Consider the following 168,169-nt stretch of genomic DNA (forward strand, 5'->3'; position numbering starts at 1 on the left):
AGCGCAGCGCGCGGCCGGCGGTGACGCTGGCGGCCATCGCCGGTCTTCGGAGAAGGTTCGGGTTGCGAAACCTGGAACCGAACCGGAGACGACGATGACCGACGATAGAATGACCCTGATGGAGCTGGTGGAGAAGTCCGCCGACGAGGATCTCGTCCGCGACATGCTCGCCTATGCCGCCGAGCGGCTGATGGAGATGGAGGTCGAGGCTGCGACGGGCGCGCCAAAAGGAACGCGCACACCGGCGCGCACCACGCAGCGCAATGGATACCGCGAGAGAGGCTGGGAGACCCGCGCCGGCCGGATCGACCTGGCGATCCCGAAGCTGCGCAAGGGCAGCTACTTCCCGAGCTTTCTCGAACCGCGCAGGACGGCGGAGAAGGCCCTCGTGGCCGTCATCCAGGAAGCCTATGTGCACGGCGTCTCGACGCGCGCCGTGGACGATCTGGTGCGTGCCATGGGCGGGAGTGGCGTGTCTAAGAGCCAGGTGAGTCGGCTCTGCGCCGAGATCGACGAGCGCGTGCTGGCATTCCTCACCCGGCCTCTCGAGGGCGCCTGGCCCTATCTCTGGCTCGATGCAACCTACATCCGGGTGCGCGAGAACGGCCGGATCATCAGCCGTGCCGTAATAATCGCGGTGGCGGTCAACGGGGACGGCCGACGCGAGGTGCTCGGCGTCGCCACCGGCCCCTCCGAGGCGGAGACGTTCTGGACTGGCTTCCTGCGCTCTCTCGCCGATCGCGGCCTGCGCGGCGTGAAGCTCGTCGTGGCCGACGATCACAAGGGGCTCAGGGCCGCAGCCCGCCGAGTGTTCGATGCGACCCACCAACGGTGTCGCGTGCACTGGCTCAGAAACGCGCTCGCCCATGCCCCGGCCAAGAGCCGCACCGCCGTGGCCGCAATGCTCAAGACGATCTTCGCCCAGGAGACCAAGGCCGAGGCGGAGACCCAGTGGGACGCCATCGCCGACGCCCTCCGTGAGAAGAATGACCGGCTCGGCGCCATGATGGACGCCTCCCGCGACGACGTGCTCGCCTACATGGACTTCCCCAGGGAGCACTGGGCGCAGATCAGCTCGACCAACCCGCTTGAGCGCGTCAACAAGGAGATCAAGCGCCGTTCCAATGTCGTCGGGATCTTTCCGAACGACGCGGCCATCATCCGTCTGGTCGGCGCGCTGATGATCGAAACCAACGACGAGTGGGCCGTCGCGCGCCGTTACATGGGGCTGGAGTCGCTGGCCCGCATCACCGATACTCACAACGTCAGACTGCCCGCCGTGGCGACCTGACCAACTCGAGCCTCTCCGAAGGCCGGCCCTCTTACACCACGCCGCGGGGCACTACCGATTGCACCACCGATCAGCTCAGGTCTTGGTCCACCGTAAAGAGGAACAGTCGCGTGATATGCCGTGGGCCCGATCGCGTCCGACAAAGCGTTCGCATGTGCGTGCGGGACGGGCAAAGTATCCGTTTTACAGTGATTTGGTTCGTTCTGCCCCTGTTCGACTTCTGTCCGGCTGTCGCTGTAAAACGCATGCTCTTGAATCATAGGATAAATGCACGACTTCGGCAGAAGCCTGCACTTCCTTCCCCTGCACTGTCATTCTGTCCGGCGTCGCGCGTGAAACTCCTGTGACACCTGTGCACCGCTGCTTGCCGGTTCCGGGCGCGCGTGTTCTATCCCGTGGCATGACCACGGCCCCGCCGTCCCTTGCCGACCTCGTGCGCGTCTTCGGGCGCATCGGGCTGCTGTCTTTCGGCGGACCGGCGGCGCAGATCGCGCTGATGCACCGCGAACTGGTCGAGGGTCGGACCTGGCTCACCGAGGAACAATTCCTGCGCGCCTTGTCCTTCTGCATGCTGCTGCCCGGGCCCGAGGCGATGCAACTGGCGACCTACGCGGGATGGCGGCTGCGCGGCGTCGCGGGCGGGTTGATCGGCGGGCTTCTTTTCGTGGTGCCAGGTGCGCTGGTCATTGCCGCGCTGGCCCTGCTTTATGGCGCGTATGGCGAACTGCCGCTGGTCGAGGCGGCTTTTGTCGGCGTGAAGGCGACCGTTGTCGTTATCGTGCTGCAGGCACTGTGGCGGCTGGGGCGCAAGGCGTTGAAGACGCCGTCGCGGTGGATGCTCGCTGGGCTGTCTTTCGCCGGGATCTTCGCGCTGGACCTTCCGTTTCCATTGATCATTCTTGCAGCCGGGATCTATGGCGCCTGGTCGGCCCAACCCTCCGACGTCCCGCCCCCGCCCCTGCCCGCTGCGCGCCTCGCGCGCACGCTGGCCGTCTGGGGCGGGCTGTGGCTGGCGCCGATTGCCGCACTCTGGGCGGCCGGGCCGCAGTTCCTGACCGACCTCGCGCTGTTTTTCGCCAAGCTGGCGGTGGTGACCTTCGGCGGGGCCTACGCCGTGCTGGCCTACATGACGCAGACCGTGGTCAGCGAAAAGGGATGGATCGACACCGAACAGATGATCGACGCGCTTGGGCTGGCCGAAACCACGCCTGGCCCGCTGATCCTCGTTACGCAGTTCGTCGGAATGCTCGCGGGCGCGGCGCAGGGCGGCGCGGGCCTTGCTCTGGCCGCCGGAGCGCTGGTGCTGTGGGTGACCTTCGTTCCGTGCTTCCTGTGGATCTTCTTGGGCGCGCCTTATGTCGACTGGATCGCCGGGAGGCCGCGACTTTCCGGCGCGCTTTCCGCAATAACCGCCGCCGTCGTCGGCGTGATCCTCAACCTTTCGGTGTGGTTCGCGGCGCATGTGTTCTTCAACACGGTCGGCACCGCTACGATCGGTCCGGTGACGATGATCCGCCCCGCGTTGGAGGGGTTCGACGCACGCGCGGCGCTTCTGTGCGTCGCTGCCGCGCTCGCGCTGATGTGGCGCCGCTGGCCGCTGCCGGCAGTGCTGGCGCTGGCAGCGGTCTCCGGCGCGCTGACCGGGCTGGCGACTGTTTGACAGGCGCGTTCCGCCAAAGCCCCTTTTCATTCCCGCGCCGCATCCGCTAGGACTGGAACAAAGAGAGGGGCCGCGCATGTCACGCAGTATCGACTACGGAAACCTGATGCACCGCGCGATGCGGACCCTGATCCAGAACGTACTGGAGGAGGTGGCGGCCAACGGTCTGCCCGGAGATCACCACTTCTTCATCACCTTCGACACGTTGCATCCGGATGTGCAACTGGCCGACTGGCTTTCCGACCGCTATCCCGAGGAAATGACCATCGTCATCCAGCACTGGTTCGAGAACCTGACCGTCACCGACGAGGGCTTCGCGATCACGCTGAACTTCGGCGACCGTGCCGAACCGATGTACATCCCCTATGACGCGATCCGCACCTTCGTTGATCCGTCCGTCGAGTTCGGCCTTCGCTTCGAGACGCAGCACAGCGACGAGGACGACGAGGACGACGACGGCTTCGCCGACGACGACACTTCTGGCGCGCCGATGGCCGAGGACGTGCCACACGACACGGACGCACCCAAGAAGGACGCCGAGATCGTCAGCCTCGACAAGTTCCGCAAATAACTGCGGCCTTCGCGCAATTGCCCCCGCTGCCCACACGCCCTAAACAACGGGCAAAGAATGGCTGAGAGGACAGTTCACATGACCGCCACCCGCACAGAAACGGACAGCTTCGGCCCGCTCGAAGTTCCGGCAGACAAGTACTGGGGCGCACAGACCCAGCGCAGCCTGATGAACTTTCCGATCGGCTGGGAACGCCAGCCCGTCGCGATCGTGCGCGCGCTCGGGGTGATCAAGCAGGCCTGCGCGCAGGCCAACATGACGCTCGGAAATCTCGACGAGAATCGCGGCAAGGCCATCGTTCAGGCCGCTTCCGAAGTGGTGGCCGGCAAGTTCGACGACAATTTCCCGCTTGTGGTCTGGCAGACCGGATCGGGCACGCAGTCCAACATGAACGCCAACGAGGTGATCGCGAACCGCGCGATCGAGATCCTCGGCGGAACCATCGGCAGCAAGGACCCGGTACACCCGAACGACCACTGCAACATGGGCCAGTCGTCAAACGACACATTCCCCACCGCCATGCACATCGCCACCGCCATGACAGCGCGCGACGTGCTGCTGCCGGGGCTGGAAAAGCTGCACGGCGCGCTGCAGGCGAAGGTTGCGGAGTTCGACGGCATCATCAAGATCGGCCGCACGCACACGCAGGATGCAACCCCCCTAACGCTGGCGCAGGAGTTTTCGGGCTATGCGCATCAGGTGGCGATGGGCATCCAGCGGGTGAAATCCTCGCTCTGCCACATCCACGAACTGGCGCAGGGCGGCACAGCCGTCGGCACCGGGCTGAACACGAAACAGGGCTGGGCCGAAATGGTCGCGGCGAACATGTCCGACATCTCGGGCCTGCCCTTCGTGACCGCGCCCAACAAGTTCGAGGCGCTCGCGGCGCATGACGCGATGGTGGAAATCTCGGGGTCGCTCAAGACGGTTGCGGCGTCGCTGTTCAAGATCGCCAACGACATCCGGCTTCTGGGCTCCGGCCCGCGCTGCGGGCTCGGCGAGCTGATCCTGCCGGAGAACGAGCCGGGCAGCTCGATCATGCCCGGCAAGGTCAACCCCACCCAATGCGAGGCGCTGACCCAGGTCTGCGCGCATGTCATGGGGAACGACGCCGCCGTGGGCTTCGCGGGCAGTCAGGGCCATTTCGAACTGAACGTCTACAAACCGATGATGGCCTACAACGTGCTGCAGTCGATGCAACTTCTGGGCGACGCAGCCTCGGCCTTCACCGACAACCTGATGGTCGGTCTGAAAGCCGATACCGTGCGGATCGAGAAATTGATGCGCGAGTCGCTGATGCTGGTGACGGCGCTGGCGCCGACAATCGGCTACGACAACGCCACCAAGGTCGCCAAGACCGCGCACAAGAACGGCACCACCCTGAAGCAGGAGGCGATCGCGCTTGGCTTCGTGGACGAGGCGACGTTCGACGCTGTCGTCCGCCCCGAGCAGATGATCGGCCCCAAGGCCTGATCCGGGAGCCCGCGCTTGGCCGATCAGCCGATAAATCTGAACCGTGCGCGCAAGGCGCGCGCACGGCGCGACAAGGCCCGGCAGGCGGATGAGAACGCCGTGAAATTCGGCCGCACACGGGCCGAGAAAGACCGCGATGACGCGCAGGCCAGGGCCGCGCGCCGACATCTCGACGCGCACCGCCGGGAGCCGGACGACGATGCACCCGGCGGCGGCGCGCCATGACCGATGCAAGACCGCGCAAACGGTCGCTTACGCTCAAGGGCCACCAGACCAGCGTGTCGCTGGAAGACCCGTTCTGGATCGCCTTTCGCGACATCGCGCAGGAACGCGGGCTGGCCGTCAACGCGCTGGCCGCTCAGATCGACGCGGAGCGCGGACTGGATTGCGGGCTGGCTTCGGCGATACGGGTGTTCGTGCTGAACCACTACCGCATGGCCGCCGACGTCTCGGGTCACGACTAGATGGCCTGCAACGTCACGTTGGATGCGCTGGCGGGGCTGCGGTTGCCCGCATCAGCCCCGGTGCTGCGTGAGCATGTCGTGCCCGAAGCCGACCGCACCGCAGACTATCTTGCCAAATACGACCGCCACACACTGATCTACGATGCCCTGCACGATCCTGCATGCGGTACCGTTACCCTTGTGGCACCGCGGCTTCTGAACCTGTGGCCGCTACTACGCCGGGGCTTGCGCCTGGACGGCAAGCCCGTGCGGCGCCTGCGCCGCCGGGTCTTTCCAAAATGTGAGATCGTGACATTCCGGGCCGGGTCGGGCCCCTTGCCGCTGAGCGTGGCAGGCATCCCCGGATCGCTGGTCCCGCGCTGCGCGCCAACGGCGGCCTTCGCCGGCACGAATGCGGTCGTCACCATGAGCCGCAACAACCCGCTGGACTGGATCACGGACTGGCTGCGCTTTCACGTCCGCGCGCAGCATGTCGAAACCCTTGTCTTCTACGATAACGGATCGGACGCCTACGGCATGCCCGCACTTGCCGATGCGGTATCAGCCGTGGCCGGACTGCGCGCCGCTTACCTCGTGTCGGTCCCGTTTCCCTATGGTCCGGTGCTGGGCGGCGGCGCGGCGCGGGTGAAGCCGAACTTCATGCAGACGGCGATGCTCAATCACGCGCGGCTTGGGCCGCTTGGTCGCGCGCGGGCCGTTCTGAACGCCGATATCGACGAATTGATCCAACCCATGGGCCACACCGTCGTGTTCGACGCCGCCTGCGCTGCATGGCACGGCACGGTCAATATCGGCGGGGAATTCGTTTTTCCGCACCCGCCCGGCACTATGCCCGTCCCGCAGAAGGCGCATGTGGCCCGCGCCGTGCCGCCCGCCGTTTCGACCCGCAAATGGTGCGCCACGCCGCGCGGCGTTCTCAGCCGAATGGGATGGTTCGTGCACCAGGTCGGCGGCGAGCCGTTCAAGCTGGTGCCGGAAAGCCGCGCCTTCCGGCTGGTGCATTGCCGCGCGGCCAATCCGAACTGGGCCACCGGCCACGCCGCCGCCAGCCCGGCGACAGTGCGGGTCGATCCCGCGCTGCGCGAGATGATGGACACCTATCTTCATGACGAGTGACACCGACGCCCGGACCCTGCCGCTTTGCGGCCACGTCCTGCCCGCCGATGGCACGCTGCTGCGCGACCATGTCCGCCCGGCGGACCGGCGCAGCGTGCATTACCTCGAAAGCTATGACCGTACGACGTTGTACTACGATTGCGTCTATCTTCCAGAACGGGGCAGCTACCTGTTCACGGCGCCGCGTTTCCTGAACCTCTGGAAGCCGTTCCGGGACGGTCTGCGGATCGGTGGCGCGCCGGTACGCAGGCTGCGCCGCCGCCGCTGGCTGCGCTGCGAACAGGTGGAGGTGCCCGCCCCGCGCGGCACGCTGACGCTGACGTGGCAGGACGAAACGTGGTCGGTGGCCGCCCGTGACGCCGAAACCGAAGGCTTTGCCGGGCTGAACGCGCTGGTCGCCGTGAACAAGAACAACCGGCTGGACTGGATTGCCGACTGGGCGGGCTACTACGCTGCGGCACATGGCGCGCAAGGCGTTGTGCTGTTCGACAACGGATCGACCGACTACACGCCGCAGGACATCGCGGACCGTCTGGCGCGGGTGTCGGGGCTGGCGCGGGTGCGGGTGCTGTCCGCGCCCTATCCCTATGGACCAAGCGATCACAGCAAGAAACTGGAGGTCAGCCCCCGCTTCTTCCAGACCGCGATGCTGAACATCGCGCGGCGCGACGCTCTGGCCAGCGCCCGCTCGGTGCTGAACGTGGACATCGACGAGATCGCAATCTCGAGCAGTGGGGCCAGCGTGTTCGACGCGGCCAGCGCGCATCCGCTTGGAATGATCACGATCCAGGGCAGCTGGGTCTATCCCGCACCGGGCACCCAAGGCCCTGTCGGGCAGGGCGCGCACCGTTTTCGCAACACGCCGGATGACAGATGCAACCAAAAGTGGTGCCAGGCCCCGCGCGGCGCTTTCGGGCGCAGCTTCGGCTGGGCCGTGCACCGGGTGGACGAAGTATTCCAGAACCTTCTGACACAGCAACGCGACATCCGCCTCGTGCATTGCAAGGGCACCTCGACCGGCTGGAAGGCGAAGCGGTTCGACCTGCCCGCCGGGCTTGCACACGATCCGGCACTCGCCGCCGTGATGAACCGGTATTTCCCGGCCCGCGACTGAACCGCCGCGCTGCCGCCGACCCGAAGCCCGATGATGGCGCAGTCGGCCCCGCGCCTAGCCCAGCAAAGCCAGCGCCGGGAATTGTTCCAGAAGCCACCACGACAGGCGCGTGAACGCCCCGGTCAGCAGCATGACACCGACCAGCAGCAGCAGTCCGCCCATCACCCGTTCGATGGTGACCATGTGCCGCTTGAGCCGGTTCATGACGGCCAGCGAGCGGGTCATGAATACCGCCACCAGCAGGAAGGGCACGCCCAGCCCCAGCGCATAGATGCCCAGAAGTACGGTTCCGCGCGCGATCGACGCCTCGGACGCGGCGATGGAGAGAATCGCGCCCAATTGCGGACCGATGCACGGCGTCCAACCGAAGGCGAAAGCCAGCCCCAGCACGTAAGCCCCCAGCGCAGACCCGCCCCGATCCCCGGCATCGAGGCGCGCCTCTCGGTCCAGCAAGCCGATGCGGTACACCCCGAGGAAATGCAACCCGAACACGATCACCACCACGCCCGAGATACGCGAGAACAGCACCTGGTTCTGCAGGAAGAATGCACCGAAGGCCGAGGCCGTGAACCCAAGGAACAGGAAAACCGTGGACAGGCCTAGCACGAAGAACAGCGCGGGCAGCAACGCGCGCCGCCCTGCAGTTCCGCTTTGCATGTCGTTGACGGTGATGCCGCTCATGTATGCCATGTAAGGCGGCACGATGGGCAGGACGCACGGCGAAAGGAACGACAGCATTCCGGCGGCCAGCGCAACGATCATGGCCGGAAGAAGGGCCGCGTCTATGATCTCGATTCCAAACATGGAATACGCCTACACCAGCGCGCGGGCCCGGTCACGAAACGCTTCGTCACATTCGCGTGGCAATCGTGACAGGCGCGTTTTATATCCACGCCATGAAGATAGACCTTGAAGTTGATGCCGTTGGGCTGCTGTGCCCGCTGCCTGTGCTGCGGGCCAGAAAGCGGCTGCAGGGCCTGCACAGCGGGCAGGTGCTGTGCCTTGTCGCGGACGATCCCGCCGCGATCGTGGACGTGCCCCATTTCTGCCAGGAAGCGGGGCACGAGCTGGTCGCGCAGACCGAAGGCGGTGGCGGGACCCGGCGCTATGTAATCCGCAAAGGATAGCGCCGGGTCTGGCCCGTCAGCAGGTCAGCCGCCCACCGACCACCAGCCGCGTTTCTTCGGCTTGGCGGGGGCGTCCGGCACCTGGGCCATGTCTTCAACGCCGCCGTCCTGCGCCGCCAATGCGTCATCCGGCTGCTCGGTCACAACCGTTTCCGCCTCAGGGGTCGGAATTTCGTCGGCGTCTGCGATCACGGTGCCCTCGTCGTCGGCGGCAGGGATCGGGGCAGCGTCCGCCGCCCCGCTTTCCGGCAGGTCGCTTTCGATCGGCGCGTCGGGGTCGCCAAACTCGGCCTCGGGTTCGGCGGCAGTGCTTTCGTCATGAATTACCGCGTCCACCGCGGCAGGCGCGTCGGCGTCCATCTGGGGGGCGGGATCGGCTGCCGCTTCAACGGTGGCAGAAGGTTCCTGATCCATAACCGGTAGATCGTCCGCCGGGGCCGCGGCGACAGCATCTCCCGCCACGTCGGCTGGTGCAGTGCCTTCATCCGCACCGCTTCCTACATCGGCAGAAGAGTCGTCCTGCCCGTTCGCCTGCCCGTCTGTCGGTTCGACGGAACGGTCGTTGGCCTGCCCGTCTGCCGTTGCGTCGTTGCCGGTATCGTCGGTGCTATCGCTGCCGCCTTCATCGCCCTTGCCGCCGCGCCGACGCCGACGCCGACGCCGCTTTTTCTTCGGCTTGCCATCGTCGTCCTCGCCGCGCGGCTCCTTCGGCGTTTCGGTCCGCGCATCGCTGCGCGCCTCGGCCTCCGGCGCCTCCGGTGCTTCCTCGGCATCCGCCTCGATGTCCTCGAGATCCTCCTCGGGCATCTGCGACATGTCGATGGAGATCACAGGCGCGACCTGTTCGACCTTGCGGGTCGCGGTCTTGAACTTCTCTACAGAGAAGTCGGGACTGATCAGATGCATGTCTGCCTCGACCCGCACGGCCATGCCATAGCGCATCTCGATCCGCGCGATGTGTTCGCGCTTCTCGTTGATTAGGTAGTTGGCGATCGCGATGGGCGCCTTGACCAGCACTTCGCCCGACCGGTTACGCACACCCTCTTCCTCAAGCTCGCGCAGGATCGACAACGCGAGGTTGTCGTCGGACCGCACCAGACCGGTGCCGTGGCAATGCGGGCACGGTTTCGTCGTCGCCTCGATCATGCCGGGGCGCAGGCGCTGGCGGGACATTTCAAGAAGGCCGAAGCCCGAAATGCGGCCCATCTGGATGCGTGCGCGGTCGGTCTTCAGCTTGTCTTTCAGGCGCTTCTCGACGGCGGCGTTATTCTTGCGCTCGTCCATGTCGATGAAGTCGATCACGATCAGCCCGGCAAGGTCGCGCAAACGCATCTGGCGGGCCACTTCCTCGGCGGCCTCCAGGTTGGTCTTCAGGGCCGTCTCCTCGATGGAGCCTTCCTTGGTCGACTTGCCCGAGTTCACGTCCACCGCGACAAGCGCCTCGGTCACGCCGATCACGATGTACCCACCTGATTTCAGGCGAACCGTCGGATTGAACATCTCCGACAGGTAGCTTTCCACCTGGTAGCGCGCGAACAGCGGCTGGGTTTCGGCATAGGGTTTCACGTTCTTGGCGTGGGACGGCATGATCATCTTCATGAAGTCCTTGGCGGTGCGATACCCCGCCTCGCCTTCCACGAAGACCTCGTCGATGTCGCGGTTATAGAGATCGCGGATCGACCGCTTGATCAGGTCGCCCTCGGCATAGATCGCGGCGGGCGCGACCGATTTCAGCGTCAGCTCGCGGATCTGTTCCCAAAGCCGCTGCAGATACTCGTAGTCGCGTTTGATCTCGGCCTTGGTGCGCTTGGCGCCGGCCGTGCGCACGATCAGCCCCGCACCACGCGGTACGTCGATCTCTGCCGCGATCTGCTTGAGCTTCTTGCGGTCCTGCACATTGGTGATCTTGCGGCTGATCCCGCCGCCGCGCGCCGTGTTGGGCATCAGCACGCAATAGCGGCCTGCCAGCGAAAGATAGGTCGTCAGCGCGGCGCCCTTGTTGCCGCGTTCTTCCTTGACCACCTGCACCAGCATGATCTGGCGGACCTTGATGACCTCCTGGATCTTGTAGCGGCGCGGGCGCGGCTTGCGCGGCGGGCGGATATCCTCGGGCGTGTCGTCGTCGGCGACCGACTCGATCATCCTGTCCTCGGCGGCGTCATCCGCGTCGTCAGCATCCTCGTCGTCGTCCTCGTCGGACGCGGCGAGGGGGCGTTCGTCCTCATCGTCGGCCGCATCCACATCGCCGTGGACCACTGCATCGGGACCGTCATGGCGCGCGGCCATCGTCGTCGGGGGCGTGTCGTCGTCGTCAGGGGTTTCCTGCGGCGCGTCGTCGGCTGCGGTTTCGGCGTCAGATGCAGGTGCGTCCTCGGCATTGGCGGATTGCGTGTCAGGAGCGTCCTGGGGCGCTTCGGACGCGGTTTGCGCAGCCCCTGCGTCGTCGGCCGGGGCCTCCGCAGCATCCTCCTGCGCGGCGACCTCGGCGAGGTCGGCATTCGGGCGGCGCTGGACGCCGGGATCGTTCATGTCCTCGACCTCGGCGGTTGCAGCTTCCGCCTCGCCATCGCCCAGATCGACCATTTCCATGCCGGGGATGCTTTGCGCGGGCACGCCGGGCGCGTCGCCCTCTTGCCCGTCCGTCGAATCCTCCGCCTGATCGTCCGTCTGGGCTTCGCCATCACGGCCACGATCGGACCGACTGCGGCGCGAGCGGGACCGGCGCGGCTTGCCGCCCGCCTTGTCCCCCGATTTCTCGGCGGATTTCTCGGCCGGATCGGCGTCGTCATCGTCCCGCTGCGACTGGTCATAGGCCAGTTCCTCGGCCATGAGCGCCTCGCGGTCGGCGACCGGGATCTGGTAGTAGTCGGGATGGATCTCGCTGAACGCGAGGAATCCGTGCCGGTTGCCGCCGTAATCGACGAAAGCCGCCTGAAGCGACGGTTCGACCCGTGTTACCTTTGCAAGGTAGATGTTGCCGGCAAGTTGGCGTTTGTTCTCGGACTCGAAGTCGAATTCCTCGACCTTGTTTCCGTCGACCACGACCACGCGGGTTTCTTCCGCATGGGTCGCATCGATAAGCATTTTCTTGGCCATGAAGTCTCTTTGCACCTGCGCAACCGGGGCGGCGGCCTCTCGGGTCCGGAGCCGGGTTGGGGGTGTCTTGCTGCGGCGAGGAAACCGGAGGCGTCTGCCCGCGCCATGCAGAGCGGCCTTGGGGCCGGTGCTGCTGCGGTGACTGTCCGTTCGGGTTCCATCGCGGTCTGATCCTAAGGCACGGAAGCCGTGCCTGTGATTGATCCGGTGCCTTTCGGCTATCCGGGGTGTCGTGCCCCGCATCGGGGCGTCTTTCGTCTGCCGGACAGGTGGCGGCCGTGTGTCGCCGGACCCGCCCACGGCAGGGAAATCTTCAGGGCAGACGTGCTGCCATGTTCCGTCATTAAACCCGCCAAGGGTGAAATGACAATGGCAATTGCGAATTAACGGCGCGCAGGGCCGCCCCGCGCGACTACACGCTCAGGTATAGTCGCTGCGTACAAGCCCGTATTTCGCCATCTTCTCGTTCAGGGTGCGGCGCGGCAGACAAAGCTCTTCCATGACCTTGGCGACAGACCCCTGATGGCGGCGCATCGTGTTGTCGATCAGCATCCTCTCGAACGCCTCGACATACTCCTTCAGCGGTTTGCCCTCCTGTGTGACCTGCGTGACCGGCAGCGCCACCGCGTCGTTGTCGGAAATCAGCAGCGACGTGATCGACCCGCCACCGCGGCGGCTTTGCAGCACCGCGCGTTCGGCCACGTTCATCAACTGGCGCACGTTGCCCGGCCAGGGCGCCTGTAAAAGCTGCGCGGCCTCCTGCGGGCTGACATGCGGCGCGGGGGCGCCGTACTCCTCGGAAAAATTCTGCGTGAACTCGCCGAACAGCAACAGGATGTCGTCGCCGCGCTCGCGCAGCGGGGGCAACGACAGGTGCAGCGCCGACAACCGGTGATAGAGGTCCGCGCGCAGATCCTCCGCCGCCTGCCCGGCAGGGGCCTGCGAGCCGCAGATCGAGATGATCCGCGGGCTGCCCGACACCGGCCCCTCGTCCAGCCAGGACACCAGCCGCGCCTGCGCGGCCGGGGCCAGCGCCTGGACGTCCTCCAGCATCAGAACGCCGTTGCGCGCCTCGACCAGTGCGGGGGTCGCGGTCTCGCCGCCCTCGCCGCCGCCGAAGATGCGGGCGATCTGCCCGGCCTCGTCATGCTCGCCGCAGAACACCTGCACCAGCGGCCGCGTCGCGCGGGCCCCCACTGCGTGCAGCGCCCGTGCCACCAGCGTCTTGCCGGTGCCGGTCTCGCCGTCGATCAGCACGGGCGCGTCGGCCTGTGCCAGATCGAGTATGTCCTCGCGCAGGCGCACCATTGCCGGGCTGTCGCCGATCAGCCGGGTCGCGGCAGCATCGCCGCTGGCCAGTTCGTTGCGCAGCGCGCGGTTTTCCAACGCCAGCTTTCGGGCGCTGCAGGCCCGCTGCACGATGTCGGTCATCTGTTCGGGATCGAACGGCTTTTCCAGAAAGTCGAAGGCGCCGACGCGCATCGCCTCCACCGCCATCGGCACATCACCATGTCCGGTGATCAGGACCACCGGCAGCGCGCTGTCGTGGTGCATCAACCGCTTGAGGAAGGTCATCCCGTCGATCTCGGGCATCCGGATGTCGGACAGAACCACGCCGGGATAGCCCGGCCCGACCACCTTGAGCGCGTCGCGCGCGCTGGCGAAGGTTTCGGTCTCGTATCCGGACAGGACCAGCCATTGGCTGATCGACTGCCGCATGTCCAACTCGTCGTCCACGATCGCAACCTTCATCGGCTTTCGTCCTTCGTTGTCATGTCATTGTGCCGCGATGCTGTCGTCGCCGAAGCGCGGCAGGCGCATTTCGAACACCGCGCCGCCTTCCGGCCGGTTTCGCGCGGTCAGGCGGCCGCCCAGTTCGGCCACGATGCTGCTGGAGATCGCCAGCCCCAGCCCCAATCCGTCGCCCGCGGCCTTGGTCGTGTAGAACGGTTCGAACAGCGCCTCGAGATCGGCGATGCCGCTGCCATTGTCGAGCACCGACAAGGTAACCTGATCGCCCGCAACGAGAATGATGTCGATCTGCGGATCGGGCTGCCCGCGCGTGGCGTCCACCGCGTTGCGCAGCAGGTTCACGATCACCTGTTCCAGCCGGAACTGTTCACCCAGAACGTCCACCGCCGTGTCGGGGCGGCTCACGGTCAGGCCAATGGCACGCTGGCGGAACTGCGGCTCCATCATCGCGAGCGAACTGTCCACCGCCGCGCGCAGGTCCACCCGTCGGGTCGCCTCGTCGCCCTTGCTGGCATAGGACTTCAACTGCCGCGTGATTGCCGCCATCCGGTCGATCAGGTCGTTGATCCGCTGGAAGCTGACAATCGCCTCTTCGCTCCGCTGGCGGCGCACCAGCAGCCGCGCGCCGGCAAGGTAGGTCTTCATCGCGGCCAGTGGCTGGTTCAGTTCGTGGCTGACCGCCGCCGACATCTCGCCGAGTGCGGCCAGCTTGGACGACTGCGCGATGGTTTGCTCAGCCACTTCGAGGTTCTTCTCGGCCTTCTGGCGTTCCGCGATCTCGCGCTGGAGCAGCAGGTTCAGCTTGCGCAGTTCGGCCGACTCGCGCTGCAGGCGCAGCGACCGGCGTTCGGCCGCGCGCGAGGTCAGGTAGAACAGGCCCGCCGCGAGGATCGCGAAGGCCATCACCTGCACCGCGACCACCGACGCCACCCGCTCGCGCACCGGCGTGTAGGTGGAAAAACTGATGATCCGCCAGCCCTGGAACGGGATGCGCGCCTCGCTGCGCATCACCGATTGCCCGTCGAGCACGCTGTTCTCCGGATCGAACACGTCCGTGCGCGCGCGCAGGGCACGGATCAGCGCGTTCTTGGGCGGCTCCTGTGCCAGCGCCTCGGCCTCGGTCTTTCCGCGCCAGCGCGGTTCGGTGGTCAGCAGCACCACATCGTTGCTGTCCTTCACGATCACCGCTTCACTGATCCCGTCCCAGCTGCGTTCGTACTTGAACAGGTCCACTTCCACGGTGATGAGGCCGAGCAATTCACCCGCGCGGGTCAGCTTGCGCGAATAGACGAAAAGCGGGCGCCCGGATTCGCCGAAGATGGAGGTGAAGACCGTCGTGTCGGCGCGCAGTGCGTCAACGACATACGGCATGTTGCGATGGTCCTTGCCAAGATCCACCCGGTCGGACGAAGCGACGGTCCGCCCGTCGCGGTCCAGAAGCATCAGCCGCGCCACGCCGATCTCGTCGCGGTATTCGATCAGGCGCTGCGAGCTTTGCGAGTAGTCCCGCGATTCCAGCGCAGAGGACAGCAGCGGGTCGCGTGCCAGAAGCTGCGGCACGATGGAACTGCGGCGCAATTCGCTCATGACGTTGCCGGCGAACAGAGTCAGACGCAATTCGGCCTGGTTGCGGATCGCCTCGGTGCGGCGTTCGCCCAGCACGATGATCGTCACGGCGATGACCACCAGCGCCACAAGCACCAGCGCGACGAAGGTCAGCCGCTGGCGCAGCCGCCGCGGCAGGGGGTAGCCGTCCTCGTCCTGTGGCGAAGCATCGATCATTCTGCAGCGTGCCCCTGACCCGCACCGATTGCCAGACCAATGTGGCGGGCGAACCCCGGTCCGGCAAGGCTCCGCCGATGCCGCAGCGTCGCTCTGGCGGTGCGGCGCCGATCCGCGCCCGTCAGGCCGGACCGGTCACGCGACCTGCAGCGCGCCCGCCACCGCCGCGAACAGCACCGCACCATCCGTGCCGCCCTGCAGCGGGTCGATGGCCCGTTCGGGGTGCGGCATCAGCCCGAGCACGCGGCGGTTTTCCGACACGATACCCGCGATATCGCCAGCCGATCCGTTGGGATTTTCGGCATAGCGGAAAGCGATCCGGTCCTCGCCCTCGAGACGGGCCAGCGTGTCGGGATCGGCGAAATAGTTGCCGTCGTGATGCGCGATGGGGAAGGTCACCTCCGCGCCCCTCTCGAACCCGCCGGTAAACGGGCTGTCGGTGGTGCCGACGCGCAGCACGGTCGGCTTGCACAGGAATTTCAGCCCGGCATTGCGCATCAGCGCACCGGGCAGCAACTCCGCCTCCAGAAGCACCTGGAAGCCGTTGCAGATGCCCAGCACCATCCCGCCGCGTTCCGCATGGGCGACCACCGCCCGGCAGATCGGCGAGCGCGCGGCGATGGCCCCGCAGCGCAGGTAGTCACCGAAAGAAAACCCGCCCGGCAGTCCGACGATGTCGATGCCGTCCGGAAGGGCCGTGTCCTTGTGCCAGACCATCACGGGTTCCACCCCGGCGGCGCGAAATGCGACAGCCAGGTCGCGGTCGCAGTTCGACCCGGGGAAGACGATCACAGCGGCGCGCATCAGGCGATCTCGATCCGGTAGCTTTCGATCACCGTGTTGGCGAGCAGCTTCTCGCACATCCGGCGCACCTGGGCCTCGGCCTCGGCCGTGTCGCCATCGGCCAGATCCAGTTCAATCACCTTGCCCTGCCGAACGCCTTCGACCCCGCCGAAGCCCAGAGCGCCAAGCGCGTGGCGCACCGCCTCTCCCTGCGGGTCGAGGACGCCGGGTTTGAGCATCACATGCACGACAGCTTTCATCGGCGGCGGTCCTTTCAGTTGATCAGCGTCGGCCGGGTGATCGGCTGCGCGTTCTTGGGCAGCACGCCGAGGCGCCGCGCGAGTTCGGTATAGGCATCGGCTAGGTTGCCCAGATCCTGACGGAAAACGTCCTTGTCCAGCTTCTGGCCGGTCTTGATATCCCACAGGCGGCAACTGTCGGGGCTGATCTCGTCCGCGACGATCAGACGGTGGAAGTCGTTGTCCCAGATCCGGCCGATCTCTATCTTGAAATCCACCAGCCGGATGCCGACCCCCATGAACACACCCGACAGGAAGTCGTTCACCCGCAGCGCCAGCGCCACCATGTCGTCCATATCCTGCTGGCTGGCCCAGCCAAAGGCGGCGATGTGCTCCTCCGTGACCAGCGGGTCGCCCAGCTTGTCATCCTTGTAGTAGAACTCCACCACCGGGCGCGGCAACACATGCCCCTCGGCGATCCCGAGCCGCTTGCTCATGGATCCTGCGGCACGGTTTCGCACCACGACTTCCAGCGGGATGATCTCCACTTGCCGGATCAGCTGCTCGCGCATGTTGATGCGACGAATGAAATGGGTCGGAACGCCGATGTCGTTCAACCCCGTCATGAAGAATTCGGACAGCCGGTTGTTCAGCACCCCCTTGCCTTCGATCACGTCATGCTTCTGCGCGTTGAAGGCGGTGGCGTCGTCCTTGAAATATTGAACCAGAGTACCCGGTTCCGGGCCTTCATAGAGGATCTTGGCCTTGCCTTCGTACACTTTTTTGCGGCGTGCCATGTTGTCTCCGTTCTGGCAAAAGGTGCGCGGAGGCGCACCGGGAATTTGGCGCATATACGGCAACGGAACAAGTGTCGCAAGAACAGCCCCGCCAAGCCTCTTGCCCGTCCGGGCCCGAGCGACCATAACCGACACGCGCCCAAACCGGCCCGAGATTGACAGGAGTACGGCTATGAACACCTTCAAGGATCGCGAGAACGCGTTCGAGAACAAATTCGCCCATGACGAGGAGATGCAGTTCAAGGCAGTCGCGCGCCGCAACAAGCTGACCGGACTTTGGGCGGCGGAACTTCTGGGCAAGTCCGGCGACGATGCCGCCGCCTATGCCGCAGAGGTGATCAAGGCAGATTTCGAGGAAGCGGGCCATGACGATGTCGTGCGCAAGCTGATGGGCGATCTCGGCACGCTCGCCGACGAGGCGACGATCCGCGCCAAGATGGAAGAGATGCTGACCGTCGCAAAGGCCCAACTGGCGGACGAATAGCGCCGCCGCGCACCCGGCACGCACCGCCGGGCCACGCCCTGCGCCGCCCGGATTCGCCGGGCGCCGCCCCAATTCCGCCGCGCGCTGGACGTCCGGCGCTCCCGCTGGCAAGGTTCTCCCATGTCCGACCTGCTTTCCCGCCGCCTGTCCGAAGGTCGCCCGCTGCTGGCCGATGGGGCCACGGGCACCAACCTGTTCAACATGGGCCTTGAATCCGGCGACGCGCCGGAGCTTTGGAACGAAGAGCATCCCGGCAAGATCCGCGCGCTCTACCGCGGCGCGGTCGAGGCGGGAAGCGATCTGTTCCTGACCAACAGTTTCGGCTCCAACGCCGCGCGACTGAAACTGCACGATGCCGCACACCGCGCCTTCGATCTGTCCCGCATGGCGGCCGAACTGGGCCGCGAGGTCGCCGATACCGCAGAGCGCCCGGTGATCGTGGCGGGCTCCATGGGCCCGACCGGAGAGATCATGGCCCCGATGGGCGCGCTTACCGTCGCGCAGGCGACCGAGATTTTCCTCGAACAGGCCGAGGGATTGAAGGCCGGAGGGGTCGACGTGCTTTGGGTCGAAACGATTTCGGCCGCCGACGAATACCGCGCCGCCGCCGAGGCCGCACGCCTTGCGGACATGCCGTGGTGCGGCACCATGAGTTTCGACACGGCGGGCCGCACGATGATGGGACTGACCGCCGCCGACATGGTCGCGCTGGTCGAAGGGCTGCCTCACCCGCCGCTGGCTTTCGGGGCGAATTGCGGTGTCGGCGCATCGGACCTTCTGCGCACTGTTCTGGGCTTCGCCGCGCAGGGCGCTGAACGTCCCATCATCGCCAAGGGCAATGCCGGTATCCCGAAATACGTGGACGGTCATATACACTACGACGGCACGCCCGATCTAATGGCGCTTTATGCCCGGCTGGCGGTGGACAGCGGTGCGACGATAGTCGGCGGCTGCTGCGGCACGACGCCGGATCACCTTCGCGCCATGCGTGTGGCGCTGGACAAGCACGTGCCCGGTCCGCGCCCCAGTCTCGACGATGTGACCGCGGCGCTTGGCGGCTTTTCATCGGCCACCGACGGGCTGGACGGACCCGCAGCGCCACCGCGCCCCCGGCGCCGTGGCCGCAGTTCCGGCTGACAAGTCGCTCCCGCCCCGACAAGGGTCGCAATCTGCACAGTCCGCACGGCCCGATTGGTCCGATAAACGGGAAACCGGGGTCGGTATCAGTGCCAGTATCGCGGCCAGACTGCGGCCATAGTGCGACCAGGGAAGCGGGATGTGACCATGAACGACGAAGACGACGACCTGATCCTCGCAGATCTGCCGGACGACGAACTCGTCCAGCAGATGTTCGACGACCTCTATGACGGCCTGCGCGACGAGATCGAGGAAGCGGTACACATCCTGCTAGATCGCGGCTGGGAACCTTACAATATCCTGACCGAGGCGCTGGTCGGCGGCATGACCATTGTCGGAAAGGATTTCCGCGACGGGATCCTGTTTGTCCCCGAGGTGCTGCTGGCCGCGAACGCGATGAAGGGCGGTATGGCCATTCTCAAGCCGCTGCTGGCCGAAACGGGCGCGCCGCGCGTCGGCAAGATGGTGATCGGCACCGTGAAGGGCGACATCCACGACATCGGCAAGAACCTCGTATCGATGATGATGGAGGGCGCGGGCTTCGAGGTGGTGGACATCGGCATCAACAACGCAGTCGAGAAGTATCTTGACGCGCTGGAATCCGAAAAGCCCGACATCCTCGGCATGTCCGCCCTGCTGACGACGACGATGCCCTACATGAAGGTCGTGATCGACACGATGGCTGAAAAAGGCATCCGTGACGACTATATCGTTCTCGTTGGCGGTGCGCCCCTGAACGAGGAATTCGGGCGCGCCATCGGCGCCGACGCCTATTGCCGCGATGCCGCCGTCGCGGTTGAAACCGCCAAGACCTTCATGGCCCGGCGGCACAACAGCATGGCAACCGCAGTCTGACCCGCGCTGGACCGCGGTGCCTGCCCGCCGCGCCGGGCCCGGACCAAGCAGGAAAGACATGATGCCCATCCACGTTCTGATGATGATGATCGGGGCCGTCGTTCTAGCCGCCGCGGCGACCGTGACGCTGGTCAGCCTTGTCGGCGTGCCGGGGGCAGCGCTGCTGCCAGCGACCTTGCTGGCATCGCTATTGCTCTACCGGCGACTGTGACGCGCACCCTGCGATCAGGGCTCCGGCCAGATGCCGGACTTCACGACCTTGCTGTCTCCGACGGTTGCACGGACACCGTCTTGGTCATCGCCTGCGGCGCGCTCGCGCGGGAAATCCTCGATATCCGTGACCGCAACGGTTGGCACCATCTCGCGCTGACCTGCCTGCCCGCCCAACTGCACAATCGACCCGAACGCATCCCGGCAGCGGTGGAGGCGGCGGTGATGGCGGCGCGCCCGCACCACGGTCGGATCGTGATCGCCTACGGCGATTGCGGCACCGGTGGGCAGCTTGAGGCGCTGTGCGACCGGCTCGGCGTGACGATGATCGATGCGCCACACTGCTACGCGTTCTTCGAGGGCAGCGCCCGCTTCGCCGCCCATGATGACGAGATCACGGCCTTCTACCTGACCGATTTCCTGGTGCGCCAGTTCGATGCCTTCGTGTGGGAACCGCTAGGTCTCGACCGGCACGCAGAACTTCGGGACATGTATTTCGGCCACTATACAAAACTCGTGCACCTCGCCCAGACCGACGATCCGGCGCTCGACGCGCAGGCGCGTGAGTGCGCCGCGCGGCTGGGGCTGGCCCATGAGCGGCGCGGGACCGGTTACGGCGACCTGCCCCGCTGGCTGGAGCGCGCCTAGGCCGCCGCCGTCTCCCCCGCCAGCTTGCGGATACGTTCGACCATCGCGCGCACCCCGTTCGATCGCTGCGCAGACAGGTGATCGTTGAGGCCCAGCCGCGCCAGTTCGGCCGCCGCGTCCACGCGCAGCACCTCGTCCGCGCGCAGCCCGCCATACAGGGCATGCAGCACCGCGATCAGCCCGCGCACGATCATCGCATCGCTCTCGCCCCGGAAATCGAACCGCGCCTGCGGCCCGCTGCCGTCGATCTGCGGCAGGATCCATACCTGGCTTGCGCAGCCGTCGACCTTGGTGGCTGGCACGCGGAACGCGTCCTCCAGCGGCGGCAACGCCTTGCCAAGTTCGATCACGTGCCGGTAGCGATCCTCCCAATCGTCCAGGAATTCGAATGTCTCGGCGATCTCTTCGAAGCTTTCGGTTGCCATGCACTGCGTCTCCTTAACATGGGTGGGAGGTAAGGCACGCGGACCGGCACGTCCAGTATCACCAAGCCTTCCCAAGCCAGCGCGTTTGGGCTAACCGGTCGCCATGACCATGCTTGCGCCCCGCTCTCTCCTGCTTCTCGCCGCCCTGCTGTCATTGCTCGCAGGCTGCTCCGGATGGCCGTTCGGCCGGTCCGATCCAACCACGCTGGAACCCGAGGGTGGCTATGCCGCTGTGGCCCTGGACACCCGACCGCTGGTCGGCACCGTCACCGCCGTGACGCTGGAGCCGACGCCAGGCGGCGCGATCCTGACCGCGACCGGGCTGACGTCGGGCCAGGGCTATTGGGATGTGGGCCTCGTGCGCGACCGCAGCGCCGACCTTCCCGACACTGCGCGGCGCTACACCTTCCATGCCCGCCCGCCGGTGGATGCGGACGGCGCGCCCGTCGCCACCTCGGGCGGGCCCGCCGCCACACGGCAGGTCACGGCGGCGGTGTTCATCGGCGGCACCAGCCTTGCCGGGCTGCGCCAGATCACCGTGGTCGGTGCCGACGGCAGCCGCACCGCGCGCCGCTGAAGCCGCGCGCGTTCAGCCGATCATCGACATGTGGCGCCCGCCGGTCTGCTCGTAATGTCGCTTGAGCCGCTGCAACGCGATCCGCAGCACCACCTTGCCCGACCGAGCCGACCAGCCCATCGTTTTCTCCGTGCTCTCGATCCCCTCGAGGAAGCAGCAGCAGCGCAGCGCCACATCGCCCAGGCCCGGCCCCAGGTCCGCGAGCGCCGCCTGCACCCGGTCCCGCGCGGCTTGGGCAGAGTTCGACCCGGCCTCGCGGCGCCCGCCACCGCCCTTTTGCGGACCGGTCAGGAAGCTGTCCCAGTTCTGCGCCACGCGCGGGCCCATCTGGGACAACTCGAAATCCTCGCGCAAACGCTCGCCCGCAGCCACGAGGTCATCCGACAGGAACAGCTTGCCGTCCTTGTCGCGCCGCCGCGCGAGAGCACTCAAAGGCGACTCCGCGATATTGTAACGTGCCTTGCGCGCGCCCCCGGCATCCCGGCCCCGGCGATCGTCCCATTCGCGGTGCTGCGCGGCATAAGGCTGGCCCGCCTCGGCCAACCCGTCGGCCTCGGCTCCGGCCGCGCCGCCGGTCTGCCGCTCCAGCATGCGCTTCAGCGCCGCGCGCCCCAGCCCGGTGATGACATAGCGCGCCACCCGGCCCGACGCTTCGCCGCCGCTCTCCCCGCGGCCGCGCGCGGCGATCCATTCGTTCAGCGCCATCACCTCGGCGACCTCGCGGTGCACGACGGTGGTCTGCGCGCTTTTGCCGCCGGGCAGATCGCGCACGACCACTGCTTTCTCCATCTCCTTGGCAACGGCCAGAACCGCCCCGGTCTCGGCCAGCCTGCGCAGGACCCGCAAAGCGGCTTCGGAAAGGTCGTTGGTCTGGTCGGCGCTGAACCGGGCCTGAATGGTGGCGGTCATCTTACGGCTCTCCTTGATGTCGTCATGGTTCGGGGCGCGGGTCGCGCCAAGCACACTGAGGCGATCGAAGGCGCCGTCGACCAGCGGATCGTCGCGCCTGTTCTCGCAGCGCCGGACCCGGCGCAGGACGGTGGATGCATGATAGCCGGTCTCGCGCGCGATCTCGCGGATCGACCTGCCCAACTCGGTATGGTGCAGGTAATGCACCGCGGCTTCCGGCACCCAGTCCGGGCGTCGGGCCGACGGGCGGACCGGCTGGCAGACACGCTCCGGGGCCGTTCCAGATGACACCATAGCCAGTTTCGTCACTCGTCTGTCTCCCCAACTCTCTCACCTCCGGTCCGCGGCGATCCCACCGGAGTGCATTACAAAAACCTGAATCATCTGTTATTTCAGGTTTATTAAAATTGGTCGCTTTCTTAAGCATTGTTTATAATGCCTAAATCTTGGTGAGAGCTCCGACCGCTTGATCGTCGAACATGCAACACCCATAGGTTGAGCATCAGTCTCGGGCCATATCGTGCCCAGGAGACTGCCATGAACGATCCGATCACCCTGCTGAAATCCCTCCAGCGCCCGGCGCTTCTGGTCAGCGCCGCGCGCCATGCGGCCGAAGGCTACCAGCCCGGCGGGCCGGTGCTGCGGCGCCTGCTGAAAGGCAGCGCTCCGGCCGGACCGGCCGAAGCGGTGCTGAAACTGCTGATGCTGGAAGGCGAGATGGAAGACGCCCGCCGCCTGCGTGGCGCGGGCTACAGTGCAGCGCGGCACGTCACGGTGCTGGCGGCGCTGATCGGTGAAGGGCGCGGCGCGGCGGACCGCACCGGGCCGGGTCAGGCGAAGGCGTCGGCCACCTCGTCCTTGCGCCTAGCGATATAGGCTTCCAGCGCCTCGCGGATCGCGGGGTCCAGCGCGGGGGGCTGGTAATCGGCCAGCATCTTGCGCGCCTTGGCGTTGGCCAGGCGGCGCGTGTCCGGCGCCCCGTCATCCTCCCAGGTTTCGAACGGGCGGTAGTCCAGCACGCCGCTGCGCCAGAACGCGGTCTTGAAGTTGGCCTGCGTGTGCGCGCAGCCCAGGAAATGCCCGCCCGGCCCGACCTCGCGCAGCGCGTCCATCGCCAGCGTCATGTCGTCCACAGCGGGCCGCGCGGCCAGCCGGTGCAGTGCCCCTAGCTGGTCGGCATCCATCACGAATTTCTCGGGCGAGGCGACCAGACCGCCCTCCAGCCAGCCGCAGGCATGCAGCATGAAGTTCACCCCGGCCAGCAACGCGGTGTTCAGTGAATTGGCGCTTTCATAACCCGCCTGCGCATCGGGCAGTTTCGATCCCGTGAAGCCGCCCCCGGACCGAAACGGAACGCCCATGCGCCGCGCCAGTTGCCCCGCGCCGAAGATCACCTGCGACGCTTCCGGCGTGCCGAAAGTGGGCGCGCCCGAATTCATGTCGATCGAGGTCACGAAGGCGCCGAAGATGACCGGCGCGCCGGGGCGGATCAACTGGCTGTAGGCAATGGCGACCTGCACCTCAGCCAGCACCTGCACCAGCGTGCCTGCCACCGTGACCGGCGACATCGCTCCTCCGACAATGAAGGGGGACAGGATGCAGGCCTGCCCGGCGGCGGCATAGGTCTCCAGCGCACCCATCATGGTGCTGTCGAAGGTCAGGGGCGAGTTGATGTTGATCAGCGACGTCAGGACGGTGTTCTGCGCCACGAAATCCGCGCCGAACAGGATCTCGCACATCTCCACGCTGTGGCGCGCGCGCTCGGGTTCGGTGACAGACCCCATGAACGGCTTGTCCGACAGCGTCATGTGCGCCAGCAACATGTCGAGATGCCGCTTGTTCGCTGCGATGTCTGTCGGCTCGCACACCGTGCCGCCGGAATGGTGCAGCCAGGGCGTCATCTGGCCCAGTTTCACGAAATCATGGAAATCTGCGATCGTGGCGTAGCGGCGGTGCCCGTCGAGATCGAGGACGAAGGGCGGACCATAGACCGGCGCCAGCACAAGCCGGTCACCGCCGATGTCCACCGACTTGGCCGGGTTGCGGGCGTGCTGCGTGAACCGGCCCGGCGCCGTGGCGCACAACCCGCGCACGAGCCCGCGCGGGAAGGTCACGCGCTCGCCTTGAACGTCCGCGCCCGCGTCGCGCCAGCGCGCCAGCGCGGCCGGATTGTCGACGAAATTCACGCCGATCTCGGCCAGCACTTGCTCGGCCGCGTCCTCGATCCGCTCCAGCGCCTCGGTGTCCAGCACCTCCACGGTCGGCACAAGGCGTTCGATCACGCGCGCGGTCTCGCTGACGACCGCCGTCCGCTCCGCACGCCGGGCCGCGCCGCCGCCCCCCGCACGCCCGCGCCGCCGCCCGCCTACCGCCTCGTCCGTCGCCGCCATTTGCCAGCTCCCTGTCGCCGTGCCTCATAACTTGCGTTCGGGGATAGCGGCTCGGGACCGGGCCGCGATGCGCGTTCCCGCCACTTTTGGGGTAAAAGCGACATTGCCGGGCCCATAGGCGGCACAGCGGTGGTCAGGCCATCATGCCGTTGCGCCGGGCCCCGATCGCGAAGGCGCCTCTCGCGGTCGACAGCAGTGACGGACCGACCCGTTGCAGCACCGCCGAGGCCGACGATTTTGCGACGAAGGCAGACCCGTCCGGGCTGGGGCAGCCATTGCCGCAGCGAAAGGCGCTAAATACCTTGAAACAGCCTGAAATGGTGAAGTCGGCCGGACACTTCCGGCATGTTTCGGTCGCGGTGAACGCCAGAGGCGGGCCACTGGGCAGCGTGGCGAAATCCAGCGTCAGGATAGCCCGGATACCGGGCGTGTATCGGCTCCACTGGCCGAAATCGTTCCGGGTGGCACCGGTTCGGGTTAAGACATCACCCACGACCGACACGCTCAGATCCCTATAGCGTGCAAAGTCCGGCGCACCGCCCATCGTAGCGGCGGAACTGTCGTAAACCGCAACGACGTCGATGATCGCCCCTTCATGCCCGATCCAAGCTCCGACCGCAGGTCGATTGCGACAAGGCGGCCGGACCCGGTCAGCGTCAGGTCATGGATCAGAGAACGCCTTCCGGTACGCCTCGCGGCTGCCACGGATTGCACCCGAGCCGCCGCGCGCGTAAAGGCTGCCCATGACCCAGTCCGAGACCCCCTCCCCCAGCCCGACACGGCACGACCGGCTTCTGATCATCGACTTCGGCAGCCAGGTCACCCAGCTCATCGCGCGCCGCCTGCGCGAGCTGAACGTCTATTGCGAGATCCACCCGTTCAACGCGGTGGACGACGCCCTGCTGCGCGCCATGGCCCCCCGGGCCATCGTGCTCTCCGGCGGCCCGGCCAGCGTGCTCGACGACGGCTCCCCCCGCGCGCCGCAGGCGGTGTTCGAACTCGGCGTGCCCGTGCTCGGTATCTGCTACGGCCAGCAGGTGATGATGACCCAGCTCGGCGGCGAGGTGGCCCGCGCCCCCGGCACCGCGGAATTCGGCCGCGCCTTCGTCACACCCGCCGACACGCCGCTCGACCTGCTGGACGGCTGGTTCGACGGCGGGCGCGAACAGGTCTGGATGAGCCACGGCGACAACGTCAAGACCCTCGCCCCCGGCTTCCGGATCTACGGCACCTCGCCGGGCGCGCCCTTCGCCATCACCGCCGACCCGGACCGGCACTTTTACGCCGTGCAATTCCACCCCGAGGTGCACCACACCCCCGGCGGCAAGCGCTTCTTCGCGGCCTTCGTCAAGCTCGCGGGCTTCACCGGCGACTGGACCATGGGCGCCTACCGCGCCGAGGCGGTCGCGAAGATCCGCGAACAGGTGGGCGACGCCAAGGTGATCTGCGGGCTGTCCGGCGGGGTGGACAGTTCCGTCGCCGCCGTCCTGATCCACGAGGCGATCGGCGACCAGCTCACCTGCGTCTTCGTCGATCATGGCCTGCTGCGCCAGGGCGAGGCGGACGAGGTGCTCACCATGTTCCGCGACCACTACAACATCCCGCTGATCCATGCCGACGAATCGGAGTTGTTCCTGTCCGCGCTCGATGGCGAATCGGACCCGGAGCGCAAGCGCAAGACCATTGGTCGCCTTTTCATCGACGTCTTCCAGAAGCATGCCGGAGAGGTCGGCGGCGCCGAATTCCTCGCGCAAGGCACGCTCTATCCCGACGTGATCGAATCGGTAAGCTTCTCGGGTGGCCCGTCGGTCACCATAAAGTCGCACCACAATGTCGGCGGCCTGCCGGAAAAGATGGGCCTCAAGCTCGTCGAACCGCTGCGCGAGCTGTTCAAGGACGAGGTGCGGGAATTGGGCCGCGAGCTTGGCCTGCCTGACAGGTTCATCGGACGCCACCCCTTCCCCGGCCCCGGCCTTGCCATCCGCTGCCCCGGCGAGATCACCCGCGAAAAGCTGGAGATCCTGCGCCGCGCCGATGCCGTGTATCTCGACCAGATCCGCAAGCACGGGCTCTATGACGAGATCTGGCAGGCTTTCGTCGCGATCCTGCCGGTGCGCACGGTGGGCGTCATGGGCGACGGGCGCACCTACGATTTCGCCTGCGCGCTGCGCGCCGTGACCTCGGTGGACGGGATGACCGCCGACTACTACCCGTTCAGCCACGACTTCCTGGGCGAAACGGCGACTCGAATCATCAACGAAGTGCCGGGAATCAATCGGGTGACCTACGACATCACCAGCAAGCCTCCCGGCACGATCGAATGGGAATGATGCAGCCGCCCTCACGCGGCGATCAATAAACCGGCAACCCGTCAAAGCCGGCCCGGGGCGCGGCGCAGCCCGGCCCCGCGCTTGCGCAGGAACCAGTGGTTAACGCATGGTCAACCATGCAGAGGACTCACCGGACCCATGCCATGCGAGTGTTCACGTGCCCGACCTGCGGTCACCGGATGCGCCTGTCCGGGGAACGCTGCGGAAAATGCTTCGACGCCAAGCCGCTGCTGATGACGGCTGGCTTCTACAGGTTCCTCGGCTTTGCCCTGCTGCTGCTTGTCGCCTTCGGAGTGATGGCCCGCGCGCTGATGGTCAATCTCTGACACCGCGGCTTGCAGATTGACATTGGCGGCGGCGCGGGCCACCGGGACGCCATGCCCGCACCAATCCTACGCCCTCGCCCGCACGCACCCCTGCTCGCCGCCCTCTGGGCGCTCGGGGCGGTCTGTTCCTTCACAGCGATGGCCGTGGCCGGGCGCGAGGCGGGACGCAGCCTCGACACGTTCGAGATCATGACCTATCGCTCGTTGATTGGCCTCATGATCGTGGCCGGGCTGGTGCTGGCGCTGCGCCGCAGGTCCGACATCCGCACCGACCGACTGGGCCTGCACACACTGCGCAACCTGTTCCACTTCACCGGCCAGAACCTTTGGTTCTACGCGCTGACGGTGATCCCACTGGCGCAGGTGGCCGTGCTCGAAGCCTCCTACCCGATCTGGGTCGCGCTGGCCGCTCCGCTGGTGCTGGGCGAACGGTTGACCCTGCGCCGCGTGCTGGCGGTGTTGCTGGGCTTTGCGGGCATCGTGATTGTGGTCCGCCCCGGCATGGTGCCGGTGAATATCGGCACGCTGGCGGCGCTGACCTGCGCCATCGGCTTCGCCGGCTCGTCGCTGGTCACCCGCAAGCTGACCTCGGACCAGCCGATTCTGTGCATCCTGTTCTGGCTTACGGTGATGCAGGGCGCGATGGGCCTTGCGCTGGCAGGCCACGACGGCGCCATCGCCTGGCCCGCGCCGCAGGTCTGGCCGCTGGTCGTGATAATCGGTCTTGCCGGGCTCGCCGCGCATTTCTGCCTCACGACCGCGCTCTCGCTGGCCCCCGCAACGCTGGTGGTGCCGGTGGAATTCCTGCGCCTGCCCGCCATCGCTCTTGTCGGCGCGCTGGTCTATCTTGAAGGGATCGACCCGTTCGTGATCGTCGGCAGCGGTGTTATACTTGCGGCCAACCTGCTTAACCTGTGGCAGCGAAACCCCGCACCGGCCCCGCATCCGGCCGATACGCTGCGTCACGGGAATCGGTGACGTGACGTTCCAAGTTGACGGAGAATCGCCCGCCGCCCTAAGCACGAGACCGAGGAACAACAGCACGTTCCGGGGGGAGAACACCATGAAGACATCGGCAACCATCGCAGCCCTGGCAGCGGCCGCCGCAACCACCGCGTCGGCAGGCGGCATCGACCGCGCCGCCAATAACAACGATATCATCTTCCGCAGCGGCAATTATGCCGAGATCGGCATCTCGCGCACGATCCCCGACGTGACCGGCACCGACCGGCCGAGCGCGTTGCCGCGGCGTTATGAATACGACGGTGTCGCCGACAGCTTCACGCTGGTAAATTTCGGCATCAAGTACGACTTGAACGACCGTCTCAGTCTCGCCTTCACCGGCCAGCAGGACTACGGGTCCGACATCAACTATGACGGCAATCCGGGCACCAGCTTCCTCGGCGGCACCTCGGCGGTGGCCGACACTTACGCGTTGTCGCTGCTGGCCCGCTACAAGCTGACCGAGAACTTCTCGGTCCATGGCGGGCTGCGCGCTGACCGGGCAGACGGCAAGATCCGCCTCGACGGTCTGGCCTATGGCGGCCCGACCGTGTTCGGTCCGACCGGCGCACCGCTCAGCGCGGCGCAGGTCAGCGCCCTGAGCGGCGGGGCTCGCAACAGCAACGCGGTGTCCGGCTACCAGGTCGAACTCGACGAGGACTGGGGCTACGGCTACCAGCTTGGTGCGGCCTACGAGGTGCCCGAAATCGCCCTGCGCCTCGCGGTGACCTACACCTCGAAGATAACCCACGACTTCGGCACCACCGAATCCTTCAGCGCCAGCGGCGGACGAAGCGCCACCTTCACAGGCGGCACCACGAGCGTAGACACCCCGCAATCGGTCAATGTGAACCTGCAGTCGGGTGTGGCCAAGAACACGCTGGTCTTCGCCAACTACCGCTGGGCCGACTGGTCGGAATTCAAGATCAACCCTGACCAGTTCCGGCGCGCGACCGGCGCGCAGCTTGTGTCCATCGACGATGCGCATACCTACGAAATCGGGGTGGCGCACCGCTTCACCCCCGCTTTCGCGGCGCGTGCATCGGTGGTCCGCGACATCGTCGACGGCGACAACCTCGTCTCGCCGCTCTCGCCGACCAAAGGCTACACGGCCTTCGCCGTCGGCGGCAGCTACACCGTGGGCAGCGTCGAATACTCTGCCGGCGTGCGCTACTTCCTGCTCGGCGACGCACAGCCCGAAACCGGCACGCCTGACGTGGCCCGCGCCGATTTCACCGACAACGACGCGATCGCCTTCGGCTTCAAGATCGGCTACTCGTTCTGATCCCGCGCGACACCCTCGCCCTTGCCCGCCGGTCTCAAGGCGGCAAAGGCGGGGCAGTTTCGTGGCGGCGACGCGCGGCATGCGCGGGCAGGACTCATACGGGTTTCATACGAGAATCATATGCGATTCATATAGGCTGGCCACGGCTGTTCTGCGCCGTTCTGCGTGGCACATCCGAGGCGGCCGCGCACCAGCGCGCGCCCGCTTTTTCGCACCCGCCGCGCGCTTTGTCTTGAGCCGTCCCGCAGCGTCCTGCTAGGGCGGTGTCAACAGATCGCAGGGGCATGACATGACACGACCCACCGCCGACGAATGGCGCGGCATGACCGACCGCAAGCTGCTGCTCTTTGGCATGTCCGGCCTTGGGAAAACACATGTTTCCAACATGTTGCGTGCGTCCGGCGGGTGGTTTCACTACTCGATCGACTATCGTATCGGCACTCGATACATGGGCGATCACATCGTCGACAACTTCAAGCGCGAGGCGATGCGCAACCCTTTCCTGCGCGACCTGCTTCTCAGCGATTCGATATACATCGCGTCGAACATCACCTTCGACAACCTCGCGCCGCTCTCCACCTATCTCGGCAAACCCGGCAACCCGGATCTCGGGGGCCTGCCGTTTTCCGAATATCTCCGCCGCCAGGAACAGCACCGCGCCGCCGAGATCGCGTCGCTGCTGGACACACCGCATTTCATCGAACGTGCCGCTGACATCTACAATTACCACAGCTTCGTGTGTGACAGCGGCGGGTCGATCTGCGAGGTGGTGGACCCGAACGATCCCGAGGACCCGGTTCTGACGACGCTGTCCGACACCACGCTCATGGTCTGGATCCGCGGCACGCCCGACCACACCGCCGAACTCGTGCGCCGCTTCGACCGCGCTCCTAAGCCGATGTACTACGAACCGGGCTTCCTGAAAGCCAAGTGGGCTCAATACCTTGCGGAAAACGACGTAGCCGAGGCAGAGGTCGATCCCGACGCCTTCGTGCGCTGGACGTATGCCCAAGCGCTGGACCATCGGCAACCGCGCTATGCCGCGATGGCGCAACACTGGGGCGTCACGGTGGACGCGTCCGATGTCGCGTTGGTGGCCGATGCCGAAGGGTTCATCGAACTCGTGGCCCAAAGCCTTGAGAAGGGGTGATCGCCGGGTTATCTGAAGCTCTCCGTATCGAGGCCGCCTTTCCAATGCCCATCACGATCCCTGCCGACCTGCCCGCCCATGACGTTCTCGCCCGCGAGGGGGTCATGGTCATGTCGGACACAAAGGCGATCGCGCAGGACATCCGGCCGCTGCAGATCGGCCTGCTCAACCTGATGCCCAAGAAGATCCAGACGGAGACGCAGTTTGCCCGTCTGATCGGCGCGACCCCGTTGCAGATCGACCTGACCCTGATCCGCATGACCGAACATCAGTCCAAGCACACCTCGGCTGCACATATGGAGGCATTCTATCGTCCGTTCCAGGAAATCAAGGCGCGCAAGTTCGACGGGCTGATCATCACCGGCGCCCCGATCGAGCATCTGCCCTTCGAAGCGGTGACCTACTGGGACGAGCTAGAAGAGGTGATGGACTGGACACAGACCAACGTGCAGTCCACCTTCGGCGTGTGCTGGGGCGGCATGGCGATGATCCACCACTTCCACGGCGTGCGGAAGCACCTGCTGAACCACAAGCTGTTCGGCTGTTTCCATCACGAGATCATGGACCCCACATCGCCCTATCTGCGCGGCTTCTCGGACGAATTCGTCATTCCGGTTTCCCGCTGGACCGAAATGCGCCAGTCCGAGATCGACATGGCGCCCGGCCTTAGAACGCTGCTGGCCAGCGACGAGACCGGCCCCTGCCTGGTGGAGGATCCGGCGCATCGCGCGCTCTATATCTTCAACCACTTCGAATACGACAGCGGCACCCTGAAAGAGGAATACGACCGCGACGTGGCCGCAGGAAAGCCGATCAACGTGCCCGGCAACTACTATCCGGATGACGACCCGGCCCGCACACCGCGCAACCGCTGGCGCAGCCACGCTCACCTGCTCTACGGCAATTGGCTGAACGAGATCTATCAGCACACCCCGTTCGAGATCGATGCGATTGGCCGGTAACCTCCTGCTCGCAGTTCTGGTGCTGGCCGCGCTGGCGATTGCCGCCACCTACTGGCGCGCGGGCCAGCGCGAGGCGGCGGCGCGCGCGGCCTACCCGCCCTTGGGGCAGATTCTGGACGTGGGCGGGGTGCAGGTCCATGCCCATGTGACCGGAGCCGGACCGGACATCGTGCTGATCCACGGTGCGGGCGGCAGCCTGCGCGATTTCACCTTCGATCTGGCCGCGCGCCTGTCAGACCGCTATCGCGTGATCGCCTTCGACCGTCCCGGCCACGGCCATACCGACGCGGCCGACACCGCGGGTCGGCGGTTCGACGCGCCGCGCCAGCAGGCCGCGCTGCTGCAGGCGGCGGCGCGGCAACTGGACATCGCGCGCCCGCTGGTGGTGGGCCACAGCTTCGGCGGATCGGTGGCGCTGGCCTGGGCTCTCGAGCAGCCCGGAGATACCGCGGGCGTGGTGCTGCTGGCGGGCGCGACGATGCCCTGGCCGGGCACGCTGAACGCCAGCTACCGGATCAACTCCAGCCTGCTGGGCGGCGCGCTGGTGGTGCCCGCGATCACGGCGTGGGTTCCGCTACCCTATGCCCGGCAGGTGCTTGCCGGGATCTTCGCGCCGCAGCCCATGCCCGAAAGCTATCCGGCCGAGTTCGGACTGCCGATGGCCTTGCGGCGCGGGCTGCTGCGTGCGAACGCCCGACAGGTCAACGGGCTGCGTCCGCATGTGGTGGAGATGTCCGGCGACTATCCCGGCCTTGAGATACCGGTCGAGCTTCTGCACGGCGATGCCGACGAGATCGTGCCGCTGCACGTCCATTCCGGTCCGCTGTCCGCACTTCTGCCGGACGCGGTGCTCACGGTGCTGCCCGGGGTCGGGCACATGCCGCACCACGCAATGCCGGACCATGTGACCGCCGCCGTGGACCGCGTGGCCGAGCGTGCCGGATTGCGTTGACACCGCGCTGCGGCTAGCTGTTGAACATGAACGATGCGTCCGTCCCCCCCGCCGAATTGCCATTCGAAGGCGCGATCACGCGCTTTTTCGAAACCGAAGCCCCCGAAGACGTGCGCAGCGCCATCGGCAAGCACCGCAAGACCATACTGCGCGCGCCCTATCCCTATGACGAGAGGATGGACGAAGGCGCCTACGAGGCCGAACTCTTCGCACTCCAGATCGAGTTGGCGCGCTTCCAGCACTGGGTGCAGCGCACAGGGGCGCGGGTCGTCGTGCTGTTCGAAGGGCGCGACGCGGCCGGCAAGGGCGGCACGATCAAACGGTTCCGAGAGAACATGAACCCGCGCGTCGCCCGCGTGGTCGCCCTGCCCAAGCCCAGCCCGACCGAGGCCGGGCAATGGTATTTTCAGCGCTACATCGCGCAACTGCCGACCGCCGGGCAGATCGCTCTGTTCGACCGTTCGTGGTACAATCGGTCCGTGGTGGAACGGGTGTTCGACTTTTGCACTACGGCCGAACGCGACCTGTTCTTCCAGCAGGTGCCGGGGTTCGAACGCGCGCTGGTGCAGGACGGCATCCACCTTGTGAAGCTTTGGCTGAACGTCGGTCAGGCCGAACAGTTGCGGCGCTTCCTCGACCGGGAATCCGACCCCTTGAAGCAGTGGAAACTCAGCCAGATCGACGTGGACGGGCTGCGCCGCTGGACAGCCTATTCCGTGGCGATCCGCGAAACCTTCGAGGCGACGCATCTGGACCATGCGCCTTGGACCATCATCAAGTCCGACGACAAGCGCCGCGCGCGCCTGGCGGCGATCCGCACCGTGCTATCCTGCGTGCCGTACGACGGGCGAGACGACGATGTCGTCAAGACGCCCGATCCCAAGATCTGCGGCGGCCCCGACCTGTGGGATGACTAAGCGCGGCTATCACCACGGCAACCTGCGGCAGGCGCTGGTCGAGGCGGCGCTGGAACTGATCGCCGAACGCGGGCCGACCGGGTTCACGCTGTCCGAGGCGGCCAAGCTGGCCGGGGTGACGCCCGCTGCGGTCTATCGTCATTTCGACGGGCGCGAGGCGCTGATCGCCGAGGCCGCGCGCCAGGGCTACGAGATTTTCGCCGACCTGATGGAATACGCCTATGATGGCGGAAAGCCGACCGCGCTGGCCGCATTCGAGGCGACTGGCCGCGCCTATCTTGCCTTCGCGCGCAAGTATCCGGGGCACTACGTGGCGATGTTCGAAAGTGGCGTGTCCGTGAATGCGAGCGCCGACCTTGCCCGCGTGGCGGAACGTTCCCGCAATGTGCTGGAACGCGCGGCTATGGACCTTGCGCAGCATATTCCCCCGGCGAAGCGCCCGCCCGCGGCGATGGTCAGCGCACATATCTGGGCGCTTTCGCACGGGGTGGTGGAACTGTTCGCGCGCGGCAGTCCCGGCACGCAGGCCCCCTATCCGCCCGAGGACCTACTGGAAACCGGTGTCGGCATCTACCTGCGCGGGCTGGGGCTGATCCCGCCCGACACTTGATCAGGCACGGTTCAGCCGAACCACGTTCTCGGGCAGCCCAAGCGCCCGGCGCGCGGCTGCGGCAATGTCCTGCGCGGTCATGCCGGCATCGGCATACATCTCGGCCGGGCTGGCCTGGTCTATGAAGCGGTCCGGAAGATGAACGCAGCGCACGGCAAGCTGCCCGTCCAGCGCGCCGGTCGCAGCCAACTCGTGCAGCACCATCGACCCAAAGCCCCCCTGCGCACCTTCCTCCACCACGACAAGCGCGCGGTGCGTGGCCGCAAGATCCGCCAGCAGCGCCTTGTCCAGCGGCTTGGCGAAGCGCGCATCGGCGACCGTCGCAGCCAGCCCGTCACCAGCCAGCAGATCGGCGGCGTCCAGCGTTTCGGCCAGGTGCGCGCCGAGTGACAGGAATGCCACATCGGTGCCGCGCCGCAGCACACGGCCCTTGCCAATCTCCAGCGGCGTGCCGCGATCGGGCATCTCTACCCCGGTGCCGTTGCCGCGCGGGTAGCGGAAGGCGATCGGCCCCGTGTCGTGGGCAACGGCGGTGGCGACCATGTGCATCAACTCGGCCTCGTCGGCGGCAGCCATGACGGTAAAGCCCGGCAGCGCGCACAAGTAGGACAGGTCGAACGCGCCCGCATGGGTCGCCCCGTCGGCGCCCACCAGCCCGGCGCGGTCGATGGCGAAGCGCACCGGCAACCCTTGAAGCGCCACGTCATGCACCACCTGGTCATAGGCGCGCTGCAGGAAAGTCGAATAGATCGCGCAGAACGGCTTGAGCCCCGATGCGGCCATCCCCGCGGCGAAAGTCACGCCATGCTGTTCGGCGATGCCCACGTCGAACACCCGCGCGGGGAACCTGTCGGCCATGATGTTCAGACCCGTGCCCGACGGCATCGCAGCGGTGATCGCCACGATATCGGGGTCGCGCGCAGCCTCGTCGGCCAGCGTCTTGCCGAATACGCCGGTATAACTGGGCGCGGCTGGCTTGGATTTCTTCTGTGCGCCCGTATCCACGTCGAAGCTTGCCACGCCGTGATACTTGTCGGCCGCGCTTTCGGCCGGGGCATATCCCTTGCCCTTGACGGTGCAGCAATGGATCAGAACCGGCCCCGTCGCCCGCGCCCGCACCGCGCGCAGCACCGGCAGAAGCTGGCCCATGTCATGTCCGTCGATCGGGCCGACATAATCAAACCCCAGTTCCTCGAACAGCGTGCCCTGGCCGGTCAGGCCGGTCACCATCTGACGGGCGCGCTTCGCCCCGTCGCGCATCGGCGCGGGCAGCGCGGCCTCGAACCCTTCGGCGAGGCTGCGCATCTTGGCCAACGGTTCATTGGCATAGAGCCGCGACAGGTAGGCCGACATTGCGCCCACGGGCGGGGCAATGGACATCTCGTTGTCGTTCAGGATCACGAACAGGCGTCGCCCGTCATGACCCGCGTTGTTCAGTGCCTCGTAGGCCATGCCCGCGCTGATCGACCCATCGCCGATCACCGCGATGGCATCGCCGGTGGGCTTGCCCATGTCGCGCCCCACCGCGAACCCCAGCGCCGCCGAGATCGAGGTGGAGGAATGCGCCGCGCCAAACGGGTCGAACGCCGACTCGCTGCGCTTGGTGAAGCCGGACAGCCCGCCCTTCTTGCGCAGCGTGCGGATGCGGTCACGCCGCCCGGTCAGGATCTTGTGCGGGTAGCACTGGTGGCCCACGTCCCAGATCAGCTTGTCCATCGGCGTGTTGAAAACCGCGTGCAGCGCAACGGTCAGTTCCACCACCCCGAGCGACGAGCCAAGATGCCCACCGGTCTGCGAGACGGCGTCGATCACCTCAGATCGCAACTCCCCGGCGAGGGCGGCAAGCTGCGCGTCTCCCAGAGCCCGCAGATCGGCGGGTCCGGCGACGCGGTCGAGGGTCGGTGTCTGGGGGCGGCTCATGGCGGGACTCCGGGTGAGGTGTGGAAAACGAATGGACCGACCGGGAAAGGAACATCGCAGGCCCCGAGGCCGTGCGGGGTGGCCCCTCTGGCGCTGCATCCGCCCTTCGGCCGATGCAGCGCCGTTCCTGTCGCCACAGGAAGGGAACCGGGGCTTGCGCCCCTTGCGCCCGGCGTTCCTGCACGAAACACCGAACCCGGCGAGGGGGCGCGGCCGATGACCGGCCGCACCGCCCTATTCGCTGATGACCGCCAATTCGGGATAGTCGGCGATCATGTTCGTGCCCTGCAGCGGCTTCTGATAACCCTTGTGGCAGGTCCGGCAGGCCGCCTTGGGCGCATCCGCATAGACCGGGCCAAGCCGGTGTTCGGGGTACAGGTCCTTCAGCGGCACGAGCCAATCGTTGTTCAACTCCTGCACCATCGCGATACCCAGCGTCGCGGTCGCCCATTGCGGAGTGACCTGCGCGGGATCGTAGAAGGCGCGGGAGTTGTGGCAGAACACGCAGTTCCGGCCCAGCGAGTTGGAGAAGTAGTTCATCAGCGAATACGTCCGCTCGGTGTTTTGCCAGGTGGCGACGCCGGGGTCGGACGGGTTTTCGCTCGCGTGCGCGGTCAGGTTGTGCACTTTGATGGACTCGTATTCGAGCAGATACTTCTCCAGCGCGTCGGACGGAAGCGACGTGAACTGGCTTTGCGAAGTCGCCCGGTTCTGGTTGGCTGACCAACCCGCCACGCCCTCGTTCACGGGGGCGATGCGGAACCAGATGTCGGACGGCACGTTCTGCCCGCGATGGCAGGTGTAGCAGTTCACCCCCACCTCCGCGTTGGCGTTCACATGCGCGTACCAGTCGTCGTTGATGACCTGGGTCATCTGGATCATGCTGCGCGCGACGACCTTGGTATAGAGGTCGTCATCGGCATAGTTGCCCTCGTCCGCCCCGGCGTGGCAGTAGGCGCAGCCCTGATCGGGGGCCACCCACAACGTGATGGAGTTCATCAGCCGGGTGAAGTTGCCTTCGGTCAGGCCGCCCAGAACCTGCACGTTCTCGTACACGTCCCGTGCCAGCGGCTCGCCCTCGGCGACCTCGTAGGGAGCCTCGCCGAAATAATCGGCGATGCTCGGGTCCGGCGTGGTGATCGCCTCTTCGTACTTGGTGACCGACATGCCGGTGCCGCGTGGGCCGGTCTGCAGGTTCTGGTGCGCGAACGGATTGCCCCAGGTCACCGCCATCACCGCGACGAAGGCGGCGCTTCCGGCGACCCCGACCCAGATCGCAGGGCCGAAGAGGTTCTTGGGGTTCTTTTCGTTCCAGTCATCGAACCAGTCGGGGAACCATTTCTCAGGTAGCATTTCAGTTCCCCTCCTGTCCGATGAAGGCTTCGTAAGAGCCGTAGTCCGCATATCCGTAGGAGCCGTCATACATCGGTGCGAAGTGATGCTCCTGGGCCCAGATGAACCAGTTGTCGACGACCGTGCCGGTCAGCAGGATCCCGATACCGCCGGTGATCGGGGTCAGCACGGCGAACCACCAGGCCCAGCGGTGAATCCCTTCCATCGTGGCGTTGAAGCCCATGGTCCAGCGCCAGAACAGGGCCGCACGTTCCGAGGCTGTGCCGCGGTCGTAGATCTGCTCGAGTTCGCGGTCGCCGCCGTAGCGGGTCACGGCCAGGATGGTCGCGCCATGCATGGCGAACAGAAGGACCGATCCGTAGAGGAACACGATCGAAAGAGCGTGGAACGGGTTGTAGTAGAGGTTCCCGTAGCGGATCGAGAACGCGGTGGTCCAGTCGAGATGCGGGAAGATCCCGTAGGGCACGGCTTCCGACCAAGACCCCATCAGGATCGGGCGGAACAGGCCCAGCACGAGGAACAGCCAGATCGCGGACGCGAAGGCCCAGGCGACGTGCTTGCCCATCTTGTGCTGCATCGCCAGATGGTAGCTGCGCGCCCACCAGCACATCACCGAGATGAGCAGGAAGAAGGACGCGATGATGTACCAGCCACCGTCGTTGAGCGGCGGCATCTGCAGCCCGTATTCCGGGCTTGGCGGCTCGAGCGCGAGCCAGAACAGCTGGCGGATGAACTCGGGGATCGACCAGCCGACCTGCGCCAGCATGTTGAACCCGATGATGTTCAGCCACAGAGTGCCGGTCACCAGCGAGATGAGCCCGAACCAGCCCAGGTAGATCGGGCCGAGCTGCGCGTTGCCGATCCAGCCGGCGAGGGTGGAAAAGCCGCCCTTGCCCGCGCGTTCACTTGCGGTATCGAAGTCGGTGGCCATGCCCATTTCGACCGGGCCGCGCACCTGAACTTGCGTGAAGATATTCTGATAGTCAGGCATGACTTACATTCCTACTTGCGAGGGCCAGATCGGCAGCGTGAGCCACCAGTTCCACCATTCCGGCCAGCCCTTGGTCCAGACCGGGCCCGAGATGATGATGCAGACCGCCGACCAGAAGCCCGCGTTCAGCGCCAGCAGCAGCCCGACGCGGTGGATGCCCAGGGTGCCGACCGAATACCCGATGAAGTCACGGAAGAAGGTGTCCTCGTGGTCGGGCGACTTGGCTTCCTCGCCCTTCTCGGGGTTGGCCGCCGACAGGATCAGCGCGCCGTGCAGCGCCAGTGCCAGCGTGGTGGTGAAGAAGAAGGTCACCGCCAGCATGTGAGCCGGGTTGTAGTGGAAGTGCAGGTAGGCGTAGCCAGTGTTGCTGACCCAGTCGAGATGGCTGAAGATGCCGTAGGGAAAGCCGTGCCCCCATGCCCCCATCAGAAGCGGGCGGAAGATGACGAGCGTCGCATAGGCGAAGATCGCGAAGCTGAAGGCGACCGGGACGTGGTACCCCATGCCCAGCTTGCGGCAGATCTCGACCTCGCGCAGCGCCCAGCTGCAGAAGGCCCCCATCGCGCAGATCGTGATGATCTGCCAAAGCCCGCCGTCCAGCAGCGGTGCGATGCCCAGACCATAGCTCAGGTCGGGCGGCGCGATGTTGATAAGCCAGGGGTTGAAGGTTCCCTGTTGTGAAGCGCCCCAAAAAATCAGGACGGTTCCGAGCAAGGCGAAAAAGGCTGTCGTGACCCCGAAGAAGCCCACATAGAAGGGCCCCACCCAGAAATCAAACAGATCGCCGCCGATCAGCGTCCCTCCGCGGACGCGATACTTTCTCTCGAAGCTGAGCAACGCCATCTTCTGTCTCCGCGTTTGGCGGCCGGCCCTTTCGGGGTTACTCAGCCGTCGTGTTCCAAGTGTTGTTTGCCGGGGGCGGACGGCCCTGCGCCCGCCCGCGGCGAGGACCGGTTATTGAACGCGCTCGTACTTTTCCGCAGCGATTTCAAACCAGTTGTAGCTGTCGGTGGACAGCAGGACGAGGTGGATCATCGCCGCCAGCAGGAACAGGAACACGCCCTGTGCCACGAAGACGCGACGCGGGTCGAAGATGAGCCAGATCTTGTAGAATTTAGCCATTGTTCAACCCTTTCTCAGAACCACGGACGCCAGATCAGCACTGCCAGATGAGCAACGCCGGCAACGGCCGAAAAGAGCCAGAGCCCGCTCATGTAGACAGAGTGCAGTTCCTGCGCCTGTTCGTCGGTGAGACCTGTGAAGGACAGGTCGGTATCGTCAGCCATAACTTTCCTCCGGATCGTTTTGCTGAAGCCGCAAACCCTGCGGCGGGGTCGTCCATTGGGGCGCAAGTCCCCTCCGGGCTCTGTCCGCCTTTCGGGGCGGGCAGCTCTTGGTCCCGGTCAAGACCTTTGGGTCAGACCGAGAAAATCAGGGGCGTGATGCGGTCGGCCTCGGCCCAGGCGCGCGCGAGCGGACCATGCAGGTTCAGCGTGCGTCGCGTGATCACGTCCAGCACCCAGCTGCCCGTCGAGAACGGCAGCGCGAGCACGAAGATCAGTGTGAAGTAGAGGTAGAACTCGGCCCCGCGCCGCATGGGGCGGCGGTGATGTGCCTCGCTCGATGTGAAGTCCGTCATGGCCGGGTTCCTCCGTTCGGGGTGGTCGGTGTGTCAGGGCGCGCGGCAGGCTGGAGCGATTGAACCGTCTCCAGCGCCACGCGGGCGTCTCCGTTGGCAAGCGCCGCGCTTTCGGCGGCGTCGCGCAGGGTCTTGGCGGCGGAAATCCGCGTCAGGACCGGATGTTCGGCGACGATCCGGTCCAGCGCGGCCTGGGCGTCGGCGTCCCAGGGCAGATCGCGCCGCAGCGTCGTCGGGGTCGCGCTGGCCGCGTCCATCTCGCTGCCCAGCGGAAGGATGTGGAACAGCGCGTCGAACAGGCTGTTGCAGACCTCCTGAAGCAGGTAGGTCGCACCGGCGTAGCCCATTATTGGCGTGCCCGTAGCGCGCCGGATGGCGGCACCGGGGAAGGACGCGGGCAGGAACGACGGGCTCGGCCCATGGCCGGATTTCATCTCGGCCAGATACATCTTCTCGTTGATCGACCCGAGTACGACGAGCGGCCGCTTCTGGTGCAGCATGGCCCGCACTTCTTCGTTGTTGGTCTTCTTCCCGGCGCAGCGCGCGACCGCGAAGGCGCAGGGAAAACCCAGATCGCTTTCCAGGTAATGCCGGATGCCACGGGCATAAGTCTCGTTGGCGACCACGGCGAAACTTGCCGTGGCGAAGAAGTCCTGCGTGACCGACCTCCACAGATCCCAAACCGGCTTCAGCGTCGAATGCTTCTCGCGTTCGATGAAGGGTTCGGGGTCGAGGCCCAGAAGATCGCCCAGCTTGCGCAGGAACAGCGTCGTGCTTTCCACTCCGATGGGCGCCTGCAGATAAGGCTTGCCCAGCACCTCGGCCAGCCCGCGCCCGAACTCGCGATACATGCAGATGTTCACGTCGGCGTTCACGAGGTTGCGCATCTCGGCCAGATGGCTGCCCAGCGGCATGACCATGTTGACCTCTGCGCCGATGCCTTCGACGAGGCGCCGGATCTCGGCCAGGTCCGACGGCATGTTGAACGTGCCGTACATCGGCCCGAGAATGTTCACGCGGGGCGCTGCACCTTCCTCGCGCTTGGCCTCTTTCGGCATCCGTCCCTTGGTCATCCCGAACTCGGTGAAGATCCAGGTCATCGCGCGGTCGGCGCTCTGCCACTGGTCCTCGTCGATGGTGCGCGGCAGAAACCGCTGGATCGATGTGCCCTGCGGCGTCACGCCCCCGCCGATCATCTCGGCGATGGAGCCGGTGACGACGACGGACGGCAGCGCCGGGTCGAGCGTTTCCCAGGCACGCTTCATCGCTTCCTCGGTGCCCGATCCCATCTCGCCCTCACCAAGGCCGGTGACGACGATGGGCAATTCGTGGGGCGGCAGCCCGTCGGTGTAGTGCAGAACAGATGTCACAGGCAGGTTCTCGCAACCGACCGGGCCGTCGATCACCACTTGCAGGCCTTTGACTGCGGTGAAGGCATAAACGGCGCCCCAGTAGCCCCCAGCGCGATCATGGTCCTGGATCAGCATGACGCCCCCTTTCCCGCGCTTGACTTATCGGCAACGGCAAGGGCCGGGGTTCCAGCGCAGCGGAACGTCGTGTCGTGGTATGCCAGGCAGAGGACCATCAGATCATCTCCTGCGCTTTTGCGGCACGGGCCTGCTTGTCGAGCTTCTTCTGGTGCAATTCGCGGAAATCAGGCCGCAGGTTCGGCGCGGCTTCCCAGACGCCCGCGGTGTCGCCCTGCCCCGTGCCTTCGAAGAAGCCACGCATCTTGCCCATGCGGTCGCGGTTGCCGATGGCGGCATTGACCACAGCCTGAAGGCTACCCGCCCCGGCGGGCCCCATAAGCGGCCGCGCAGAGATCAGGTTGGTGAAGTAGAGCGAAGGAATCCCCGCCTCTTTCGCCTTCTGGACGACCGGCGTGGTGCCGATGGCAAGGTCGGGTTTCACCGCCTCCATCGCTGCCAGATCGTCCTCGAGGCTTGCGCGGTACTTCACCGTCACGCCCTTCGCAGCGAGCCACTCGGCATCGGCCTTCGACCAGGGTGTTTTCGGGCAGGCGGTGCCGACATAGGGCACTCGTGCGCCGCTTTCGATCAGCAGCCGCGCGACAAGCAACTCGGACCCTTCATAGCCTGACAGCGTGATCGTCGCATCGACCGGCGTAGCGGCCAGCGCACCCTTGATCGCAGGCAAAAAGGCGTTCTGCGCCGCCGACACCTGCGAAGGTGCGACCCCGTAGGCCGCGCCGATCGCCGCAAGCCAGTCGGCAGTGCCGTCATGGCCCACGGGAGCAGAGCCAACGACCGTCCGGCCAGCCGCCTGGAACTCCCGAACGGACGCCGTGTAGAACGGGTGGATCGCCGCCGCGACCCCGCAGTCGAGCGCGGCATAAAGCTCGCGCCATTCGCGGCAGGGCACGACCGGACCGGCAGCAAGCCCCATCGGAGCCAGCATCGCGCCGATCATCATCGGGTCGGCCGGGAACATCTCTCCCATCAGCGCGACGGCCGGCCGGTCGGCTGTGCCCGCCTCGGGGCGCGGCACCGGGCCTGCCTCGGCCTCGGCGCGGGCGTAGTTGAGCATGGCGCCGGCAAGGATATCCTTGGCTTCCGCATGGGTCGGCACGCCAAAACCGGGCACGTCGATGCCCACGATCCGGACACCGTTGATCTCGGTCGGCAAGAGCCGCAGCGGCACACCCGACGCGGTCGGGACGCAAAGGTTCGTCACCACGATCGCGTCATAGCGGTCCGGGTCGGCCATCTCGTGCACCGCGTCGCGGATATCCTCGAACAGCTTGCCGGTGACGAGGCTTTCGGAGTTGAAGGGCACATAGCCGACCGACCGCCGGGCACCATAAAAATGGCTCACGAAGGTCAGCCCGTAGACGCAGCAGGCCGAGCCCGACAGCATCGTGCCGACCCGGCGCATCCGAAGCCCGACGCGCAAGGAGCCGAAGGCCGGGCACATGCTTTGCGGCTGATCATGCGGCCCTTTCGGATAATCCGCAGCATACTGGTCGAGGATCTCGCCCATACCCGCGGCACGGGCCTGCGCCTGCAGCGCCTCGCCTGGCGCGTGGCAGCCCATCCCGTCAGGCGTCACGGCCCCTTCGGGCACGGTGTCGCCTTCCAGCACGTGGGCCTTGGCGGCCATGTCATAAAGGGTTTCGTCGCTCATGCCGCGACCTCCCGCTCCCGGGCGGGCTGCTGCGGGCGCGATGCCGCGCGGTGCTGCGAGGAACAGGTGTCGCTCCGGCCGTCGCCCTGCGCGAGCCGCTCCAGCCCCTCGTCCCAGCGTGCCATCTGATCGAGGTCAAACATCGTCATACACCACTTCGAGGCTCTCGCGCGGTGCGCTTTTCTTGCCGCGCATGTCCGCATCGGTGGCAGGTTCCAGCACTACGTCGCCGCCAGTGTCCTTGCTGTCGAACAGCGCCAGGAGGCCGTCCTGGTCCAGCGGGTTGGGATGGCCCGGCGGCGCCAGCGCCACGGCATCGGCCAGTTCCGCGAAAAGCCCGCCCCAAGGTCCCGCAGCCGTGCCGACGATCTGGTAGTTGGCGGATTTCTTGCGCAGGTCGTCATCGGCCGGGATCGCGGCCAGAACCGGAATATCCACCGATTTCGCGAAAGCCGCGGCCTCGCCCGTGCCGTCATCCTTGTTGATGACCAACCCGGCGACGCCGACATTGCCACCCATCTTGCGGAAATACTGCACGGCCGAGCAGACGTTGTTGGCCACGTAGAGCGACTGGAGGTCGTTGGAGGCGACCAGGATCACCTTCTGCGCCATGTCCCGCGCGATGGGCAGGCCGAAGCCGCCGCACACCACGTCGCCCAGGAAATCCAGCAGGACATAGTCGAAGTCCCAGTCGTGGAAGCCCAGCTTCTCAAGAAGCTCGAACCCGTGGATGATGCCGCGCCCGCCGCATCCGCGACCGACCTCCGGACCGCCCAGTTCCATCGCGAAGACGCCGTTGCGCTTGAAGCACACATCGCCGATCGCCACCTCCTCGCCCGCCAGTTTCTTGCGGGTGGAGGTTTCGATGATCGTAGGGCAAGCCTTTCCGCCGAATAGCAGCGACGTGGTGTCGGACTTCGGATCGCACCCGATCAGCAGCACGCGCTTGCCCTGCTCGGCCATCATGCAGGACAGGTTTGCCAGCGTGAACGACTTGCCGATGCCACCCTTGCCGTAGATCGCGATGATCTGTGTGTGCTTGGTCGGTTCTGACTGCGGCACTTCAAGTGTCGGCTCCTGCGCCGCCTCGTCCTTGAGGCGTGCGTCGAAATCCTTCAGGTTCGGGATGTCGTCGAGGCTCATGCGGTGGCACTCCAGTCCAGGATCATCTTCAGGCAGGCGGGGTCGGTGAAAGCCGTCCGGTAGGCCCCCGCCGCGTCGGCTGCCGGGCGTTGGTGGGTGATTAGACCGGACAGCGACAGCGCCCCGGCCTCGATCAGCGCACGGGTCACGTGCAGGTCGTCCCGCGTCCATTCGGCCGCGATGCGAAAGCGCGCCTCCTTCATGAAGGCAGGCGGAAATGCGAAGCTGAGCGGATCGGTGTAGAATCCGGCCAGAACGATCTCGCCGCCGCGCGACAGGCGCCCGACGAGGTCGTTCAGCAGCGCGCCATTGCCAGATGCGTCAAAGATCGCGCGGTAGTCGCGGCGCGGATCGTCCGCAGGGTCGATCACGTCGTAGCCATCGGCCCCGCCGCGGCGGTCCGGGTCGATCTCCCAGACGGTTGGCGCGGGTGCGCCGGATGCCAGGGTGAGTCGCGCCAGAAGGCGGCCCAGCGTGCCGTGGCCGACGATCAGGTCCGGCACTGCGCGGCCCAACCCGGCCAGCGCGTGCCGCGCCGTCGCCGCCAGCGCCAGCAGCGCGCCTTCCGGCCCCAGCGCCGAATCGACGCGCGTCACCCGGTCGGCGGCCGTCACGATGCGGCGCGCCGCGCCGCCGAACAGGCCGAACGCGCCATCATAGCAATTTGCGCCCGGAACGAAGACGTGATCACCGGGCCGGAAGCCGCAGCCCGGCGCGGCCTCGACCACTTCGCCTGCGGCCTCGTAACCCGGCACCAGCGGGTAGCCCATGCCGGGAAACGGCGGCATCTGCCCGGACCAGAACAGTTTTTCGGTGCCGGTGGAAATGCCTGAATAGCGGATGTCCACCACGATGTCGCCAGCGCCAGGCGCCTTAAGGGCGACGTCGTGCAGGTCCAGATCGCGCGGGCCAGTCAGAAGAACTGCGGTCGTGTGCATGTCTGGTCCTCCCCCTCCGCGCCGTCCCGCCGCCATGCGTGGCGAGACTCCGGTGCTATGTGTCAGTCTAGCCTTACAGTCTGCGGTGTCAATTTTATTTGACACTTGACTCGCGAAACTTCGCGCCAGGTTTGAACGCCTCCACAACCGAGGTGACATAAGGGCGGGCCGGACGCGGGCAGCGCAGCCCTTCGAAGCCCGCATCGCGGCACAACTGCGCGATTCGTTCGGCGGATCGCGCACGACCGGTGCGCATCGCCAGCGTGTAGAACGCGAAATACACATCGCCCGACGGATCGGGCCGCGCCCCACCGCCCATCGGCTCAGAGATCAGCAGCCGTCCGCCGGGCGGCAGCGCGTCAAACACCGCCGCGAGAAGCGCACTCACCGTCTCGTCGGAATGGTCGTAAAGCACGCGCACAAGGCTGATCGCGTCGGCGCCGCGCGGCAGCGGGTCGTCCCGGAACGATCCGGCGTGCAGGTCCACCCGATTCTCCAGCCCTGCATCGCGCAGCCGCGCGCGGGCGGACGGCATCACCGCAGGCAGGTCGAACACCGTCGCGCGGAGCGCCGGATGCGCGGCGCAGACCGCCGCCACGAAGGCGCCCGACCCTCCCCCGACATCCAGCAGGCGCCGGACGCTGCCGAGTCGCACCTGCGCAAGCGTGTCCTGCGCCACGAGCCCCTGGCTGTCGGCCATCAAGTCGGAGTAAAGTTGCGTCACCCTGTCGGGTACGGCGCCCCTCGCACCGAACACGTAGGGCCAGAAATGCGCCAGTTCGGTGTCGGTCTCGCCGCGCAGCAGCGCCACGGGATCGGCCAGGTCACGGTAGAATACGTCGTGATGCCGGATCATCGCGGACAGGCCCGGCACTCCCAGCAGCGCGGCCCCTTTTCGGGCCAAGGCGAAGCGCCCGTCGCGCCGCCGCTTCAGCAGGCCGATCCCCGCCCCAGCCTGCAACAGCAACGCCATTCTGTCGTCGCCAAGACCGGCAGCAGGCGCCAGATCGCCGGGCGCGCGCGGCCCGTCCAGCAACCGGGCCGGAATGTCGAGTTGCACCAGCGCCATCAGCACCTGCGCGCGCACGAACCCGGACACAAGGTCGAACAGTTCCTGCCCCTCGCGCCGGGCGATACCCCGAAGACCGGGCACGCGGGCCGCGAAGGCCTGGAAGCCGGGACGCGCGATCAGCCGCAGCGTCCAGCCCGGCCGGAACAGGCGCAGCGCACCGTTCGTCACATCGCGCGATCCGCGCGGGCCCGGATCGGTCAAGGGGTGCGCGGGCGCCGCCCGGCCAGGCCCGTCATGGGCAACGTCGGACACCGGTTCAGCTGCGGCTGTGCGCAGGGGCAACGGGTGTCAGGCGTTCGGCCTGCATCCGCACCATGCGCGCAAGGGCGGCTTCACCCGGACAGGCCGGGATCGACGAGATCGCCCCGCCAAGAATGTCCTTCAGCCGCCGGATCGCACCGTCCACCCCGAATTCCGCCACCGCGCTGGGGCGCGCGTGCAGTTCGTCCTGTCCAGCAGGCTTGCCCAGTGTCTCGGCGTCATAAAGCGCGTCCCTCAGATCGTCGGCGACCTGGAACGCCTCGCCGATGCAGGCGCCAAGATCTTCCCAGGCGTCCGGATCCTCGTGCCCGGCCGCAATGGCGCCCATGCGAGTCGCCGCGATGAAAAGCGCGCCGGTCTTGGAGCGGTGATAAGCAGCAAGATCGACCTCCTGCTCACTTTCCCAACCCTGCCCGGCGCAGATCCCGCCCGGCATGCCGGTGCGCTGCGCCAGTGTCAGAACCAGCGCCGCGGCACGGGACGGATCTACCGCGGCGGCACGCCCCAGCACTTCGAAGGCCAGTACGATCAGGCTGTCGCCCGTCAGTACCGCCAGTGGTTCGGAATAGGCGCGGTGCACGCTGGGCTTGCCCCGGCGCAGGTCCGCATCGTCGAAACATGGCAGGTCGTCATGCACCAGGCTGGCGCAGTGAATCAACTCCAGCGCGGCCGCGGCGGCCTCCGACACCTCGGGTTGGTCGTCGCCGCAGGCCAGCGCCACGGACATCAGGATCGTCGGCCTGATACGGGCGCCGCCCGGCGTCGTCGCATAGGTCAGCGCCGAAGACAGCTTCTGCGGTGCGGCCCCGCCTCGCCCGAGGGCAACGGACCTGGTGACGGCGCGGTCGATGCGGGTGTCGAGATCCATGTCAGTTCCTGCTCTGTCAGATATTCGGTACAGTCGGTGTGTAAATTACAGTGGACACTTGGTGGCGTTGAGTCAACAATTCCCAACAGGGAGAAGCTTCATGAACCAGAGCAGCAGAGCCATGCCCGGGGCACCGGTACTGATCGTTGGCGCCGGTATCGGCGGCCTTGCCGCGGCGCTGCGCCTGTCCGCGGCGGGCCTGCCCGTCACGGTACTCGAACGGGCGGCGGGTCCGGGCGGCAAGATGCGCACCCTGCCCAGCGATGCCGGGCCGGTCGATGCCGGGCCAACGGTGCTGACCATGCGCCACGTCTTCGACGATCTTTTTGAAGCGTCGGGAGCACGGCTTGACGATCACGTGACGCTGCGGCGGCAGGAGATCCTCGCGCGGCATTGGTGGCCGGACGGCGCCACACTGGACCTGCATGCCGACCCCGAGGCCAGCGCCGCCGCGGTCCGGGGCTTCGCGGGCCCCCGCGCCGAAAAGGAATTCCGGCGCTTCTCGCAGCGGGCGGCCCGGCTGTTCGCGGCCTTCGATGCACCGATGATGCGCACCGCGCAGCCCAGCGTCGCCACGCTGACCCGCAAAGTGATGGCGCAGCCCGCCCTGATCCCGCTCATGGCGCCCAATTCCTCGTTGGCGCAGGTTCTTGCGAAGGCCTTTTCCGACCCGCGTCTTGCGCAACTCTTCGGACGTTACGCCACCTATGTGGGCGGCTCGCCCTACCAGTCTCCCGGCATCCTCGCACTGGTGTGGCAGGCCGAGGCCGCCGGCGTCTGGACTGTGACAGGCGGCATGCACGCGCTCGCGCGCGCCATCGCCGATCTCGCCGCCGCGCGAGGTGTGCAATTCCGCTATGACGCCGAGGTGACCGAGGTGGAAACCGGTGGCGGGCGCGCGAGCGGCGTGAGGCTGGCGGACGGCACGCGCCTCGCCGGGCGGGCGGTGCTGTTCAACGGCGATCCACGCGCGCTGAGCCTCGGCCTGCTGGGACAGCCCATCGCTTCCGCCGCGCCCGAAACCGCCCGCGCGGAGCGCAGCCTTTCCGCGCGGGTCTACGCCTTTGCCGCGAACGCCCAGGGGTTGCCGCTGGTGCATCACAACGTCTTCTTCTGCGCAGATCCTCGGGCCGAATTCGACGATCTGCGCGCCGGGCGGTTCCCCCGCGACCCGACCATCTACCTGTGCGCGGAGGATCGCGGGCAGGAGACCCCGCCCGCCGGGCTGGAACGATTCGAAATCATCATGAACGCGCCGCCGCTGCCCTATGCGGACGCCCCCGAACAGGAGACCGCCCCATGTCCAACACAGTGTTTCGAGACGCTGGGCCGGTTCGGACTGAACCTGACGCCGGTGCCAGACAAAAGCGCGCTGACCACGCCGACCGACTTCGAGGCGCTGTTCCCGGGCTCGGCCGGATCCCTCTACGGGCAGAGCCCGCATGGGCTGATGGCGGCGTTCCAGCGTCCGGTGGCGCGCAGCGCGGTGCCGGGTCTGTACCTGGCGGGGGGCGGGACACACCCGGGGGCGGGCGTGCCGATGGCGACTCTCTCCGCGCGGCACGCGGCCGCGGCGATCTTGACGGACCTCGCTTCGACCTCGACGTCCCGGCCAACGGTTACGCCTGGTGGTACATCGACGGGATAAGCGACTGCGGCAGCCGCGCGGTTTCGGTCATCGCCTTCATCGGGTCAGTCTTTTCGCCATGGTATCGCTGGTCGGGGCGAAGGTCGCCGGACAACCACGTCTGCATCAACGTGGCGACGTACGGACCGGGCGGGCGGTTCACGATGACCGACAGGGGCCGCGCCGCGCTGCACCAGACCGAGAACAGTTTCACCGTCGGGCCAAGCGCCCTGCACTGGGACGGCGCGCGCCTGCGCATCGACATCGACGAAGTATCAGCCCCGCCGGTCATCAGCCGGGTGCGCGGATCCATCACCGTGACGCCGCGCGCTGTAACCGGCGTGGAACTGCCACTGACCCCGGACGGCGCCCATGTCTGGCGGCCCTTCGCCCCCAGTTCCGACATCACGGTCGACCTGCATGCGCCGGGCTGGCAATGGTCCGGACACGGCTATTTCGATGCCAATTTCGGAACCCGCGCGCTTGAGGAGGATTTCAGCTTCTGGACCTGGGGCCGCTATCCTTCCGGGAAAGGGGCGACCTGCTTCTACGATGCCACGCGGCTGGACGGTAGCACGCTGGCCACCGCGATCCGTTTCGACGCGAATGGCCAAGCCGCCATCGATCCGGCGCCGCCTCCACTGACCCCGATGCGCCGCAGCATGTGGGCCGTGCGGCGCGAAACACGGGCCGATCCGGGCTTCCGGCCCCGGCAGGTCAAGGCCATGCTGGAGGCGCCGTTCTATAGCCGGTCGATGGTGGAAACGCAGATTGATGGGCAGCGGACCGTGGGCGTGCACGAGGCGCTGGACCTGCGCCGCTTCCGTTCGCCGTTGCTCAAGCCGATGCTGGCTGTACGGGTGCCGCGCCGCGCCGGGTGGTCCTTCGATCGCTGAAGGACCGACCGATCCCGGTCAGGCCGCCGCTGGGCCTGCGGCCTCGCGCGGGTTGAGGCGCATGACAGCGAAATTCAGGGCGCTGGCGATCGTGACCCACAGAAGGTAGGGCACGAACAGCAGTCCCGCGAACGGGTCCTGGATATACAGCAGCACCATTGTCGCCGCGACAACCGCCCAGAGCGTGCAGACGACCACGAGGCCAAGGCGTATGCGCTTGAGCCCGAAGAAAACCGGCGTCCACAACCCGTTGAGCGCAACCTGAAGCGCCCAGAACGCCATCGCGAGCCCCGCACCGGGCAGCATGGCAACACGCGCGGCGGCGGCGGCGATGCAAAGATAAAGGACGCCCCAGGCAACGGGAAACACCCAGTCCGGCGGCGTCCAGCGCGGTTTGTTCAATGCTTCGTACCATTTTCCCGGCGGGAACAGCCCACCGGTGGACCCGGCCGCGACGCAGGCGGCCAGAAATACGAAGAACAGCACGTAAACCATAAGGGTCAGCTAGCCCACTGGCGCCCGTCATTCAAGGTGTCGCGGCGCCGGTCGCGCCGTTCGAGCTGCGCAAAGAGTGCGACAAGCGCCTCGGCGCGGCCGCTCTGTGCGGGCGCCTTGCCCGCGGCGGCTTCCACAAGGAATGCGACCTCGGGCAGCGGGCGGGCGTAAAGCAGGGGTGAGCGGGGCATCACCAACGTGCCCGCCGCACGGCCCGCGGACAGAGCCAGCCAGCCCAGTTTGGCAGCGGTGCCCGTCCGCGCGCGGCTGCCGATACTGTCGTGCCCCGCGCGCCGCACCCGTCCCGCGATGCCCGCGTAGATGTAGCGCGCCGCGAAGATGCCGGGTCGGCAGGCCAGCGGCAGCGCGGCCACCCCCGCTTCGGAGCGTGCATAAAGCGTGTCGGCCTCGCGCACGAGGCGGCCCACCATAGACCGGATCGCCCGGCTGGGAAGCGGGTCGGCAAGAAAGCGCGCCGGGTCGATCCCGGCCTCCTCCAGCCAGTCGGTCGGCAAGTAGAGACGCCCTTCGCGGGCATCTTCGCCCACGTCACGCGCGATGTTGGTCAGTTGCATCGCAACGCCGAGATCGCAGGCCCGAGCCAGCGCCTGCGCATCGCGCACCCCCATCAGCACGCACATCATCGCCCCCACCGCCGAGGCGACGCGCGCAGAATAGGCCCGCAATTCCGAGATGTTGGCATAGCGCCGGTCCATCGCGTCCCAGGCCAGCCCTTCCAGCAGCGCCTCGGGCAGCGCGCGGGGCATGTCATGTGCCTCCACCATCGCGGCGAAGGCCCGGTCGGGCGCGGCGTTGCGCGGACGGCCGACATAGACGGCGTCCAGCCGGTCGCGCAGCGACAGCACCGCCGCCGCCTTCTCGTCCTGAAGGTCGACGGCGTCATCCGCCAGACGACAGAAGGCATAAAGAGCCAGCGCCGGGTCGCGCACCGAATGCGGCAATAGCCGCGATGCCGCATGGAACGACAGCGACCCGTGGCGGATCGCGTCGGCGCAGTAGGCCAGATCTTCGGGCGCGATGGTGCGGGGGCGCGCTGCCGGAGCAGCCGACGGCGCCAGCGTCGGCACGCCCAGCGGGCCGGTGGGCCGCGGCGCGGCGGCGCCTGTCATTGCGTCACCGTCGCGGCATCGGGCACCAGCTTGCCCAGAACCTCGGCGCTGGAGATCACGCCCGGAAGGCCAGCGCCCGGATGGGTGCCCGCGCCGACAAGGTAGAGGCCCTTCGCCTCCTCGCTGATGTTGTGCGGCCGGAACCACGCGCTTTGCAGGATGCGCGGTTCGATGGAGAAACCCGAGCCGAGCGGCGACAGGTAGCGGTCGCGGAACGTCTCGGGAGTGAAGGTCTCCTGCACAGTGATCCGCTCGCGCAGGCCCGGAAGGCCCTGCGCCTCCAGCATCGCCAGCATCTTCTCGCGGTAGGGCTCTTCTTCGGTCGCCCAGTCCACCCCGTTGTCATGGCCCAGATGCGGCACCGGGCTGAGCACGTAGAACGTGTCATCCCCCTCCGGCGCGACGCTCGGGTCGGTGACGCTCGGCCGGTGCACGTACAGGCTCATGTCGTCGGACAAGCGGCCTTTCATGAAGATGTCCTGCAGCAGTCCCTTGTAGCGCGGCGCGTTCAGTATCGTGTGATGCCCGATATCGGACCACATCTCGCGGGTGCCCTTTGTACCGAAATACCACACGTAAAGCCCCATGGACCACCTCGTGCGCTTCAGGCGCGGCGCGGTCCAACGGCGCCGCGGCGCGTTGCGCAGCAACCGGTCGTAGGTGTGGCCAGCATCGGCGTTCGACACCACGATGTCGGCGGCGATCACCTCGCCTCCGGCCAGCTTCACGCCGCGCGCCGTGCCGTCTCGGACAAGGATCTCGTCAACTTCGGTCTCGAAACGCAGCGTGCCGCCCTGCCCTTCGATAACCTCGGCCATCGCCCGCGCGATGGCGGCTACTCCGCCCATCGCGTAGTGCACCCCGAACTGCTTTTCTAGATAGCTGACAAGGATGTACATTGACGTGACATGCAGCGGGTCGCCTCCGATGAACAGCGGATGGAACGACAGCGCCATACGCAACCGCGCGTCTTTCACGCGGCGGCAGGCATGGGCATAGACCGACCGGTCTGCGCGCATCATCGCGAAAGTCGGCAGCACCTTGAGAAGGTCGGCGAAGCGGTGCATCGACCTGCGGCCGAGATCCTCGAATCCGAACGCGTATCGCGCTTCACTGTCCTTCAGGAAACGGTCATAGCCCGGCAGATCCGACGGCGACAGGCGCGCGACCTCGGCGCGCATCGCATCGGTATCGCCGGTCGCGCGGAAGACGGACCCGTCGTTCCAGCGGATCTCGTAGAACGGGTCGAGCGCGCGCAGGTCCACGTCGGCGTCGAAATCGCGCCCGCAAGCTGCCCACAATTCGCGCAGGGTCTGCGGCACGGTCACGATGGTCGGCCCGAGGTCGAACCGGTGTCCGCCGCGATAGAGCGCACTGCCCCGCCCGCCGGGCATGTCGAGCCGGTCGATGACCGTAACCCGGTAGCCCTTGGCCCCCAGCCGCATGGCGGATGCCAGCCCGCCAAGGCCAGCGCCCACGACCAACGCGTGTGGTGCGGACGCACGCTGCACTTGCGCCGCCAGCTTCGGATCGACCTGTGTCATCACGCCTCCACAGTAGGACTGTCCAGTCCGATTGACAACATCGGATCACACTGCGGCCAAAACGGCAACAAAGCGGGAATCCCTTTTCCTCGAGCCTAGCACGTGTCAGACTTAGTTGACACTATTGAAAGGGAGTCGCGCCATCCAAACCGTCAGCCTCAGCCTGTTCCGGTTTCACGGCCTCGCGAACCGGGTCTGGGCCTTCACTCAGATGGGGCTTGCCCGGCCCGCCCTGGCGCGCACCCCAGATATCGGTTTCTGGAAGCTTTGCGGCTCTGGTACCGGCGAAGGCTTCACCCCGGTGCCCAACACAGCCGTCTACGCGGTGCTGGCCACTTGGCCGGATCTTGCCACGGCGCGCAGTCGCACCGAGACCGCCGCGGTCTTCGCCCGCCATGCGCGGCGCGCGGCGGAAAACTGGCATCTTTTCCTGACACCGACCAGCGCGCGGGGCCAATGGTCCGGGCACACGCCCTTCGCACCTGTCACGGAGGGCGGACACGCCAGCGAGCCAATCGCAGCGCTGACCCGGGCCACCATCCGCCCCGCCGTGGCGGCACGCTTCTGGCGCCGCGTGCCCGACATCTCGACCGTGATCGGCGCCGATCCCAGCGTGCTGTTCAAGATCGGCATCGGCGAGGTCCCCCTGCTGCATCAGGTCACGTTTTCGATCTGGCCCGATGCGGCCAGCATGGCCCGGTTCGCCCGTGCCGACGGCCCTCACGCCCGCGCCATCCGCGCCGTGCGCGAGGGCGCGTGGTTCTCGGAAGAACTCTACGCCCGGTTCCGTGTGCAGGACACGCGCGGCAGCTGGGGTGGCACAGACCCGATGAAGACCCGGAAAGACGCTGCATGACTTCTCCCTTCCCGTTTACGGCCATTGTCGGCCAGGACGACATGAAACTGGCCATGATCCTCACGGCCATCGACCCCGGCATCGGCGGTGTGCTGGTGTTCGGCGACCGCGGCACCGGCAAGTCGACCGCCGTGCGCGCGCTGGCCGCCCTGCTGCCGCCGATCGAAGTTGTGGAGGGCTGCCCGGTCAATTCCGCCCGACACGCGGACTGCCCGGACTGGGCCAACGTCAGCTCCGACAGGATCGTGACGCGCCCGACCCCGGTGATCGACCTGCCACTGGGCGCGACCGAGGACCGGGTGGTCGGCGCGCTTGATATCGAACGGGCGCTGACCCGCGGCGAGAAGGCGTTCGAGCCAGGGCTGCTCGCGCGGGCCAACCGGGGGTACCTCTATATCGACGAGGCGAACCTGCTGGAGGATCACATCGTCGATCTGCTGCTGGACGTGGCGCAATCGGGCGAGAACGTCGTGGAACGCGAGGGCCTGTCGATCCGCCATGCCGCGCGCTTCGTACTGGTCGGCTCGGGCAACCCGGAGGAAGGTGAACTGCGACCCCAGCTTCTGGACCGGTTCGGACTGTCGGTGGACGTGAAGTCGCCCACCGATATCGACGAGCGGATCGAGGTGATCCGCCGCCGCGACGCGTTCGAGCGTGACACAGATGCGTTCATGGCCACCTGGGCCCCACAGGACGCCGCGCTGCGCGACCGGATCGTGGCCGCGCGTGCCGCGATCGGCCGTGTCGAAAGCTCCGACGCGACCCTGCGGGACTGCGCCGGGCTTTGCCTGGCACTCGGCTCCGACGGGCTGCGGGGGGAGTTGACGCTGCTGCGCACCGCCCGCGCACTCGCCGCTTTCGAGGACGCCGGTGCGATCACCCGCGATCACCTGCGCCGCGTGTCGGCGATGGCGCTGAGCCACCGTCTGCGACGCGACCCGCTGGACGAGGCGGGCAGCGCGACCCGTGTCGCACGGATCGTGGACGACGTGCTGGCATGACAGCCGCCCCGCTGCCGGACATGGACATGGACGACGACGGCAAAGACGACGCGATGGGGGACGGCTGGGCGCGGGCCTGCCTTGCGATGACCCTTCTGGCCGTCGATCCGGGTGGGCTGCGCGGTCTGCACCTGCGCGCGCGCAGCGGGCCGGTGCGCGACGCGGCGCTGGCACGGCTTGCCGATGTGCCGCTGCCGCGCCGCCGGGTGCACCCCGCCATCGGGGACGATGCGCTGTTCGGCGGGCTGGACCTGGCTGCGACGCTGGCGGCCGGGCGCGTGGTCCGGCGGCCCGGGCTGCTGGCCGCGCCCGCTGCGATCGTGCTGGCGATGGCCGAACGCTGCGCGCCGCAACTGGCCGCCCGGCTGGGACAGGCGCTCGATGCCGGAACGGGCCACGCGCTGGTGCTGCTCGACGAAGGGGCGGAAGACGACGAGGGCGCGCCGCGCACCCTGACCGAACGGCTGGCGTTTTCCGCCGACCTGTCCGGGATCGGCTACCTGGCGGTGCGCCGCGTGCCGCCCATGGCCGCCGCCGCGCTTGACGCCGCGCGGGAAAGGCTGGCGGGCGTGACCGTCCCGGAGGATGCCGCGGGGGCGCTGGTCGCGCTGGCAGCGCGCTTCGGGATCGACAGTTTGCGCGCGCCGCTGCTGGCGCTGCGGGCGGCGCGGGCCCATGCGGCACTGGCCGGGCGTGACGCGGTGGGACCCGAGGACCTGGCCGCCGCCGCAGGGCTGGTCTACCCGCCGCGCGCGACGCGGCTGCCGCAGGAGGACGCGCCGGAGCCAGAGCCGCCACAGGACGACCCCGACCGCCCGGACGACATGCCGGACGACAAAGCCGAGGGCGAGGACCGCGACCCGCTTCAGGACATCCCCGAGGAACTGCTGGTCGATGCCATCGCGGCGCTGCTGCCGCCCGACCTGTTGCACCGGCTGGCGGCGGCCCCGGCCCGTGCCGCGCGCGGGGCGGCGGGCAGCGGTGCGGGCGCGCGGCGGCAAGGCAATCGGCGCGGGCGGCCCCTGCCCTCGCGGCCCGGCAAGCTGGACGGCACCGCGCGCATCGACCTCGTGGCAACGTTGCGCGCCGCCGCGCCCTGGCAGCCGATCCGGCGCCGCGAACGGCCCGGCAAGACCGGCCTGCACATCCATCCGGTGGATATCCGGCTCAAGCGCTTCGAGGAACGGTCGGACCGGTTGCTGATATTCACGGTCGATGCGTCGGGGTCGGCGGCGATGGCCCGGCTGGCCGAGGCGAAGGGCGCAGTCGAGTTGCTTCTGGCCGAAGCCTATGCACGGCGCGACCATGTCTCGCTTATTGCATTTCGCGGCGCGGGGGCCGAGGCCCTGCTGCCCCCCACCCGGTCGCTGGTGCAGACGAAGCGGCGGCTGGCGGGCCTGCCCGGAGGCGGCGGCACGCCGCTGGCGGCGGGGCTGCGCGCCGGGCTGGAGGCCGCGCTTCAGGCCCGCGCGCGCGGGCTCACGCCGACACTCGCACTGCTGACGGACGGGCGCGCGAACATCGCGCTCGACGGCAGCGCGGGGCGGACGCAGGCTGGCGTGGACGCGGCGCAGATGGCCCGCGCTCTGCGTGCCGCCGGGATCCCGGCGCTGGTGCTCGATACCGGGGCGCGCCCCCAGCCGGCGCTGCGCGACCTGGCGGCGAAAATGGGAGCGCCCTACATGCCGCTGCCGCGTGCGGATGCCCGCCGCATGAGCGCCGCCATCGGCGCCGCGCTGGAGGACTAGCGATGGACCGTGAGCGCGATCTGCCGACCTGGCCACTGCACGCGCTGTCCCGCACGATGCGCGTGCGTCCGCATGACTGGCACGTGCAGCAGACCGGCGAAGGTCCACTGCTTGTGCTGCTTCACGGCGCGGGCGGATCGACCCACAGTTTCCGCGACCTGATCCCGCTGCTGGCCGACACCCACCGCGTCGTGGCCATTGATCTGCCCGGACAGGGCTTCAGCCGGATGGGGACGAAGGCGCGGTGCAGCCTGCGCCACATGGCCGAGGATATCGCCGCGTTGTGCGCCGACCGGGGATGGCAGCCCGCCGCCATAATCGGCCATTCCGCGGGCGGGGCCATAGCGCTGCGGCTGTCGCAGATGGTCACCGCGCCGGATGGCGCAGCCCCGCGCGTGATCGGGCTGAATGCGGCGCTGGCGCCCTTCGACGGGGTGGCGGGCTGGCTGTTTCCGGTGCTTGCCAAGCTGCTGGTGCTGAATCCGCTGGTCCCGAAGCTGTTCTCGCTGACCTCGGGCAACCCTGCCCGCGTGCGCCAATTGATCGAGGGCACTGGATCAAGTCTGAGCGACGAGGGCTTAGCGCTTTACACCCGCCTGATCGGGGATCGCGACCATGTCGATGCGACTTTGCGGATGATGGCGCAATGGCATCTCGACGCACTGTTGAAGGACCTGCCCCGCCTGACGGCCGAGGTGACGCTGGTGGCAGCGGATGGCGACCGGGCGGTCCCGCCCGCGACCTCGGTGCGGGCCGCGGCACATATGCCGCGGGCCCATGTCGTGCACCTCGCCGGTCTGGGGCACCTCGCCCACGAGGAAGACCCCGCCCGGCTGGCCGGAGTGATCCGCGACGCGCTGGATGCCCCTTCGAGGGCCTAGCCGTCGATCTTCTGGCCCTTCAGCACACGCAGCCGCTGGATCAGACTGGACGTGTCCCAGCGCCCGCCGCCGAGTTGCTGCACATCGGCATAGAACTGGTCCACCAGCGCGGCGACGGGCAGCGACACGCCCACCTCCTTGGCCTGTTCAAGCGCGATGCCAAGGTCCTTGCGCATCCAGTTTACCGCGAAGCCGTGGTTGAAATGCCCGTCCATCATCGTGTCCGCCCGGTTCGACAATTGCCATGAACCGCCAGCGCCCTGACTGACCAGCTTTGCTACCTGCTTGGCGTCCAGCCCGGCTTCGGCCGCCAGCATCAGCCCTTCGGAAATGCCTTGGACGATGCCCGCGATGCAGACCTGGTTGACCATCTTCGTGACCTGCCCCGCGCCCACATCGCCGAACCGCTCGCACGCCTTGGCATAGACCTGCATCACGGCTTGAGCGCGGGCGAAATCGGCATCGCTGCCGCCGCACATGATCGCCAGTTGGCCGTTCTCGGCGCCCGCCTGCCCGCCCGAGACGGGCGCATCGACGAAACCCGATCCCTGCGCGGCCGCTGCCTCGGCGAGTTCGCGCGCAACGATGGCCGACGCGGTGGTGTGATCGACCAGCAACGCGCCTTTGGCCATGCCCGCCAGCGCGCCGTCCTCGCCAAGCACGACGGATCGCAGATCGTCGTCGTTGCCGACGCAGGTGAACACGATCTCGGCACCCTGTGCGGCCTCGCGCGGCGTTCCCCCGAAACTGCCGCCATGCTCTGCGGCCCAGGCCTCCGCCTTTGCGGTGGTGCGGTTGTAGACCGTCACCTCGTGGCCCCCTGCGGCGAGGTGACCAGCCATCGGGTAGCCCATGACACCGAGGCCGAGAAACGCGAGTTTTGCCATTGTTCCTTACTCCCTTGTGACGGGGCCGTCCCGTATCCCGCGGCCCCGTTCGTGGCGCACATGTCGCAAGCCAGCCGAGCGCGGTCAATGGCACACAGCCCGGTGCGATTTGGCGGTTTTTTGGCCCGGATGCGTGACAAGCCCCTTGAATGATGGGAAACCTGCGGCAGGTCGGCAAGAAACCCCAGACGGGTCGGAGGCAAGTGTGCGCGCAGGTTTTTCTTTTTTGACAGTGGCTTGGGTTGCGGCCAGCCCAGCACTGGCGCTTGACTCGGTCGAAGTGAACGTGATCGGCATCGACGACGATAACCGCGCGGCGGTCACCTCGGCGGTCGAGGCCGCGTCGCTTGCCTTCAGATCGCTCGACGAGCCGCTGGAAAGCGACGCCGACCTTTTCGGCGTCGCGGTCACCGACTACGCTCGCATCATCGGTGGGCTGTATGGCGAGGGCTTCTACGGACCCGCTGTGTCCATCCTGATCGACGGGAGCGAGGCGGCCGAAATCGACCCGTTCAACCCGCCTACGCAAATTGGCGTCATCACGATCAATGTCACCCCCGGCCCACGGTTCGGCTTCGGCGCGCTGGACGTGTCGCCGCGACCGGACTCCCGCCAGGGAACGCGGCTTGTAAAAGGGTTCGAACCCGGCCGTCAGGCGCGGTCCGGGCTGATCGCAACTGCGGCCAACACCGCCGTGGGCGAATGGCGCGACGAGGGCCACGCGAAGGCCGATGTCGCCGATCAGCGGATCGTGGCACGGCACGACGAGGCGCTGCTTGACGTTACGATCTCGCTCGCGCCGGGACCGAAATTGCGTTTCGGAACGCTCACGATCGACGGCGATCGCGATGTCAGCGACAAGCGCGTGCGGCAGATCATGGGCTTTCCCACCGGCGAGGTCTATTCGCCCGAGGAGCTGCGCGACGCCGTCAACCGGGTGCGCCGCACCGGTGTGTTCGCCACCGTGTCGGTGGCCGAGACGGACACACCCAACCCCGACGGCACGCTAGACTACCGCATGACGCTGATTGAACAAAAGCCGCGCCGCTTCGGCTTCAATGTCGAATTCAGCAGCGTCGAGGGGCTGACGCTGGGCGGCTTCTGGCTGCACCGCAACCTCTTTGGCGGGGCCGAACGGCTGCGCATCGAGGCCCAGGTTCAGAACCTTGGCGGGGAACAGGCCGGCCTGCAGGATCGCGGCGGAGAAGACTACACCGCTTCGATGCGCCTGACCCGCCCCGGCACCTTCGGCGCCGACAACGACGCGTTCACCTTCGCCACCTTCGAAAGCACCGACGACCCGGACTACAAGGAAGACAGCTTCGTCTTCGGCATTGGTGTGACACGCTATTTCAGCAGTCGGCTGTTCGGCGAAGTTTCGGGTGGCCTGCGCTATTCCGAGGTGAGCGACGCGTTCGGCGACCGGACCTTCAAACACGCGGTTCTGCCTTCGCGGCTGGAATGGGACCGCCGGGACGATCCGGGCGACGCCGCCTCGGGCTTCTTCCTCGGAGTGCGCGCGACGCCGTATGTCGGCATCGACGGCTCGCAAAGCGGCGCGGTGGGCGAATTGGACCTGCGTGGCTACCTCGGGTTCGGCGCCAACAACACGACAGTTCTGGCCGGCCGGGTGCAACTTGGCAGCGTCGTCGGGTCGGATCTTGACGCCACGCCGCCCGACTTCCTGTTCTTCTCGGGCGGGGGCGGCACCGTACGCGGCCAGAAATACCAGTCGCTCGGCGTGGACCAGCCCAATGGCGAGACGTCCGGCGGGCGCAGCTTCCTTGGCGTTTCGGGCGAAGTGCGGCAACTGATCCGCGGCACCATCGGGGCAGTCGCCTTCGTCGATGTCGGGTATATCGGCGAGGACAGCTTCATCGACGAGAACGCGGGCTTCCATGCCGGTGCCGGCATCGGCGCGCGCATCGGCACGGCAATCGGTCCGATCCGGGTCGATCTCGGCACGCCGGTCAGCGACTTCGGCGACCGTTTCTCGAGCGTGGAACTTTATATCGGTGTAGGGCAGGCATTCTGATGCGGGCAAGGACCAAGATCATCGCGGCCGTTCTGGCGCTCGGTTGCACGGTTGCGCCGGTGCCGCTGGCGCTGGCACAGCAGGACGGCGCCGAGGACGCGGGCTTTCTCGAGAACCTGATCCAGAACGCGCTTGGCGGCGAGGGCCGCGAGGTGCGCGTGGTCGGGTTGAGCGGGGTGCTGAGTTCCGAGGCCAGCATAGAGCGGATCGAGATCGCCGATGACGACGGCACGTGGCTGCGCGTTCAGGATGTCACACTGGACTGGCGGCGACTTGCGCTGCTGCGCGGGCGGCTGGAGGTCGACGCGCTGACCGTCGGCGTGATCGACGTTCTGCGCAAACCTCTTCCCGGCCCCGAGGCGCCGCCGAAATTGGCGGCCGACCCGGATGCGGTGCCAGAGCCTTTCTCTCTGCCAGACCTGCCGGTTGCAGTGAATGTCGCGCAGCTTTCGATGGGCGCGATCCGGCTCGGCGCGCCGGTGCTGGGCGAAGCGGCCGCTCTGTCGCTGTCCGGCGCGGCGCAGCTTGAAGGCGGCGAAGGGTCCGCCAACCTGTCGCTGGTGCGCATCGACGGACAGGAGGCCGCCTATCGCGTCGCGGCCGGCTACACGAACGCCAACGGCGTCCTACTGATCGACCTCGACCTATCGGAAGCACCCGAAGGGCTGATCACGACGCTGGCGGGCATCCCCGGCAGCCCCTCGCTCGAACTGACGCTGAAGGGCGAGGACCCGCTGTCCGACTTCACCGCGACGCTCGGCCTGCGCACCAGCGACATCGACCGGCTCTCCGGCACCATCGGGCTGCGCGACCTGCCCGGTGCCGACACGCCCGAACGCGAGATCACCGCCGACGTGGCGGGCGACGTAGCCGACCTGTTCCTGCCCGACTATCGCGACTTCTTCGGCCGCCGCATCGCACTGACCCTGCGCGCTCGGCAGGGCGACGCGATCGGGCTGGACGTGGAACAGCTTGAACTGGTCACGCGCGGGTTACAGCTGACCGGCAGCGCGAACCTGTCCCCCGCCTACCTGCCACAGGAACTGGATCTGCAGGCGCATCTGGGTACTGATCTGGGTCTGCCGGTCGTGCTGCCGATGCCCGGCCCGCCGGTGCTTGTGCACGAGGCGGATCTGGACATCACCTACGACGAGGCGGCAGGCGACACCTTCGCGGTGAGAATGGACGGCACCGGTGTGATGCGCGCCGACGGCCTGCTTCTGGACACGCTGTCCTTCGCCACCGAGGGTCAACTGACAAAGGCCGCGCCGACCGACATCACCGCCGCGTTGGCCGATATCCGTGCGCAACTGGGCGGCTTCTCGATCACCGATCCCGCGCTCTGGGAGGCGGCGGGCGACAACCTGGACCTGTCGGGCCGGGTGGACTGGCAGAAGGCCGGGCCGCTCAGCGTTACCGGCTTCCGGGTCGCTTCGGGCGATCTGGACCTGCGGGGCGATGCAACCGTCACAGGGCTAGACACCCAGGCGATCGCGCTCAGCGCGCAGGTCGAGGCACAGGCGGGCGATCTGTCGCGCTTTTCGGCGATCAGCGGGCAGGACCTTGGCGGCGCGATCGACGCGGCCGTCGACGCGGATTACGACACCGTCACCGGCGCTTTCGACGTGACGCTGGACGGGGTCAGCCGCGATCTGGTGATCGGCGATGCCGGCGCGGATGCCCTGCTGTCGGGCAGGGTGGAGCTTGGTCTGGACGCGGCGCGCACCGCGGACGGGATCAGCGTGGACCGTCTGCGCCTGAACGGCGGCCGAGTAGACCTGACTGGCAATGGCGGGATCGACGCGCAGGGCTGGCCCCGTGCGGTCAGACTGCAAGGGCGCGTCGGTGCGCCCGATGGGCCGGCCGTGGTGCTGCCCGCCCCCGGCCCGCGCATGACGCTGCAATCGGCGCAATTGAACCTGACCTACGATCCCGAAACCGGCGACGCTTTCCAGCTTGACGTTCTGGCGCAGGATTTCCGGCGCGAGGGCGAGTTGGCGATGGATGAGGCCGAGGTGATCGCCCTTGGCGAGCTGCGCCGGTCCGGCAGCGACGTGGAGGGCGCGACCGCCCGCGTCACCGCCGCCCTGAGCGGCCTGAGTGCGACCGACCCGAACCTGAGCGATGCCATCGCCCCGGGCGCGAGCTTCGACACCGACATCGCCTGGGATGCTGCCGAACGCAGCCTGACGGTGGACGGGCTCGACCTGACCTCGGGCGCGCTGGCGCTGTCGGGTGATCTGGCCGTGAGCGAACTGGCGACCGACGACATGGCGCTCGATGCGCGGGTGAACGCGCAGACCGGCCCGCTGTCGCGCTTCGCGCCGCTGACGGGCCTGCAACTGGACGGAACGGCAACCGCGCGCGGCACACTGTCCTATGCTGTGGGCACTGGATTCTTTGACGTGGACATGCGCGCCGAAGGCCAGGACCTGGCCACCGGCATCGCCGAGGCGGACCAGCTGATCGGCGGGACCTCGACCATCGTGGCGCGCGCCACGCGGGACGAGGCCGGACTCGACATCAGGCAGGCCGAGATCCGCACCCGCGAGTTGACCGCGACGGCAACCGGCGGCATCGTCGATGAGGTGACCACGGTCAATCTCGATGCGGCGCTGCGCGATGTCGGCCTGTTCGCACCGGGCTTCAACGGCCCGCTGACCGTCACGACGACCGCCCGCAACCGCAACGACACTTGGTCGCTGAACGGCGATCTGACCGGGCCCGGCGGGTCCGAAGCGCGGTTCGCTGGAGATGTGTTGCGCCCAGATGGCACGATGGGTCTGGACGTGCGCGGCGCGCTGCCGCTTGGCCTTGCCAACCGCTTCCTGCTGCCGCGCACCATCGACGGCACCGCCCGTTTCGATATTGCAGTGGACGGGACGCCGGGGCTGGATGCGGTAAGCGGTTCGGTGACGGTCGATGGCGCACGCCTTGCGGCGCCGTCGCTGCGCCTTGCCCTTGAAGATATAGGGCTGCGGGTCGCACTTGCGGACGCTCGCGCACAGATCGACCTTGGCGCTGCGCTGTCGAGCGGCGGGCGCATCTCGGTTTCGGGCCCTGTGGGCCTGACCGGCGCCATTCCTGCCGACATCACCGCGCGGCTTGAGAACCTCGTCCTGATCGACCCCGCGCTCTACGAGATCGGCCTGAACGGGCAGATCGGCGTGAACGGTCCGCTGACCGGCGGGGCCAATATCGCGGGGCGGATCGACATCGGCCGCAGCGAGATCAAGATCCCCGACGCGTTCGGCGGCGGCGGCGCGATCCCTGACATGGTGCATGTGAACGAACCCGCAGCAAGCCGCGCCACGCGTCGCCGCGCCGGGCTGATTTCCGACGAGCCCGCTGGCGGCGGCGGTGGCGGCGGCGGACCGGTGTTCGGACTGGACATCGTGATTTCGGCCCCACGGGAGATTTTCGTGCGCGGACGCGGGCTTGACGTGGAACTGGGCGGTCGCATCGGTATCGGCGGAACCACTGCCGCGCCCGCACCGCAGGGCGGACTGCAACTGATCCGCGGGCGGCTTGACCTTCTGTCACAGCGGCTGGAATTCGACGAAGCCGAGATTTCGCTTCAGGGCGATCTCGACCCCGACATCCGCATGGTGGCGAGTTCCGACAGCGGCGACGTGCGGTCGCAGATCGTGATCGAAGGGCCCGTCTCCGCGCCCGAATTCCGGTTCGCCTCGCAGCCGGAACTGCCCGAGGACGAAGTGCTTGCGCAGATGTTCTTCGGCAAGCCGGTGCGCGATCTGACCCCGATCGAACTGGCGCAACTTGCCTCTGCCATCAACCGGCTTCAGGGCGGCGGCGGCGGCGTGTTCGGCTTCGCGCGCGAGACGTTGGGCGTGGACGACCTGAGCGTGGCCACCGACGACGAGGGCAACACCGCCGTCACCGCCGGGCGCTATATCAGCGAGAGGGTCTATACCGACGTGACCGTCGGGTCGGACGGCACGTCCGAGGTGCAGTTGAACTACGAGATCCGGCAGGGCCTGTCGGCGCGGGGCAGCTTCACCAATGACGGCGAGACCGGCGTCGGGCTGGTGTTTGAGCGCGACTACTGACCGGCGCCCCGCGGCGGCTGCGGCAGCAGGACCGAAAAGCGGCTGCCTTCGCCAAGCCGACTTTCGATCTTCAGCCGCCCGCGATGCCGATTGAGGATATGCTTCACGATCGCCAGCCCGAGGCCGGTTCCGCCCAGCTGTTGCGAACGGTGGTCGTCCGCGCGGTAGAACCGTTCGGTAAGCCGGTGGATATGGATGGAATCGATTCCCGGCCCGTAATCCTGTACGCAGATCGCGATAGCGGGACCGGCCAGGATCGGATCGCGCGCGATCGTGTCGAAGCGGACGACGACGCGCCCGCCGTCACGGCCGTATTTCATCGCGTTCTCGATCAGGTTGGTGAAAACCTGCCGCAACTGGTCGGCATCCCCCAGCACCATGGGCAGCGCGTCGGGCGGCAGGATCTCCAGCGCGATGTCGCCATCCTCGGCCAGCGGGCGCAGGCTGTGGCACACACTTTCGACAAGCGCGGGCACGTCTTGCAGGTCGGTCGGGCGGATACGTTCTTCGGTCTCGACCTGCGAAAGCGACAGAAGATCGTTGACCAGCCGGTTCATGCGCTGCGCCTCGCGTTCCATGGTGCCGAGGAACCGGTCACGCGCCGCGGCGTCGTTGCGGGCCGGGCCGCGCAGCGTTTCGATGAACCCGATCAGCGCAGTCAGCGGGGTGCGCAACTCGTGGCTGACATTGGCCACGAAGTCGCGCCGCATCTGGCCCGCCGTCTCGACCGAGGTCACGTCCTCGAAACTGGCCATCACACCGGCATCTGCCCCCTCGCCGACCGGCGTGCAGACCACACGGTAGACGGTTTCCTGCGTGTGGTCCTTCTGGTTGAATCGCGTCTCGTGCACCACCCCGCGCCGCAGCGTGTCTGTCAGGCAGTCGATGATCGCGGGTTGGCGGAGCACAGTCAGGAAATGCCGCCCCTCCATGTTCTGCCCGAAGAGCGCAATGGCAGGCGGGTTCAGCCGCCTGATCCGTTCGTTGCGGTCCACCAGCACGATGGGCAGCGGCACCCCCGACAGGACCGATCGAAGAAGATCGCCGTCCATCGGTCAGACCGCCCCCAGCGCATCCCGGAACGCGGCCAGCAGGAACTCCGGTGGTTCGATCCCCACAGATACCCGGAACGTCCCCTCGCCGATGCCGATCGCCGCGCGCTCCGCCACGCTCAGCGCCCGGTGGGAACTGGAGGCGGGGTGTGACAGCGTCGTGGCCACGTCTCCCAGCGTCGGCGCGAAGGGCAGATCGGCAGCGGCGCGCACCAGCCGATTGGCCGCCTCGCGCCCGCCCGCGATCTCGAAGGTGACCATGTTGCCGAAGCGACCGTCCAGCAGTGCGGCGGCGCGCGCGTGATCCGGGTGATCGGCCCGGCCCGGGTAAAGCACGCGGCTTACCGGCGCGGCCTGCGCCAGCGCGTCGGCCAGTGCGGCAGCGTTGGCGCTGGCCCGCTCGAAGCGCAGATCAAAGGTGAAAAGGCCGCGTTCGGCGAGCCAGCAGTCGAAGGGGCTGGGTGTCAGACCGAAGGTCGTGGCGGTGTCGTAGATCGCCTTTCGGTGCGCGGGGTCCGCGGCGTGGACATAGCCCAGCGTCACGTCCGAGTGTCCGGCCAGCAGCTTGGTGACCGAATGGAGCACCACGTCAGCGCCCACGTCGATGCCGCGGATCGCGCCCGGCGTGGTGAAGGTGTTGTCAACGACCAGCAGCGCGCCCGCCGACTTCGCCGCCGACGCGATGGCGTGCATGTCGGCGACGCGCAGGGTCGGGTTCGACACGACTTCCACCAGCACGATCCGCGTGCCCGGCGTGATCGCCGCCGCGAACGCCGCGCCATCGGTCGGATCACTGAAGGCGGTCTCGATTCCCATGCGCGGCAGTTCCTCGCGCATCAGGCGCAGCGACCGGCCATAAAGCTGCGTGCCGCCCAGAACCCGGTCGCCCGACTTCAGCAACCCGAACATCACCGCCGTGACCGCCGCCATACCGGACCCGACGACGATGCCGCCCTCGACGCCTTCCATCGCATCGATCTTGGAGGCCAGCACCGACGCGTTCGGGTGACCCTCGCGGGCATAGCTGAAGCCTTGGGTCTGGCCGGTATAAAGCGCATCCAGCGCATCGGGGTCCTGCGCGGTGTAGGCTACAGACGGCTGCAGCGGTGTGCCGATCGGGCCGGTGACGCTGCCCGGCCACGGCGTGCGCCGCACGAGCGTCTTGCGGGTGTCGGTCATGTCCGGGACTCCAGCGCGACAAGCCCGTCACGGAAGCGGCGCATGTTCTTGCGGTAGCGGTCGGCCGAGTCCAGAAGCGCGGCCTGCGCAGCGGCATCGAGTTGGCGCACCACCTTGCCAGGCGCGCCCATCACCAGAGCGCCGTCTGGAATTTCCTTGCCCTCGGTCACCAGCGCGCCCGCGCCGATCAGGCACCCCTGCCCGATCACCGCGCCGTTCAGCACCGTCGCCCCCATGCCGATCAACGATCCTGCGCCGATGGTGCAGCCATGCAGCATCGCCTTGTGGCCGATGGTGCAGTTCGCGCCGATGGTAAGCGGGAACCCCATGTCGGTGTGAAGCACGCAGTTCTCCTGAATGTTGGTTCCCTCACCCACGACGATGGGTTCGTTGTCGCCGCGCAGGGTGCTGGCGAACCACACCGATGCCCCACTGCGCAGCACCACGCGGCCGATCAGATTCGCATCCGGCGCGACCCAGACATCCCCGTCTTCGGGTAGTTCGGGCACCTGCCCGTCCAGTGCATAAAGTGTCATGTACGCTCCTCGAATTCCGTGTTCAGCGCGCGCACCCGATCCATCAGGCCGGGTTGGCGCGAGCGTTTCAGCCGCTCGGCGGTGACGATGGCACGCAGCTCGGCCTCGGCCGTGTCGATGTCATGGTTCACCAGCACGTAGTCGTATTCGGCCCAGTGGCTGATCTCGTCGCGTGAACGGGTCATCCGCCCGGCAATGATCTCGGGGCTGTCCTGCCCGCGCCCGGTCAGGCGCTTTTCCAACTCGGCGATCGAGGGCGGCAGCACGAAGATCGAGACAACGTCCTCGGCCCGCAACGAGTTGCGAATCTGCTGCCCGCCCTGCCAGTCGATATCGAACAGCACATCCTGCCCGGCATCGAGCGCGGCCAGCACCGGTCCCTTCGGAGAACCATAGAGGTTACCGAACACCTCGGCATGTTCCAGCAACGCGCCGTCTGCGATCATCCCATCGAATTCGGCGCGCGAGTGGAAGAAGTATTCCACGCCGTCCGTCTCGCCCGGACGCGGAGCGCGCGTCGTGGCTGAAACCGAAAAGCGGATATCCGGGTCCCAAGCCCGCAACCGTTTGGCCAATGTCGATTTTCCGGCCCCCGACGGGGACGATAATATGATCAGCAAGCCGCGGCGATCGGCCATTTCGGATCCTGTCCTGTGATGCGTTTCCGCGTGCAGTTGCCCGTTTTGCGGCGACAGGGTCAACCCGGTGCGTGCCGAGGCCTGTGGCGGAGCACATATCCGAAAGTCTCTGGAGTTAACCATCGGTATATAAATGGTGACACTTTGACGGAATTTTGTGACAAAAGAACGGTCAAGCGGCAGTATCACGTCAACAAGACGGATCAGTGCGGCGAGGAGATGCAGTAACCGGGCCGGGGCAGGTTTCCCCAGGGTCGGAGAGTACGAGGAAACATGCTATGCAAACCGGAGAAACGGGGTGCGAGTCGGCGAACGTAATAGGGTTTTGTATGCGTGCATTTGAAATGAAGCATCCGGCCGTTGCACAGATCGAAGCTTATTGGGAAGCCCTGCGCGGTGACAGGAACGTGCCGCTGCGGTCAGAAGTGGACCCACGCGGCATTGACCAGGCGCTTGAGAACGCCTTCATCCTTGAACGAATCGCGCCGCGCGTCGCCCGGTTCCGTCTGGCTGGAATGCACCTCAACGACCTGATGGGCATGGAAGTGCGCGGAATGCCCGTGACATCGCTGTTCACAAACGAGGCACGCAGCACCCTGACCGACATTCTCGAACATGTGTTCGAAGAGCCGTCCAAGGCGCGGCTTCGGCTGACCGGCGAAACCGGTATCGGGCGCGGCGTCGTGACCGGCGAGATGATCCTGCTGCCACTGCGCAGCGATCTCGGCGATATCAGCCGCGCGTTGGGTTGCCTTGTGACCGATGGCCGGATCTCGGGGCGGGCACCGCAGCGGTTTACCATCGCGGGCAAGGACATGACGCCGCTCACCGGACTGAACCGCTTCTCGCGCCCCGCGACGAGCTATGCTCCGCCCCGGCCTGCTGCGACGCCCAACACGCTGAACGAGGAGGCGGGCGCCTTCGACGGCGGCGCATCCATTCAGGGCGCGCCCCGTCGTGCGCCGCATCTGCGCCTCGTGCACGATATCGACCGCCACAAGTCTTGACGGCCCAGAGGCCCGGCGCACACGTCATCGCCGGGCCGGTCGCAACAGACGTCATGAAAAAAGGCCCGCGGCGCTTCCGCCGCGGGCCTTCGCATATCGGGGCGCGGCGCCTCAGCCCGCGTTGACGGCCATCGCCTCGCGTGCGGCAGTCAGTTCCTCGGCCACGAGGAAGGCCAGCTCCAGCGACTGGCTGGCGTTCAGGCGGGGATCGCACGCGGTATGATAACGCGAGGACAGATCGTCCTCGGTCACATCGCGTACGCCGCCGGTGCATTCGGTCACGTCCGCGCCGGTCATCTCGAAATGCACGCCGCCTGGATGGGTGCCCTCGGCCTTGTGGATCGCGAAGAACTCGCGCACCTCGCGCAGAACACTGTCGAACGGCCGCGTCTTGTAGCCGGTGGCCGACTTGATCGTGTTGCCGTGCATCGGATCGCAGGACCAAACGACATTGGCGCCTTCTTCGCGCACGGTACGGATCAGGCGCGGCAGATGCTCGCCCACCGATCCCGCGCCAAAGCGCGCGATCAGCGTCAGGCGCCCGGCCTCGTTCTTCGGGTTCAGCTTCTCCATAAGGACCTTCAGGTCCTCGGCCGTGGTGGTCGGGCCGCATTTCAGGCCGATCGGGTTCTGCACGCCGCGGCAGAACTCCACATGCGCGCCGTCCGGCTGGCGGGTGCGGTCGCCGATCCAGATCAGGTGTCCCGACCCCGCCACCGGCAGCCCCGACGTGCTGTCGATCCGGCACAGCGCCTCTTCGTATTCCAGCAGCAGGGATTCATGGCTGGTGTAGAAATCCACCGTGTGCAGCGTGTGCGCCGTATCCGCGTTCACGCCCGCCGCCTTCATGAAGTCGAGCGCATCGGCGATGCGGTTGGCCATGTCGCGGTAGCGTTCGGCCTCCTCGTGCTCGGTGAAGCCAAGCGTCCACGCATGGACCTTGTTCATGTCAGCGTAGCCACCGGTCGAGAACGCGCGCAGCAGGTTCAGCGTACCGGCCGCCTGCGTGTAGGCCTGCAGCATACGCTGCGGATCGGGAATGCGGGCTTCCGGTGTGAAGGCGATGTCGTTGATGATGTCGCCGCGGTAGGACGGAAGCTCCACACCGCTGACGGTTTCCGTCGCCGCCGAGCGCGGCTTGGCGAACTGCCCGGCCATGCGCCCGACCTTCACGACCGGCACCTTGGCGGCAAAGGTCAGAACCATCGCCATCTGCAACATGACCTTGAACGTGTCGCGGATCGCGTCGGCGCTGAACTGCTGGAAGCTTTCGGCACAATCGCCGCCCTGCAACAGGAACGCCTCGCCCCGCGCGACCTTGGCCAGTTCCGACTTCAGCGTGCGCACCTCTCCGGCGAACACCAGCGGCGGGAACGTGGCCAGTTGCGCCTCCACCTGCGCCAGGGCAGCGGGGTCGGTATAGTCCGGCATCTGGATCCTCGGTTTGCCGCGCCAGTCCGATTTGTTCCAAGTGGATGCCATGGTGTCCTCCGATCATCATCCCCAGGCAGGAAGTCGGGTCTGATTGCGTGCCCCGGGCGGCGCTGTCAAGTCAAAGGGGGTTGCCGTGGCAGCCGCTGCGGCCCGCGCCGCGCGCTTCAGACGCCGTTTTGCCAGGCATTGGCGGAATTTTAGCGGCGAAGGGGGCATCGTGCCTCTTTTCCCCGGCGTCGCTGTGGGCTAGGCGTCATGAACCCGCACCGCCCGGGCTCAAGGGCGCGGGGAACACTCCGGGTGCCGGACCCGCCGGCGCCCTATCGGCTTGGTGAACGAATGAAACCTGTCAGCGCCCCGCAGGAAAAGGCCCCGCCGCTGGACAAGCCGCACCGCTTCGTGTTCGTGCTGCTGCCCCGGTTCAGCCTGCTGGCCTTCTCCGCCGCGGTCGAGGCGCTGCGCGTGGCCAACCGCATGTCGGGGCGCACGTGCTATAGTTGGTCCTACATCGGTGATGGCGGAACGACCGCGACCAGTTCGGCAGGCACGACCATCACCCTGGACAGCGACCTCGTGGAACTGGGCCGCGACGACACGGTCATCGTGTGCGGCGGCATCGACGTGCAGGACGCAACGACACGGAGGCTGCTGAACTGGCTGCGCCGCGAGGCACGCCGCGGCTGCCCGGTCGGCGGGCTGTGCACCGGCGCGCATGTGCTGGCAGAAGCCGGACTGCTGGACGGACGCCGCGCCACGATCCACTGGGAGAACCAGGACAGCTTCTCGGAGGAATTCGAGGATGTGCTGCTGACCAAGTCGGTGTTCACGATCGACGGCGGGCGCTACACCACGGCGGGGGGCACCGCGTCCATCGACCTGATGCTGAAGCTGATCGCCAAGCAGGTCGGCGAGGATGTGGCCTCGGCCGTGGCGGACCAGCTCATCTATTCGTCGATCCGCACCGATCAGGACGTGCAGCGCCTGTCGATCCCCACCCGGATCGGCGTGCGTCACCCGAAGCTCGCCACAGTCATCAAGCAGATGGAAGCGAATATCGAGGAACCGATCAGCCCCGCCGTTCTGGCGCGCGAGGTCGGGCTGTCCACCCGGCAGCTCGAAAGGTTGTTCCGGCGGTACCTCAGCCGGTCACCGAAGCGCTATTATATGGAACTGCGGCTGTCAAAAGCCCGCAACCTGCTGATGCAGACCGACATGAGTGTGATCAACGTGGCACTGGCCTGCGGCTTCACCTCGCCATCACATTTTTCCAAATGCTATCGGGCGCAATACAACACCACGCCCTATCGCGAGCGTGGTGCCATGGCCGCGGACCGGCAGTCGCGCTAGGCGCGGCGGCGGCGGGTCAGCCCCAGCGCACAGATACCGCCCGCAAGCAGCGCAAGCGGCGCTGGAAGCGGCACCTCCGGGGTCACGGCGGACCCGGTGGAGATGTTGTCATACCCAAGCCCGGCAACGTCGTCCGAGAAGATCGACACGCCGGTTGCGCCGCCAAGTCCCGTGAAAGTCACGCTTGCAATGGATTCGCTGCCGACGCGCGTGTAATTGCGCTCGTCCGTGCCGCCGGGCGTGTCGAACCGGAAGGTCGCGGTGCTGCCCAGCGTGTCATAGGCGAGGATATCGACGCTGAACGTGTCGGTCGCGGCCGGGAACAGGATGTTCAGCGTCTGCTCGCAGGGGTTCCCGCCGACCGAGAAGTCACATGCCAATACATATGACGACAGGGTCGCGCTGTCGAAGATCCGCACCGCGGCCTGCGTACCTGCCGAGGTGGCGGTGAACAGGAACCCGTTCGTGGTCAGTCCGGCGGGCATCGGGAAGTTCTGCGTGGTGAAGGCTTCGAAATCCTCGGTTGCGGCCAGAAGCGGGCTGGCAAGAAAAAGAGCAGCGGCAAGTGTGCGTTTGAACATGGCGGTCTCCGATGAATGACTGCCGCAATGCTAACTAAAGTTAACGCAAAACGGAAGTCGGGAATACCCCACAACGAGGGCATCCACCTGCCCACCCGAGCGATACGCCGCGCGCATTCAGCCCGGCGTCATTCGGTAGATCGCACCATCGTTTTCCGAAATGAACCAGATCGCCCCGTCCGGGCCTTCGCGCACATCGCGGACCCGGTCGGTCTGCGCGCCTTCGATCCGTTCCGCCTCGCGCAGGGTATCGCCATCAAGGCGGCTGATCAGGCTGAACTTCAAGCTGCCTACGAAAAAATCGCCGCGCCATTGCGGCCAGAGCGCGCCGGAATAGACCATCATGCCCGAGGGCGCGATCGACGGATCCCAGTAATGCGCGGGCTGCCGCATGCCCGGCTTCTCGGTTCCCTCACCGATCCGCGCACCAGAATAGTGCCGCCCATAAGAGATCACCGGCCAGCCATAATTCGCTCCGGCTTCGACGCGATTCACCTCGTCGCCGCCACGCGCACCGTGCTCCGCCACCCACAGCCGCCCCGCGCCGTCCAGGGCTGCGCCCTGCGGGTTGCGGTGGCCGAAGCTCCAGATTTCGGGCTGCGCGCCTGACCTGTCCGCGAACGGGTTGCCGGGCGGCACGCTGCCGTCACGGGCAATGCGCAGAACGCTGCCTTCGTGGCGCGACAGGTCCTGCGCCGTGTCCCCGTCGCCACGGTCGCCGATGGTGACGTAAATCAGCCCGTCCAACCCTTCGACCAGCCGAGAGCCGAAATGCCGGCCCCCGGACGCGCCCGGCGCCATCTCGAAGATCGTTTCGACGCGCTCCAGACTTGCTCCATCGGGCGACAGCACGCCACGCGCAACCGCCGTGCCTGCGCCGCCGCCTGGTTGCGCCGCGGCATAGCTGAGGAATATCTCCCGACTGCTGGCGAAATCGCGCGGCACCAGCACGTCGAGCAACCCTCCCTGCCCTCGCGCGGCGACCGCGGGCACGCCGGACACGGGCGTTGCGCGGCCGCTCTCGATCACCAGAAGCCGCCCGCTGCGTTCCGTAACGATCAGCCCGCCGCCCGGCAGGAAGCCCAGCGACCACGGCTCCGATAAGCCCGAGACGACCGTGTCCACCCGCAGCGGTCCCGCGCTGCTGGAAAGGGTCTGTGCCGCCGCCAGTGACGACGACAGGCACATCAGGACCGCAGCCGCAGTGATCCGCATTGTCCAACTCATCAGTGCATCCTCCTGCAAGCAAACTGCCCCATGATGTAACGATTAGAGCAAAATTCCCCTCGGGCGAGCCACGAATCCGTGTGCCCCGCGCGTGGTTCCGCTTTTCATTCCGCGCCTGTCGGACTAGCGTTCCGCCTGTGTAACAAATGACCACAAGGTCCAACACGGGGAGACTTTCATGAAAACCTTTGCGACGGCTACCGCGGTGGCGGCGCTGCTTGGTGGCGCGGCATTCGCGCAGGAAGAGATCAAGCTTGGCGTCGTGCTGGGCTTCACCGGACCGCTAGAAACGCTGGCCGGGCCGATGGCCGACGGCGCGGAACTGGCGATTGCCGAAGTGTCGGGCAGCGGTCTGCTGCTGGGCGGGTCCACCGTGACCCCGGTACGCGGGGACAGCACCTGCGTCGACGCGGCTGCGGCGACCGCCACGGCCGAACGGCTGGTCACATCCGAAGGCGTGGCGGCGATCATGGGCGCGATGTGCTCGGGCGCGACGGGCGCGATCCTGTCCAACGTCGCCGTACCGAACGGCATCGTGATGATCTCGCCCTCCGCGACCTCGCCGGGCCTGTCCACGGTCGAAGACAACGGTCTGTTCTTCCGCACCGCGCCGTCCGACGCGCGCCAGGGTGTGGTGATGTCCGACATCATCATGGGCCGCGGCATCGACACGGTCGCTCTGACATACACCAACAACGACTACGGCAAGGGACTGGCCGACAGCTTCCAGGCCGCGTTCGAGGAAGCGGGCGGTACCGTCACGCTGTCCAGCCCGCATGAAGACGGCAAGGCCGACTATTCGGCTGAAATCGGCGCACTGGCCTCGGCGGGCGGCGATGCACTGGTCGTGGCGGGCTACGTGGACGAAGGCGGCTCTGGCATGGTGCAGGCCGCTCTAGACACCGGAGCATTCGACCTGTTCGTGTTCCCCGACGGGATGGTCGGCGACGCGCTGGTCGAAAACTTCGGTTCCGACATCGACGGCTCGTTCGGCCAGAACCCGGGCTCGGACAGCGACGGTGCGGCCATGTACGAAGAGATGGCCACTGCGGCGGGCGTGAACGGTGCGTCGGTCTATTCCAAGGAAGCCTATGACGCGGCGGCCCTGATCCTGCTGGCGATGCAGGCTGCCGGGTCGAGCAGTTCGAGCGATCTGAAGGCGCATGTCATGGACGTGGCCAACGCGCCGGGCGAACCGATCATGCCGGGCGAGTTGGGCAAGGCGCTCCAGATCCTCGCCGATGGCGGCGAGATCGACTATGTCGGCGCGAGCGCGGTCGAGTTGATCGAACCCGGCGAAGCGGCGGGCGTCTACCGCGAGATCGAGATCGAAGGCGGCGCGCTGAACACTGTCGGCTTTCGCTGATCGTACCGGGCATGGCATCCAAGACGGGTGCCATGCCCTTGTTTTTACAGGTGACCCCATGTCGGAGCAGCGATGATCGCGGTTGAGAACCTGCACAAGCATTTCGGTGGCTTTCATGCCGTCGATGGAGCCAGCCTGTCGATCGGCGACGGAACGATCACCGGGCTGATCGGCCCGAACGGCGCGGGAAAGACGACGCTTTTCAACGTGATAGCAGGCGTTCTGAAGCCCACTTCCGGGCGGGTTTCGATGGCTGGAGAGGACATAACCGGCCTGCCGCCGCACGAGTTGTTCCACAAGGGCCTGCTGCGAACCTTCCAGATCGCTCATGAATTCAGTTCCATGACCGTACGCGAGAACCTGATGGTGGTGCCCGGCGCACAGTCCGGAGAGACTTTGTGGAACGCGTGGTTCCGCCGCGCGCTGATTGCGCAAGAAGAACGGATGTTGGTCAAGAAGGCCGACGAAGTTCTTGAATTTCTTACCATCGATCATCTCGCTGACGAGAAGGCAGGCAACCTGTCCGGCGGGCAGAAGAAACTGCTGGAACTGGGCCGCACCATGATGGTGGACGCGCGGATCGTCTTTCTGGATGAGGTCGGTGCGGGTGTGAACCGCACGCTGCTGAACACGATCGGAGATGCGATCCAGCGGCTAAACGTCGAACGGGGCTACACTTTCTGCATGATCGAGCATGACATGGACTTTATCGGGCGGCTGTGCGACCCGGTCATCTGCATGGCCGAGGGCAAAGTGCTGGCCGAAGGCACGATCGCGCAGATCAAGGCCAACGAAGCGGTGATCGAGGCATATCTGGGCACCGGGCTGAAGAACAAGGTGCAGTCGGGGGCGGCGTCGTGACGGGCCAAAGCGGGCATATGACTTGCATATTACTTCCATATGACTCGCGTATTGCTCGCGTCGGGGTGCAGCCATGAGCGCGGCCACCTTCCTCGACGCGCGGGGCATGACCGGCGGCTATGGCGCGGCTGACATCCTGCACGATCTGACCATGACCGTGGCGCAGGGCGAGATCGCCGTCATCGTCGGACCGAACGGCGCAGGCAAGTCCACCGCGATGAAGGCCGTCTTCGGAATGCTGCCGCTGCGCGCGGGCAGCGTGACGCTGGACGGACAGGACATCACCCGCCTGAGCCCGCAGGAACGCGTGGCGCGCGGCATGGGTTTCGTGCCGCAGGTCCGCAACATCTTTCCCAGCATGACGGTGCAGGAGAACCTCGAGATGGGGGCTTTCCTGCGGCGCGACGACATCCACGCCACGATGGAGCAGGTCTATGACCTGTTCCCGATCCTGCGCGACAAACGGCACCAGTCGGCGGGCGAATTGTCCGGCGGGCAGCGCCAGCAAGTCGCCGTCGGGCGGGCACTGATGACCAAGCCCCGGCTTCTGATGCTGGACGAGCCGACCGCAGGGGTCAGCCCGATCGTGATGGACGAATTGTTCGACCGGATCATCGAAGTGGCGCGGACCGGCATTTCGATCCTCATGGTGGAACAGAACGCACGGCAGGCGCTGGAGATCGCCGATACCGGCTATGTTCTGGTGCAGGGCGCGAACCGCTACACCGACACAGGGGCCGCGCTTCTGGCGGACCCCGAGGTGCGCAAGAGCTTCCTTGGCGGATGAGCGGCGCGCGGGGTCATGAAAGCGGGCGCTTGGCCCGTGCGGTCGGCGCGGCCCTGGCCGTCGCCTGCGGCGCGCCGGCGGCGGGCGGTGCGGCGGGTCCGGTCGACGCGGCGGGCCTGCCCGATACGGGACTTGCCTGCACCTTCACCAAAGCGAGCATCGACGGGCGCGCACCGTTCGACAGCACCCTGAGGGCGCGGGCGGTGCCGGTGCCCGGCGCGGCGGGTCTTGCCGTACTGGAAGTCGCGGGCGACGCCGCGCGGCTGGCGGCGGTCGGACGCGAGGGCGTATGGCTGACCCTGCGCACCGAGCCGGACCGGGACCATGCCGGACGGGTGACGGTGCTGGACCTTGCGCAGGGGGGCCCGAAGGCCGGGCTGGCGGTGCTGGTCGTGTCAGCCCCGGGCGAAGCGGCGCAGATCGTCACCCGCGAAGGTGGCTGCGCGCCCCTGCCCCAACCCAGCCCGGAGGCGCGGCAATGACCCGGCACGGGCCATCGGCGGACCGCGCTTCCGCCCCGGTCGCTGGGCACGGGCAAGCACGGCACGGCGCGCTGCCGCTGGCGGCGGCGCTCGCGGCGCTGCTATTGCCGGGGGCGTCCGCGGCTTTCGACCAGACCTGCCGCTTCGACGTGGAATGCTATGGCACGGAGCCCTGCGCCGAGACCGATTTCGCGCTGCGCCTGCGCCCCGGCCCTGACGCGCGGAGTGTGCGCATCGCCGACCCGGCCGGAGAGATCGTCGGGCAAATCGCCCCGTCCCCCGATGCCGGGTATGCGGGCGCGCCGGAGCCGACGGTCATCGGCGCGCAGACCCCGGCGACGCGGCAAGTGCTGATGCTGCTGCCTGACGGCGTGGCCAGCTACACGCTTCACATGACCGACGGCTCAGCCGTCATCCGTTATTCCGGACGCTGCGAGGACCACGAATGATCGATGCCCTGAACGCCCTTGTCGTGCTGGCCAATTTCGTCATCGTGCCAGCCGTCGCCTATGGCGCGCAACTGGCGCTTGGCGCGCTTGGCGTCACGCTCATTTTCGCGATCCTGCGCTTCACCAACATCGCGCATGGCGACACGATGGCTTTCGGCGCGATGATCACCATCTTCACCACATGGGGCCTGCAGGGCGCCGGAATCAGCCTTGGCCCGCTGCCGACCGCGCTGCTGGCGCTGCCCGTGGGGATCGCCGGCACCGCGCTGCTGCTGCTGGGCACCGACCGGCTGATCTATCGCTTCTACCGGGCCAAGAAGGTCGCGCCGGTGATGCTGTTGATCGTGTCGGTGGGCGTGATGTTCGTGATGAACGGGCTGGTGCGATTCATCATCGGTGTGGACGACCAGCGCTTCGCCGATGGCGAGCGGTTCATCATCAGCGCACGCACCTTCCGCGACCTCACCGGTCTGGACGAGGGGCTGGCGATCCGCACCACGCAAGGCATTACGGTGGTCACGGCGGTGATCGTGGTGGCTGCGCTGTTCTGGTTCCTCGACCGGACACGCACCGGCAAGTCGATGCGCGCCTATTCCGACAACGAGGATCTTGCCCTGCTGTCGGGCATCAACCCGGAGCGGGTGGTGACGATCACCTGGATCCTCGTCGCCGCGCTGGCGACCATCGCCGGGGTGCTTTACGGGCTGGACAAGTCGTTCAAGCCCTTCACCTACTTCCAGCTTCTGCTGCCGGTTTTCGCGGCGGCCATCGTGGGCGGGCTGGGCAATCCGGTCGGTGCCATTGTGGGCGGGTTCGTGATCGCCTTTTCCGAGGTCGGGGTGACCTATGCATTCAAGCGCGTGCTGGAATACCTGCTGCCCGAGGCGCTGGAACCCGACGGGTTGGTGCAGCTTCTGGGCACGGATTACAAGTTCGCGGTCAGTTTCGCGATCCTTGTGGTGGTGCTGATCTTCAGGCCCACCGGGCTTTACAGGAGTACGGCGGCATGAACATGCGCGAGGCTGGACTGTTTGCGCTGGTGGCGCTTCTGATCGTGGGCACCGGTGTGGTGCAGGGCTGGAACTCGGCCCTTCTGATCCTGAACATGGGACTGGTTTCGGCGCTGATGTCGCTGGGCGTGAACCTGCAATGGGGCTTCGCAGGGCTGTTCAATGTCGGGATCATGGGCTTCGTGGCGCTTGGCGGGCTGGCCGTGGTGATCGTATCGATGCCTCCGGTGACCGAGGCCTGGGCCGCGGGCGGCGCGCGCGCGTTGGCCGGGCTGGCGCTGGGAGCGGTGACCGTGGTGGCCGCGATCCTTGCGTGGCGGCGGATGGCGAAGGGACGCATGCGGGCGCTGGCGGTGGCCGGGCTGCTGGTCGCGGGCCTGCTGGCCTACCGCGCCGTGATGGCGCCGGCGGTAGGCGCGATCGAAGGTGTCGATCCGGCGGTCAGCGGCTATCTGGGCGGGCTTGGCCTGCCGGTGCTGCTGGCGTGGCCCGCGGGCGGGCTGCTGGCGGCGGGCGCGGCGTGGATCATCGGCAAGACCGCGCTGGGGTTGCGGGCGGATTACCTCGCCATCGCGACTCTCGGGATTTCCGAGATCGTGATCGCCATACTGAAGAACGAGGACTGGCTGACGCGCGGGGTCAAGAACGTCGTGGGCCTGCCGCGCCCGGTGCCGAACGAGATCGACCTGCAGCAGGACGCCGATTTCGTCGCCCGCGCGGCGGACCTCGGGATCGACCCGGTCACGGCATCCACGCTGTATATCAAGGCGGGCTACGGGCTGCTGTTCGCGGCGGTGCTGATCGTCGTGCTGGTGCTTGCGCAGCTCGCGCTGCGGTCGCCCTGGGGGCGGATGATGCGCGCGATCCGCGACAACGAGACGGCTGCGGCGGCGATGGGCAAGAACATCACCGCGCGGCACCTGCAGGTCTTCGTGCTGGGGTCCGCCGTGTGCGGGCTTGCGGGCGCGATGATGACCACGCTCGACGGGCAGTTGACGCCGTCCACCTATCAGCCGCTGCGCTATACGTTCCTGATCTGGGTGATGGTTATCGTGGGCGGGTCGGGCAACAACTTCGGCGCGGTCCTGGGAGGGATGCTGATCTGGTTCCTGTGGGTTCAGGTCGAACCGATGGGCCAGTGGCTGCTGGGCATCGTCACGGCGCCGATGCCGGACGGTTCCTGGCTGAAGGCGCATCTGCTGGACGGCGCGGCGCAGATGCGGTTGCTGACAATGGGGCTGGTGCTGCTTCTGGTGCTGCGCTTCAGCCCGCGAGGCCTGCTGCCGGAACGCTGAAGCGCGCGGCGGACGCCTGCCTCGCCATTCAGGTGCGTATTGCCCGGCCGCAGCGCAAGGCGGCGCGATGGCTCGTCGGGATGAGGATCTGCCGACTTGATTTGACGCGGCAGCTTCGGCACGGTTCGCCTGATGGACGGCCCTACCGGCCAACCCGAACCGGAGGGCACGGATGTGGCCGAATTCACGATCTGCGCTTATAAGGACCAGGCGGCGCACGGTGCGGCAACCGGCATCCTGCCGGATGACGGCACCCTGACCGGGCATCACATGATCCCCGACCACTGTTTCTTCTATACGTCGGGTTTGCGCGGGAAAGGCTATCTGGGCGCGTTCTGGTGCCCGGGCGTGATGTTCTACGACATCAATGATGCCCCGGTGATCCTGCTCAGCGCGGACAACAATGGCGGGAAGTCGCGCAACCACGGCCTCGCCCATGCGGTGTTCGACCCGATCGAGACCACCGCGTCACAGACGGGCAACGAATGGACCTATGCCGAAGCGCGGGCTGCTGCTGTCAGGAGCATCGCAACTCAGTTTCCGCCTTCTGAAGCGACAGTGCGCGATGCGCTTGATAACTATTTTATCGCAACGCTAGGGATGACCGACGACACGGTGATCCGCGCAGGAGAGCATGGCACGATGGCATCGGCACCGGAGCCGCGCAGATCCGGGCGTGCCCCACGGGCCAAACTGGTCCCGTCCCAACGTTTCTCGCCGTACTAGGCTTGGCGTCCTGCTGCGACGCCGCGGCGATGTCCGGTCGCCGGGCGTCGCGGAAATTCTGGCGGGTCAGGCCAGCTTGTGTTCGGTGCGTTCCCAGCGGGCGTAGATGTAGATCAGAACCGCGATCGCGGCGGAGCCGACCATCAGATAGAACCCGATGAACCCGGCTGCCCCGAAAATCGTGGGCCGGGTGAAAAGGCTCAGCCACACGGTCAGGAACACCATCGCCACCGCCCCCGCGAACAGCAGCAGCACCGACCAGCGGTTGCGTTTCCACAGCAACCACGCCCCCGCCAGACCGCCCCAGACGCCGATTGCCCAGATCGCACTGACCCAGAGCGACAGCCCCGTCACCAGCACGGTGACATCGGGCGGGAACATCCCCAGATAGGCCGAGACGCCGAGCTTGCTGAGCGCGTAGTCCAGCGCCGCCAGCGCATAGAACACGAGGGTCAGGACCGCGACGGGCCAGTGATGCCACGGGGCTTTGGAAGTGGGGGTCATCGGTTACTCCGCCAGAATGTTCGCTGGCAGCAGAGTTGCCTTGCCCCGGCGTCTTGTCCAGCCAGAAGGTGACGCGGCGGTCACTGGAGGACCGAGTGTGGCGGCTGTGCCGGAGATGGAAAGGGCCGGACCGATGGACCCGGGCCCTTGTCGGGAGCCCCCGGCGCGCGCGCTTTCAATTGTCAGCGGACGCGGCGGCGCAGCATCATCAAACCGCCGAGGCCGCCCAGCAGCAGGGGCATCGCGGCGGGCAGCGGCACGCGCGGGGTCACGATCACCGCTTCGGACACGTTTAGGATGTCGAAGGCCCAGTTGCCTGTCCGGGCATCGCCGGTGACGTCACAGAACAACGGCGCGCCGCAACCGCCCGACAAGATGCCCGTGAAATTGCCCTGCCCGTCACGCCGGAAACCATCGGCGAGTTTGGGACCGTTGGCGAAGTTGTCATACTGCATGACGGAAACGGTATAGCTCCCCGCCGCGAGCGTGGTTTCGAGAAGCGTGTCGAACCCGACGCCTGTGACCGGACCGGGGGGCACGCTGGAGCCGTCGTCGTTCTGGTCGATCAGGACGCCCGATCCGTCGAACAGGGCAAGAATGGGATCGAAGCCGCCCGCTGCGATCACCGTTCCATCGGCCATCGTCCCACCGGCATACGAATAGGTGCGCAGAGTGACGTTGGAGGTCGCGCCGACGGTGAAATCGAACAGCGCCACATCATTGTCGGACGTCAAGGCGCCGATGAAGGAGAAATCCACGGCTGCAGCGCTTTGGGCCGTCAGGCCAAGCAGAAGGACGCAGGCTGTCGAGAAACGAGTCATTGAGAACTCCCCCAATAAGACGGTAGCTCTTTCATCTTTTTACACGGATCTCGGGACTGGCAAGACCACTTCCTGCCGTTGGGGGAAGCTTCTATGCCATTATCACAACAAGGGCGCGAGGGGATCATCCTTTGCCCGTTCCTCCGGTTAGAACGGGTGCAAGTAAGCCTTGAGCAGGAGCTTGGCGGGCCCTGAAAACGATCACGGTCAAAGCGCCGCGTGCACTGGTACCCGAGGCCGGACTCGAACCGGCACGCCTTGCGGCGGGGGATTTTGAATCCCCTGCGTCTACCATTCCGCCACTCGGGCCTCTGGCCGTCTCCGACCGGGCGAGGCTGTATGTGGCAGGATTCCGCGGCGCTCGCAAGGGGCCGTGCGCGGGCTGCGGCAGTCCGGGTTGCCACGCCGCGACGTTCACAGACTGCCGCTATTCCGATCATCGCGTATCGGACCTGCCACTTTGTATACAAAACTTGCGCATCTGGTCTGTTTTGTATGCCGCATCGAGGCACGTCCGCTGGACCCTGCCCTGCCCCGCCCTTCAGTTCAGCGCACGCAACCGCAACTGACGAAGGGGTCCGTCATGGACAGACGCAATTTCATCGCCGCCGGCGCCACGCTGGCCGCCGCACCACTTGCTGCGCCGTCGATCGCCCGCGCGCAGACCAGCTTCACGTGGAAGATGACCAACGCCTATGGACCCGGCTCGCCCTTCTATGTCGAGGGTCCCGGCAGCCCGACGGATTTCTGCCAGAAGGTCGAGGCGATGTCGGGCGGTCGCCTTCGCATCCAGCATTTCGCCGCGGGCGAGTTGATCCCGGCGCTGGAAGGGTTCGATGCCGTGCGCTCGGGCGCGGTCGAGATGAACGCAGCCAATGCCTATTTCTGGGCCGGCCGGGTCCCCGCCGCGCAGTATTTCACCACCGTCCCGTTCGGGCTGAATTTCCAGGGCATGAACGCATGGCTTTACCACGGCGGCGGGATGGCGCTGTGGGACGAGCTTTACGAACCGCTGGGCCTGAAGGCGCTGCCGATGGGCAATACCGGCGTGCAGATGACCGGCTGGTTCCGCGAACCGATCCAGAGCACGGCCGATTTCGAGGGGCTGAAGATGCGCATCCCCGGCCTTGCGGGCAAGGTCTATGCCGCGCTTGGCGTTGACGTGAAACTGCTGCCGGGCGGCGAGATCTTCCCGGCGCTGGAGCGCGGCGTGATCGATGCCGCGGAGTTCGTCGGTCCCTACCAGGACCGCCGCCTCGGGCTGCAGAACGCGGCCAAGTACTATTACACCACCGGCTGGCACGAGCCGTCCAACGTCACCGAACTGCTGATGAACAAGGCCGCATGGGACAGCCTGCCCGACGATCTGAAGGCGATCGTGCAGACCGCGGCGATGGCCTGCAACCTGGAAAGCCATACCTGGTGCGAGGCGAACAACGCCGCCGCGCTGCGCGACCTGGTCGAGAACGAGGGCGTGATCGCCGACGTGCTGCCCGCCGACGTTGTGGCCGAATTGAAGGCGGTGACCGACAGCGTGCTGACAGAAGCCGCGGCGACCGACCCGGCGCTCGGCAAGGTCCACGAAGCGTTCATGGCCTTCAAGGCCGAACACGGGGCTTGGGCGGCAGTGTCGGAAAAGCCGCTCTACAGCCTGTGAGCGGGGCATGATCCCGCTTGTGACACGGATCGCGGACGGGGCTTCGGCCACCGTCCGCATCATCGGCCATGTCGCGGCCTGGAGCGGGCTGGCGCTGGTGCTGCTGGTCGCGTTCAACGTGATCGCGCGCTATTTCTTTGGCTTCGGCACGGTCGCACTGCAAGAACTGGAATGGCATGTCATGGCCGTCTCCGCGCTGTTCGGCATGTCCTACGGGTTGAACCAGGGCGGCGAGGTGCGGGTCGACGTGCTTTATTCCGCGTTTCCGCCGCGGGTGCGCGCGATGATCGACCTTGCCGCCCATTTCGCTCTCTGCGCCGTCGCGCTGGTCATCGCCTACCTGTGCATTGCTTACGTGGAGGCGAGCTACAGCATCGACGAGGGGTCGCCCGACCCGGGCGGCCTGGGCTATCGCTATGTCCTGAAGGCCGCGCTTCCTGCCGCCTTCGCCCTGCTGGCGCTCCAGGCGCTGGCGATGGTTCTGCACGGCGCGCTGCGGCTTGTCGGCGCTTTGCCCCTTCCCGAGACCGACCGGAGCTAGACACCCCCCAATGCCGTTTACCGAAATCCTTGCGCTCTGCATGATCGGGGCGTTCTTCGTGCTGCTGATCGCGGGCATCCCCGTAGCCGTCTGCCTTGGCGTGACCGGCTTCGTCTTCGGCTATTTCGGCTTCGGACCTATGCTGTTCACGTTGATGCCCGCGCGCATCTTCGGCGTGGTGACGAACTACACGCTGCTTGCGCTGCCGCTGTTCATCTTCATGGGCATCATGCTGGAAAAATCGCGCATGGCCGAGGACCTGCTGGAGGTGATCGGGCTTGCGATGGGCGGGCTGCGCGGCGGCATGGCGCTGGCGATCATCCTCGTCGGCGTGCTGATGGGCGCGGCGTCGGGCGTGGTCGGCGCCACCGTCGTCACCGTCGGGCTGATCGCGCTGGGGCCGATCATCAACCGCGGCTACGACGCCGGCGTCGCATCGGGCGTGATCTGCGCATCGGGCACGCTGGGCCAAATCATCCCGCCCAGCCTCGTGCTGATCCTGCTGGCCGACATCATGGGCGAAAGCGTGGGCACGCTTTTCGCGGCCGCACTGATCCCGGGGCTGATGCTGGCAGGTTTGTTCGTAACCTACGTGCTGCTGCTGGGCGTGATGCGCCCTGCCGCGGTGCCCGCCATTCCGTCCGAGGAACGCGCGAACTACTCGCGCCGCGATCTTGCCGGAAAGCTGGTCAAGGTGGTGCTGCCACCGCTGGTGCTGATCTTCCTCGTGCTCGGCTCGATCATCGGGGGCGTCGCCGCCCCGACCGAGGCCGCGTCGATGGGCGCGTTCGGGTCGATCGTGCTTGCGGCGCTGGCGGGGCGGCTGAGCTACACGGTGCTGCGCGACACGGTACGCGCGGCCTTTGTCACCTCCGCGATGGTGTTCCTGATCCTGATCTTCGCGCAGCCGTTCGGTCTTGCCTTTCGCGGCCTCGGGGGCGAGCGGCTGGTGCATGACGCCTTCGGCGCGGTGCCCGGCGGGTTCGAGGGACAACTGCTGTTCCTGATGCTGCTGCTGTTCGTGCTGGGCTTCTTTCTGGAATGGATCGAGATTTCGTATATCGCGCTGCCGCTGTTCCTGCCGGTCTTCCTGGCGTCAGGAGCGGACATGGCGTGGATCGCGATCCTCGTGGCGATGAACCTGCAGACCTCGTTCCTGACACCGCCCTTCGGCTGGGCGCTGTTCTTCCTGAAGGGCGTTGCCCCGCCCAGCGTCACGACCGCGCAGATCTATCGCGGCGTGGTGCCCTTCATCGGATTGCAGGGTATCGCGCTGGCGCTTGTGTTCCTTTTTCCCGGGCTGGCCTTGTGGCTGCCCGCAACGATCGGGTGGTAGATCATGCTTCAGGCCGCAACTGGATTTCGCGGGGCGATCAGCGCGCCCCATCACGCCGCAGCACTGGCCGGGCGCGATGTGCTGGAGGAAGGCGGATCGGCGATCGAGGCGATGGTGGCCGCTGCCGCCGCCGTCGCGGTGGCCTATCCGCACATGAACGGCATCGGCGGGGATGGCTTCTGGCTGATCCACCGGCCGGGCGTGCCGCCGCTGGGCATCTTCGCGGGCGGACAGGCCGCCGCGCTCGCCACGCCGGAGTGGTATAAGGCGCAGGGCCACCCGGACGCGATCCCGCCGCGCGGCGGGCTGGCCGCGCTGACCGTGCCCGGCACGATCGGCGGCTGGGAAGCGGCGCTGGCGCTGGTGTCGCCGGACCGCGCGCTGCCCCTGGACCGGCTGCTCGCCCCGGCGATCCGGCTGGCCGAGGACGGGTTCGCGGTCACCGGCAACCAGTCGGCCTGCACCGCCGACAAGCTGGACGGGCTGCGCCACGTGCCCGGTTTCGCGCCTGCCTTCCTGACCGATGGCGCGGTGCCCGCCCGCGGCGACCGGATGACCTTCCCGGCGCTGGCGGGCACGCTGCGGCGGCTGGCGGCGGACGGGCTGCGCAGCTTCTATGACGGGGACATCGCGCGGGCCCATGCAGCTTTCCTGGAGGCGCAGGGCAGCCCGCTGCGGGCAGAGGACTTCGCCGCCTATGCCGCGCAGCAGGTCCGCCCGCTGGCGGTGGAGACGGCGCAGGGCCGGGTCTACAACATGACGCCGCCCACGCAGGGGATCTCGTCGCTGATGATCCTCGGGCTGTTCGACCGGCTCGGCGTCGCCGAGGGCGAGGGCTTCGCCCATGTGCACGGGCTGGTGGAGGCGACCAAGCAGGCCTTCATCCTGCGCAATGCCGCGCTGGGGGACACGCCGGCGATGCGCAAGGTCGCCGAGGGCTGGCTGGACACGGCCGAACTGGACCGGCTGGCCGCGCGCATCGACATGACCCGCGCCCTGCCCTGGCCGCACGCGCCCAAGGCGGGCGACACGATCTGGATGGGCGCGACCGATGCCGATGGACTGACCGTCAGCTTCATACAGAGCGTGTTCTGGGAATTCGGGTCGGGCCTGACCTGCCCAGACACCGGCGTATGCTTCCAGAACCGCGGCGCGGGCTTTTCGCTGGCGGACGGCCCGAACAGGCTCGCGCCCGGCAAGCGGCCGTTCCATACGCTGAACCCGGCGCTGGCGCTGCTGTCGGACGGGCGGACACTGGCCTATGGCACGATGGGCGGCGAGGGCCAGCCGCAGACGCAGGCGGCGGTCTTCACCCGCTATGCCCGGTTCGGCATGGGCCTGCAGGAGGCAGTGACCGCCCCGCGTTGGCTGCTGGGCAAGACCTGGGGCGCCGGCACCACGTCGCTGAAGCTGGAGGACCGGTTCGACCCGGCACTGGTAGCCGCCCTGCGGGACGCGGGCCACGAGGTCGAACGGCTGCCAGCCTTCTCGGACCTTGCGGGGCACGCGGGCGCGGTGGTGCGCCACGCGGGCGGACTGATCGAGGCGGCCGCAGACCCGCGTGCCGACGGCGCCGCGCTGGCGGACTGAACGCATGGGTGCCCTGTCTGCCACGGACCTCGCGGGTCTGGCCGCGGGGCTTGTCGTCGCCGCCAGCGCCGCAGGGCTGATGGCCGGCCTTCTGGGTGTCGGCGGCGGTATCGTTCTGGTGCCCGTGCTGTTCTGGGCGCTGACCTTCACCGCCTTCCCCCCGCAGATCGCCATGCACATGGCGATCGCCACGTCGCTGGCCAGCATCATCTTCACCTCGGTCGCGTCGGCGCGAGCGCATGACCGGCGCGGCGCGGTGGACCGCGGCCTGCTGCGGTTGTGGGGGCCGGGCATCGTGCTGGGCGCGCTGACCGGCGGCTTGAGCGCGCATTTCATCGACGCGGACGCGCTGCAGGCGGTGTTCGGGATCATGGCGCTGCTGGTCGCCGCAAACATGGCGCTGCCGCGCGCGCTGGTGATCGCGCCCGCCCTGCCCGGCGCGCGGGCGCTGAACGGGGCGATGGCGGCGGGCACCGGGCTGCTGTCGGCGCTGATGGGCATCGGCGGGGGCACGCTGTCGGTGCCGATCCTGTCCGCCTTCTCGGTCGAGACCCGGCGCGCGGTGGGGACAGCCTCGGCCTTCGGTTTCCTGATCGCGGTGCCTGCGGTTGCGGGCTTCGTTGCCGCCGGCTGGCACGTGCCCGGACGCCCGCCGCTGTCGGCGGGCTATGTGAGCCTCGTCGGGGTTGCGGTGATACTGCCGTTCTCCATCGGCCTCGCGCCGGTCGGCGCGGCGCTGGCCCACCGCATCGACACCGCGTGGATCCGCCGGATCTTTGCAGTCTTCCTGCTTCTGACGGCGCTGCGGATGCTGCTTGGCTAGCGCCGTGCGGGCACCGCGAAGGCCACGCAGGGCACGCAGGGCACAGGATGCGCGGCGCGGCGCGATCAGGGCATCCGGGTCAGAACCTCGCGCGCGGCGCTGATCAGGTGGCGGCGAAGCGTGCGGTCGGCTTCCGCAGGGTCGCGATCGAGAATCGCATTGACGATCGCGCCGTGCTCTTCGTTCGAGCGCGCGATGCGTTCGGCGCTCTGCAACTGCGACTTTCGGAACGGGGCGAGCTTCAGGCGCAGCGTTGCGCCAAGCTCGATCAGGTCGGGGTTGTGCGTGCCGTGCAGGATCAGTTCGTGGAAGGTGGCGTTCGCCGTCTCGTAGGCAGAGGCGTCGCCCTGCCCGGTGATCTCGCCCATCCGGCGGTGCAGATCCTCCAGCCCGGCGCGTTCCCCGATGCTCATGCGTTCTGCCGCAAGCCGCCCGCACAGCGCCTCGATTTCGCCCATCGCATCGAACATCTCTTCCACGCGGTCGCGGGTGATCTCGGTCACGACGACGCCGCGATAGTGGATGCGCTGCGCGAGCGACCGGGCGACCAGCGCGTGCAGCGCTTCGCGCACAGGGGTACGGGAGACGCCAAAGCGCCGTGTCAGGCTTTGTTCGTCCAGCCGCGTGCCTGCCGCGATCTGCCCGGCGATGATCTCGGCTTCGAGCTGCGCTGCGATCATCGTGCTGTGAACCCTGCGCGCCGGACGCGCGGCACCGGAACGGCGGCCCGGGGAATGACGGTCGTCCTTCATTGCGCAAGGCTACTCTGCCACGCGGCGCGGCGGAACTGTTTTCCGCGTCGCGCGATGAAATAACCGGCGCGCACTACGTTCAGCACTTAACTTGGAGGGGAAAAGACAGGGGCCGCATGGGGCGACACCCTGCATGGTCGGGGCGAGAGGATTCGAACCTCCGACCTACGGTACCCAAAACCGTCGCGCTACCAGGCTGCGCTACGCCCCGACTGCGCGTGTCTCTAGCCGCCCCGGCGGCCGAAGGAAAGCGTCAATTGTCTGTGCAGGGCCATACGGCTTCCGGGCCGATGGACGGGTGCCGCATCTCGGTGCCCGGCCCGATGCCGAATGCTTCCGCAAGGCCGCCATTGATCTCTAGTACGTATTGCACGCCGGGGCCGCCGCGGATCGCCGTTTCGTCCAGCGGCACCGCTTCCGCGTGAACACGGGTGACTTTGCCATGCGCGTCGGCGAACACCATGTCCAACGGGATGAGCGTGTTGCGCATCCAGAACGATACCGATTGCGGGCGGTCGTAGACGAACAGCATTCCCGCCCCGCGCGGCATGCTTTCGCGGTGCATCAGGCCCTGCGCCCGTTCTGCGCCGGTATCGGCAACCTCGACCGTGAAGCGCGCTGCGCCCCACGGGCCGCGCAGGTCGATCCGGTCCGGCGCGCAATCCGCCAGAGCCGCCCCCGCCGCGAGGCAGAGCGCGACCACGGCAGCTGCCACGCCGCCGCCAAGCCTCATGCGTCGTCCTCTTCCTGGTAGAGCGCGTGTTCCCAGGCATAGACCCGCAGGGCCATCAGCCCCCGGCGCCCTTCAACCACGCGCACGCACACGGCCTCGCCCGGTTGCAGGTCAGCCAGGCCGGACCGGCGCAGCACCTCGATGTGCACGAAGATGTCGCCGGGTTGCCCGAACGCGTTGGCGAAGCCAAAGCCCTTGGCCTTGTCGAACCACTTGACCCGCGCGGGCTCCAGCGGGCCGGCGGCGCTGATGTCCACATCCTCGCCGAAATAGCTTGTGTCGGTTTCGTCGGGTTTTGGCGGGTCCACGCGCAGCACTTCGACCGCCTGGCGGCCACGCGGGGTTTCCGTGACCGCGATCTCGACCAGCGCGCCATCCGCGACGGAACTTTGCCCAAAAGCGCGCAGCACGTTGGCATGGAGCAGGATGTCGGCGCCGCCACTGTCGGAAACCACGAAACCGAACCCCTTGGCGGGATCGAACCACTTGACCTGCCCGCTCAGGATCTCCGGGATATCTTCGTCTGGGGTGTCAGGGAAATGGGTCAAGTCAATCAACTTTCGAAATCAAGGGCCGCATCCGACCGGGTGCTGGGCCCGAGCGGATACGGCACAACCGTGCATATGTCGCCGGGCGCGCCAGACACCGCGGCAGAGGCGCGCCGCTACTCTCAGCGGCACGTTGGGTCAAGAGGTCGTGCCATGACGCGGTCATGGAAACAACCGGGTTACAGTCCAGTTTGACGCTGCGCCACTTCTTGTCCAGCGAAACCTGTCATGCAGCCGGTAGGCCCCATCGGCCCAGAATTCGATTTCGACCGGCGTGATCCGGTAGCCGCCCCAGTGGGGCGGACGCGGCGGCGCATCGCCAAGCGTGCCGGTCAGGCGGTCCACCTCGGCGATGAGCGTCTCGCGACTGTCGAGCGGACGGGACTGTTTCGAGGCCCAGGCGCCGATGCGGCTTTGCACCGGGCGGGCGTTGAAATAGGCGTCCGACCGGCCCGCCTCGGCCCGCGCGACCGGGCCGCGCACGCGGATCTGGCGACGCAGTGTCTTCCAGTGGATGACGAAAGCCGCCTTTCCCGCGGCGTCGAGTTCCAGCCCCTTGGCACTTTCGTAATTCGTGTAGAACACGAAACCGTCGTCGTCGATTTCCCGCATGAGCACGACCCGAACGTTCGGAAGACCGTCCCGATCGATGCTCGCCAGTGCGGCGGCATCTGGATCGTTCGGCTCGGTTTCCGTCGCTTCGGCCATCCAGGCCCTTGAGATTGCGAAAGGATCATCCCCCGCGAATATACCTTCCCGTTCCGACAAGTCGTTCCCCCACACACGCAACAACGCCGAACCATCGTCCCCCGATCAGATCCTTCGATCCGGTCCCCACAGAGGGCGGCATGTCTTGATGCCGGACGGGCAATGGCCTACACGACCTCAAATCTATCGTGCGCGGAGAACAGAGAATGTCAACAACGCTGATGAGTGGGAAACGCGGCCTCATCATGGGGTTGGCGAACGACAAGTCGATCGCCTGGGGTATCGCGAAAGCCTGCGCCGACCACGGGGCGAAGCTGGCATTCTCCTACCAGGGGGGGGCGCTCAAGAAGCGGGTCGAACCGCTGGCGGCGCAGCTTGGCTCCGACATTCTGGTGGAATGCGACGTGAGCGAGCCTGCCTCGCTCGATGCGCTGTTCGCCGAACTGGAACGGGTCTGGGGGCGGCTCGATTTCGTCGTGCACGCGATCGGCTTTTCCGACAAGGGCGAACTTCGCGGCCGCTACGTGGACACGACGCCCGGGAATTTCCGCACGACGATGGATATTTCTGTCTACTCCTTCACCGCCGTCGTGCAGCGCGCCGAGAAGCTGATGTCCGAGGGTGGTTCGTGCCTGACGCTGACCTATTACGGTGCCGAACGGGTGATGCCGCATTACAACGTGATGGGTGTGGCCAAGGCGGCACTGGAGGCATCGGTGATGTACCTGGCCGAGGATCTCGGCAAGAAGGCGATCCGCGTGAACGCGATCAGCGCCGGACCGATCAAGACCCTTGCCGCCAGCGGCATCGGCGATTTCCGCTACATCATGAAGTGGAACGAATACAACTCGCCCCTGCGCCGCAACGTCACCCAGGAGGAGGTCGGCAAGGCCGCCGTCTATCTGCTCTCCGATCTCGGGTCCGGAACGACGGGCGAAAATCTGCATGTGGACGCGGGGTATCATGTCGTGGGCATGAAGGCGGTCGACGCGCCGGATATCGCCAAGTCATGACACCGACGCTGTTCCTGACGGTGGTCGCGCTGCACGTGATGGCGGCGATCAGCCCGGGGCCGTCCTTCGTCGTGTCGGTGCGCGTTGCAGTCAGCGAAGGCTTCCGCCCGGCGCTTGGAGTCGCCTTTGGCTTCGGGCTGGGCGCGGCGATCTGGGCCGGAGCCGCGCTGGCGGGGCTGGCCGCGCTGTTCGCGGTGGCGCCGCTTGCGTTGAGCGTGTTGAAATGGCTGGGGGCCGCGTTTCTTCTGTGGCTGGCCGTGCAGATGTGGCGCCATGCGCGCGAACCGATCGCAACGCCCGAACTGGGTGCGATGCCGCGCGGGATACTGTCGGCGATCCGTCTCGGTCTGACGACCCAGCTTGCCAACCCCAAGGCCGCCGTTTTCTTCGGCGCGGTCTTCGCGGGGCTTGTGCCGCCGGACACGCCGTTGCCGGTGCTGGGCGCGCTTCTGGCCGCGATCCTCGTCAATGAAACGCTCTGGTACGCCGTCGTCGCGCGGCTGTTTTCCGCCGCCCGCGCACGCGCCGTCTATGCCCGGATCAAGACCGGGATCGACCGTGCCTTCGGCGGGCTTCTCGCGGCGCTCGCCGCCAAAATCGCAATCGGGTAAGGGGCGCGCGCATGACCGACAGACTGCCGCATGAAAAGGGGTTCCATGTCAGCTGGGACCAGATCCACCGTGACAGCCGGGCGTTGGCCTGGCGGCTGGACGGGCACGGCCCGGACGACGGCGGCTGGCGCGCCGTGGTTGCCATCACCCGCGGCGGCATGGCCCCGGCGATGATCGTTGCGCGCGAACTGGACATCCGCACCGTCGATACGATTTCGGTCAAAAGCTACAACAACCAGACCCAGAGCGAGCCGCGCATCATCAAGTCCCCCGACATGGAGATCGTCGGCGACGGCACCGGCGTTCTCATCGTGGACGATCTGGTCGACACCGGCCGAACGCTGGAAGTGGTGCGCGCGGTGATGCCCAAGGCGCATGTCGCCACCGTCTACGCCAAGCCGAAGGGTCGCCCGCAGGTCGACACCTTCATCACCGAAGTGAGCCAGGACACCTGGATCTTCTTTCCCTGGGACATGGCGCTGCAATACGTCGAACCCTATCGCGGCGCCTGAGCGCGGCGCGCGCGGCGGCCATTGCCGCCTCGTGCCAAACGCCCTAGACCCGCTTGAGAACTGAACGGAAGGCAACGAACGCATGTCGAAGAAGGGCAAGCTGTCCAACATCTTGGTCTGGATCATCCTCGGGCTTCTGATCGTGGGCCTCGCGGGATTCGGGACCGGCAATTTCGGCGGGACCGTACGCAGTGTCGCCACCGTCGGCGAGACCGAGATAGACACCAACACCTATGCCCGTGCGCTGCAGCAGCGCCTGCGCGCCATAGGCGATGCCCGCGGCGAGCCGATCGCCATGGCCGAGGCGCAGGCGCAGGGCGTGGACACCGTCGTTCTGCAGGAACTTCTGGCCGCCGCCGCGCTGGAAGAGGCCGCCCGCCTTGCGGGTCTGAGCGTGGGCGATGCCCGCGTCGGCGAACAGGTCCGCTCGATCCCCGGGTTCCAGGGTGTGGATGGGCAGTTCAACCGTGAGACCTATGAATTCGCGCTGGAACGGGCCGGGCTGACCGTTCCCGAGTTCGAGGCCGACGTGCGCGCCGAGCTGTCCCGCAACCTGTTGCAGGTCGCCGCCGCGCAGGGTGTGCAGCCCCTGCCCGCCTATTCCGAGGCAATCTACGACTTCCTGGGGGAAACCCGCACCGTCAGCTTCGCACTTCTGACCGAGGCCGCGCTGGAGGCCCCCGTGCCCGCCCGCAGCGAAGACGAGGTGCAGGCCTACTACGATGCCAATTCGGCGGAATTCACGCTGCCGGGCCACAAGGCGATCACTTATGCCTGGCTGACCCCGGACATGATACTCGACAGCGTGGAGGTGTCCGAGGACGCGCTGCGCGCGGCCTATGACGCGCGCCGGGAGGAATTTGACATCCCCGCGCGGCGGCTGGTCGAACGGCTCGGGTTTCCCGACGAGGCCGCGGCACAGGCCGCACGCGAGGCGATCGAGGCGGGCGAGACCGATTTCGGCGCGCTGCTGGCCGAACGCGGTCTGACCCCGGACGACGTGGACCTCGGCTTCGTGGAACAGTCCGATCTGGACGCCGCCGGTGCCGAGGTGTTCGCGCTGGAGGATACCGGCGTGGTCGGGCCCCTGCCCTCCCCGGTGGGGCCGGCGCTGTTCCGCGTCAACGCCATCCTGACACCGCGCAACGTTCCATTCGAGGAAGCGCGCGAAACATTGCGCGCGGATCTGGCACGGGACCGCGCGCTCGAGGTGATCTCGAGCGAAATCGAGCCGCTGAACGACCTGCTGGCCGGTGGCGCCACGCTGGAAGACCTTGCCGCCGAAAGCGAGATGACGCTGGGCACGATCGACTGGCGCGGTCCGGCCGAGGGCATTGCCGCGTACGACGCGTTCAACACTGCCGCCGATGCCGTGACCGAAGACGATTTTCCGGAAATCGAGATGGCAGAGGGCGGATCGATCTTCGCGCTGCGCCTTGATGCGACGGTCCCGCCGCAGGTGCCGCCGCTCGACGCGATCCGCGACGCCGTCGCCGCCGCCACACAGGCCGCCGCAATCCGTGACGCGCTGGCCGCAAGGGCCGAAGAAATGGTCACCGAGTTGAGCGCTGGCGGAAGTTTCGACACGCTCGGACTGACAGCCATCACCCGCGAGGGCATCACCCGCCGCAGCGCCGTGGAAGGTCTGCCAGCCGGTGCGGTGGAAACGATCTTCGATCTCGATCCGGGCAGCGCCGCGGTGCTGCCGGTGGGAAGCAGCGTGGCGTTGTTGCGGCTCGAGTCAGCGACGCTTCCTGATCCGGGCGCGGCCGACGCCCAGGCGGTGCGCGAAGCAATGAACCGGCAGGCGTCGCAAGCCATGGCCGAGGACGTGCTGAGCACGCTGGCACGCTGGATCGAGACGCAGACCGGGATTTCCATCAACCAGACCGCACTGAACGCGGTGCACAGCCAGATCCAATGACCCTGACCCCGTTCGAAAGCTTCGCCGAGGGGTTCGAGGCGGGCCGCAACCAGGTGGTCCATACCCGGCTTGCGGCCGATCTCGACACCCCGGTTTCGCTGATGCTGAAACTCGGCTCCGCCCGCCCCGACACGTTCATGCTGGAATCGGTGACTGGCGGCGAGGTGCGCGGGCGCTATTCCATCATCGGGCTGAAGCCGGATCTGGTGTGGGAATGTCGCGGCACGCAGGCCCGGCTGAACCGGCAGGCACGCTTCGACCGCGATGCCTTCGAGCCCGAAACGACAAGCCCGCTGGACAGTCTGCGCGCGCTTATCGCGGAAAGCCGCATCGAGATGCCCGACGACCTGCCCGCCGCGGCGGCGGGGCTGTTCGGATATCTGGGCTATGACATGATCCGGCTGGTGGAAAATCTGCCGAACGTGAACCCCGACCCGCTGGGGCTGCCCGACGCGGTGCTGATGCGTCCGTCGGTCGTGGCCGTTTTGGACGGGGTCAAGGGCGAGGTCACTGTGGTGGCACCCGCCTGGGTGCGTGACGGGTTGTCAGCCCGTGCCGCCTATGCTCAGGCCGCCGAGCGGGTAATGGACGCGGTGCGCGATCTTGAACGCCAGGCCGGCGGCGAGGCGCGGCAACTGGGCGAAGCGCGGCCCGATGCGGAGCCGGTGTCGAACTTCACCAAGGATGCCTATCTCGCGGCGGTGGAGCGGGCGAAGGACTATATCCGCGCGGGCGACATCTTCCAGGTCGTGCCGGCGCAGCGCTGGACGCAAAAGTTCGACCTGCCACCCTTCGCTCTGTACCGCTCGCTGCGGCGGACCAACCCGTCGCCCTTCATGTTCTTCTTCAATTTCGGCGGCTTCCAGGTGGTAGGGGCCAGCCCCGAGATCCTCGTGAGGGTCTTCGGCAACGAGGTCACGATCCGCCCCATCGCGGGCACGCGCCCGCGCGGCGCAACACCCGAGGAAGACCGCGCGCTCGAGACGGAGTTGCTGGCCGATCCCAAGGAACGCGCCGAACACCTGATGCTGCTGGACCTGGGGCGCAACGACACCGGCCGGGTCAGCCGCGTCGGCACGGTGCGACCGACCGAGCAGTTCATCATAGAACGCTACAGCCACGTGATGCATATCGTGTCCAACGTGGTCGGAGAGTTGTCGCCGGACCACGACGCGCTGTCGGCGCTGCTGGCGGGTCTGCCCGCAGGCACGGTGAGCGGCGCGCCCAAGGTCAGGGCGATGCAGATCATCGACGAACTGGAGCCCGAGAAACGCGGCGTCTATGGCGGCGGTGTGGGCTATTTCGCGGCCAATGGCGACATGGACATGTGCATCGCGCTGCGCACCGCCGTGATCCAGGACGACAAGCTCTATATCCAGGCCGGTGGCGGCGTCGTGTATGACAGCGATCCAGAGGCCGAATGGCAGGAGACCGTCAACAAGTCGCAGGCGATCCGCAAGGCTGCCGCAGACGCCGGGCGCTTCGAGGGCGGCAACGGCTGAGGGCCGCAGCGACGGTCAGGGCAGCAACGCGGCAGCGGGCACCGGCACGAGGTCGCGCGCGCGGCCGCCCAGCCACGCTTCGAGCAGATCCCAGAGCGCCGGGTCGTCACCGACCAGAACCGTAACGGCGCCGTCACGGCGGGCGCGCGCGGCGATCCGCTGAAGGGTGGTCCGCGTGGCATCGGAGGCCGTGTCGAGCCGGGCGTAGGCCAGAAGCGGGCGGGCGCCACGATGCGTTCGCGCGGCGACGAAGGCGGGCGTTGCATCGGGCGGGTAGACAAGTGGGCTTGCATCGGCAGGCGTGGGCGTGGCGTCGCCGCCCTGAATAAGCCGCGCGCGGAATGGCGTCTGCGCGCCGTCCTGGCCGGTCATAATCCACTCTGGGAGTGGCCCGGACGGTGCGGCACCGGACGCCAGGACAGCGGCGATGCGCGGGCCGGTCCGAAGCGCGCTGGCCAGCAGCGCGGGAGGCGCCGGAGCGGCCTGCGGCCACGCCCGGGGCATGGGCGAGGCGCCTGGGCGGGTGGGTCGGCCCGGCGCGGCGGCGCGCGCAACTGTGTCGCCCTGCGCCGGAACGGCAGCAACGGCAGCGCGAAGGTCCATGTCGCCGGAAGCGGGCGGAATGGTTCCGGCGGACAGGTTCGGACCCGACCCGCCGACGATCACGGGCACCGGCGCCTCCGGCACCGATGGTGCCTGAGTCGGCAACGTCTCGGCAGCGGCCACCATCGGGGCCGGTGCCGGGGACCTTCCGGGGGGCGCCGCAATGGAACGTGCCAGTGGCCCCGGCACCTCATCACCCGCCGCCGGCAGAGGAACGACAACGCGCGTCGGCGCTGCGTCGGGTGCGGTGTGCGAAACGACGGCCCGCGGCGGCACGTCCGCCGCCAGCAGGTTGGGCGCCATCTGCAGGCCTGACAACGGCACCAGATCCGGCTTCGGGGGACGCGGCAGCAGGCCGCGGGTGTCGGGCTGCGGAACCCTGGCGCGAGCTGACGCGACATCCGGCGGCGCAACCGCCTGCGCGGCGCCCGCAGCCAGTGTCGGCGCCAGGTCCGGCGGTGGCGGCAGCGCAGTCGGCGCGGCCGCCACCGGGGCGCCGCCGTCCGCCGCTCCCAGGTCCGGCTTACGCCCTTCCAGAACCAGTGCCGCGACAACCAGCACGAGAGCGCCGAGAAGCCCGCCCCAGAATGCCCCTGCCAGTAGACCGCGCCCCATGCTCCGCCTGTCCCCGCTTGCCCGCTTGTTTGCCAGTATGTTTGCCCGTCTGCGCGACGGTGGTATCGCCTTGTTGGCCCCTTGACCAGCCGCCCCTGACCTGAACACATAGCCGCACTTTCCCCAACCTGCGGAAGTCGGCCCCATGCTGCTGCTGATCGACAACTATGACAGTTTCACCTACAATCTCGTCCACTATCTGGGCGAGTTGGGCGCCGATGTGCAGGTCCACCGCAACGACCGGATCGACGTCGCCACCGCGCTTGCCCTGCGCCCCGAGGGGATCGTGCTGTCGCCGGGCCCTTGCGATCCCGACCAGGCCGGTGTCTGCCTCGATCTGACCGCCGCTGCCGCTGACGCGCGCGTGCCGCTGCTGGGCGTGTGCCTTGGTCACCAGACCATCGGCCAGGCCTTCGGCGGCAAGGTCGTGCGTTGCCACGAGATCGTGCATGGCAAGCTTGGCGCCATTCACCACGCGGGCGCGGGCGTCTTCGCCGATCTGCCCAGCCCGCTGCAGGCCACGCGCTACCATTCGCTCGTGGTGGATCGACCGAGCCTGCCCGACAGCCTCGAGGTTACGGCATGGCTGCAGGACGGGACGATCATGGGTCTGCGCCACCGCGACCTGCCGATCGAAGGCGTGCAGTTCCATCCCGAAAGCATCGCCTCGCAGCACGGCCACGCGATGCTGCGCCGCTTCCTCGAGACCGCACAGGTGCCGGCATGAGCGACGGCCTGAAGCCGCTGATCGCCGCCGCTGCCGAGGGGCCGTTGACCGCCGGACAGGCGCGCGCTGCCTTCGGCATCCTGTTCGCGGGCGACGCGACCCCGGCGCAGATCGGCGGCTTCCTGATGGCGCTGCGCACCCGTGGCGAAACGGTGGACGAGATCGCGGGCGCGGCTGCGGTCATGCGGGCCAAGTGCCTGCCGGTGCGCGCGCCTGCGGGCGCAATGGACATCGTCGGAACCGGCGGCGACGGCAAGGGCACGCTGAACATCTCCACCGCGACGGCTTTCGTGGTGGCGGGCGCTGGCGTGCCGGTGGCCAAGCACGGCAACCGCAACCTGTCCAGCAAGTCGGGCGCGGCGGACGCGCTGGGGCAACTCGGCATCGCGGTGATGCGCGGCGCCGATGTGGCTGAACGCGCGCTGGCAGAGATCGGCATGTGCTTCATGATGGCGCCCATGCACCACCCGGCGATGAAGCACGTGATGCCCGCACGCACCGAACTGGGCACGCGCACGATCTTCAACATTCTCGGCCCGCTGACCAACCCGGCTGGGGTGCGGCGCCAGCTGACCGGTGCCTACAGCCGAGCGCTGATCCGCCCGATGGCCGAAGTGCTGGGCGCGCTCGGCAGCGACCGGGCGTGGCTGGTGCATGGCGGCGATGGCACGGACGAACTGTCCATCGCCGGGATCAGCCATGTCGCGGAATTGTCCGGCGGCACCGTGACAGAACGCGAACTGCACCCGGAGGAAGCGGGCCTGCCCGTCCACCCGTTCGAGGCGCTGCTGGGCGGCGCCCCCGAGGAGAACGGCCGCGCGCTGGCCGCCCTGCTGGACGGCGCGCCCGGAGCATACCGCGACGCCGTTCTGCTGAACGCCGCCGCGGCGCTGCTGATCGCGGGGGCGGCGGCGGATCTGCCTGAAGGGGTCGCACGCGCGACCGAAAGCATCGACAGCGGCGCGGCGCGGGACAAGGTGACCGCGCTTGCCCGGCTCAGCACGGAGGCCCAGGCATGAGCGGCACCATTCTCGACCGGATCAAGGCCTACAAGCTGGAGGAGGTTGCGGCGCGCAAGGCGCAGATCTCGCTTGCAGAAATCGAGGCACGCGCAAGTTGCGCCGACGCACCGCGCGGCTTCGCCGCCGCCCTGCGCGCGCGCGGCCAGGACGGCTATGCCCTGATCGCAGAGGTCAAGAAGGCCAGCCCGTCCAAGGGCCTGATCCGCGAGGATTTCGACCCGCCCGCGCTGGCGGCCGCCTACGAAGCGGGGGGGGCTGCCTGCCTGTCCGTGCTGACCGACGGGCCATCCTTCCAGGGCGCGGATACCTATCTGCGCGAGGCGCGGTCGGCGACCGCCCTGCCTGCCCTTCGCAAGGACTTCCTTTACGATCCGTGGCAGGTGGCCGAGGCGCGTGCGCTTGGCGCCGACTGCATCCTCATCATCATGGCCAGCGTATCCGATGCGCAGGCCGCCGAGCTTGAAACCACCGCGATCGATTGGGGCATGGACGTGCTGATCGAGGTGCATGATGCGGCTGAATTGGACCGGGCGCTCGCGCTCCGCTCGCAGCTGATCGGGATCAACAACCGTGACCTGCGCAGTTTCGAGACATCTCTGGGCGTGACCCGGCAGCTTGCGCCGCGCGTGCCGGCCGGACGCATGGTGGTGTCGGAATCCGGGCTCCATACACGCGCGGACCTGGCGGATATGGCCGCCCACGGGGTGCGCACCTTCCTGATCGGCGAAAGCCTGATGCGCCAGCACGACGTGGAAGCCGCGACCCGCGCCTTGCTGGCCGAGCCGGCGCTCTGATGGCGGAGCTGACCCATTTCGACGGCGCGGGCCATGCTCATATGGTCGATGTGTCAGACAAGGCCGCGACCGCACGGCTGGCCGTGGCATCGGGCTGCGTGCGGATGACGGCCGAAACGCTGGCAGTGATCGCCGAAGGGCGCGCCGACAAGGGCGACGTTCTGGGCGTGGCGCGACTGGCTGGCATCATGGGCGCCAAGCGCACCGCCGACCTGATTCCGCTGTGCCATCCTTTGCCGGTCACCAAGGTGGCGGTCGATCTTGTTCCGGACCCGGACCTGCCCGGAGTACGGATCACCGCGACCGTCAAGACCGCCGGCCAGACCGGGGTGGAAATGGAGGCGCTGACCGCGGTCAGCACCGCCGCGCTGACACTATACGACATGGTCAAGGCGATCGAGAAAACCATGGTGATCGGAGAGATCCGGCTGGAATTGAAGGAGGGCGGCAAGTCCGGCCGCTTCGAGGCACCGGGCAGCGAGGCCTGACCGCGTGATCAGCGTCACCGAGGCACTGGACCGGATCTTCGCGCTGTTGTCGCCCCTCGGCCCCGAAACGGTGCCGCTCCGTCATGCTGCGGGACGCGTGCTGGCGAAAGATGCGGCGGCACGGCGCGACCAGCCGCCCTTCGATGCCGCACAGATGGACGGTTACGCGCTGCGCGACGCCGACGCGCGGTCCGGCGCGGCGCTGCGCGTGATCGGTGCGGCGGCGGCGGGGCACGGGTTCGCCGGCACGGTCGGTCCGGCGGAAGCCGTCCGCATCTTCACCGGAGCGCCGGTGCCGGAAGGCGCCGACCGGGTCGTGATGCAGGAAGACGTGCGCGTTGCAGACGATCAGATCACCGTCGCGCCCGATGCCGACACGTCCCGCTACATCCGCCCGCGCGGTGGCGATTTTTCGGTGGGCGACCGGGTGCCCGCGGGCCGCGTACTGCGCCCGGCGGACCTGACGCTGCTGGCTTCGATGAACCTTGCCGAGGTGCCGGTGGTGAGACGGCCGGTCGTTGCGATCCTGTCGACCGGGGACGAGCTTGTGATGCCCGGCGAGACGCCCTCGCCCGATCAGATCATCGCGTCCAACGCCTTCGGGCTGGCCGCGCTGGCCGAAGCGGCGGGCGCGGCGGCGCGGCTGCTGCCGCTGGCACGGGACACGGCTGAAAGCCTGGATGCCGGGCTGTCGCTGGCCGCGGGCGCCGATCTTGTTGTCACGAGCGGCGGCGCGTCGGTCGGCGATCACGACATCCTCGCCGCATGCGGCGCGCAACTCGGGCTGGAACAAGCGTTCTACAAAGTCGCCATGCGGCCCGGAAAACCGCTGATGGCCGGACGGATGCGCGGCATCCCGATGATCGGCCTGCCGGGCAATCCGGTCTCGGCGATGGTCTGCGGCACCGTGTTCATGCAGCCCGCGCTGCGACACCTGGGCGGACATCCCGCTGCCGCCGCCCCGCGAGAGGCCGCGACGCTGGCGGCAAATCTTCCTGCGAACGGCCCGCGCGAGCATTACATGCGCGCCATGCGGCTGCCGGATGGGCGGGTCGCGGCCGCGGGCCGACAGGACAGCAGCCTGCAGAAAGTGCTGTCCGAAGCGGATACGCTGATCGTCCGCCCGCCCGGAGACTCAGCACGGCACGCCGGGGAAACCGTTGAAATCGTGAAAATTTGACTCAATTGGCCGGACGGGCCGCGTTGACACAAATCGGGAACAACGGTAGAACACCTGTGAACTGGGGGCTTTCGGCACGCCCCCGCAGTACGGAGCGTGGCGGATGTTGACCAAGAAACAGCTCGATCTTCTGGAATTCATTCACACGCGGGTGCAGCGCGACGGGGTGCCGCCGTCCTTCGACGAGATGAAGGAAGCGCTCGACCTTCGCTCAAAATCGGGGATCCACCGGCTGATCACGGCGCTGGAGGAACGTGGATTCATCCGGCGGCTTGCGCACAAGGCGCGCGCGCTGGAGATCGTGAAACTTCCCGATGCGATCGGCGGCGGCGGCTTCCAGCCGCGCGTGATCGATGGCGACATGGCGGATGACGCAGACCCCGGCAGGAGCGAGCCCCGGCCCGAAACCATAGAAAGCACGGCGCCCGCGGTGCCGCTCTTGGGGCGGATCGCGGCGGGCGGGCCGATTTCCGCCATCGCGGACGTACAGCAGAACATCGCCGTTCCGCCCGCCATGGTTGCGGGATCGGGCAATCACTACGCGCTGGAAGTGCGCGGCGATTCCATGATCAACGCCGGGATCAATGATGGCGACGTCGTAGTGATCCGCGAAGGGCGCGTCGCTGACAATGGCGAGATCGTCGTCGCCGCCTTCCATGACCAGAACGAATACAGTGTCACATTGAAGCGATTCCGGCGCAAAGGCAGCAGCGTCGCGCTTGAAGCCGCGAACCCGGATTACGAAACACGTGTGCTGCCTGCCGATCAGGTGGAAATCCAGGGCAAGCTGGTCGGGCTGATCCGGACCTACTGACGGCATCTTCCGACCGCGCTGTCTGGCGCACAAAAGTACTGCGATCACCGCCCGTTCGGCGCAGCGGCGGTGCGGACAGGCGCTTCTCCAGCTAGGGCGCGCTCCACATCGGTGGTAATGTCCCGTGGGCCGGTCATTCGGCTTTGGCCATTTGGTCGCCCGGATCGGTCCGCGCGCCTCCGGGGCTCGAAAGCCCAAAGCCATTCATGCGGCGGCGGTTCCGCGATGGGGTTGATGCGCTCAGCGGCACTCGCCGCTAAGGGTGCGGTTTGCCCCGGCCCCGAGGCCGCTGAAACATCTCCCGCGATCCCATTGTCCGGGTCTGCCGTATCCCGTCGGCCCGTGCCTTCGGCCCTTTTGGGAGCGACCGCCGACGCCGCGTCGGCGCGGCGCGGCGCGGCACGGCGCAGACCGGGCCAGTCATGGGCGCGAGCGGCCGCGCGGACCCCAGGCGCATTCCACAGACGCACACCATGCACCCCGCGCACCGTCGTTACTTGCGGTCGTCCGTTGCGCAACACCACCGCGATCCCCCCCGAGGCGGAAAGCGCGGACGGCCCCAGAAGCACGCAGGCCTCCCCCGCCGGTTCTTCGGGATCGCGGTTCGACACAACCACCGACGTGCGCGCGCAGGCGTCCCGCATCTCGTCCGGCGTTGCCGAAAACAGCACTGCCACCTCGGCCGCTGCGACCGGGAAGCGCAGGCCAGGCCCGCCTTGGGGCGCAGCGAACGGCGCGCTGCGCGCGAACGCCGTTTCCCGATCGCGGTCCCGGCCATCGTTTTCCAGCCAGCTTTGCGCGATGAACCCGTGCCCGCGCGCGCGCGACAACGCCCGACCCTGCTGCGTCATGACCCCGGCCAGCGCGCCATTATCCGCCACCAGCAGCACCGGCCGGGCCGACACGCCCCACAGCGCCCCGGCCACCATCAGCGGCAAAAGGCCAGCCCAGCGCCAGCGCCCCTGCCACAGCATCACCACCAGCGCGCCGAATGTCAGCAGCGGCATCACCATTGGGCCGGGCTGGACGATGTAGCGCACCGCATGTTCGAAACCGGCCACGACTTGCGCCACGTTCAGGATCCATCCGATCCCCAGCCCCATCGCCCATAGCCCGAGCTGCGCCAGACCAAAGGGCGCCAGACAGGCCGCCAGCACCGCCGCCGGGATCACCACCGCGCCCATCACCGGAACGGACACGAGGTTCGCCAGCAAACCGTAATTCGAGCCCTGATTGAAGTGCGCTGCCGCGAAAGGCGCGGTCGCGAGGCCTGCAACCGCCGAGGAGACCACCAACGCCACAAGGCCCGCCGACCAGCGCGGCGGACGGTGCGGCAATTGCCGCATTTGCCCGAAAACCCAGACCAGCGCGGCCGTCGCGGCAAAGGACATCTGAAAGCCCGGCGACATCAGTGATTCCGGCTGCCAGGCCAGCACGATGATCGCCGCCAGCGCGACGGACCGCAGCGTCAGCGCCCGCCGGTCCAGCATCACGGCGACCAGCATTACCGCCGCCATGATGAAAGCGCGCTGCGTGCTGACATTGCCGCCCGACAGCGCGAGATACACAGCCGAGGCCAGCAGCGCGAGCGCCGCGGCCCATTTCTTGGCCGGCACCCGCAACGCAAGGCGCGGCACCAGCGCGATTCCGGCGCGCAGCGCGGTGAAGATGAAGCCCGTCAGAAGCCCCACGTGCAGACCCGAGATCGCCAGCAGGTGGGCGAGGTTGGTATCGCGCATGGCATCCAGCGTCTCGCGGCTCAGCCCGGCACGGTCCCCCGTCGTCACCGCGGCGGCGAAGGCCCCCACCTGCCCCGGCAGCGCCGCCTGGACCGCCGCCGACAGGCGCAGGCGGAACCGGTTCAGCGCGGCCAGCGGCTCAGCACGCGCGGGCGGCGCAAGCAGTACCAGCGGCGTTCGGGTGTAGCCTACGGCGCCGATCCGGTCGAACCAAGCCATGCGCTGGAAGTCGAAGCCATGCGGCTCGACGGGACCGGGCGGCGGGGTGAGATGCCCGGTCACGGCGACGGTCTGGCCCGGCAAAGGGTCAGCGAAGATTTGCGCGCCATGCAGCGATACACGCACACGCGCGGGCGTGCGGTCCGGGGCGACGCGCAGCAGGATCACGCGGTCCAGTGTCACGCGCGGCTTGTCGCTGATCGACCGGTCCACCGCGACCACGCGGCCTTCGATCGGCCCGTAATAACGATATTCAAGCACCGGCGCGGCAACCAGATGCGCGCGCAGCCCCGCCAGCGTGAAGCCTGCGGCGACCAGCGCGAGCCCGAGTGCCGCCGGGCCCACCGTTTCGGGAAGGCGGCGCGCGCCGACGAAGGCCGACAGCGCGACCCCTAGGACGAGCGCGAAAGTGGCCGGACCGGGTTCCCAGCGCAGCGCGAAGAACAGCCCGATCCCCGTGCCCAGGCACACGGGCACCCAGGGCAGCAGGTGCCCGCGCTGAAGCCCGATCAGGTGGCGAAGCGCGTCTGACATCATGGCGGCATGGATTTCCCGGGCACGGCGGCCTGCCGATCCTGCGCAAGCAAGGTTGCCAAAGCGTTAACCCTGCTTCACCCACCGGGGCCGGGCGCACCGCTTTACCCTGCCCGCGCGGGACAGTAAGCAACCGCCAACAACAGGAGCCGTCCCATGACAGACCACCAGGTCGTGACTCGTTTCGCCCCCTCGCCCACGGGATTTCTGCATATCGGCGGGGCCCGAACCGCGCTGTTCAACTGGCTTTACGCCCGCGGGCGGGGCGGCCGTTTCCTGCTGCGGATCGAGGACACCGATCGCGCCCGTTCCACCCCCGAGGCCACGCAGGCGATCCGCGACGGGCTGGCATGGCTCGGGCTCGACCATGATGGCGACGCCGTGAGCCAAGCGGACCGCGCACCGCGCCATGCCGAGATCGCGCACCAGATGCTGGCCGCCGGCACCGCTTTCAAATGCTTCGCCACGCAGGAGGAGATCGCCGCATTTCGGGAGGCCGCCAAAGCGGAGGGCCGTTCCAGCCTGTACCGGTCGCCCTGGCGCGACGCCGACCCCGCCGACCATCCGGATGCGCCCTTCGTCGTGCGCCTCAAGGCACCGATTGAAGGAGAGACCGTGATCGCCGACCGTGTTCAGGGCGACGTGACCATGCGCAACGACCAGTTGGATGACATGGTGATCCTGCGGTCCGACGGCACGCCGACGTACATGCTGGCGGTCGTCGTGGACGATCACGACATGGGCGTGACCCATGTGATCCGGGGGGACGATCACCTCGTCAACGCCGCGCGGCAGATGCTGGTTTACCGGGCGATGGGATGGGACGTGCCGGTCTGGGCGCATATCCCGCTGATCCACGGCCCCGACGGCAAGAAGCTGTCCAAGCGGCACGGCGCGCTCGGTGTGGAGGAATACCGGGCGATGGGCTACCCGGTGGAGGGACTGCGCAACTACCTGACACGGCTCGGCTGGAGCCACGGCGACGACGAGGTGTTCACAACCGAGCAGGCGCTGGAGTGGTTCGACCTCGACGGGATCGGGAAAGCTCCGGCTCGCTTCGACTTCAAGAAGCTGGAGAATGTGTCGGGACAGCATATCGCCATGGCGGAGGATGCTGCGCTGCTGCATGAGATTGAAGGTTTCCTGGCCGCAACCGGCGCACCGGACCTGACGCCGGCGCAGCGAAGCGGGCTGACCGATGCGCTCTATTGCCTCAAGGACCGGGCGAAGACAATTCCGCAACTCCTTGAAAAAGGTCACTTCGTTCTGGCTTCACGGCCGCTGGAACCCGACGACGCCGCGCGGAAGGCACTGGATTCTGTATCCCGTGGTATACTGCGCGAATTGACGCCGCACCTGCAAACTGCTAACTGGCAGCGGAACGATTTGGAGGAGGCGGTCGGAGCCGTCGCGGAGGCGCACGACACCAAGCTTGGCAAGCTCGCCGGCCCGCTGAGGGCGGCGCTTGCAGGCCGGTCGGTATCTCCAAGTGTATTCGACATGATGCTCGTCATCGGCCGGGAGGAGACTCTGGCCAGGCTGGCGGATGCGACGGAATGAGGCCGGCCCCTACCGGCCTGTTCCATTGACACGGAAGCGCGACACGGCAAGCTGCGGCTCACCGTGCGTCAGATGAGGGACAACGATGAACAAGGCCGATACACCGAAGACAGCGACACTGACCTACGGGGACAAGACGCTTGAACTGCCTGTCCATTCGCCGACCATCGGGCCGGATGCGATCGACATCACGAAACTGTACGCGCAGGGCGACATCTTCACCTACGACCCCGGCTTCACCTCGACCGCGGCGTGCCGTTCTACGATCACCTTCATCGACGGCGACAAGGGTGAATTGCTGCACCGCGGCTACCCGATCGACCAACTGGCCGAGAAGTCCCACTATCTCGAAGTGTGCTACCTGCTGCTGTACGGCGAATTGCCGACCGGCACCCAGCTTGAGGATTTCGAACGCCGTGTGACGCAGCACACCATGCTGCACGAACAGATGCGCGGCTTCTTCTCGGGCTTCCGGCGCGATGCGCACCCGATGGCGATCATGGTGGGCGTGGTCGGCGCGATGTCGGCCTTCTATCATGACAGCACCGATATTTCGGACCCGTGGCAGCGCGAGGTCGCCTCGATCCGCCTGATCGCCAAGATGCCGACCATCGCCGCCTGGGCGTTCAAGTATTCGCAGGGCCAGCCCTTCGTCTACCCGCTCAACCAGCTCGACTACGCGTCCAACTTCCTGAACATGTGCTTCAGCGTGCCGGCCGAGGAATACGAGATCAACCCGATCCTGTCGCGCGCCATGGACCGGATCTTCACGCTGCACGCGGACCACGAACAGAATGCCTCCACCTCGACGGTGCGGCTGGCATCGTCCTCGGGTGCGAACCCCTTCGCCTGCATCGCAGCCGGCATCGCCTGCCTCTGGGGTCCGGCGCATGGCGGCGCGAACCAGGCTTGCCTCGAGATGCTCAAGGAAATCGGCACGCCCGACAAGATCCCCGAGTATATCGCCCGCGCCAAGGACAAGAACGATCCGTTCCGCCTGATGGGCTTCGGACACCGCGTCTACAAGAACTTCGACCCGCGCGCGACGGTGATGAAGCAGTCCGCCGACGAGGTGCTGGAGTTGCTGGGGGTGGAGAACAATCCGGTGCTCCAGGTCGCCAAGGAGCTTGAGGCCGCAGCGCTGGCAGATCCGTATTTCGCCGACAAGAAGCTCTTCCCGAACGTCGACTTCTATTCGGGCATCATCCTTGAAGCGATGGGCTTCCCTACCTCGATGTTCACGCCGATCTTCGCGGTCTCGCGGACCGTCGGCTGGATCTCGCAGTGGAAGGAAATGCTGACCGACAGCGAGCAGAAGATCGGGCGCCCGCGTCAGCTCTACATGGGTGCCACGCTGCGCGACTACGTCGACGTCGAAAGCCGCTGATCCCGGCCCGCCACCGCCAATTGCCCCCGGCGCTGCGCCGGGGGCTTTTTTGCATCTGCCTGCCCGACTTGCCGCGCCCTGCCCGCGCGCCTATACGCCGGGGCAGCTTTTCCATCCCGTCAGAACGCAAAGGCCTGCCGCATGATCCCCCGCTATTCCCGCCCCGACATGGTCGCCATCTGGTCCCCGGAAGCGAAGTTCCGCATCTGGTACGAGATCGAGGCGCATGCCTGCGACGCGCAGGCGGAGCTTGGGGTGATCCCGAAGGAGGACGCGGCCGAGGTCTGGAAGGCCGCCGACGCGACCTTCGACGTCGCGCGCATCGACGAGATCGAGGCCGTCACCAAGCATGACGTGATCGCCTTCCTGACCCACCTGGCCGAGATCATCGGGTCGGACGCGGCGCGCTTCGTGCATCAGGGCATGACGAGTTCGGACGTGCTGGACACGACCTTCAACGTGCAGCTCGTCCGCGCCGCCGATATCCTTCTCGACGACATGGACGCGCTCCTTTCGGCGCTCAAGCGCCGGGCCATGGAACACAAGGACACGATCCGCATCGGCCGCAGCCACGGCATCCACGCCGAGCCGACGACGATGGGCCTGACTTTCGCGCGCTTCTACGCCGAAATGGAACGGAACCGGAACCGGCTGGAAAAGGCCCGCTTCGAGGTCGCGACCGGCGCCATCTCGGGCGCGGTCGGAACCTTCGCCAATATCGACCCGGCGGTCGAGGCGCATGTGTGCAAGAAGATGGGCTTGCGCCCGGAGCCGATCTCCACCCAGGTGATCCCCCGTGACCGTCACGCAATGTTTTTCGCAACGCTGGGCGTCGTCGCTTCCAGCATCGAGAACATCGCGATCGAGATCCGGCACATGCAGCGCACCGAGGTTCTGGAAGCCGAAGAGTTCTTTTCCAAGGGGCAGAAAGGCTCCAGCGCGATGCCGCACAAACGCAACCCGGTGCTGACCGAAAACCTGACCGGCCTTGCCCGCCTCGTGCGCATGTCGGTGGTCCCCGCGATGGAAAATGTCGCGCTCTGGCACGAGCGGGACATCTCGCACAGCTCGGTGGAACGCAGCATCGGGCCGGATGCCACCGTCACCCTTGATTTCGCACTGTCCCGTTTGACCGGCGTCGTCGACAAACTGGTGATCTACCCGGACACGATGATCGCCAACATGAACAAGTTCCGCGGCCTGGTGCATTCGCAGCGTGTGCTGTTGGCGCTGACCCAGAAGGGCGTCAGCCGCGAGACCGCCTATACACTCGTGCAGCGCAACGCGATGAAGGTCTGGGAAGAGGGGCGCGATTTCATGGAGGAACTGAAGGCCGACGCAGAGGTCACCGCCGTCATGACCCCTGCCGAAATCGAGGAAAAATTCGACATCGGCTACCATACCAAGCACGTCGACACGATTTTCGCGCGCGTGTTCGGATCGTCCTGACGTCGCACTTGCCCGATAGCGAGGCTGTGCTACCCTTTCTCTACTTTACCATAACGAGAGAAAAGGGAGACTGAGATGAACGCCAAGATCATTCTTACGGCCGTCGTTCTGGCCGCCTCGCCGGGAATCGCCCTGGCCTCGTGCAGCTGGGGCAAATCGCAGGCCGCATCCTGCGCCGCGGGTTCCGTCTGGGACAGCGAAAGCCAGCGCTGCGTGGTGCAAAGCACCAGCTGACCTGCCAGCCTGGTATGGCCGGTTGCACCCCGTTCGGCGAACGGGGTGTTTTCATATGTGGGGTAACGACGGGTTAAACCGACTCGGTCCAGTGTCGGCACATCAGCAGAACGCGGAGAGTGCCTTTGACCCAGTCCCCCAGTAGTCAGGCGGCGGCCATGCCGTCCGCCTCCATGCCACGGCGGCCCGCCCTGAGCCGCAGGCAGAAGGCCGCCATCATCGTGCGCCTGATGCTCAAGGAAGGCGCGAACCTGAAGCTCGACGCGCTGCCCGAAGCGATGCAGATCGAACTGACCCATGAAATGGGGGCCATCCGCACCATCGACCGCGACACGTTGCACAGCGTGATCGAAGAATTCATGGCCGACGTGAATGATCTGGGCGTCGCCTTCCCCGGCGGTCTGGAAGGCGCGCTCGAAGTGCTTGACGGCGCTCTCAGTGCCGCGAACCTGCGGCGCATCCGGCGTGAAACCGGCGTCGTGGTGGCCGGTGATCCATGGGAAATGATCAACCGCCTGCCGGTGGAGGATCTGGCCGCGATCGTCCAGCGAGAAAGTACGGAAATAGCGGCGGTGATCCTGTCGAAGCTTCCGGTCGCGACCTCGGCGCTGCTGCTGGGCCAGGTGCCCGCCGATATTGCCCGGCGCATCACCTACGCCGTGTCCCATACCGAAATGATCGACCCGGAAACCGTTCGCACGATCGGCCATGCCATTGCCTCGCAAGTCGCCGAAGAAAGCCCCCGCGCCTTCGACGACGCTCCGGTGAACCGGATCGGCGCGATCCTGAACTCCTCGCGATCCGAAACGCGGGAAGGCGTGCTCGTGTCGCTGGAAGAACAGGATGCCGAACTCAGCGCGAAGGTGCGCAAGACGATCTTCACTTTCGCCAACGTTTCGCAGCGGGTGGAAGCACGCGACATCCCCAAGGTCACACGGGCTGTGGACCAGGCAACGCTCATCACCGCGCTCGCCTCCGCCGATGAAACCGACGGCGACGCGGCGGACTTCATCCTGAACAACATGTCCCAGCGTATGGCGGCGCAATTGCGCGAGGATATGGGCGAGCGCGGCAAGGTCAAACCCACGGAAGCGGACGAGGCCAAAGCACGCGTCATCGCCGCGATCCGCGACCTGGAACAGGCAGGCGAACTCAGCCTGATCGACCCGGAAGAATAAGACCCGACGCACCCGGAAATGCGCGAAACGCGTGCGGGCACTTGTCCCGCACGCGATCATCGCGCCGTCCGGCGGCGAACCAAGTCGCCCGATCCGACACGTTCCGTCAACCGGTTGCAGCGCCCGCCCCGCCTCGAACCGACAATTTTTAATCCGGGCTATGGTGTCCGACCTCGAGTCGCGCTGCAAACCGCAATTTTCTCTGTCAGAACCGGACCGCGCCAACTTAGCAGGGATGCGGTACGCCGCGGACGTAGCATCGCGGCACAATCCGGCAGGCGTACGATCCTTTTGGATAGCCGCACTGTTCCTAAGCCATTTTATCAATTCTTTATATCGGGTTAACTCGCATGCGTCGTCCTGTAGACGTAGTTCCAGACACCAACGTCAAATACAAGGATAGCCACCATGACTTTTGCCAGCCTCACCGCCCGCCTGACCAAGACCGCCGCCGCCGCGCTGGTCGCCCTGACCGCATTTGCGCCCGCGCTGCACGCTGCCCCGTACAGCTTCACCATCAGCGGTACCGGAGCGGGAGAGTTGGGGAACAACAGCTTCAAGGACACGGCCTTCTTGATCGAGCTGTTCGGGGACGATGCCAAATTCACCAAGACCGACTCCACGCAGATATTCGATCCGCTCGAAAAGGCGCAGGTGACAATCGGCAAACTCGGCACCGCCGTGTTCCAGATCGACACCCGTCTTGGATACAACACGAGGAACAATGCTGTGTTCTTCAGCCGCGCCCAGTCCAGCGGTAGCAGCGACCTGTTCGACTTCTACGTCAAAGCTGACAGTTCCTTCGTGCTGACCGACGCGTTTACCGACCTGGCTGGACAAAATGTCTTTGCACTGAACCAGTTCAACCTGATCGCCACGAGCCTCGGCGCACTCAGCTTCAGCCAGGCCGACGGCGTCCTCTTCGGGTCCGATGGTGGCAAGCCGGCCACGGCCCCGCTGCCCAGTGCCGTGCCGCTGCCGATGTCGGGTCTTCTCCTGTTGGGCGGCCTCGCAGCACCCGTCGCGCTCCGCCTGCGCCGCAAGGCCTGAAGGCTGTTCCCGCCTGTCGCCGGACAGGGAGGCAAGACAGCGACCCGGGCCGCCCGCATCAATGGGGCGGCCCGATGCATTCACGTCGGGCAGCTGACCCGGCCGCCGGTTAACGGGGTCGCAACGCCAGTGGTGCAGGGTCCGGACAAAGGCAACCCGCGCGCTGCCCGCACCGCGAGAAAGGCGAAGGCCTGTGCCTCCAGCAGATCCCCGTCTAGGCCGACATCCTCCACAGGAATCACAGGGCAAACCAGTTCGGCCGACAGCCGCGCCATGATGTGGCGGTTGCGACGCCCGCCGCCGGTGACCAGCACCCTTCCGGCCGGACGCGGGCACCAAGCCAGCCCTCGCACCACGCCCTGAACAGCCGCTTCGGCCAGCGTCGCGGCGGCGTCGGCATCCGGCAACCCGGTCACCGCCGCGACAAGCTGTGCGAACGCGTCACGGTCGAGGCTCTTGGGCGGCGGCGCCGCGAAGAATGGCAGCCCGAGAAAGGTGTGCAGCACTTCGCGCGACGGCATGCCGGACGCCGCCAGCGCGCCGTCCCGGTCCATTGCCTGACCGAAGCGTGCGCGCATCATGTCGTTCAGCGGCGCGTTCGCGGGCCCGGTGTCGAAGGCCAGCATCGCGCCAGGCGCAAAGGGGCCGTCACAGGCAGGATCGAGCCAGGTCAGGTTTCCGACCCCACCGAGGTTTAGGAACACCACCGGCCCGCGCGCCCCGACATGGCCTGCCAGCGCGAAGTGGAACGCGGGCGCCAGCGGCGCACCCTGCCCGCCCGCAGCTACGTCGGCGCTGCGAAAATCCCAGACCACGGGCCGCCCCAGCGCCGCCGCAAGCGCGGCCCCGTCCCCGGCCTGATGCGTGCCGCGACCCCCGGGATCGTGGGCCAGCGTCTGACCGTGAAAGCCGATCAGCGCCCCGGGCAGATCGGCCAGGAGGTCACGATGCGCGTCCTGCACCACTTCGGCCGCGGCGGCTACGCCGGGCGCGCCGGGCCAGAGGCCAAGCGCGCCGTGCAGCACCCCCCGCTCGTTGTCCGAATAGGCGCGGTAGGCGCCGGGACCGAAGTCCAGCACGCGTTCGCCATCGGTCAGGATCGCGGCGGCATCGACGCCGTCCAGCGACGTGCCCGACATCGTGCCGAGCGCCCAGACCGGGCCGCTGTCGTCCAACAACGCCTTTCCCTTCATTCGCGATCCTCCTATAAGCGCCGCACGCTTTCTGAATGGACCGATCGCCGATGACCTTCCACCCGAAATCCGACTTCCTGAACGTGATGATGGAGCGCGGGTACCTTGCCGACTGCACCGACATGCAGGGTCTGGACGCCGCTTTGATGGACGGGATCGTGCCCTGCTATATCGGCTATGACGCGACCGCGGCCTCGCTGCATGTCGGGCATCTGCTGAACATCATGATGCTGCGCTGGCTGCAGAAGACCGGACACAAGCCAATCACGCTGATGGGCGGCGGCACCACCAAGGTGGGCGATCCGTCCTTCCGGTCCGACGAACGCCCTTTGCTGAAGCCCGAGCAGATCGACGCCAACATCGCCGGGATGAGCCGCGTCTTCGCGCGCTACCTCAGCTATGGTGAGGGTCCGACCGACGCGTTGATGCTGAACAACGCGGAATGGCTGGACGGTTTGAACTATCTCGAATTCCTGCGCGACATCGGACGGCATTTCAGCGTCAACCGGATGCTCAGCTTCGAAAGCGTAAAATCGCGCCTTGATCGCGAGCAATCGCTGAGCTTTCTCGAATTCAACTACATGATCCTGCAGGCCTACGATTTCCTGGAACTGAACCGGCGCTATGGATGCCGTCTGCAGATGGGCGGGTCGGACCAATGGGGCAACATCGTGAACGGGATCGACCTGACCCGCCGCGTGCTCGATCACGAAATCTATGGGCTGACCTCGCCGCTTCTGACCACGTCGGACGGGCGCAAGATGGGCAAGTCGGCAAGCGGTGCCGTCTGGCTCGATGGTACGATGCTGTCGGCCTATGAATTCTGGCAGTTCTGGCGCAACACGACTGATGCCGATGTCGGGCGGTTCCTGAAGCTCTATACCGATCTGCCGGTCGCCGAATGCGATCGGATGGGTGGACTGCAGGGGGCCGAGATCAACGAGGCCAAGATCCAACTCGCCAACGAGGTGACCGCACTGCTGCACGGTCACGATGCCGCCGCGGCCGCGGCCGCGACCGCGCGCGAAGTGTTCGAGAAGGGCGGTGTGGGCGACGATCTTCCGACGCTCGCGCTGACCGGCGCAGAACTGGGCGACGGGATTTCCGTGGTGCAGTTGCTCGTCCGCTCGGGGCTGGCGAAGTCGGGCAAGGACGCCAAGCGCCTGATTGCCGAGAACGGCGCGCGGCTGGACGATGCGCCTCTGACCGATGCCGGGCTGGTGCTGGATGCCGCCGCACTGGCCAACCCGGTGAAGCTGAGCGCCGGTCGCAAGCGCCACGCGCTCGTCACGCTTCAGGGCTGACCGCATTGGGCCGCCCGCCCGGCGGCCCTTGAACGGCTCAGCCCCGAAACCGCCAAAGCCACTCCAGCACGCTCAGGACGCCGAACACCGGCACCGACAGGAGGCAGGCCAGCCAGAAGGCACCGGCCCTTGTCGGCCTTGGCGGGGGGGCGTTGACACCCAGCACAGTGTTCGCGGCGCTTTTCATGCCCGCCATTAACCCTGCCTTAGGTTTGCGAAGCGTTAATGCACGCCATGGAATGGAGTGTGACCACGGCACCGTCCCGCCTTGCCGGGCCGGTCCCCCTGCAACAGCACCCCCGCTACGCGGCAGCCTGCACGGCCCTGGGGCGCTCAGTGCTCTGGCTTCGCCTTGGCCCGCAGGACGCGCCGCTTGCACATGCGCTGATCCTGTCGCGTCACTGGCCGGGCCTCGGGCGCGCGGCGCTGGTCTCGCGTGGTCCGGTCTGGTCGCCCGAACTGACACCGGCAGCGCGCAGCGGCGCCCTCCATGCGCTGGTGCGCGGTCTGCGGCGCACCCATGCAGCGGTGATCGCCACGCCGGACCGGGTGCATGGCGTGGATCCGCTGGACCAGTGCGGCCTGCTGGATCTCGTGACCCCGATGACTGTGGCGCAACTGGAACTGTCGGGCGACGCCGCCGCCCAAAGGGCGCGGCTGCATGGCAAATGGCGCAACCGGCTTGTGCGCGCCGAAGCCGCTGACGTTTGTGTGGACATCACTCAAATGCCGCCCGATCCCGATCACTGGCTTCTCCGTGAGGAGGCCGCACAGGCCCGCACAAGGCGCTACAGGCGCCTGCCGCCCGCCTTCGCCGCAGCCTGGGCAGCTCAGGGGCCCGGTGCAGCCGCGCTTCTGGTCGCGCATCAGCGCCGGGTTCCGGTTGCGGGCATGCTGTTCCTGCGGCACGGAAACGCCGCAAGTTACCATGTGGGCTGGACGGGTCGGCGTGGCCGCACTCTTTGCGCGCACAACCTTCTGATGTGGCGCGCGATGGACTATCTGGCGGAAACCGGAACAACGAGACTCGATCTCGACCTGATCGACACCCAAACCGCGCCAAGCCTTGCGCGGTTCAAGCTGGGAACCGGGGCCGTCGCGGTCACGCTCGGGACCACCCGTATCAGCGCGCCGGGAACCGCGCTTGTGGCACGCATTGCCGCGCGCCTGCCCCCGCCCGCACCGGAACCTGCGGCGCGGGCGGGGGGCGGACCGGTCACTCGGTGACGGTCACGGATACCATACGGTCCGGCTCTCCGACGACGGCGCCGTTCGGGCCCTCGCCACGCTTGATCGCATCGACGACGTCCATCCCGTCGGTCACTCGGCCCACAACCGTGTATTGCCCGTCAAGGAACGGGCCCGGCGCGAACATGATGAAGAATTGCGAGTTGGCGCTGTCCGGGTTCTGAGAACGGGCCATGCCGACGACGCCCCGGTCGTAGGTGACGTCCGAGAATTCGGCGGGCAGGTCCGGGCGGTCCGACCCGCCTCGCCCCGCCATGCGGATGTCGAACCCTTCGCCCATGCGGCCGAACTCGACATCGCCCGTCTGCGCCATGAACCCGTCGATCACCCGGTGGAACACGACGCCGTCATAGGCACCTTCCTCGGCCAGCGCAGTGATCTGCTCCACGTGCCGCGGCGCGACGTCTTCCAGAAGATCGACGGTGATGGTGCCCTGCGCCTGTCCGGCCACCTCGATCACAAGCCCCGTGGCACCCGCGCCGGACGCGGCCAGCCCGAGGGCAAGCGTGCAAAGAACCTTACGCATCGGCGGCCACCTTCACGCTTATCATGCGGTCGGGTTGCGCGGGCGGCTCACCGCGCACGATGGCGTCCACGTGCTCCATGCCCGAGACCACCCGCCCATAGACCGTGTATTGGCCATTCAGGAAATGGTTATCCTTGAAGTTGATGAAGAACTGCGAGTTGGCTGAATTCGGGTTGGCCGACCGCGCCGCGCCAAGCGTGCCCCGATCATGGGGCAGCTTGGAAAACTCCGCCGGAAGATCCGGCAGGTCGGAACCGCCCGTTCCCGCGCGCCGAATGTTGAAATCGCCGTCCATGTTGCCGTGCTCCACGTCGCCGGTCTGTGCCATGAATCCGTCGATCACCCGGTGAAAGGCGACGTTGTCATAGGCTCCGCTGCGGGCGAGTTCCTTCATCCGCTCGGCATGTTTCGGCGCGACATCTGGCAACAACTCGATGGTGACCGGACCATCCTTCAGCTCGATGATGATGGTGTTTTCCGGATCCTTGATCTCGGGCATGCGGCATCCTTTCTGCGGCTCTGTCGGCGCAGACCCTAGGCCGGCGCGGGCGCAAAGGTCCAGCCCCGACGCCGCCCCATGCCCGTCTTGTCACTGTCACAGCCACGTGATCTACCTGAGCGCGCAAGTTCAAGACACGGAGTGCGAGAATGGCCTGGAAAGCGCTGGATCAGATGGAACTCGACGGGAAGGTCGTGCTGACCCGGGTGGACATCAACGTGCCCATGTCGGGCGGTCAGGTGACCGATGCCACCCGCATCGAGCGGATCAAGCCGACGATCGACGACATCCTCGCACGTGGCGGCAAGCCGGTGCTGCTGGCGCATTTCGGACGCCCCAAGGGCAAGCGTGTACCCGAGATGTCGCTTGGCCATGTGCAAGATGCACTGCAGCAGGTGCTGGGCGTGCCGGTAGCCTTCGCCGAAGACTGCATCGGACTGCCCGCAAAGACGGCCGTCGCCGAGATGGCGCCGGGCAGCGTGGTACTGCTGGAAAACACCCGTTTCCATGCCGAAGAAGAGGCGAACGAAGGGCGCTTCGCCGCGTCGCTTGCGGCGCTTGGCGATATTTATTGCAACGACGCCTTCTCCGCCGCGCATCGGGCCCATGCCTCGACCGAGGGTCTGGCCCGTCTGCTGCCCAACTGTGCAGGCCGATCGATGCAGGCGGAGCTTGAAGCGCTGGAGGGCGCGCTCGGCTCCCCGGAACGGCCGGTGGTCGCCGTGGTCGGGGGCGCGAAGGTCTCGACCAAGCTGGACCTGCTGGGCAATCTCGTCGGCCGGGTGAACGTTCTGGTGATCGGAGGTGGAATGGCGAACACGTTTCTTGTGGCGCAGGGCAAGCCGATCGGAAAATCGCTCGCCGAGGCTGAGATGGCGCCGACCGTCCTTGACATCGTCGCGAAGGCCGAAGCCGCGCAGTGCCGTATCATCGTGCCCGAGGACGTCGTGGTGGCACGTGAATTCAAGGCGGGCGCGGCAAACGAAACGGTTTCGGCCGATGCCTGCCCGGACGATGCAATGATCCTCGACGCCGGCCCGAAAACGGTTGAGATCATCAACGCCGCGCTCGACACGGCCCGTACGCTGATGTGGAACGGCCCGCTCGGCGCATTCGAGATTCCGCCCTTCGACACCGCCACCAATGCAGCGGCGCGGCACGCTGCGGCCCTCAGCAGGTCCGGCGCTCTGGTCAGCGTCGCGGGTGGCGGTGATACGGTGTCGGCGCTGAACACGTCCGGGGCGGCAGCAGACTTTACCTACATTTCGACGGCCGGTGGCGCGTTCCTGGAATGGATGGAGGGCAAGACCCTGCCCGGCGTCGCCGCACTTGAAAGATAGCGCGTCAAACGCATCGGGTTAGCGCTCCCAGACTTGAACGGTCAAACCGACCGGCCTAACGAATGCATCGAGTGCACAGTGAAAGGTCCGACCGCATGAAAATGACTGATACCGTCCGCCAGATCCTTCGGAACTACGAAGGCGAGAATCCTGGCGTAAAGGCCAAACTGTGCAGCATGCTGATGCAGGGTAAGCTTGCCGGCACCGGCAAGATGATCATCCTGCCCGTCGATCAGGGTTTCGAGCACGGGCCGGCCCGCACCTTTGCTCCCAACCCGGCAGGCTACGATCCCCACTACCACTACCAGCTTGCCATCGACGCGGGGCTCAACGCCTATGCTGCGCCGCTTGGCCAGCTAGAAGCGGGGGCAGATACCTTCGCCGGGCAGATTCCCACGATCCTCAAGCTGAATTCGGCCAACTCGCTCATGTCGGACACGGCCGGAAAAAACCAGGCCATCACCGGGTCAGTCGACGACGCGCTGCGACTCGGCTGTGCCGCCATCGGGTTCACAATCTACCCTGGCTCCGACATGGCGCTCGACATGTTCGAGGAAATCGTCGAAATGCGCCGCGAAGCCGCCGCCTGCGGGATCGCGACCGTGATCTGGTCCTACCCGCGCGGCGAAGCGATCAGCAAGTCCGGCGAAACTGCCATCGACATCGCCGCCTACGCGGCACAGATCGCCGCACTGATCGGTGCGCATGTCATCAAGATAAAGCTGTCAACGGACCACCTCGAACTGCCCGAGGCCAAGAAGGTCTACGAAGAGCAGTCCATCGACATCGCGACGCAAGCTGCCCGTGTCCGGCACTGCATGGAGGCGTCTTTCAACGGCCGCCGTATCGTCGTGTTCTCGGGCGGCGCCAAGAAGGGCACTGACAGCGTCTATGACGATGCCCGCGCCATCCGCGACGGCGGCGGCAACGGATCCATCATTGGTCGCAATAGCTTCCAGCGCAGCCGCGAGGACGCGCTGGAAATGCTCCAGAACCTCGTCGACATCTACCTCGGCAAGGCGTGATCGCAACACAAACGCCCGGCATTTTGGCGCCGGGCGTTTGTGGATTCACATGACGGCAGGTCTGTGGCATGGTCCGGCAGGAATTCGGCATGCAACCGGGGCAGACATGGCTATGAAACGCGGCTTCGGGTTTCCGGTCTACGTGATCGTGACCCTCGCTTTGTCAGGATATTTCGCATTCGCGGCGATCCAAGGCGATCTAGGCGTCGTGACCCGCGTAGAAGCGGCAGCCGAATACGAACGGCTTCAGATAAACCGCGATGCCATCAAGCAGGACGTCGCCGCGCTTGAGAACAAGACGCGGCGATTGTCCGATGCCTATCTCGACCTTGATCTTCTCGACGAACGGGCACGCGACGTTCTGGGAATGCTGCGCGCCGATGATCTCGTGATCCGCTGATCAGAGCTGCTGGTTCATCATGACCGACGGCTGCGAACACCCAGCCTCACCCACGATCCGCGCAGGCACACCCGCGACAGTCTTGCAGGGTGGCACGTCTTCCAGAACGACGCTGCCCGCCGCGATGCGCGAGCAGTTCCCGACACGGATGTTGCCCAGAACCTTCGCGCCAGCACCGATCAGTACCCCGTCGCCGATCTTCGGGTGGCGGTCATCATCTTCCTTGCCCGTGCCGCCCAGCGTCACTGAATGCAGCATAGACACGTTATCCCCGACAACGGCGGTCTCGCCGATGACGATGGAATGCGCATGGTCGATCATCAGTCCTTTGCCGAGCCGGGCAGCAGGATGCACATCCACGCCGAATAGTTCCGACACCCGCATCTGGATAAAATAAGCCATATCGAACCGGCCCTCGCGCCAAAGCCAGTTGGCGACACGGTAGGCCTGCAACGCCTGATAACCCTTGAAGAACAGGATCGGCTGGATCATCCGGTGGCACGCCGGATCGCGCTCGTAGACCGCCATCAGATCCGCCCGTGCCGCGGATTCAATCGCCGGGTCGGCAAGGAACGCCGCGTCAATGATTTCGCGCAGCAACTGGTCGGGCATCTCGCTCGACGCCAGCTTCATCGACAGCCGGTAGGAAAGGGCACGCGCCATGGACGGATGGTGCAGGATGCCGCCATGTACCAACGCCCCCATCAGAGGCTCATCCCTGACAGCGGCTTCCGCTTCCGACGTGATCTGCGCCCAGACCGGATCGAACCGCTCCACCTGGGATCTAGGGTGCGACATGACCGCCTCCAGATTGATTTGAGCTGAAGATAGCCCCATCAGTCCGGTTGCGCCACCCCGCAGCCGTACGATCACGAAATAGGCACCTCAGACCCGCGGCAGCGTCATGCGAAACAGATGCACTGCCAGCCGCACGCGCCCACCGGAGAACGAGCCACCCTCCGCCTCGATCAGCAGCGGGGTTTGGCTGTAATAGGCTTGGGGCTGCCCGGTGACACCCTGAACCCATGACCCGAGCGACAAACCAAGCCCCGTGCCATAGCGACCCGAACCACCCGGCACCCCAACCCGCCATCCGGAAAGGGTGCCCCCAATCGCCTCGGTCACGATACCGCTAATTCCTAGCACCACGCAGCCGACCGGGATCAGGTCCGGGCTAGTCAGTTCTGGGCCAGACTGAAGGTCGATATCGGCCTCGATCACCTCCATCAAGCTGGCGGCACCATGTGCGGATACAGCGACGGCCTGCGGTTGCCAGACCGCACCATCGAACAGCGCCGTCGTGCCCGTATCCGAGATCCAGCCACGCCAACCCGCACGCGGTGCGACGAAAACCCAGCCGCCATTGCTGAATACCGCAACACGGCCTGCCTGGCCGACCCATGCGTCCACGGCACCGGGCGGAACGTGAAAGACGGTTCCGTCCGCTGCTTCCGCTGGCGGTACCGTCTGCGTCACCGAGGCCAGCACCAGTTGCGCAGCCGCGTCCAGAAGCGCGAACGCTTCGTTCACGGTCACATGTTTTTGCGCCTGTGCCGCCTGCACCAACGGCAGGTCGATATTTGCGGTTCTAGTCATTTATGCTGATCCTTCCAAAGTGACCGGCCCCGTACCGGTCGGATATCTGCGCAATCTCGGCCTCGTAGCCGCCAGCGATGCCATCAGCTGCACGCAGCGCCGCAGGATAGCGCCATGGCGGCGGACCAACGATCTCCTCTCGCCGCACGGTGCCATCCTTCAGGATGCGCAGTACGTAGCCCTCACTCGTCTCGCCCAGCGGCACATCCACAAGCGACCAGATGTCCCCGTCGATCCGGGTCCGGCGCACCCAGTTCAGAACATGGCTTCCATCGGGTTGCTTAGCCACCGACAGATGAACCGGCGAATAGGGGCGCAGACCATTGCCGACGAAAACTTTCTCGAATGGCAAGAAGCTGGGCGCGCTCAGAGGCACATCGGCCGGTCCCACACGATAGAACCGCGACAAGCCCCGCTCGGAAGATGACAGGTCGATCTGCTGTACCGCGGTGGTCAAAAGCACGACGAGGCTCCCCTCCGGCCAGACATCCGGCATATCGCCATCCGTGCCCAGTTGCCCGCGCAACCGCATGCTCAGTTCGTAGGTATCCGGTGCCACCAGATCGGCCTGCTGGAACTGGAAGATTTCCCATCCACCTGCCCCGCCGTCGCCGATCGCCATCACGTTGGCCCCGTTCAGAAGCGCGTCGCGGGGCACTGAACTCAGCGCGCCGTCGGACATCTCTACACGCAAGGGGGCGCCGCGATCCGGCAAGCCGGGCGCGGCCCTGGCCATCGGACTGCGCGTCAAGCCAACGCTCGCACCGCCTTCGACCACCGTGTTCAGCCGGTAGTTCGCGTCCGCCCCGGACCCATAGACAGCCACCGGCCCGGTCCAGGGACGCGCCGCGACAGCAATGTATGGGGCGTGGGGCACCGCGTCGCCCCGCAGCAAGGGCAGGTCCATGAAAAAGGCTGACGGCGGAACGGGGGCACGCGCGGTTCGGATACGCGGGATCTCCTCGATGGCGGTACCCGGCCGGTATATCGCGGGCTCCACACGCACCGCCTCGATGATCTGAAGCCCCTGCCGGTCGCTGCGGTCCACCCGGTAGCGCCCACCGGCCCCGTCGGCTGTCAACTCGATGACGTCACCCGCGCCGATATCGATCCGCGAAGGGGGAAGCGCGAAACGGGCCGTGTCCCGTGCGGCCCGCGCTTCGGCAAGCCAGCGTTCGGTGACGGCGCGCGCCTCGGCCGCGGTCAGAACGAGGTTCAACTCGGATTGCGCAGATGACAGCGCGGCCGCACCGGGAAGTGCTGTTTCGATCGCCCGCACCTCAAACCCACCGTCGGCCCCGATATAGTTCAGTTGAACGCGATCGGCGGTCTCTGCCGCGGCGGCCCGGCTGCGTTCCAGATCGCCCGGCTGCTCGGGATGACGCGCCAGATCGTCACTCGAAAGCTGTGCCGCCACGCGCCCGTCCCGGTTCCGGAAAACAAGCCTCCCGTCGCGTTCATGCACGTCGAAACCGTAGGCAAGCATCAGCGGCTCCAGCGCCTGCCGTGCGCTGCCCGCCTCGCCGATGGCATAGCCCCGCACTAGACCGTGCAGACCGCTGACATCGGGGTCGGATAGCCCGGCGCGTTGGCAGATCTCGCGCACCACGCTCGACAGCAGCTGCGCGCCGACGCGACCGTTCAGCCAATGCCCCCTGATGTAGTTCGGGCCGTCGTTCCATACCTCGGAAAGACCCGGGAACCACGGATACGGCCGCGCGTCCCATGCCCAGACATGGGCGCGCGTCATGTCAACCATCGGCCCACCGTAAACCGACGAGACGGGGTTGTTGGCCGGATCGGCCCAATGGGCGAAACTCGCCCGAAGGTACTGCATCTGAATCAGGTCATCGCGAGTGCCGTTCGAGGCACGGGGCAGCAACGATTCGGACGATTTCGGATCAAGGAACTTGTTGGGCTGGTTCGTGCCCTTGTCGATCGCTGCACACCCAAGTTCGGTGAACCATACCGGCTTGGAACCCGGCTCCCACGCCGTCGGCGCGCCCAGCCTGACACCAGCGATCCGATCATGATGGGGCAGACTCCACCATGAAACCAAGTCCTTATAGCGAAAGACCCACGGCTCCCCGTAATCCCCATCCGTGATCGGCGCGCGCAACTGCGCCTCTGCAGCCTGCGCATCGGGATAATACCAATCGTACCCCTCGCCGCCTGCGACGTTGGATCTGAGGTAATCGAGATCGTAGATCGAACCGGCTAAGGCATCGGCATGAGCCTCCCCGTCGCGCCAGTCCGAAATGCGCATGTAATTGTCGATTCCTATGAAATCGATCTCTGGATGCGCCCAAAGCGGGTCGAGATGGAAGAAGTGATCACCCGATCCATCAGTAGGAGTATACCCGAAATACTCCGACCAGTCGGCCGCATAGCCCAGCTTGACACTGGGGCCCAACAGCGCGCGCACTTCGCCGGCCAGTGCAATTAAGGCCTGCACTGCGGGAAAGCTGTTGCCTGGCCCGCGGATCTGAGTCAGGGCCCGCATTTCGGACCCGATGCAGAAACTATCCACGCCCCCGGCCGCTTTGCACAGAGCCGCATTGTGCAGAATGAAGCGCCTCAAAGACCATTCGTCCGGCCCCGAGTAGGTAACGGTTCCGTCGCCGACAACGAAATCACTCGCGCGGACGGTCCCGAAGAATGCCGCCACTTCGGCCGCAGCAGCCGCCGTGCCGTCGCTCGAACCGGGCAAACCCGGCGCAACTGACGTCGTGATGCGTCCGCGCCAAGGCAATTCCGGCTGGCCTATCGCGCCCGTCCACGGATCCGGTAGGGTATTACCCGGCATCTGCTCCATGAGAATGAACGGGTAGAACATCACCGTCTTCCCGCGCGCGTTGATGTTGCGAATGGCCTCGATCACGCTCGCATCGGTTGGCGTGCCGCCGTAGACGGGCGCGCCGTCAAGGCGTGGGACTTCCTGCGCCGCGACCCGGTCGACCCCTGCGACCGACCATGGCAAGGGCGCACCGTCCGCGAACTTGTGCTCAACCTTGGGACGGATGCGTGCGGACCCGCAGCGCAAATCGTCCCCGAACCACGACACCACCAATGAAATCGACCGGCAGTTCGGCAGTTCTGCCTGCAGCGCGTCCAGCGAAGCCAGGAAGTCTGTCGGCGCGAGGGAATTATGCCGGTTCGCGGACGTGTTCCGGCCCGGTCCTTCGGCATAGTGCACGGGCGTCGTCGCCAAAGAATACTCGCCCGTTCCGGGAATAAGGGCGACCGCCTGTATCCCGTCCACCATCGAACGAGCCGAGTCCTGTGCGGCTGGCTGTTCCGGGCGAACCACCTCAAAGGTGAATTGCGGAACCCGATTGCCGTACGGCGTCAAGTCCAGATCGTCCAACACAAGATAGGCTGTCCCGCGATAAGCCGGTGCGTGCTCTGCGCCTTCGACAGCGGCGATCTTCGGGTCCGGCACCTGCGTTTCGGTCCCCGGATAGACCCGCATGGCAAGGCTGCCGCGATCCAGTTCCTGACCATCGGCCCACACGCGAGCGACATGGCTGATCTGCCCTTCGCACAGCGCTATGGCAAGACTGACTGAGTAGCTGTAGCTTGTAACGCTTGGCCCCCCGGAGCCGCCCTTGCCACCAGATGCTCGCTGTGTGGTGCTTTGTTCCGAAAATTGCGTGGCCCAGATCACATGCCCGCCAACCCGCATACGGCCAAAAATCTGCGGTAACGCCGTGCCTTCACTGGCGCCAGTCAGACGAAAACGGTCGACCCTGCCGCGCTCGATCACGTCCGACCCCGCACCCATCAGCCGCTGGTCGATCAGTTGGCCGGCCGTCGCTCCGACCGCGCGCCCGATGACCGCCGCCGAGAGGCCGAGGAACGATCCGCCAATGGCGCCGCCGGCAGCCGCACCAGCGGCGGAAAGTACGAGTGTGGCCATCAGTTGTGCTCCTCGGGAAAAGCGAACCGCGCAACGATGCGGCGACGCCAGGGGTCGGACAGCGGGCTTTCGACGACGCCGTGGCGTTCGTAGGCGTGCACGAAGCGGGCGCCCGGTCCGATATTCGATTGCAGCCCCAGATGCTTGGCAATGCAACCTTCACGCATCCGAAACAAAAGAATGTCACCGACCGCTTCACCGCTCAGCGGGCGGGGAACAAGGCGGCGACGTGCCGCCTTCCACAGTGCCTCGTGGCCTTGCGGTTCAGCCCAGTCGCGGCTGTAGGGTGGGATCACTTCGGGCTCCGCTCCGTAGAGTTCACGCCAAACGCCGCGCAGCAAGCCGAGGCAGTCGGATCCCGCGCCGGCACAACTGGCCTGGTGTCGGTAAGGTGTGCCGATCCAGCGCCGGGCGATCTGCACACCCTGCTCCCCGACCGTCAACGGTTCATGCTCCCGCCGCCGTTCTCGCCGGTCTTGCGCGGGTAAGCCATCAGCCAATCCTCGCCCGGGATATGCGGGAAGCCCCGGAAATTCGCGAAATTGCCGAACTTGGCCCGGCAGGTCTCCGCACGCTTGTCGCAACCGGCCTGCACGCGAACCAAATCGCCGACAGCCAGCGCCGCCCTCAATTCCTGCCACAGCCGCACGCGCCGCTCCGCGCCCACCGGTTCGTCGGACTTGATCATCGCGGACAGTCCGGCAGCGGACCCGGTCATAACCTCGAACTTCCCTCGTTCGAACCAGCGTGGGGCCATGCTCGCCAGCCCGGCCAGCATGACCTCTTGCGAACCGGCGATGCCAGACACCGAAGCCTGCAGGCTGAACGGCGGGCCGTCCAGGGAAACGCGGCAGGCCCTGTCGCCCAGAAGCGCCGAACACTGACGCTGGAAAACGCGGCCCTGCGGCTGGTTGAGCCGTTCGGTCAGCCCGCGCAGTTCCGCGCGGAACGCGCCGCCGCCCGATTGTACCTCCCCGATTGTCCCGTCGAACTGCAGATGCCGCTGTGCGGGCGCGGCCCAGTTGACCAGCCACGCGCGAACTCGCGCGTTGTCGAAACGGCCAGCCGCAAGATCCGCCTCTGTCACCGATGCATCGCTCAGCGCACCCAGCGCCTCGCCGTTATCCACTGCCAGACCCGTAGTCTGCTGGACCGCCTGCCCAGTCAGCCCGGTGTCGGCACGGAACATGATGCCCTCGAAGGACACGTCGCGGTCGTGATCTGTGAATCCGAAAACCGCGCCATCGGTCCGCACCACGGCCCAGCACCGGCACAGCGTCGTCGTGCCCGCAGCCAGATGCGCGGCCAGTGCCGCCTGAACCGCCATCAGACCCGCACCTCCAGCACGGGTACATCCGGAACATCGCCGGCCTGGAAACTGGATACGGAAGTGATGATCTGGTCGGTATCAAACCGCACAGGAACGTCGAATTCGAACCCTGCACTGACCGATGCGCCAGCTGAAGGTGGAAGAATAAAAGTCACAAGCCCGCGGACAGCATCAACGCCAAAGGCGACCGGCGGTTGCTCCGCGCCATCGACGGCAACGCGCACGGTGCCATCGACCGGCTTGGTGATGGGGCGTTCATAGTCTTCCGTTCCGGAGGCATAGCGCTTTCGAAGTGCAAAGACCTGCGTGCTACCATCCCCGGTCCCGATGTTCTGGTCGGTGGCCGCGACGGTTTCTGACGGCAGGCAACTCTTGAAGTCGGCCCAATCCTTCCAGCGAAAGCCGTTCAGCTGACCCTGGCGCGCCTCGAAAAAGGCGATCAGCGTGGCCACGTCATCCAGCGACCGCATCCCCATACCGGCATCATAGCGCCTGCGCGAATGTGCCCAGGGGGTGTTTCGCTCCTCGAACCCGTTGGCAAGCGTCACTACTTCGGTGCGCCGCACCGGCCCCCCCGCCGATCCGAAACTCAGCGAGGTCGGAAACCGCACTTCATGAAATCCCATCCCGTGTCCTTTCCCTGGCGCTCAGCGGTTGCGCTGGCCGCGGCCCAGCGCGCGGCTCATCTGCGCTGCGATCTGACCCTGCGAGCGCTGGAAGCTGCCCGCGTCGGGCGTCGCTACGTTCATCACGACGGTCACCGGGCGCGAGTCACCGCCGCCCCGAACCCCGAGTTTGCCATCAGGCCCACGAGCGAGGGGCATGATCGCTTCGGGCCCGGCTTCTCCCATAAGACCCGTGCCGCCGCGCATTGGAAAAGTGGTAGGCCCGCTGACAATGCCACCCCGCGCAAAGGGCATGACCCGCCCCTGAGTGAACGGGGCACCCTTGGCAAAGGGCATGGCGCTGCCGATTATCGCCTCGATCCCCGCTCCGGCCATCTGGCCGACATGCCTCGTGACCGGGTTGATCGCGGCCGAATAGGCGGACCCCAAGATCGACTCGCCGACCTTTCGCAGCGCGTCGGACGCCTTCATGCCATCGAATACCAGACCCTCGAAGGCCCCGCGCAGACCTCGGCTGATGCCGTTCGAAAGTGTCCGGACCTCGCGCCCCGTGTCGGCCATCGTGGTCCGGATCTGCTGCAACTCGCCGGAAAAGCTTGATGCCACGCTCTGCGCGCCGGCCAGGCTTTCCTCGAGGTCGCGCATCTGGTCCTCGAAAGCGTTGGTGCCGTCCATTTCAATCATCCTCGGTCCCTTTCCTCTGATCGGGGAAGCGCGCCATCAGGTCTTCCAGCCCGGCCCGGTCCAGCGGGCCGGAACCGGGATCGGCGCCAAGCATCACGAACAACTCTGCCGGGGTCAGGCGCCAGAAGTCTTCGGGTCGAAGGCCGAGGCCATGCAGCCCCGCGCGCAGCAAGCCCGGCCAGTCCAGCGCGGTCATCTCGGCTCCGGAATGCTGAAAGCGCGCACCAGCAAGTGGGCAGCCGCCTGCGCCGCCGCCACCGGGCCGCCCGCGATGTCCGCTCGCAGCAGATCCTCGGGTCGCCCGTCCCAGCCGCCGCCGCGCAGACCCGCTACGATCAGCGCCAGAACATCCCGGCTCGAGCAGCCGCCGGTCTCGAAGCGCGACACGAGGTCGACCAACGTGCCAGTCTCCAATTTCGCCTCCAACTCGGCGAGCGCGCCCAGCGTAAGCTTCAGCCTGTGCGGCACTCCGTCGATCGACAGGCTCACCTCTCCGGCCCAGGGATTCGCCATCACAGCGCCGCAAAGGTCAGCGCGCCGGCCGACGCCATCGACATCTCGTAGGTCGCTTCGCCGTCATGGCTGCCCGAGTATTCCAGCGCCGTGATCTGAAACGGCCCCTCGACGATGCCGAAGCCCGGGATCACGACCTGGAACTGCGGCACGATTCCGGCGAAGAACACCTCGCGTGCCCGCGCATCGGTGGCCGCGTCGCGAAACACGCCCGAACCGGACAGACTGGCCGAGCGCATCCCGGCGCCGCCAAGCAACTCGCGCCAGCCTCCCGCACTGTCGAGGCTGGTGACATCCACCGTTTCCGCGTTGAAGCTGATGCGGCTGGCCCTGAGCCCCGCAACGGTCTGGAAATCGCCCGCTCCGTCGATGTCCAGCTTGATCAACAGGTCCTTGCCGTTCTGAACGGTCATGTCAGTCTCCGATCCAATTTCAAGTATCGTCCAGGAACGCGCGGAACGTCATCTCGACCCGTCGGCGCGTCCCATTCCTGTCGCGGCGTGCTTGCGCCCGCTCGAAGCGCAACGAAACGACCCGGCCCCTCTGAAGCGTCAGGGGCGCCGCTGCCAGTGCCGCCTCCACCGTCGCGGCGGCCTGCTTCAAAGCATGGAAGCCGCCGCCCTCGCCGACCACGAACAGCGCAAACCGGTGCTGTGCAGCGCGGCCCGTCTTGTCGGACCGGTCACGCACGTCCTCGGGCCCAAGCGCCACGTAGATCGGCGGCGGCGGCCCCGGCGGCGGTGCGTCGAAGACCGGGATGCCCGCCAGACCCGCGGTCCCCTCCAGGCGTGCGAAAACCGCCTGCTGAAGCGGGGCGGCAAGCGCATAGGTCATACCGTCACCTCCTCTATCGCGCGGCATTCCAGGAACTGGCCCGCGGCACCCACCGCGCTGACAGCGAGGATCTCGAAAACTCGCGTCCCGTGGCGAAAACGGTCGCGCGGCCCGGGCCGGGATGGCGCGCCCTCGGGGGCCGCCGCGACAATGATCCGGTAGGGCACCCGCGACACGCCCGCGGCGCCTGCCAGCGCCTCGCGGCCGGTCAGCGGCTCGAGGCTGGCGTGGACCACGCCGCGCGCCTGCCACCCAGCAATCGCCCCGCCCGCGCCATCGGGCACCGAAACCGGTCCCTCCAGCGTCAGCGCCCAGCGCATGAGCGACCGCTTCATGCCGGTGCTCCGCCCAGCACCCGAACGGTGCGGTACCTGTCGATCAGGCTCGAAACCCCAAACGGCATGTTCCCGTCATGGGTGGTGATTTCATGCCGCAGTTCATAGAAATGCGCAGCCAGAAGAAGAACCGCATGGGCCAGATCCGGCGGCATACCCGCCCAGTCCTGACTGTATCCCGCCGTGAAGGTCAGCACCGCCTGGCCAAGCGCGGGGATGTCCGGAAGACAGGGCCGCACCGCATGCATCAAAGGGCGGTGCGTATCCTCTTCAAGCACCACGTCCGACATATCGGCAAGGGTCACGTCCCCCGTGCGCGTCGTCACCGTCAGCGACACCAGCATGTTGACCGGCGCCACCGGAAGCGCCTGCACGCGTGGGCTGCGCCAAGCGGATACCGTCCAGCGGAACGAGCGTTCGAACAAGAGTTTGCCGGTCCGCGCCTCGATCGCGGCCAGCGCGGCCCGCAACGCCGTCTCCAGCACCGGGTCCTGCAGGTCGTCGTCGGTGAACCCGGTCCCCAGCCGCAAATGGGCACGCAGCGCCGCAAGGGGCAGATCGCCGGTCGGGATCGGCGTGAGTTCGACAAGCTTCATGGAATATCTCCGGTCTTGGGCAAGAAGGCGGGTCAGAACCCGGAACAAGGCGGGGCGGCCACCCTTCCGTGCTGCTCTGACGGAGGGGAAAGCTGGACAACACGCGCCGTCGGCAAGCGGCCACCCCTTTGGATCGCGCCCCCGGCCGGGCGCGCGATCCAATGGGCAGCCGGTGTCAGTTCACGGCGAACTTCATCAGCTTGATCGCGGCGAAGTCGCTCACGTCACCGCCGACCCGCTTGGTCGCGTAGAACAACACGTGCGGCTTGGCCGAGAACGGGTCACGCAGCACGCGCAGGTCCGGCCGCTCCGCGATGGTGTAGCCCGCCGCAAAATCGCCGAACGCGATGGCGATGCTGTCAGGCGCGATGTCGGGCATCTGCTCCGCGATCAGCACCGGGTATCCCATCAACCGCGCCGGCTCCCCCGAGGCAAGGCCATCGGCCCACAGGAAGCGGCCATCGGCATCCTTCATCTTGCGCACTGCCCCGGCCGTCTTGGAGTTCATCACGAAACTCGCGTTCGCCCGGTACTGGGCATCCAGCGCGTAAACCAATTCGATGATCGGATCGGACGGTGCGGTGGACGCGAAATCTCCCGACTGGCCGGACGGCACGTAGCCGAGGCTGCCCCAGGCCCAGATGTCCTGCGGCACCTGCGGATGGCTCAGGATGCCGCGGGGCTTGTCGATGCCGTCTCCCGATATGAAAGCCGTCGCCTCGGCGCGGGCGAACTTGTCGGCAATCCGCCCGGCAAGCCACGTCTCGATGTCGAAGGCGCTGTCGTCCAGCAGTCGCTGGCTCGCCTTCGGCAGCGCCGACAGCTCGTGCAGCGGGATCGGCACGCGGGTGATCTGCGGCGCGGTCGTTTCGGTCAGCGACGCGGTTTCGTTCGTCCAGGTGTAGCCCAGTTCGGAATGATCGATCAGCACGTCGTAGGAATTGGACTCCACGTTGACCACGGTGGAAATCGCCCGGATCGACGCATTGGACCGCAGCACGGTCTGGATCGCGGCCGAGGTCTGGGGATCGACAAGATAGCCGCCATCAGCATCGACAGCCGTGGACATGCCCTTGTGCTGCAGATCCAGACCGCGCAACGCGTCATCGTCGCCATTGCGCAGGTAGCCGCCGAAAGCCTGCTTGTGCGACAGGTCGATATCGGTCGCGGTGGAAAGGGCGGGGCGTCCGGCGAACGCGGTCTTGCGGTCCAGCATGGTGAGTTTCTCTTCCTGTGCTTTCAGTTGGGTGGTGATTCCGGCGCGGAACGCGGTGAGGTCGTCCATCAGCCCCGCCAGCGCGGACTTAATGTCCAGCGCGGCATCGGCAGGCGCGCGGCAGGCGGGGGGCGACGAGCAGGCAGCAGGCACGGCGCCGCCGGCCCGAGCCTTCGTCTCGGGGTGGGTCATATTCTGGGTCCTCTCTCAGCTAGGGATGGGCCGGCTCAGTCCGCGCAGGCCAGGCGACGGCGGGCATCCTCGACGACCTCCGCCAACTCACGAAACAGGGTCTGGTCCGGGGCATCGGGGGCGGCGTCGGCCTTGGCCCCGATCCGGGCGTCAGGCAGCATCGGGAAGGTCACCAGCGACACTTCCCAAAGATCGATCTCGGCCAGCACACGGCGGCCAGAATCGGTCTTGTGCGAGCGCACCGTGCGATAGCCGATCGACAGACCGTCGATCGCGCCCGCCTCGATCAGCGCAGCAGCCTCGCGGCCGCGGGCGACCTCGGTCAGCAGCCGGCCCTTTACATGGAGCCCGCGGGCATCTTCGTGCACCTCGTCCCAGATGCCGATGGGCTGGGTGGGATCGTGCTGCCACAGCAGCTTGACCGCTCGCCCACCCGCCGCCAGCCGTTCCAGCGACCCGGCATAGGCGCCCGGCTGAACGACATCACCGCCCTGATCGACAGCGCCGAACAGCGACGCGTAGCCTTCGATCCGAGTGCCGTCGACCACCGTCAGGCCCTCGCCCAGTTGGCAGAACTTCCGTTCCAGCCCGCTGTCCAACATGTTCTGCATGGTTCAGATACCTCCGTTCGGGGCCACCGTGACAAGCGAGCCGACCGCCTGGGCCAGAATCGTCGCCACAACGCCGTACACCGTCAGCCAAAGCCGCCGCTCAAGCCGTTCCATCACCGCCTCGATCCGCGTCAGGCGGCCGTCGATCCCCTCGAACTGCATCTGCAGCAGCTTTTCGTGGGCCTCGCGGACCTGAGCCGGCCCATAATCGAACGGCTCGTACAGGAAGCGCGATCCGCCCGGCGCACGGCGCAGATCGCTCATGTGGCTTCCCCGGCATTGCGGGGCGGCAGGCCCAGCATCGCGCGCTTCTCGTCGGCCGACAGGAAATCGGCGGCGGCCACACGGCGCCACTGCGCCTCGCGCTCCGCCGACAGGGCGGGCACCTTGTCCAGATCGATCTGCACCTCGACCGCATCGCCCGTGAACCGGCCCAGGAAGGCGCTCAGCTGCGCGACAACCCGCGCCGCCATCGGCAGAACCGTCAGCCGGTAAAAGGCGCGGTTGGCCTCCTGGTAGTTGGCGTAGGTCGCGTCACCAGGAATGCCGAGCAGCATCGGCGGCACTCCGAAGGCCAGCGCTATCTCGCGCGCGGCGGCCTCCTTGGTCTTCTGGAATTCCATGTCCGACGGGCTGAACCCCATCGGCTTCCAGTCCAGCCCGCCTTCCAGCAGCATCGGGCGGCCCGCGTTGCGCGCGCCCATGTAGTTCGTGGTGATCTCGTCGACCAGCCGGTCATACAGATCGCCTGGCATCATCCCCTGCCCCTCGGCGCTTTGATAGGTGATCGCGCCTGACGGGCGCGCGGCATTGTCTAGCAGTGCCTTGGACCAGCGCGACGCCGCGTTGTGCACCTCCACCGCGCCTGCGGCGGCCTGTAGCGGCGCCAGCCCGTAGTGGTCGTCCGACGGGTGGAAGTTGCGGATGTGGCACAGGGGGGGCACCTCGGCGGTCATATCGAACCGCCGCACCTTGCTGCCGACGCGGTAGTCATAGGCCACCGGCCAGCCATCCGCGCCGGGCACCACCGCCATCCGGTCGCCGCGCAGCACGTGCAGTTCCAGCGGCAGGGCACCGGGCGCCCCGCCAACCGCCTCGAGATAGCCGTTGCCGGTCAGAAGGATCTGGCCGACGAGCGCCTCCAGCAACTCGGCCCGCCCCTGCGCCGGGTTCGGCCGCGCCACAAGACAACCGACCGGATGCGCGTCATAACGGCAGGCGGCGTCCTGAACCACCAGGGGCAGCGCGGCGGCGGCCTCTGCGATCATCTTCACCGACCGGAAGCCCACCGGGTTGCCCGCGAAGCCGTGCCGCACCAGCGCAGCGCCGTCACGCGCGATGCCGACCCCGCCAGCCCCTGCCGCCGCCATCGCCAGAACCGCCCCTGTGGCCGCCTTGCGCTGCGGCGCCGCGGGCGGTGTCTGCGGCACCTTGGGCGCCTCGCGTTTCAGGAAATCGAGTTTCATCGACACACATCCTTTCTGTCCGCCGGGGCGGTGTGCCCCGGCACCGGGGCGATCGGTCATTTCGGAAATTCCGGGCCATGCGGCCCGCGCCGGTCAGAGCTGGCGCAGACGGGGCTGGCGGAAACCCGCCGCCGGGTCCAGCACAAGGTCCTGCAGGGCCCAGACCAGGGCGTCCACCCGGTCGGGGCTGCCCCGACCCTCAAAGCCGCGCACCGTCATCTGGCACATCTGTTCTTCCAGGTCGGCGAGCCGACCGCGCGCATGCTTTACGCGGCCCTGCTCGTATAGCGCGGCCACGGGTTCGGCCCGCGCGGCCTTGCCACGGCTGGCCCGTACGGCGCGATAGGGCACCAGCGGGTCCACCTGCCGGATCACACTTTCCACAAGGTTGCCGCCCTGGTTGACCTCGGCCACAAGGCGCTCCGCCCCGTGACGCGCCATCGCCGCCAGCGCCGCCTCGGCCCAGCCCTGCGGGCTCGCACCCTGTACCGTGCAATCCTCGATCACATAGGCCACCCAGTCGCGGGGGGGACCGGCCATCCGCACCCCTGCGACCACGATACCACAACTGTCCGACGCGCCATGCCCGCTCACCGGAGGGTCCACCGCCACCACGACGCGGTCCAGATCGGGGATTCGGTCCACCTGCAGCGCCTCCAGCATCGCCAGCGTCCACAGCGCGCCCTCGGCATCCTCCAGCAAGATGCCGTCCAGTTCCTGCCGGCCCAGCCGCGTGCCGGCATAGCGCGCCCGCACCTCGGCCAGGAAACTGTCGGCAAGGTATGCGCTGTTCGCCTCGGTCGGCGCGTGGGTGACCACCGTCGATCCGTTGTCGAGGATGCGCTTCAGCACACTCACGTTGCGCGGCGTCGTGGTGACCACCTGCCGCGGGGTCTGGCCCAACCGCAGACCGAATTGCAGCATGTCCCAGGCGTCCTCCGCCTTCTTCCACTTGGCCAGTTCATCCACCCAGGCCGCATCGAATTGCGGACCGCGAAGGCTCTCGGGTTCATGGGCGGAAAACACCTGCGCAACCGCCCCGTTCGGCCAGACCAGCCGCTTTCGCGTGGCCTCCCAGACCGGGCGACGATCGGGGGGCGAACAGGCCAGGATGCCGCTGTCGCCCATGACCATGACCTCGCGCACCTGTTCGATCGTCTCGCCCACCAGCGCAACGCGCTTGGACCGGCCCGGCGCCAGCGGCGTCGAGCCCTCGACCTCGGACCGGACCCATTCTGCGCCCGCACGGGTCTTGCCCGCACCGCGCCCGCCCATGATCACCCAGGTTCGCCAGTCGCCTTCGGGCGGCAACTGGTGATCCAGCGCCCAGAATTCGAAAATGTAGGGGAGCGCCAGAAGCGCTCCCTCCGTGAGATCGTCAAGAAACGCTTCCCGAACCTCCGGCGGCGCGGAGGCAAGCAAGACGCCGCCCGATCTCAATTCGGGCCGCGTCGAAGTCGACGGCGTAGTCGCCGACGATGCCGGCGTCTGATTTTGCTTTTTGTTCAAGGCGTTCCCTTTCGGCAAGGGCCGTTTGCAAGGCCTGTCTCAGTTCCTTGAGAAGCCGGTTGGCCTCTCCTCCATTGCTCAGCTCGTCGACATCGAGCTGATCGACCAACCTGTTCAGCGCGCGCGTGGCGCGATGAAACGTCTGCTGCGCCTCGGAAAACACCTCTTCCGAGCTTCCGTCACCCAACTTCGGGTAAATGATCGTCATGTACGAAACCCGCCTCTCTCGTTTCCCGTCGAGAGAGCCATGAAAAAGGCGGCCCGGGGTTGCCCCCTGCCGCCTTGCCCATGTCTTCCAGCTTGCCTGAAGGTATACGTTGGACCGTTCGCTTTGTCAATTAAAACAGATAGTTAGAACAAACAGGGTCCGTGCGCCGCGTTAGGAATTCGGCGCAACATCCCGCCCAAGCGACGCGTACCGATCAGTAAAACAAGGGTCGCGTACGCCGAAAAAACCTTAACGCATGCCTCGACACCGGTGTGCGCAGGCGATCACCTCACGCACACACGCCGCCTCCGAAGGAGCGGCGCCAGGCACGCTGCGGGCCGCCCGCGCTGCGCGGGCGACTCGGCGCTTACTGGTTCTGCTGTTCGATCCGCCGCCAGCGCTGCACGTTGATATTGTGCTCGGCCAGCGTCTCGGCGAAGACATGCCCCCCGGTGCCGTCTGCCACGAAGAACAGGAAATCCGTCTCCGCCGGGTTCAGCGCCGCCTGGATCGCAGCGCGTCCCGGATTGGCGATGGGCGTCGGCGGCAGCGCGGGGATGACGTAGGTGTTGTAGGGCGTCGCCCGGGTCAACTCGCTGCGCCGCAGCCCGCGCCCCAACACGCCTTCGCCATTTGTCAGCCCGTAGATCACCGTGGGGTCGGTCTGCAGCCGCATCCCCTGATTCAGCCGGTTCACGAAGACACTGGAAACCCAGGGCCGTTCCTCGGCGACGGCGGTCTCCTTCTCGATGATCGAGGCAAGGATCAGTGCCTCGTAGGCATCGGCCAGCGGCAGACCGTCCATCCGTGCGCGCCAAGCCTCGGCAAGTATGCGTTCCTGAGCCTCGCGCATGCGCGTCAGCAGCCTCGCCCGGTCAGACCCGATCGGCACGTCGTAGCTGCCCGGTGCCAGCCAGCCCTCGTCCGGCACGCCGTCGATCGACCCGCTCAGGAAGGGCGCCTTGCGCAGGCTGTCGGCGATCTGCCAGCTTGTGACACCCTCGGCAACGGTCACCCGCGTGCGCGCAAAGCCCTGTTCGATGAGGCGCGACAGTTCGGCCGGCAAATCGGCCCCCAGCGCAACCTCCAGCACGTCGGCAAATTCTCCGGTGCCCGGGTCAAGCTCGCGCACACGGATATCCGCATCCGCCACGCCGATGCGCAGGTTGATGTCGCTGCCGCAGGTGCTCGCGCCGCCGCGCGTGACCAGATCGACGATGCTCTCCATGGAACTGCGCGGCGGGATCAGGAAGTTCCCCGCCTTCAGCTGGTCCGCCTTGTCGGTGTAATCCGCACCCACGCGCAGCAGCGCGGGCCGATCCACCGCGCCGCGTTCGGCCAACTCGTCCGATACACTTTGCATCGTGGCGCCGCGCGGCACGCTAAGGCACAGGGCCTCGGCCAGCGGACCGGGCGCGCGCCACATGTTCTGCGCCATCGTCACCGCCATCGCCGCGCCGATCAGCAGCACGATGAACAGCGTCAGCGCGTTCGAGGCGATGGACCGCCAGACCAGCATCAGGCCGCCACCTTCCCCATGATCAGGGTCGCGTTGGTGCCGCCAAAGCCGAAGCTGTTGGACAGCGCCACGTCGATCTTGCGCTCCCGCTTGGCATTGGGGGCAAGGTCCAGCGCACTCTGCACGTCGGGCGTATCAAGATTGATGGTCGGTGGCGCCACTTGGTCGCGCAGCGCGAGAATGCAGAAGATCGCCTCCACCGCGCCGGCCGCGCCCAGAAGATGGCCGATTGCCGACTTGGTGGAACTCATCGTCGCTTGCGACGCCGCATCGCCCAGCATCCGCTCGACCGCGCCCAGCTCGATCGTGTCCGCCATGGTGGAGGTGCCGTGCGCATTGATGTAGTCGACCGCCGACGGCGTCAGCCCGGCGCGCTTCAGCGCGGCACGCATCGCGCGTTCCCCGCCTTCGCCGGTCTCGGACGGGGCGGTGATGTGATAGGCATCACCCGACAGCCCGTAACCCAGCACCTCGGCATAGATTTTCGCGCCGCGCGCCACCGCATGTTCGTATTCCTCCAGCACGACGATGCCCGCGCCCTCGCCCATCACGAAGCCGTCCCGGTCCGCGTCATAGGGGCGGCTGGCCGCCTTGGGATCGTTGCCACGTTTGGTGGACAACGCCTTGCAGGCGTTGAATCCCGCGATCCCGATCTCGCAGATCGGGCTTTCAGCGCCGCCCGCGATCATCACGTCCGCATCGCCCCACTGGATCAGCCGCGCCGCGTCGCCGATGGCATGCGCGCCCGTCGAACAGGCCGTCACCACCGCGTGGTTCGGACCCTTGAATCCGTAGCGGATGCTGACCTGGCCTGAGATCAGGTTGATCAGCGCGCCGGGAATGAAGAACGGCGACACTCGGCGCGGCCCGCGTTCCTTCAGCAGAACCGCAGTGTCGGCGATGTTGCTCAGCCCGCCGATGCCGGAGCCGATCATCACGCCCGTACGTTCTAGGCTTTCGGTATCGGTCGGCGTCCAGCCCGCGTCCCGGACCGCCTGGTCCGCCGCAGCCAGCCCGTACAGGATGAAATCGTCGACCTTCCGGCGCTCCTTAGGCTCCATCCAGTCGTCCGGGTTGAAGGTGCCGTCGCTGCCGTCGCCCAGCGGGATTTCGCAAGCATAGGTTGTGGCAAGATGGCCCGCATCGAAGCGCGTGATCGGTCCCGCGCCGGACTCTCCGGCCAGCAGACGCTGCCAGGTCGGTTCCACCCCGCTGGCCAGCGGAGTGACCATTCCCAATCCTGTCACGACGACTCGGCGCATGTTCTGCCCTCAGACTTCCTGTTTTCGCTGACCCGCCTGATAGCGTGGCTTGGGGGCGCGGGGCAAGCGCAAGCCGCCGCCGACAGCCGTTGCGCAAACAAAAGCATATTAACTACTATGCCATTCCCGCCTCGCCTAGGCGAATGCGAAGCTGATAGTCTGAATGCCGAAGGTTTATGTCTTTTGACGGTAGATGACCAATTTTCAGGCATGGAGACGACGATGAACAGATTCACGGTTGCCGCTTTTCTGGCCTGCGTACTGGCCACGCCTCTGCCCGCACTTGCGGCGTCGCTCAGCCCGCTGGAGAACGATCTGTCCCTCGATACGATGCTGTCGGAAACGCCCGGCGCCGGCACCACGACTGCCACCCCGACCTCGCGCAGCGGCAAAGACGGGTCGGACTTCCAGTTCGTCGATGGCGAAGTGCTGACCGGCGACCCGCTGCGCGACATCCTGCCGGAAAACCAGTGGGCCAATCCCAAGGCCGCGAACGCGAACGGGCTGCTGCTACGCCGGTGACGGTACGCACGCCCTGAAGCGATCAGGCTTCCGGACGGACCTCTGACCCGACCCGCACAAGGCCCGGCGTTATCACCCGCGCAGTCCAGCCGCCGTGCCCGCGCATCGCGTTGTACCCGCCGGAGCCAAGCACCTCTTCCATCCGAGAGCAGGGCGCGCAGACCGTCGTGATCTCGATCACCGCGTCGCCCAGCCGGAGCGGCACGCCGCGCAGGGCCGTCAGGTTCAGCCCGGAAACGGCGATGTTGCGCCGAAGCAGCGCCGGGTCCAGCGCGTCGCGCCCCAGAAGCGCGGCGATCACCGCAAGATGTTCCGACTGGATCAGCGTCACAGACCGCCGGTTCGCCCGCGAATGGCGGTCGCCCTCCAGCCCGGTTTCGGCCAGCATCGCTGCGTCCGCGGTCTGCACCGGACCATGCCGTGCGGTGCGCAGGCCGATCCAGTCGATCCGGCCCGCCTGCGCATGACGCCCCATCAAGTCGGCAAGAACGCTCAGCCCTCCAGCTCCTCGACGACTACCAGTTCGCGCTCCGCCGCGCCCCTCGCATGGCCAAGCGCCTCCTGGTACAGGGCGGAATTGTAACACTCCACCGCAGCCTCGACGCTGGGAAAGCGCGCAACCACGTTGCGCGGCCGCTCCGGGCCCTCCAGCTGCACGCAGCGCCCGCCGCGCGCCAGGAACACGCCGCCATGCGCCGCGATCGCCTGTGTCGCAAGCGCCGCGTACTTCTTGTAGGGCTCCTCGTTCGTGACCGTCACATGCGCGATCCAGAGTGCCGTCATGCCTTCGCCTCCAGCAGGGCCTCTACCGCACCGATGGCGGCTTCGGCGTTCTCGGCAGACGGCCCGCCCGCCTGCGCCATGTCGGGACGGCCACCGCCGCCCTTGCCGCCCAGCGTCTCGGCTGCGGCACGGACCATGTCCACCGCCGAAAGACGCCCGGTCAGATCCTCGGTCACACCGGCCGCGATGGCCGCCTTGCCGCCGGCATCCGCGATCAGCAGCACCGCGCCCGATCCGATCTTCGCCTTGTGCGCGTCGATCAGCGGCGGCAGGTCCTTGCCGGTCACGCCGCTCAGGATCTGGCCGATGAAAGCCACCCCGCCAACCTGCCGGGCCTCGGCACCGCCGCCCGCGCCGCCGCCCATCGCCAATTCGCGCCGCAGGTCCGCCAGTTCGGCCTGAAGCGCGCGCCGTTCGTCCAGAAGCGCCTGAACCCGCGCAGGCACATCCGCCGCCTGCGCCTTCAACATCGCGGCAACACCGGCCAGCCGTTTGTCCTGCGCGGCAAGGTAATCGAATGCCGCAGCGCCGGTCAGCGCCTCGATCCGCCGCACCCCGGAAGACGACGCACTGTCGCCCAGCGTGACGAAGAGGCCGATATCACCGGTCTGGCGCACATGGGTGCCACCGCACAATTCCAGCGAATAGGTCGCCTTGTCCGTGCCCTTGCCGGAGCCATCCTCGCGGCCCATGGACACCACGCGCACCTCGTCGCCGTATTTCTCGCCGAACAGCGCCTGCGCGCCAAGCTCGCGCGCTTCGTCCGGGGTCATGATCCGCGTCTCGACCGGGGCATTCTGGCGGATATAGGCGTTCACCTCGCGCTCTACCCGGTCCAGTTCGTCAAGCGACATCGCCTTGGCGTGGCTGAAATCGAAGCGCAGCCGGTCCGGCGCATTGAGCGAGCCGCGCTGCGCGACGTGATCGCCCAGCGCCTTGCGCAACGCCTCGTGCAGAAGGTGGGTCGCCGAATGGTTCGCGCGGATCGCGCCGCGCCGCGCAGGGTCCACCGCCAGAACGGCGCCCTGGCCGGGGGCCAGCGTACCCTCCGTCACCTCTGCGAAATGGATGAACACGCCGTTGGTCTTGCGCGTGTCGGTGATCCGCGCCGCGCCCGTGTCGGTCTTCAGCATGCCGGTATCGCCGACCTGCCCCCCCGCCTCGGCATAGAACGGCGTCTGGTTCACGACGATCTGCACGCTGTCACCGGCGGCGGCCCCGTCCTGCGCGGCACCATCGGACACAAGCGCCAGGATCTGCCCCTCGGCGGTTTCGGTGTCGTAGCCGAGAAACTCGGTCGCACCGTGTTCCTCCGCAAGGTCGAACCAGATCGCCGCGTCCGCCGTCTCGCCCGAACCGGACCACGCCGCACGGGCCTGCGCCTTCTGCTCGGCCATCGCGGCATCGAATCCGGCCTGGTCGACACCGCGGCCCATCTCGCGCAGCGCGTCCTGCGTCAGGTCCAGCGGGAAGCCGTAAGTGTCGTACAGCTTGAATGCTGCCGTGCCCGGAAGGTCGCTGCCATCCGGTAGCTTGCCCAGTTCGTCCTCCAGCAGGCGCAGGCCGCGCTCCAGTGTCTGGCGGAAGCGCGTCTCCTCCAGCAGCAGGGTTTCCTGGATCAGCGCCTGCGCACGGCCAAGCTCGGGATAGGCGCCGCCCATCTTCGCCACCAGCGCGGGCACCAGCCGATGCATCAGCGGGTCCTGTGCCCCAAGCTGGTGGGCGTGGCGCATCGCGCGCCGCATGATCCGGCGCAGCACGTAGCCGCGCCCTTCGTTGCTGGGCATCACCCCGTCAGCGATGAGGAACGAGGTCGACCGAAGATGGTCCGCGATGACCCGGTGATGCACCTTGCCCGGGCCGTCAGGGTCCGCACTGGTTGCATGGGCCGACGCCTCGATCAGAGCGCGGAACAGGTCGGTGTCGTAGTTATCGTGCTTGCCCTGCAGCAGTGCGCCGATCCGCTCCAGCCCCATGCCTGTGTCGATCGACGGATTCGGCAGGTCGCTGCGCGTGCCGTCGGCGAAGTCCTCGAACTGCATGAAGACGAGGTTCCAGATCTCGATGAAGCGATCGCCGTCCTCATCGGGGCTTCCCGGCGGGCCGCCCCAGATGTGATCGCCGTGGTCATAGAAGATTTCGGTGCAGGGGCCGCAGGGGCCGGTCGCGCCCATCGACCAGAAGTTGTCATCGGTCGGAATGCGGATGATCCGCTCGTCCGGCAGGCCCGCCACCTTTTTCCAGATCTCCGCCGCGTCGTCGTCGGTGTGATAGACGGTCACAAGCAGGCGCGAGGCGTCGATGCCGAAATCACGGGTCAGCAGGTTCCAGGCAAAGGGGATCGCCTCGGATTTGAAGTAGTCGCCGAAGCTGAAATTGCCCAACATCTCGAAGAACGTGTGGTGGCGCGCGGTATAACCGACGTTGTCCAGATCGTTGTGCTTGCCTCCCGCGCGCACGCATTTCTGGCTGGTGACGGCGCGAGAATAATCGCGGTGCTCCAGCCCGGTGAAGACGTTCTTGAACTGCACCATGCCGGCATTGGTGAACATCAGCGTCGGATCGTTGCGCGGCACCAGGGGCGAGCTGTCCACCACCTCGTGCCCGTTTCGGCCGAAGTAATCCAGGAAGGTGCGGCGGATGTCGTTCAGGCTGGCCATGGCGTCCCGTGTGTTTGATGAAACCTTCCGTGCGGTGTAGCGGCGGCGCGGGCGGGTGTCCATAATAGGCGCAGCGCCGGGCGGCGGGGCACGAAAAAACCCCGGCACGTGGCCGGGGTTCTACGGATCACACTGCGGCAGACCGGGCGCCGGGGCGGCGCGCGGCCTTCGCCGACAGGTCAGCCGTCGACCACGTCGTCCTCGCCTTCGGCTCCGGGAAGAAGGTCGAATTCCAGCCCGTGGGCGGCGCGGATCTTGTCCTCGATCTCCAGAGCGGTGCGGGTGTTGGTCTTCAGGTAGGTCTTGGCGTTCTCCCGGCCTTGCCCGATGCGTTCGTCGCCGTAGGAAAACCACGACCCCGACTTCTCCACCACGCCGGCCTTCACGCCGAGATCCAGCAATTCGCCGGTCTTGGAAATGCCTTCGCCATACATGATGTCGAACTCCACCTGCTTGAACGGCGGCGCGACCTTGTTCTTGACGATCTTCACGCGCGTGGCGTTGCCGACGACCTCGTCCCGGTCCTTCACCGCGCCGATCCTCCGGATGTCGAGCCGAACCGAGGCATAGAATTTCAACGCGTTGCCGCCCGATGTCGTCTCGGGGCTGCCGAACATGACGCCGATCTTCATGCGGATCTGGTTGATGAAGATCACCATGCAGTTGCTGCGGCTGATGGAGGCGGTCAGCTTGCGCATCGCCTGGCTCATCAGGCGGGCCTGCGCACCGACCTGGTGCTCGCCCATGTCGCCTTCAAGCTCGGCCTTGGGCGTGAGCGCTGCGACGCTGTCGACCACGACCATGCTGACCGCGCCGGACCGAACCAGCGTGTCGGTGATCTCGAGCGCCTGCTCGCCGGTGTCGGGCTGGCTGATCAGCAACTCCTGGATGTCGACGCCGAGCTTGCGCGCGTATTGCGGGTCGAGCGCGTGCTCGGCATCCACGAAGGCGCACACGCCGCCCTTCTTCTGCTCCTCGGCGACGCAGTGCAGCGTCAGCGTGGTCTTGCCCGAGGATTCCGGGCCGTAGATCTCGATGATGCGGCCCTTCGGCAGCCCGCCAATCCCGAGCGCGATGTCGAGCCCGAGCGAGCCTGTCGAGGTCGCCTCGATCTCCTGCACGGCATTCTGGCCGAGCTTCATGATCGAGCCCTTGCCGAATTGCCGTTCGATCTGGGCCAGAGCCGAGTCCAGCGCCTTTTGCTTGTCCATTGTCCGTGATCCGCCGAGGTCGAGAAGGTTCGCCGATGCCATGTGTCCTGTCCTTATTTCATACCCGCTGGGGCGCAGCAATGCCGCCGTATGTTCTGCTCTTGTTCTTTCCTAGTTATGGATACAAAACAAGAACAAATCAAATCAAATGTGCCGGGTGAGCCTGCGGGCGGATCCGTTAACATGGCGTTACGGTAGGAATGACGGGATGGGGGATTGCCGGATCGTCAGTGGAACTGGCGCTGCACCGTCGTCGTGAGATCCTGAAGCGAGAACGGCTTGGGCAGAAAGACGGAGTTGGGGATTCGCGCCTGGTGGTCGCTCAGCGCATCCTCGGCATAGCCGGACACGAAGACGACGCGGGTGCCCGGGCGCGACTTGAGCGCTTCGCGAACCCAGCTTGGGCCGTCCATGCCCGGCATGACGACATCGGTGACGAAAACGTCCACCTCAAGAGCGGGGTCGGTCAACTGTTCCAGCGCCTCCTCGGCGTTTTCGGCCTCGATAACCGTATAGCCGCGCAACCTCAGCGCACGCGACGCGAAGGCCCGTACCGACGCCTCGTCCTCCACCAGAAGGATGACACCGTCGCCATGCGTCGGCTGCGGTTCGACGACCTCGGCCTGCGCCGACGCCGCCTCGGCATCACCGGCGGGCTTGGACGGGAAATAGAGCGTGAAGGTGGAGCCCTGTCCCGTCACGCTGTCGGCGAAGATGAATCCGCCGGTCTGCTTGACGATGCCATAGGCGGTGGACAGGCCCAGCCCGGTGCCTTCTCCCGTCTTCTTGGTGGTGTAGAAAGGTTCGAATATCTTCTGCAGGTTTTCCTCGGCGATGCCGCAGCCCTCGTCGTGCACTCGCACCACCGAATAGCTGCCCGGCGGGATCGCGGCACGGTTGCGCCGCAGTTCCGTCTCCAGCCGGACGCTGCTTGTCTCCACCGTGATCTCGCCGCCCGCGGGCATCGCGTCGCGCGCGTTCACCACGAGGTTCATGATCACCTGTTCGAGCTGGCGTTTGTCCACGCGGATCGGCGGCACCGCTTCCTCGTAGCGCACCGACAGACGCACGGTTTCGCCCACAAGGCGGCTGAGCAGATGCGTCAGGTCCGACAGCGCCTCGGTGAGATCGACGGTTTCCGGCTTGAGCGTCTGCTTGCGCGAGAAGGCCAGCAGCTGGCCGACAAGGCTGGCGGCCCGATTTGCGTTCTGATTGATCTGCACAAGATCGCCATAGGCCGGATCGCCTTCATCATGGCGCAGCAGCAAGAGGTCGCAATGCCCCGAGATCGCGGTGAGCAGATTGTTGAAATCATGCGCGACACCGCCGGCCAGCTGTCCGATCGCCTGCATCTTCTGGCTCTGGACGAACTGCGCTTCCAGTGTCTTGAGTTCGGTCGCATCGGTCAGGACTGCGAGCAGAATCGCCTCGCCCTGCTCTTCCAGCGGCTTGAGCGAGACCTGCACGAACCGGTCACCGCCATCGCCGCGCACCTGAAGGAATTCCGACCGCGACGGCGCGCTTCCCGAATGGGCGTCCTGCAACCAGTCGGTGATCGGCCGCCCGAGGCCCGACAGCCCTTCGCTGAGCCAGGTGCCCGTCGGCATATCGCGGCCAACAAGATCGCGGGCCCCCTGATTGCAGGCCAGTACGCGGCCATCCAACCCGACCTTGATCATCGGCACCGGGAGAGTGTCGAACAGCAATCGCGCGCTCGGCCCGCCCCCAAGGTCGGGCGGAAGGAAATAGACCTCACTACAGGGCGCGTCGTCGGCACCCAGGCAATGAAGCCGCAGCGTCACCGGCCCGCTTGCAGTGTCGATGCGCCGCACCTCGCCGGTTTCGAACCGCACTGTACCCAGAAGCCTGTCCATCGTGGCGGGCACCTCGCGCCCCAGCAGCGTTTCAAGCGCGGCATTGGCCGACAGGATCGCGCCATCCGGCCGCACCACAGCCATCGGCAGCGCGACGTCGCTGCGGCCGATATCCGTCCCGCCGACCACAAGGTTCTCGGCCCGCCAGAGGAACAGATTGTCGGGGTTGGCCACGACCGACACCCGCACATGACCGCGGTGGCTGACCCGTTCGGCCCGCGCACTGCCGCGCGCCCCGGCATCGTCCAGCAGGCCCCGCACCGTCTTGAGGGGGGTTGCGAAAAGACCGGCGAAGGAGGACGACACCAGCCCTCCGGGCACGAGGCCCAGCGTTTCGGCACCGGGTGCATTGCTGCCCAATACCCGGCCCGCGTCGTCGGTCAGCGCCATCGCCACGTCGTCGGCCGCCATCATCGCGTCCAACATCGCCAGACGCGCGCGCTTGCGCCGCCACAGCAGCAACCGTCGTCCGGCGACCACCGTCGCCGCGCCCAACGTTCCGCACCCGGATGCCAGCAAGGCAATCTGGAGTATCGGCGGCGTCCCCAGCAGCCCGGCCACAGTCAGCACGACGCCAAGCACCGCGACATGGCCTTCGTTCAGGGTCAGGAAGACCCGGGGGGGCGACGAGGGGCGACGCAGTTCCGCAGCGTGATCCATGCTTGCTCCAATAGCCAGTCCCAAACCGTCATAGGACAGGCCCGGTTAACCACGGATTAAGCCCGATTTCGCGCAGCATTCAACCCTGAGTAGTGTCGACATCCCGGCCCAGCAGCGCGAAGAAGAACCCGTCGCCCCCGTCCGCCGGTGTGAAACGATGTTGCGCTCGGCAAGTCCAGCCCGGCATCGCGGAAAGGAAGGCCGCGATCCGCTCCTCGTTCTCGCGCGCGAGCAACGAACAGGTGACATAGCACAGCGACCCGCCCTGCGCCACGTGGCCGCAGGCGGCAACGAGGATCTCGTCCTGAAGCGCCGTCAACTCGTCCAGCCGCGCCGGGTCGAGCGTCCATTTTCCCTGCGGATCGCGCCGCCACGACCCGCTGCCCGAGCAGGGGGCATCGACCAGCACCGTGTCGAACGGCGCCTCGGCGGCAAGCGCGTCCGGCGCGGCGCAATGCACCGCCAGCCCTGCCCGCGCCGCCCGCGCGGGCAGGTCGGCCATCCGCCGCGGAGCCGCGTCATGGGCGACGAAGTGCCCCTTCACCCGCGCCCCGATCGCGAGCGTCTTGCCGCCCCCGCCCGCACAATAATCCAGCAGCCGGCCGCCTTCGGGCAGCGGGACCAGGTCCGAAACCGCCTGCGAGGCCGCGTCCTGAAATTCGAGCGCACCCGACAGCACCGCCGGATCGGCCCGCAGTCGGCGCGCGCCGGTGACAACTTCGAGCGCCGTGGCCGATAGCGGGTGCCGCCGCGTGTCGGTTCCGGCGGCCGCAAGCTGCGCCTGCGCCTCGTCCACCGTGGTGCGGCGAGTGTTCACGCGCAGGTGCACCGGCGCGCGCTCGCGCAGCGCGGCCAGCGCTGCGGCGGCGTCCGCGCCCAGGCTGTCCTGAAGGTCGGGCCAGAGCCAGTCCGGGCAGTCCAGCGCCTCGGGCCCGTCCAGCGGCGCACGGCCTGCCTCGGCTTCCGCCTCGCTCAGGGGCGCCGGACCGTAGCCCACCCCATCGAACAGTAGGGCGGCGTCGTGCCCCGATTCCCGCGCCAGCCCGATCATCAGGCCGCGGCCGGTCTCGGCTCCGCCCAGCGCGGCCAGCGACCGGCGACGGCGGAGCGCGTCATAGACAAGATCCCGGATCGCCGCGCGGTCCTTTGACCCCGCGAAGCGGTGACCTCGCGCCCAGCCGGTCAGCGCCTTCTCGGCCGGGGCGCCGCCGAGGATGTCGTCCAGCAGGTCGGCTGCTGCGGCCACGCGCGCACCGGGGGTCACGGTCGGGCTTTCGGGGTATTGGGTCGTCTCATCTGTGCTGGCTTTCGCTTCGATCCGGGTTGCAACTGCCTAGCGCGGCGCGGGCGCCAAGGAAAGTCGACTTGCGGGACTCGCGTTGTCCGCGTTTCCGGGCATAGTGGTCGCAATCCCCCGCCCGGCCGGGCGGCGATCTTTCACATGCCCGCAGCCGTCCCAGACGAAAGGATCCCCATGCGCCGCCCGATCCGACCCGCCCTGCCCGCGCTTCTCATGTTCCTGGCAGCCTGGCCGGGCGCCGGACAGGCCCAGCAGGCCGGGCAGGCCGCGCCGCGTGTCACCGTCGCCGCCGCCATCACCGAGGACGTGGTGCAGGACGCCAGCTTCATCGCGCGGGTCGAAGCGACCGACACAGTCGATCTGATCGCGCGCGTCACCGGCTTCGTGCGGGCCGTGGGCGTGCGGGACGGGGCAGAGGTCGCCGAGGGCGATCTGCTGTTCGAGATCGAGAGCGAGCAATACGCGGCCGTGGTCGCCGCGCGCCGCGCCGACCTTGCACAGGCCGAGGCGAACCAGACGCTGGCCGAAGTCGAACTGGACCGTCGCCGCGAACTGGTGGCGCGGCAGGCGGTGGCGCAGTCGGAACTGGACGTGGCGCAGGCCAACCAGCAGGTCGCCGCAGCCGCCGTGCGTGCGGCCGAGGCCGCGCTGGCCCAGGCCGAACTGGACCTTGGCTACACCCGGATCACCGCGCCCTTTGCGGGCCGCATCGGCCGGATCGGCGCAAGCCCCGGCGAACTGGTCGGCCCGACCAGCGGCGCGCTGGCGACCCTTGTGCGCGAAGCGCCGGTTTTCGTCAGCTTCGCGCTTGGCGAGCGGCAGCTTTTCGACGTGATGCAGGCCGCGCTGGCGGCGGGCGGCAGCATCGGCGCGCCGCAGGACCGGATCGACGTGACGCTGCGCCTGCCCAACGGCACCGAATATGGCGAGACCGGCACTATCGCCTTCGGCGACAACCGGGTGGACCCGGCCACGGGCACGCTGGCGGTTCGGGCCGAATTCGCCAATGCCGACAGGCTGCTGGTGGATGGCGCCTTCGTCACCGCACGGCTGGCCCAGCAAGACCCGGTGCCGATGCTGACCATCCCGCAGGCGGCGGTGCAGCGCGACCAGCGCGGCAGTTTCGTGCTTGTCGTCGGCGCGGAGCAGACGGTGGAACAGCGCTATGTCGCAACCGGGCGCACAATCGGTGCTTCGGTGGCGGTGACGGAAGGCCTGCGCGAGGGCGAGACGGTGATCGTGGAGGGGTTGCAGCGCGTGCGGCCCGGCGTGCCGGTCGAAGCGGTTCTGGCCGGCACGTCCGTCGGCGACGGGAACTAAGCCCATGTTCTCGGCGATCTTCATCAGCAAGCCGAAGATGGCGATGGTCATCTCGCTCGTGCTCAGTATCCTCGGCATGATCGGCTATACCGCGCTTCCGGTCGAACAGTTTCCCAACATCACCCCGCCCGTCGTGTCGGTTACCGCGACCTATACCGGCGCCAATTCCGAAACGGTGGAAACCAGCGTCGCCGCCCCGATCGAGGCGCAGGTGAATGGCGTGGACGACATGATCTACATGTCGTCGGACAGCACCGACACGGGCAGCTATTCGCTGAACGTGACCTTCGCCGTGGGCACCGATCCCGACATCGCCGCCGTGAACGTGCAGAACCGGGTGGCGCAGGCCATGGCGGCGCTGCCCAGCGAAGTCACGGACAGGGGCGTGGTCACACAGAAGGCGGCCACGAACATGCTGCTGGTGGTCGTGCTGGACAGCCCGAACGGCACATATGACGAAGTGTTCCTGTCCAACTATGCCTCCATCAACCTGAGCGACGCGTTAAGCCGCGTTGCGGGCGTGGGCCGCGCCGATGTGATGACGGACTTCGCCTATGCCATGCGGATCTGGATGGACCCCGAACGCCTTGCCAGCCTCGGGCTCACGCCGAACGACCTGGTCGCGGCGATCCGCGACCAGAACCTGGAGGTGTCGGCCGGACAGATCGGCGCGCCGCCGGTGCCGGGCGACCAGCAGTTCCAGTACACGATCACCGCAAAGGGCCGTCTGACCAGCGCGGCCGAGTTCGAGAACATCGTGGTGCGCAGTGGGGCGGGCGGCGCGCTGGTGCGGATCGGCGACGTGGCGCGGGTCGAGCTTGGCTCCAGCGCCTATGGCGCGTCGGGACGCTTCAGCGGCGGACCCGCGACGGTTCTGGCTGTCTACCAGGCGCCGGGGGCCAATGCGCTCGACGTGGCCGACGGCGTTCGGGACGAACTCGAGCGCCTTTCGGCGGTGTTTCCCGACGACATGCGCTACAACGTGCCGTTCGATAGCACAGACTTCGTGGAACAGTCGCTGGACGATGTGGTCGAGACACTGGTGATCGCCTTCGTGCTGGTGATCTCGGTCGTGTTCCTCTTCCTGGGAAGCTGGCGCGCGACCATCGTGCCGGCCGTGGCGATCCCGGTCTCGCTGATCGGCAGCTTCGCGGTGCTGATGGCGCTTGGGATGTCGCTGAACACAATCTCGCTCTTTGCGCTGGTGCTCGCCATCGGGATCGTGGTCGATGACGCGATCATCGTGGTCGAAAACGTGGAAAGCATCATGGCCCGCGAGGGGCTGCCCCCGGCCGAGGCGACGCGCAAGGCGATGACGCAGATCACCGGCCCTGTGATCGCCACGACGCTGGTGCTGCTGGCGGTCTTTGTGCCGGTGCTGTTCATGCCCGGCATCTCGGGGCGGCTGTTCTCGCAATTCGCGATCACCATCTCGGCGGCGGTCGTGATCTCGTCGATCAACGCACTGACGCTGTCGCCCGCGCTGTGCGCGTTGCTGCTGCGCCCGCGCCCCGCGGCGCTGACAGGCCCGTTGGCCGTGTTCGAACGCGGCATCGACACGGTGCGCGGCGGATATGTGAGCCTCGTACGGCGCATTGCCCGCGTCTCGGCGCTGAGCCTTGTGGCGGTGGCCGGGATCGTGCTGGCGATGGTGGTGCTCATGGGCCGCACGCCCGCGGGCTTCCTGCCGCTGGAGGACAACGGGTATCTCTTCGTGGACGTGCAACTGCCGGACGCGGCCTCGCTGGCGCGGACCGAAGCGATCTCGGACCGGGTCGAGGCGCGGATCCTCGGGATCGAGGGTGTGTCGGACACGGTTCTGGTGAACGGGTTCAGCATGCTCAGCGGGGCGGGATCGAACGGCGCGATGATCATCGTGACACTCGACCCTTGGGACACGCGCCAGACACCGCAGACCAGCGCCGACGGCATCCTCGCACAGATCCGCGGCATCGCCGGGGCCGAAGCCGCGGCCAGCGTGCTGGCATTCAATCCGCCACCGATCTCGGGCCTCGGGATGAGTGCCGGGGTCGAAATGAAGGTGCAGCAGACAGGCGGCGGCAGCGCGCAGGATCTGGCATCGGGAGTGGGCAGCCTTGTCTACGCGGCCAACCAGCAGCCGGAGATTGCGCAGGCATATTCCACGTTCCGTGCGAACGTGCCGAAATACTTCGTCGATCTGGACCGCGACAAGGCGCAGTCGCTGGACGTGGCGGTGCGCGACGTGTTCGGCGCGCTGCAGGCCTACATGGGGTCGTACTACGTCAACGACTTCAATCTTTTCGGTCGCGTCTACCGGGTCATGCTTCAGGCCGACGGCGACTATCGCAACGCGGTGGACGACATCTCCGCGCTGCATGTGCGCTCGGCGGGCGGCGCGATGGTGCCTCTGGGCACGCTGGTGGACGTGGACGAGGTGCTCGGCCCGGTGCTGCTGAACCGCTACAACATGTTCCGTTCGGCCACGGTGACGGCGGTGCCCGCGCCGGGTTTCGCCACCGGCGACGCGATCCGCGTGCTGGCCGAGCAATCGCGGACGGCGCTGCCGCCGGGCTATGCCTATGAATGGACCGGGACCGCGCAGCAGCAACTTGAAGCCGGCGGAACCGTGCAGATCATCCTCGGGCTGGCGGTGTTGTTCGGCTATCTTTTCCTTGTCGCGCAGTACGAAAGCTGGACGATGCCGCTGGCGATCTTCATGTCGGTCACCGTGGCGCTGCTGGGCGCGGTGCTGTCGGTCTGGATCGTCGGCAGCGACATCAATCTCTATACCCAGATCGGGATGATCATGCTGATCGGGCTGGGAGCGAAGAACGCGATCCTGATCGTGGAGTTCGCGATGGAACGGCGCGCCGCAGGACTGAACCGGATCGAGGCCGGGCTCGAGGGCGCAGGTCAGCGCTTCCGCGCGGTGATGATGACCGCGCTCTCGTTCCTTCTGGGCGTGGTGCCGCTGCTCACCGCATCGGGCGCTGGCGCGGCAAGCCAACGCGCGCTTGGCGTCGCGGTTTTCGGCGGGATGCTGGCTGCGACGGTGGTCGGCCTGGTGCTGGTTCCGCTGCTCTACATGGTGATGCAGGGCCTGCGCGAACGGATCAAGGGGCAGCCCGAAACGGCGAGCTGACAGAATCGCCACAGCCGCACGCGCGCCGCGTCATGCCGCGGTGCCGCATGTCCCGGCGGCGCCCGGTCCCGACGTTTTCCATGCCGCTGCGGCACCCCGTCACCGTGTGCGCAAACGTTCGCGCTAACGTGTCACGTTTTGCGCTAACACATTCTGTTTACTCCGATTTCTGCTTTCCGGACAGTGTATGCACAGGTACACAGCGCGCAACCCCGCACGGTCGCCCCTCAGCAGGAGAGTTCCATGACGATCACGATTGGTATCAACGGATTTGGCCGGATCGGCCGGTGCACCCTCGCCCATATCGCCGAAAGCGGCCGCAACGACGTGCAGGTCGTCAAGCTGAACGCGACCGGGCCGATCGAGACGAACGCGCATCTGCTCAAATACGACAGCGTGCATGGCCGCTTCGCCGGGCAGGTCCGGGTCGACGGAAACACGATGGACCTCGGGCGCGGCCCGATGGAGGTGTTCTCCACCTACGATCCGCAGGATCTTGACTGGTCCGGCGTCGACGTGGTGCTGGAATGCACCGGCAAGTTCAACGACCGCGATGCCGCCGCCGTGCATCTGGACCGCGGTGCCAAGCGGGTGCTGGTCTCGGCCCCGGCCAAGCGCGCCGACAAGACGATCGTCTACGGCGTGAACCACCGCGAACTGCTGGCCGACCACCATGTCGTGTCGAACGGATCCTGCACCACGAACTGCCTCGCGCCACTGGCGAAGGTGCTGAACGACGCCATCGGCATCGAAAGCGGGATCATGACCACCATCCACAGCTACACCGGCGACCAGCCGACGCTGGACCGGCGCCACAAGGACCTGTACCGCGCGCGGGCCGCCGCGATGGCGATGATCCCGACCTCCACGGGCGCCGCGAAAGCCCTGAAAGAGGTTCTGCCAGAGCTTGAAGGCAAGCTGGACGGGACCGCGCTGCGCGTGCCCACGCCGAACGTGTCGGCTGTGGACCTGACCTTCCGGGCCGGCAAGGACGTGACCGTAGAGAACGTGAACGAGGTGGTGCGCGAAGCCGCGCAAGGACACATGGGCGCCGTTCTGTCCTATGACCCGGAACCGAAGGTATCCATCGACTTCAACCACACGACCCATTCTTCGATCTTTGCGCCGGACCAGACCACGGTGGTCGGCGGGCGCATGGTGCGGGTGCTGGCCTGGTATGACAACGAATGGGGCTTCTCGTGCCGCATGGCCGACGTGGCCGGCGCGATGGGTCGCCTTCTGCACTGACAGGCCGGGGGAGAGACAGTTTCCAAATCGACAGCGAACGAGGCGCCGAGCAAACAAACCGGCGCCTCGCCGCACCTCGCGGGCCCTGCGCGCGGCGTATCAACCGCAACCGGGCGAAATCAGGTCTGGCAAGTGGCGGCGTTACGGTCGCGGCCGTGTTCAATCCGACCACGTCCGCCCATCGCGGCTTCCGCAAGGTGAAAACCCGTGCTCGGCCTCTGAGGAACCACCCCAACGGCGGTCGAAGCTGATCCGGCGTTCCCGGAGGGTCGGCGTCAGGCGGCTGGGCCACAAGCGCCTTGTGTAGCGCGAAATCCGGTTCGATCCGGAAATGGCCATGCCGGGCCCAATCCATGGCGGCGGACGAAGCTGCCGCAACGCCGCTATTCCGACACACCTTGCAACGAAGGGAAGTAGCAAGGGCCGGACGCCGACCGTTTGGCATGGCGCTCCACCAGACGTCCGGCTGCGTGGTAGAGGCTCGTTGCTGCGGGTCGGCCTGACCTGCACGGCGCCTTGTACATCGCACAAGCCAAGATGCGTGCCCGGCCCACAGGCGCTCGGGGCAAGCTTTCAGGAAGATGGCGGTCATGCCTCCGCTCCCGCCACGTATGACTGCCACGCCGCAGTCGACAACCATCGCCGGTGCCGACACGTACAAGACGACCTGCGGTCCCGTCGAAACCATCGGAAGAGCCTTGCGGCGACAACGGGGCGGGCATCAGCGCCTGAGCCATGCGGGACTGAGGTCGGCATACGTCAACGCGAAGGGGCAGCGCCTTGTGGCGCAGGTGTGCCACGGCTCGTGCGCGATCTTTTCGGGCCCGCATGGCGCTGCCGCACGGCACAACTGCGCCGAAATACCTACCCATGTCGCCGAGCGACGGGGTCATAAGGGGAAAACCCAAATCCAACCCGATGTGCGAAACACGAAAAAGCAAGATTTCGGTATGGTGCCGCAGGGGAGGATTGAACTCCCGACCTCACCCTTACCAAGGGTGCGCTCTACCACTGAGCTACTGCGGCGATGCCGGTGACCGGCTGGCGTGGCAGGGCTGATAGACGCAAAGCGCAGGCCGCGCAAGGCCCCAGCGCCCGGCTTTCGGGGATTTTTCTGAACCCTCCGCGCGGGCGGCGGCGCGCCGCTTGCCGCGCGATGGGCACCGCGCCCGCTGGACCGGCGCACGGGCCTGCGTTAGGGAAGTGCGCATGACCGACGATACGCCCGAAAAACCCGGCACACCCGCCCAGCGCAGCGACCGCGGCCGCCCCGATCAGGCCGCAAGGTCGAACGCGACCGACCGTGATGCCCGCCTGAAGGCCGCGCTGCGCGCCAACTTGGCCCGGCGCAAGGCGCAGACCCGCGCGCGCCGTGCCGCCACCGACCCCGAGGACTGAACACATGGACAAGATCGTCGTGCATGGCGGCGCCGAACTGTCGGGCTCCATCCCGATCGCCGGCGCGAAGAACGCCTGCCTCGCCCTGATGCCCGCGACGCTGCTGTCGGACGAGCCGCTTACGCTGACCAACGCGCCGCGCCTGTCCGATATCGCGACGATGGGCGAACTGCTCGCCTCTCTCGGAGTGGAAGTGTCGCGGATGCAGGACGGCAAGGTCGTCGCGCTGTCCAGCCACGCGCTGACCAGCCACGTCGCCGACTACGAGATCGTGCGCAAGATGCGCGCCTCGAACCTCGTGCTGGGCCCGCTGCTGGCACGCGCGGGGCGCGCAGTGGTGTCGCTGCCGGGCGGTTGTGCCATCGGCGCACGCCCGATGGACATCCATGTCACCGCGCTCGAGGCGCTTGGCGCCACGATTGAGCTGCGCGACGGCTACCTGCATGCCGAGGCTCCCGGCGGGCTGAAAGGCGCGCGCGTCGCCATGCGCTTCCCGTCGGTCGGCGCGACCGAGAACACGCTGATGGCAGCGGTGCTGGCCAAGGGCACCACGGTGATCGAGAACGCCGCGCGCGAGCCCGAGATCGTGGACCTGGCGCAGTGTCTGACCGCGATGGGCGCGCATATCGAAGGCGCGGGCGGGCCGGCCATCACGATCGAAGGCGTGGACCGGCTGCACGGCGCGACCCATGCCGTTGTGCCCGACCGCATAGAGCTTGGCACCTACATGCTTGCGCCGGCCATCGCGGGCGGCTCGGTCAACCTCGTTGGGGGGCGGCTGGGTCTGCTGACCGCGTTCTGCGAGAAGCTGGAGGCCGCCGGCGTAGAGATCACCGAAACCGATGACGGGCTGCGCGTCACCCGCCGCAACGGGCGGGTCAGCGCCGTCGATGTCGTGACCGAGGTATTCCCCGGCTTCCCCACCGACCTGCAGGCGCAGATGATGGCGCTTATGTGCACCGCCGAAGGCACCAGCGTGCTGGAGGAGCGGATCTTCGAAAACCGCTTCATGCATGCGCCCGAACTGGTGCGGATGGGCGCGCAGATCGACGTGCAGGGGGGCGTCGCCACCGTCACCGGCGTCGACCGGCTGCGCGGCGCGCCGGTCATGGCGACCGACCTCAGGGCCAGCGTCTCGCTCATCCTTGCAGGCCTCGCCGCCGAAGGCGAGACGGTCGTGAACCGGGTCTATCACCTCGATCGCGGCTACGAACGTGTGGAGCAGAAACTCGGCGCCTGTGGCGCGCGGATCGAAAGGGTGCGCGGATGACGGAAGATGCCCGCTTCGAAGACGGGGCCGAACGACCGCTTCGGCTGGTCGCGCAGACCGCGGACGACGTGCCGGTGATCTCGGCACTGGTGCAGGACGCGGTGTTCCCCGCATCGGAAATGACATGGGACCGCGGCGCGCGGCGCTTCGCGCTGCTGCTCAACCGCTTCCGCTGGGAGGATCGCGCCCGCGCCGAACGGCAGGGCCGCGCCTATGAACGGGTCCAATCGTTGCTCGTCGTCGGCGATGTTCTGTCCGTCGCGTCGTCCGGGGTGGACCGGCGCGACGATGCACTGGTCGTGTCGCTGCTGTCGGTGACCTTTACCCCCGGCGCGGATGGCAGCGGCGAGGTTCTGCTGACAATGGCAGGGGACGGAGCGATCCGGCTGACGGTGGAGTGCATCGATCTTGCCCTGCGCGACGTCACCCGCCCCTACCGGGCACCATCGGGCAAGGCGCCGGGGCACGACATCTGAACCCGCGCGGCGGCCAGAGCGGCAAACCGTCCCTTGAGGCGACCGTTCCGGGGCGCTAACACCGCGCAAAGGGGAATGACATGCCGCAATTTCTGGACACTTCCGATCCCGGTTTCGAAACCGCCTTTGCCGCTCTGCTGACGGCCAAGCGCGAGGACGCGCCCGATGTGGACGACGCCGTCGCCGGGATCATCGCCGATGTGCGCGCGCGCGGCGATGCTGCCGTGATCGAGTTGACGGCGAAGTTCGACCGGCTGGACCTGACCCCCGAAACGCTCGCCTTCTCGCAGGACGAGATCGACGCAGCCTGCGCCCGCGTCTCGCCCGAGGACCGCGCGGCGCTGGAACTGGCATCTGCCCGCATTCGCGCCTATCATGATCGCCAGATGCCCGCGGACGCAAGCTGGACCGATGACAGCGGCGCTACGCTTGGCTGGCGCTGGTCGCCGGTCGGAGCGGCTGGTCTTTATGTGCCGGGCGGGCTGGCCTCCTACCCTTCGTCGGTGCTGATGAATGCCATTCCGGCTCAGGTCGCGGGCGTGCCCCGGCTGGTGGTGTGCGCGCCCACGCCGGATGGGGTGGCGAACCCGCTGGTGCTGCTGGCAGCGCGCCTGTCGGGCGTCGACACGGTCTACCGGATCGGCGGCGCGCAGGCGATCGCGGCGTTGGCCTATGGCACTGAAACGATCGCGCCGGTGGACAAGATCACCGGCCCCGGCAATGCCTATGTCGCCGCGGCCAAGCGGCGCGTTTTCGGCCGTGTCGGGATCGACATGATCGCGGGCCCGTCCGAGATCCTCGTGATCGCCGATGCGGACAACGACCCGGACTGGATCGCGGTGGATCTGCTCAGCCAGGCCGAACATGACGAAAGCGCCCAGTCGATCCTCATCACCGACGACGCCACCTTCGGCCAGGCCGTCGCCAAGGCGGTGGAAGCCCGTCTGAAGACACTGGAGCGGCGCGCCATCGCCGGGCCAAGCTGGCGGGACTTCGGCGCGGTCATCACCGTGCGCGACCTTGCCGAGGCCGCCGTGCTGAGCGACCGGATCGCGCCCGAACATCTGGAACTGTGCGTCGCCGATCCCGAAGCGCTGTCCGCCCGCATCACCCATGCCGGGGCGATTTTCCTTGGCGCGTGGACGCCCGAGGCGATCGGCGATTACATCGGCGGGCCGAACCACGTGCTGCCGACCGCGCGCTCGGCGCGGTTCTCCAGCGGGCTGTCGGTGATGGATTTCGTCAAGCGCACCACGCTGGCCCGGATGACCCCCGGCGCGTTGCGCGCGGTCGGCCCGTCAGCGGAACGGCTGGCACGGTCGGAAAGCCTGGAGGCGCACGCGCTGTCCGTGCGCGCGCGACTCGACCGGCTGAACGAGGCCGCGGAATGACCGCCCGCCTGTGTGCGGTCACGCTGGAGCCGGGCGATGGTCGCGCCCCCAGCCCGGAGGCCGCGCAGGAACAGAATGTGGCGATCTTCGATCTGCTGGAAGAAAATCACTTTTCCATTCCCGGCGCGCCGCAGGGCCCCTACCTGCTGACGCTGGGTCTGACGGGCAGCCGCCTTGCTTTCGATCTGCGTTGCGAGGACGGCACGGCGGCCGCGCGTTTTACCGTGACCCTGGGCGAGTTGCGCCAGATCGTGAAGGATTACGAGGGCATCTGCGCCAGCTACTACGAGGCTGTCCGCTCGAAACCGCCGGCCGAGATCGAGAAACTGGACGAAGCCCGCCGCGCGATCCATCACGAGGGCGCGGATACGCTGCGCGCCCTGCTTGACGGGCATGCCGAACTGGACGACGATACCGCGCGGCGTCTGTTCACGCTGGTCTGTGCGCTGACCGACTCTGCCTGATCCGCCGCATCGCGAGCGCGCGGCACGGTTTACCCCTTGAAAATCTGCGCTGCTTGGCGCATCTAGTCGCGTGCTCGCAGCTTGGCGGGCGATTTTGAACGGAGTGACCATGGCCAAGGAAGAAATGCTCGAATTTCCCGGCGTCGTGAAGGAACTCCTGCCGAACGCGACATTCCGGGTCGAGCTTGAAAACGGCCATGAGATCATCGCACACACGGCAGGAAAGATGCGCAAGAACCGTATCCGGGTTCTGGCAGGAGACAAGGTGCAGGTCGAAATGACCCCTTACGACCTGACCAAGGGTCGGATCAACTATCGCTTCAAGTAAAGGCGACGTGATGAGCGAACCGCAGCCCCCGGCCCTGCACGGCGGGGCTGTCTCCCCGCGGCTCGTGCTTGGGTCGGGCAGCCCCCGTCGGCGCGAACTTCTGGGCGTTCTCGGCATCGTGCCAGACGCAGTGCAGCCCCCCGACATAGATGAAACGCCCCGGCCGGGCGAGACGCCACGCGGCTACTGCGCGCGCATCGCCCGCGAAAAGGCCGCGGCGGTGGCGACCGAGGCGGACGACATCGTGCTGTGCGCCGACACGACCGTGGCGATGGGCCGCCGGATCATGGGCAAACCCCGCGATGCGGGCGAGGCGGCGCAGTTTCTGCTTGCACTGTCCGGGCGGCGCCACCGCGTCATCACGTCGGTCTGCGTGCGCCGCGGTGACCGGACTTGGCACCGCGACGTTGAGAGCCGGGTCCGGATGAAGCCGCTGTCCGACCTCGAACTCAACGCTTATCTCGCCACCGGCGACTGGCAGGGCAAGGCCGGCGGCTACGGAATACAGGGGCCCGCCGGCGCATTCATTCCGTGGACCTCGGGGTCCTTCAGCGCCATCGTCGGGCTTCCACTTGCTGAAACGGCTGCGCTTCTGGCGGCGGCGGGTTTCCCCGTCTGGCAGCAGGTGGCAGCATGAAGGGTGCCCAGATCCTGATCGACACGCTGCGGGGGCGCACCGCTGCGGCGCTGATGCGTGACGGGCAGCTCGATGATCTTCTGATCGACCCGCCAGACGAAATCCCCCGCCCCGGTGCAATTTACCGCGCGCGAGTGGACCGCCCGATGAAGGGCATGGGGGGACGGATGCTCGCCCTGCCTGACGGGAGCGCCTACCTGCGGCAGGGGCTTGATCTTGCCCCCGGCGCCCCCCTGCTGGTGCAGGTGACGGGCTATGCCGAGCCGGGAAAGGCCGTGCCCGTGACGGCGAAGATCCTGTTCAAGAGCCGGTATTGCATCGTGACGCCGGGCGCACCCGGTCAGAACATCTCGCGCAGCATCAAGGACGAGGAAGCGCGCGTGCGCCTGCGCGGGGTGCTGGCCGGGTTCGACATCCCAGAAAGCATGGGCGTCATCCTGCGGTCGGCGGCACAAGCCGCACCGGATGACGACGTGGCAGACGATATCGCCGCGACGCTGGACCTTGCGCTGGCCGTTGCCGCATCCGACGACGGGCTGCCCGAATTGCTGCTGGACGGCCCGGCGCCGGACCTGCTGGCCTGGCGCGACTGGTCCGACGTGGCAGCAGCGGACGTGGTGCAAACGGCGGGCTGTTTCGACAGCCACGGCGCGACCGACGCGATCGCCGCCTTGCGCCAGCCCCGCATTGCGCTTGCAGGCGGCGGCCACATGTATGTGGAACCGACGCGAGCGCTGGTTGCGGTGGACGTGAACACCGGCACCGACACGAGCCTGGCGGCCGGGCTGAAGGTCAACATCGCTGCGGCACGCACCCTGCCCCGCGCGCTGCGCCTGCGCGGCCTCGGCGGCCAGATCACGGTGGATTTCGCGCCCATGGCCAAGAAGGACCGGCGCAGTTTCGAGCAGACGGTGCGCGCGGCCTTGCGCGTCTGTCCGGTCGAGACCGCGCTGATCGGATGGACGCCTCTGGGCCACATGGAGCTGAGCCGCAAGCGCGAACGATTGCCGCTGGAGGCTGCGCTGGGATGACCTGCCCGATCTGCCGCAAGGCCGCGCCGACCGCCGACTACCGCCCGTTCTGCAGCCGCCGCTGCGCCGATATCGACCTCGGCAAATGGTTGACCGGAAGCTACGCGATCCCGGCGGACGATGACCCCGAGGACAGCCCAGACCTGCCGCGCGAACCTGGCGGCGAAACGTCCGAAAAACCCCACTGAATTTGCGATTTGGCCTCTGGACACCCGCGCGGCGACCGCTTAGAACGCCCAAACCCGAACGTAAGACGTTCCCCGTGCCCGGGTAGCTCAGGGGTAGAGCAGTGGATTGAAAATCCTCGTGTCGGTGGTTCGATTCCGCCCCCGGGCACCATTTTACCAAAGATATGATATATAAATCAGTTGGTTAAGAATCTGTCTGACTTTCTTATCCACCCCTGTGTCCACCTTTTGGCGGTCGCTGCCCGTCTTGGCAGCTAGTCGTTGTCCAAGACGAAGTTTGCGTTCTTCAACGCCATATCGGCGCTTACCTGCCCGCGTGATGTATCTTCCCCTGCGGCTTGAGCCGAGTCGAAGCGCAAGACGGAGATGAGGCGGAAAGAACCAACGTCGGTGGTTGTGGCATAGCTTTCGCGTGTGCTGCCGTCTTGCACGCAAAGCACACGAACCTGACGCGCTGGAAATTCACCTTCAAGGCTCTTTGCCATGGTAGCGACGTCACCCAAGCATCCCCGCGACAAGTATTCTGAAACTGTTGCGTCAGTTTCGCGGATGGAGCGCGTTTCGGTGGACAAATCGAACAGCATCGCGCCGCCCTCCACGCCAGTGGCCTCCGAAACCCAATAGGCGGAACCCGCAAGCTCGATCTCGTGAAGTTCCGTTTGCGTCAGATATCGCGCGTCGCTCAGGCCCAGTTCGGTAATCATCGAAGTCGCAATTTGATAAGTCAGCGCCGGGTCGATCTGGGACGTCTGCGGTGGTTCGGCGTGGTGCGGGCTTCGATAGTCAAGGTATCGCATCGCGCACTGCCGTGTCGCTTCCAGTGCCCTAAATGTTCCATCCAAGTTGTATTGGCCTTCACGGCCTTGCCCAAAAATCGTCAGGACAAACCCACGCCTGAAAGCATCCATCGCGGCACTGAATTCTTCGATTTCGAGCCAAGCAAAATCTTCTCCTACAGCCGTTGCGATAGCCTGAAGCGGTCGCCTACGGTCAACTTGAAGGATAACCGGAAAGGCTTCACCGTCCTGGAGACCAAGAGCAGGTCCCATGATGGCAACCGTCACAGTCGCATCACGCGTGACCCCGAAAAACAGTGTATCACCGCTTCGATACGGCGCAGAGATGGCGCAGTGGCTAAATTCGCCGGTTACATCGTGCGCGTAGGCTACACCCTGCCAGTTCCCGCTTTCGAAAGCAGAACCCGGTATGTTCCCGCCATGGGCCGGAGCAACGGCAAGCATTATGACGCCTGCGATGTGTGGCAAAGTCCGCATATGAAATTCCCCCTGTGCTATCCAAGAAAGCTACCACGGCGAAAGGGATTCGATCATGCAAAGAGTTCTCACGCTGCGTCGAAACTAGTAGAGCCATGCGCCGCAGAACCGTTCTGCCATGAGCGCCAGCGATTGATGCGCATAGTCGTCGTGTTGCCGTTCCAGCCGGTCGAAGGTTCGCCAGTGCATCCCCTTGGGCTTCATGCCTGTGTAATTCAAGATACCCGGTTCCCAGCCCAAGCGGGCGCGTATCTTGTCGGCCCTTCGCGTCGCTCGATCTGCCGCGTTTTCACGCTGCGAAGGATAGGCAGGCTGGTGGCATTGCCGACAGGCGAACACCGCGCCGCCGTAGAGCAACGCCACACGCCTGCACAGCGCGAAAGCGCAACCCAATCCCCCGACGAACGGAGTGCAGCAAAGTCTGGTCATTGGAACCAGACTGTTGGCGAAAACCTTTTTCCTACCCCTTTATATCAGTCGTGCTGCCCCATCGGTCCCGGTGCGCATGGCCCCGAAGATCGGACGCCCCACCAGATCAGAGGAGTCAGCAGTAGCGCGCACGGGCCAGCCGCGAACGCGCTGCGGGTGTCTCGTACTGGCGATACCGTCCGCCCGAGTATCGCGCACAATCCAGCGCGTGCCCGTTGGCAACGGCGATCGCTGCAATGTCGGTGCCGTCCAGATAGCAGGTGCCGACCCATCGGTCATAGGTGCGCGCGCCTGTCAGCTGGCAAGTGACGGTCTTGCCCCGAACCAGCCGCACCATGAAGTTCCTTGCATTCCGACCCGCCCGCGTCGAAGTCTCCGGCCCGTCTAACCCGTTCAGCCGAACCGGCACGCCGCGCACCTCGATTGTGTCCACGTCGCGCACCGTGGTGACGCGGCCTTCAATGTATTGCGAAGCTAAAGCGGATACGGAAACTATCAGCCCGACACATGTCAAAAGCGACCCGAAAAAAATCCTGAAGTTCGAACGCACGGGAAAAGAAGCCGCGAGAATGAAGAAGGCTTTAGTTAGTGCATTGATAGGTGCGCGCTGTCGTTGCCTGAAGGCAACCATATCCGTTTGCGGCTTGGCAGGTTGTTTGCACGCCCTCAAACGGGTTCGCATTTCTATACCCCCAAGCGTTGCAACGACTTAACGCATTCCGCTGGGCGGCATCCCAGTCCACTTGTGGTATCTCGATTTGCGGGTTGTGCTGAAACGCAAGCACGACTGAACCATCGGCTCGACTACCATCGACAGGCAAAGGTGTTTTGGAAACCGGTTGTGCGCAGGCAGCAAGCATGCCGACCGAAAGAACAAAAAAAATCGTCGATTTGCGTCGCATAGCTTATCTTTCTTATCAAGAATCAACCTTTTCACAGAACAGTGTGAAGGGAACGGCGTCAACAATTGTTAGACGCGATCGTACGGTCAGCCGAGGCGCGCCGCGGCCTCTGCCTCTAGGCGGGCGCGTTCGGATGCCAGCACGGCGGCGATGCGTTCGACGCGCCCCTTCGTGCCCTGTGCCGCCCGCTCAGGCGTCATGCCGGTTTCGATCAGGTGTGCTCCCGCATGGCCCGGCGCTCGCGGTTCAGCGTGCTTTTTTTGAAGGCGTCGAAGGCGACGAGCATCCGGGCATGGGCGGCCCGTGCGGCGGGCGGCAGGTGATCGGTCACGAGAAGTATTCCGCCGCTGGATCGCCGCCGGGCAGATCGGGCAGACCTGCGACCTTGGCCCGCGCCGAAGGCGTCAGACCGAATTCCGACAACAGCGATTGCACCCGCCGGACGGCGTCGGCCCGCTGCGCGATGAGAGGGTGCGCGCGGTGCATCACGGCCACGGCCTCGGTCGTGCAGGCGTAGGTCGCGCCATGCTGCGCGATGGTCTGCCCCGCCTCGATCCACTCGGCCAAGGCTTCACACAACAGCCCAAGCGCCACTCTGTCGCCATCGGCCATCACGCCCATGTCAGCCAGCAGATCGGCCAGCAAGGGCCAGTGCTGCGCAGCGTGAGCGCGCCGCACGCTTTCGACAACCCTCGTTGCAATAACGCGCGTCAGCCCGCCGCCAGTCGGGCAGAGCGTCACCGCACCAGCGACAGCGCCAGTCACCCAGCGATAACCTGCGCAGAATAGCTATCGCCCGCGTCCTACGGTTGCCATTGTTTCCAGTCCAGAAATAGGCTTGGTGGCAAACGCGATAGGGCGGCTCGTCACTCTCGATCCAAAGTGCGTATGGGTCTGGTCCTGGCATGTTGGCCTCTTGGTTTTCGAGCACCCATATCCGGGTTAAACATCAGATTCTAAGTTATATTTCTTCTTTCTTGGAGAAGTCTTCTCGCTTGGCACAACCATCTTCTGCAGGAACCTTGCCCACCGTTTGCGCTGCGCTTCCGCCATGCGCGCGCCCTTCTGCCATCCTCGGACGGGAAAAGCATTGCCAGCGAGCAACTTCTCTTACTGTCTTCCTTGCTCCTGCCTATGGCTAGATATAGATATGTCCTGTTTTCTGTGCCGCGCATGGCCGGAAATTCTCTCAACGCGGCACAATTTTTAGGACGGCACCGCCCGGCAATGCCTGCGTTGAGCCGTTTCCGTCCGTTATTTTATGACGGGGCTGCACCGATTTTGTGCGGGGCTTCTGTTTTGGCTTCCATGACATGAACCCCTTGCGGGCAGGCTTTCCGTCTGGCGTAGGCAATTCGTCCAGCGACCAAACCGATGCTTGCCCGATACCGGAAGGCCCAAGGTGTGGGGCACGCGTCATCGTAATGAACCCCCGTTCCATCAGGTCGCGGAACCACGGCCCGACCGTGTTGCGGTGGACGTTGAGCGCAAGCGCCGCGTCGCGGTGGCTCAGGAATATCGCGCCGTTGTTTGCGCCGTTGTAGCGGCGTTTTAGTTCGATATAGAGCGCACGCGGGCCGGGTTTCAGCGTCGCCCAGGCGGGTGATGCCTGTAGCCACTCGGGAAGCTGGACGTGACGCCCAGCCCCCTTCTTGTGCTTCTTGTAGGGTTTCCTCATTCCCTGCCACCCAGCGCCACTACAGCGAGCCACAGGCGCACGGCAACCGCTTGACTGCGACAGCCGCCAATGGACACCCAAGCCGCGTCTGCCGCCGTGCCAAGGCTTCTCAGGACCATCACGCGCCATGTGCTGCCGTGCTTTTCGATCCGTGCAAGTTCGGTCATTCGTCCGCCTCTCCGTAGATCAGCTTTGCCAGAAGTTCTGCGCGGGCTTCGGACAGGCCATAGAGCCGACGCAGGCGGGCGATGCGCAGCCGGGTCATTCCTGCGCCCCCGTGTCGGCCAGCGCCCTAGCAGAGCGGGGCAGGCGCAGCGCCGCGCGGTCGAAGCCGGGACGCAGCGAGTAATAGGCGACGTTTTCCGGTCCGCGATAATCGGTCTGGATCGGCCATTTGTATTCGGTCTTGAGCCGGTGAATGATTGCGCCAAGACGCCAGCCGCGCACCTCGCGGATTTCGGTCTTGTGCGATATCGTGCGCCTTTCCATCAGCGCCTTGCAGGTCCAGAACACCTGTGTTTCGCTGGAATACCAATTCTTCTGTGACATGAAGCCCTCTTGATGTGTGAGGGCGGGGCGGATATCCAAAGGTTCTGACACGCGATGAACAGCCCCGCGCCGTAAGGTTCGGGGTTGTTTGCGTTATGCGGTCTGGCCGGAAATCGCGGCGTCAACGTCCGCCTCGTTCCAGTAGAGGCGAGAGCCGATTTTCACCGGTTTGGGCAGACGGCCCAACTCAACATCGCGGTAGATTGTTGTTCGACCGCGACCTCCAAGTTTTGACCTCAGCTCAATGAACGAAAGATATTTCCGGGAAACGTATCTGCTGGGCATTTCCGTGCTCCGTTTTGCTTCACGGAACACATATCGCCCACACCCAGTTGCCTTTCGTCCCCTTTATTCACTGGATGGAAAAAGGGTATGGAGCTTCTGCCTCGCCAGCGAAGTCAGCGATGGATAATATCCACCCAGCGGATACGGTTTGCTCTGGATAAATTGATCGTAAAGTGCAGGCTGGAATACTTCGTCGAGCTTCCTTGCCAAGTCTCTCTTGTCTCTGTTTTCGTTATGAATCTTGTAAATTGTTTCGGGACGTCCACTTTTGACAGAGAGAGCTTCGAAGGCACTCCAAACCAAGTCAGAACAAGTTGCGTTTTTCTCCCAATCGCCACTCGGTCTCACGGTTATTTTGCCGTGACCATACTGTAGTCCGAAATATAGATTCAATCGATCCATCAGGCCGCAGATAAGAGTATGCTTCTCATCGGCAGGCCTTTTCTTCTGCACCGCGCGCGGTAAGTGCACATAGCCTGCTAGATGTGAGCCAAGCCAGCTTCTTAAGGGTTTCGGTGGAAGGTGCCCGTAGGCTATATTCACACCAAGTCGCCTAATGACCAATTCCGCTACTCTGCGGTCGCGCTGGCAAGATTCAAGAATCTTTTGTGGTTCTGTAATCTCATAGTATTTAAAGACCTTGCTGGGCCCGTTGGTGTCCTCACTGTTCCATGGAACCTTTTCACTTTCCCTTGGCTCATAAACAGGGGCAATGTAATCACTGACAACTTGAAATTCTTTGGAAAACTCCACAACCTCTACAATTCCGTTGGATACATGGCGAACCACGACCGATAGCGCATAGCGTAATGCCTGTTCGCGTAGGCTCAGTTCATCGGGATGATTTTTGCTATGCATCTTTCTTCCATGCCCACATGCGCAGCCCACCGCTCCATCAGCATCCGCCGTTGTCCGATATAATCCGTCCGCCGATAGGCCCGTTCCACAGCGCCCCCTGTCACATGCCCAAGACAGGTTTCGGCCACCTCATGCGGCGCGTTGGTGGCCTCTGCCAGCCATGTCCGCAGCGATGTGCGGAACCCATGCGGGCGGGCTTCCATGCCGCGCCGCTCCATCAGGCGGGCCATTGTGGCGTCGGAAATCACGCCCTTGCGCACGCTGGGGAACAGGTAGCCGTCGCGGGCGAAAGGCTTGGCCAGTTCGATGACTTGCAATGCCTCTTGCGACAACGGCACTCGGAAATCGGTCGTGGCGTTCACGCGGCCCTTCATCCCCTCTGCCGGGATGGTCCAGATATCCCCGTCGATCTGGTCCAGCCGCATGAAGCGCAGCGGGCGCGACCGAACGCCCGTCAGGATAAGCAAGCGCAGCGCAAGATGCGTGAGCGTCGGTTCCGCAAGGCTCTGGTAGAAGTCGGGCACCTCTTGCCACGGCAGGGCCGGGACGTGCTGCGCCTTGTGCCGTTGCTTGCCGAGAAGCGCCTTGGCCTTTTCCGTCGCCTGCAAGTCCACCTCAAGCCCAAGCGCCGCCGCGTGCTTGAGGCAGATCGACAGGCGGTTCATGGCCTTGCGCGCGGTGTCCGCCTTCGTGTGCCAGATCGGCGCGAGCGTGTCGCGGATATCGCGCTGGTCCAGATCGCCCACCGGAACCTTGCCCAGCTTGGGCAGCACGTGCAGTTCGAGCGGCGAAAACCAGCGACCCGCCTTCCCGTCGCCTTTCAGTTCGGCCTTGCGGCTTTCAAATGCGTCCTTAGCGATATCGTCCAGCCGGTAGAGGCGGCGTTCAGCTTCACGCCGCTCGCGCTCGCGTTCCTTGATCGGGTCCAGCCCAGCCGCCCCAAGCGCGCGCCACTTCTCCGCTTGCAGGCGCGCTGCCTTGAGCGTGACAGACGGGAACCGGCCAAGCCCCATTTCCCGCCGCCTGCCGTGAACCGTCACGCGCAACACCCATTGTGCCCCGCCATCGCCACGCTTCACGAACCAAAGCCCGCCACCGTCCGAATACTTTCCAGCCGGTTTCGCCTTGAGCGTCGCAGCCGTCAGCTTGTTCAATGCTCGCGTCATACAGTCCACCTTTCAGTCCCCCTCTACATGTAGCATAGGACGGGGCACCGTGGAACGGAATGATACAGGCTTGCGCTTTTTTTATGGTTGTATGCCGAAAAGCGGTATCCCGTGGAACCCCAAGATATAGGAATTCAAGGCCGCCCCCGGGCACCAAAAAAATGGCTTAGGTGTTCATTCCCAGCATCTGGTGGATCGGGTCGGGGATGAATCGATCCGGCTCTGAGGTCCAGATCTTGCAGATGTATTCGTAGGGCGTGAGGCCGCCGAGTGTTTAGAGCCGTCGGGCGTGGTTGCAAGCTGCCATGACGTCGGCAAGGTGCGTGCGCAACTGATCGTGGCTGTCGTAGTGGTATCGCTTGACCGTTGCGTCCTTGATCGTCCGGTTCGTCCTTTCGACCTGGCCGTTGGTCCATGGATGGTTGGGCTTGGTCAGCCGGTGCTCGATGCCGTTCGCTTCGCAGATCCTGTCAAAACGCATCGGCCGAGAGAGGATCGTGGTCCGGTTCCCAGGCTGATCTGCGAACTGAATGCCATTGTCGGTTGGGACCGTGTGGACATGCTAGGGCACGGCCTCGAGCATGTGCTGCAGGAACTCCCAAGCGGTGCGCCTGTCGGCTTTCTCGACGAGCCGGGTCACTGCGAACTTGCCGGTGCGGTCGATACCGACGAAGAGATAGAGCTTGCCCTCGGCGGTCTGCACTTCGGCGATGTCGATGTGAAAGAACCCGATCGGGTAGCGTTTGAACTTCTGCCGCTTCGGCTTGTCGCCCTCGACGTCTGGCAGGCGCGAGGTGCCATGTCTTTGCAGGCATCGATGCAGTGCCGAGCGCGTCAGGTGCGGGATCGACGGCTGAAGGGCATAGAGGCAGTCGTCGAGCGGCAGCAGCGTGTGACGCCGAAAAGCGACGATCATCGCCTCTTCCGGTTCGGTCAGGACCGTCGAGCGCGGCTCTCTTGGGCCAGTTTTGAGATCCTCGACCGTCGCCCGCTTACGCCACTTCGCCACCGTCTTGGGGTTGCTCCCGAACTCTCGGCTTAGCTCCGAGAGCGAAGCTTGCGATCGCTGTATCGCAGCTCTGACGGCGTGCGTGGTCGTGGCGCTGCCATGACG

168 protein-coding genes, 4 tRNA genes and 1 pseudogene are annotated in these 168,169 nt (G+C 66.6%); 84 read left to right on the forward strand and 89 right to left on the reverse strand.

Features of this window, described 5'->3' with window-relative positions:
- Positions 1–94: 94 nt before the first annotated feature.
- From DKT77_RS08295 to DKT77_RS08330, 8 genes are all read left to right on the forward strand, one after another.
- Positions 95–1,291: an IS256 family transposase gene (locus DKT77_RS08295; protein ID WP_109809696.1), complete on the forward strand. Its 1,197-nt coding sequence runs from the start codon at positions 95–97 to the stop codon at positions 1,289–1,291.
- Positions 1,292–1,691: 400 nt separating this feature from the next.
- Positions 1,692–2,951: a chromate efflux transporter gene (chrA, locus tag DKT77_RS08300; protein WP_109811245.1), complete on the forward strand. Its 1,260-nt coding sequence runs from the start codon at positions 1,692–1,694 to the stop codon at positions 2,949–2,951.
- A 76-nt stretch (positions 2,952–3,027) separates the two neighbouring features.
- Positions 3,028–3,522 (forward strand): SspB family protein, encoded by a 495-nt coding sequence (locus DKT77_RS08305; RefSeq protein ID WP_109811246.1) that lies wholly within the window; start codon positions 3,028–3,030, stop codon positions 3,520–3,522.
- Between the two features lie 78 nt (positions 3,523–3,600).
- The gene (gene fumC, locus DKT77_RS08310) at positions 3,601–4,995 is read left to right on the forward strand and encodes a class II fumarate hydratase (RefSeq protein ID WP_109811247.1); all 1,395 of its coding nucleotides are present in this window, start codon (positions 3,601–3,603) and stop codon (positions 4,993–4,995) included.
- A gap of 15 nt (positions 4,996–5,010) precedes the next feature.
- Positions 5,011–5,220 carry a DUF4169 family protein gene (locus DKT77_RS08315; protein ID WP_109811248.1) on the forward strand — a complete coding sequence of 70 codons (210 nt, stop codon included), beginning with the start codon at positions 5,011–5,013 and terminating at the stop codon, positions 5,218–5,220.
- On the forward strand, positions 5,217–5,459 hold the full coding sequence (locus DKT77_RS08320; RefSeq protein WP_109811249.1) for a ribbon-helix-helix domain-containing protein: 243 nt from the start codon (positions 5,217–5,219) through the stop codon (positions 5,457–5,459). Before DKT77_RS08315 ends, DKT77_RS08320 begins: the two co-directional genes overlap by 4 nt.
- Entirely contained in the window at positions 5,460–6,575 is a 1,116-nt protein-coding gene (locus DKT77_RS08325; protein ID WP_109811250.1) for a hypothetical protein, read from the forward strand.
- On the forward strand, positions 6,565–7,689 hold the full coding sequence (locus tag DKT77_RS08330) for a hypothetical protein (protein WP_109811251.1): 1,125 nt from the start codon (positions 6,565–6,567) through the stop codon (positions 7,687–7,689). The genes DKT77_RS08325 and DKT77_RS08330 overlap by 11 nt, the downstream gene beginning before the upstream one ends.
- A 54-nt stretch (positions 7,690–7,743) precedes the next feature.
- Here DKT77_RS08330 and DKT77_RS08335 read toward each other — a convergent pair whose 3' ends face one another.
- Positions 7,744–8,493, reverse strand: coding sequence for a cytochrome c biogenesis CcdA family protein (locus DKT77_RS08335; RefSeq protein WP_109811252.1), 750 nt, complete (start codon positions 8,491–8,493; stop codon positions 7,744–7,746).
- Positions 8,494–8,585: 92 nt separating this feature from the next.
- On the opposite strand from DKT77_RS08335, the gene DKT77_RS08340 reads away from it, so the two are divergent.
- Positions 8,586–8,816, forward strand: a complete 231-nt coding sequence (locus DKT77_RS08340) for a sulfurtransferase TusA family protein (protein ID WP_109811253.1) — start codon at positions 8,586–8,588, stop codon at positions 8,814–8,816.
- A 24-nt stretch (positions 8,817–8,840) separates the two neighbouring features.
- Here DKT77_RS08340 and DKT77_RS08345 read toward each other — a convergent pair whose 3' ends face one another.
- The 6 genes from DKT77_RS08345 to purC all read right to left on the reverse strand — a co-directional run bounded on the left by DKT77_RS08345 (position 8,841) and on the right by purC (position 17,265).
- Entirely contained in the window at positions 8,841–11,912 is a 3,072-nt protein-coding gene (locus tag DKT77_RS08345; protein ID WP_109811254.1) for an Rne/Rng family ribonuclease, read from the reverse strand.
- A gap of 420 nt (positions 11,913–12,332) precedes the next feature.
- A complete protein-coding gene (locus tag DKT77_RS08350) occupies positions 12,333–13,664 on the reverse strand; it encodes a sigma-54-dependent transcriptional regulator (RefSeq protein ID WP_109811255.1) in 1,332 nt (443 codons plus the stop codon).
- 24 nt (positions 13,665–13,688) lie between these two features.
- On the reverse strand, positions 13,689–15,446 hold the full coding sequence (locus DKT77_RS08355; protein WP_109811256.1) for a sensor histidine kinase: 1,758 nt from the start codon (positions 15,444–15,446) through the stop codon (positions 13,689–13,691).
- A 135-nt stretch (positions 15,447–15,581) separates the two neighbouring features.
- Positions 15,582–16,250: a phosphoribosylformylglycinamidine synthase subunit PurQ gene (purQ, locus tag DKT77_RS08360; RefSeq protein WP_109811257.1), complete on the reverse strand. Its 669-nt coding sequence runs from the start codon at positions 16,248–16,250 to the stop codon at positions 15,582–15,584.
- On the reverse strand, positions 16,250–16,489 hold the full coding sequence (gene purS, locus DKT77_RS08365; RefSeq protein WP_109811258.1) for a phosphoribosylformylglycinamidine synthase subunit PurS: 240 nt from the start codon (positions 16,487–16,489) through the stop codon (positions 16,250–16,252). Before purS ends, purQ begins: the two co-directional genes overlap by 1 nt.
- 14 nt (positions 16,490–16,503) lie before the next feature.
- Positions 16,504–17,265: a phosphoribosylaminoimidazolesuccinocarboxamide synthase gene (purC, locus tag DKT77_RS08370; RefSeq protein WP_109811259.1), complete on the reverse strand. Its 762-nt coding sequence runs from the start codon at positions 17,263–17,265 to the stop codon at positions 16,504–16,506.
- A 172-nt stretch (positions 17,266–17,437) separates the two neighbouring features.
- Between purC and DKT77_RS08375 the strand changes: the two genes are divergently transcribed.
- From DKT77_RS08375 to DKT77_RS08390, 5 genes are all read left to right on the forward strand, one after another.
- Positions 17,438–17,749: a DUF1476 domain-containing protein gene (locus DKT77_RS08375; protein ID WP_109811260.1), complete on the forward strand. Its 312-nt coding sequence runs from the start codon at positions 17,438–17,440 to the stop codon at positions 17,747–17,749.
- A 120-nt stretch (positions 17,750–17,869) separates the two neighbouring features.
- A complete protein-coding gene (gene bmt / locus DKT77_RS08380; RefSeq protein ID WP_109811261.1) occupies positions 17,870–18,886 on the forward strand; it encodes a betaine--homocysteine S-methyltransferase in 1,017 nt (338 codons plus the stop codon).
- A 147-nt stretch (positions 18,887–19,033) separates the two neighbouring features.
- A complete protein-coding gene (locus tag DKT77_RS08385; protein ID WP_109811262.1) occupies positions 19,034–19,741 on the forward strand; it encodes a corrinoid protein in 708 nt (235 codons plus the stop codon).
- Between the two features lie 58 nt (positions 19,742–19,799).
- Positions 19,800–19,952 (forward strand): hypothetical protein, encoded by a 153-nt coding sequence (locus tag DKT77_RS20935; RefSeq protein ID WP_238547755.1) that lies wholly within the window; start codon positions 19,800–19,802, stop codon positions 19,950–19,952.
- An 80-nt stretch (positions 19,953–20,032) separates the two neighbouring features.
- Positions 20,033–20,599 carry a DUF1638 domain-containing protein gene (locus DKT77_RS08390; protein ID WP_238547756.1) on the forward strand — a complete coding sequence of 189 codons (567 nt, stop codon included), beginning with the start codon at positions 20,033–20,035 and terminating at the stop codon, positions 20,597–20,599.
- Here the strand turns inward: DKT77_RS08390 and DKT77_RS08395 are convergent.
- Positions 20,596–21,024 carry a SufE family protein gene (locus DKT77_RS08395; protein ID WP_109811263.1) on the reverse strand — a complete coding sequence of 143 codons (429 nt, stop codon included), beginning with the start codon at positions 21,022–21,024 and terminating at the stop codon, positions 20,596–20,598. The genes DKT77_RS08390 and DKT77_RS08395 overlap by 4 nt on opposite strands.
- A 103-nt stretch (positions 21,025–21,127) precedes the next feature.
- On the opposite strand from DKT77_RS08395, the gene DKT77_RS08400 reads away from it, so the two are divergent.
- On the forward strand, positions 21,128–21,601 hold the full coding sequence (locus tag DKT77_RS08400; RefSeq protein ID WP_109811264.1) for a hypothetical protein: 474 nt from the start codon (positions 21,128–21,130) through the stop codon (positions 21,599–21,601).
- A gap of 12 nt (positions 21,602–21,613) precedes the next feature.
- Here DKT77_RS08400 and DKT77_RS08405 read toward each other — a convergent pair whose 3' ends face one another.
- A complete protein-coding gene (locus tag DKT77_RS08405; RefSeq protein ID WP_420798308.1) occupies positions 21,614–22,804 on the reverse strand; it encodes a DUF6456 domain-containing protein in 1,191 nt (396 codons plus the stop codon).
- A gap of 243 nt (positions 22,805–23,047) precedes the next feature.
- Here DKT77_RS08405 and DKT77_RS08410 point away from each other — a divergent pair, with 243 nt between their 5' ends.
- Complete coding sequence (locus DKT77_RS08410) at positions 23,048–23,386, forward strand: DUF6477 family protein (protein ID WP_238547758.1); 339 nt, start codon at positions 23,048–23,050, stop codon at positions 23,384–23,386.
- On the opposite strand, the gene DKT77_RS08415 is transcribed toward DKT77_RS08410, so the two are convergent.
- Positions 23,341–24,900, reverse strand: a complete 1,560-nt coding sequence (locus DKT77_RS08415; RefSeq protein WP_109811265.1) for a trimethylamine methyltransferase family protein — start codon at positions 24,898–24,900, stop codon at positions 23,341–23,343. The two genes, DKT77_RS08410 and DKT77_RS08415, sit on opposite strands and share 46 nt — an antisense overlap.
- Before the next feature lie 133 nt (positions 24,901–25,033).
- Positions 25,034–25,402: a hypothetical protein gene (locus tag DKT77_RS08420; protein WP_146204980.1), complete on the reverse strand. Its 369-nt coding sequence runs from the start codon at positions 25,400–25,402 to the stop codon at positions 25,034–25,036.
- Between the two features lie 241 nt (positions 25,403–25,643).
- Between DKT77_RS08420 and guaA the strand changes: the two genes are divergently transcribed.
- The 9 genes from guaA to DKT77_RS08465 all read left to right on the forward strand — a co-directional run bounded on the left by guaA (position 25,644) and on the right by DKT77_RS08465 (position 34,434).
- The gene (guaA, locus tag DKT77_RS08425) at positions 25,644–27,230 is read left to right on the forward strand and encodes a glutamine-hydrolyzing GMP synthase (protein WP_109811267.1); all 1,587 of its coding nucleotides are present in this window, start codon (positions 25,644–25,646) and stop codon (positions 27,228–27,230) included.
- Positions 27,231–27,373: 143 nt separating this feature from the next.
- Entirely contained in the window at positions 27,374–27,556 is a 183-nt protein-coding gene (locus DKT77_RS08430) for a hypothetical protein (RefSeq protein ID WP_109811268.1), read from the forward strand.
- Between the two features lie 51 nt (positions 27,557–27,607).
- Entirely contained in the window at positions 27,608–28,534 is a 927-nt protein-coding gene (locus tag DKT77_RS08435) for a DMT family transporter (protein WP_109811269.1), read from the forward strand.
- A gap of 85 nt (positions 28,535–28,619) precedes the next feature.
- Entirely contained in the window at positions 28,620–29,843 is a 1,224-nt protein-coding gene (locus tag DKT77_RS08440) for an OmpP1/FadL family transporter (protein WP_109811270.1), read from the forward strand.
- Positions 29,844–30,132: 289 nt separating this feature from the next.
- Positions 30,133–30,993 (forward strand): ATPase, encoded by an 861-nt coding sequence (locus DKT77_RS08445; protein WP_109811271.1) that lies wholly within the window; start codon positions 30,133–30,135, stop codon positions 30,991–30,993.
- Between the two features lie 44 nt (positions 30,994–31,037).
- On the forward strand, positions 31,038–31,955 hold the full coding sequence (gene metA, locus DKT77_RS08450) for a homoserine O-acetyltransferase MetA (protein WP_109811272.1): 918 nt from the start codon (positions 31,038–31,040) through the stop codon (positions 31,953–31,955).
- On the forward strand, positions 31,939–32,907 hold the full coding sequence (locus DKT77_RS08455) for an alpha/beta fold hydrolase (protein ID WP_109811273.1): 969 nt from the start codon (positions 31,939–31,941) through the stop codon (positions 32,905–32,907). Before metA ends, DKT77_RS08455 begins: the two co-directional genes overlap by 17 nt.
- Positions 32,908–32,933: 26 nt before the next feature.
- On the forward strand, positions 32,934–33,824 hold the full coding sequence (gene ppk2 / locus DKT77_RS08460; protein ID WP_109811392.1) for a polyphosphate kinase 2: 891 nt from the start codon (positions 32,934–32,936) through the stop codon (positions 33,822–33,824).
- A complete protein-coding gene (locus DKT77_RS08465; RefSeq protein ID WP_109811274.1) occupies positions 33,817–34,434 on the forward strand; it encodes a TetR/AcrR family transcriptional regulator in 618 nt (205 codons plus the stop codon). Before ppk2 ends, DKT77_RS08465 begins: the two co-directional genes overlap by 8 nt.
- On the opposite strand, the gene dxs is transcribed toward DKT77_RS08465, so the two are convergent.
- The 14 genes from dxs to DKT77_RS08530 form a co-directional block, all read right to left on the reverse strand.
- Positions 34,435–36,354: a 1-deoxy-D-xylulose-5-phosphate synthase gene (gene dxs / locus DKT77_RS08470; RefSeq protein WP_109811275.1), complete on the reverse strand. Its 1,920-nt coding sequence runs from the start codon at positions 36,352–36,354 to the stop codon at positions 34,435–34,437.
- Positions 36,355–36,588: 234 nt separating this feature from the next.
- Complete coding sequence (gene pufC, locus DKT77_RS08475) at positions 36,589–37,707, reverse strand: photosynthetic reaction center cytochrome PufC (RefSeq protein WP_109811276.1); 1,119 nt, start codon at positions 37,705–37,707, stop codon at positions 36,589–36,591.
- Between the two features lies 1 nt (position 37,708).
- Complete coding sequence (gene pufM / locus DKT77_RS08480; RefSeq protein WP_109811277.1) at positions 37,709–38,698, reverse strand: photosynthetic reaction center subunit M; 990 nt, start codon at positions 38,696–38,698, stop codon at positions 37,709–37,711.
- Positions 38,699–38,701: 3 nt separating this feature from the next.
- Entirely contained in the window at positions 38,702–39,541 is an 840-nt protein-coding gene (pufL, locus tag DKT77_RS08485) for a photosynthetic reaction center subunit L (protein WP_109811278.1), read from the reverse strand.
- Positions 39,542–39,652: 111 nt separating this feature from the next.
- Positions 39,653–39,820: a light-harvesting antenna LH1, alpha subunit gene (pufA, locus tag DKT77_RS08490; RefSeq protein ID WP_109811279.1), complete on the reverse strand. Its 168-nt coding sequence runs from the start codon at positions 39,818–39,820 to the stop codon at positions 39,653–39,655.
- Positions 39,821–39,834: 14 nt separating this feature from the next.
- Positions 39,835–39,984, reverse strand: a complete 150-nt coding sequence (gene pufB / locus DKT77_RS08495; protein WP_109811280.1) for a light-harvesting antenna LH1, beta subunit — start codon at positions 39,982–39,984, stop codon at positions 39,835–39,837.
- Between the two features lie 131 nt (positions 39,985–40,115).
- Positions 40,116–40,337: a cytochrome PufQ gene (gene pufQ, locus DKT77_RS08500; RefSeq protein WP_109811281.1), complete on the reverse strand. Its 222-nt coding sequence runs from the start codon at positions 40,335–40,337 to the stop codon at positions 40,116–40,118.
- Positions 40,334–41,824, reverse strand: a complete 1,491-nt coding sequence (gene bchZ, locus DKT77_RS08505; protein ID WP_109811282.1) for a chlorophyllide a reductase subunit Z — start codon at positions 41,822–41,824, stop codon at positions 40,334–40,336. Before bchZ ends, pufQ begins: the two co-directional genes overlap by 4 nt.
- Positions 41,825–41,921: 97 nt before the next feature.
- A complete protein-coding gene (gene bchY, locus DKT77_RS08510; protein WP_238547759.1) occupies positions 41,922–43,481 on the reverse strand; it encodes a chlorophyllide a reductase subunit Y in 1,560 nt (519 codons plus the stop codon).
- Entirely contained in the window at positions 43,478–43,630 is a 153-nt protein-coding gene (locus DKT77_RS20940) for a hypothetical protein (protein WP_238547760.1), read from the reverse strand. Before DKT77_RS20940 ends, bchY begins: the two co-directional genes overlap by 4 nt.
- Positions 43,617–44,624 (reverse strand): chlorophyllide a reductase iron protein subunit X, encoded by a 1,008-nt coding sequence (locus DKT77_RS08515; protein WP_109811283.1) that lies wholly within the window; start codon positions 44,622–44,624, stop codon positions 43,617–43,619. Before DKT77_RS08515 ends, DKT77_RS20940 begins: the two co-directional genes overlap by 14 nt.
- Positions 44,621–45,562: a chlorophyll synthesis pathway protein BchC gene (gene bchC, locus DKT77_RS08520; RefSeq protein WP_109811284.1), complete on the reverse strand. Its 942-nt coding sequence runs from the start codon at positions 45,560–45,562 to the stop codon at positions 44,621–44,623. Before bchC ends, DKT77_RS08515 begins: the two co-directional genes overlap by 4 nt.
- A 94-nt stretch (positions 45,563–45,656) precedes the next feature.
- The gene (locus tag DKT77_RS08525) at positions 45,657–46,802 is read right to left on the reverse strand and encodes a methyltransferase (RefSeq protein WP_420798309.1); all 1,146 of its coding nucleotides are present in this window, start codon (positions 46,800–46,802) and stop codon (positions 45,657–45,659) included.
- A gap of 88 nt (positions 46,803–46,890) precedes the next feature.
- Positions 46,891–47,763, reverse strand: a complete 873-nt coding sequence (locus DKT77_RS08530) for a polyprenyl synthetase family protein (RefSeq protein ID WP_109811285.1) — start codon at positions 47,761–47,763, stop codon at positions 46,891–46,893.
- A 100-nt stretch (positions 47,764–47,863) separates the two neighbouring features.
- Here DKT77_RS08530 and crtD point away from each other — a divergent pair, with 100 nt between their 5' ends.
- Positions 47,864–49,411: a 1-hydroxycarotenoid 3,4-desaturase CrtD gene (crtD, locus tag DKT77_RS08535; protein WP_109811286.1), complete on the forward strand. Its 1,548-nt coding sequence runs from the start codon at positions 47,864–47,866 to the stop codon at positions 49,409–49,411.
- Positions 49,408–50,286 carry a carotenoid 1,2-hydratase gene (crtC, locus tag DKT77_RS08540; protein ID WP_109811395.1) on the forward strand — a complete coding sequence of 293 codons (879 nt, stop codon included), beginning with the start codon at positions 49,408–49,410 and terminating at the stop codon, positions 50,284–50,286. The genes crtD and crtC overlap by 4 nt, the downstream gene beginning before the upstream one ends.
- 18 nt (positions 50,287–50,304) lie before the next feature.
- Here the strand turns inward: crtC and tspO are convergent, their stop codons facing one another.
- Genes tspO through DKT77_RS08555 form a run of 3 tightly spaced genes read right to left on the reverse strand, consistent with a single transcriptional unit; the run spans position 50,305 to position 53,455 of the window.
- Positions 50,305–50,781, reverse strand: a complete 477-nt coding sequence (gene tspO, locus DKT77_RS08545; protein ID WP_109811287.1) for a tryptophan-rich sensory protein TspO — start codon at positions 50,779–50,781, stop codon at positions 50,305–50,307.
- A 5-nt stretch (positions 50,782–50,786) separates the two neighbouring features.
- Positions 50,787–51,911, reverse strand: a complete 1,125-nt coding sequence (crtB, locus tag DKT77_RS08550; protein ID WP_109811288.1) for a 15-cis-phytoene synthase — start codon at positions 51,909–51,911, stop codon at positions 50,787–50,789.
- The gene (locus DKT77_RS08555) at positions 51,908–53,455 is read right to left on the reverse strand and encodes a phytoene desaturase (RefSeq protein WP_109811289.1); all 1,548 of its coding nucleotides are present in this window, start codon (positions 53,453–53,455) and stop codon (positions 51,908–51,910) included. Before DKT77_RS08555 ends, crtB begins: the two co-directional genes overlap by 4 nt.
- Before the next feature lie 115 nt (positions 53,456–53,570).
- On the opposite strand from DKT77_RS08555, the gene crtA reads away from it, so the two are divergent.
- Genes crtA through bchO form a run of 4 tightly spaced genes read left to right on the forward strand, consistent with a single transcriptional unit; the run spans position 53,571 to position 57,941 of the window.
- The gene (gene crtA, locus DKT77_RS08560) at positions 53,571–54,311 is read left to right on the forward strand and encodes a spheroidene monooxygenase (RefSeq protein WP_274520067.1); all 741 of its coding nucleotides are present in this window, start codon (positions 53,571–53,573) and stop codon (positions 54,309–54,311) included.
- Positions 54,308–55,312 (forward strand): magnesium chelatase ATPase subunit I, encoded by a 1,005-nt coding sequence (bchI, locus tag DKT77_RS08565; protein ID WP_109811291.1) that lies wholly within the window; start codon positions 54,308–54,310, stop codon positions 55,310–55,312. The genes crtA and bchI overlap by 4 nt, the downstream gene beginning before the upstream one ends.
- A gap of 53 nt (positions 55,313–55,365) precedes the next feature.
- Positions 55,366–57,060 carry a magnesium chelatase subunit D gene (locus DKT77_RS08570; protein ID WP_109811396.1) on the forward strand — a complete coding sequence of 565 codons (1,695 nt, stop codon included), beginning with the start codon at positions 55,366–55,368 and terminating at the stop codon, positions 57,058–57,060.
- A gap of 2 nt (positions 57,061–57,062) precedes the next feature.
- Complete coding sequence (gene bchO / locus DKT77_RS08575) at positions 57,063–57,941, forward strand: alpha/beta fold hydrolase BchO (RefSeq protein WP_109811292.1); 879 nt, start codon at positions 57,063–57,065, stop codon at positions 57,939–57,941.
- Here the strand turns inward: bchO and DKT77_RS08580 are convergent.
- A complete protein-coding gene (locus tag DKT77_RS08580) occupies positions 57,938–58,828 on the reverse strand; it encodes an NAD(P)-dependent oxidoreductase (protein WP_109811293.1) in 891 nt (296 codons plus the stop codon). The two genes, bchO and DKT77_RS08580, sit on opposite strands and share 4 nt — an antisense overlap.
- Positions 58,829–59,060: 232 nt before the next feature.
- On the opposite strand from DKT77_RS08580, the gene DKT77_RS08585 reads away from it, so the two are divergent.
- Both DKT77_RS08585 and DKT77_RS08590 read left to right on the forward strand, forming a co-directional pair.
- On the forward strand, positions 59,061–60,863 hold the full coding sequence (locus DKT77_RS08585) for an autotransporter assembly complex protein TamA (protein WP_238547771.1): 1,803 nt from the start codon (positions 59,061–59,063) through the stop codon (positions 60,861–60,863).
- On the forward strand, positions 60,863–64,933 hold the full coding sequence (locus DKT77_RS08590) for a translocation/assembly module TamB domain-containing protein (RefSeq protein ID WP_109811295.1): 4,071 nt from the start codon (positions 60,863–60,865) through the stop codon (positions 64,931–64,933). Before DKT77_RS08585 ends, DKT77_RS08590 begins: the two co-directional genes overlap by 1 nt.
- Here DKT77_RS08590 and DKT77_RS08595 read toward each other — a convergent pair.
- The 4 genes from DKT77_RS08595 to gmk are packed head-to-tail and all read right to left on the reverse strand — an operon-like array spanning position 64,927 to position 68,338.
- A complete protein-coding gene (locus DKT77_RS08595) occupies positions 64,927–65,985 on the reverse strand; it encodes an ATP-binding protein (RefSeq protein ID WP_109811296.1) in 1,059 nt (352 codons plus the stop codon). The genes DKT77_RS08590 and DKT77_RS08595 overlap by 7 nt on opposite strands.
- A gap of 3 nt (positions 65,986–65,988) precedes the next feature.
- Positions 65,989–67,164: a trans-sulfuration enzyme family protein gene (locus DKT77_RS08600; protein ID WP_109811297.1), complete on the reverse strand. Its 1,176-nt coding sequence runs from the start codon at positions 67,162–67,164 to the stop codon at positions 65,989–65,991.
- Positions 67,161–67,700, reverse strand: a complete 540-nt coding sequence (locus DKT77_RS08605) for a gamma carbonic anhydrase family protein (protein ID WP_109811298.1) — start codon at positions 67,698–67,700, stop codon at positions 67,161–67,163. Before DKT77_RS08605 ends, DKT77_RS08600 begins: the two co-directional genes overlap by 4 nt.
- The gene (gene gmk, locus DKT77_RS08610; protein ID WP_109811299.1) at positions 67,697–68,338 is read right to left on the reverse strand and encodes a guanylate kinase; all 642 of its coding nucleotides are present in this window, start codon (positions 68,336–68,338) and stop codon (positions 67,697–67,699) included. The genes DKT77_RS08605 and gmk overlap by 4 nt, the downstream gene beginning before the upstream one ends.
- 329 nt (positions 68,339–68,667) lie before the next feature.
- Here gmk and DKT77_RS08615 point away from each other — a divergent pair, with 329 nt between their 5' ends.
- The gene (locus tag DKT77_RS08615; protein ID WP_109811300.1) at positions 68,668–69,345 is read left to right on the forward strand and encodes a PAS domain-containing protein; all 678 of its coding nucleotides are present in this window, start codon (positions 68,668–68,670) and stop codon (positions 69,343–69,345) included.
- Positions 69,346–69,456: 111 nt separating this feature from the next.
- On the opposite strand, the gene DKT77_RS08620 is transcribed toward DKT77_RS08615, so the two are convergent.
- Positions 69,457–70,827 carry a class II 3-deoxy-7-phosphoheptulonate synthase gene (locus DKT77_RS08620; protein ID WP_109811301.1) on the reverse strand — a complete coding sequence of 457 codons (1,371 nt, stop codon included), beginning with the start codon at positions 70,825–70,827 and terminating at the stop codon, positions 69,457–69,459.
- A 291-nt stretch (positions 70,828–71,118) separates the two neighbouring features.
- Between DKT77_RS08620 and DKT77_RS08625 the strand changes: the two genes are divergently transcribed.
- Positions 71,119–72,126 (forward strand): GlxA family transcriptional regulator, encoded by a 1,008-nt coding sequence (locus DKT77_RS08625; protein WP_109811302.1) that lies wholly within the window; start codon positions 71,119–71,121, stop codon positions 72,124–72,126.
- Here DKT77_RS08625 and DKT77_RS08630 read toward each other — a convergent pair.
- Positions 72,123–72,707: a hypothetical protein gene (locus DKT77_RS08630; protein ID WP_109811303.1), complete on the reverse strand. Its 585-nt coding sequence runs from the start codon at positions 72,705–72,707 to the stop codon at positions 72,123–72,125. The two genes, DKT77_RS08625 and DKT77_RS08630, sit on opposite strands and share 4 nt — an antisense overlap.
- Positions 72,708–72,824: 117 nt before the next feature.
- Positions 72,825–73,934 carry a PQQ-dependent sugar dehydrogenase gene (locus DKT77_RS08635; RefSeq protein WP_109811304.1) on the reverse strand — a complete coding sequence of 370 codons (1,110 nt, stop codon included), beginning with the start codon at positions 73,932–73,934 and terminating at the stop codon, positions 72,825–72,827.
- A 178-nt stretch (positions 73,935–74,112) separates the two neighbouring features.
- Here DKT77_RS08635 and DKT77_RS08640 point away from each other — a divergent pair, with 178 nt between their 5' ends.
- From DKT77_RS08640 to DKT77_RS08675, 8 genes are all read left to right on the forward strand, one after another.
- Positions 74,113–75,300: an ABC transporter substrate-binding protein gene (locus tag DKT77_RS08640; RefSeq protein ID WP_109811305.1), complete on the forward strand. Its 1,188-nt coding sequence runs from the start codon at positions 74,113–74,115 to the stop codon at positions 75,298–75,300.
- A gap of 72 nt (positions 75,301–75,372) precedes the next feature.
- Positions 75,373–76,161 (forward strand): ABC transporter ATP-binding protein, encoded by a 789-nt coding sequence (locus DKT77_RS08645; protein WP_109811306.1) that lies wholly within the window; start codon positions 75,373–75,375, stop codon positions 76,159–76,161.
- A 73-nt stretch (positions 76,162–76,234) separates the two neighbouring features.
- On the forward strand, positions 76,235–76,948 hold the full coding sequence (locus DKT77_RS08650) for an ABC transporter ATP-binding protein (RefSeq protein WP_109811307.1): 714 nt from the start codon (positions 76,235–76,237) through the stop codon (positions 76,946–76,948).
- A gap of 29 nt (positions 76,949–76,977) precedes the next feature.
- The gene (locus tag DKT77_RS08655) at positions 76,978–77,430 is read left to right on the forward strand and encodes a hypothetical protein (protein ID WP_146204981.1); all 453 of its coding nucleotides are present in this window, start codon (positions 76,978–76,980) and stop codon (positions 77,428–77,430) included.
- Positions 77,427–77,879 (forward strand): hypothetical protein, encoded by a 453-nt coding sequence (locus tag DKT77_RS08660; RefSeq protein ID WP_109811309.1) that lies wholly within the window; start codon positions 77,427–77,429, stop codon positions 77,877–77,879. Before DKT77_RS08655 ends, DKT77_RS08660 begins: the two co-directional genes overlap by 4 nt.
- Positions 77,879–78,889, forward strand: coding sequence for a branched-chain amino acid ABC transporter permease (locus DKT77_RS08665; RefSeq protein WP_109811397.1), 1,011 nt, complete (start codon positions 77,879–77,881; stop codon positions 78,887–78,889). The genes DKT77_RS08660 and DKT77_RS08665 overlap by 1 nt, the downstream gene beginning before the upstream one ends.
- 2 nt (positions 78,890–78,891) lie before the next feature.
- Positions 78,892–80,184: a branched-chain amino acid ABC transporter permease gene (locus DKT77_RS08670; protein WP_109811398.1), complete on the forward strand. Its 1,293-nt coding sequence runs from the start codon at positions 78,892–78,894 to the stop codon at positions 80,182–80,184.
- A gap of 174 nt (positions 80,185–80,358) precedes the next feature.
- The gene (locus DKT77_RS08675; RefSeq protein ID WP_146204982.1) at positions 80,359–80,910 is read left to right on the forward strand and encodes a hypothetical protein; all 552 of its coding nucleotides are present in this window, start codon (positions 80,359–80,361) and stop codon (positions 80,908–80,910) included.
- A 66-nt stretch (positions 80,911–80,976) separates the two neighbouring features.
- Here DKT77_RS08675 and DKT77_RS08680 read toward each other — a convergent pair whose 3' ends face one another.
- From DKT77_RS08680 to DKT77_RS08690, 3 genes are all read right to left on the reverse strand, one after another.
- The gene (locus DKT77_RS08680; RefSeq protein WP_109811311.1) at positions 80,977–81,414 is read right to left on the reverse strand and encodes a hypothetical protein; all 438 of its coding nucleotides are present in this window, start codon (positions 81,412–81,414) and stop codon (positions 80,977–80,979) included.
- 182 nt (positions 81,415–81,596) lie between these two features.
- The gene (locus DKT77_RS08685) at positions 81,597–82,235 is read right to left on the reverse strand and encodes a DVUA0089 family protein (protein WP_109811312.1); all 639 of its coding nucleotides are present in this window, start codon (positions 82,233–82,235) and stop codon (positions 81,597–81,599) included.
- A 225-nt stretch (positions 82,236–82,460) separates the two neighbouring features.
- A tRNA-Leu gene (locus DKT77_RS08690) sits at positions 82,461–82,544 on the reverse strand.
- A gap of 274 nt (positions 82,545–82,818) precedes the next feature.
- On the opposite strand from DKT77_RS08690, the gene DKT77_RS08695 reads away from it, so the two are divergent.
- Genes DKT77_RS08695 through DKT77_RS08715 form a run of 5 tightly spaced genes read left to right on the forward strand, consistent with a single transcriptional unit; the run spans position 82,819 to position 88,182 of the window.
- Positions 82,819–83,892 (forward strand): TRAP transporter substrate-binding protein, encoded by a 1,074-nt coding sequence (locus DKT77_RS08695; protein ID WP_109811313.1) that lies wholly within the window; start codon positions 82,819–82,821, stop codon positions 83,890–83,892.
- 7 nt (positions 83,893–83,899) lie between these two features.
- Positions 83,900–84,433, forward strand: coding sequence for a TRAP transporter small permease subunit (locus DKT77_RS08700; RefSeq protein ID WP_109811314.1), 534 nt, complete (start codon positions 83,900–83,902; stop codon positions 84,431–84,433).
- A 10-nt stretch (positions 84,434–84,443) separates the two neighbouring features.
- Positions 84,444–85,769 carry a TRAP transporter large permease gene (locus DKT77_RS08705; RefSeq protein WP_109811315.1) on the forward strand — a complete coding sequence of 442 codons (1,326 nt, stop codon included), beginning with the start codon at positions 84,444–84,446 and terminating at the stop codon, positions 85,767–85,769.
- Between the two features lie 3 nt (positions 85,770–85,772).
- Positions 85,773–87,359: a gamma-glutamyltransferase family protein gene (locus tag DKT77_RS08710; RefSeq protein ID WP_109811316.1), complete on the forward strand. Its 1,587-nt coding sequence runs from the start codon at positions 85,773–85,775 to the stop codon at positions 87,357–87,359.
- A gap of 4 nt (positions 87,360–87,363) precedes the next feature.
- Complete coding sequence (locus DKT77_RS08715; protein ID WP_109811317.1) at positions 87,364–88,182, forward strand: sulfite exporter TauE/SafE family protein; 819 nt, start codon at positions 87,364–87,366, stop codon at positions 88,180–88,182.
- A 65-nt stretch (positions 88,183–88,247) separates the two neighbouring features.
- On the opposite strand, the gene DKT77_RS08720 is transcribed toward DKT77_RS08715, so the two are convergent.
- From DKT77_RS08720 to pdxH, 5 genes are all read right to left on the reverse strand, one after another.
- Positions 88,248–88,862, reverse strand: a complete 615-nt coding sequence (locus DKT77_RS08720; RefSeq protein WP_238547761.1) for a GntR family transcriptional regulator — start codon at positions 88,860–88,862, stop codon at positions 88,248–88,250.
- A gap of 206 nt (positions 88,863–89,068) precedes the next feature.
- A tRNA-Pro gene (locus DKT77_RS08725) sits at positions 89,069–89,145 on the reverse strand.
- Positions 89,146–89,187: 42 nt separating this feature from the next.
- Entirely contained in the window at positions 89,188–89,667 is a 480-nt protein-coding gene (locus DKT77_RS08730; protein WP_109811319.1) for a DUF192 domain-containing protein, read from the reverse strand.
- Positions 89,664–90,215: a cold-shock protein gene (locus DKT77_RS08735; RefSeq protein ID WP_109811320.1), complete on the reverse strand. Its 552-nt coding sequence runs from the start codon at positions 90,213–90,215 to the stop codon at positions 89,664–89,666. The genes DKT77_RS08730 and DKT77_RS08735 overlap by 4 nt, the downstream gene beginning before the upstream one ends.
- Positions 90,216–90,377: 162 nt before the next feature.
- Positions 90,378–90,983 carry a pyridoxamine 5'-phosphate oxidase gene (pdxH, locus tag DKT77_RS08740; RefSeq protein ID WP_109811399.1) on the reverse strand — a complete coding sequence of 202 codons (606 nt, stop codon included), beginning with the start codon at positions 90,981–90,983 and terminating at the stop codon, positions 90,378–90,380.
- A gap of 146 nt (positions 90,984–91,129) precedes the next feature.
- Here pdxH and fabI point away from each other — a divergent pair, with 146 nt between their 5' ends.
- From fabI to trpE, 5 genes are all read left to right on the forward strand, one after another.
- Entirely contained in the window at positions 91,130–91,936 is an 807-nt protein-coding gene (gene fabI / locus DKT77_RS08745) for an enoyl-ACP reductase FabI (RefSeq protein ID WP_109811321.1), read from the forward strand.
- Positions 91,933–92,547: a LysE family translocator gene (locus DKT77_RS08750; RefSeq protein WP_109811322.1), complete on the forward strand. Its 615-nt coding sequence runs from the start codon at positions 91,933–91,935 to the stop codon at positions 92,545–92,547. Before fabI ends, DKT77_RS08750 begins: the two co-directional genes overlap by 4 nt.
- A gap of 11 nt (positions 92,548–92,558) precedes the next feature.
- The gene (gene gpt / locus DKT77_RS08755; protein ID WP_109811323.1) at positions 92,559–93,059 is read left to right on the forward strand and encodes a xanthine phosphoribosyltransferase; all 501 of its coding nucleotides are present in this window, start codon (positions 92,559–92,561) and stop codon (positions 93,057–93,059) included.
- Positions 93,060–93,141: 82 nt separating this feature from the next.
- Entirely contained in the window at positions 93,142–94,983 is a 1,842-nt protein-coding gene (locus DKT77_RS08760) for a peptidylprolyl isomerase (protein WP_109811324.1), read from the forward strand.
- The gene (trpE, locus tag DKT77_RS08765) at positions 94,980–96,485 is read left to right on the forward strand and encodes an anthranilate synthase component I (protein ID WP_109811325.1); all 1,506 of its coding nucleotides are present in this window, start codon (positions 94,980–94,982) and stop codon (positions 96,483–96,485) included. Before DKT77_RS08760 ends, trpE begins: the two co-directional genes overlap by 4 nt.
- 15 nt (positions 96,486–96,500) lie before the next feature.
- Here the strand turns inward: trpE and DKT77_RS08770 are convergent, their stop codons facing one another.
- On the reverse strand, positions 96,501–97,703 hold the full coding sequence (locus DKT77_RS08770) for a hypothetical protein (RefSeq protein WP_109811326.1): 1,203 nt from the start codon (positions 97,701–97,703) through the stop codon (positions 96,501–96,503).
- Between the two features lie 145 nt (positions 97,704–97,848).
- Here DKT77_RS08770 and DKT77_RS08775 point away from each other — a divergent pair, with 145 nt between their 5' ends.
- The 6 genes from DKT77_RS08775 (at position 97,849) to lexA (ending at position 102,728) form a co-directional block, all read left to right on the forward strand.
- The gene (locus tag DKT77_RS08775) at positions 97,849–98,430 is read left to right on the forward strand and encodes an anthranilate synthase component II (protein WP_109811327.1); all 582 of its coding nucleotides are present in this window, start codon (positions 97,849–97,851) and stop codon (positions 98,428–98,430) included.
- Positions 98,427–99,449 carry an anthranilate phosphoribosyltransferase gene (gene trpD, locus DKT77_RS08780; protein ID WP_109811328.1) on the forward strand — a complete coding sequence of 341 codons (1,023 nt, stop codon included), beginning with the start codon at positions 98,427–98,429 and terminating at the stop codon, positions 99,447–99,449. Before DKT77_RS08775 ends, trpD begins: the two co-directional genes overlap by 4 nt.
- On the forward strand, positions 99,446–100,246 hold the full coding sequence (gene trpC, locus DKT77_RS08785) for an indole-3-glycerol phosphate synthase TrpC (protein ID WP_109811329.1): 801 nt from the start codon (positions 99,446–99,448) through the stop codon (positions 100,244–100,246). Before trpD ends, trpC begins: the two co-directional genes overlap by 4 nt.
- Positions 100,246–100,734 carry a cyclic pyranopterin monophosphate synthase MoaC gene (moaC, locus tag DKT77_RS08790; RefSeq protein ID WP_109811330.1) on the forward strand — a complete coding sequence of 163 codons (489 nt, stop codon included), beginning with the start codon at positions 100,246–100,248 and terminating at the stop codon, positions 100,732–100,734. The genes trpC and moaC overlap by 1 nt, the downstream gene beginning before the upstream one ends.
- A gap of 4 nt (positions 100,735–100,738) precedes the next feature.
- Positions 100,739–101,914: a molybdopterin molybdotransferase MoeA gene (locus DKT77_RS08795; protein WP_109811331.1), complete on the forward strand. Its 1,176-nt coding sequence runs from the start codon at positions 100,739–100,741 to the stop codon at positions 101,912–101,914.
- Positions 101,915–102,017: 103 nt separating this feature from the next.
- Positions 102,018–102,728 carry a transcriptional repressor LexA gene (lexA, locus tag DKT77_RS08800; RefSeq protein WP_109811332.1) on the forward strand — a complete coding sequence of 237 codons (711 nt, stop codon included), beginning with the start codon at positions 102,018–102,020 and terminating at the stop codon, positions 102,726–102,728.
- A gap of 44 nt (positions 102,729–102,772) precedes the next feature.
- Here lexA and DKT77_RS08805 read toward each other — a convergent pair whose 3' ends face one another.
- Positions 102,773–105,223 (reverse strand): ComEC/Rec2 family competence protein, encoded by a 2,451-nt coding sequence (locus DKT77_RS08805; RefSeq protein ID WP_109811333.1) that lies wholly within the window; start codon positions 105,221–105,223, stop codon positions 102,773–102,775.
- A 153-nt stretch (positions 105,224–105,376) separates the two neighbouring features.
- Here DKT77_RS08805 and gltX point away from each other — a divergent pair, with 153 nt between their 5' ends.
- The 6 genes from gltX to DKT77_RS08835 all read left to right on the forward strand — a co-directional run bounded on the left by gltX (position 105,377) and on the right by DKT77_RS08835 (position 112,078).
- Positions 105,377–106,780 carry a glutamate--tRNA ligase gene (gltX, locus tag DKT77_RS08810; RefSeq protein ID WP_109811334.1) on the forward strand — a complete coding sequence of 468 codons (1,404 nt, stop codon included), beginning with the start codon at positions 105,377–105,379 and terminating at the stop codon, positions 106,778–106,780.
- 85 nt (positions 106,781–106,865) lie between these two features.
- On the forward strand, positions 106,866–108,167 hold the full coding sequence (gene gltA / locus DKT77_RS08815; protein WP_109811335.1) for a citrate synthase: 1,302 nt from the start codon (positions 106,866–106,868) through the stop codon (positions 108,165–108,167).
- A gap of 141 nt (positions 108,168–108,308) precedes the next feature.
- Positions 108,309–109,616 carry an adenylosuccinate lyase gene (purB, locus tag DKT77_RS08820; RefSeq protein WP_109811336.1) on the forward strand — a complete coding sequence of 436 codons (1,308 nt, stop codon included), beginning with the start codon at positions 108,309–108,311 and terminating at the stop codon, positions 109,614–109,616.
- 75 nt (positions 109,617–109,691) lie between these two features.
- Positions 109,692–109,850 (forward strand): carbohydrate-binding module family 14 protein, encoded by a 159-nt coding sequence (locus tag DKT77_RS08825; protein WP_109811337.1) that lies wholly within the window; start codon positions 109,692–109,694, stop codon positions 109,848–109,850.
- A 158-nt stretch (positions 109,851–110,008) separates the two neighbouring features.
- Positions 110,009–111,028, forward strand: coding sequence for a flagellar motor switch protein FliG (locus tag DKT77_RS08830; RefSeq protein ID WP_109811338.1), 1,020 nt, complete (start codon positions 110,009–110,011; stop codon positions 111,026–111,028).
- Positions 111,029–111,436: 408 nt separating this feature from the next.
- A complete protein-coding gene (locus DKT77_RS08835; RefSeq protein WP_109811339.1) occupies positions 111,437–112,078 on the forward strand; it encodes a hypothetical protein in 642 nt (213 codons plus the stop codon).
- Between the two features lie 80 nt (positions 112,079–112,158).
- On the opposite strand, the gene DKT77_RS08840 is transcribed toward DKT77_RS08835, so the two are convergent.
- Positions 112,159–113,271 (reverse strand): anhydro-N-acetylmuramic acid kinase, encoded by a 1,113-nt coding sequence (locus DKT77_RS08840; RefSeq protein ID WP_420798307.1) that lies wholly within the window; start codon positions 113,269–113,271, stop codon positions 112,159–112,161.
- A 50-nt stretch (positions 113,272–113,321) separates the two neighbouring features.
- Here DKT77_RS08840 and tyrS point away from each other — a divergent pair, with 50 nt between their 5' ends.
- Positions 113,322–114,575 carry a tyrosine--tRNA ligase gene (gene tyrS / locus DKT77_RS08845; protein WP_109811340.1) on the forward strand — a complete coding sequence of 418 codons (1,254 nt, stop codon included), beginning with the start codon at positions 113,322–113,324 and terminating at the stop codon, positions 114,573–114,575.
- Positions 114,576–114,612: 37 nt separating this feature from the next.
- On the opposite strand, the gene DKT77_RS20945 is transcribed toward tyrS, so the two are convergent.
- Positions 114,613–114,771: a hypothetical protein gene (locus DKT77_RS20945; RefSeq protein ID WP_238547762.1), complete on the reverse strand. Its 159-nt coding sequence runs from the start codon at positions 114,769–114,771 to the stop codon at positions 114,613–114,615.
- A gap of 50 nt (positions 114,772–114,821) precedes the next feature.
- Between DKT77_RS20945 and DKT77_RS08850 the strand changes: the two genes are divergently transcribed.
- Positions 114,822–115,802 (forward strand): GNAT family N-acetyltransferase, encoded by a 981-nt coding sequence (locus DKT77_RS08850; protein WP_238547763.1) that lies wholly within the window; start codon positions 114,822–114,824, stop codon positions 115,800–115,802.
- Here DKT77_RS08850 and DKT77_RS08855 read toward each other — a convergent pair.
- Positions 115,792–116,349, reverse strand: coding sequence for a peptidylprolyl isomerase (locus DKT77_RS08855; protein WP_109811342.1), 558 nt, complete (start codon positions 116,347–116,349; stop codon positions 115,792–115,794). The two genes, DKT77_RS08850 and DKT77_RS08855, sit on opposite strands and share 11 nt — an antisense overlap.
- Entirely contained in the window at positions 116,342–116,848 is a 507-nt protein-coding gene (locus DKT77_RS08860; protein WP_109811343.1) for a peptidylprolyl isomerase, read from the reverse strand. The genes DKT77_RS08855 and DKT77_RS08860 overlap by 8 nt, the downstream gene beginning before the upstream one ends.
- A 149-nt stretch (positions 116,849–116,997) precedes the next feature.
- On the opposite strand from DKT77_RS08860, the gene DKT77_RS08865 reads away from it, so the two are divergent.
- The 3 genes from DKT77_RS08865 to DKT77_RS08875 all read left to right on the forward strand — a co-directional run bounded on the left by DKT77_RS08865 (position 116,998) and on the right by DKT77_RS08875 (position 119,613).
- Positions 116,998–118,188 carry a phosphoglycerate kinase gene (locus DKT77_RS08865; protein ID WP_109811344.1) on the forward strand — a complete coding sequence of 397 codons (1,191 nt, stop codon included), beginning with the start codon at positions 116,998–117,000 and terminating at the stop codon, positions 118,186–118,188.
- Between the two features lie 95 nt (positions 118,189–118,283).
- Positions 118,284–119,213, forward strand: coding sequence for a class I fructose-bisphosphate aldolase (locus tag DKT77_RS08870; RefSeq protein ID WP_109811345.1), 930 nt, complete (start codon positions 118,284–118,286; stop codon positions 119,211–119,213).
- A 106-nt stretch (positions 119,214–119,319) separates the two neighbouring features.
- Positions 119,320–119,613 carry an FtsB family cell division protein gene (locus tag DKT77_RS08875; RefSeq protein WP_109811346.1) on the forward strand — a complete coding sequence of 98 codons (294 nt, stop codon included), beginning with the start codon at positions 119,320–119,322 and terminating at the stop codon, positions 119,611–119,613.
- Here DKT77_RS08875 and cysE read toward each other — a convergent pair whose 3' ends face one another.
- The 21 genes from cysE to fabF all read right to left on the reverse strand — a co-directional run bounded on the left by cysE (position 119,614) and on the right by fabF (position 138,029).
- Positions 119,614–120,411: a serine O-acetyltransferase gene (cysE, locus tag DKT77_RS08880; RefSeq protein WP_109811401.1), complete on the reverse strand. Its 798-nt coding sequence runs from the start codon at positions 120,409–120,411 to the stop codon at positions 119,614–119,616.
- 87 nt (positions 120,412–120,498) lie between these two features.
- Positions 120,499–121,209 (reverse strand): DUF2793 domain-containing protein, encoded by a 711-nt coding sequence (locus tag DKT77_RS08885; protein ID WP_109811347.1) that lies wholly within the window; start codon positions 121,207–121,209, stop codon positions 120,499–120,501.
- Entirely contained in the window at positions 121,202–125,128 is a 3,927-nt protein-coding gene (locus tag DKT77_RS08890) for a baseplate multidomain protein megatron (protein ID WP_109811348.1), read from the reverse strand. Before DKT77_RS08890 ends, DKT77_RS08885 begins: the two co-directional genes overlap by 8 nt.
- Positions 125,128–125,571 carry a C40 family peptidase gene (locus tag DKT77_RS08895; protein WP_109811349.1) on the reverse strand — a complete coding sequence of 148 codons (444 nt, stop codon included), beginning with the start codon at positions 125,569–125,571 and terminating at the stop codon, positions 125,128–125,130. Before DKT77_RS08895 ends, DKT77_RS08890 begins: the two co-directional genes overlap by 1 nt.
- The gene (locus DKT77_RS08900) at positions 125,568–126,455 is read right to left on the reverse strand and encodes a DUF2163 domain-containing protein (RefSeq protein WP_109811350.1); all 888 of its coding nucleotides are present in this window, start codon (positions 126,453–126,455) and stop codon (positions 125,568–125,570) included. The genes DKT77_RS08895 and DKT77_RS08900 overlap by 4 nt, the downstream gene beginning before the upstream one ends.
- The gene (locus DKT77_RS08905; protein ID WP_109811351.1) at positions 126,455–127,084 is read right to left on the reverse strand and encodes a DUF2460 domain-containing protein; all 630 of its coding nucleotides are present in this window, start codon (positions 127,082–127,084) and stop codon (positions 126,455–126,457) included. The genes DKT77_RS08900 and DKT77_RS08905 overlap by 1 nt, the downstream gene beginning before the upstream one ends.
- A 21-nt stretch (positions 127,085–127,105) precedes the next feature.
- Positions 127,106–127,768 carry a phage tail tape measure protein gene (locus DKT77_RS08910; RefSeq protein ID WP_109811352.1) on the reverse strand — a complete coding sequence of 221 codons (663 nt, stop codon included), beginning with the start codon at positions 127,766–127,768 and terminating at the stop codon, positions 127,106–127,108.
- Positions 127,761–127,964, reverse strand: a complete 204-nt coding sequence (locus DKT77_RS08915) for a rcc01693 family protein (RefSeq protein ID WP_109811353.1) — start codon at positions 127,962–127,964, stop codon at positions 127,761–127,763. Before DKT77_RS08915 ends, DKT77_RS08910 begins: the two co-directional genes overlap by 8 nt.
- On the reverse strand, positions 127,961–128,281 hold the full coding sequence (locus tag DKT77_RS08920; protein WP_109811354.1) for a gene transfer agent family protein: 321 nt from the start codon (positions 128,279–128,281) through the stop codon (positions 127,961–127,963). The genes DKT77_RS08915 and DKT77_RS08920 overlap by 4 nt, the downstream gene beginning before the upstream one ends.
- Entirely contained in the window at positions 128,281–128,694 is a 414-nt protein-coding gene (locus DKT77_RS08925) for a phage major tail protein, TP901-1 family (protein ID WP_109811355.1), read from the reverse strand. The genes DKT77_RS08920 and DKT77_RS08925 overlap by 1 nt, the downstream gene beginning before the upstream one ends.
- 19 nt (positions 128,695–128,713) lie before the next feature.
- Entirely contained in the window at positions 128,714–129,115 is a 402-nt protein-coding gene (gene gp17, locus DKT77_RS08930; RefSeq protein WP_109811356.1) for a tail completion protein gp17, read from the reverse strand.
- Positions 129,112–129,450: a head-tail adaptor protein gene (locus DKT77_RS08935; RefSeq protein WP_109811357.1), complete on the reverse strand. Its 339-nt coding sequence runs from the start codon at positions 129,448–129,450 to the stop codon at positions 129,112–129,114. The genes gp17 and DKT77_RS08935 overlap by 4 nt, the downstream gene beginning before the upstream one ends.
- Positions 129,447–130,046 carry a head-tail connector protein gene (locus tag DKT77_RS08940; protein ID WP_109811358.1) on the reverse strand — a complete coding sequence of 200 codons (600 nt, stop codon included), beginning with the start codon at positions 130,044–130,046 and terminating at the stop codon, positions 129,447–129,449. Before DKT77_RS08940 ends, DKT77_RS08935 begins: the two co-directional genes overlap by 4 nt.
- Positions 130,047–130,221: 175 nt before the next feature.
- Complete coding sequence (locus tag DKT77_RS08945) at positions 130,222–131,454, reverse strand: phage major capsid protein (RefSeq protein WP_109811359.1); 1,233 nt, start codon at positions 131,452–131,454, stop codon at positions 130,222–130,224.
- Positions 131,455–131,489: 35 nt separating this feature from the next.
- Positions 131,490–132,065 (reverse strand): HK97 family phage prohead protease, encoded by a 576-nt coding sequence (locus DKT77_RS08950; protein ID WP_109811360.1) that lies wholly within the window; start codon positions 132,063–132,065, stop codon positions 131,490–131,492.
- A gap of 3 nt (positions 132,066–132,068) precedes the next feature.
- Positions 132,069–132,329 (reverse strand): GTA head formation protein, RCAP_rcc01685 family, encoded by a 261-nt coding sequence (locus tag DKT77_RS08955; protein ID WP_238547764.1) that lies wholly within the window; start codon positions 132,327–132,329, stop codon positions 132,069–132,071.
- Positions 132,326–133,531 carry a phage portal protein gene (locus tag DKT77_RS08960; protein ID WP_109811361.1) on the reverse strand — a complete coding sequence of 402 codons (1,206 nt, stop codon included), beginning with the start codon at positions 133,529–133,531 and terminating at the stop codon, positions 132,326–132,328. The genes DKT77_RS08955 and DKT77_RS08960 overlap by 4 nt, the downstream gene beginning before the upstream one ends.
- Before the next feature lie 93 nt (positions 133,532–133,624).
- Positions 133,625–134,953, reverse strand: a complete 1,329-nt coding sequence (locus tag DKT77_RS08965; RefSeq protein ID WP_238547765.1) for a DNA-packaging protein — start codon at positions 134,951–134,953, stop codon at positions 133,625–133,627.
- Complete coding sequence (locus DKT77_RS08970; protein ID WP_109811362.1) at positions 134,910–135,248, reverse strand: hypothetical protein; 339 nt, start codon at positions 135,246–135,248, stop codon at positions 134,910–134,912. The genes DKT77_RS08965 and DKT77_RS08970 overlap by 44 nt, the downstream gene beginning before the upstream one ends.
- Positions 135,249–135,615: 367 nt before the next feature.
- The gene (mltG, locus tag DKT77_RS08975; RefSeq protein WP_109811363.1) at positions 135,616–136,767 is read right to left on the reverse strand and encodes an endolytic transglycosylase MltG; all 1,152 of its coding nucleotides are present in this window, start codon (positions 136,765–136,767) and stop codon (positions 135,616–135,618) included.
- Complete coding sequence (gene fabF, locus DKT77_RS08980) at positions 136,767–138,029, reverse strand: beta-ketoacyl-ACP synthase II (RefSeq protein ID WP_109811364.1); 1,263 nt, start codon at positions 138,027–138,029, stop codon at positions 136,767–136,769. The genes mltG and fabF overlap by 1 nt, the downstream gene beginning before the upstream one ends.
- 222 nt (positions 138,030–138,251) lie before the next feature.
- Between fabF and DKT77_RS08985 the strand changes: the two genes are divergently transcribed.
- A complete protein-coding gene (locus tag DKT77_RS08985; protein ID WP_146204983.1) occupies positions 138,252–138,551 on the forward strand; it encodes a hypothetical protein in 300 nt (99 codons plus the stop codon).
- Between the two features lie 22 nt (positions 138,552–138,573).
- Here the strand turns inward: DKT77_RS08985 and DKT77_RS08990 are convergent, their stop codons facing one another.
- The 6 genes from DKT77_RS08990 to DKT77_RS09015 all read right to left on the reverse strand — a co-directional run bounded on the left by DKT77_RS08990 (position 138,574) and on the right by DKT77_RS09015 (position 147,003).
- Positions 138,574–139,026 (reverse strand): MOSC domain-containing protein, encoded by a 453-nt coding sequence (locus DKT77_RS08990; RefSeq protein WP_109811366.1) that lies wholly within the window; start codon positions 139,024–139,026, stop codon positions 138,574–138,576.
- A gap of 17 nt (positions 139,027–139,043) precedes the next feature.
- A complete protein-coding gene (locus DKT77_RS08995; RefSeq protein ID WP_109811367.1) occupies positions 139,044–139,334 on the reverse strand; it encodes a DUF1330 domain-containing protein in 291 nt (96 codons plus the stop codon).
- A complete protein-coding gene (alaS, locus tag DKT77_RS09000) occupies positions 139,331–141,994 on the reverse strand; it encodes an alanine--tRNA ligase (protein WP_109811368.1) in 2,664 nt (887 codons plus the stop codon). The genes DKT77_RS08995 and alaS overlap by 4 nt, the downstream gene beginning before the upstream one ends.
- A gap of 179 nt (positions 141,995–142,173) precedes the next feature.
- A complete protein-coding gene (recA, locus tag DKT77_RS09005) occupies positions 142,174–143,247 on the reverse strand; it encodes a recombinase RecA (RefSeq protein WP_109811369.1) in 1,074 nt (357 codons plus the stop codon).
- A gap of 185 nt (positions 143,248–143,432) precedes the next feature.
- Positions 143,433–145,739, reverse strand: coding sequence for an ATP-binding response regulator (locus DKT77_RS09010; protein WP_109811370.1), 2,307 nt, complete (start codon positions 145,737–145,739; stop codon positions 143,433–143,435).
- A gap of 79 nt (positions 145,740–145,818) precedes the next feature.
- On the reverse strand, positions 145,819–147,003 hold the full coding sequence (locus tag DKT77_RS09015) for an RsmB/NOP family class I SAM-dependent RNA methyltransferase (RefSeq protein ID WP_109811371.1): 1,185 nt from the start codon (positions 147,001–147,003) through the stop codon (positions 145,819–145,821).
- A gap of 210 nt (positions 147,004–147,213) precedes the next feature.
- Between DKT77_RS09015 and DKT77_RS09020 the strand changes: the two genes are divergently transcribed.
- The 3 genes from DKT77_RS09020 (at position 147,214) to gap (ending at position 152,731) form a co-directional block, all read left to right on the forward strand.
- On the forward strand, positions 147,214–148,359 hold the full coding sequence (locus DKT77_RS09020) for an efflux RND transporter periplasmic adaptor subunit (RefSeq protein ID WP_238547766.1): 1,146 nt from the start codon (positions 147,214–147,216) through the stop codon (positions 148,357–148,359).
- Between the two features lie 4 nt (positions 148,360–148,363).
- Positions 148,364–151,483, forward strand: a complete 3,120-nt coding sequence (locus DKT77_RS09025; RefSeq protein ID WP_109811372.1) for an efflux RND transporter permease subunit — start codon at positions 148,364–148,366, stop codon at positions 151,481–151,483.
- 243 nt (positions 151,484–151,726) lie between these two features.
- Entirely contained in the window at positions 151,727–152,731 is a 1,005-nt protein-coding gene (gene gap, locus DKT77_RS09030) for a type I glyceraldehyde-3-phosphate dehydrogenase (protein WP_109811373.1), read from the forward strand.
- Positions 152,732–153,682: 951 nt separating this feature from the next.
- Here the strand turns inward: gap and DKT77_RS09035 are convergent.
- Positions 153,683–153,757, reverse strand: a tRNA-Thr gene (locus DKT77_RS09035).
- Between the two features lie 183 nt (positions 153,758–153,940).
- Between DKT77_RS09035 and DKT77_RS09040 the strand changes: the two genes are divergently transcribed.
- The 10 genes from DKT77_RS09040 (at position 153,941) to DKT77_RS09085 (ending at position 160,065) form a co-directional block, all read left to right on the forward strand.
- Entirely contained in the window at positions 153,941–154,129 is a 189-nt protein-coding gene (locus DKT77_RS09040) for a hypothetical protein (RefSeq protein WP_109811374.1), read from the forward strand.
- A gap of 4 nt (positions 154,130–154,133) precedes the next feature.
- Entirely contained in the window at positions 154,134–155,399 is a 1,266-nt protein-coding gene (gene murA / locus DKT77_RS09045) for a UDP-N-acetylglucosamine 1-carboxyvinyltransferase (RefSeq protein WP_109811375.1), read from the forward strand.
- On the forward strand, positions 155,396–155,875 hold the full coding sequence (locus DKT77_RS09050) for a DUF2948 family protein (protein ID WP_109811376.1): 480 nt from the start codon (positions 155,396–155,398) through the stop codon (positions 155,873–155,875). Before murA ends, DKT77_RS09050 begins: the two co-directional genes overlap by 4 nt.
- 80 nt (positions 155,876–155,955) lie before the next feature.
- Complete coding sequence (hisD, locus tag DKT77_RS09055) at positions 155,956–157,266, forward strand: histidinol dehydrogenase (protein WP_109811377.1); 1,311 nt, start codon at positions 155,956–155,958, stop codon at positions 157,264–157,266.
- A complete protein-coding gene (locus tag DKT77_RS09060) occupies positions 157,263–157,730 on the forward strand; it encodes a UPF0262 family protein (protein WP_109811378.1) in 468 nt (155 codons plus the stop codon). Before hisD ends, DKT77_RS09060 begins: the two co-directional genes overlap by 4 nt.
- A gap of 109 nt (positions 157,731–157,839) precedes the next feature.
- On the forward strand, positions 157,840–158,058 hold the full coding sequence (gene infA / locus DKT77_RS09065) for a translation initiation factor IF-1 (protein WP_011455993.1): 219 nt from the start codon (positions 157,840–157,842) through the stop codon (positions 158,056–158,058).
- A gap of 10 nt (positions 158,059–158,068) precedes the next feature.
- Positions 158,069–158,695, forward strand: a complete 627-nt coding sequence (locus DKT77_RS09070) for a Maf family protein (RefSeq protein WP_109811379.1) — start codon at positions 158,069–158,071, stop codon at positions 158,693–158,695.
- Positions 158,692–159,726: a ribonuclease E/G gene (locus DKT77_RS09075; RefSeq protein ID WP_109811380.1), complete on the forward strand. Its 1,035-nt coding sequence runs from the start codon at positions 158,692–158,694 to the stop codon at positions 159,724–159,726. The genes DKT77_RS09070 and DKT77_RS09075 overlap by 4 nt, the downstream gene beginning before the upstream one ends.
- Entirely contained in the window at positions 159,723–159,914 is a 192-nt protein-coding gene (locus tag DKT77_RS09080) for a DNA gyrase inhibitor YacG (protein WP_109811381.1), read from the forward strand. The genes DKT77_RS09075 and DKT77_RS09080 overlap by 4 nt, the downstream gene beginning before the upstream one ends.
- A gap of 76 nt (positions 159,915–159,990) precedes the next feature.
- A tRNA-Phe gene (locus DKT77_RS09085) sits at positions 159,991–160,065 on the forward strand.
- A 103-nt stretch (positions 160,066–160,168) separates the two neighbouring features.
- Here the strand turns inward: DKT77_RS09085 and DKT77_RS20680 are convergent.
- The 11 genes and pseudogenes from DKT77_RS20680 to DKT77_RS09140 all read right to left on the reverse strand — a co-directional run.
- Entirely contained in the window at positions 160,169–161,155 is a 987-nt protein-coding gene (locus DKT77_RS20680; protein ID WP_146204984.1) for a hypothetical protein, read from the reverse strand.
- Between the two features lie 117 nt (positions 161,156–161,272).
- Positions 161,273–161,407: a hypothetical protein gene (locus DKT77_RS21345; protein WP_274520071.1), complete on the reverse strand. Its 135-nt coding sequence runs from the start codon at positions 161,405–161,407 to the stop codon at positions 161,273–161,275.
- A gap of 325 nt (positions 161,408–161,732) precedes the next feature.
- On the reverse strand, positions 161,733–162,050 hold the full coding sequence (locus DKT77_RS20950) for a thermonuclease family protein (protein WP_238547767.1): 318 nt from the start codon (positions 162,048–162,050) through the stop codon (positions 161,733–161,735).
- 148 nt (positions 162,051–162,198) lie between these two features.
- Positions 162,199–162,519: a YecR family lipoprotein gene (gene yecR / locus DKT77_RS21505; RefSeq protein WP_109811384.1), complete on the reverse strand. Its 321-nt coding sequence runs from the start codon at positions 162,517–162,519 to the stop codon at positions 162,199–162,201.
- Between the two features lie 327 nt (positions 162,520–162,846).
- The gene (locus tag DKT77_RS09110) at positions 162,847–163,284 is read right to left on the reverse strand and encodes a phage terminase small subunit P27 family (protein WP_238547768.1); all 438 of its coding nucleotides are present in this window, start codon (positions 163,282–163,284) and stop codon (positions 162,847–162,849) included.
- Between the two features lie 424 nt (positions 163,285–163,708).
- Positions 163,709–164,197 carry a helix-turn-helix domain-containing protein gene (locus tag DKT77_RS09120; RefSeq protein WP_238547769.1) on the reverse strand — a complete coding sequence of 163 codons (489 nt, stop codon included), beginning with the start codon at positions 164,195–164,197 and terminating at the stop codon, positions 163,709–163,711.
- The gene (locus tag DKT77_RS20955; RefSeq protein ID WP_238547770.1) at positions 164,194–164,364 is read right to left on the reverse strand and encodes a hypothetical protein; all 171 of its coding nucleotides are present in this window, start codon (positions 164,362–164,364) and stop codon (positions 164,194–164,196) included. The genes DKT77_RS09120 and DKT77_RS20955 overlap by 4 nt, the downstream gene beginning before the upstream one ends.
- Before the next feature lie 94 nt (positions 164,365–164,458).
- Complete coding sequence (locus DKT77_RS09125; protein ID WP_109811387.1) at positions 164,459–164,746, reverse strand: hypothetical protein; 288 nt, start codon at positions 164,744–164,746, stop codon at positions 164,459–164,461.
- Positions 164,747–165,094: 348 nt separating this feature from the next.
- On the reverse strand, positions 165,095–165,889 hold the full coding sequence (locus DKT77_RS20685) for a hypothetical protein (RefSeq protein WP_146204985.1): 795 nt from the start codon (positions 165,887–165,889) through the stop codon (positions 165,095–165,097).
- On the reverse strand, positions 165,859–167,055 hold the full coding sequence (locus DKT77_RS09135; protein ID WP_109811389.1) for a tyrosine-type recombinase/integrase: 1,197 nt from the start codon (positions 167,053–167,055) through the stop codon (positions 165,859–165,861). Before DKT77_RS09135 ends, DKT77_RS20685 begins: the two co-directional genes overlap by 31 nt.
- A gap of 166 nt (positions 167,056–167,221) precedes the next feature.
- Positions 167,222–168,169 (reverse strand): annotated as a pseudogene (locus tag DKT77_RS09140) (IS481 family transposase); the annotation flags it as partial.

It is taken from the genome of Meridianimarinicoccus roseus (assembly GCF_003172915.1).
GTDB lineage: Bacteria > Pseudomonadota > Alphaproteobacteria > Rhodobacterales > Rhodobacteraceae > Meridianimarinicoccus > Meridianimarinicoccus roseus.

Bases quoted from the DNA above. Each gene is read 5' to 3' on its own strand.
- DKT77_RS08590 (WP_109811295.1), top strand. From the start codon at position 60,863: ATGCGGGCAAGGACCAAGATCATCGCGGCCGTTCTGGCGCTCGGTTGC.
- pufM (WP_109811277.1), bottom strand. From the start codon at position 38,698: ATGCCTGACTATCAGAATATCTTCACGCAAGTTCAGGTGCGCGGCCCG.
- bchY (WP_238547759.1), bottom strand. From the start codon at position 43,481: ATGAGCGACGAAACCCTTTATGACATGGCCGCCAAGGCCCACGTGCTG.
- DKT77_RS09020 (WP_238547766.1), top strand. From the start codon at position 147,214: ATGCGCCGCCCGATCCGACCCGCCCTGCCCGCGCTTCTCATGTTCCTG.
- DKT77_RS08680 (WP_109811311.1), bottom strand. From the start codon at position 81,414: ATGACCCCCACTTCCAAAGCCCCGTGGCATCACTGGCCCGTCGCGGTC.
- DKT77_RS08670 (WP_109811398.1), top strand. From the start codon at position 78,892: ATGCGCGAGGCTGGACTGTTTGCGCTGGTGGCGCTTCTGATCGTGGGC.
- lexA (WP_109811332.1), top strand. From the start codon at position 102,018: ATGTTGACCAAGAAACAGCTCGATCTTCTGGAATTCATTCACACGCGG.
- DKT77_RS08400 (WP_109811264.1), top strand. From the start codon at position 21,128: ATGACCATGCTTGCGCCCCGCTCTCTCCTGCTTCTCGCCGCCCTGCTG.
- DKT77_RS08625 (WP_109811302.1), top strand. From the start codon at position 71,119: ATGAAACCTGTCAGCGCCCCGCAGGAAAAGGCCCCGCCGCTGGACAAG.
- DKT77_RS09080 (WP_109811381.1), top strand. From the start codon at position 159,723: ATGACCTGCCCGATCTGCCGCAAGGCCGCGCCGACCGCCGACTACCGC.
- DKT77_RS08945 (WP_109811359.1), bottom strand. From the start codon at position 131,454: ATGACCCACCCCGAGACGAAGGCTCGGGCCGGCGGCGCCGTGCCTGCT.
- purS (WP_109811258.1), bottom strand. From the start codon at position 16,489: ATGAAAGCTGTCGTGCATGTGATGCTCAAACCCGGCGTCCTCGACCCG.
- DKT77_RS08305 (WP_109811246.1), top strand. From the start codon at position 3,028: ATGTCACGCAGTATCGACTACGGAAACCTGATGCACCGCGCGATGCGG.
- DKT77_RS08570 (WP_109811396.1), top strand. From the start codon at position 55,366: ATGGGGGACGGCTGGGCGCGGGCCTGCCTTGCGATGACCCTTCTGGCC.
- gp17 (WP_109811356.1), bottom strand. From the start codon at position 129,115: ATGACCTATGCGCTTGCCGCCCCGCTTCAGCAGGCGGTTTTCGCACGC.
- bchZ (WP_109811282.1), bottom strand. From the start codon at position 41,824: ATGCTGATCCAGGACCATGATCGCGCTGGGGGCTACTGGGGCGCCGTT.
- gltA (WP_109811335.1), top strand. From the start codon at position 106,866: ATGAACAAGGCCGATACACCGAAGACAGCGACACTGACCTACGGGGAC.
- moaC (WP_109811330.1), top strand. From the start codon at position 100,246: ATGGCGGAGCTGACCCATTTCGACGGCGCGGGCCATGCTCATATGGTC.
- DKT77_RS08620 (WP_109811301.1), bottom strand. From the start codon at position 70,827: ATGGCATCCACTTGGAACAAATCGGACTGGCGCGGCAAACCGAGGATC.
- DKT77_RS08430 (WP_109811268.1), top strand. From the start codon at position 27,374: ATGCGAGTGTTCACGTGCCCGACCTGCGGTCACCGGATGCGCCTGTCC.
- DKT77_RS08910 (WP_109811352.1), bottom strand. From the start codon at position 127,768: ATGATTGAAATGGACGGCACCAACGCTTTCGAGGACCAGATGCGCGAC.
- DKT77_RS08660 (WP_109811309.1), top strand. From the start codon at position 77,427: ATGACCCGGCACGGGCCATCGGCGGACCGCGCTTCCGCCCCGGTCGCT.
- DKT77_RS08775 (WP_109811327.1), top strand. From the start codon at position 97,849: ATGCTGCTGCTGATCGACAACTATGACAGTTTCACCTACAATCTCGTC.
- DKT77_RS08960 (WP_109811361.1), bottom strand. From the start codon at position 133,531: ATGAAACTCGATTTCCTGAAACGCGAGGCGCCCAAGGTGCCGCAGACA.
- DKT77_RS08410 (WP_238547758.1), top strand. From the start codon at position 23,048: ATGAACGATCCGATCACCCTGCTGAAATCCCTCCAGCGCCCGGCGCTT.
- DKT77_RS08770 (WP_109811326.1), bottom strand. From the start codon at position 97,703: ATGGGGCGCGGTCTACTGGCAGGGGCATTCTGGGGCGGGCTTCTCGGC.
- DKT77_RS08805 (WP_109811333.1), bottom strand. From the start codon at position 105,223: ATGATGTCAGACGCGCTTCGCCACCTGATCGGGCTTCAGCGCGGGCAC.
- DKT77_RS08320 (WP_109811249.1), top strand. From the start codon at position 5,217: ATGACCGATGCAAGACCGCGCAAACGGTCGCTTACGCTCAAGGGCCAC.
- DKT77_RS08730 (WP_109811319.1), bottom strand. From the start codon at position 89,667: ATGAGGCTTGGCGGCGGCGTGGCAGCTGCCGTGGTCGCGCTCTGCCTC.
- alaS (WP_109811368.1), bottom strand. From the start codon at position 141,994: ATGGCCAGCCTGAACGACATCCGCCGCACCTTCCTGGATTACTTCGGC.
- DKT77_RS08335 (WP_109811252.1), bottom strand. From the start codon at position 8,493: ATGTTTGGAATCGAGATCATAGACGCGGCCCTTCTTCCGGCCATGATC.
- DKT77_RS08605 (WP_109811298.1), bottom strand. From the start codon at position 67,700: ATGACACTTTATGCACTGGACGGGCAGGTGCCCGAACTACCCGAAGAC.
- chrA (WP_109811245.1), top strand. From the start codon at position 1,692: ATGACCACGGCCCCGCCGTCCCTTGCCGACCTCGTGCGCGTCTTCGGG.
- DKT77_RS08860 (WP_109811343.1), bottom strand. From the start codon at position 116,848: ATGCCCGAGATCAAGGATCCGGAAAACACCATCATCATCGAGCTGAAG.
- DKT77_RS08345 (WP_109811254.1), bottom strand. From the start codon at position 11,912: ATGGCCAAGAAAATGCTTATCGATGCGACCCATGCGGAAGAAACCCGC.
- DKT77_RS08885 (WP_109811347.1), bottom strand. From the start codon at position 121,209: ATGACTAGAACCGCAAATATCGACCTGCCGTTGGTGCAGGCGGCACAG.
- DKT77_RS08595 (WP_109811296.1), bottom strand. From the start codon at position 65,985: ATGGACGGCGATCTTCTTCGATCGGTCCTGTCGGGGGTGCCGCTGCCC.
- DKT77_RS08330 (WP_109811251.1), top strand. From the start codon at position 6,565: ATGACGAGTGACACCGACGCCCGGACCCTGCCGCTTTGCGGCCACGTC.
- DKT77_RS08720 (WP_238547761.1), bottom strand. From the start codon at position 88,862: ATGATCGCAGCGCAGCTCGAAGCCGAGATCATCGCCGGGCAGATCGCG.
- DKT77_RS08395 (WP_109811263.1), bottom strand. From the start codon at position 21,024: ATGGCAACCGAAAGCTTCGAAGAGATCGCCGAGACATTCGAATTCCTG.
- DKT77_RS08350 (WP_109811255.1), bottom strand. From the start codon at position 13,664: ATGAAGGTTGCGATCGTGGACGACGAGTTGGACATGCGGCAGTCGATC.
- pufB (WP_109811280.1), bottom strand. From the start codon at position 39,984: ATGGCTGACGATACCGACCTGTCCTTCACAGGTCTCACCGACGAACAG.
- DKT77_RS08935 (WP_109811357.1), bottom strand. From the start codon at position 129,450: ATGAAGCGGTCGCTCATGCGCTGGGCGCTGACGCTGGAGGGACCGGTT.
- fabI (WP_109811321.1), top strand. From the start codon at position 91,130: ATGTCAACAACGCTGATGAGTGGGAAACGCGGCCTCATCATGGGGTTG.
- crtD (WP_109811286.1), top strand. From the start codon at position 47,864: ATGAACCAGAGCAGCAGAGCCATGCCCGGGGCACCGGTACTGATCGTT.
- recA (WP_109811369.1), bottom strand. From the start codon at position 143,247: ATGGCATCGGCGAACCTTCTCGACCTCGGCGGATCACGGACAATGGAC.
- DKT77_RS08615 (WP_109811300.1), top strand. From the start codon at position 68,668: ATGCGTGCATTTGAAATGAAGCATCCGGCCGTTGCACAGATCGAAGCT.
- DKT77_RS08650 (WP_109811307.1), top strand. From the start codon at position 76,235: ATGAGCGCGGCCACCTTCCTCGACGCGCGGGGCATGACCGGCGGCTAT.
- purB (WP_109811336.1), top strand. From the start codon at position 108,309: ATGATCCCCCGCTATTCCCGCCCCGACATGGTCGCCATCTGGTCCCCG.
- DKT77_RS08695 (WP_109811313.1), top strand. From the start codon at position 82,819: ATGGACAGACGCAATTTCATCGCCGCCGGCGCCACGCTGGCCGCCGCA.
- pufL (WP_109811278.1), bottom strand. From the start codon at position 39,541: ATGGCGTTGCTCAGCTTCGAGAGAAAGTATCGCGTCCGCGGAGGGACG.
- DKT77_RS08640 (WP_109811305.1), top strand. From the start codon at position 74,113: ATGAAAACCTTTGCGACGGCTACCGCGGTGGCGGCGCTGCTTGGTGGC.
- DKT77_RS08925 (WP_109811355.1), bottom strand. From the start codon at position 128,694: ATGACCGTTCAGAACGGCAAGGACCTGTTGATCAAGCTGGACATCGAC.
- DKT77_RS08870 (WP_109811345.1), top strand. From the start codon at position 118,284: ATGAAAATGACTGATACCGTCCGCCAGATCCTTCGGAACTACGAAGGC.
- DKT77_RS08340 (WP_109811253.1), top strand. From the start codon at position 8,586: ATGAAGATAGACCTTGAAGTTGATGCCGTTGGGCTGCTGTGCCCGCTG.
- metA (WP_109811272.1), top strand. From the start codon at position 31,038: ATGCCCATCACGATCCCTGCCGACCTGCCCGCCCATGACGTTCTCGCC.
- DKT77_RS09070 (WP_109811379.1), top strand. From the start codon at position 158,069: ATGAGCGAACCGCAGCCCCCGGCCCTGCACGGCGGGGCTGTCTCCCCG.
- bchO (WP_109811292.1), top strand. From the start codon at position 57,063: ATGGACCGTGAGCGCGATCTGCCGACCTGGCCACTGCACGCGCTGTCC.
- DKT77_RS08630 (WP_109811303.1), bottom strand. From the start codon at position 72,707: ATGTTCAAACGCACACTTGCCGCTGCTCTTTTTCTTGCCAGCCCGCTT.
- DKT77_RS08970 (WP_109811362.1), bottom strand. From the start codon at position 135,248: ATGACGATCATTTACCCGAAGTTGGGTGACGGAAGCTCGGAAGAGGTG.
- DKT77_RS08990 (WP_109811366.1), bottom strand. From the start codon at position 139,026: ATGGGGCGTCATGCGCAGGCGGGCCGGATCGACTGGATCGGCCTGCGC.
- DKT77_RS08295 (WP_109809696.1), top strand. From the start codon at position 95: ATGACCGACGATAGAATGACCCTGATGGAGCTGGTGGAGAAGTCCGCC.
- mltG (WP_109811363.1), bottom strand. From the start codon at position 136,767: ATGCTGGTCTGGCGGTCCATCGCCTCGAACGCGCTGACGCTGTTCATC.
- DKT77_RS08445 (WP_109811271.1), top strand. From the start codon at position 30,133: ATGACACGACCCACCGCCGACGAATGGCGCGGCATGACCGACCGCAAG.
- DKT77_RS20680 (WP_146204984.1), bottom strand. From the start codon at position 161,155: ATGCTTGCCGTTGCTCCGGCCCATGGCGGGAACATACCGGGTTCTGCT.
- DKT77_RS08875 (WP_109811346.1), top strand. From the start codon at position 119,320: ATGGCTATGAAACGCGGCTTCGGGTTTCCGGTCTACGTGATCGTGACC.
- gpt (WP_109811323.1), top strand. From the start codon at position 92,559: ATGACCGACAGACTGCCGCATGAAAAGGGGTTCCATGTCAGCTGGGAC.
- bchI (WP_109811291.1), top strand. From the start codon at position 54,308: ATGACTTCTCCCTTCCCGTTTACGGCCATTGTCGGCCAGGACGACATG.
- DKT77_RS09060 (WP_109811378.1), top strand. From the start codon at position 157,263: ATGACCGCCCGCCTGTGTGCGGTCACGCTGGAGCCGGGCGATGGTCGC.
- gmk (WP_109811299.1), bottom strand. From the start codon at position 68,338: ATGGCCGATCGCCGCGGCTTGCTGATCATATTATCGTCCCCGTCGGGG.
- DKT77_RS09025 (WP_109811372.1), top strand. From the start codon at position 148,364: ATGTTCTCGGCGATCTTCATCAGCAAGCCGAAGATGGCGATGGTCATC.
- dxs (WP_109811275.1), bottom strand. From the start codon at position 36,354: ATGAGCCGCCCCCAGACACCGACCCTCGACCGCGTCGCCGGACCCGCC.
- DKT77_RS08455 (WP_109811273.1), top strand. From the start codon at position 31,939: ATGCGATTGGCCGGTAACCTCCTGCTCGCAGTTCTGGTGCTGGCCGCG.
- DKT77_RS09040 (WP_109811374.1), top strand. From the start codon at position 153,941: ATGACCGACGATACGCCCGAAAAACCCGGCACACCCGCCCAGCGCAGC.
- DKT77_RS08985 (WP_146204983.1), top strand. From the start codon at position 138,252: ATGAACAGATTCACGGTTGCCGCTTTTCTGGCCTGCGTACTGGCCACG.
- bmt (WP_109811261.1), top strand. From the start codon at position 17,870: ATGTCCGACCTGCTTTCCCGCCGCCTGTCCGAAGGTCGCCCGCTGCTG.
- DKT77_RS08415 (WP_109811265.1), bottom strand. From the start codon at position 24,900: ATGGCGGCGACGGACGAGGCGGTAGGCGGGCGGCGGCGCGGGCGTGCG.
- DKT77_RS09050 (WP_109811376.1), top strand. From the start codon at position 155,396: ATGACGGAAGATGCCCGCTTCGAAGACGGGGCCGAACGACCGCTTCGG.
- DKT77_RS08325 (WP_109811250.1), top strand. From the start codon at position 5,460: ATGGCCTGCAACGTCACGTTGGATGCGCTGGCGGGGCTGCGGTTGCCC.
- DKT77_RS08435 (WP_109811269.1), top strand. From the start codon at position 27,608: ATGCCCGCACCAATCCTACGCCCTCGCCCGCACGCACCCCTGCTCGCC.
- DKT77_RS08385 (WP_109811262.1), top strand. From the start codon at position 19,034: ATGAACGACGAAGACGACGACCTGATCCTCGCAGATCTGCCGGACGAC.
- fabF (WP_109811364.1), bottom strand. From the start codon at position 138,029: ATGCGCCGAGTCGTCGTGACAGGATTGGGAATGGTCACTCCGCTGGCC.
- guaA (WP_109811267.1), top strand. From the start codon at position 25,644: ATGACCCAGTCCGAGACCCCCTCCCCCAGCCCGACACGGCACGACCGG.
- murA (WP_109811375.1), top strand. From the start codon at position 154,134: ATGGACAAGATCGTCGTGCATGGCGGCGCCGAACTGTCGGGCTCCATC.
- ppk2 (WP_109811392.1), top strand. From the start codon at position 32,934: ATGAACGATGCGTCCGTCCCCCCCGCCGAATTGCCATTCGAAGGCGCG.
- tspO (WP_109811287.1), bottom strand. From the start codon at position 50,781: ATGGTTTACGTGCTGTTCTTCGTATTTCTGGCCGCCTGCGTCGCGGCC.
- DKT77_RS08705 (WP_109811315.1), top strand. From the start codon at position 84,444: ATGCCGTTTACCGAAATCCTTGCGCTCTGCATGATCGGGGCGTTCTTC.
- pufQ (WP_109811281.1), bottom strand. From the start codon at position 40,337: ATGACGGACTTCACATCGAGCGAGGCACATCACCGCCGCCCCATGCGG.
- DKT77_RS08830 (WP_109811338.1), top strand. From the start codon at position 110,009: ATGCCGTCCGCCTCCATGCCACGGCGGCCCGCCCTGAGCCGCAGGCAG.
- DKT77_RS20940 (WP_238547760.1), bottom strand. From the start codon at position 43,630: ATGACGATGTTTGACCTCGATCAGATGGCACGCTGGGACGAGGGGCTG.
- pufA (WP_109811279.1), bottom strand. From the start codon at position 39,820: ATGGCTAAATTCTACAAGATCTGGCTCATCTTCGACCCGCGTCGCGTC.
- trpE (WP_109811325.1), top strand. From the start codon at position 94,980: ATGACCCTGACCCCGTTCGAAAGCTTCGCCGAGGGGTTCGAGGCGGGC.
- DKT77_RS08375 (WP_109811260.1), top strand. From the start codon at position 17,438: ATGAACACCTTCAAGGATCGCGAGAACGCGTTCGAGAACAAATTCGCC.
- DKT77_RS09135 (WP_109811389.1), bottom strand. From the start codon at position 167,055: ATGACGCGAGCATTGAACAAGCTGACGGCTGCGACGCTCAAGGCGAAA.
- crtB (WP_109811288.1), bottom strand. From the start codon at position 51,911: ATGACAGGCGCCGCCGCGCCGCGGCCCACCGGCCCGCTGGGCGTGCCG.
- pufC (WP_109811276.1), bottom strand. From the start codon at position 37,707: ATGCTACCTGAGAAATGGTTCCCCGACTGGTTCGATGACTGGAACGAA.
- DKT77_RS08700 (WP_109811314.1), top strand. From the start codon at position 83,900: ATGATCCCGCTTGTGACACGGATCGCGGACGGGGCTTCGGCCACCGTC.
- DKT77_RS08685 (WP_109811312.1), bottom strand. From the start codon at position 82,235: ATGACTCGTTTCTCGACAGCCTGCGTCCTTCTGCTTGGCCTGACGGCC.
- cysE (WP_109811401.1), bottom strand. From the start codon at position 120,411: ATGTCGCACCCTAGATCCCAGGTGGAGCGGTTCGATCCGGTCTGGGCG.
- yecR (WP_109811384.1), bottom strand. From the start codon at position 162,519: ATGCGACGCAAATCGACGATTTTTTTTGTTCTTTCGGTCGGCATGCTT.
- purQ (WP_109811257.1), bottom strand. From the start codon at position 16,250: ATGCGCGCCGCTGTGATCGTCTTCCCCGGGTCGAACTGCGACCGCGAC.
- purC (WP_109811259.1), bottom strand. From the start codon at position 17,265: ATGGCACGCCGCAAAAAAGTGTACGAAGGCAAGGCCAAGATCCTCTAT.
- DKT77_RS08600 (WP_109811297.1), bottom strand. From the start codon at position 67,164: ATGACCGACACCCGCAAGACGCTCGTGCGGCGCACGCCGTGGCCGGGC.
- fumC (WP_109811247.1), top strand. From the start codon at position 3,601: ATGACCGCCACCCGCACAGAAACGGACAGCTTCGGCCCGCTCGAAGTT.
- DKT77_RS08955 (WP_238547764.1), bottom strand. From the start codon at position 132,329: ATGAGCGATCTGCGCCGTGCGCCGGGCGGATCGCGCTTCCTGTACGAG.
- DKT77_RS08355 (WP_109811256.1), bottom strand. From the start codon at position 15,446: ATGATCGATGCTTCGCCACAGGACGAGGACGGCTACCCCCTGCCGCGG.
- tyrS (WP_109811340.1), top strand. From the start codon at position 113,322: ATGACCTTCCACCCGAAATCCGACTTCCTGAACGTGATGATGGAGCGC.
- DKT77_RS08715 (WP_109811317.1), top strand. From the start codon at position 87,364: ATGGGTGCCCTGTCTGCCACGGACCTCGCGGGTCTGGCCGCGGGGCTT.
- DKT77_RS08555 (WP_109811289.1), bottom strand. From the start codon at position 53,455: ATGACACAGGTCGATCCGAAGCTGGCGGCGCAAGTGCAGCGTGCGTCC.
- DKT77_RS09125 (WP_109811387.1), bottom strand. From the start codon at position 164,746: ATGTCACAGAAGAATTGGTATTCCAGCGAAACACAGGTGTTCTGGACC.
- DKT77_RS09120 (WP_238547769.1), bottom strand. From the start codon at position 164,197: ATGAGGAAACCCTACAAGAAGCACAAGAAGGGGGCTGGGCGTCACGTC.
- trpC (WP_109811329.1), top strand. From the start codon at position 99,446: ATGAGCGGCACCATTCTCGACCGGATCAAGGCCTACAAGCTGGAGGAG.
- bchC (WP_109811284.1), bottom strand. From the start codon at position 45,562: ATGCACACGACCGCAGTTCTTCTGACTGGCCCGCGCGATCTGGACCTG.
- DKT77_RS08760 (WP_109811324.1), top strand. From the start codon at position 93,142: ATGTCGAAGAAGGGCAAGCTGTCCAACATCTTGGTCTGGATCATCCTC.
- hisD (WP_109811377.1), top strand. From the start codon at position 155,956: ATGCCGCAATTTCTGGACACTTCCGATCCCGGTTTCGAAACCGCCTTT.
- infA (WP_011455993.1), top strand. From the start codon at position 157,840: ATGGCCAAGGAAGAAATGCTCGAATTTCCCGGCGTCGTGAAGGAACTC.
- DKT77_RS08405 (WP_420798308.1), bottom strand. From the start codon at position 22,804: ATGGTGTCATCTGGAACGGCCCCGGAGCGTGTCTGCCAGCCGGTCCGC.
- DKT77_RS08580 (WP_109811293.1), bottom strand. From the start codon at position 58,828: ATGGCAAAACTCGCGTTTCTCGGCCTCGGTGTCATGGGCTACCCGATG.
- DKT77_RS08915 (WP_109811353.1), bottom strand. From the start codon at position 127,964: ATGACCGCGCTGGACTGGCCGGGCTTGCTGCGCGCGGGGCTGCATGGC.
- DKT77_RS08530 (WP_109811285.1), bottom strand. From the start codon at position 47,763: ATGGATCTCGACACCCGCATCGACCGCGCCGTCACCAGGTCCGTTGCC.
- DKT77_RS20945 (WP_238547762.1), bottom strand. From the start codon at position 114,771: ATGGCGGGCATGAAAAGCGCCGCGAACACTGTGCTGGGTGTCAACGCC.
- DKT77_RS08855 (WP_109811342.1), bottom strand. From the start codon at position 116,349: ATGCGTAAGGTTCTTTGCACGCTTGCCCTCGGGCTGGCCGCGTCCGGC.
- DKT77_RS08465 (WP_109811274.1), top strand. From the start codon at position 33,817: ATGACTAAGCGCGGCTATCACCACGGCAACCTGCGGCAGGCGCTGGTC.
- DKT77_RS08515 (WP_109811283.1), bottom strand. From the start codon at position 44,624: ATGAGCCTCGACGACATCCCGAACCTGAAGGATTTCGACGCACGCCTC.
- DKT77_RS08825 (WP_109811337.1), top strand. From the start codon at position 109,692: ATGAACGCCAAGATCATTCTTACGGCCGTCGTTCTGGCCGCCTCGCCG.
- gap (WP_109811373.1), top strand. From the start codon at position 151,727: ATGACGATCACGATTGGTATCAACGGATTTGGCCGGATCGGCCGGTGC.
- DKT77_RS08865 (WP_109811344.1), top strand. From the start codon at position 116,998: ATGGCCTGGAAAGCGCTGGATCAGATGGAACTCGACGGGAAGGTCGTG.
- DKT77_RS20685 (WP_146204985.1), bottom strand. From the start codon at position 165,889: ATGCATAGCAAAAATCATCCCGATGAACTGAGCCTACGCGAACAGGCA.
- DKT77_RS09010 (WP_109811370.1), bottom strand. From the start codon at position 145,739: ATGGATCACGCTGCGGAACTGCGTCGCCCCTCGTCGCCCCCCCGGGTC.
- DKT77_RS08440 (WP_109811270.1), top strand. From the start codon at position 28,620: ATGAAGACATCGGCAACCATCGCAGCCCTGGCAGCGGCCGCCGCAACC.
- trpD (WP_109811328.1), top strand. From the start codon at position 98,427: ATGAGCGACGGCCTGAAGCCGCTGATCGCCGCCGCTGCCGAGGGGCCG.
- DKT77_RS09075 (WP_109811380.1), top strand. From the start codon at position 158,692: ATGAAGGGTGCCCAGATCCTGATCGACACGCTGCGGGGGCGCACCGCT.
- DKT77_RS08750 (WP_109811322.1), top strand. From the start codon at position 91,933: ATGACACCGACGCTGTTCCTGACGGTGGTCGCGCTGCACGTGATGGCG.
- DKT77_RS08900 (WP_109811350.1), bottom strand. From the start codon at position 126,455: ATGGCGGTTCAGGCGGCACTGGCCGCGCATCTGGCTGCGGGCACGACG.
- DKT77_RS08905 (WP_109811351.1), bottom strand. From the start codon at position 127,084: ATGGGATTTCATGAAGTGCGGTTTCCGACCTCGCTGAGTTTCGGATCG.
- DKT77_RS08840 (WP_420798307.1), bottom strand. From the start codon at position 113,271: ATGAAGGGAAAGGCGTTGTTGGACGACAGCGGCCCGGTCTGGGCGCTC.
- DKT77_RS20955 (WP_238547770.1), bottom strand. From the start codon at position 164,364: ATGACCGAACTTGCACGGATCGAAAAGCACGGCAGCACATGGCGCGTG.
- DKT77_RS08710 (WP_109811316.1), top strand. From the start codon at position 85,773: ATGCTTCAGGCCGCAACTGGATTTCGCGGGGCGATCAGCGCGCCCCAT.
- gltX (WP_109811334.1), top strand. From the start codon at position 105,377: ATGACAGACCACCAGGTCGTGACTCGTTTCGCCCCCTCGCCCACGGGA.
- DKT77_RS08995 (WP_109811367.1), bottom strand. From the start codon at position 139,334: ATGACGGCACTCTGGATCGCGCATGTGACGGTCACGAACGAGGAGCCC.
- DKT77_RS08940 (WP_109811358.1), bottom strand. From the start codon at position 130,046: ATGAAGCTTGTCGAACTCACGCCGATCCCGACCGGCGATCTGCCCCTT.
- DKT77_RS08645 (WP_109811306.1), top strand. From the start codon at position 75,373: ATGATCGCGGTTGAGAACCTGCACAAGCATTTCGGTGGCTTTCATGCC.
- DKT77_RS08890 (WP_109811348.1), bottom strand. From the start codon at position 125,128: ATGGCCACACTCGTACTTTCCGCCGCTGGTGCGGCTGCCGGCGGCGCC.
- DKT77_RS20935 (WP_238547755.1), top strand. From the start codon at position 19,800: ATGATGCCCATCCACGTTCTGATGATGATGATCGGGGCCGTCGTTCTA.
- DKT77_RS08950 (WP_109811360.1), bottom strand. From the start codon at position 132,065: ATGCAGAACATGTTGGACAGCGGGCTGGAACGGAAGTTCTGCCAACTG.
- DKT77_RS08920 (WP_109811354.1), bottom strand. From the start codon at position 128,281: ATGGCGAATCCCTGGGCCGGAGAGGTGAGCCTGTCGATCGACGGAGTG.
- DKT77_RS08835 (WP_109811339.1), top strand. From the start codon at position 111,437: ATGACTTTTGCCAGCCTCACCGCCCGCCTGACCAAGACCGCCGCCGCC.
- DKT77_RS08635 (WP_109811304.1), bottom strand. From the start codon at position 73,934: ATGAGTTGGACAATGCGGATCACTGCGGCTGCGGTCCTGATGTGCCTG.